Here is a 230,686-nt window from a genome sequence, read left to right as displayed (position 1 = left end):
CTTCGGTATCTACGTCGAAATCTTCCAGCGATTCCAGTACCTCGAACGCCGACAGCGTGCCGAGCGCACCATCGAACCGGCCGCCCGTCGGCTGGCTGTCGAGGTGACTTCCAATCAGCACCGGCGCATGCACCGCGTTGCGTCCTTCGCGCCGGATGAACAGATTGGCCATGCTGTCCTGGAAAACGCCGAAACCGCGTGCCAGCGCGAGTTCCGCCAGCAGCCGGCGAGCCTGGCGATCGCCATCGCTCAGCGCCTGGCGGTTGACACCACCGGCAGGCGTGGCTCCGATTGCGGCAAAGGCCTGCATTCGGGCCAGCAACCGTTCGCCGTTGATGGAAGCCGATGTCACGCCCTGATGCCCGTTATGAATGACTGGACGCGCGACAGTTCGACCGGGTTCCACCAGACGCCGTCATACTTCAGCGAACTTGCGACGATGACGCCGTCGACGATGCCGAGAATGTCGTTGACGTTGTCGGGCGTGACGCCGCTGCCCACCAATGTCGGCAGGCCGGCCGCCTCCTTGATCATCCTGATGTAGCCGAGGTCAGCCGCATGGCCCGTGCGCTGTCCGGTGGCGATAATCGCATCGGCGTCGAAGAACACGAGATCCTTGACTTGCTCCTCGACCGGGCGGTCGGCAACGATGGCGTGGGCGCCGTGCTTGACATGGGCATCGGCGAAAATACGGATGCCGTTGGCGCGCAATTTGGCGCGAAACCGCATGGCGCGCGCGGCCTCGCCCTCAATGAAGCCTTCATTGGCGACATAGGCGTTAGCCCATTGATTGACGCGTACGAAGCCGGCACCCGAGGCGCTGGCAATCGACAGCGCCGGGATCGAGGCATTGGCCAGCACATTGATGCCGATGGGTCGGCCGAGTTCGCGGCGGATGCGGTCGGAAACCACAGACATGTAGGCCGACGTTTCCGGGCCGATATCGTCCGGCTTGGCAAAGGGAATGTCGCCGTGGTTCTCGACGATCACACCGTCGCATCCGCCGTGCAGATAGGCTTTTGCGTCATCGAGGCCGCGCTGGTAGATCGCTTCCACCGTCTCGCCGTCGTAGCGGGGCGATCCCGGCAGCGGCATCAGATGGACGACACCGATAACGGCCTTGGGCTTTCCGAACAGGGAGACCAGCACGTTGTCGGCAACCTGGCCGATGCGGTTCGTAGGGGCTGTCATGTGTTTTCCGTTTCCATTTCCATATCGATAAGGTGTGCCATCTCCTGCTGGCTGGGGCAGGACTGCATTGTACCGGTGCGGCCGACGGACAGTGCCGCAGCAGCCGTGGCAATGCGGACGGCATGACCGAGTGGGATCTTTTGCGCAAGACATCCGGCGACACAGCCGCAAAAGACATCGCCGGCACCGCTGGTATCGACGACATCGGCGCGCAGTCCCTCGACCCACTGCGGCGCACCGCCCGCCCTGTTGACAACAAGGCAACCGCGCGCGCCGAGCGTAACGACGACGGAGCCTGCGCCCCGGGAGATGAGGTTGCGGGCGGCCTCCAGCGGATCGGCATGCCCCGAAATCCCGGTAGCCTCACCCTCGTTGACAATCACGATATCGGCCGCCGTAAGGTCCGGACTGCTGCCCGGTGCGAGTGGGCTTGGATTGAACACTGTCGTTGCCCCGCTCGCCTTGGCGGCCTTCAGACAGGCGATTGTGACATCGGCGCGCAGGTTTCCTTGCAACAGCACGATATCCTGATCCCCGATCGAGGTCGCGAGGCCGGTTTGAAGCAGGGGATCAAACGCCTCAGCGCATGTGACGCCGCTGACGATGATGTTTTCACCGCTGGCATCGACCATGATCGTCGAGCGGTCGGTCGGCAGCTCCAGGGCCGGCATCAGTGCTGTGTCGAATTCCTCCGACAGCATCTCGCGGATAGTTCTGGCCGCAGCATCCGTGCCGGTGGCAGCGAGAAAGTCGACCGGAGCACCTGTCCGGGCGGCCGCGACCGCCTGGTTGGCCCCCTTGCCGCCGATACCGTCGCTATGGCCGTCCGCATTCAGCGTTTCCCCCGGCCGCGCAAAACGGCCGAGGCGGAACGTGGTGTCGATGCAGACATTGCCGACGACGTGGACGCGCATGGATCAATCCTTGGTGGTTGCCCAGGCCAGCATCTGCTCGAACAGCGTCTTGTAGCCACTCCACGCAATGAAGCTCTGCGGTAGCCAGTGGGGGCCGACATCCGATGTCCAGGCGACGGTCCGACCCTTGCCGTAAGAGCCGGCAACCAGCAGCGGCAGCGAACCATAGTCCGTCGAAACGGTCGCCAAAACTTCGGCACCGGGCTTCACCGTAACTTCGTTGAAACCGAGCAGGATTGGCCAGTCCTTGCCGAGACCCTTGAGGATGGGGTGGTCCTCTGAACCGTTGACCGCCGGTGCAAAGCCTTCCGGTACCTCGACGCGGTCATCGACCGAGAGGCAATCGACCGGCAGCACATCCTCGATCGGCGTATTGTGATAGCGGGCGCCGCCATTGATACCCTGGAAGCTGTAGTAGCCGCCGAACATCAGCAGGCCACCGCCGTTGCCGACGTAGTCGCGCAGCAGGCGCAGGCGGTTTGGGGTCGGCTTGGAATGGATCCATGTATCGGGATGCAGCAGCAGCGTGTTGGCGCCGATATCCGACAGAACGATGGCATCGTAGGCCGAAAGCGCCTCGATGGTCTGCGGGAAATCCCGCTGGGCCTCATGGGCCGGCATGAAGGTGACGTCGAAATCGCTGTCCTTCAGGGCGGTCAGCAACTCGTCGGCGCCGGTGTGGTAGGTGACGGTCGGGAACTGGTCGAAGCCCTTGATGTGGGTGGCGGTCGACACCCAGGATTCGCCGGCGAGAAGAACCTTCTTCTTGGGCATGCTTTACTCCTTCGATAGATTGCGATTGCGGCTCAGGTGGCCGCGGAAAAAACCGATTTCGGATTATCGACCAGCATCCGGTCGATGGAGGCCTGATCGACGCCGTGGCGCTTCAGCCGCGGCACGAAATGCTTGAGGATGAAGCCATATCCGAACCCGCCATAGCGGGTCAGCATGATCTTCAGGAACACGTCTTGCGACAGCAGCAGCCGGTCGACGAAACCCATGTCGATCAGCGAGCGCAGAGCGCGGGCATTCTCCTCGTCGGACGGCGACTGTGCATCCTGGTCGGCGTAGTAATAGTCCATGCCGATCATGTCGTATTCCAGGAAGGCGCCGCGCTCGGCGAGGCTCTTCTGGTAAGGCAGGTCGCTGTGACTGGGGTTCATATGACAGAGCACGGTATGCCTGAGATCGGCCCCTTCCTCCTCGACGACGTCGAGCACCTTGTGAGCGAGCCGCTCCCAGCCGGGCAGGTGGATGGTCAGGGGCAGGCCGGTGATCCGCGATGCGCGCGCCGAGGCCCGCAGCGACTTCAGCTCCTCGGAGGTGAAGTCCTTGCTGACGCCGACCTCACCGATAATGCCGGCCATGATTTCCGGCTGCGTCTCGCCACCGCCGACATCGTTGACGATGAACTGGGTCACCGCCTCGACATCCATCGCCCTCAGCCATTCCGGATGCGTATGCTGCAGATAGAAGCCGGTGCCCATGATGATCTTCATGCCGGACATGCGCGATATACGGGCGAGCTTCGGGGGGTCGCGGCCGATGCCGATATTCGTCGCCTCGACGACGGTATGGCCACCGAGCGCCTGGAACTTCTTCAGTTCCGTGAGCGCCAGGTCGCTGTCGTCGAGCGAGACGTTGTCGCGGTTCATGTAGGGGTTCATCCTGAGCTCGCCGACGATCTCGATGTTGACCGGTTGCTCGGCGATCAGCTTTTCGTCGGGATGACACGGGCATTTCCAGGTGCTGGCGCCATCGAGCAGGATGTGCTCGTGCATCAGCGTGATTCCGAGGTCGTCCACCGCGACGGGCCCGAGAACCGTCATGGCCGTCCCGGAGCGGACGCCGATTTCGGCGCGCTCGGCGGGCTTTGTATCGAACAGGTGATCCATGGCTCAGCGGCTCCTCACCGCACCCTTGAAGATGCGGAAATTCAGCCAGATGGCGATCAGGATGATGGAGCCGGTGACGATCGGCGTCAGGAAGGGAGACATGTGCGCAAGGATCAAGCCGTTGGCGATGACCGCAACAGTGAGGGCGCCGAGCACGGTGCCGAGGATCGTGCCGCGACCGCCGAACAGGCTGGTACCCCCGAGCACCACAGCGGCGATGACGTCCAGTTCGAAGCCTTGGCCAGCATTCGACGAACCGGAACCCAGACGGGCAGCAAGGATGATGCCAGCAGCAGCAGCAGCGGTGCCGGAAATGACGTAGACCAGCAGCGTCGTCAGGCGGGTATTGACGCCGGCGCGGCGCACTGCCTCGGCATTGGCCCCGACGCCGGTCACATAGCGACCGAACGGCGTCTGGTTGAAGACGATAAAACTGACGACGAGAATGACGAGAGCGATCAGCGCCGGCACGGGGACACCGAGGAACCAGGCCCGGCCGAGAGCGGTGAACGGGTTTTCCGCATCGACCGGGATCGAATAGCCGCCGGTGATTAGCAGGGCGAGCCCGCGAATGACCGAGAGGCCGGCCAACGTGACGATGAAGGACGGGATGCGCTCATAGGCGATGAAGAAGCCCTGCAGCGCACCGACGAAGCCGCCGAGGGCCAGCATCAGCACCACGACCACAGCCCACGGAATACCCGCCTGCAGCGAGGCCGCCGAGAGCGTTGATGTCAGCGCCAGCACGGAACCGACGGAGAGATCGATGCCACCCGTGGTGATGACGAATGTCATGGCAGCGGCGACGATCAGCAGCGGTGCCGACTGGCGCACGACGTTGAGCAGATTGGGCGCCGTCAGGAAAGCCCCTGTTGCAACCGAGAAGACGATACAGACGACGAGGAAGAACAGCGCAATCGAGATGATGCTGCCATTCGCCATCGCCTTGTCGCGCAGCCGGGTCTTGTGAACACGCGGCGGTGCAGCGGCGTGCAGGGAAGGTTCAGTGGTGGAGACGGTCATGCCGGGATCCCCTGGTCTTTGTGGCCGGCGGAGCGGGCGTTGAACTTGCGGCCGACAATCAGGTTGACGACCTCTTCGATGCTGGTGTCCTCGATCCGCCGCTCTGCAACGTTGCGGCCCTCGTACATCACCTGAATGCGGTCGCAGACGAGGAACAGGTCCTGCAGGCGGTGGGTGATGAGAATGACGCTGACGCCACGGGCGCTGACGGTGCGGATCAGCTCCAGCACGGCCTCGACCTCGGCAACGGCAAGCGCTGCCGTCGGTTCGTCCATGATCAGCACCGAAGGATTAAAGGACGCCGCACGGCCGATGGCGATCGACTGGCGCTGCCCGCCGGAGAGATTTTCAACCTTCAGCCGCGTATCGGCAATGACGATGCCAAGCCGCTCGAGCATGTCGCGGGCCTCGTCGTGCATTTTCCTGTTGTCGAGGAACGGGACGCCGGCGATGTGTCGCCGCGGCTCGCGACCGAGGAATATGTTACCGGCAACGTCGACGCTGTCGCAGAGCGAGAGGTCCTGGTAGACCATCTCGACGCGTGCAGCACGGGAATCGGCCGGCGAGGCGAAGCTGACGGTCTTGCCGTCTATCTCGATGGTGCCAGCGTCGGGAATAACGGCGCCCGAGAGTACCTTGCTCAGGGTCGACTTGCCCGCCCCGTTGTCGCCGACGAGACCGAGGACTTCTCCCGGCTTCAGGTTCAGCGACACATTGTCGAGAGTCTGGATCGTGTTGTAGCGCTTGGAGATACCGGTCATCCTGACGCGGTAGGTATCGGCATTGGTCATATGATTTCACCTGACAGGGAGCGTTGCTCCACGGCTGTCAATTTGACCGCGGCTGTTGCCGGCCGCGGTCACACGGTTCGGGAGATCTTACTTGAACATGTCCTTGAACTTGTCGACATTGTCCTTGGTGACAATGGTGACCGGGACGTTGATGATCTTGTCGACCGAGCCGCCCTTGGAGATCTTGTCCAACGCTTCGACGGCAGCCTTGCCTTCGCCGGCCGGATCCTGCTGGATCACGCCCGCAACCCAACCGGCATCGATGCCTTCGATCGCCTGCTTGGTGAGGTCCCAACCGAAGACCTTGATGTCGCCGGTGCGACCCTGGCTGGTGACGGCCGAAACGGCGCCGAGCAGGGCCGGTTCGCCGGTGGCATAGAGCGTCGTCATGTCGGGATTGGCGGTCATCAGGTTTTCAGCGGCGCTCAAGGCCACGTCCTGGACATTCTGGCCATCGACGGTGTCGAGGAAGGTGACCTTCTCGCCGCTGTCGGTAACAGCCTTCTTGAAGCCGTCGAGGCGCTGGTTCTGGATGAACGAGTTGAGCGCGCCGACGACGCCGATCTTCGCCGACGCCTTCATATTGGTCTTGACATAGTCCGCGTAGAACTTGCCGATATCGCTGCCAGCCTTGGTGTTGTCGACGCCGACGAAGGCGATGTTGTCGCCGTCCGGGATCTGCGCATCGATGGCGATGACCGGGATGCCGGCTTTCTTGGCGGCAGTGACGGCCGGCTTGACGCCGTTGACGTCGATAGCGACGAGAATGATACCGTCGACCTTCTGGGTGATGTAATTTTCGATTGCGTCGTTCTGGGCGCTGGGCACGTTGTTGGCGTTGAAGATGACCAGGTCGGCACCGGCGGTCTTGGCAGCAGCCTTGGCACCGTCATTGATCTGGTTGAAGAACAGCGCCTGCTGGTTGATAGTGACGAGCGCGAACGTCTTGGCGGAGGCTGCGGCCGAACCGACGGCCATCGTCACCGCGATGGCTGCCGTGCAGGCCATCAGATATCTGGAAAATCGCATGTAGTTCCCCTTTTCGGATAGGCCCGTGACCGGGCTCATTGGCTTCAAGCCCAATCATAATTCAAGAGACTTGAATGATTGTCAAGATACTTGAATTAGCTTTAGCCGCCGAAATGAAGAACCTCCCGGAAGCTAGAAGGTCGCCGGTGTGTTGACCCAGAAAATACTGGCTCGCTCGCTACCGACGTTGCGGTACCAGTGCGGCATTTCCGATTTGAAGACGAAACTATCGCCTTGCGCAAGCCGAAAGGTCCGCTCGCCGACCATCAACTCGATTTCCCCGGCAAGGAGATATCCGACTTCCTCGCCCGCATGCTGGATGGGACCGGCACTCTCGCCGCCGGCCTCGATGTGATGGATGTTGCACTGAAGCAGGTGGCCTGCCGAATAGGGGATGACGCGCTCGAGGGAAATGCCTTCGCCACGGCGCAGCGGATCGAGCGCGATCAGCGGCCTGTCGCCGGCCCGGAAAATGATGCCCTCGTCGCCGTCGGCTTCCTCGAACATCCAGCCGATATTGGTGCCCAGCACGCCCACCAGCCGGTGCAGCATCGGCAACGATGGCGACGCCTTGCCGTTCTCGATCTTCGACAACAGGCTTTCCGAGCAGTCCGCAGCTGTCGACAGCGCCTTCAGCGTCATTCCCAATGTCTGCCGCGCCAGCCGCAGCCGCACGCCGAGTTGCGAAGGCGCGAAGGTCTGGCCGTCGTGGGCTGCCGGTTTGTCCATCTTGTTCATCTGCGGTGCCAGGCTGTTGTTTTGAAGTACCGATGAGACAGCTTACGGGACGAGCGCGCCGTCTGTCCAGAGATTGCGTTGCGGCGAGAAAAGGCTCGATTGCCCTTCCACCGGCGGCGATCAGGCGGGTAATGGGAGATCGTTTCGACAGCACAAAATTACCCTTGAAAGCATAATAGTTCTCTGGTCGCACGATGCATAATCGGCATAATCCCGGCCAGACAAGAGTGCCGAACGATCCGCCGAGGAGAGGCGGGAGGACGCGAGCCTGCAGCGATGCAAGGCCGTTGGAGACCACGGGCAAGGTTGCAGCAGATGCAGTCGCGCATCGTTCGCTTGACAGACAGGGTGAGGATCATGAGTTTCAAAATCGCTATTATCGGCGCAGGCAGTGTCGGCTTCACGAAGAAGCTTTTCACCGACATCCTTTGCATTCCAGAGTTCCACGACGTCGAATTCGCTCTCACGGACCTCAGCGAACACAATCTCGGGATGATCAAGGCGATCCTCGATCGCATCGTCGAAAGCAGCAAGCTGCCGACCCGGGTGACCGCCACGACCAATCGTCGCGAGGCGATCGAGGGTGCCCGCTACATCATCAGTTGCGTGCGCGTCGGTGGCCTCGAAGCCTATGCCGACGATATCCGCATCCCTTTGAAATACGGCATCGACCAGTGCGTTGGCGATACGATCTGCGCCGGCGGCATTCTTTACGGCCAGCGCAATATTCCTGTCATACTCGATTTCTGCAAGGATATCCGCGAGGTTGCCGAGCCCGGTGCGAAGTTCCTGAACTACGCCAACCCGATGGCGATGAACACCTGGGCGGCTATCGAATACGGCAAGGTCGACACCGTCGGTCTCTGCCACGGCGTCCAGCACGGCGCGGAACAGATCGCCGAAGTGCTTGGAGCCACGTCCAAGGACGAACTGGACTACATCTGCTCGGGGATCAACCACCAGACCTGGTTCGTCGACCTCAGGCTCAGGGGCCGCAAGATCGGCAAGGACGAATTGGTCGCCGCTTTCGAAGCGCATCCCGTCTTCTCGCAGCAGGAAAAGCTGCGCATCGACGTGCTGAAGCGCTTCGGGGTCTATTCGACCGAGAGCAACGGCCATCTGTCCGAATACCTGCCGTGGTACCGCAAGCGGCCTGAAGAGATCGGCAAGTGGATCGACATGTCGGACTGGATCCACGGCGAGACTGGCGGCTACCTGCGCCACTCGACGGAGACGCGCAACTGGTTCGAAACCGAATTCGATCAGATCCTCGAATCCGCCTCCGCACCGATAGATCCGGCCCGCCGCTCCAACGAGCATGCGAGCCATATCCTCGAAGCGCTGGAGACCAACCGGGTCTATCGCGGCCACTTCAACGTCAAGAACAATGGCATCATTACCAATCTGCCGTCAGATGCGATTATCGAGTCGCCCGGCTTCGTCGATCGCTTCGGCATCAACATGGTGGCCGGCATCACGCTGCCGGAAGCTTGCGCCGCCACCTGCATCGCCTCGATCAACGTCCAGCGGATGTCTGTCCATGCTGCCGTCACCGGCGACATCGACCTTTTGAAGCTGGCCGTCTTGCACGATCCGCTCGTCGGTGCTGTCTCGACGCCGGAAGAGGTCTGGCAGATGGTCGACGAAATGGTGGTCGCCCAGGCGCGCTGGTTGCCGCAATATGCCGATGCCATCGAGCCTGCGAAGGAAAGGCTTTCGCGATCGAAGGTCAAGACAGGCGACTGGAAGGGCGCGGCGACACGCAATGTCCGGTCGATCGAGGAACTGCGCGTAGAAAAGGCCAGCCTGAAACAGGCCAGTTGAGATTGCAGGGACGAACGGTGGCGGAGCGCTTGAGGAGAGGCGCCCGCTCATACCGTACGCCCTGATTTGGAGGAGCGGAGCTGTCTTTGAAGGAGGCAGTTCACGACAAGGGGAGAGACAATGAGCCATTTCCGATCCATCAGCCTGGCAGCGGGTCTGGCGCTTGCGGCGTCCGTCATCGCGATGAACGCCCATGCCGCCGAGCCGACAATTGCGCCGGTCGCGCCGACTTTTCCGGCCGAAGGCAAGATCAAGTATGTCGCGCGCGACTCCATCCTCGAATTCAAGGCGCTGCCCGAATATCACGAGCCGGACTGGGTGACGGAAAAGTTCGTCAAGACGGGCAAGCTGCCGCCCGTCAAGGACCGCCTGCCGAAGGAGCCGATGGTCTACAAGACCGGCAACATGACCAACGGCATCGGCGTCTACGGCGATACGCTGCGCCATGTCATCGGCGGTCGGCCGGAGGGCTGGAACTACGGTGCCGGACAGAGCCAGGGCTGGGGCGGCATCGATATCGGCCTGTCCGAGTGCCTGACCCGCACCGCGCCGCTGTTCCAGGTCGAGGCCAAGGATACCGAGCCGCTGCCGAACCTTGCCAAGAGCTGGGAGTGGTCGCCGGATGGCCATAAGCTGACCATGCACCTGATCGAGGGCGCCAAATGGTCCGATGGCGTCGCTTTCAACGCCGACGACGTGATGTTCTACTGGGACGACGAAGTGGTGGACCCCAACGTCTCGCCGCTGAACGGAGCCACGCCCGAGACCTTCGGAGTAGGCACGACGCTCAAGAAGGTCGATGACTATACCGTCGAGTGGACGTTCAAGGAAGCATTCCCGCGGCAATATCTGTTCGCCATGGCCTACGGCACCTTCTGCCCGGGTCCGTCGCATATCTTGAAGCCGCAGCATCCGAAATACTCGAAGAACACCTACGATCAATTCAAGAATGCCTTCCCGCCGGAATTCATGAACATGCCTGTGATGGGCGCCTGGGTGCCGGTCGAATACCGCCCTGACGACATCATCGTCATGCGCCGCAATCCCTATTACTGGAAGGTCGACGAGAAGGGTAACCAGCTGCCCTATCTCAACGAGGCCCACTACAAGCTCTCGACATGGGCGGATCGCGACGTGCAGGCCGTGGCCGGCTCCGGCGATATCTCCAACCTCGAGCAGCCTGAAAATTTCGTTGCCTCGCTGAAGCGTGCCGCGCAGCCTGACGCACCGGCGCGCCTCGCCTTCGGTCCGCGCCTGACGGGCTATAATCTCTCCATGAACTTCTCCGCCAACGGCTGGGGACAGCCGGATGCACGCGAGCAGGCCATCCGCGAACTGAACCGCAATCTCGACTTCCGCAAGGCGGTGACGATGGCGCTCGATCGCAAGGCCATCGGCGAGTCCCTGGTCAAGGGGCCGTTCACGGCGATCTATCCCGGCGGGCTCTCCTCCGGCACCAGCTTTTACGACCGCCAGTCCACGGTTTACTACCCTTATGATCTCGCCGCAGCCAAGGCCGAACTCGCCAAGGCCGGGCTGAAGGATACCGATGGCGACGGCATCGTCAACTTTCCGGCTGGCACTGCAGGCGGCAAGGATGTCGAGATCGTGCTGCTGGTCAACAACGACTACGGCACCGACAAGAGCCTTGCCGAGGGCGTGATAGCCCAGATGGAGAAGCTCGGGATCCGCGTGATCCTCAACTCCCAGACGGGCACCAAGCGCGACGACGCCAATTACGCCGGTCGTTTTGACTGGATGATCATGCGCAATCACACCGAACTGTCTTCGGTGGTCCAGAACACCGAGCAGCTTGCGCCAATCGGCCCACGGACGAGCTTCCATCACCGGTCGCCGGAAAGCGGCGAGCTCGACCTGATGCCCTTCGAGCAGCAGCTCGTCGACATCGTCCGCAAGTTCATCACCACCCAGGACAACGATGAGCGCACCAGCCTGATGAAGCAGTACCAGAAGATCTACACCGAGAACGTCAACACGGTCGGCCTGACCGAGTATCCGGGCGCGCTGATCATCAACAAGCGCTTCTCGAACATCCCTCAGGGAACGCCGATCTTCATGTTCAACTGGGCCGAGGACGCGATCATCCGCGAGCGCATCTTCGTGGCAGCCGACAAGCAGGGCAAATACGAGCTCTTCCCGCAACAACTACCGGGCGCGCCGGGCGGCAAGGGGCCGATAGACTAGCCTCCCAAGGCAGTGAGGTATCCGGCCGCAGAGCAAGGCGGCCGGATATCTCTGAAACATGCAGTCCGTTCCACAAACCCGAACTGTCAGACGGCAACAAGAGAAGCGAAAAATCCCATGTTGCGATTTCTAATGGTCCGCATCGCCTCGGCGATACCGATCCTGTTCATCCTCAGCCTGGTGACCTTCACGATCATCCAGGCGCCGCCGGGCGACTACGCCGACTACATCCGCTCGCAGGCTATGAACCAGGGCGGCGCATCCTTCGCGCAGGCCGATGCGCAGGCGCAGGCCTATCGCACGGAGCACGGCCTCGATAAATCGCTGCCGGTGCAATACCTGAACTGGATCGGCGGCATCGTCACGCGCGGCGATTTCGGCTACAGCATGTATTACAACAAGCCGGTGGCCGATGTGGTCGGCGAGCGTCTTCCGAGAACGCTGATACTGGCGCTTGTCTGTCATATCCTCGCGTCGATCCTCGGCATTTCTTTCGGCATCATCGCCGCCACCCGCCAGTATAGCTGGATCGACAGCGTGCTCTCGGCGGTCGCCTTCCTCGGCATGACGGTGCCGCGCTTCCTGATGGCGCTGATCATCGTCTATCTCCTGGTCTTCCAGCTCAATGTCGCGGAAATCGGCAGCTTCTATTCGCCGCAATATGGCGGCGCACCGTGGTCATTCGCCAAACTCGGAGACCTCATCCATCACGTCTGGCCGGTTGTCGCCATCGCCACTTTCGGCGGTCTTGCGTACAACATGCGCATCATGCGCGGTAATCTGCTGGATACGCTGAATGCCCAGTATGTCGAGACTGCACGCGCGAAGGGATTGAGCGGCGCTGCCGTCGTCATGCGCCACGCAGTGCCGAATGCACTGCATCCGCTGGTCATGTATCAGGGCGTCGTGCTGCCTTATATGCTCACCGGCGAAATCGAGACGGCGATTATCTTCGCGCTCCCGACCGTCGGCCCGGCCATTGTCGGGTCTATGGCCGTCGGCGACGTCTATGTCACGGCGACCTTCATGATGGTGCTGTCAGCCACCCTAATCGTCGGCAACATCATCGCCGACCTGCTGCTGGCCCTGCTCGATCCCCGCGTCCGCCAACAGGGAGGAGCTTTCTGATGGGTGCCTTCATCAAAACGGACTTGCCCCAGCCAGTCGTCGAGCCTCAGGTCGAGAAGGTCAAGTTGAGAGGCGGCAACGAGAGTTACCCGGCCCTCGTCTGGCGCCGGCTGAAGCGCTCGTGGACAGGCATGGGCGGGTTGATCCTGGTTGCACTGCTGCTGCTGATGTCGATCTTTGCCGAATTCGTGGCGCCGATGGATCCGAAGGCCACCGACAGCGGCTTCGCACCGCCGCAGATCATCAGCTTCCACGATAAGGATGGCGGCCTTGTGCTCCAGCCACGCGTTTACGCGCTGGCTGAAACCGATGCCCTCGATCCTGTCACGTTCCAGCCCGTCGTCGGTCCGGACTACAGCAATCCGCGACTGATCGGCCTGTTCGTCAAGGGCGACAGGTACGACCTGTTCGGCCTGATCCCCGGCAACCGCCATCTGTTCGGCTCGACGGACGGCCAGGCGGTACATTTCCTAGGCACCGACAAGTTCGGCCGCGACGTGCTGTCGCGCGCCATCTACGGATCGCGCGTGTCGCTGATGATCGCGCTGACCGTCGTGTTCATCGTCACCGTCGTCGGCACGACTGTTGGCATGGTGTCCGGCTATTTCGGCGGCACGTTCGATGCCTGGATGCAGCGCTTCGTCGACCTCGTACTGGCCTTTCCGCAATTGCCGCTCTACCTGGCGCTGACGTCGCTGATCCCCGTCACCGCGCCGACCAATGTCTTCCTCGCCTTCGTCATCTTCGTCATGTCGGCACTCGGCTGGGCGCAGATGTCGCGCGAGGTGCGCGGCAAGACGCTGGCGCTCGCCCGCATCGACTATGTCCGGGCGGCAATGGCCGTCGGCGCCACCGACCGGCGCATCATCATGCAGCACATTTTTCCCAACGTCATGAGCCATGTCATCGTCTCCGTGACGCTCGCCATCCCGAGCGTCGTGCTGCTCGAATCCTTCCTTGGCTTCCTCGGTTTCGCCGTCAAGCCGCCGCTGATCTCCTGGGGCCTGATGCTGCAGGATACCTCGACCTATTCGGTCATTGGCTCCTATCCCTGGATCCTCACCCCCGTCGCCTTCGTGCTCGTCACCGTCTTTGCGTTCAATGCGCTCGGCGACGGTCTGCGCGATGCTGTCGATCCCTACTGAAGGAAGACGCACCATGGCTCTTTCCGTCGTCGAAAATTTCGCTCCCGTGCTGCGGCTCGATCATCCAAGCCGAACGACAGCGCCGATCATCGATGCCCGCAATGTCGCGGTCAACTTCAAGGTCGAGGACGGTATAGTCGAGGCTGTGAAGGATATCTCCTTTCAACTCTACCGCGGCGAGACCATTGCGATCGTCGGCGAATCCGGGTCCGGCAAGTCCGTCACCGCCCGCACCGTCATGGGCCTGCTCACCAAGCGTGCCATCGTCGCACCGCAGTCGACCGTCGCCTATGACGGGCGCAACGTGCTGAAATTCTCCGAGCGCGAACGCCGCAAGCTGCGCGGCGACAGGATCTCGATGATCTTCCAGGAGCCGATGAGTTCACTGAACCCGATCTACACCATCGGCAGCCAGATCGTCGAAGCCATCCGCGTCCATCGCCGCGTCAGCCGGCAGGACGCCTACAAGCGGGCGCTTGAACTACTGGAAAAGGTACAGATTCCAGACCCGAAGGCCCGGCTCAACCAGTATCCGCATCAACTTTCGGGCGGCCAGCGGCAGCGGGTGATGATCGCGATGGCGCTTGCTAACGATCCGGACGTGCTGATCGCCGACGAGCCGACGACGGCGCTTGACGTCACGGTGCAGGCGCAGATCCTCAACCTGATCCGCGACCTGCAGAAGCAACTCGGCATGGCGGTGATCCTGATCACCCACGACCTGACAGTGGTCAAACAGTTTTCCGACTACGTCTACGTGATGCAGCTTGGCGAAATGCGCGAGCACAACACGACGGCGCAGCTGTTCGCCAATCCGCAGCACCCGTACACCCGCCATCTGCTCGGCTCCGAGCCAAAGGGGCACGCCAAGCCGCTGCCGGAAGGTTGCGAGCCGATCCTCGAAGCCAAGTCCGTGCGCGTTTCCTTCATGTTGAAGCACGGCACCTTCTTCAAGCCGGAAATGCGCGAGCTGGTCGCCGTCGGCGGCCTCGACCTCGAATTGCGCCGGCATGAAACGCTCGGCATCGTCGGCGAATCCGGCTCCGGCAAGACCACGTTCGGGCAAGCGCTGCTGCGGCTGATCAATGCCGATAGCGGCGAGATCTATTTCGACCGCCAGCCGATCCACGATCATTCGCGCAACGACATGCGGCCCCTGCGCTCACGCATGCAGATCGTCTTCCAGGATCCGTTTTCATCGCTCAATCCGCGCATGCCGGTCGGGCAGATCATCGAGGAAGGGCTGATCGTCAACAACATCGGCGCCAACAAGGCGGAACGGCTGGCACGGGTGAAGGAGGCACTGGTATCGGCCGGCATGCCGTCCAACATACTGTCGCGCTTCCCGCATGAATTTTCCGGTGGCCAGCGCCAGCGCATCGCAATCGCGCGGGCCATCGCTCTCGAGCCGGAATTCATCCTGCTCGACGAACCGACATCGGCGCTGGACCTTTCCGTCCAGGCCCAGATCATCGACCTGCTGCGCAAGCTGCAGGACGAGCGCGGCCTCAGCTATCTCTTTATTTCGCACGATCTGAAAGTCGTGCGCGCTCTTTGCCACCGCGTGATCGTCATGCAGAATGGCAATATCGTCGAGCAGGGCCCCGTCGAAGACGTCCTCTCCCACCCCAAGACCGCCTACACCGAACGGCTCGTCAAAGCCGCATTCGAGGTAGCTTGAACATTTTTTGTCCGGAGGCTTACATGGCAAACAACCCCAAAATCACTTTCATCGGCGCCGGTTCAACCGTCTTCATGAAGAATATCATCGGCGACGTGCTGCAGCGTCCCGCCCTGTCAGGCGCCAGGATCGCGCTGATGGATCTCAATCCACAGCGTCTCGAAGAGAGCGCCATCGTTGCCCGCAAGCTGGCGTCGACACTAGGCGCCTCGGCCACGGTCGAAACCTTTACCGATCAACGCCGGGCGCTGGACAAGGCGGCTTTCGTGGTCGTCGCCTTCCAGATCGGCGGCTACGAGCCCTGCACTGTCACCGACTTCGAGGTGCCGAAGAAATACGGCCTGCGCCAGACCATTGCCGACACGCTCGGCGTCGGCGGCATCATGCGCGGCCTGCGCACCGTCCCCCATCTGTGGAAGATCTGCGAGGACATGCTGGCCGTCTGCCCGGACGCGATCCTGCTGCAATACGTCAACCCGATGGCGATCAACACCTGGGCAATTTCCGAGAAATACCCGACCATCAAGCAGGTCGGCCTCTGCCATTCCGTACAGGGCACGGCAATGGAACTCGCCGAGGATCTCGAGATTCCCTACGAGGAAATCCGCTATCGCTCGGCCGGCATCAACCACATGGCCTTCTTCCTGAAGTTCGAGCATCGCCAGCCGGATGGCTCCTACCGCGATCTCTATCCGGACCTGCTGCGCGGCTACCGCGAAGGCCGGGCGCCGAAGCCGACATGGAACCCGCGCTGCCCTAACAAGGTGCGCTACGAGATGCTGACGCGGCTCGGCTACTTCGTCACCGAGAGTTCGGAGCATTTCGCGGAGTACACCCCCTACTTCATCAAGGAAGGCCGCGAAGACCTGATCGAGAAGTTCGGCATTCCGCTCGATGAATACCCGAAACGCTGCATCGAGCAGATCGCCAAGTGGCAAAGCCAGGCGGATACATACCGGAGCGCCGACAAGATCGAAGTCGCGCAGTCGAAGGAATACGCCTCGTCGATCATCAACTCGGTCTGGACCGGCGAACCCTCGGTGATCTACGGCAACGTCCGCAACAACGGCTGCATCACCTCGCTGCCGACCAATTGCGCCGCCGAGGTCCCTTGCCTGGTCGATGCGTCGGGGATCCAGCCCACCTACATCGGCGCCCTGCCGCCACAGCTGACGGCCCTGATGCGCACCAACATCAACGTGCAGGAACTCACGGTCCAGGCGCTGATGACGGAGAACCGCGAGCACATATACCATGCCGCCATGATGGACCCGCACACAGCCGCCGAACTCGATCTCGACCAGATCTGGTCGCTGGTCGATGACCTGCTGGCAGCCCACGGCGAATGGCTGCCGGAATGGGCCCGCACCAAAAAAGCCGCACAGGCGGCCTGATCTACCGCTCTCCTCCCCGAAGAATGGGCGTCGCAGCTATGCTGCGGCGCCCACCTGGTAATTTCACCACCGGAGCAAGCGGTTGCCGAGCAGTGCGCCGATGCCGGTGACGAGGGTGACGGCCATCATGTACCAGGATGCGACGAACAGAGGGCTGTCGTCGGGGCAGTGCCAGGCATAGATGGCAGCCGCGATACCGCCAGCCGCAAGGCCGGCGACAGCGCCCGCCAGCCGCGGACTTTCCGGCGCTCCATGGCGGAGGGCGAGCATGAAGCCCGCGAGCGGCACCAGCGACAATACCGGGATGAATATGAGGCAGAATGCGGCGTGTTGACCCATCATGCTGGATTTCCACACGACCTCGGGAACGACCATCAGTTCGCTGGCGACTGCCACGACCAACGCCGCAAGCGGCAGCAACAACCAGCGCGAGATCGTCAGCGATGCACCGGGGCGGCCGATCCGAAAGACGAGGACGCAGGCGATAATTGCCAATGTCAGTGTCAAGAGCAGCTTGAAAGCGACACGCACCGTATCGATCGCATCCGCCATATCGGCACGCATGCCGATGGTCGACAGTAGCAGGACGGCGGATCCAACGATGCCGATCGCCAACGCCAGCGCCAGTCTGCGGCCGAGCCGTACACGGACCGGGGCGTCTTCCGCCAGGAGGCTGATCAGGTCATTCGTCTTCACGCGTTTCACTCCGATAGAACAGGGCCAGGGACTTCAAGGCCCGATGCAGCGCAACGCGCACCGCACCTTCCGTCATTTTAAGCCTTGCGGCCGTTTCGCCGATGCTCGTTCCCTGCAGGGAGATAGAGCGGACTATGTCGCGCTGCGGATCCTTCAGATGCTGCAGAATCCGTTCCGCGTCGAGCCGGTCGAACCCATCGCTCGACGGCTCGGCTTCGAGCGTTTCGATGACGTCCTCGATCGGCACGTTGACCCTGCGGCCCCTTCGCCTAAGGCTGTCGATCAGCTTGTTGCGGACGATGACCGACAGCCATGGACCGATGGGGCGGGCAGGGTCCCAGGTTCCCCGCTTCAGGTGCACAGCAAGAAGCACTTCCTGAACGACATCTTCCGCTTCGCTCGGCGGCGCGCCAAGCTGCTCGCAGCGTCTTCTCGCCATGGCTCGCAGATAAGGTGTCACTGCCGTCAGAAATCGGGTGTAGGCCTGCGTGTCGCCTTCGATGGCGCTGCGCATCCACTCCGCCCATTGCTCTTCGCGCGCTGAATAATTCAACCCACATCATCCCCTACGGCGAGACGCACAATCTTGTTACCGATGCTGCTACAATCTTTTGCACTCTGCCAATATCCTTGCAGGCAAGCCTTGTCCCGCGCATTCGCCAGGACGGCAAGGGCCGTTTGCAAAAAGATTTCGAACGGCCTGTAACAACCCTCGGGTCGTCGCCGTAGTCCCTGTTGCGAGCCAATCACGGCTCATCGACGGGAGACAAAATTATGAAGAACAGCATCGCTACACTGGCACTGGCCGGCTCGCTGGCATCGGCACTCGCAACCATTACCGCCCCTGCAGCCTTCGCCGCCGACACCAAGGAAAAGTGCTACGGCGTCGCCATGAAAGGCCAGAACGACTGCGCTGCCGGCAAGCACGATTGCGCCGGCAAGTCGACGATGAGCTACGACAAGGCATCCTTCAAGCTCGTACCGACCGGCACCTGCGTTTCGATGAAGACGCCGCATGGCCATGGCATGCTGAAGCCGGTCTGAGCCGAAACGCCCGCACAGCGATCCATTCATCGGAGTTTGATATGACCAACCTTACGACAACCGTCGTCGTCGCCTCTCTGGCAACGGCCTTGAGCCTCATCGGCGCCGTCTCGGCCTCGGCCGCCGATGCCAAGAAGGAAAAATGCTACGGCGTCGCCCTCAAGGGCCAGAACGATTGCGCCGCCGGTGCCGGCACCACATGCGCCGGTACCTCCAAGGTCGACTACCAGCAGAACTCCTGGAAGCTCGTTCCCGCCGGCAGCTGCGTCACGATGACGACACCCAAGGGCCACGGCACGCTGACCCAGGGTCCGGCCCCGATCTGAGCCTACTGCGAGGCGACCTCAGCCAAGAGCGGCGGCACGATTGTCGTGCCGCCCCCGTTATCGAAGGGAGAGTGCCATGAAATCCCCCACACTGCCGGGCCGTGCCGGCGTCGGCTTCAAACCGGAGCATTTTTCCGCCATCGATGCCGAGCGACAGCCGATCGGCTTCTTCGAGGTGCATGCCGAAAACTACATGGGTGCCGGCGGACCGCCGCATGCCCGCCTTAGCCGCCTGCGCGAGGATTATGCCCTGTCGATCCATGGCGTCGGCCTCTCCATCGGCTCGATGCAGGCGCTCGACACCGCGCATCTCTACAGGCTCAAGATGCTCTGCGATCGCTACGAGCCGGAGAGCTTTTCCGAGCACCTGGCCTGGTCGAGCCACGACAGCGTTTTCCTCAACGACCTGCTACCGCTTCCCTATACGGAGGAGACGCTGGCCCGTGTCGCGGAACATATAGACGAGGTGCAGACGACGATGAAGCGCCAGATGCTGCTGGAAAATCCGGCCACCTACCTGCTGTTCGAGGAGAGTTGCATCGACGAAACCGAGTTCCTTGCGGAACTGGTCCGTCGCACCGGCTGCGGCCTGTTGCTGGACGTCAACAACGTGTTCGTCGCCTCCACCAACCATCACATGAACCCCCGCGAGTACCTTGCCCGCTTCCCGCTGCAGGCCGTGCGCGAAATTCATCTGAGCGGCCATTCCGAAACCACCGACGACGCCGGCGCGCCGCTGCTGATCGATAGCCACGACACGCCGGTCAAGGATCCCGTCTGGGCGCTCTACGAAGAGGTAATTGCCCGCACCGGCCCCGTAGCGAGCCTGGTGGAATGGGACAACGACGTTCCGTCCTGGGCTATCTTGCGTGCCGAAGCGGAAATGGCCGATGCAATCCTGCAACGGGCCGCTGCCCGCCAAGCAGCCTGAGGTCGCCATGTCCCTCGACACACAGGCCCAGTTTGCTAACGCCCTGGGCGACCCGCGCCGCGACATGCCGGACGGCCTGACCGCCTGGAACGGGCGGCACCCCGCACGGCGGTTCGACGTCTACCGCAACAACGTCGCCATGGCCCTGACAGGCGCGTTGTCGGCGCGGTTTCCGGTCACTGTCGAGATCGTCGGCGAGGCATTCTTTACAGCCATGGCGCTTGAATTCGTCCGCTGCCATCCACCACTTTCGCCTCTGCTTCTGGCCTACGGTGACGATTTTGCCGCCTTCGTGGTTGAGTTCGAACCGGCCCGGGAATTGACATATCTGCCCGATGTCATCCGCCTGGAGGCTGCCCGCAGCATGGCCTATAACGCCGGGGACAGCATGCCGCTCGACGGCGCAGAGCTTGCAACGGTTGCGCCGGAGCATCTCGCCGGGGTCATTATCCGACCGCATCCGTCAATGTCCGTCCTGCGCTTCACCACGCCGGCCGTTACCATCTGGGCGATGAATGCGGGGGAACTGGAGCTCGCGCCGATAGACGATTGGCGCGGTGAAGACGCGATGATCGTCAGGCCGCAAATGATCGTCAATATTCATCGCCTGCCACCGGGCGGAGCAACCTTCGTGACGGCGCTGGCCGAAGGCCAAACGCTCGGGACGGCGGCAGTGGCTGCCATCAATGAGGCCCCAGACTTCGACCTGTCCACCAATCTCGCGGGCATCCTGCAATCCGGCGCCTTCGCCGCAATCATCTGATCCATCTGGAGACACATCATGACCGACGATATAACCCTGGCCGCAAGGCCGGACCGCACGCTGCTGGGGAAAAGTCGCGCCATACTGCGTCTCCTCGATCGTATTCCGCACGACGCAATCGCATTGCTTTCGCGGCTGTCGATTGCCGCCGTCTTCTGGCAATCGGGCGAAACGAAGGTCGACGGCTGGCATGTCACCGACAATGCCGTCTATCTGTTCGAGACGGAGTACAAGCTGCCTTTCGTCGATCCATGGCTTGCAGCCCACCTGTCGGCATTCGCCGAACATTTTTTCCCCCTGCTGCTGGTGATCGGGTTTGCCAGCCGGCTCTCGGCACTGGCACTGCTGGGGATGACTTTGGTCATCGAGATCTTCGTCTATCCCGACGCTTGGCCAACCCACGGCACATGGGCTGTCTGCTTCCTCGTCATCATCGCCGGCGGACCCGGAAGACTGTCCGTCGATCATCTCATCGCCCGTCGTACAGGCGTCACCATCTGAAGGCAAAACTATCCGTATTCGGGCAAGCCGGTATTTGTTTCTACGAGGTTGCTCGCCATCGCAAGTCAAGGAAATCAGGGACTTGTTAACTAAACTTGGCCCCTGTAAGCTTCTTGTAATAAACACTCGCGATGAAGCTTGCACGGTAATCACCGTGCAAAAAGGAGGACTTGTCGATGAATGTCTTGAAAATGACTTTTGCCACTGTTGCGGCAGTAACTCTGGTCGCCTTTGCTTCGCCCTCATGGGCCGAGACGACGATCAAGGTGGTTGAAACCGGCGAGGGCGGGGGCGCTATGGGTCTCAAGCTCGATCCGATGACCGTCAAGGCCGGCCCGGCTGTCCTTTCTGTTCACAACGATGCAGCGACGGAAAATCACGAGATGATCGTGGTCAAGCTCAAGTCGGCCGACCAGAAGATCCCGTTGAACACCGCCAAGCACCGGGTCGACGAGAAGCAGCTGAAGAGCCTTGGTGAAGTCTCCGACCTGAAGCCAGGCGCCAACGGCGAGCTCAAGGTCAATCTGAAGCCCGGCAGCTACCTTGTGTTCTGCAACATCAAGGGACACTATGAAGCTGGCATGGCTGCAACCTTGACAGTCACGCCCTGAAACCAGCCGAGGTCGCCCCCGCTCGATGGCGCGGCCTCGACCCCTCGTCGTTGACAGCCAGCAGGTTCGCGAAACGCCCGACAGTGCCTTTCCGGCCACCACCTGGACAGAGTTCCTCATGATCGGAGACAAAGCTATGCGCGCCAAAATGATGATGACTACATTCGTCGTTGCAATGGGATTGACTGCCGCCTTCGCTGCTGACGAGGGAACCAAGCCTGCCCGCGAGGCCATGATGAAGAAGATCGGCGGTTCCGTCGGCATCATGGCGGCAATGGCAAAGGGCGACAAGCCATACGATGCAGCGGCAGTGAAAGCTGCTCTCATGACGATTTCGGAAACGGCCAAGGCCTTCCCGGACCAGTTCAAGCCGGATTCGGACAAGACCGACAAGGCTGCAAGCCCGAAGATCTGGGAAAACCCGGCCGACTTCAAGGCGCATGCCGACAAGCTCTCGGCCGATGCCGAGATGATCGCCATGAAACTGCCGGCAGACGCTGCAGCCCTCGGCCCGGCATTGAAGCAGCTCGGCGCGGATTGCAGCAGCTGTCATCAGGTCTACCGGCAGAAGGAGTAGCGCGCCTCCGGTTGCAGCGGCGCGTTGACTGACATCGCCAAATCCGCCGAAACTGAAATGGGAGGAAGACCTTGATCCTGAATTTTCGGCGGGTCCTGGCAATCATTGCTGGCGCCGCCCTTGCTGGCGTGGCGGGATTTTATGTCCTGACCAAGCCAACTCCACTTCCCGATAGCCATTGGGCCAACCTCGGAACTCCGGACGTCAAGAAGGGCGAGATGGTTTTCTGGACGGGCGGCTGTTCGAGCTGCCATGCGGCCAAAGGTGCGGAAGGCGATGCAAAGCTCGTCCTCTCCGGCGGCCTCGCGCTCAAGAGCCCGTTTGGCACGTTTCATGTGCCGAACATCTCCCCGGATGACACCGCAGGTCTTGGCAAGTGGACACTTGCGCAGTTCGGCAACGCCATGAAACGCGGCGTTGGACCCGACGGCGAACATCTTTATCCGGCTTTCCCTTACGGCTCCTACAGCCGCATGAGCGATGCCGATGTGAACGACCTGTTCGGCTACCTGAAGACATTGCCGAAGAGCAGCAACGTCGCACCACCCCACGAGCTGCCGTTTCCTTTCAACATCCGGCTGTTGCTCGGCGGCTGGAAACTCTTGTACTTCAGTGAAAAGCCACGCGTCGTGCTGGACAATCCGAGCGACAAGGTGAAGCGCGGACAATACATCGTCGAGGGACCCGGTCACTGCGGCGAATGCCATACCCCGCGCGATCCGCTGGGTGGCTTCAAGGCCGACAGCTGGCTTGCGGGCGCCCCCAATCCTGAGGGAGAGGGCAACATTCCCGATATCACGCCCGGCTCAAAGTCGATCGGATCCTGGAGCGAAGCCGATATCGCAAGCTATCTGGAAACCGGCATGACTCCGGATTTCGACAGCGTCGGCGGTTCCATGGTGGAGGTCCAGCAGAACCTCGCCCATCTGCCCGCCTCGGACCGCGAAGCGATCGCCGCCTATCTCAAGGCGATACCGTCGAGGTGACGCGGGCGAGACGTCATTTGTCCCAACCGCTTGCTTTGAAACCCGATCATTGCGCTGCCTGGCAACCGCTGGACAGGATATTGCCTGCAGCCCCGGAGACGGCAACGACCGAATAGTCGTCGATGACCCTCGTCCCGGCACGGCGGGCAACGTGCTCGACGGGGCCGGTGGATCGGAAGCATTTCAGATACTGTGCCAGCCGCCCTTCGCCGGTGCGCACCACCAGCAAGGCAGACTTTTCCGCAAGAGAGGCGTCGGGGCTTTCGAATGTGTAGCGCTGCCGATCGACGATCGATTGAACCTTGTCTGCTTGATGCGAATAGAAGGCGATTTCGCCTGTGAGCCCATAGTCGGTCGTGGCGATCCATGCGGCACCGGTTTGCTGCCTGCGGCCTTCCAGCTCCGTCGTCAGGTCTTGCCAGCCGATGACCGTGTCGGCCGGGCTCGTAAACGGAACGCGCTCGCCCATCGGCGTGGCGAGGTAGAGAGGGAGCAGGGACGACAGTCCTATGCCGACCGGCACGACCCAGAGCCGGAGACGCCTCAGATGGACGTTGCCCGAAGCCTCACCTGCCACCGCTGCGGCAATGGCAAGCGCCGGGTAGGCAGGGGCAGGCCAGTTCGGATGCACCCAGTCGTGCAGCGAGTGAATGATCAGATACGCGACCAGGGGGGCGGTCAGTGCGACCAGAAAGATGAAGGGGTCCGACCGGCGATTTTGGCAATGGCGGCAAAACCGCCAGACCGCAATACCCGCGAAGATGGCGATGACCGGGTTCATCAGTCCGAATTGCCCGCCGATGAATGTGGCAAGCGAGTTGAGCGCCGGATGATGATCGCCGAGCCGGCCGAACTGCTTGGCAAAGGACGCCCAGCCATGATCTGCATTCCAGACCAGCACCGGCATGAAGACCGCAAAGGCCGCCAAGCCTCCCAGCAGGATCCATGGGCTAAAGCGCCAGCGTACGGCCCTGGGATCAAGTAAGAGCCACAGCAGGATCCCGGGACCGATGAAGAAGTTGGTGTACTTGCCGACGCAGCCGGCTCCGGCAAGTACACCGACAACGATCCACCAAAGCGGATTTTCCGTGCGTCGCAGGCGCGCCAGGGCCCAGATTGTCAGGGACCAGAACATCACAGACGGCGCATCTGGGGTCGCGAAAATAGCCTCGAGCCCCACCAGGAACATTGCGTTCAGCCAGACCGCAGAACGAAAAGCCAATCGGGTGTCGTCATAGAGTTCGATGACGGTCGCATACACCGCCAGCGATGCCACGGAGACCGACAACACGGGTAAGGCGCGAACGCCGAGCGCGGTATCGCCGAAGACATGGGTGGACAGCCATATCCACCAGGCGATCATCGGCGGATGATCGTAATAACCGGCCGAGGGAACGCGGGACCAAAGCCAGTAATAAGCCTCGTCGGAATTGAGGTCGGTGTGTGCCATGGCAAAGAGCCGAAACGCCGCGAGCACCGCAGCCAGCAGCATGACCGGCCACCAGTTACCGACGCGTATCCCGCCGGCTTTATAGTGCACGCGGAATGACCTTAAGGATTGCGGACGCGCGTGTTCGGACGTCAACAACTGCCGCGGCGGACTTATGCAGACACGTCTTTTTCACCAACACGCAAGCGTTCCCTCGATAGGTCCGGTGGCAGGGTCCATACCAGACCGGATTCCGAAATGCGACGGCCATTGAAGGCCAAAACTTACGCCAGACTTACATAGACAGCTTATCAACCCTTTATTGCATCGTTACGAATTTACAATTTCTCGAATAGTGTTCAGGTCGATGTCAGCTGTTTGGTATCTTAGCTTTCACCAAGCAGATCACCCAACCTGAAAGATCCCGTCTTGGAAAATCACCATTCAAATTCGTTTTCGCTGCCGCAGCGTGTGCTTCACTGGCTGACGGTTCTCCTAGTGTTCTTCAACCTGTTGCTTCCCGATGGCATGAGCGAGTGGAACCGCGCCATCGAGGAGACCGGCTCGGCGAGCGCAGACCAGATCGCAAGCGCCAATATCCACGCCTATGTCGGCATAGCCATATTCTTCATCGTCATCGCACGCCTTTTCCTGCGCTTCACCAGCGGCGCCCCGGCATCGCCTTCGCAGGAACCGAAGATTTTCAGCATCGCTGCCAAGTTCGCGCATGCAACGCTCTACCTCCTGCTGCTTGCCATGCCGCTGACCGGTGGGGCGGCCTACTATTTCGGCATCGACGTCGCAGGCGGTATTCATGCGGATGTGCTGAAGGTTATCCTCTGGGTGCTGATCGGCGGCCATGTGCTCGGAGCGCTGGTCCACCAGTTCTACTGGAAGACAAATGTCCTGCGCCGGATGACCGTAGGCTGACGCTGGCAGCAGCCGTTCCCGCATAGAAAAGCACCACAAAACTTAAACTTCGCCATCTGGAGAACCGTTGGATGCGACTGCTTTTGGTCGAAGACAACAGCCGCCTCGGCAAACTGACCTGCGGTGCGCTGAAGGCGGCAGGCTTTGCAGCCGATCTGTTTTCGAATGCCGAGGAGGCAGAGGCGGCGATGGCTGTCGTCGCCTACGATGTGATTGTGCTCGATCTCGGCCTGCCGGATCGCGACGGCGCGTCGCTGTTGGAGCCCGCCCGGCGGCACGCGCCATCCGCGCCGATCCTCATCCTGACAGCCCGCGACGATAGCTCGTCTGTGATAGACCTGCTCAACCGTGGCGCCGACGACTACCTCTGCAAGCCGTTCGTCATGGATGTTCTGATTGCACGGGTTCGCGCGCTGCTGCGCCGGCCGGGAACCATGCGCACGTCGGTCCTCAGCGAGCGCAACGTGGAGCTCGATCCCGCGCAATATCGCGTCCGGGTCGGCGGGCATGATCTCGACATCAGCCGTCGCGAGCTTTCGGCGCTGGAACTTCTCATGCGACGGTCCTCGCGCGTTATATCGCGCGCCGATTTCGAGGAATCGATGTACGGCTTCGGTGAGGAAGTCAGCTCCAACGCGGTGGAGGTGCTCATCCACCGCCTTCGACGGAAGCTGGAAGGGGCAGGGGCGGAGATCGAGATCCACAATCTGCGCGGCCTCGGCTACATGCTGGCAGAAAAGCGGCCATGAGCTACCGAAAACTATCGCTGTTTTCGCGGCTGGTGCTCTCCATGTCGCTCGTGGCGACGCTTGCGGTCTTCGCCAGCATCGGTTTTCTCTACATCCGCTTCGCATCGGCCAACAATCGCTTTCGCGAGGAGACGCTGCTGACCTTTGCCCGGGGAATGGCCAAGGAACTGCCCTTGCAGCAGGGCGGCTTCAAGTTTGTGGTGAACCGGCTTGGCGAACTGCACGGCCAATACGCCGTGCTGAGCGGTGCGAACGAGTTGCTGAGCGCATCCGACGGTGTTTCCGGACCACTCGTGCCCGCCGACGATGTCGACCAGCGCTATTTCTCACTGCCTGCCCATGACGGCATCCCAAGACTTTTTGGCCTGTCGCTGCGCCTTGCCGACAAAGGCTTGGCTCGCTATGTCCAGGTTGCCTTTCCCAGCAGTCATCTCGTGTTCGACAGCGTCCTAGAAGAATTCGTCGGGGACATAGCCTGGATCTGGCTGCCCTTCGTCGTGGCGATCCTCGTGACAAACATCGTGGTTGCCAAACTCGCGCTCCGGCCACTCACCCGCGCGGCACGCGAGGCGGAAGGGATCAGCCCGGCCAGCATCAGCGTTCGCCTGACCGAAGGCGACATGCCGCCCGATGTGCTGGCCATCGTCAAGGCTGTGAACAACGCGCTCGGCAGGCTGCAGGGCGGCTATCTGGCCCTCGAGCGCTTCTCCGGCAACATCGCCCACGAGCTGCGCACGCCGATGACCATCATCAAGGCGCAGCTTTCGGCATCCGACGGAGCGTTTTCCCGCGATCTCGAACGAGACTTCGATGCGCTGGAGCGGATTGTCACGCAGCTGGTGGACAGGGTGCGGCTCGGCGGCCTTCATTTCGAAACGGACGACTGCGTCGACCTCTGCGAGATCGTCCGTCGCGTCGGCGCCTTCCTCGCCCCGATCATAATCCAGAAGGGGAGGTCGATCGAGATCATCACGCCAGACCACCCTGTTCTCATCAGCGGCGCCAACGACTTCATCTTCCGGGCGCTGCGAAACCTGATCGAGAATGCGGTCGAACACAGTCCTGTCGCCGGCACGGTGACGATCACCGTCAGCAACGAGCGCGAAATCTCAGTCACGGACGAGGGGACAGGGTTTCCGCCCATCAAGCTCGATCCGGTGGCAAGAAGAACCCAGCAGTCCGTCAGCGATCGTTCCGATGGACTGGGCCTCGGCCTCTCCATCGTCGACGAAACAATGATGGCGCATGGGGGATTGCTGATCCTGTCTAACCCGACCGGCGGCGGAGCGTCTGCGCGGATGGTCTTTCCGACACCCTCTTCTCCTCGAGCTCTGTAAGTCGCCCGTAAGCTGCAGCCGCCATAACCGGCGAAGCGATCGATTGGCTCTCATAGCCCGTCGCCAAACGCGGATGGATGAACCGTGCGCTCAATCTGGCTGCCCCCGACGCATGATGCGAAGGCCGGCCAAAGGAGATGCGCCCATGTCTGCAATTTCATCCATCGCCGCCCTTTCCACCACCGCACCCGTCCAGGCACGACCACCGGTTTTGCCAGCTGCATCTGCCAATCCGCCGGACATTTCAAAGCCGACCGTTGGCGCCTCATCGGCCGCCAATGTGCCATCGGCCATCGCAGCACTCTCTCTGCGTGGCGCGTCGGATGGCGATTCAGACGACCGCTAGCACGCATGAAAGTCGCGGCGGGATGGCCTGCTGCCGTGTCGCCGCTATTCCGTAAGTCAGCTGTAATTTCTGCCGCCAATAGCTGTGGCGGCAAATCGGCGAATGTGCCGACAAGAGATCGCAGCGGGTAATGACGACATGCACCGGGTCAATCGCGAGACACTTACCGTCCCTGTCTATCTGATCAATCTGGACAGGGCGCCCGACCGTCTGGAACTGATGACCTCGATGCTTTCGGATCTGTCGTTGCCGTTCGAGAGGGTCTCCGCCATCGATGGGAGGGCAATCCAGTTCCCGACCGCCGAATTTGCCGAGCGCGCCTATGTCCTGCGCCACGGCAGGCGGCGGAACCCGGCCGAGGTCGGATGCTATCTCAGCCACATCGAATGCGCTCGCCGGCTGCTGGCCTCATCGTCGGAGCATGCCCTCGTGCTCGAGGACGACGCGGTTCTTCCCGACGATATCAGCGACCTGATCCAAGGCGCTATCGAAGCCGGCGAGACCTGGGATATTCTGCGGCTATCGAGCGTCAACAGCGGCAAAAAGCATGTTTTCCGCAAGATCACGCCCCGCCGGAGCCTGGCGATCGCGCTGACGCGCGAAAAAGGTTCGGGTGCCTATGTCATCAACCGTCGGGCGGCGGAGTGGTTCGTCACCGGCCTGATGCCTATGCGCCTTCCCTTCGACATTGCCTTCGATCTTGAATATTTCGCAGGCCTGAAGGCAGCCTTCGTCGTTCCCGTACCAGTCATTCAGGATATCGGCCTGATATCACAGATACAGGGCCACCGTCGGGCGTTTCATCTTTCGCGCTGGCATTATCTATCTGTCCAGCCCTACAGGGCATGGCTGGAGATCACGCGTCTGCTCAGCCGGTCTGCGCGGTTGCTATCGGCCCTCGCAAGGGACGACGCCGAACCTGATCGGCACGCCTATGATCGAGCGCTTCTCGGCGAAGACCGATACCTGCCAGACATGGCTGTTTCAACGGACCAGCACAGCAGGCAGCGGCGACCAGGACGCCGACGTGCATGATACCAACGGGATCATCAACCTTTCACACGGGCGCGGTAGGCAGATGCCGGAACGCCGCTGGGTTGGCACAGCAGGGCGAGGGTGCGGGGGGCTGACAGCAGTGTGCAAGGGTGCAGCCAGATTTCCTCTGGCGCTTCAGGCTCCTGTCAGCGTCGAGCGATATCCAGCAGTATAGCTGCAGATGATCGTGGGCGTCGAACGCAGCAAGGCAGGTGGGATAAAACACCGTAAGCGAGAATATTGTGCCGATGTCTGATTTGACGAGCGTTGCTGCCCCGCAAGCCTATACGGCGAGAAGCCGCGTCATATTTATGGTCACGTTCGTTCTCTGGTGGGCAATCCTCGCTCTGTTCAACGCCTTTCCTTCCATCGATATCGCCGTCGCACAGCGGTTCTTCACCGGCACAAATTGCAGCATATTCGACGCCGTCGGCCGGACCTGCGGCAGTTTTGCCTACGATGCCAGCCCGTTTTTCACAGCCGCGCGCAACGTGCTCTTCGTGCTTCCCTACATCGCAGTCGCCGTCTTGATTGCCGACCTTGTCCGCTGCAAATTCACTTCCGCTGCGGACTGGAAGAGCCCGAGGGTGATGCTCAGCCTGACAGCGCTGATGTCTCTCGCGCTCGGTTGCGGCCTGACCGTCAACCTTTTCCTGAAGACGTTTTCAGGCCGCCCACGCCCGCGCGAGACGTCCTGGTTCGGAGGCCAGCTGGATTTTGTCCAGGCGGGTTCGTTCGCAGGGAAATGTCTCAAGAACTGCTCTTTCGTGTCGGGAGAGGCATCGTCGGCGGGATGGCTTTTCTGTCTCATCCTTCTTTTGCCGGCACGCTGGCGCCTGACGCTGGGATTGCCCATGGCCTTTATCTCCCTCGTCATCCCCGTGATGCGCGTGCTCACGGGCGCGCACTATCTCTCGGATGTCATCCTTGGCTGGTTATCGTCCGTGGTGATTTTTGCGGGAGTTCTGGCGGTGGCCGAGGGCATGACCAGCCGCCGCTATCTCTGAGCGTCCACGGTCAAGCCAGAAAATTTTCAATCAAAGTGACTGACGCTCTTCTTTGAAACGCCATTTACCGTGCGCAATCCGCATCCGGCGATCGTCTTCAGCGACGGCCACCAGGGTGAGATCCCCTGAGGCCTGGCAAAACGGCGAATACGGACAAGAGCATCGCCAAGGTCGAAGGGCTTCGTCAGGTAGTCAATCGCACCGTTTTCCAACCCCTCGATCCTGTCGGAAGCTTGGTCGTAAGCGGACAGGATAATGACAGGGATGTGCGGCGACGTCTGCTGCAAGGAACGGAGCAGACAGAGCCCGCTTCCGTCAGGCAGATGCAGATCCAGCAGCACCAGAGCGTACGACCCCTCGTCTGCGGCGACGCGGGCGGCCTCAAGGGTCAGCACCCAGTCCACGTCCCATCCATCCGCTACGATGTGGTCGTGCAGCGCATCGCCGATGAGGAAGTTGTCCTCGACCAAAAGAATACGCAAATCCGCTACCCCCGAAGCATTAGCGTCGGTAGATGCACGTTTATACTGACATTCACCTGAAATTGTTCTCGATCAATGCGCCCCGCCAAATACCGGTGACACTCGACTGGGGCGCGCTGTTTGCCTCCCCGGAACAGGCAGGTTCAGGCGTCTGTCAGCTTTGCGCAAGATAGTGAACGGCAACCGTCATCGGTCCGTCTTGCTGTGGTCGACTTCAAAGTGCCGCCAGCCCAACAGACTGGCCTCAGAGAAAGCCGTACTCCGAACATGACCAGTTTTGCCCGTTTCAACCTGTTGGTCCCCGGTCTGTCGTGCGCGACGTGACGACGCCTGCGATGGTGGCCGGAGGTACCGGCTCAGTTGCCAGGCAAGCGCTCGACATTTCCGTGGAGCAACGATCCGGGCTCGCAGCACGTCCTCTCCTCTGGGTGAGCTTGACGGCCTACGCTATCGACGTGCTGCTCTTCGAGATACTTTTCGGTCTCGGCATCAGCCTGCCGGTGGCATTGGCCGCGAGCTTTGCTGTGGTGTCGACCTTTTCCTACATTCTGCACTCCAGAGCGGCAGCCGGAGGAGGCGTCTGGCATCAGCTTGGCCGCTACGTGGCAATCTGCTTTCTGGGGTTCGGACTACGCGGCGGGGTATTTGCGGACGCGATGGCGTTGCTGACATGGTCGCCGTCAGCCGCAATCGTCCTCGGTGCCGGCGCTTCTGCGATTGCGTGCTATTTCGGCAATCACTTTTTCGTCTTCCGGATGACGTGGCCTTCCTCGGCGCTGGCGCGCTGGCAGTCGGCGGCAGCTGGCGTGTTGTCCTATATGCTGGCGCTGCGTCTCGCATATATCGGCGTCGTCGATCTTCTGCCGGAAGAGGCCTATTATTGGAACTTCTCCCGCCATATCGACATCGGCTACCTGGATCACCCACCGATGTCCGCGTGGATGATCTGGCTTGGGACCGCGCTTTTCGGCGATACCGAATTCGGCGTCCGCATCGGGGCCTACCTTGCGTGGATCGTTACGTGCTTGTTCGTCTACCGCCTGACAGCCCATCTTTTCGACAAGACGACCGCGATTGTCGGGCTTGTCCTCACCGCCGTGCTACCCGTCTTCTTTTACACCGGGTTCCTGATGACACCGGACGTGCCCCTGACTGCGGCCTGGGCAGGGGCGCTGTACTTCCTCGAACGGGCGCTGGTTGCAGACAAGCGCAATGCCTGGTGGGGCGTGGGGGTCTGTGCCGGTCTCGGCATGCTGTCGAAATACACGATTGCGCTGCTCGGCCCCGCAGCCCTGATCTTCATGCTCATCGACCCGCGAGCAAGGCGATGGCTGATGAGGCCGCAACCCTATCTTGCAGCTGCGACGGCGCTTTTCCTGTTCAGCCCTGTCATCTACTGGAATGCGACACATGGCTGGGCGTCTTTCGCCTTCCAGAGCACCCAGCGTCTCGCCGACACGCCGGCTTTTTCCCCCCCGGCGCTGGTCGCAAGCGCGGCATTGCTGCTAACGCCGCTTGGGCTCATCGTCACAATCGCAGCGCTGGCCTCATGTCTTCGCCGCCTCGTCACGGCGCAGAAAACCGATGTGCAGATGAGACGAAGGACGCTGTTCATGCTGGTGTTCACGTTGACGCCCCTGTCGGTTTTTGCAGCGTTCAGTCTCGGGCATGAGGTGAAGCTCAACTGGACGGGACCGGTGTGGCTCGCGATCCTGCCCGCCGTCGCCGCGACCATCATCGACGCCAATTCCGGTTCTTCCAGGATTGCCGCAGCGCTGCGCCGGTCCTGGGCGCCGACGCTGCTTGGTACGCTGGCCATATACGCCGTGTGTCTGCACTATCTGGTCCTCGGGCTGCCGTTCGCGGGCCATCTCGGAAACATCCGCACATTGCCGGTGGCCTGGGACGATCTCGGCCGCGAAGTCGGCCTGATCGAACGGTCTGTCGAGGAGCAGGCGGGCCAGAGCGTGCTTGTGGCAGGCATGGACAAATACTTCGTTGCCAGCGAACTCGCTTTCTACAACAGGCGCGACGGCAACGTTGCGGGCAACTCCGTCGGCGCCGGTCCGCTTGGCAACGATAGTCTCATGTACGGATATTGGTACAGGCCTGCGGAAATGCAGGGCCGCACCATCATGCTGGTCAGCCTGAAAAAGAGCGACGTCGATAAACCCGGCGCGGGACGCTACTTCGATCGCCTCACGGATATCCAGACGCATGGCGTCAGCCGGAATGGCGTTACCATCGGCAAGTTCTACTACCGCATTGGATATGGCTATCGGGACTGCGCCTCGCCGGCGGCACAATGCCCGTCGCAATGAGCACCCCGATCGAATTCGCATGCAGCGCTTCAGTTTGTCGTCAGGGTAAGGGTGCAAGAGTGACATGATCAGACAGTCCGCGTCGCCGACAGAGACTGAGCTTGGTGTTCGTATTCCGGCAGCCGATCCAAAGGCCTGATGCCACCGCCGGATTAACGCTCGAAGGTCGTAAGATTGATGAATGTAAGTGTCTCTGCCGCGCGCCTTGTCGAGGACGATCTCTCGGCCATCAGCGCTCAAATTAGCCTCGATCACATCGGTCCCGAGCTTTCCATCGTCATTCCAACGCTGAATGAGCGCGAAAGCGTCGCCATTCTCGTCGATCGGCTGCGCGCGACGCTGGCCGGTATCGACTGGGAGGTGATTTTCGTCGATGACGATTCCAGCGACGACACCATCGGCCAGGTTCGCGCCCTTTCCGTCAACGACCGGCGCATCCGCGGCTTGCGCCGCGTCGGCAGGCGGGGGCTCGCCGGCGCCTGCATAGAAGGTATCCTATCCAGCTCCGCACCCGTGGTTGCCGTCATGGATGCCGACCTCCAGCACGATGAAACCCGGCTGGCGGAAATGTTCAACGTTCTGCGCACCGGCAACGCTGACCTCGTCGTCGCCAGCCGCTACATTCAAGCGGACGGCGCATCGGACGGGCTTTCGAGAATTCGCCATGCCGGCAGCCGGCTTGCGGTGGGAATGGCGCAGTCCCTGCTGGGAGTGCGGCTCAGCGATCCGATGAGCGGGTTTTTCATGATCCGTCGCGAATTCGTCGAGGCAGTGGCGCCGCGCCTGTCGAACCAAGGCTTCAAGATATTGCTCGACATCGTCGCGTCGTCGCCGAAACAGATGCGAATCGAGGAAGTGTCCTACGCATTCAGCCCGCGCTTGCACGGTGTCAGCAAACTCGATGCATCGGTGGTGTTCGAATATCTCGGGCTTCTCATCTCCAAGGCTTCTGGCGACTTCATCTCTGCGCGCTTCCTGGCCTTCTGCCTGGTCGGCTCCACGGGCCTCGTGGTCAACCTCGCCTTTCTGCGCATACTGCTCGGGGCAGGGCTGGACTTTCCAACGGCGCAGACTGCCGCCATGCTCATCACCATGGTCGTGAACTACACCCTGAACAACGCTCTCACCTACAGGGACAGGCGCCGGCACGGGTGGCGGTTCGTGACCGGGCTCGGCATGTTTGCAGCCCTCTGCAGTTTCGGCGTCTTTGCCGGTGTCGGCGTGTCGACTGCATTCTATAATAGTGAACCACGCTGGTGGTTGGCCGGCCTCGCAGGTGCCGCCATCGGGGCTGCCTGGAACTACTTCACCAACTCAGCCATTACCTGGCGCAAGCGCTAAGCCGGGCCGGAAACCAGGCATTGGTCTGGTTTCCGGATTTTCTCATGACTGCTGGACTGCCAGCCTGCGGCCACGGGCGCGCGGATCAGGTGCGGGAACGGCGGCCAGAAGGGCCTGCGTATAGGCATCCTTCGGCGTCTCGAACACCTGGCGGCGCGTGCCGCTCTCGACGATTTTACCGTAGCGCATGACCACGACATGGTGCGACATCCGCTCGATGACCGCCATGTCGTGCGAAATGAAGAGATAGGCGAGACCCATCGTCTCTTGCAGTTCGAGCAGCAGGTCGAGAACCCGCGCCCGCACGGAAACGTCGAGCGCTGCCACGCTTTCGTCAGCAACGATCAGCTTCGGTTCCAGTGCCAGGGCGCGCGCGATACAGATGCGCTGGCGCTGGCCGCCGGAGAACTCGTGCGGATAGCGGGTTGCGGCATCGGGCGTCAGGCCGACGCGGCGCAGCAGCTCTGCCACCCGGTCGCGACGCTCCGATTTGCTGCCAATGCCGTGGATAATCATCGGCTCGGCAACCGCAGCCCCCACCGCCATGCGAGGATCGAGCGATGCATAGGGGTCCTGGAAGATCATTTGGGCGGAGCGGCGAACCGGCTGCATGTCGCGCTGGCTGAGTCCCCCTATATTGCGACCGTCGATCACAACGTCGCCCTGGTAGGGAATGAGGCCGAGCACGGCTTTGCCCGTCGTCGACTTTCCCGAGCCGCTTTCGCCGACGAGACCAAGCGTTTTGCCGGGCAGGATGTCGAAGGATACGCCATCGACCGCTGCCGCCGGCTTGGCTGTCTTGAGGAGCCAGCCTGACTGGCTGCCGTAGGTAACGGTCAGATTGCTGACGTTGAGCACCGGCGTCCGGTCGAGCGGCGTCGGTGCGACCAGGCCTCTGGCGGTGACGCGCGGTGGACCGTCCGTGCCGGCATGGGCGCCAAGACGCGGCACGGCCCCCAGCAACTCCTGCGTATAGGCGTGGGTCGGGCGCTCGAAGATATCGATCGCAGCTCCCTTTTCGACCATGCGGCCGTTTTGCATGATCACGACGCGATCCGCCATTTCCGCCACAACCCCCATGTCATGGGTGATGAGGATGATCGAGGTCCCGAACTCCGATTTCAGCTCTCGCATCAAACTCAGGATCTGTGCCTGGACAGTGACATCAAGCGCCGTGGTCGGTTCGTCGGCGATCAGCACCTTGGGGCGGCAGGAGAGCGCCATGGCGATCATCACCCGCTGTCGCATCCCCCCGGAAAGCTCATGGGGAAACTGCTTCAGCCGCCGCGCCGGATCGGTGATCTGGACGGCGTCGAGCATGCGCAGGGCGGAAGCCACAGCGCTTGCGGTGTCGCTGTCCTGATGCTCGCGGATCGCCTCTGTCAGCTGGTCGCCGACTGATATCACCGGGTTCAGCGAGGTCATCGGCTCCTGGAAGACCATGGCGATCTCGCCGCCGCGCACCTTGCGCATCGCCCGCTCCGGCAAGGACAGCAGGTCGCGGCCGGCGAGCATGATCTTGCCGGACGCCACCTGCAAGGATGCTTTCGGGAGCAAGCCCATGACGGCGAGCGAGGTTACCGACTTGCCGGAACCCGATTCGCCGGCAAGGCAGAGGGTCTCGCCGGTCATGAGATCGAAATCGATGTCGTCGAGTACCCGCCGCCGGCCTTCCGGCGTGCGGGCATCGACACACAGGTTTCTCACCGAAAGCGCGGCGGGCGACGAGGCTGTTTCCGTCACGCGAACACGATCCTCGGGAAGTAGAACGACACCACCCAGTTCGGCATGTCGACGATCTCGCTGATCCGGAGGTCGCCGCAGACAGAGCACAGCATGTAGGCATCGACCGGGCTCATGCCATGCTCTTCGCCGAGCAGGTCGATCATCCGCATCAGGGCTTCCCGCGCACCGGTCATCAGGTCCGGCCCGATGCCTGTCGTCACCTCATAGCCAGCGCCGTCGAGATGGCGGGTGACCGGCTCGGTTGTCGTAAAGCGCGGGCTCTTCAGGCGCGCATCCTTGACCAGCTCGATCGTCGCCTCGACATTCATCTGGCTTTCGATAGCCGTGCCACAGACCTCGCCGTCGCCCTGCGCGGCATGGGTATCGCCGATCGAGAACAGCGCACCCTCCACTTCGATCGGCAGGTACAGCGTTACGCCGGCGCTGAGATCCCGGATATCGAGATTGCCGCCGACATTGCGTGGCGGCACGACGGAGTGCAAACCTGGGGCGGCAGGGGCGACACCGATAGTTCCGGCAAAAGGCTTCAGCGGTACGCGACCGCCGGGGCCATAAAGGGCGGGCGTCATGGCGTTGGCATCATAGGACCACATGTGCAAAGCAGGGTCGGGAAACTGGTCGGCCAGAAGTCCAAACCCTGGAATATTGGCGGTCCAGCCGAGGCCCGACGGCACGAAGCGGCGGAGCGTGACCTTCAATGCGTCCCCCGGCATCGCGCCCTCCACATAGACAGGGCCGGAGACCGGATTGATCTTGCCGAAATCGAGTTCCTTCAGCGATGCCAGGGTCGCGTCGGCGCCCAGCTGTCCGCCGGACGAATCCATGCATTCGAAATGGATCGTTTCACCGGGTTTGGCGACGACAGCGGGTTCGAAATCCCGGTTCCAGCCGAAATTATGCTGGGCGCGGTGAATGGTGTGGGTGCAGACGATGCACATGCTTGCCTCCGAAGATTGAGCCTCCCCGGGGCAGTGCCCAGGGAGGTATTGAACCGATCGGCTTACTTCTTGACGAAGATCGCTTCGTAATCGATGACGCGGGTCGGATCGATGTAGATCTCATCCGGTCCGCCCATCCGCTTCGACTTGGCAACAACCCGGCGCTCGTTGAACACGGGGATCCACGGCGCATCCTTTTCCTGGATCTCGGTGAAGATCTTTTTCCAGGCTTCGTTGCGCTCCGCAGCCTTGGCAGGCAGCGGCATGGCGTCGGCCGCCTGGGCGCGCGGTTCGATTTCCTTGTTGCAGTACCACGACCAGTTCCAGCCACCGGCGACGGCACTGCCGCAGCCGAGGATCGGTCCGTAGAAGTCGGAAGGATCCGGGAAGTCGGCGATCCAGCCGAGACCGCCCGACCATGCCATCGGCGCCTGGCCCTGCGTACCGCCGGCAGCGATGACGTTCGGATTGGCAAGCGCCTTGATCTCGACCTTGACGCCGACGGCGGCGAGATCCTGCTGGATCGCCTGGGCGATGCGCGGCTGCGGATCGGTGTTGGAGGTGTAGAGCTGGGTCGTGAAGCCATCCTTCAGGCCGGCCTCGGCCAGCAGTGCCTTGGCTTTCTCGACGCTGTAGGCATAGCCCTTGTAATCCTTGTCGTAGCCCGGCATCAGCGGCGGCAGTACCTGGTTTGCCGGCACGGCGCGACCGTTGATGATGCGAACGATGCGCTCCTTGTTGACAGCCATGTTCAGCGCCTGGCGGACCTTGACGTTGTCGAGCGGCTTTACCTGCGTGTTGAGCGTCACATAGCTCGTTTCCAGCTGCTGACGATCCACGATCATGCCTTCGAAATCCTTCGAGTTCTTCATCTCGAGGTATTTGGCAGGCGGGATACCGTCGCCGGCAACATCGACTTCGCCCTTCTGCAGACGCAGCAGCGCCACGAGCGGCTCCTGGCCGATTTCGACCGTGTAGCCATCGATATGCGGGCGGTCCTTGACGAAGTAGTCAGGGTTCTTCTCGAACACGAGGCGCTGGCCGACCGTCCATTCCTTCAGGATGAAAGCGCCGGAGCCGACCGGCTTCTTGCCGAAGTCGCCGTTCGCCGCCTCGACTGCTTCCTTCGGAACGACGGAAGAGAAGTTGAGGGCGAGCACATTGAGGAACGTCGCGTCCGGCTGCACCAGCGTGAACTTGACGGTGTGGTCGTCAACGACAGTGATGCCATCGAGCGTCTGTGAGGTGCCGGCGGTCATCGCGTCGGAGCCGACAATCGAGTGGAAGAAGCCGGCGCCAGGGCCCTGCGTCTTCGGATTGACGGCGCGCTCGATCGAATATTTGACGTCCGCGGCGGTCACTTCGCGGCCGTTGGTGAATTTAACGCCAGCGCGCAGCTTGAAGGTGTATGTCTTGCCGTCCTCGGACACCGTGTAGCTTTCGGCCAGCGAAGGCTTCAACTCGGTCGTGCCGGGCGTGTAGTCGACAAGGCGCGAGAACATCGCGTTGATCATCGACCAGTTCTGCCAGTCATAGCCAATGGCCGGATCGAGCGTTGCGATGTCGTCCTTGTAGGTGACGACTATCTTTCCGCCGTCGACAGGCTTGTCGGCAGCCTGGACGGCGAGCGCCGGCACCAGGGAGGTGGTCGCGAGCATGGCAGCCAGAGCTGCACGTCGCAGGAAGGTTTTTGTCATTGGTGAACTCCTCTGTTGGTTTTTGCTTGGTTATTGCGCGCGGATACGCGGGTCGATGAACGGAGCGACGATATCGGCGATCAGGTTGCCGATGACGATGGCGAGGGCCGAGACGATGGTGACGCCCATGATGATCGGGATATCGACCTGCTGGATGGCCTGCCATGCGAGCTGGCCGATGCCTGGCCAGCCGTAGACGGCCTCGACCACGACGACACCGCTCATGAACTGGCCGATATCGATGCCGATCATGGCGATGATCGGCAGGATGGCGTTGGGCAGGGCATGACGAAAGATGATCCGCGACGACGACAGGCCCTTAGCGCGCGCCGTGCGCACATAATCCTGGTTGAGCACGTCGATCATCGCCGAGCGCACCATGCGCGCATACCAGCCGGCACCGAGGATGCCGAGCGTGACGGCCGGCAGCACCACATGATTGGGCGTGCCGTAGCCGCTCATTGGGAACCAGCCGAGCGTCGCCGCAAAGACGTAGAGGAGCAGCAGTGCAACGACGAATTGCGGGGCGGACACCCCGACGAAGGACGCCATCATCACCAGCCGGTCGACAAAGCCACCGCGGCGCACGGCGGCAATGGTCCCGAGCGTGATACCGAGGACAACTTCGACCAGGATGCCGGCCGCCATGAGGATCAGCGTCGCCGGTAGGCGGGCGAGGATCAGCGGCAGCACGGATGTCTTCTGCGTATAGGAGCGACCGAGATCGCCATGCAGGATGCCACTGAGATAATGCAGGAACTGCAGCACCAACGGCTGGTCCAGCCCCAGTTCATGGCGAATGGCGGCGACGGTTGCCGGTGTAGCGCTGCGGCCGGCGATCAGTACGGCAGGATCGGCCGGCAGTGCGTAGAGCAGCAGGAAGGTGATGGCGCCGACGCCGAGCAGGATGAGTGCCGCCTGAACAAGTCGGCGGAGAATGAGAAGGGCCATCAGCCGCGCCCTCTCTGGGTCGGATCGAGAATGTCGCGCAGCGCATCGCCGACGAGGTTGAACGACAAAGCGGTCAGCAGGATCACGGCGCCCGGAATGAACACCAACCAGGGGGCGGATTCGAAGTAGCTCTGGCTCTCGAAGATGATATTTCCCCAGGAGGGCTGCGGCGGCTGTACGCCGATGCCGAGGAAGGACAGCGTCGCCTCGAGCAGCACCGTCGTTGCGATACCGAGCGTGCCCCAGACGATCGCCGTCGGCATCAGATGCGGCAGGATGTGCAGAAGCAGGATACGGCCGTGGCCGGCGCCCAGCGAGCGCTCCGCCATCATGAAGTCGCGCTCCACCAATCCGCGCGTCTCGGTATAGACGATGCGCGCGACCTGCACCCAGTTGACGAGCGCGATGACCATCGCCACGATCCACAGGCTAGGGTGCAGCAGGGCCGCCAGCACAATGGCAAGCAGCAGGGCCGGAAATGCCATCATCAGGTCGGTGAAGCGCATCAGCAGATTGCCGAAGAAGCCCCCCACATAACCAGCGACAATACCAATGAAGAGGCCGATGGCGACCGCAATGCCATTAGCAACAAGGCCGATGACCAGCGAGGTGCGAGCGCCGAACAGCAGCCGGGAGAACAGGTCGCGGCCGAGCGTATCGGTGCCGAGCAGATAGGGGCCGCCGGGCGGCAACGGCGCGCCATCCAGCGACAGGCCATCGAACATCTGGTCATCGGGGCTGAAGGGCGCCAGCAGCGGCGCCGCGATCGCCATAACGACAACGGCGATGACGATGATCAACCCGAACAGCGCCGAGGGCTGGCGAAACATCGATTTCAGGACACGCATCAGACGGCCTCCGGCAAGGGTTCGGAGCCGCCGAGAATGAAGGCCGCCAGTTGTTCCATTGGCAATCTACGCTGCATGGCCGAGCCGCGCAGGATCGTATAGGCCTGCTCTTCCCCGACGCCCCGCGCCTCCATGATCTTTTGCACGGCGGCATGAACGAGCGGTCGCATGCGTACGCGCTCCTCCAGACGATCCATCTTCGAGCGCGTCGCCATTCGCTCCTGGTGGATGGAGACCGCCATGACCAGCGCCGGATAGACGGCCGAGCTTGCAACCGGCTTGGCAATGATCGCGCCGGCACCCTGTTCGAGCGCCCAGGCAATGCGGCCCGGTGCTTCCGAACCCAGCAGCGCAATCACAGGCACCGCCGGATGCGCGGGTGCCGAGGCGAGCAGCCCGTCCCAGCCCTGATCGGCATCGACGATCACGAGGTCCGGACGTTCCATGGCAGAGAGCGGCTCCCAGCGCAGCGATGTGCTGAGGCCGAGAAGTGTCAGCTGGCGGATCAAGCGCTCGGTGTTGCTGTCTTCCCTGTGCAGGATCGCGGCGTGCCAGCCAGTGAAATTCGGTGTTTCCCTCATGAAACCACCCGCAACTTCGGCTCCGCAATCGTGTGACGCGCAGTCAGATATGGGTCGGCAGGGATGGCCGAACGCGAGGCGATGACATCGAAACCATTGCCGGCATTGATCCGTCCGAGATGAAATGGGAGGGCCGCGTGGTTGGTCTGCCGGTCGATCGCGAGCGGACCGAACAGGCTCGGCCAAGACGCGCCATGAAGCGCCCGTCGCACTGCCTGCGGCTCGTCGCTACTGGCTGCGATTATGGCCTCGACGCAAAGTTTGACAGCAGTATAGGCGCTGGCAAAAACGCTGGACACGCCGCGCTCCGGCCCGAAAGCCGCCGCCACGCGGCTCTTGAACTCAGCATTTTCGGGCGACACGATGCTGGCGAAATAGGAGGCGGCGCAAAGCTGCCCGACGGCCGCACCTGCGGCGATATCGGCAAGTTCGCACTCCATCAGATCGCAGCTGACGACCGGGCAGTTCTCCGGCAGGAAGGCCGGGTCCCGGTCTGAAAGCCCGCGGATGGCCGCCAGAAATGCATAGCTGGAGGGGCCAATCAAATTGTTGAGGATGAAGCTCGGCCGGCGCTCGGCAATATCCGCGACGATGCGCTCAACCGCAGTCTCCTCGAGCGGCAGATAGCGCTCGCCCAGCACCTCGCCGCCAGCCGTGGAAATCAACTCGCGGGCCAGCCGGTTCATTTCCCAGCCCCACACATAGTTGGCGCCGACGAGGTAGGGGCGCTTGCCGTACCGGGGGATGAGATGCTGGAAGAGCGGCAGCAGGTGCTGGTTCGGGCAGCCGCCGATATAAATGACGTTCTCGTTGGCCTCGAAACCCTCGTAGGGGCACATGTACCAGAGTAGGCCGTCATGCTTTTCGACCAGCGGAATGATTTCCTTGCGCGCCGCCGAGGTGATCGTGCCGACGATATGGCGGCAACCTTCGTTGCGCAGCATATGGCGGGCGCCATCCAGATAGGCGGAAAGATCAGCGCGAGGATCGGCGAAGACGGGCTCTAAGCGCAGCCCGCCGGTGGCAGCAAATTCCTCGATGGCACATTCGGCACCGTCGCGCGCATCCCGACCCATCGACGCATAGGGCCCGGTCGTCGAAAAGAGGATGCCGATCTTTAGTGCGTCGATCATTGTTCAATACCCAAACGCGAAAAACCCCACGACGCGGATCCCATCTTGGATGGGGCATCATGGGGGCGAAACTGCCCGGCGACATCGAAGTCATGTGTTAAGATTTGCCTATTCGGCAGGCCTGAGTAAAATACAGGCATGCCGTCTTTGTCAAGCGTCCTGGCGCGCGTTTAAAAGCAAAGATGCGCGCAACCCCTAAACGTTGCGCTCTATGATGATCTTCAGGGCATTGCGGTTGCCGTCCCAATAGGGAAGGGCCGTTTCAGCGTCGTCGAAGGCTACCACCTTGCTGATCAACGCATCGGCGCTTTCGCCGATTTTTTCGAGATGCGTGGCGACGGCCAGGAAGTCCTGCATCATGGCATTGCGAGACCCCATGATGTCAAGTTCCTTGAGATTGAAGAACTGCGTCTGGTAAGTGACCGGCGCCTTGGAATAACCGACATAGACGACCCGACCACCAAAGCAGGCGATATCGACAGCCTGGGTGAAGGTAGCGGGCAGGCCGACCGCCTCGAACGCGACATCGACGCCATCCTCGTTTGTCCACGCCATGACGCGCGCCACCACGTCCTCGCTGCCGGCATCGATCGTCTCGACGGCGCCGAACTGCATGGCGAGAGCACGTTTCTCCGGGCTGAGGTCGACCGCGATAACTTCAGCACCACGGGCGACGGCGGCGATCAGTACGCCCATGCCGATCATGCCGCAGCCGAGCACTGCGACGCGGTCGCCACGGGCAACGCGGCCGCGCTCGACGGCGTGGAAGCCGACGGACAATGGCTCGACCAAGGCGAGATGGCGGGGCGGCAGCACGTCGTTGAGGATGAGCTTTTCAGCCGGCAGGACGATTTCCTCGGCGAGGCCGCCATCCTGCTGGACTCCCAGCGTCTTGTTGTAACGGCAGGCATTCACCCGGCCTTTTCGGCAAGAGGTACACTTGCCGCAACTGGTATAGGGCATGACAATAACGCGCCGGCCTGCCGCATAGTCGGCGGAGACGCCTTCGCCTACTTCCATGATCACACCGCCAATTTCATGGCCCGGGATGCGCGGAAGCTGGACCAGCGGGTTCAGACCCTTGAAGGTGTTGAGATCGCTGCCGCAAAGGCCGATATGGCGGACGCTGACGCGCACTTGGCCGGGCCCGAGAGGCGCGGCCTCGATCTCCTGAAAACGCGTTACGTTTTCCGCTTCGATACGCAGTGCCTTGATCATGATCCCTCCCTGTCCCGTCACGTCTCCCGAACGGGCATGTCCTCTGAAGCTGTCATAGCGACTTCCTCCCGGAATCGCTACAGCCCGGGAGCGGTCTTTTGACGGCTCCCGGGCTGTGCTTTCAGTCTCGTTTTAGTGGGTCGCTTCCGGCTTCACGTCCGGTGCTGCGACATCCTCTTCAGGCTTCTTGCCCTTGAAGATCCGCCGTGTCGTGACGAACAGCAACGGAATGAAGAATACGCCGAGGATGGTGGCCGCAAGCATGCCGCCCATGACGCCGATACCGATCGAATTCTGGCTGCCGGAACCTGCGCCACTGGCGATGGCAAGCGGCATCACACCGAGGATAAACGCGAGAGACGTCATCAGGATCGGCCGCAAGCGTTGCCGCGAGGCTTCGAGCGTTCCGTCGATCAGGCTCTTGCCATTTTTCTGCTGCTCCAGCGCGAACTCGACGATCAGAATGGCGTTTTTGGCGGCCAGGCCGATCGTCGTCAGCAGGCCGACCTTGAAGTACACGTCATTCGACTGACCGAAGAGGGTCGCCGCCAAAAGGGCCCCGAAGATGCCGACCGGCACCGACAGCATGACAGCGAGCGGGATCGACCAGCTCTCGTACAAGGCTGCAAGCGCCAGGAAGACCACAAGGATCGAGATGGCGTAAAGCTTGCTCGCCTGGCTGCCTGACAACTCTTCCTGCTCGGACAATCCTGTCCATTCCAGGCGGAAGCCAGGTGGCAACTGCGACACCAGCTTGTTGACTTCGTTCATCGCATCACCGGAGCTGACCCCCGGCGCTGCAGCACCTTGGATCTCGACTGCGGAAGAGCCGTTATATCGCTCGAGACGAGGAGAACCGAAGCTCCAGCTTCCCGTGGCAAAAGCTGAGAACGGCACCATGGAGCCTTCGGAATTTCGAACATACCAGCGATCGAAATCCTCAGGCTGCATCCGGAAATCCGCATCGGCCTGAACATAGACCTGTTTGACGCGGCCCCTGTCGATGAAGTCGTTGACGTAGCTGCCGCCCCAGGCGGTTGCCAGCGTGGTGTCGATGTCGGCTAGCGAGATATCCAGTGCGCTCGCCTTTTCCTGGTCGATCTCCACCTGATACTGCGGCTGATCCTCCTGGCCGTTCGGTCGGGTACCGACCAAGAGCGGGCTTTTGGACGCCATGCCGAGCAGCTGGTTGCGGGCTGCCATCAACTTCTCATGGCCTTGGCCGTTGACGTCTTGGAGGTAGAAGTCAAACCCGCTGGAAGAGCCGAAACCGGGAATAGCCGGTGGCGCCAACGCGAAGACGCTACCGTCCTTGATTTTCGAAAACGCCCCCATGGCGCGACCAGCAATTGCCTGGGCCTTGGATTGCGGAGTCGTGCGGGACGCGAAATCCTTCAGCTTGATGAAGGCGAGACCGATGTTCTGCCCCTGGCCACCGAAGCCAAAGCCGGCAACGGCAAAGACGCCGTCCACATAGTCTTTCTCGGTATTCAGATAATAATCGCGCACCTGTCCCAGCACTTCCTTAGCGCGGGCATCGGTGGCTCCCGGTGGCAAGGTGACGCTGGTGATCAGGATGCCCTGGTCTTCGTCCGGCAGGAACGAGCTCGGCAGACGCGTGAACAGAAAGCCGACACCGACGACGATCAGCACGAATACGACGAGGCCGACCCAGCTGCGCCGGATAATGCCGCCGACGCCGCGCTGATAGGCATGGCTGCCGCGATCGAAATTGCGGTTGAACCAGCCAAATACGCCCTTGGTCTTCGAACCGTGCTTCGGCTTGCGCAACAGAGTGGCGCAAAGTGCCGGCGTCAGGATAAGCGCGACGATGACCGAGAGGATCATGGCCGACACGATGGTCACGGAGAACTGGCGGTAGATGACGCCGACGGAGCCCGCGAAGAACGCCATCGGGATGAACACAGCCGATAGCACAGTCGCGATACCGACAAGCGCGCCGGTGATTTCGCCCATCGACTTGATCGTCGCATCGCGTGGGGAAAGGTCTTCCTCTTCCATCACGCGCTCGACGTTTTCAACCACGACGATGGCATCGTCGACGAGCAGGCCGATCGCCAGCACCATCCCGAACATGGTCAAGTTGTTGATCGAGTAGCCGAACAGCGACAGGATGCCGAAGGTTCCGAGCAGCACCACCGGTACAGCAAGCGTCGGGATCAAGGTTGCCCGCAGGTTCTGCAGGAAGACGAACATCACGATGAACACGAGGACGATGGCCTCGATCAGCGTCTTGACCACGTCTTCGATCGACAGCCGCACGAAAGGCGTCGTGTCGTAGGGATAGACGACCTCGACATTGGCCGGCAGCGTCTGCTTCAGGGCGTTGATGGTCGACTCGACCGCTTCAGCGGTGCTGATAGCATTCGCACCGGCTGCAAGCTGGATGGCAAGACCGGCAGACGGATGGCCGTTATATGTGCTCGAGCTTGCGTAGCTCTTTGCGCCGAGTTCGACGCGCGCCACGTCGTTGATGCGGACAAGCGAACCGTTCGGAAGGCTTTTCAGAATGATGTTTTCGAACTGCTGCGGTGTCTGCAGGCGGCTCTTGGCCGTTACAGTTGCGTTCAGTTCCTGGCCCTTGCGCTGCGGCAACGCACCCAGCTGGCCGGCTGCGACCTGGCTGTTCTGGGCTTCGATGGCGGTTGAGACGTCGCTGACCATCAGCTGGTACTTGGCCAGCTTGTCCGGATCGACCCAGATGCGCATGGCGTAGTTAGAACCGAACAGCGTCGTGTCGCCAACGCCCTCTACACGCTTGATCGTATCGTTCAGGGTGCTGTCGACATAGTCGGCCAGATCGTTGGCATTAAGCTTGTCGTCCATCGACACGAAGCCGATAACCATCAGGAAGTTGGAGGTGGATTTCGAGACGGTAATACCGGTGCTGGTAACGGAATTGGGCAGCTGCGACTGGACGAGCGACAGCTTGTTTTGCACCTGAACCTGTGCGGTATCAGGATCGGCGGCATTGGTGAACGTCAGCGAAATCGAGGTCTGACCGGTCGAGGTCGACGTCGAGGTCATGTAGTCCAGGTTATCGATACCTGTCATGCCCTGCTCGATGACCTTGGTCACCGAGTTTTCGACCGTCGACGCATCGGCACCGGTGTAGTTGGCCGTGATGCGCACTGTCGTCGGAGCGATCTGCGGATACTGCGAAATCGACAGTGTCGTGATCGCAAGTGCGCCCGCGAGCATGACGACGATGGCGATGACCCACGCGAAGATGGGGCGGTCGATGAAGAAACGTGACATCGTGCAGCTTACTCCGCGATGCCGCTGGCGGCACCCTTGTCGGTATTTACGAGGCTAGCCTGATCCGTCGACTTTTTCGGGTCAGCCGAAGCCTGCTTGATGTTGCCGGTCGCGTCGTCGATGGTCACCATCGAAACGTTGACGTCCTGCCCATCCTTGACGCGCTGGCCGCCTTCGATGATCACCCGATCGCCGTCCTTCAGGCCTTCGCTGACAAGCCAGCTGTTGCCATAGCTGCGCTGGACGACCAGCGTCCGGGCCTGGACCTTGCCTTCGGGCGTCACGAACATTGCTGTCGGTTCGCCTTTGGTGTTGCGAGCCACGGCGCGCTGCGGAACGAGGAAGCTGTTCGGAGCCACACCCTCTTCGATATTCGCCCGCACGTACATGCCGGGCAGAAGAGTGCGGTCCGGGTTGGGGAAGATAACCCGGACGCTGATCGTGCCGACGGTTTCAGCCACAGTTGCGTTGGCAAACTGGAACTTGCCCGTTTCCTTGTAGGTCGAGCCGTCTTCCAGCGTCAGGTGCACGGCAACATTGTCGCCGCTGGTCTTCAGGCGGCCTTCGTCGACAGCCCGGCGGAATTTCAACAGGTTGGTGCTTGACTGCGTCACATCGACATTCATCGGATCGAGCTTGTTGATCGTCGTCAGCGCTGTCGTCTGGTCGGCAGTCACGAGCGCGCCGACGGTAACGGTGGATGCATCGACGCGACCGTCGATCGGAGCGCGGATCTTCGTATAGTCGAGATTGATGCGGGCGGTTTCAAGTGAGGCCTGGGCCGACGCGACGTCTGCCTTCGCCTGCAACAGTGTCGAGTTGGCGTCGTCGAAATCCTGCTGGCTGACAGCATTCTGCTGGCTCAAACCCTTGTAGCGATCGACCTTCGCCTGCGCGCTGGGAAGTGCACCCTGCGCCTTCTGAAGCGCCGCCACGGCGCTGTCGTAGGATGCCTGATAAGGCCTGGGGTCGATCTCGTACAGGATATCGCCCTGCTTGACTTCGCTGCCTTCCTTGAAGTTTCGGCTGCGAATGATGCCGCCGACCTGCGGGCGCACGTCTGCCGTCAGGTAGGCGGAGGTTCTTCCCGGCAGTTCCGCCGTAATCGCGACGGATTGCGGGTGCAGCACTATCGCGGAAACCTCGGGCTTAACCGCCGGCGCGTTGTTCTGTCCGGATTTCTGCTCGTTGCAACCGGCAACCAACAGGGCCATACCAAGGCCAGCCGCAGCGAGCGCAACTACCCTGCCAATCGACGCGCTCCGGCCCCGGGCCGTCGGAGCAGACGAGCGTTGCGACACATGCGAAGAGGAGGCGGAGTTTTGCACGTTGCGGTTTCCAGTCCTGTTATTTACAGTACGACACGGTATGGCAAATATATCTGTAGCCGTTAATGTCAATTGCTCCCGGAGTTTGTCAATGAAAAATCAGACTCAAGGAACGGTTGCTGCAGAAGCTGTCCGTCGCCCGCGTGGCCGTCCGCAGACTGCAAGCGACGACACACGGCGCAGGATGATCATTGCCGAGGCTCGCAGCACCTTCCACCAGATGGGTTACGCCGGTACGACAATGGATCTGGTCGCAATGCGCTGCAAAGTCTCCAAGCAGACACTCTACAAGCTTTTTTCCAGCAAGACAGAGCTTTTCATGGCGATGATCGACCTTCATCGCGCATCGATGGTGGCACTTCCGCGCGACGAGACAGAGACACTGCCGCTGATGGAAACGCTTGAGCAAATCTTCATGATCGACATCGATGAGGAGGTCGACAGGGATCGCCAGGCGTTCATTCACTTTATCGTGGGAGAGGCGGAGAGGTTTCCGGAAATCGGCGGGCTGCTGCACAAACACGGCCTGCAGCAATCGCGAACCCTCCTTGCGGAATGGCTGCGGATACAAAACGAACGCGGGCGAATCAGCATCCGGAATACCGAAAGCGGTGCCCGTATGCTGCTCAGCATGGTGATGGGAGCGCTGGCTCCCATGCCGGGCAATCTAGACCACTGGCCAAGCCGCGAGGCGAGAAACGAACATCTACGCTGTTGTTTCGAAGTCTTCCTCAAGGGCGCGCTGCCGCGCCCTTGAGGAAGCTATGCGGACGGATCAGTGGCGCTGCGCCATGGCGCAGACCTCGTCGTCCATTTCGCCCATCAGAGACTTTGGATCACGGGCCGCATACATTTCCTGCAGCACGGCGCCAAGCGCCAGATCCAGGCACCAGACTGGAAACTCGGCATTCATTCCCTTGGCGCTCTCGCGGGCATAGGTGATGAGCCGCGCAATCGATGCCAGTTCCTTTAGGGTGTCGGAATCGATCTCTCTGTTTTCATTAGGAAGTATCGTTGTCATTGCTGCCCCACATGCGCTGCCGAAGTTGTTCGCATTCCGCGGTTTCTATAGCGCAGACACTGGACATTGGCGCGTGACAACAGCCGTGACACAGCGTTTGGGTGCGGCTCATTTTTAGTTACAACTTTAAAAGGAATTTATAGATGAGAGACTCGCCAATACGCCTGTAAAGGCATGTGGTGTTATCAAAAAAAACGCACGCCCTGATTTCATAGGGCGCGCGTTCTGGATCAGCTCAGCGGTCAAACGACCGTGCGTTCAATGGTGCAGTGTAATGGGAGCTTCTGTCGTCACAGCGACTGCTGCCGGTGCGGCTTCGGATGCGTCGGCAAGGGATGTCACGAGCGTCAGGATTGACTGGCGAATGCCGGCGTCACCGATTTTCATAAAAGCCTTGTTCAATCCCAGCCCCTCTTTCGAGGTCAGGAATTCGGAGAGGTCGTCGAGGCCGTTCAAGTGCCCGATGCCATCCGTCGTGATGGACTGGGAATTGTCCTGCTGGAAGAAAAAGCTGACCTGGATCGCCAAAACGCCGGCAATTGTCTGCAGCCTGCTGGCACCAATGCGGTTGGTGCCTTTTTCGTATTTCTGGACCTGCTGGAATGTAACGCCGATCTGGTCGGCAAGCCTCTCCTGGCTCATACCCAGCATCAGGCGTCGCATACGAACTCGTGAGCCGACGTAAATGTCGATTGGGTTTGGTACTTTTGCAGTCACTGCACAGTCTCCTGGATCAAAAGGATGACAACCCTAACATTCAGCCACTTGGAATGCTCAGGAAAACGCTGCGGTACGATATATGCCAAATTTGTTCGAAAAACGACACCTGTTGCGTAAAAAACGCGCTCTGTATGCAAATTTCACAAACCGCATATATTTTGATCAGCGAGCGCAGCGCCTATCGGGGCTGGATAGCCGAGGATGAGCGGCAGTTTCGAACCGGGCAGCTGGGATTGTCGCTGGTCGGAACATAGGCGCTGGCGGCATAGGATCCGAAGTCGCATTTGGCGCTGTCTGTTACGTAACGATCATAGACCTGTATGTTGCTGCGGCGCGAAGAATAGCGCAGCAGGACTGCCTTTTCCCTGGCAATAATCTGCTGCACGTCGCCGCATGTACGGTCCGTGGAGATGTAGCGCGATATCGCCAGCGCGGGGGAGGCGAGGCAAAGCAGGGCCAAGGCTGCAAGCGCAATTTTCATGTTTGTCCCTCTTCGGTCGTCAGCAATATATTCGGTCTAGCGCTTTCGCGCAGGCATCGCGAGTAAAGATTACGGGATGTGTCGCGTAAGTTTTCCACTGAAAGCGGAATGAAAGGTTGGAGCGCTAAGTTGCAGACGCATCGTGGAGGAGCCCATGCCCGACAAGGGCTGAGAACGGTGCCAACAACAGGAGGAGATATTCCATGCGTTCCAACGCATTTTTTCATTGCGTCGCCCTTTCCGCCATCATGGCCGCTGCATCGCTCGGCGCAACCACCGCTGCAAAGGCTGCTGACAAGATCACCATCATGGTCGGCGGTTTCGAAAAGCAGATCTACCTGCCGGCCAAGCTGACGGAAGCACTCGGCTACTTCAAGGACGAAGGCCTCGATGTGGAGCTGCTGAACGAAGCGGCCGGCGTCGACGCCGAGAACCAGCTGCTGGCCGGCGCCGTTCAGGGCGTGGTCGGTTTCTACGACCATTGCGTCGACCTGCAGGCGAAGGGCAAGTTCGTGGAATCCCTCGTGCAGTTCAGCCAGGCGCCCGGCGAAGTCGAGCTCGTGTCGACCAAGCATCCCGAAATCAAGTCGCCAGCCGATTTCAAGGGCAAGAACCTCGGCGTCACCGGCCTCGGCTCGTCGACCAATTTCCTGACGCTGTACATGGCATCCAAGGCAGGCCTGAAGCCGGGCGACGTTGTCACCATTCCTGTCGGCGCCGGCGGCACGTTTATCGCCGCGATGCAGCAGGACCAGATCCAGGCCGGCATGACCACCGAGCCGACAATTTCGCGCATGCTTAAGACAGACGAGGCGAAGATCCTTGTCGACATGCGTACCGTCGAATCGACTCGCGCCGCCCTAGGCGGCACCTATCCGGCAGCCTCGTTTTATATGGAGAATGCGTGGATCGACAGCCACAAGGAAGAGGCCCAGAAGCTGGCCAACGCCTTCGTCAAGACGCTGCGTTTCATCAACACCCATTCTGCAGCCGAGATCGCCGACAAGATGCCGAAGGATTTCTACGTCGGCGACAAGGACGGCTACATCAAGGCGCTCGAGGCCGGCAAGGGCATGTTCACGCCTGATGGCGTGATGCCGGAAGATGGTCCGAAGACAGTCCTGACCGTGCTCTCGGAGTTCTCGAAGAACGTCAAGGGCAAGCAGATCGACCTGTCGAAGACGTACACGACGGAATACGTCAAGAACGTCAAGTAAACGCTTTTGCCCGCTTCCGGCAGACATCGGAAGCGGTCCATCGATCGTCCGGGGCAAGGCGTGCACGCCCCTAGACAGGCACGCACCAGGTATGAAAATGCAACAGGATAACGCCCAGGGACCGGCGATCGAGCTGATCAATGTCAGCCGGCGCTTCGTCTCGCCGACCGGCAAGTCGCTGACGGCACTTCGCGATTTCAACATGACCGTGGAACGCGGCGAATTCGTCGCCGTCGTCGGCCCGACAGGCTGCGGAAAGTCAACGACCCTCAATCTCGTAACCGGCCTTAACAAGCCGAGCGCCGGCGAAGTCCGCCTGATGGGCGGTCCGGTCGACGGCATCGATCCGCGCGTCGGCTTCGTCTTCCAGACGGATGCGCTGTTTCCGTGGAAGAACGTCATAGACAACGTCATGGCCGGGCCGCTGTTTCGCGGCAAGTCGAAGGCGGAAGCCGAGCGCCTCGCCAAGGACTGGCTGGCACGCGTCGGTCTCACCCGCTTCCTGCACCATTATCCCCACCAGCTTTCAGGCGGCATGCGCAAGCGCGTCTCGCTGGCCCAGACCTTCATCAACGAGCCGGAAATCCTGTTGATGGACGAGCCCTTCTCGGCGCTCGACGTGCAGACACGCACCGTCATGCATGAAGAACTGCTGAAGCTTTGGGCCGAACGCAAGGCGTCCGTCGTCTTCGTCACCCACGATCTCGAGGAGGCCGTGGCGCTGGCCGACAAGGTCTACGTGCTGACAGCAGGACCGGCGACGGTCAAGTCGGTCTACAAGATCGATCTGCCGCGTCCCCGCGTCGTCTCGGAAATCCGCTACGAGCAGACCTTCATCGATTATTGCAAGACCATCTGGGAGGATCTCCGCCAGGAGGTCGAGACCAGCTATAGCCGCGCCAGCGAAGCAGCCTGAGGGAGGATCGGATCATGTCAATCACCACACTCGAAACCGGCATCGCGCCGATTTTCCGCGCCGGCACCTCGGATGCCGAGATCGAAGCAGCAGCGCTGAAGCTAATCGCCCGGCGCAAGCAGCTTGTCCTCTTCTGGCAGATCGCCATTCTCGTCATAACGATCGCGCTCTGGGAACTGACGTCACGTTTCAACATAATTGACCCGTTCTTCTATTCCAGTCCGAGCTCCATCGCCTCGCGCCTCTACGAATGGGCGACCGAGGGCACGACCGAAGGTTCGCTCTGGTACAATCTCTGGGTCACCATGGAAGAAGCCCTTATCGGCTTCTTCGCAGGCTCGATCACCGGCGTCCTCGTCGGCGTCGGCCTTGGCCGCAACCGGTTCTTGGCCGACATCTTCTCGGTCTATATCAAGGCGATCAACTCGATCCCACGCGTCGTGCTTGCCCCGATCTTCATCATGATCATGGGCCTCGGCCTTGCGTCGAAGGTAGCGCTCGCATTCATCATGGTGTTTTTCGTAGTTTTCGCCAACGCCTTCCAGGGCGTGCGTGAAGCCGACCGCAACATGATTGCCAATGCCCGCATCCTCGGCGCCTCCGACTGGCAGGTAACACGGGAAGTGATCGTGCCATCGGCGATGAGCTGGATCTTCGCCAGCCTGCATGTGTCCTTCGGCTTCGCGATCATCGGCGCCATCGTCGGCGAATTCGTCGGTGCGCGCTACGGCATCGGCCAGTTGATCTCGATTGCCAAGGGCACCTTCGATGCCGCCGGCATGTTTGCTGCAATCATCCTCGTTATGTTCGTCACACTGATTGCCGAGTTCATCATGACGATGGTCGAGAACCGACTGGCCAAGTGGCGGCCACAGCAACATATGGATGCCCAATAGGCATCAGATCTTCCTATCTATCCAGAAAGGGCCGGGCTCCAACCCGGCCTTTTCTATGGCAGGACGACTGCCAGCGGCAGGCGAATGGTGACCAGCAGACCACCCGCCGAAGCCTCGCTGAGTTCGACCGTGCCGCCAGCGCCGTCAACGACCTCGCGCACGATGGCCAGGCCGAGACCGCTTCCTTCCGATTCAGTGCCCATCACCCTGTAAAACCTTTCGAACACCGGTCCACGCTCCGATTCCGCGATGCCTGGACCGTCGTCCTCGACCGTCAGGATCGCCGTCGCACCATCGCGCTGCACGCAAACGGTGACGACGCCGCCCTCGCGACAGCCGTAACGCAACGCATTTTCGACCAGATTGACCAGCATCTCGCGCAGCATCGTGCCGTCGCCCTCGACATGCACTGGCCCTTCGGCCTCCAGGCCCAGATCGATGTGACGGCGCAGCGCTTCCTCCGCCTGGCTTTCCAGCACCTGACGAGCAGTGGCGGCGAGATCGATGACATCGCTGCGTGGGCGTCGACTGCCGGGCTCGGCGCGCGACAGCGTCAGCAGCTGGCTGGCAAGGCGCGTTACCTGTCGGGTGCTCAAACGCAACGCCTGCAGCGCCTCGTCGCGCTTCGTCTGGTCGCCTTCACGCGCGGCGACGCTTGCCTGCGTCGAAATCAGCGCCAACGGCGTGCGCAGCTGGTGCGCGGCATTGGAGACAAACCGGCGCTGGGCCGCCATCTGGTTCTGTACCCGCTCCATATGGTCGTTGAGCGCATGGACGAGGGGTTGCAGCTCGCTCTGCACCATATCGGGCGACAGCGGATCTAGCCGATTGCGACCGCGTTCCCTGACTGCATCGCGCAGCCTGAGCACCGGCGCCAGCCCCCGCTGCAGGCCGATGATCGTTACCAGGCTGGCGATCACCACCAGCGCCAGCTGCTTGGTGAAATCCGAAAGCCAAAGGCGGCGGCGCATGGCGTATTGGCTGTTATGGGTGACGGCCACCGTCACCGAAATGGTCCCGTCCTCGCCGAGACCGACGATCGGGTGGATCAAGGTCATGGCCCGCACCGGATCGCCGCGGAAGACGCCGTCCTCGGCCAGCTGCGGGGCCTTCGGCTGCGGCAGGTCCGGCAGGCCGGCCACAAGGCCGCCCCAGGCGGTGATGACCTGATAGAACACCCGGTCGCCGAAACCGGTATCGAACATCTCGAGTGCTGCCGGCGGGATGTTGGCCTCGACCGTGCCTGATGCATCGACCCGCATCGCCTCGGCGATCACCCGCGTCGCGGCAAGCAGCGTGTGATCGGTGACGAGATCGGCCGTGGCCTCCGCCGACTTGTAGCTTAGATAGAGATTGACGCAGATAACGCCGGCGAGCGTCAGCAACACCCATGTCAGCAGCTGGACGCGCAGACTGTCGCGCAATCTTGCGAATACTCGGGTTGGCCTTGCAAAGAAGCCGGTGTCGCCCTCACTCCGCATGGCGCAACATATAGCCGAGGCCGCGCAGGGTGGCGATCTGGACGCTGCTGCCCTCCAGCTTCTTGCGGACGCGATGCACATAGATCTCGATGGCGCTCGGATCGGCAGCGTCATCAAACCCGAAGACGCTTTCCGACAAGCGGTCCTTGCTGACTGTCACGCCGACCCGCATCACAAGATGCTCCAGAACGGAGTGTTCGCGCGGCGTCAGTGCAAGGAGATCGCCCGCCAGCTTGAACTGGCGCGTCCCGCCGTCGAAGAACAGATCTCCGACGACAATCTCGGGTGCTGCCCGGTCGTGACCGCGGCGCACCAGCGCGCGGATGCGGGCTTCGAGCTCCGGCATCTCAAAGGGCTTTGCGAGGTAGTCGTCAGCGCCGCTATCCAATCCGGCAACGCGACCGTCGAGGCTTGCGTTCGCCGTCAGGATAATGACGGGCACCTTGTTGCCGCCCTGCCGCAGGCGCTTGAGCAGCGTCAAACCATCGAGCTTCGGCAATGAAAGATCGAGAACGACGGCGGCATAAAAGGCAACTTTCAGCGAATGCTCGGCATCTTCGCCATCATGGACGATGTCGACGGCATAATGCGCCTGTCTCAGCGCCTTGCCGAGCCAGGATGCGAGTTCGCGATTGTCTTCGACCAGGAGAATCCTCATCCGGCGACTATAAGGCCAAGCTCGCCATATGACGAGAGCCGGCACCGCTGGCCTGCCTGCCGTCCGAGTTCTAGGACGACACGGCGGGCAGGCTGTCGGCACCGTTGTGAAGCCGGAGCGCCAGCCGCAGCATGAAGGGCATGGGCGTCCACCATCCCGTGGTGAGACCCGCGCGCCGCAGCATGGCCGCAGTCCATGTATTGCAGCCCGCAATCACATTGAAATACCCGTTGGCCTCGTAAAACGCGTCGTAGGGACCGTAGGCGAAGCCATTCAAAACGGAAGGGGCGCCGGCGCTTTCAGCAAAGCTCCGACGTACCGCCTTGCGCAGCTCTGCCATGCCGGCGTCATCGAGATTGACCGTCATGGCATAGGGGCTGCCCACCGGAATTTCTCCGCCGAGTTCCACATGCATGACGGAGCGATCAAGGGTCAGGCTTTTCAGCACTGGAATGGTCTTCAGCTCCGACCATGTCGGCGTCTCCGTGTAGAACGCCCGCCCGCCCCATCCGAAGATGACATAGCGGACACCATCGAGTTTAAAATCGAGACCGGCGGATGGCAGGAAGTCGAACTCGCTGCGAAGTTCGTCATCGACTGGAATGGCGATATCGGTGTGGATAGGGTTGCTGAGGATCAGTATGCGATGGTTTCTGGATGCGTCGGCGACATCTCGGGCAGGCGGGTGGGGTACGAGCACGCCGAGTATGCCGCAAGCAACGACCACACCGGCCAGGATTGCGACGACCCGCAAAAATTTCAAAAGCAAACGCATGACCGTCTCTATCCAGCCCACTCGTCCCGTCAGCGAAACGCTTGTTGCACAGGCGCTCGATAACCTCCAGCACCCTTGGCAGGAGCGCCTTCACCGCAATGAAAAGCCCCGCTCGTGAAAGCGGGGCTGAAGCGGTTGGTATATTTTTCGATCAGGTTTCCGGGCAACCGGGGCGATTGGCGAAGGTGATGCGGTCGAGACCCTCTTCCGTCATGCCTTCGACCACCACGCGGCGATCGGTGACGCGAACGATGCGCGGATGACGGTATCCTTCGTCGCGCGCAGCGGCCATGGCTTCGCGGGGGCTGCACTCGCCGCGTGGGCCGTGGTCGCGGTCCTGGTCACGGATGACCGGACGTATGCCGTTCGGGCCAACCTGGATGTCGAGGTTCTGGGCGCTTGCAATGGTCGCCGAGCCGACGAGAATGCTGCCGGCGAGAGCCAGGCCGAGGCCGGCGATAGAAAGCATCTTGGACATGTTTGAACTCCCTATGCGTATATCGAGCCGATTTCGGCTGAGTATCACAGGGTCTGTAACCCGCCGTTGGAACAAAGGTTCCGATGCAAGGTCACACTTGTTCACTAATTCGTGACTGCAAGGGAGCCTTATTAAATGTCGAAAAGTCGTTCGCGGCCGAGTGGCAGGTCTGCGTCAAGAAATCCGCCCAATCGCTTGCCCTAGCGACGCTGTCGTTGACAACAAGGCGCGCTGCTGCACTGTAGACAGAGGATGATTCAAGGAGACGCTCGTGACCTATAAAGCCAATTCCGTCGAGGCGCGCGATGCCGCCTACCACATGCATTCCTATACGAACGCGCGGAAGAACGAGGCCGAAGGGCCACTGGTCATCGAGCGCGGCGAAGGCATCTATGTCTACGACAACGAGGGCAAGAAATACATCGAAGGCATGTCCGGCCTCTGGTGCGTCGGCGTCGGCTTTGGCGAAAAGCGACTTGTCGAGGCTGCGGCCCGGCAGATGGAGAAGCTGCCCTACTATCACACCTTCACGCAGAAGAGCCACGCACCCTCCGTCGACCTGGCCGAAAAGCTGATCAGCATGGCGCCTGTGCCGATGTCGAAGGCGTACTTCACGAATTCAGGCTCTGAAGCCAACGATACCGTCGTCAAGATGATCCGCTATCGCGCCAATGCGCTGGGCCTTCCCGCCAAGAAGAAGATCATCTCCCGCGTCAAAGGCTATCACGGCGTAACGCTTGCGAGCGCCAGCCTGACGGGACTGCCGAACAACCATCGCTCGTTCGACCTGCCGATGCCGGGTATCCTGCATACGGGCTGCCCGCACTACCGCGTCTTTGCCAAGCCCGGCGAAAGCGAGCTGGCCTTTTCGGCGCGGCTGGCCGCAGAGCTCGAAGAAATCATCATGGCCGAAGGGCCGGAAACGATCGCAGCCTTCATCGGCGAACCGCTGATGGGCGCCGGTGGCGTCATCGTGCCGCCGGAAGGCTACTGGAGCGCCATTCAGGCAGTGCTTGCCAAGCATGACATCCTGCTGATCGCCGACGAGGTGATCTGCGGTTTCGGACGTACCGGCAACATGTTCGGATCGATCACATACGATATGCGCCCCGACATCATGACCCTGTCGAAGCAGCTTTCCTCATCTTACCTGCCGATCTCGGCATTGCTGATCAACGACCGGGTCTACCAGCCGATAGCCGACGAATCCAAAGTCATCGGCACCTTCGGTCATGGCGTGACGGCCGCCGGCCATCCCGTTGCTGCGGCGGTGGCGCTGGAGAACCTGGCGATCATCGAGGAGCGCGATCTGGTTGGCAACGTCCGCGATCTCAGCGGCAACTTCCTGTCGCGCCTCAAGGGCCTGGCCGAACACCCACTGGCAATCGAAGCCCGTGGCGCCGGCCTGATCGGTGCGCTGGAGCTTGCGCCCCGCGAAGGCTTTGCACCCGGCATGCTCGGACCGAAACTGTTTGCCATCCTGCAGAACAACGGACTGATTGCCAGGGCCATCGGCGATTCGCTGGCGCTGTGCCCGCCGATGATCACCACGCAGAGCCAGATCAACGATATCTTCGACATCTTCGAGCGCTCGATCGAAGAGTTCCAGACGGAACTGTCGACCCACTGATTTAGCCTCCGTACCCTCTCTTTCTGTCGACGATCGCCCTGATGGTCGACAGAAGGGCGAGCGCGTGCGCACGGACAGCAGCCAAGACCAGGATGGAATGATGAAACGCCTACTGATTGCCGAAGGCAGCGAAGAGCTGGCTGCCCTCTTCAAAGCGGCACTTCCCGCCCACGAGATCCTCATCGACATGCCGCAGCTGGGCGAAGCGCCGATCGACTATCTCGTCGTCGGCCGTCCGAAGGCCGGCCTGATGGTCGCATTGCCGGAGGTGAAGCTTATCCTCAGCCTTAACGCAGGCATCGAGCACCTGCTGCGTTCCGGCGAAATCGCCGAGAAGACGCCGATCGTGCGGATGGTGGACGATGGGCTGGCGGAAGGGATGACGGAATGGGTACTGGCAGAGGCGCTGTCCTGGCACCGCAACATCCGCCTCTACGAACGGTTCCAGCGCGAATTGCGCTGGCAGCCGCAAGCCGAAAAGCTGGCCCATGAGCGCATCGTGACCATCCTCGGCGCCGGTGCATTGGGAACACCCGTTGCGAGGCACTTCGTCGCCTTCGGGTTCAAGACGCGCGTCTGGAGCCGCAGCGGCCGCACTGTCGAGGGTGCGCAATCCTTTGCCGGCAGGGATAGCCTGGTGGCTGCAGTCACCGGCGCCGATGTTCTCGTCAATCTTTTACCCCTGACGTCAGAGACGGAAAACATCGTCGGTTCCGACCTGTTCAACGCCCAGGCCAGAGGTGGCTTTTTCATCAACGGCGCGCGAGGCGGCCATGTCGTCGATGCCGACCTGGTTGCTGCCGTCGACAGCGGCCAGCTCAGCGGCGCCGTCCTCGACGTCTTCCGCATCGAGCCGTTGCCCGAGAGCGATCCATTCTGGCGACATCCCGATATCCGGGTCAGCCCGCATGTGGCGGCGCCCACCCATCCGCGCATCGCCGTACTGGAAATAGCCCGCAACGTCATGCGTTTCGAGCGCGGCGAGGCCATTCCGCACCTGGTCGACAAGACGCGCGGCTACTGACGCGCCGGAGCAATGCGGGCCGGAAATAGCGCTGCAGCATACCCATCCCGTTTATGTGGATGAATGAGCAATATTTTCCAAGTCGCGGCCAGCGATGCCAATCCATACCTCGTATCGCGAGGTGGGTTGGCATAATTTTGCGGCATAGTTCAGAATTTCCCGGGGGTTTTCATGTATCGGTCCTTGATGTTCGGCGCAGCCTTGGCTGCTGCTCTTTCCGGCGCGGCTATGGCCGAAACGCCGGACAAGATCCTCAACGCATCCTACGATGTTTCCCGCGAGCTTTTCGTCGCGGTCAACAAGGCATTCGTCGCCAAATACAAGGCCGACACCGGCCGGGACATCACGGTCAAGCAGTCCCATGCCGGATCTTCCGCACAAGCGCGTGCCGTCATCGAGGGACTGGATGCCGACGTGGTGACGTTCAACCAGGTGACCGATATTGACCACCTCGCCGAAAAGGGCGCTGTATCCGCGGATTGGAAGCAGCAGTTTCCGAACGGCGCCTCGCCCTTCTACTCCTTTCCGTCCTTCCTGGTGCGGGCCGGCAACCCGAAGAACATCAAGAACTGGGACGATCTGGTGCGTGACGACGTCAAGGTCGTCTTTCCCAACCCGAAGACATCGGGCAATGCCCGCTACACCTATCTTGCCGCCGTCGCCTTCGCCAAGCAGGCCTATGGCAACGATGATGCGAAGGTGGCTGCCTTCGCCAAGAAGCTGTTCAGCAACGTACCGGTCTTCGACACCGGCGGTCGCGCTGCAACAACCACCTTCGTCGAACGCGACATCGGCGACGTGCTGGTGACATTCGAGGCGGAGACGCGCGGTATCGCCAAACAGTTCGGCGCCGACAAGGTCGCCGTGGTGACGCCCGCAGTCAGCCTGCTGGCGGAATTCCCGGTCGCCATCGTCAACAAGGTCGTCGACAAGCGTGGCTCCCGCGACGTAGCCAAATCCTACCTCGACTTTCTCTACACAGGCGATGGCCAGCGGATCCTGGCGCAAAACGGCAACCGCGTGAACGATCCCGCCGTCACCGCCGAGTTCAAGGCCGATTTCCCCGACGTCAAGCTGCTGAAGGTCGAAGACGTCTTTGGCTCATGGGACAAGGTTCAGAAAGAATATTTCGCGGACGGCGGCCTGCTCGACCAGTCGTTCGGCAAGCACTGATAGACCTCCAGAACGAACAAACCCGCCGGGCGACCGGCGGGTTTGTCATGACTGCCTGCAGTAGCCGATCAAGGAATGATCTGCATTACCTTGCGGCTTGAGGGCTCAACGATCACCCGCTGGTTGTTGACGATCGCATAGGCGTAATTCGCATTGTCCGGCACCGGCACCAGGATCACATGCGACGAGAGCGCCTGCCCAACGACCACGGGCTCCTCGACAAGTGCTGTCGACACCGGGTTAGGCTGCCCCTCGACAAACGAGACCACCGCACCCGGAGGCGCAGCCATCGTCTCGACACCAGCCGCACCCGCACCGGATGCACTCGCTGCGTAGCCGATAACGGTAAGAGTTGTAAGCGCAAGAGCGCCTGAGACTATCAAGGCCTTAACCATCGTATGCTCTCCAAAATGGAATTGTCATAACGAGAACGGTTGTGGAGCCCTGTACGTTCCACCCCGGACGCTCAGGAGCCATCACGCTTTGCGATGGCTGTTATGGGAGGTGAAGGAGGGGGTGGCGCGGGAGTCTCGGGTGAGCGCGATCGGCCAACAGCGGCCATTAGCCCGTCCCATCAGGGAAATGGACTCCCCGATCCATGTTCGAGAACCGAGATGTGGCTAACCATAGTGCCAATGCCCCAAGGCTAAACGTTGCTCCCAGCGCGCTGACACCTGACCAATCAAAACGGGCATAGATCGCTGTCGTTGCAATTGCCCCGACCGCACTGCCGACTGAGTAGAAGACCATGTAGCCTCCGATCAGACGACCGCTCTTTTGCAAATTCAAGGCTACGATGATGCTCAGGCTGGTGACATGCACCGCCTGAACTGCCAGATCGAGTAAAACCACTCCAATCAGCAGTATTGGAATTGAAACTGGAAGAAAGGCGATCCAGCCCCAGGATATCAGCAGGAGCAACAGGGAAATTCCCGTTGTCCAATGGGCATGTCCTCGGTCGGCCAGCTTGCCCGCATATGTCGAAGCAACCGCGCCTGCCAGCCCGACGAGGCCGAACAGACCGACTTGGGTATGGCTGTAGGAGAAAGGTTGATTTGTAAGGGGAAGAACGAGCGCTGTCCAAAACGTGCTGAACGCAGCAAAAATGAGCAGTGCGAGGATGCCTCGGATAAGCAGTACCGGTTCACGCAGGATCATGATCGGCACCGAGCTGACCGCAGAAATGTAGGTTTCTGACCTCTGTTCAGGATGATGTGAAGGCAAGGCCCGCAAGAGAAGGCAGACCATCAACAGGGTAAGCGTTGCAGACAGCATGTAGACCGCACGCCAACCGCCGAGGTCGGCCACCGAACCAGCAATGGATCGTGCGGCAAGAATGCCCATCACGATGCCACTTGTGACCGTACCGATAACCTTGCCTCGCTGGGCAACCGTTGCCAACGCGGCGGCGTATCCGACAAGAACCTGTGCGACCACAGCCAGAAGCCCCATGGCGGCCATGCCAGAAAACAGGATTGTCTCCGTCCGGGCTGTCGCCACGACCATCAGGACAATTGCTGAAAGGACGCCCTGGCCGACGATAAGGCATCGACGGTCAAAAAGATCGCCAATCGGTACGATGAAGATTAAGCCCAGTCCGTAGCCAATCTGCGTGAGCGTGACGATAGATCCAGTGGCCGCGGATGACATCCCAAAATCAAGTGCCATGATATCGAGCAGTGGCTGGGCATAATAGACATTCGCCACGCTTAGACCCGCGGATGCTGCGACGATCAATGTCTGCGTGGTTGACAAGCCCTTAACCTGTTGTCCGAGTGCCGCGTAGGTCGATCCGTCTTCCATCTTGCAATCCTCTGCATGAATTCAATCCTGTTGTTCATGAGACCCGCTGGATTGCGTTATTTCTAGTTCTAAGTTAGAACCAGAATGATTGCATGGAGTGAGAGCCGATGGTCAAGCGCGTCAGTCTTTGGGATTCAGGGTGCCCGGTAGCGCGTTCCTTGGATGTGATAGGGGATTGGTGGTCTTTGCTCATTATTCGCGACGCATTTGATGGCGCCCGCCGTTTTAGCGAATTCCAGACCGGATTGGGTATCGGCAAGGGCGTATTAGCGAGCAGGTTGCGCGACCTCGTGAAGCGTGGAATCTTTGAAACTGCGCCTGCCTCGGATGGCACAGCCTATCGGGAATACGTGCTGACAACCAAGGGAAGCAGATTGTTCCCCGTCATCGTGGCTCTTCGCCAGTGGGGTGAAGAAAATCTGTTCGCTCCCGAGGAAGAGCGATCTTCACTGGTGGACAAGAAGAACGGTGCTCTTGTTTCCCGCCTCGAAGTGACATCGGTGGATGGTCGAGAACTCATCTGGAGCGACACCCAGGTCCAGAACCCTGTTATTCCAAAGCCTAGCAAGGTTCACTTTTCGAACACGCGATGATCGCCTCTGGTGCAGCACGGCTGCCGAGGCGATGCTGTCTCCTGTGAACGACTGTCTATTCGGCAAGATTCTTGCCCATTGGCAATATCCGGCACCACCTCCCGCCACCAACCTCACCTCACCCGCATATGGTTCCTCTTGGCGAGCTGTGTCGTTACCGCCTCAATCTCGGCTGACACCCGCGTCTCATCCCAGGCGCGCATCACGGCTACGGTGGCTGCGATCCGTTGCAGGTCGTTCAGCGTCAGCGATCCGGTGATGGCGAGCGTCGTGCGGCGCATGACGATGTCGGAGAGGTGCTCTACACCCTCGTTCTGGAGGATGTAGTCGATTTCCGCGAGGCTGTGATCCGTCGAATCCGGCAAGCGGTCACGGTCCGTCCATTTGCCGCGGTGGCGGGCGATCTCCCGGGCCTTGGTGCCGTAGCGCGTCAGGAGCTGGTCGAGGCGAGGGATATCGAGGCCGGTCTCGGCGCTTTCCCGCTTCAACCATTCGGCACGGGCCGCAGCGGTGGTGGGAAAGTCTTTACCGCCGCCTATCGGCATGGCGCGCGTCGTGGTCTTGCGGCTGGCGCCCATGCGCTTGAGGATGGTGTCGGTCACCTCTTCGGCAAAACCACGAAAGGTCGTCCATTTGCCGCCGATCAGCGAGATGATCGGGAAGGGGCGGGCCTTATCGGGTTCGGCGACAGGTGCGGAATGGTCGCGGCTGATCAGACCGGGGATGGATGCGTTCGAGGCCGGCAGCGGGCGAATACCGCTATAGGCGTAGACGATCTGGCTGTGATCGAAGGTCATGCCCGGCAACAGTCCACGGAGGCTGTTGATCATATAGTCGATTTCCTGCGGCTCCGAGACGACACTGTCGGGGTTGTCTGCGGGGATATCGGTCGAACCGACCAGCGCAAGTCCGAGATAGTCGTAGACGAGGCAGATACGCCCGTCATCGGCCTCGAAGTAGATCATCCGGCCGTTCAGCGCCTTCAGCAGTTCGTCGTGCTTCAGGAGGATATGCGATCCCTTGGTGCCGCCGATCATTTTCGACGGCGCGCCGAGGGCGGCGTTAACATGGTCGATCCACGGCCCGGCGGCGTTGACGACGAACTTCGGCCGCATTGAAAAGGCTGGGCCGTTCTCCGGCTGGAAGGTCAGGACACCGTCTTTGGCGGATGTCAGCGTCGTGTAGTTCGCCATGGCGGAACGCGGATTGGCATCGAGGCCATCGGTCACCAGCTCCAGCACCAGCCGTTCCGGGTGGCTGATCTTGGCGTCGTAGTAAGTGCCGGTGGCGACGATTGACTTTGTCATGGCCGGAATGTCGCGCAGGGCCTGCTTGCGGCCGATAAGCTTGTGGCGTGGCATGACCCGGTCGCGCGAGCCGTAATAGTCGTAGATGGAAAGGCCGATCTTGATGAGGATCGCGCCTCGGCTGCGGGGTGCGCTGGTGGAGCCGAACAGGGTGCGCAGCGCCGCGAAGATGCCCTTGGTCCAGGAGAAGATCGGAATGATCGTGGGCAGCGCGGTGACGCAATGGGGAGCGTTCTTCAAAAGCAGATTGCGCTCGAGAGTCGATTGCGCCACCAGGCCGAATTCACCGGTTTCGAGATATTTGAGCCCGCCATGGATCAGCCTCGAAGGTGCGGCGCTGGTGCCTGCGCCGAAATCCGTCTTTTCGACGATCAGGCAGCTGATACCCTGGGCGCAGAGATCGCGGAAGAGACCGGCGCCGTTGATGCCGGCGCCAAGGATGACGACATCGACACTGCCATCGGCGGTCATCGTCGCAAGGCGGCTGGCGAAATCGACCGATGCTGTTTCCGGGGAAGTCATGATGCCATCCTTACGATTTTCAGCCGTACACCGGCCTGTTCAAGCTTTTGCGTTGTTGCGTCGGCGATGCCGTCGGTGACCAGCACGGCGTCGAATGCCGTCAGCTCGTCAAACACGTGCAGCGCCATCCTGTCGAATTTGCCATGGTCGACGAGAAGCAGGCGGCGGCGGGAGGCGGCCATCATCGCCTGCTTGACCCGCACGACCTGCTGGTCCTGGATGAACCCGGTCGTGCCGGTGATGGCCGAGGTGGAGCAGATCAGGATGTCGGCGCGCAGCCGCGAGATGGCATTCTCGGTGACGAGGCCGATAAAGGCGTTGTAGGTGCGGTGATACTGGCCGCCGAGGGAGATGAAATCCATGTCCTCGACATGGATCAGCATTTCGGCCGTCGACACGCTGTTGGTGATGACCGTCAGCGGCTTGATCTCGGCCAGCAGCGGCGCCACGGCGCTGGCCGTGGTGGAATCATCGAGCATCACCACTTGTCCGGCCTCGACATATTCCAGCGCGGCGCGGGCCAGTGCATCCTTCTCGGCCCGCCCGACTGTCATGCGGTAGCGGAACGTGCTTTCATAGATGCCGGAGGGCTGCACGGTGACGGCTCCATGCAGCTTTCGCAACACCCCCTGCTGGGCCAGCTGCTCGATATGTCGGTGAATGGTCATCCGCGACACGCCGAAATGCGTCACGAGATCATCGATGCGCACCTGACCGCACTTTATGACATAGTTGGCGATTTCCTCGCGCCGTTCGTCGGCCTTGATCACGCGACGGTCTCCGTCGGCATGCCCAGCCGCTCGATAGCCGGCCATTCCGATTTCAGGGCTTCGGCGAGGCGCGAGTAAAGGCTAAAGCGCTCGTTGAACACGGCGCTGCGGGCGGCATCCGGCTGATAGGTCCGGCTGGTGGCGCCGACGGTCAGATGCGGTTGCTGCGGAGAGGCGTAGACGCCGATGGCAGTGCCGGCACAAAGCGCGGCGCCGAAGGCCGCCGGCTCGTCCGTCGAGGTGACCGTCACCGGCAGGTTCAGGATATCCGCAAACATCTGGGCGAAGGCGGGGTTGCGCGAGGCCCCTCCGGTCAGCCGCACCTGGGTGAAGGAGAAGCCGTCACGGAGCGCATCCACATGGGTGCGGTGATTGAAGGCGATCCCTTCCAGCACCGCCTTCAGGATGTCGCCCCGGTCGTGCCAGCCGTGCAGGCCGAGGAAGCTGCCGCTGGCAAGATTGCCGTAGGGCGAACCGAACAGATAGGGGTGGAAGAGGATCGTCGAGCGCCGCTGCAGCGCCGCGTCGATCTCGGTTGCCAGCAGCGCATGAATGGAGCCACCCTCAGTGGCGGCGGCGTCCTGCTCCTTCCGGCAGAAGGTGTCGAGAAACCAGTCGTAATTGGCCGTCGAGGCCGGAGAAATCGACATGGCGTTCCACTGGCCCGGCGCAATGGCGTTGCGGCAGAACCAGCGGGGATCGGTGAGCGGTTCCGCCGAGACGACCTCGTTGATCGAATAGGTGCCAGCAACGATGCTGATCACACCTTCGACATGGCCGCCGATGCCGAGCGCAGAAGCAGTGACATCGTGCAGGCCACAGGCAACGGGGGTGCCCTCGACGAGCCCGGTAAGAGCTGCGGCCGCGGCCGTGACATGGCCGACGATATCACTGGAATCTGCGACGGGCGGCAGGGCACTTTCCACCTGCTCCAGCCCGTAGATGCGCAAGGCCTCGGCCGAATAGGCTTGCGTCCTGACATCGGTGAAGGACGTGCTTGCCTCGGTCCGGTCCGTGCCGATCGTGCCGGAGAGGCAGAAGCGCAGCCAGTCCTTGCAGGCGAGAACATGGCCGATGCGGCCGAACCGCTCCGGATCGTTTTCCTTCAACCAGGCAAGCAAGGCCGATGGCGCAGATGCATGCGGCACCTGGCCGGTCAGGGCCAGCGCTTCGTCAAACAGCGATCCTTCCGACCAGCGGTCGACAATACCGCCGGCGCGACTATCAAGCGAAAGGATGCCGGGGCCGAGCGGCTGGAGAGCGTGGTCCAGAAGATATATCCCGTCGCCGTGGGCAGTGGCGGCAACGGCCTTGATGTCGTCGGCCGGCCGGCCGGAAAGGGCTATCGCCTCCGATATCGCCTCTGCTGTCGCCTGCCAGAGGCCTGCCATGTCGCGCTCGACAAAGCGCGCCCGGGGTATCGACTGCGGCACCCGGCGTCGCGCCACCGAAAGCTGCGTCCCGTCGATATCGAAGATGACCGCCTTGGTGACAGTCAGGCCGTTGTCGATCCCTAGCAGGCTGGGCATGGTTTTCGCTCCCTTTTACGACCGGGTGCGGGAGCGTCAAGACGAGCGCTCGTACCACAGCTGCAACATCACTGGATCATATAAACATGGTAAGTTCACGTCAAGTGATGTTACATTTAGCAAAGGGTAAAAAGGTGCTTCAACCGCCTTGTTTCAGTGACGTGACAGAGAGCTATCGGGCCTGGGGATCGTATCGCTTCAGCGCGGATGCATGGCTTGAGCCGCGCGTCGGAGCCACAACAACATTGATGCCCTTGTCGCGCATGCGGGCGATATGGACCGGCGGCGTACCGTCGTCGACGATAACGATGTCGAAATCGGTAAGCGGCGAGAACACGTGCAGGGCACGTCGGTCGAATTTCGTATTGTCGGCGAGAAGGATGCGGGTGGAGGCGGAATCGAACATCGCCCGCTTGGTATCGACCATCTCGAGAAACTGGTGAAAGACGATATCGTCGGTGATCGCAGACATCGACATGAACAACGTGTCGGCCCGCAGCTGCGAGATCTCATGGGTGGTCATGCGGCCCATGAAGGCATTGCACCAGTTGTAGTACTGGCCCCCAAGGCCGAGCAACGTCAGGTCGCGGATACCCTTGAGATCGTTCATCAGCGTCAGCGAGTTGGTGATGACGGTAAGCGGCACGGCGGAGGGCAGGAATTGCGCCATCTGCAGCACAGTGGTGGAATCGTCGAAGAAGATCGCCTGTCCGGGCTCGACGAAGCGCATTGCCGCAAGCGCCAGCGCACGCTTTTCGACCGACTGGCGACTGGAGCGGTAGACATCGCTGGATTCGATCAGGCTTGTCGGCGCCGCCGAGGCAATGCCCCGCGTCTTGCGCAGGATACCACGGCTGACGAGTTCGTCGAGATCCCTGTGGGCAGTCATCAGGCTGATACCGAAGCGTTCGGCCAGATCCTCGATGCGTACCGAGCCTTCCGCCATGACGGTCTCGGTCATCTGCTGGCGGCGGGCCAGCTGGCGCGCCAGCCGCGTGTCGCTCGGAACCTGCTCCTGCATCAGTGGATTGTCCGCAGCTTCGCCGGTATCGTCGTGGTCAGCCATGATCACCGGCCCACGCCTGCCACGCCGTCGGATGCGACCACGAGCAACGTCGCAGAGGCATCATGTACATCACCCGTCGTCTTCAGCAGCTGCGAGGACAGTATCATCACGTTCGGGCCGGCATGCTCGAGTTCACTTGGGCGGTTGTCCCGCCCGGCGTCCATCATCTATGACGCGAACAGGGCGTCGTCACAAACGGTAATGCGTCGCGACTGACATGCCAACGGTCTAGAGTGTGGACAAGTCGGGCTATCCCGGGCTTTCGTCATGAAGAGAGGAGGCGGCCCGAAGGCCGCCCCCAAAGTCGGATTATTCGGACAGAGTAAACGGTGCCGTATACTTGGCAATGTTGTCCTTGTTGATGATCAGGCAATCGAAGAGCTGCTTCTCGGTGTCGACACCGGTCTTGCCCGTCTTCAGGAACGAATCTGCCTGGTCGACAGCCTTTGCCGAGAACACGGCGACAGGCTGCAGAACGGTGTACTGCAGTTCTCCGGCCTTGATGGCAGCCACAGCATCCGGCGAACCGTCGAAGCCGCCGACCTTGATGCCCTTGAGCTTGCCGGCTTCCTTCAGCGCAGCGATAGCGCCCAGTGCCATTTCATCGTTGCCGCTGATGACGCCGGTGATGTCCGGATGGGCCTGCAGCAGGTTCTGCATCTTGTCGTGACCCTGGGTACGATCCCAGTTGCCAACGTCGGAACCGACCTTTTCGAGGTCCGGATACTGGGTCAGCACGGTCTCGTAGCCGTTAGAACGGGTTGCGGCGTTGTTGTCGGAAGGCGCGCCGAGCAGTTCGACGTATTTGCCCTTGTCGCCGACAGACTTGATCCACTCCTGCGCACCGAGGGCAGCGCCCTGGGCGTTGTTCGACACGAGCTGTGCCTTGGCAAGACCGGCCTGGTTGATTTCAGCATTGACCAGAAACACCGGAATGTTAGCGGCAACGGCCTTCTTGACGGCACCGACGGAACCGCTGGCATTGGCCGGATCGAGAATGATCGCGACCGACTTGTTGGTGATCGCGGTGTCGATCAGGTTACTCTCGGTGTTGGTATCACCCTTGTGGGCGCCGACATTCGAGGTATAGCCGAGCTTCTTGGCTTCGGCAGCAGCAACGTTGCCTTCGGTCAGCCAGTAGGGGTTGGCCGGGTCGTTGACGATGATCGAGATCAGGCCGTCGGCAAATGCCGAGGTGGACGATGCGGCCATAAGCGGTCCGGCGAGAACGACAGCCGACAGCATGAGAAGTCTTGTCTTGTTGAACATGGAAACTTTCCTCCTTGGTTGATGGTAGTGCCCGGTTACCCGGTATTCTTCTCGGCTGCGGAACAAGCCTTCACGCTTTACCTCCCAGTTGCGGAGAAGTGGTCTGGCCGCCCGTCGAGACGGGTTTCTTGGCGCGGCGGCTATACTGGATGGCATTGAGCAACACCGCGAGCACGATGACCGCGCCGGTGAAAACCGTCTGCCAGTAGGACGAGATGCCGATGATCACCAGACCGTCGGACAGGAAGCCGATAACGAAGGCGCCGAGCAGCGTGCCGCGGATATTACCGCGTCCACCGGTGAGCGCCGCGCCGCCGATGACGACGGCAGCAATCGCAGTCAATTCGTAGGACGTACCGGCCGTCGGTCCTGCCGACGTCAGCTGCGAGGACAGGATCAGGCCGGCAATCGAGGCGCAGACGCCGGAGAGCACGTAGACCAGGATCTGCACGCGCTTGACCGGAACGCCCGAAAGTTCGGCAGCCCGCTCGTTACCGCCGGAAGCGTAGAGCCAGCGGCCGAAGGCAGAGCGGTTGAGCATGACGCTGACAAGGAACGCGATGACGACGAGCACGACGACGCCGAGCGGCACGCCGGCCAACCGGTTGAAGCCGAGCCAATCGAAGCCGGTATTGCCGAGTTCGGGCTTGCCGCCGAGGTTGTTGTAGGTGAGGCCGTTGGTCATCAGCAATGCGACGCCGCGCACCATGTACATGACGCCGAGCGTCGCCACGAAGGCTGGAACCTTGAAGCGAGCAATCAACACGCCGTTGACCAGCCCGACGAGCGCGCCAAGGCAGCAGGCCAGCACGGCGACAACCCAGACCGGCGGAAACAGGATGACGCCGAACACCTTCAGCGTGATGCCCTGCATCATGAAGCCGGCGATGCAGCCGGACAGGCCGAGCGTCGAGCCCACAGACAGATCGATGCCGCCGTTAAGGATCACCAGCAGCATGCCGACCGCGAGGATGCCGAAGATGGCGACGTGCGAGGCCATCGTCAGGAAGTTGGCGGTCGAGAAGTAGTAGGGCGATAGCATCGAGAAGACGACGATGATGAGGATCAGCGCGAAGAAGGCGCGCCCCTCGAGCAGCAGGCGGCCGAGATCGAAGCCGCCGCTGAAGAGGCTAGGCTTGGTGGTTGTGCGGGATGGACCAGCTTCGCTCATGGTCATGGCTCCGTTCTTCTTCGTCATTGTTCGATCACGGCTTCGCCCGAGGCGGCCATGATCTGCTCTTTTGTTGCGTCGGACCCGAACTGCGCCGAGATCCTGCCCTTGCTCATCACGATGATGCGGTGGGCGATGCTCAGGCATTCCGAGACTTCCGATGTCGAAAACACCACCGCAAGCCCCTGCGCTGCCCGTTCGGCGAGCAACTTGAAGACCTCGGCCTTGGCACCGATATCGATGCCACGGCTGGGCTCATCGAGGAGAATGACGCGGGGATGGGTGGCGAGAATCTTGCCGATGACGACCTTCTGCTGGTTGCCGCCAGACAACGACCCGATTGGCGCGCCGCCGCCCGCCGTCTTGATGTGGACATTGCGGATGGAGTCGTCGATCAGCGCCTTTTCGCGGCTGTGCGACAGCAGCATGCCCTTGACGAAAGTGCCGATGCTGGCGAGCGACAGGTTTGTACCGACCGACATCGTCTGGACGAGCCCGTCCCGCTGGCGATCTTCGGGAACAAGCGCCAGCCCGCGACCGATGCGATCTGCGATGCTGAGCTTCGACACGTCCTGGCCTTCGAGCATCACCTTGCCGCCGGTCGACGGGACACGACCTGCAACGCATTCGAGCAGCTCGGTACGACCGGCGCCCATCAATCCGTAGATGCAAACGATCTCGCCGGCGCGCACGTCCAACGACAGGTTATCGACGACGGAGTAGCCGGTGCCCGTGGCATCGGCGACACTGACGCCGCTGACCGACAACGCGACATCGCCAAACTCGTAGCCCGATGGCGGCGAGCCGAGATCGAAGTTTTCGCCGACCATGTTGCGGACGATCCACTCGAGATCGATGTCCTTGACGTCGGCCTTGGCCGTCATGGCTCCATCGCGCAGGACCACCGCATAGTCGGTGATCTGCAGCGCTTCTTCGAGATGGTGGGAGATATAGACGATGGATACGCCGCGGCTGGTGAGATCGCGGATGACCTTGAACAGCACCTCGACCTCGGTAGCGCTCAGCGCCGATGTCGGCTCGTCCATGATCAGGATGCGGGAATCGACCGAAAGGGCGCGGGCGATCTCGACGATCTGCTGCTGCCCGAGCCTGAGCTCCTCGACGCGGGTCATCGGATCGATGACCTCGTTGAGATCGGCCATCAGCGCCTTGACCTGGCGGGCTTCCTCGGCGAAATCGACGCCCATCGGGCCCCTGATCTCGCGACCCATGAAGATATTGTCACGGATGCTCAGGTTGGGCGCCAGGCTGAGTTCCTGGTGGATGATGGAGATGCCACGATCGCGGGCATCCGTCGATGAATTGAACACCACGCGTTCGCCATCGAGCACGATATCCCCGGAGGTCGGCGTCACCACACCAGACAAAATCTTCATCAGCGTCGACTTGCCGGCGCCGTTTTCACCAAACAGCGTCGTCACCTTGCCGCGCCTGATATCGAAATTGACGCCCTTCAGGGCATGAACGTTGCCGTAGGACTTGGCGACGTTATGAGCCGAAAGAACGATGTCGCCGTTCTGCGGTGCGGGCTTGAGGGCGGCGCTCATTGGACATCCAGCTTGGCCGGCGTGACAAGCCAGCTGTTCGGGTTGATGAGCTGGAAGACGCCTACGACCGACACGGTCTTGCCGGTGAGGTTGGCAGTGTCGATCTTGGAGAGCACCTGCGCCTTCATTTCCTTGTTCAGGGCCGAGCCGGCATTCTGGTATTCGATCTGGTTGGTGAATTGGTCGAAAGTCACGGTGCCGGTCGAATCACGCAGGTCGGTGCCGTTGATCGCCGGCCCAGTCTGGACACGGATCGTCACCGTGCTCGGAACGCCGGGAACTGCTACCGTGTAGATGCCGGACTTGGCCGCACCGACGACGCCGGTGAACTTGACCGAAATTTCGGGCCCTACACCACCGGGTACGCCGTACTGCTTAGCCGCCGCGTCCTTGTTCGCTGCAATCGCCGTTGCCAAGGTGTCCGCGCTGACTGCGCGCTTCTCGATAGCCGCCTGGATCTTCGGAAACTCGGTCGAACCGAATGTTTCGGGCGAGAACGCATTGGGCTGCGCGCCCGCCTCCGAACCGATCTTCACCACCTTGGTATCGAGCGCCATGGCAGCGACCAGCACGACGATGGCGACGGAACCGATGATCAGGCCGAGGCGGGGCTTGGGAGGATTGGGTATCGAGGTACCGACCAGATTGCTCATGGTGTGACCACCTTTGACTTGACGATGCGGGAAGGGGAGAGGCTGCCGCGCCAGAGCGCACTGCCAATGGCGACAGGGGCAGCGAAACGATGAAGACGAACGGGGTGAGGCGCTGAAACTTGCATGGTCGCCCCTCCTCCAAGCGGCGGATTGCGTCAGGCTCCAAATGGAAAACCCTCTGCATTATGAATGTCACTTGAAGCGGAGTTTCCTCAACCCGCCGATACCGGCTGTGGTATATTTATGTTATCAGCCACTTTCAATATGTGATATACCCAGGATGTTGTCAATTACCTCGGAACCCTTACAGAGCACAAAAAACAAAGTTCCGGGCCGAGCGTGCAACACGAGAGCGTGATGCGGAGGCTCAGGATACACTGGACTTATACCGCATTGCGCACGAGATGCGTCTATTCGGTATGCAAAATTCGTCAATCCATGGCAATTTTCCGCTTCAAATGCCCAGTATTTATGCATTTATTGGCAAATTCGGGTTAGTAAGACCTGATTGAGCATTCAGACTACCGCGTGATGGAAGGGAGACTTGCAAGAGCGGGACCGCTCGCAGCCCATCCGAAATTCCCCCAAATACGACATGTGATAATGTTGACTTATGTTATAAAAACGTGCAAAAAATTACGCTAAGCGACAATAATTTCAGTTGAACCCGGAGGCGTCGGAAAGCACATGGCGCGATTTGCCGACAAGCGCGACAATGAAGACAGCCTCGCCGTGCGCGCGGCCTGGCTTCATTACGCTGCCGGCCTGACGCAATCCGAAGTCGCCAACCGCCTCGGCATCACCAGCGTCAAGGCGCACCGCTTGATCGCCCGCGCAAACCAGAATGGCGCCGTGAAGGTGACGATCGAAGGCGACATCGCGGAGTGCGTGACACTCGAGCGCCGGTTGGAGAGCGACTACGGCCTCACCTACGCGGAAGTGGTTCCTGATCTCCATGAACAGGGGTTGCCTCTCAAGGCACTCGGCATGGCCGGGGCCGGCTTTCTGCAGCGCGAGATCGAGAACTTCCACGGCGGCGTGATAGGCATCGGCCATGGCCGGACGCTGGCGGCGGCCGTCAAGGAAATGGCCCGCCTCGATGCCGGCCGGGTACGGTTCGTATCGTTGCTCGGCGGGGTAACACGAAACTATGCGGCAAACCCGCATGATGTGATGCATCGCCTCACCGAGAAGACGGGGGCAGCCGCCTACGTCATGCCGATCCCGCTGTTTGCCAACACCGTGGAGGATCGCGAGGTTCTCCTGTCGCAACGCGGCGTGCGCGAGATTTTCGAACTTGCGGCAGGCGCCGATCCGATGATCGTCGGCATCGGCACCGTCGAGCCGGACGCGCAGCTGGTGGCGTCGCATATGATAGAGGCGGCGGAGATCGCCGAAGTCCGCGAACTTGGAGGCGTCGGCGAAGTGCTCGGGCATTTCTTCGACAAGACCGGCAAGGCAGTCGAGACATCGCTGTCGGCGCGAACATTGTCGCCGGGTCTCGATGCTATGAAAGGCCGGCGCATCGTTGCGATTGCCGGCGGCAAGAACAAGGTCGGGGCGATCGCTGCGGTGATGAAAAGCGGATTGCTGAGCGGACTGATCACTGACGAACGCACCGCGCAAGCGCTGCTGCGAGATGACCTGGCCTGAGGGACGGGCGAGGGGGGAGAGTTCTATGGACGACAGCATGATATCGAGCCGCACCGAAACGGGAACCAAGTTCCATGGCTGATGCCGGACAGGACATCCTCGTCGGCATCGATGCCGGCACCTCGGTGATCAAGGCCGTGGCATTCGATCTTGCCGGACGGCAGATCGCCTCGGCATCGGTGGCAAACCGCTATAATTCGGGACAGGACGGTTCGGCGACGCAACCGCTTGCCCGAACCTGGGATGAATGTGCCGCCGCACTCCGGGGACTTGGCGAAAAGGTGCCGGGGCTTGCCGCGCGGACTGCCGCTGTCGCCGTAACGGCACAGGGTGATGGCACTTGGCTGGTGGGCGCCGGCGATACCCCGGTCGGAGATGCCTGGATCTGGCTCGATGCGCGCGCAGCGCCAACGGTCAGAAAGCTGGTCGGCGCATCCGGCGAGCGCGCGCGCTTCGAGACCACTGGAACCGGCCTCAATACCTGCCAGCAGGGCGCACAGATTGCGCACATGTCTGCCACCGCGCCCGAACTGCTCGACCGCGCCGAAGTGGCGCTGCATTGCAAGGACTGGCTCTATCTCAATCTCACCGGGGTTCGTGCCACGGACCCATCCGAAGCGTGCTGGACCTTCGGCGATTTTCGCAGCCGCGCCTATGACGACGGTGTAATTGCGGCGCTGGGGCTTTCATCACGCCGGCACCTGCTTCCGGAAATCATCGACGGAACCGAGGTAACGCATCCGCTAACGGCAGCCGCCGCTGCCGCAACTGGCCTCAAGCAGGGCACGCCTGTCAGCCTCGGCTATGTCGACATGGTGATGACCGGCATGGGGGCAGGCGTCTGGACCGGTGACCTCAATGCCGCCTGCACCGTCATCGGCTCGACCGGCGTTCACATGCGTCCGGTCGCAACAGCCGATGCGCAACTGAATGCCGAGGGAACGGGCTATATCATGGCTCTGCCGGTGCCAGGCATGGTGACGCAGATGCAGACCAACATGGCAGCGACACTTAATCTCGACTGGATCCTGCACGTGGCCGCCGATCTGATCGGCGAGGGTGGCACTGCACCTTCCCACGCAGAGATGGTCGCCCGCATCGACAACTGGATGGCGGCGAGCCGGCCTGGCGCCGTTCTCTATCACCCCTACATCTCCGAAGCCGGAGAACGAGGCCCGTTCGTCAACGCCAGCGCGCGCGCCGGTTTCATCGGGCTGAATGCCGGCCATCGTTATCCCGATCTCCTGCGCAGCGTTATCGAGGGTCTCGGCATGGCAGCGCGGGATTGCTACGTGGCGATGGGTGCACTGCCGCGCGAACTGCGGCTGACGGGCGGTGCTGCCCGTTCCAAGGCACTGGGCGGCGTGCTTGCTGCGGCTACCGGCGCCAGTGTCCGCGTCTCGGCGCGCGAGGAGGCGGGGGCTGCCGGTGCGGCGATGATGGCGGCAGTGGCCGTCGGCGTCTACCCCGACATGAACGCCTGCATCGCCGAATGGGTCACGCCCTTGCTCGGCGCGGGTACAGCACCGGACCCGTCGCTGGTGCCGGTCTACGACCGGACGTTTCCAGCCTACAGGCAGGCGCGCGAGGCACTCGAGCCCATATGGGACCTGCTCGCGGCTCAGCAGGTGCCGGCTGCATGATCCTCACGAGAATGACCCCGATCGACAATCACATCCGGCAGAACCGGAACAAGACACTGGCACGTGCCGCAGGAGAATGCAGATGAGCGATATTCAAACGGTAGACATGTTCATCATCGGTGGCGGCATCAATGGCGCAGGCATCGCGCGCGATGCTGCAGGCCGTGGATTGTCGGTGATCCTCTGCGAAAAGGACGACCTGGCACAGGGCACGTCGTCGCGCTCCGGCAAGCTGGTGCATGGTGGGTTGCGCTACCTCGAATATTACGAATTCCGACTGGTCCGCGAAGCCCTGATCGAGCGCGAAGTGCTCCTGAATTCGGCGAGCCACATCATCTGGCCGATGCGTTTCGTGCTGCCGCACAGCCCCAATGACCGGCCAGCTTGGCTGGTACGCCTCGGCCTGTTTCTCTACGACCATCTCGGCGGCCGCAAGAAACTGCCGGCAACCCGTACGCTCGACCTCAGGCGCGATCCGGAAGGCGCGCCGATCAAGGACGAATATACCAGGGGCTTCGAGTATTCCGACTGCTGGGTCGACGATGCCCGACTGGTCGTGCTGAACGCCAAGGACGCCGCCGAACACGGCGCCGAAGTGCTGACGCGCACCGTCTGCAACTCCGCCCGGCGCGAGGGCGATCTGTGGCGGGTTCAGATGACCGACACGCGCACCGGCGCCAAGCGCGTCGTCATGGCACGGGCTCTGGTCAATGCCGGGGGCCCCTGGGTCAACGACATCATCGGCCGCGTCGCCGGCACCAATTCCAGCCGCAACGTTCGCCTGGTCAAGGGCAGCCACATCATCACACCGAAATTCTGGGACGGACCGCAAGCCTATCTGGTGCAGAACCACGACAAGCGCGTGATCTTCATAAACCCCTACGAGGGCGACAAGGCCCTGATCGGCACCACCGACATCCCCTACGAAGGTGCGCCTGAAGCCGTTTCGGCCGACGAGAGCGAGATCGAATACCTGCTCAACGCCGTCAATCGCTACTTCAAGCAGACGCTCCGCCGCGAGGATGTGCTGCAGACGTTCTCCGGCGTCCGGCCGCTCTACGACGACGGCAAGGGTAACCCTTCCGCCGTTACCCGCGACTACGTCTTCGACCTAGACACGACGGGCGGCGCGCCCTTGCTGAATGTCTTCGGCGGCAAGATCACCACGTTCCGCAAGCTCGCCGAGCACGCGATCCAGAAGTTGCAGGCGACCTTCCCAAAGATGGGACCTGACTGGACGGCCAAGGGTATCCTGCCGGGTGGCGACATCGAGGGCGCCGACGTGCCGCGCTTTCTCGAAAAGCTGCAGCGCGATTATGCCTGGCTGCCACGCGGGCTCGCCCGCCACTATGCCCGCCTTTATGGCGCCCGCACATCGAAGCTGATCGGCGGTGCCACATCGGTGGCAGCCCTCGGCCAATGTTTCGGGCCCAACTTCTATGAGGCAGAAGTGCGCTACGTGATCGAGCAGGAATGGGCCGAAACGGCGGAAGATATCCTGACGCGCCGCACCAAGCACGGCCTGCACATGAGTGCCGACGAAAAGGCCGCTTTCGGCGCCTGGTTCGATGGGCAGATGGCGCGCTCGGCCTGAGCGCTTCGATTTTTTACAGGCGTGGTCGACGAGATCGGCCACGCGCCGTTTACAGGAGCTACCGATGGGGCTGACGCTGTCGCTCAACACCAACCCGCTGGTCAACCGCTACGCCGAGCCGGCCGACCTGATCGGCACAATCGCACATGACCTGAAGATCCGCGATGTGCAGTTGACGCATGAGTTCATCAACCCATCCTGGCCAGCTGCCGTCATCAGGCGCCTGACGCGCGACATGCGCGCCGCCCTGACCCGTACCGGCGTATGCATCACCTCCGGCATGACAGGGCCCTATGGCCGCCTCAACCATTTCGGCCATCCGGATGCGGATGTCCGGCGCTACTATGTCGAATGGTTCAAGACCTTCGCCGACATCACCGCAGATCTCGGCGGCAGCTCCGTCGGCACGCAGTTTGCCATTTTCACCTATCGCGATTTCGACGATGCGGCGCGGCGCGAAGAGCTGATTCAGATCGCCATCGATTGCTGGGCCGAAGTGGCCGAGCATGCCAAGGCAGCGGGTCTGAGCTACGTGTTCTGGGAGCCGATGTCGATCGGCCGCGAGTTCGGCGAAACCATCGCCGCCAGCTTTGCCCTTCAGGATCGCCTGACCGCCGCCAACATGGCGGTGCCGATGTGGATGATGGCCGATATCGACCACGGCGATGTCACCAGCAGCAATCCGGACGATATCGACCCCTATGCCTGGGCACGCGCGGCGCCGCCGGTGTCGCCGATCATCCACATCAAGCAATCGCTGATGGACAAGGGCGGCCACCGTCCGTTCACGGCGGAATTCAACGCCAAGGGGCGTGTGCAGCCGGAGCCGCTGCTGGCCGCTTTCGCCGAGGGTGGCGCGAAAGACAATGAAATCTGCCTGGAGCTGTCGTTCAAGGAGCGCGAGCCCAACGACCGGCAGGTAATCGAGCAGATCGCCGAGTCGATCGCCTTCTGGGCACCGCACATCGACACCGGGATTGCCGACCTCAACCTCTAGCCGGTCACCGCCTTGACGGCGCCGGTTGTCACCTTAGCAGCATGAATTTGGGCGCAACCTTTAGCGCCGGGAGAGAAGACCATGACCGAGACGCCTTTCTGGATCGGCACGAGCTGGAAGATGAACAAGACGCTCGCAGAGGCGCGCAGCTTTGCCGAGGGGCTTGCCAGCGCCGAGATCGTCAACGATCCGCGCCTGCAATGTTTCGTCATCCCGCCGTTCACTTCTATCCGCGAAGTCAAGGCGATGCTGAAGGACAGTGCAGTGAAGGTCGGTGCCCAGAACATGCACTGGGCTGAATCCGGCGCCTGGACAGGCGAGATTTCGCCGCTGATGCTGGTCGACTGCGGCATGGATGTCGTCGAACTCGGCCACTCCGAGCGACGCGAATTCTTTGGCGAAACCGACGAGACGGTCGGCCTCAAGGTCGAGGCGACCGTGCGGCACGGGATGATCCCGCTGATCTGCATCGGCGAAACGTTGGCCGACCGCGAGAGCGGCCGCGCCGACGAGGTTCTGGCCGCCGAAGTGCGCGGCGCGCTGGGCAAGCTCAGCGCCGAACAGCGGACAGCACCGCTGCTGCTCGCCTACGAACCCGTCTGGGCCATCGGTGAAAATGGCATCCCCGCGAAAGCCGATTATGCAGACGCCCGCCAGGCCGAGATCATCAAGGTCGCGGAGGGCATCCTCGGGCGCCGCGTGCCGTGCCTCTACGGCGGCTCCGTCAATCCCGGCAACTGCGCCGAACTCGCGGCCTGCGACCATATCGACGGCCTCTTCATCGGCCGCTCGGCCTGGAATGTCACCGGCTATCTCGACATCCTGGTCCGTGTTTGCGCCGTTCTCTGATCAACCCCATATCCAGTTCACACACGAAGGAGAAAACCCATGAAACTCGCAATCGCTGGCGATAGCGCCGGAAACGGGCTCGCCCACGTCCTCGCCGAATACCTGAAGGACCGCCACGAGGTCTCCGAAGTCTCCAAGCCCACCGATGGCTCGGACGAATTCTACGCCAATCTGTCGGCTCGCGTCGCCGCCGATGTGCTGGCCGGCAAATACGACCGCGCCATCCTCGTCTGCGGCACCGGCATCGGCGTGTCGATCTCCGCCAACAAGGTCCCCGGCATCCGCGCCGCCCTTTGCCACGACACCTATTCGGCGGAACGCGCAGCCCTCTCCAACAACGCCCAGATTATCACCATGGGCTCGCGCGTCATCGGCAGCGAAGTCGCAAAATCCATCGCCGATGCCTACCTCGCCCAGACCTTCGACGAAAACGGCCGCAGCGCCTCCAACGTCGCCGCCATCAACGAACTCGACAGCAAGTTCCGCGACTAAAGCACAACCTCCACGGCCTCAGCCAACTGAGGCCGTGGATGCTTGTCCGGGCGTTAGTTGAACCAATTCCTTTCGAATGCGTTAACGAGCGCAATCGTAAGGATTTACAGATGGAACTCCAGGACAGAACGCTCGAGGAGAGCACGTCGGAAACACCGATGGACACAGCGCCGCTGCTGCATGCCGGTCATATCGTCCGCGAGTTTCTCGTCTACCTGAAAGCCAACCCGATTGCCGAGACAAGGCTTGTAGACCTGGAAGAACTGCCCTCACCGAAGGGCACCTTGGTGAACGCCTTCCGGCTGCTGATCGCCAATGAACGCCGGATGCAGCAGCGCTCCCAGTTGCAGAAAATCGGCCTCCTGATCGCCCAGTTCCAGCCGATCGACGACCCTTCCGACCAGGAACAACCACGCGACCCCCTCGCGTCATGGATAGACGATGCTGCGGAAGCAAAGGCTGCCAGCGAGCAAAACTGGCTGTCGGCCTACCGCGAGCATCAGGAACTGACGGAGCTCTTCGATCTCTCCGCGCGCATGGCTGAGCAGGGTACAGCTTCCACGGACGCAACGGCGTCTGCGGAGCAATCGACGGAACTGCGGGCGCACTGATCGCGCCAAGCGTCAGGCTTTATACTTTGATATTGCGCAAGAAGCCTTATCGCGTCGGCCCACAACCTTGACTTGATCACTACCATGCGATTTTCCCCGCATATCGTTCAACCATAAGGCTGGCACAAGCTGCAGCCCCTCCAATGACCTCGACAGCGCGACTCATGGCTTTGCTGTGGCGCGGCCATGCAGCGATAGCATGTGCCGATCGGTGATCTCGGGCAGGGGCGGTAGAATGGGCACGATTGCCAGAAGCAGCATCCTTGCTCATCGCGGCAGCTGGAATGACAACGTCGCGAAAAATTCGCGTACCGCCCTTTGCAGTGCCCTTCTCGCCGGGTTCGGCCTGGAAACCGACATTCGCGATCTCGATGGCGCACTCGTCATCTCCCACGATCCGCCAACCCGTTCCGACGACATCATCACCTTCGACTGGCTACTCGATTTCTACGCCGTCAATGGCTGCACGGGAACGCTGGCGCTGAACATCAAGGCCGACGGTCTTGCCGAAATGACCCACCGCGCATTGCGCGCCCACGGCGTCACTTCCTATTTCGTCTTCGATATGTCGATCCCGGACATGCTGGCGTACATCAGGGCTGGAATGCCGGTCTACACGCGCGTCAGCGAATACGAGCCGACGCCCGCGCTGGCGGCAGAATCGGCCGGTATCTGGCTCGACAATTTTACCGGCGATTTTCCCCAGGTCGACGTGGCAGAGCGACTGTCCACGAATGGCAAGCCGATCGCGCTGGTTTCGCCAGAGCTGCACAAGCGCCCGTACGAAACCTTCTGGTCTTCCCTTCGGGATCGACCAAACCTGGATCTTACCTCCATGCTGCTCTGCACGGATTTTCCCGATGCCGCAGCTGTTTATTTCGGGAGTGAAGCAGCATGATCAAAGCCGTTCTATTCGACATGGATGGTGTCCTGATCGACGCCAAGGACTGGCATTACGAGGCGCTGAACCGCGCGCTCGAGCTGTTCGGCTATACGATCAGCCGCGAATCCCATCTGTCCACCTTCGATGGACTGCCGACACGTCGCAAGCTTGAGATTTTAACGGCGGCTCATGGCCTGCCGCGCGGGCTGCACGATCTGCTGAACGGGCTGAAGCAGAATTACACCATCGAGCTCACCCATCTGCGGTGCAAGCCGGTCTTCCACCACCAGAAGGCGCTCTCACGCCTGCACAAGTCGGGGCGCAAGATTGCCGTCTGCTCAAATTCGATCTGCAATTCCATCGAAGTCATGATGCGCCTCGCAGCGCTGTCGCCGTTCATCGATGCCATCGTCTCCAACGAGGATGTCGCAAAGGCAAAGCCCGATCCGGAAATGTACCTCTCGGCAATGCAGCGCTTCGGCGTCGAGCCGCATGAGTGCCTGATCCTCGAGGACAACGAGCACGGCATCCGGGCGGCGCGCGCAAGCGGCGGTCATGTGCTCGTCGTCGGCACGCCCGCCGACGTGACCTATGAGCGGATCATGCAGCGCATCAATGAAATCGAGCTTGCAGACATGGGCCGCATGCTGGGGCAGGGCGCCGCCGATCTCAACCCAGCAAGGCCTGAAGCGGCAAATGCCGGCACATCCGCAATTTCCCATCGCAAGACAGCGTAACACCGAGCAGGATTCTCCATGCAGATTCTCATGCCGATCGCCAGCCGCTCGCAGTTCTTTCCAGAGCAGGAGTATTTCTTTCCCAAGCCGCTGATCGAGATCGCCGGCAAGCCGATGATCGACTGCGTCGTCTCGGCGCTGCGCACGACGATTGCCGACGCCCGCTTCTGCTTCATCATTTCAGCCGACGATGCACGACGCTTTTCGCTCGATGAGACCCTGATGATTGTCGGCGGGCAGGGGACCAAGGTCATCCAGCGGGTCGGCGAGACCAGGGGCGGCCTCTGCTCTGCGCTGCTGGCCGGCGACGAACTGGATCTGGAGGCGCCTCTCGTCATCTGCAACAGCGACCAGATCATCGATGCGCCGCTGATGGAAATCCTGGAGAAGTTTCGCCAAGACGACGTTGCCTCTGGCGTCGTCACCTTCCGCTCCGTCCATCCGCGCTGGTGTTATATCGTGCCCGAAGGCGACGGACGTGTTGCCCAGGCGGCAGAAAAGCGCGTCGTCTCCGATATCGCCGTTGCCGGCTTCTATTACTTTCGGAGGGCAGGTGACTTCTTCGCAGCGGCACGCCGCGCGATCCTCAACGGCGATGACGTCGAGGGCCAATATTACTTCTCCGCCGCCCTTAACCAGATCATCCTCAGCGACGAACAGGTCGCCTATGTGAAGATCGAGGCCTCCAGATATTACAGCTTCTATTCGCCGGAAAAGATTGCCGAATTCGCCGCCACCGAGCTCGCCGCAAGCCTGCGCGACCAGTCACGGGATGACCGGCCGATCAACGTGCTCATCCCGGCGGCCGGCGAGGGCAGCCGCTTTGCCCGGCAGAACTGGCGCAAGCCTAAACCGTTCATCGATGTCGATGGAAGGATGATGCTCGAACATGTCATCGGCAATGTATGCCCGCCGAACGCCACCCCCACCGTGCTTCTGCGTGCCGAGCACATGAAGGCATGCGATGGAGACGTCCAGCTCTTGCGGGCAATGGGCACCACGATCAGGCCCGTAGACCGCCTGACGGAGGGCACCGCCTGCACGGTGCTGCTTGCCCGCAGCAGCTTCGACAACGACCGGCCGCTGCTGATTGCCAACTCGGATCAGTGGGTCGATTTCGATTGCAGCGCCTTCATCAAGGATTGCCTGCAGCGCAAGCTCGACGGCTCGATCCTGGTTTTTCGCGATGCGCAGATGGACCCGAAATGGTCCTTCGCCAAGGTTGACGACCGGGGCCTGGTCACCGAGGTGGCAGAGAAAAAGCCGATCTCCGATCTCGCCACCGTCGGCATCTATCTCTTCCGTCGGGGCTCCGATTTCGTCCGCGCCGCCGTCGACATGATCGCTTGTAACGACCGGGTGAACAACGAGTTCTACACCTGCCCGGCCTACAACTACATGATCCGCAACGGCGCCAGGATCGGCGTCTACGAGGTCAGCCCGGATGCCATGAAGGGCCTCGGCACCCCGGAGGATCTCAACGCATACCTCGCCGCAAGCGGCTTGCCGTCTTCGGCCGATGCGCCCCTCGCCATGGCCTCGTAACGCCGATGAACATCTCCGGCCTCAATATCGTCGTGCCCCTGGCCGGTCCGGACTTCGTATCCGCCGACGGCAGTCTCAAGGCACTCATGGATATCGGGCAAGCCGACCCCTTCCTCCTCGCGACGTTGAAGCAGCGGCCGTGGGCGAGGGGCACCGCCCCCTCCAGCTACGCATTCGTGCTCCATGATCGGGCGGAAACACGGGCCTTTGCAAGCGACTACCTCCAAGCCTGGTTTCCCGGTTGCCGCGTCGTCTTCCTGTCGCACTTCACGACCGGCGCAGCCTTCAGCAGCCTTGCCGGTGCAGCCCTGCAACTCGGCGCCCACAACAATCCTGTCGTCATCGATCTCGCCGACATCCTCTACTCGACCGCCCTCGATCCAGCACTCCACTTTGCCCGGCACGCTGACGTTGGCGGCCTCGCGCTGACCTTCCAGAGCCAAAATCCGCTCTACAGCTATCTCCGCAAAAACGACGACGGCAACGTTGTCGAGGCGGCCGAGAAAAAGGTCATCTCCAGCGAAGCCTCGGCTGGAACCTACGCGTTCCGTTCCGGATCCGTCCTCCTGAAAGCGCTCGCCCACGCCCTCGAAAACGCCCCAACCCAAACCCACCGCGACCTCTTCTTCGTCTGCCCCCTATTCAACGGCATCCTCGCCCAATCCCTCGCCGTAACAACCACCAAGGTCGAAAACGTGAAGGATATGAAGTAGATGGGCATTTGAAGGTTTACGGGCGAGGCGGCGGCAAGTCGCACTTCATCCTTGAACCCACCCGGTGGAGAAGCTAACCCAAGTGCATCATGCCTGCTTTGCAGGATAGGGGATCACCTGTCTTCGTGCAAATGCGCCATAAACACCTCGGTCGGCGTCCGGTATCCGAGACATTTGCGCGGTTGATTGTTGATATGGCGTGCAAGGTAGAGAAGGTCGCGTTGTGAAACTTCTGCCAGATCTGTGGTACCAGGCAGATAGCGTCGAATGCGCTTATTGGTGTTCTCGACTGTGCCTTTTTGCCAAGGTGCACTTGGGTCGCAAAACCAACTGCACGCACCGATCCCATCTTCCAAAGCCCTGAATCCGGCAAACTCGGTACCACGATCAAATGTGAAGCTTTGACGCGCGAATGCCGGTAAAGGCGAAAACGCTCTGATGATCTTGTCCATGATCGGGCGCGAGTGTCGGCTCGGGTTCTTGATGAGAACGGTATAGCGGCTCCTGCGCTCCACGAGAGTAGTGACATTCGCATGGCCGAGTGGGCGTTCGAAGATGAGCAGGTCGCCCTCCCAATGCCCAAACTGTGATCTATCTCCAACGAAATCAGGTCGTTGGGATATGCGGTGCGTGGCCGGAAACGCACCGTCGCGTGGCTTTCTTGATCGCATAGGACGACGTTTGCGGCGTGCCTCTGGTAGATATTGATAGAGACCGAGCCCATAATCTTCTTTGCTGTAGATGAAGCGATAGATCGTCTCCTTACAAACGCGAATGAGACTGAGGCCGTCCGACAGCAGGCGTCCGGCAATTTGTTCCGGCGACCAGCGAGCCTCCAGCTGGCTGACAATCTCTGTGCGCAAAGTCGGGTGGCGCTGCAGCTTTCTCAACCGGCGGCGCCGCTCCTTGGCAATACCGTCGGCAACCGTACTGTAGTAGCCGTCGTAGTCCGGCAGTTCGCGATCGTGAAACGTATTGCGCCTGATCTCGCGGTATATGGTCGAGCGATGACGCCCGAGCTGACGGGCCATCTCGTTGATGGGAACGCTTGACGCCACCAGGTGATGCAGGCGTCGGCGATCGGCGAGGGTGATCTGCGTGTAGCATCGAGACATACCAAAATCTCCAAAGTGAAACCCTTGAAATCATTGGCATGTCGCACTTGAAAATAGAATGTACCCGGCTACACCACAAAAATGCGTAATCAATCTTATGGAACTTCTATATTGTAACGATGCCGGTTCTGGCTGAAACATATCAAAGCAGCCCCGACAGTCCTTTGACAAGCGACAATCTCAGCCACCTGTCAGAACTGGACGCTTGCCGACAATACCGCGCTGAAAGGCTCGCCGATCTGGTTTCCCAATGCTGTCGTGCCGATCGATGAAGTGTAATAGGTTTTGTTGAATATATTCTTGAGGTTGAGCTGGAGCGTCAACGGGCGGTCGTTCTTCCAGGTGTAGGCTGCAAATGCGTCAGCCACCATATAGCCCGGCAGGTAATAGGCGTTCGTGTTGATCCCGGCACGCCGTCCAACAGCACGAACACCGCCTCCAAGCTTCAGTGAATCACCACGGCTGTCGATCTCGCCAAAATCGTAGGTGAGGTAGAGCGAGCCTGTATGATGCGGTACATTGACCGGCTCGTTTCCGGCGTAGTCGGGGTCCTCGAGGATCCGCGCGTGCGTGTAGCCGTAGCTTGCAATGAAACTCATCTCATCGGTGATTTCGCCCGCCATATCGGCTTCGATGCCGCTTGCCCGCACGAGGCCTGCCGTCTTCACGACCGTATCGCCCGTCACCGGATCGAGGCTGGAATAAGCGACATTCTTCTTGTCGCTGGTGTAGAGCGCGACGTTCGCGGTAATGCCGTCAAGCACGTCGAATTTGGCACCGACCTCGTAGGCCACGCCTTCTTCAGGATCGAGATTGCCGTAGTAGCTGGCGATGGAAGACTGCGGACGGAACGTCTTGGCAGCGTTCGCATAGAGCGAGAAGTCCGGGGTCACTTTGTAGACAATACCACCGCGTGGGACGAAAGCAGTGCCAAAGCTGTCGGTATTCTCGTTGAAAGGGCGCCCTTTGCCGGCCATCAGGTCATAATATTGATAGCGAAAACCGCCGACCAGTATCCATTGATCGTTGAGATGCAAAGCGTCCTGAGCGTAGAAGGAAGCTGTCGAGATCTGCTCTGTCTGGTCACTGTCGGCAGCCGATACGGTGGTGCACTCCGGTAGCGTGCCGTAAGTCGGGTTATTGATATTGAACCCGGTGCGATTGGCGCAGCGGATCAGTTTGGTCCGGAGCGTATCCGCATAGTCGTAGGACGTCCCGAACAGCAGCTCATTTCGGAAACCGGCAATATCGACGTCACCGGACAGATCGGTGCGAACGGCGTGATTGTAGATCGTCGAGCCCTGCGTGGCATCCGCCCGTCGCGTCAGGATCCCCGTCGCTGCGTTATAGGAGATGAGGCGTGCCTGGTTATCCGAATAGGTATTGATGCTGTAGGTGTAATCGAATGTCAGCTTCCAGTCGTCGCCAAGGTCGCGCTTGACGTGGACAGACGCAAGGTTCGATTGCCCCTTGCTGATGTTATAGGGTTCGTCGAAGCGGATCTTCGGGTCGACATCGACGGCATGGCCGGTGGCGAGATCAAAGATCGTCCCGCGGTCGAAGGGGACACTATAGTCTTCATGCGTGTAGGAGACCGTCACTTCGGTATCTTCACCGGACCATGTCAGCGATGGCGAGAGTACCCAATCCTTGTTGACGCCGAAATTGCGCCAGTAGTCGACGTGTTTGTAGTCTCCGACGACACGATAGCTCAAATCTGTACCTTCGATCGGGCCTGTGAAATCAAACCCTGCAGATCCACCGCCGAAGCTTGAAACGCTGGTATAGGTCTTGCCGCTGAAAGTCTGCTCCGGCTTCTTCGTCACCACGTTGATCATGCCGCCGGGATCGAGGATGCCGTAAAGTGTCGACGCCGGGCCTTTCAGAACTTCGACACGATCGGTCGTCGCATTGAAGCTGCGAGACATCGCGGTTTTCATGCCATCGATGAGGATCGAACCGTCCCTGTTGTCCCCGAAACCGCGCCGGATGATGGATTCTTGCGTGCCGCCAAGCGTATTCGACTGCGCAACACCGCTGATATTCGCAAGTGCGTCGTCCAGCGACCGCGCATTCTGGTCTCTCAGGACGTCCTGGCTGACAACGTTCACGGCCTGCGGGATATCGAGCAGAGGTGTATCCGTACGCGTCGCGGTTACGGTGGAGATCGGTTGATAGCCCTGCGTCGCGGCATTGCTGCCTTTACCGACGACGATCGGCTTCAGCACGGTGTCGTCCTTTATCCGGCTTTCCTTGGGAAACACATCGGTCGCCGCCGTTGCAGCCGGTTGAGCGTCTTCGCCGAATGCCGGATAGGCGGCGCAGGCAGCCAGCGCCAAGGCAGTAGCCCTCAGGATATTGGGACCGTAGCGCCCTGCGGCTCGCCGTTCAATCATGTCGTACCCCCATATCCTTGCGGATATCTTCGTCAGAAATTACCCCTTGCCCGCCTGCGAGCCGATGGCAGGTATGATTTCATGAATGTAGTAGTCAACTTTAATTGGTGGAATATCCGCAATTTTATGCCCGGCGTGCTCGCCTGCGTTCCCGTTGCCGTCAAGCTCTCGACCCTGAGATACCCCTAATATATAAATAGAAGCAATGTGTTGAGCGTGCGCCTACGGGAGAGGTGAGCCGCGATATGGCTGTCACGCAGGCACAACCAACAACGGCAATCGCATCTTTTCGAATTTAAAATTGACTACTACACTCAAGAATTCTCTTTCTCGTGCGGTTTCCAGACGGTAGGAGAGGTCGGATTTTTAAAACAGGACTGCCGCGGGCATGACGGACAGATTGAACTCGAAAGCTCGAGGAGCCGAGCGAGGGCATCCCCTCTCCGCACGCGACGTCTCTGCCGGCTACGGACGGCAGACAGTCTTATCCGGAATATCGCTCGACATCGGTGCAGGCAAGTTGACCGCGCTGGTTGGCCCCAATGGCTGTGGCAAATCGACGATGCTGGCGACCATCGCCCGCCTGATGAAGCCCAGCGCTGGCAATGTGCTTCTGGAAGGACACGACATTCACGTTTTGCCGACGCGGTCGGTGGCGAGGAAGCTGGGCCTTCTGCCGCAAAGCCCCGTGGTTCCGGAAGGTTTGACGGTCTATGACCTCGTGTCGCGCGGCCGCCATCCGCACCAGGGTTTCCTGAAACAGTGGACCGACAAGGACGAGCAAGCGGTCAGGCAAGCACTCGAGGTTACAGACCTTTCCGATCTCCTCCACCGGCCGGTGGACAGTCTTTCCGGCGGTCAGCGGCAGCGGTGCTGGATCGCCATGGCTCTCGCGCAGCAAACCCCGGTTATCCTGCTGGATGAACCGACGACCTATCTGGACCTCCACTATCAGGTGGAGGTCATGGAACTGCTGAGGGATCTGGCCCGGGATCACGACCGGACGATCGTCGTCGTGCTGCACGACCTGAATTTCGCCGTCCAGTATGCCGATTGCGTCGTCTTCCTGAAAAACGGGTCCATTCGGCACATTGCGGAGGAGCCGGGCACCTGCACGGCCGAACTCATAGAGGACGTCTTCAGCGTGCAGGTCATTCGACTAACCCATCCGCAGACTGACAAACCGGTTTTCGTTCCTGCCCATGGCGCGGGGCCGATCACGTGAATTATGTCATGTCCTCGGATACCAGGCGCCAGCCCTCGAGCGGGATTCGCGTTGGCCTTGTAACGGGCGCGCTTCTCCTGGCGATCCTCACACTGGCCTGCATCCATATCAGCATCGGTGCCAGAGCGGTTTCACCGCTGACCCTTTTTCAAGCGGTCTTCCATTTCGATCCCGCTAATTTCGATCATCAACTGCTGGTCAAGTTGCGATTTGCGCGCCTGGCAGCCGCCCTCCTCGTCGGTGCGGCACTCGGCGTCTCCGGGCTTCTCCTGCAGGGGCTGCTGCACAATCCGCTGGGCGAGCCTCATATTCTCGGCCTCAATGCCGGTGCCGCATTGGCGGTCACGGCGACAAGCAGCGTGCCTTTCCTGTCTGGTGGTCTCAGTCGCCCACTGATCGCGTCCGTTGGCGCAGCCACCCTGTTTATTCTTGTGCTGGCAGTGTCTTCCGCTGGTCGGTCCGGCCCGACGATGCTCAAGGTTACCTTCTGCGGCATCGCGCTGTCTTCGCTGGCCTCGTCCATCACCTCGGCCATACTGCTTTTCGACGAGGAGACGCTGCAATCCTTGCGCTTCTGGCTCGCGGGCGATCTGGCCGGCGTCAGCTACGGCACTATTGCCGCAGCGCTCGGGCCGATAGCTGTTGGCCTCCTGCTTGCGTTTTTCATTGGCCCACGACTCAACGCGCTGGCACTCGGCGATACCGTGGCGACGGCGCTCGGCGTTCCGATCTGGACAACGCGGTTCGTTGGCCTCTGCGCAACGGCAATTCTCGCGGGAACTGCTGTCTCCATCGCAGGACCGATCGGGTTTGTCGGCCTGATCGTGCCTGCAATCGCACGATGGTCTGCCGGCGGAGATGCCCGCATCGCCCTGCCGCTTGCCGCACTCCTGGGTGCCGCCTTGCTCGTCGCCGCCGACATAGGCGCACGCACGCTGTTTACGCCGTACGAGTTGGCAACCGGCATCATGACCGCCATGCTGGGAGCGCCTCTCTTCGTCGCCATCGCCTCGCGGGCTCTCAAATGACCGGTTACGACACTCCGAAGCCGCACCTAGTCGTCAGCGGTCCGTTTTTCTCGAGACGCATTCATGTGGCCACCTCGATCACTATTCTGGGCCTGGCATTCGGCACACTTTGCCTGACCCTGTTTGCCATCCTCGCCGGAAGCCAACCGATAAACCTCAGGGATGCCTTCAATCTCGTCGTGGATCCGGGGCGCCTCAGCAATCAGACCATGCGCATCTTGTGGGATCTGCGCCTGCCACGTGTCTTCCTGGCACTTATGGTCGGCGCCATGCTCGGGCTTGCCGGCACGGCAATGCAGACGCTGACGCGCAACGGACTTGCTGATCCGAGCCTGCTTGGCGTCAAGGAAGGTGCCAGCGCCGCAGCGATCGTCTTTTCGCTTTACGCCCCTTTTGCCGGGCTTTACGGGCGGACTGCTGCCGGCATGGCGGGCGGGCTTGCCATTGCGCTCATTGTTGTTCTCATCGCCCGCGGCGTGACCCGCATGCGCTTCGTGATGGTCGGCATCGGCACGTCCTGGCTTGCAGCCGCAGTCGTCTCCGTCATCGTCACGACTGCCGATATCCGCGATGTCCAGGCGGCCCTGGTATGGCTTGCCGGAAGCCTGAACGGCGCTTCATGGGAAGCTGTGCCGATCGCCTTTGCCGCGATGTTCATGGGTGCGTGCCTGCTCTTCCTGACTGCAGGCGCAGCCGATGCCGCGATGCTCGGCCCTCAGGCAGCAGCGGGCCTCGGCGTGTCGCTGAAAACACTCGCAATAATAAGATTCACGGCACCTGTGCTGCTGACGTCTGCCTGCGTTGCGCTGGTTGGAAGTCTTGGCTTCGTGGGTTTGATCGCCCCCCACCTCGCCCGGCTTTCGGTTCGTGGCAGCCAGGGCGCGTTGCTGGGCGCAAGCGCGCTCTGTGGCGCGGCACTGGTTCTGGCCGCAGACACGATCGGGCGCGCCGCATTTGCTCCACACCAGTTGCCGGCCGGCATCGTCATGTCGATCGTCGGCGTCCCCGTTCTCTTGACGCTTCTCTGGAAACGCCGCGATCAGCTTTAGGATGACAGAATGAAAAGATCTACCGCATTTGCCGCCGCCATCATCGCTCTGTCGATGGCCTCGTTTACTGCAGCCCACGCGGCAGAGATGCGCTCCTTTACCGACGACGCCGGCAGGGTCGTCGAAGTGCCGAAGCGCCCGCTTCGGATCGTCTCGATGCACGACCTCGATATCACCATACCGCTGATTGAACTCGGCGCACCCCCTGTCGCCAGCCATGGCCGCGCCGGCGTCGACGGCAAGCCATATCTGCGCTCGAGCCCGATCCTGACAGGTGTGGATTTCGACAATTCCGGCATTCAGTACATTGGCGCTGTCACCGCCGACATGGAGGCTGTGGTCGCGGCAGGACCAGACCTTATCATCACCGAACCGGGGCGCACGACGCCCGTCGAACAACTCGCTAAAATAGCCCCGACAGTCGTCATCGACGATACCTCGGGCGGGGCGCCGCACATATACGAGAAACTTGCCGACCTGACGGGAACTCAAGGCCGCCTTGCGGTGCTCGACCGGCGCTACAAGGTCCAGATAGAGCAACTGAAAAAGCTGGTGGATACCTCCAAGGTCACCGTCTCCGTAATGCAGGCGCAGAATGGCAAGGTGAGCATCTACCACACCTATCGTTCGCTTGGTCGTGTCCTTCGAGATGCCGGTTTCAGGTTCCCCGAGATCATCGACAGCATTCCGGAGGGCGGCCGCGTGGAAGTCAGTGCCGAACGACTGCCGGAGCTCGATGCCGACTATATCTTCGATACATATCGGTCGGATATCGGCGGCACGCCTGCAGACGAGATCGCTGCCATGAACAAGATACTGCCGGACTATTGCCGCTTCCTCGCAGCCTGCCGCGAAGGCCGTTATATTGTCCTGCCCAGGGAGGAAGCGATCTCCAATTCATACGCGGCACTTTCGCTGATGGTCTCCGTCGTCCAGTCTCAAATTTCAGGCCGGCAGCCACCGATGCCGTCGAAATAGAACCGTGTGGGGCAAGACGACGCTTTGGCCTTAAAACTTTGGGAATAGACGATGCCAAAAGAACCAGATGGCGCGCCTGGCGGGACACGGCGGCCCCGACGCATCGATCGCTTTGGCGAGAGACTGAAGAGCCGCCGGGGGTCTCTTTCGCCAAGCCTGATCAGCGTTGTGGACTACATCGATCAGCACCGGCATGCGGTCCTTGGAAAATCTGCGCTCGAAATTGCCGCTGACACCGTGACCTCGGATGCAACCGTCATTCGCGCGATTCAGGCGCTCGGCTTCGAAGGCCTCATCGACCTCAAGGATACGCTCGAGGCTCATATCGGCGAAACGGACTCGCCTTCCGAAAAGATGGCCGCGACGACGGAGGCACTCGACAGCGGCGCGGATGCCGCGATCGATTTTGTCATCGACGATCATCGAAAGGCGATGGCGGCACTAGCGGAACCTTCCAGTCGCGACGCCCTGAAATTGGCGGTGCCCCTGCTTCTCGAGGCACGATCCATCGGGGTCTTCGGGATAGGCGCTTCCGGCATCATCGCAAGCTACGCTTCCCGTCTTTTCCAGAGAAACGGCTACCGGTCCTATACGCTGAACGCTACAGGGATCGCTCTTGCCGAGCAGTTGCTGTCGATGGAAAGCGGTGACGCGCTCATTATGATGGCATATGGCCGACCACATCGCGAGGCCATGGCCACGATCGGCGAAGCCAAGCGTCTCGGCATCCCCATCGTCATGCTGGTAGGACAGCCCGACACCGTGTTGCGCCGGTATGCGGACGCATCGATCGTCATTCCCCGGGCGAAGACGGAACACGTCGCTCTGCACGGCTCCACCATGGTTTGCATCGAAGCGCTGATGCTGGCGCTGGCCACAGTTGCGCGCGACAGGACACTGCAATCGCTTGATCGCCTCATCGAGTTGCGCAGCGCCGTCAGGCCGAGCAAGAAATAACGCCGCGATACGATCGGCTCCGGAAGCTTGCGGTTTGCGCTCAATGGACTAACCGCTTCACCACTCCTACCACTGGGCATGGAAATGGTGCACCGGACCCCGGCCCTTTCCGATCCGCAGATCCTGTGAAGCGGCCAGGGCTGCGTGCACGTATTCCTTTGCCATTCCAACAGCAGTCGGCAGATCGTGGCCGTGTGCGAGTTGGGCGGCAATGGCTGCTGACAGGGTGCAGCCGGTTCCGTGACCGTTGAGTGTTTCCAGACGAGGGGATCTGAAGGTATGGACCGCTCCGTCGATGGTCAAAAGGGTGTCGACGCATTCGCTACCCTTGCCATGACCCCCTTTGATCAGCACCGCACGTGCGCCCTCGTTGCGTAACTGCAGTGCCTGCCGTGCAACGTCTTCAGGCGTGTCCGCGACAGGCAGGCCTGTCAGGATTGCCGCCTCGAAGAGGTTCGGCGTTATGATATCGGCTCGCGGCATCAGTGCTCGTTTCAACGCAGCCACCGCATCGTCGCGGAGCAACCTGTCTCCGGATGTTGCCACCATGACGGGATCGAGCACGACAGGTCCGTCGAAGCCCCGCAAGCCCTCGGCAACGGTCCGGATCGTGTCCTCGCGCGACAGCATGCCTATCTTGATCGCGTTGACGACGAGATCAGCGAGCACCGCCTGCATCTGGGCTGCAACCATGGAAACAGAGATATCCTCTATGGCCGAAACGCCCAACGTGTTCTGCGCAGTGACGGCGGTCAGCACGCTTGCGCCGTAAACGCCGAGGGCGGAGAATGTCTTGAGGTCCGCCTGGATACCGGCGCCGCCGCCGCTGTCCGATCCGGCGATGGTAAGGGCTATCAGCGTCATTTCTCGATTTCCCCAAGTCTCCACGGTGCCGTTGCTGCAAGCCATTGCCGTGTCCGGCCTTCCGGGTCTTCATGAAGGGTGATGTCGGTAACGACAGCTGCGCACGCAGCCCCATGCTCCAACACCAGCGGTGCCCGCTCGGCAGTGATGCCGCCGATGGCAACGAGGGGAAGATCGCCGATACGACGCTTCCACTCGGCAACCCGTTCGATCCCCTGTGGTTGCCATTTCATCTTTTTGAGGATGGTCGGCCAGACCGGCCCAAGCGCGACGTAATCCGGTCGAGCGTCAAGCGCCGTGTCGAGTTCGGCGACATCATGGGTGGAAAGCCCGAGCTTCAATCCGGCCGCGCGAATGGCGGCAAGGTCTGCCCCGGCAAGGTCCTCCTGTCCGAGATGGACGAAGTCACATCCTTCGTCGATCGCCAGTTGCCAGTAGTCGTTGACGATAAGCTGGCATCCGTGAGCCAGGCACACGGCACTGGCGCGCCGGATTTCCCGCCGCAACTCGGTCTCAGACTTGTCCTTGACGCGCAACTGCACGAGTTTCACGCCGAGCGGCACCAGGCGCTCGATCCAGTCGGCACTGTCGACGATGAGGTAGAAGGGATCGAACTTCATTGAAACACCGCCTTGCCGATGACGGGCGTCGAGGGAACGGCCATGTCACGCGGCTCCAGCATACCGGACAGATAGGCAAGCCGCCCCGCATCGACTGCTTTCGCAAACGCCTCGGCCATGACAGGCGGATCGCCGGCCATGGCGACAGCGGTGTTGAGCAGAACGGCGTCGTAACCCAGTTCCATGACCGCGGCCGCATGCGACGGCCGCCCGAGGCCGGCATCGACGATCAGCGGGATCGCGGGGAAGGCCGCCCTGAAGGCAACGAGCGCCGACGCATTGCGCGGACCCGCCGCCGAACCGATCGGCGCGCACCAGGGCATCAGCACCTGACAACCAGCGGCCAGCAGTTTTTCCGCAACGACGAGATCGTCCGTCGTGTAGGGAAAGACGCAAAACCCTTCGCCTGCGAGGATCCGCGCTGCTTCGACAAGCTCGAACACATCCGGCTGCAGACTGTCGTGATTGCCGATGACTTCCAGCTTGATCCAGTCTGTCGCGAAGATCTCCCTTGCCATCCTGGCAGTCAGAATGGCCTCCGAGGCACTATGGCATCCGGCCGTGTTGGGCAGGACACGCACCCCGAGTTGGCGGATGAGTTCGAAAAATGCACCGCCTGCCCTGCCGCCGGAGGTTTCGCGGCGAAGCGACACGGTGACGATCTCGGCACCCGACCGCCTGACCGCCTCGCCAAGCACCGCCGGAGACGGGTAACGCGCCGTTCCGAGCAGCAGGCGCGACGACAGTTCGGTATCGTAAAGTTTCAGCATTGATCAGCCCCCCTGCATGGGCGACAGGATTTCGATCCGATCGCCGTCTTCGAGGCGCCTGTCCGCCCTATCCTCGCGGTGCACGAGATCGCCATTGACTGCTGTGGCCAGCCACTCGCCTTCGTATTCCAGCACGGCAAGTAGCTCCGCCAGCGTTGCCGCCTGCAGAGCCTGGGTTTCACCATTGACGATGAGTTGTTTCATCGGGAAAACTCCTTCCTGGTGGACGTTCCATTGGAGAGGTGTGTTGCGGCCTTCACGGCCATGGCGGGCGCCAGCAGAAAGCCGTGGCGGTGCATGCCGGCAATCGCCAGCCCCTCCCCGGTTTCAACCACGCGCGGGACATTATCCGAGAAGGCCGGACGGATGCCGACACCAGTTTCCACCAGCCGCGCCTCGCCGAAGGCCGGGTGAAGCGCATAGGCCGCATTGAGCAGCTCCATCAGCGAACGTGCCGAAATCGGCCCGTCATCCTCCGTCTCGATCATCGTCGCGCCAACCATAAAACGGTGGTTGGCGCGCGGCACGACATAGATGGGATGGCGCGGATGCAGCATCCGCACCGGACGCGACAAACTGATCTCATCGGTTTCCAGATGCAGCATCTCGCCCCGTACGCCACGCAGCCCGGTAATGTGGGGGATAGCCGCCGGTCCGGTGCAATCGATTGTGGAAGTGTAGTGCCGTTCCGGCGGTTGGCTGGCACCGAAGTGAAACCGGCTGCCACCCCGGACGAGAGCTTCGGCCAGGCAGGTCAGCGCCCGCCGCGGATCGAGATGGGCTTCAGACGAAGAGAACAGCGCCCTTTCGAAGCGACCGCCAAGCGATGGCTCGAGTTCGGCTATACCATCCCGGTCGAGCCAGACGTGGCCTGTCGTGCGGGAGGCGAACCGGACGAGATCCGGCAGGTCGCGCGGCTGCGCCACCACCAGCGTGCCGTTGCGCACGACCTCGCCCGGAACGGCGTCGCTCCACCAATCGGCCGCCCCGCGACCCAGTGTCAGAACGCTCTCGTCCGCCGCCTCGCTTTCGCAATAGGGCGCGAGCATTCCGCCGGCGAAGGACGATGCCCCGAGCCCTGCCGCATCCCGGCAATCGACAATATCGACCTCATGGCCGCGCTTGCGCAGCTCATAGGCGACAGCCAGTCCGGCGACACCGGCGCCCCTGACGAGCACCCCTGCCATCAGGCTTCACCTACCACGTGTTCGGCCGCGTTTTCCACGGGCATGTAGAGATCGCCGCCATCGCGATAACGGGCGGCCATCGCCTCCAGCCCCTCCTTCTGCGCTTCGGCTCGGATATCGTGCGAAATCCGCATCGAACAGAATTTGGGTCCGCACATGGAGCAGAAATGCGCCACCTTATGCGCCTCCTTAGGCAGCGTCTGGTCGTGGAAGCTGCGCGCCGTATCCGGGTCGAGCGAAAGATTGAACTGGTCCTCCCAGCGGAATTCGAACCGGGCGCGAGACAGGGCATCGTCGCGCAGGCGTGCGCCCGGATGTCCCTTGGCGAGATCGGCGGCGTGGGCGGCGATCTTGTAGGTGATGACGCCGGTCTTGACGTCGTCGCGGTCGGGCAGGCCCAGATGTTCCTTCGGTGTCACGTAGCAGAGCATAGCGGTGCCGAACCAGCCGATCATCGCGGCGCCGATTGCCGACGTGATGTGGTCGTAGCCGGGGGCGATATCGGTGGTCAGCGGTCCAAGCGTGTAGAACGGCGCCTCTCCACAGGTCTCCAGCTGCTTGTCCATGTTCTCCTTGATCTTGTGCATCGGAACATGGCCCGGTCCTTCGATCATCACCTGGCAATCCTTTGCCCAGGCGATTTTCGTCAGTTCGCCCAGCGTCTCCAGCTCCGCGAACTGGGCGGCATCGTTGGCGTCGGCAATCGAGCCCGGACGAAGTCCGTCGCCCAGCGAAAACGTCACGTCGTAGGCGCGGGCGATATCGCAGATCTCGTCGAAGTGCTCGTAGAGAAAGCTTTCGCGGTGGTGGTGCAGACACCACTTGGCCATGATGGACCCGCCGCGCGACACGATGCCGGTCACGCGGTTCACGGTGAGGTGGATATAGGCGAGACGGACGCCGGCATGGATGGTGAAATAATCGACGCCCTGTTCGGCCTGCTCGATGAGTGTGTCGCGATAGACCTCCCAGGAAAGATCCTCGGCAATGCCACCCACCTTTTCCAAAGCCTGATAGAGCGGCACGGTGCCGATCGGCACGGGCGAATTGCGGACGATCCAGTCGCGGATATTGTGGATGTTGCGGCCGGTCGACAGGTCCATCACCGTATCGGCGCCCCAGCGGATCGCCCAGACCATCTTCTCGACCTCCTCCTCCATGGACGAGGTGACAGCAGAGTTGCCGATGTTGGCGTTGATCTTCACCAGAAAATTACGGCCGATGATCATCGGCTCGCTTTCGGGATGGTTGATATTGGCCGGAATGACGGCGCGGCCCTCGGCCACCTCGCGGCGCACGAATTCCGGCGTTACGAAATCCGGGATGTGAGCGCCAAAACTTTCGCCATCCCGCAACGAGGCTTCACGGACAGCCTGGCGTCCGAGATTTTCGCGGATGGCAATGAATTCCATCTCGGGCGTGATGATGCCGGCGCGAGCATAGGCAAGCTGGGTGACGGCCCGGCCGGGAGCGGCCTTCAGAGGCGCATTGCGAACGGGAAATTCCGGCGTCAATCGCTCGCCGGTGGCAAAGCCGTTATCCTCCGGCATGACGTGGCGGCCTTCGTAACGCTCAACATCGCCGCGCGCCAGGATCCAGTTTTCCCGCAGGCGCGAAAGACCGCGATCGATCGCAACGATATGGCCTGGATCGGTATACGGGCCCGAGCTGTCATACACGATAACAGGCGGCTCCCCCGCAGTCGGATGCAGGGAGATTTCGCGCATCGGCACGCGAATGTGGGGATATCGCTGGCCTTCGACATGGATTTTGCGGGAGGCCGGGAATGCGCCCGAGGTGACCGTCGGGCTCTGGTTTTTAGCGGCAATATTCATCGTGAGGCTCCAAGTTTGCGTTTGGAGACCCAGTCCTAGAGCCGGAATGATGGAAGAACGCCGACACGGAATCCGGGATGCGGATCTGTAACTGCAGCAGCGCTTTGCACCGTCCCTACGCCAGTATGAACTGGATCAGGTTCAACGGGTCACTGCGCGCGATAGCAGAATCTCAGCCCCTTGACGGGACACCCCTGGTGAATACGACAAAGCCTATGGCAGCCCGACGAAGGCGTCAAGGGGATGAAAGATGATGTCATTGCCACAGTGCGAAACACAGCCGCGGGGCTTGATGAGAGCTGAACCGGTGGAAGTTGGAACTCCTGATGCGGGCAGAGATATGCGCTGGCCGGGCGCTGCGTTTTAGGTGCGCGCGCATCAAGGCCCATTGCGACCAAACGGCCACTACACCCGCACACGCATCCTGGCGTGGTTGCGAAGTGTCATACAAGTGAACCGGAAGGCACTATTTCTGCGACGAAGGGCGTACAATATTGCCCTGACATAGGATATAATCTGACGAAATGCCTCGGCTCGGCCGGGCGTTCTTCAGATAGAGGCTGTGCCATGCTTTCTACCATTCGACGGGACCTGAAAGACAATATCGGTGACCAGTTTCGGGGCTTCCGGCATCTCATCCACACGTTGAGCTCCGAGGCACCCGCCATCAGCGTCGCCAACCAGCCATTGCCACCCCTTCCGGCAGAGCTAAGCCGTCTTGTCGGCGGCACTTTGCAGACGGTGGATGGGGTGATGACAACGTTGCAATCGCTCGTCACGCCTTTGCGGGATCTGCGGGCGCCGGAGGCAGGGTTCCGGGAGTTCTCCTTCTACTTCGGTGCAGCGGGCGGAGCAATCTCTGGCGACGAGGACGAACTCACCGACGACCTTTACGCGGCGCTCAAGCTCATCACCAAGGGCGTCGGCCCGGCCCGGCTCATCCTGAAAGCGCGTGTCACGGCAGCGGCAAGGCAAGTCATGACGATGTCCAGAAGCGAGCGATGGACCGTGGACGACCTCGGCACCTGCTGCGCAACAGTTTTCATCGCGTTCGTAAAGCACGAGCCAATCGCGAGCGTCGGTAATGCCCATGACAGCGAAACCTGGAAACTCTACGCGGCCCTGTCGCTTGCGTTCGCACTTTCGATTTCAGATCGCCTCACGGGAAGCGAGTTTCAGTCGTTTACGCCGGATGCGATCACGGTTTGCAATCTCCGCAGCGAGGTCTTTCAGGAAGCCATCAGGTCCGGCTCGCGAACCGAAGCGCTGATTAAAACCTGCACGAGCCTTCTCAGACACCTTCCCTGAAGCTGTGCGCTGAACATTTGACAGTTTCTTATGCATATTGTACAAATTAAGCGCAACATTCGGGATAATTTGTCCTGCCGGAGTTACGCGCTTGGATCTGCTCACCCAGAATGAGATTGCAGCAGAGCCTGATTTCGGACATCGGCTCCGCCAACTCAGATGGTTTCGAAAGTCATTTCGCAGCAGTGCGCAGACGCTATCTGCGCGTTACGGACTGTCTGTCACCATCGACGAGGACAAGCTTGCAAAGGTATTCATCGACTGGGTCGAGGTGCTGGATGCGAAGAAGAGCCTGGCGACTGTGAACCGTGCGGATTTCATCGTTTTTGCCGGCGGTCTCGCATTGAAAGAACTGATCAAGGCGCGGCCTGCGAAAGTCGATCTGGTAGAGGCAAAAAGTGCCGTTCCGGTCCCCGGGATTGTGGCCTTCTGGCCCGAGGGTTTTCTTTATACCAACTATTGCATCAGTGCGGTCATAGCGGTGCATCAGCAGGAATTCCAGTCGACATTACCCCTGTCGGGCGGTGTGGATGATCTGCGGACCTGGTGGTCGTTCAAGGAGAACACCAGCGAGATGCCTGCCTATGCGGTCGCATTTCTCGATAAGTTTTTTGGCGGCGAGCCCAACTGGGCGACACCTGATCTGCCAGAGATGCGCGTCGGCATGCTCGCCCGGCAAAATGCGGAAAACAAGCTCGATCGGGCCCCGAGCACAGAACGGCTGGTAGCGCCGACAATTTGAGCGCCGCGGCGATCGGCCTTCATGATCGCTCAGGCATGGAAGTTAGACTTTTCCTCCAGGCTATCTTCGCAAAGAGACTTTGGGGCATCCGGGTGAATCTGATCCACCCGGACTTGCACTATATGATCATCGCCATCGGCGTTTCGATGTATGTCCTGAAAGCTCCGATCAACTCTGCCGCGAGCGCGCCATCCACTGCACGGTGATCGGTCGATAGCGTCACGGTCATCAGCGTCGCGGGTACCACGGCCTCCCCGGAGATCACGGCGCGTCTTTCTCCGGCGCCGACGGCAAGGATGGTGGCGTGCGGCGGATTGACGATGGCTGCGAATTCGCGAATGCCGAACATGCCAAGATTGGAGATCGCGGCGGTCCCCCCCTGGTACTCCTCGGGCTTCAGCTTGCCTTCCTTGGCGCGGGCACCGAGGTCCTTCATCTCGGTCGAAATGACAGACAAGGTCTTTGTCTCGGCATTTCGCACGATCGGCGTGATAAGCCCGCCGGGTACGGATACGGCAACGCCGATATCTACATGCCGATGGACGATCAGGCTGTCGTCAGTCCATGACACGTTGGCATCAGGAACTGCGGCGAGTGCCATTGCGTAGGCCTTGATGACCATGTCGTTGACGGAAAGCTTGTTGGCTGGCTTGCCGCCGATCGGAAGCGTCGAGGAATTCACCTCGGCCCGCAGTTTCAAAAGAGCGTCGATGTTGCAATCGATCGTCAGATAGAAATGCGGTACGGTGCTCTTTGCCTCGACGAGCCTGCGCGCAATCGTCCGGCGCATGTTGCTATGGGCGACCTGATCGTAGCTTCCCTCGGCAAAGAGCTTGCGGGTCTGCTCGCTCGACGGTCCGGCAACCACAGGCTTCGGAGCAGCGGTAGGCGCGGCAACGGGTTCTTCCTGCTGAACAGGCGGTGTGTAGCCTTCCACGTCGGCGCGTGTCACCCGGCCATTTGGTCCGGATCCGGTTATGCGGCTGATGTCTATCCCGGCATTGCGCGCCAATCGCCGGGCAAGCGGGGTGGCCCGGATGCCCTCGCCCGTTTCCACGGTGCTTGCAGGGGCTTCAACGGATGCCGGCTGCTCCGGAACGGCCTCAGTTTTTGTTGCCTGGGGCGCGGCGGGTGCAGCGCTGGAGCCCGGCGAATAAGCCTCGCCGTCTTCGTAGATCCACGCCACCGGCGCTCCGACGGCGATATCGACACCCTCGGCGCCTACCACGTCGCGCAGGATGCCGCTTGCCGGGGCATCGATTTCCATGGCTGCCTTGTCGGTCTCGATCTCGAAAAGCACATCGCCTTTCTTAACCGTGGCGCCGCTTTCAAAAAACCACTTGGATATCCGGCCGGTTGCCATGTCCATGTCAACCTTCGGAAGAATGACTTCGATTGCCATGGCTCAGCGCACTCCCTTCACCAGATCGCGTGCCGCCGCGAGAATGCCGGCGACTTGCGGCACGGCTGCCTTCTCCAGCTCGGGATTGTAAGGAATGGGTGTCTCGGCGCCCCCAAGCCGCACGATGGGTGCATCGAGGTAATCGAAGGCATCGCTTTCAGCGATCATCGCACTGACCTCGGCACCGACACCGAGGGTCTTGACGCCCTCGTAGACACACATCAGCCGGGAAGTCTTCTTGACGCTGGCGATGACGGTTTCCCGGTCCATCGGGCGAATGGTGCGAAGATCCACGACTTCGACATCGATACCCTCGGCCGCCAGCGTATCGGCAGCCTCCAGCGCCTTGTGCACCATGATCGACGTCGCAACGATCGTCAGGTCGCGGCCTTCGCGCGCGATGGCAGCCTTACCGATCGGCACGATATAGTGGCCTTCGGGAACGGGTCCCTTCATCTTGTAAAGCAGCTTGTGCTCGAAGATCATCACCGGGTCCGGGTCTTCGATGGCCGCCAGCAGCATGCCCTTCACATCGTGCGGCGTGGCCGGCTGGATGACCTTCAGGCCGGGAACGTGACCGAGCCATGCCTCGAGGCTCTGGCTGTGCTGTGCTGCCGCACCGGTTCCCGAGCCTGCCGGAAAGCGCATGACCAGCGGTACGGAAACCGCTCCACCCAGCATGTAGCGAATTTTCGCCGCCTGGTTGACGATCTGCTCCATGGCCAGGGCCGCGAAGTCGGAAAACTGGAATTCGAAAATCGGACGCATACCGGTCAGGGCAGCGCCCACCGCCACGCCCGCGCCGCCGAGTTCGGAGATCGGTGTGTCCATGACCCTGTCGGGGCCAAACCGCTCGATCAGATCGCCGGTCACCTGGAAGGCGCCACCGTACACGCCGATATCCTCGCCCATGAGAAACACGCGCTCATCGGCTTCCATGGCAATCGCCATCGCCTCCTGAATAGCCTGGGAATAGCTCAGCTCTCTCACTGCCGCATCCATTACGACTGCTCCGTATATACGTTCTGTCCGAGATCAGCCGTTTCGGGCGATGGGCTGGACTTGGCAAATTCGATGGCTGCTTCAATCTCCTCGCGAACGCTGTCGCGAATGCCTGCCAGCGTCGCCTCGTCCGCTATGCCGAATTCGGCCAGCTGCTTCTCGAACATGTCTATCGGGTCGCGATTGGTCATCCAGTCGTCTATCTCGTCCTTCGTCCGGTAGCGGTTGCGGTCGCTCTTGGAATGGCCACGATGCCGGTAAGTCTTGCACTCGATGAGCGATGGCCCCAGACCGGATCGCGCCCGCTCGACGGCAGCCTGCGAGGCTTCCGCGACATCCGACAGGATGTTGCCGTCTACGATGACACCCGGCATCGAATAGCCGGCCGCGCGATCGGCAATGTTCGGGACGGCGGTCGAGCGCTCGGTCGAAGTCGACATGCCGTATTTGTTGTTCTCGCAGACGAAGACGACCGGCAGCTTCCAGACCGCCGCCATGTTCAGCGCCTCATGGAATGCGCCTTCGTTGTTGGCGCCGTCGCCAAAGAAACAGACGACGACCTTGCCGGTTTTCATCCGCTTCGATGTCAGCGCAGCGCCGACCGCAATCGGAATGCCGCCGCCGACGATGCCGTTGGCACCGAGGTTTCCAGTCGTCACATCGGCGATGTGCATCGATCCACCGCGACCGGCACAATAGCCGGTCGTCTTGCCGAAGAACTCCGCGAACATGCGCTTCACATCCGCACCCTTGGCAATGCAATGGCCATGACCGCGATGCGTCGAGGTGATCTGGTCTTCGTTGGTCAGCGCCAGGCAGATGCCCATGGCGCTCGCTTCCTGACCGATGGAAAGATGCATGGTGCCATGAATCAGACCACGCGTATAACTCTCCTCGGCGCCTTCCTCGAACTTCCGGATCAGATGCATCTTCCGCAAGGCTTCCAAGAGCTGCTCGCGGCTGAAATTCCTGTAGAGAAAAGGCATGTTGCCTGTTTCAGCAACAATTGCCTCGGCTGTCGGACTGTTTGGCATCCTTAAGCTCCTGCCCCGTAAACAAGCTTGTCCTGACGCGCCCGCAGCGCTGCGATCTTCGAGCCCGGCGCCACTGCCGCGTTGGCATAGGTGATCAGCTCACCCTTTTTGATGGCGGCCGTCACAGTGCCGCCCTGCAGCAAGCCGCAGGGAATGGCCGACGCGCTGCGCGCCTCTGGCGCCGTCATAATCCAGGCGCGGTAGCAATATTCGCCGATTGCATCGAGTTTTTCGCCCGGCTTCATATCCTTCTTGGCGACAGCACAGACCTCTGCGACCGGCTTCGACAGGGGCACCATGTCGGCCTTGCCGTAAAGCACGACGCGCGCGCAGGTCAGCGGCACTTCGAGAGACGTCAGGTGGTAGGGCCGATGGAATGTGAAGTACGGGCCCTTGCCCATCTTCAGGTCTTCCATTCGCTCCGAAATCCGCGGATGCGACATGTCGGCAACGACGAAAACGCCGGGCGCCACACCCTTGCCGATGGAATAATCGACGACTCCGATGCGCGACAGCACGCCACCGTCCTTTTCAGGCACAAGCGTCTTTGCAAGCTGGTCGAGCGTTGCTGCCGGGCCGTGCATGCCGGGTTTGTCAGGAACCAGCCCGGTCGCATTGGCGATTGCCGCCATCTCGACCATCGTCTTCGATCCATCGACGAATTCGACGAGCATACGGACATTCATGTGTCGGCGCGCGGCCTCCTCTGCATAGTCGTCCGGTATGGCATCGATGTTCAGGGGATTGTTCTTTCCCTTGCCGGCCGCAACGATCGGATGCCCCATCGCCGAGACGAATTCGATCAGCTCCATGCAGGAAGACGGTTCATCGCCGGCGCCCAGCGAGTAGGTAACGCCAAGGCGCTCGGCCTCGCTCTTCAGGAAAGCCCCTATCGTCACGTCGGCTTCGACGTTCATCATGACGAGGTGCTTGCCATTTTCCATGGCGGAGAGGCCGATTTCAGCGCCAACGGCGGGCACGCCGGTCGCATCGATCACGACGTCGATCAGGCCATTCTGCAGGATGAGATTGGCATCGCTGGTGACGGCGATCTTGCCGCTTTCCATCGCCGCCGTCAGCGCGCTTGCGCTGTCGGCTTCGCGTGCATGTCCGGTTTCCTGGTAGGCAATGTCGACCGCGCGTGACGCGGCGGGAAGATTGAGATCGCAGATTGCACCGATCTCGATGCCCGTCATGTGGGCTACGCGAGTAACGATGTCGGTTCCCATTTCGCCTGAGCCGATCAAGCCGATACGAACCGGACGTCCTGTTTCAGCGCGTGCAATGAGGTCACGCGCCAAGCCCGTTGGCGCGACGTTGATAGCCATAGAAACTCCTCCCAAGTTAATTAATGACCGTGTCTTTCAGTACGACTGTATTCGTACATTTGTCTTTCTGTCAACGCGAATGTTCATTTCGAGACCTCAAAGATGCGCTGCTCCGATCAGGCAACAGCGTACGCATGCCACCGATGTGGGATCGGCCGGCTCTCGAATTTCACGGATAAATGGGTAGTTCAGGCGAGGTTTATGGCGCTTCTGCTGCCAGGAAATCATCTGCGCCCTGCAACAGGCGCCGTGCACTTTCCTCATCGGTGATGAGGACCGTTGGCTGGACAAGGCGCATGGCGCCGAGCATCGATTCGCGCTTGTCTATTCCGCCCGAAGCGAGGATCCGCAAGGGAGTTCGGCGGATACGATCGACCTCGACCGACATGATGAGATTGTTGATCGGATGATTCAGCACATCGCCATTTCGATCGTAAAAATGGAATAGCAGGTCGCCAACCGCGCCCAGCTTTTCCAGTTCGCTTCTCTGCTTCTCGGTAAGAAAGCCGCCGCGATAAAAGGTTGTTGCAGAATCGATGCCGCCGACACTGACAACCACCGCATCCATATTGTCGGCCATGTCCAAAATATCCTGGAGACCGCATCGCTTGATCAGCGCTTCCTTCGTTTCCAGGCTGTCGACCATCGCTGGCGCCGGAATGAGGTAGCCGTCGCCTTGGAACACCTGGGCAAAGCGCCAGGCAAATTCGGCAGGATTGAATCGGCGCGCCTGGCTGACACCGCCCAGAAGCGAAATCACCTTGAAATCCTGAAGATTACGGGCATTGATCGACGAAAGACAGGCAAACAACGTCCTGCCCCAGCCGACACCGACCGTCATTCCCGGCTTCATCGCGTTAGACAGAAACGCACCGGTTGCTGCACTGATCGTCGGGATGGGGTCCGCTTCCGGATCGGACAAAGGTGCCACGACCACCTGCTCTATTCCGAAGGCGATCTCGAGCGATCGCTCGAGCCCGACGATTTCCGCAAGCTCTCCCTCAATGGCGATTTTTACTTCGTTGCGAATTCGCGCCTCCGCCAGCATGCGAACGACGGTGACGCGCCCGACGCCCAGAATATCCGCGATGTCGTTCTGGGTCATTTGCTCGACGAAATACATCCAGGCAGCCCGAATGCGCATTCTGTCAGCCCGGTTGCCCGAAGTCTGGCCGGCCGATGGGGCCTGATCTTCTGCGCCTTCGGATTTTGAGATGTCTTTCTTCGAACGTGCCAAGTTGGCTCCCGCGTCTTAGGAAGTAAAAAACTACCCTTAACAACAGTAGGCGCAATTGGAAATCGTCATTACGGTTTCGATATCCGGCTCCGGCAGATCAACCGGCGCTTGCGGAGCCGAGTTCCGAAATGCATTTCTTCGCGCGCGGAATGGAGGCGGAGCTCATGCTGAGTTCGGTCAAACCGAATTTCAGGAACAACGGGATCAGGTCCGGGCGGGCAGCGGCCTCCCCGCACATGCCGACCATGATACCAGCCTCCTTGCCGGCCCTCGCTGCCATCTCGATTGCCGTCAGGACTGCCGCATTGCCGACGTCATTGAGTGCCGCCACCTGCGGGTTCATCCGGTCGGCCGCCATGATGTATTGCGTCAGATCGTTTGTGCCGATCGAGAAGAAATCGACCTCTCTTGCCAGCGACGGCGCAATCATCACCGCTGCGGGCGTCTCGATCATCACGCCGAGAGCGAAGCTCGCAAAAGGCTTTCCTTCCGCGGCAAGTTCGCGCGTGCATTCGCCGATCAGATCCCGCGTGCGCTTGACCTCTTCGATGGTGGATACCATCGGCAACATCACCTTGATATTGCCTTGCGTTGCGGCGCGCAGCAGTGCCCGCAGTTGCGGCTTGAAGATATCCGGCCTGTCGAGACACATGCGCACACCACGCCAACCCAGGAACGGGTTCTGCTCCTCGGGAAACACGATGCCCGACACTGGCTTGTCGCCACCGATGTCGAGCGTCCGGATGATGACCGGATCGGGTGCCATTCCCCGCGCTGCCTGAGAATAGATATCGAACTGCATGTCCTCGCTCGGCAATCCGCCGTGCTTCATGAACAGGAGTTCGGTACGGAACAGGCCGATGCCCATCGCACCGGCTTCCTTGGCGGCTTCGAGTTCCTCGATGGAGCCTATGTTTGCGGCAACCTCGATCGGCGTGCCGTCCGCGAGATGCGGCCGCACATCCTTGAATGCACGCAGACGAACTTCCTCATTCGCCGCCGCGTCAAGACGCCGGGCGAACGTCTCGCGTAACGCCGCATCCGGATCGGGATAGATAAGTCCCTTGCCGCCATCGATGGCAACGTCCGTGGCCGCGACGAGGGCGTCGATACCATTGCCGAGACCGAGGACAGCCGGAATGCCGTGCGCCCTTGCAATGATGGCGATATGCGACGTGGCGCCACCGTGGGCGCAGATAACGCCCTTGATCAGTTTAACCGGTGCGCGCGCCAGGTCCCAGGCGCCGATGTCTTCCGCCAGCACAATGGATGGCTCCGTGATTTCATCGAGACCGATATCTCGCTCGCCGGCAAGCGCCAGACAGATCTGTCGCGCAATGGCTTTTACGTCGTCGGCTCTTGCATTCAGATAGGCATCGGAAACGCGACCGAAGGAGGCTGCCGTTTCGTCCGTAACCTTCAAGACGGCATCGGTCGCATCGAGGCCCTCGCCGATCGCAACCACGACGCCGTCGATGATCTCAGGATCGCCGGCAATCTCGACAAGCGCGGAAATGATGCTGCTGTCCGTTTCAGACAATCCCTTGGCAGCGAGGGCTGCCTCCATCTGCTGTCTGACAGACGAGATCGCCTTCTCGAATCGCTCGATTTCGAAGAGGATTTCATCGTCCCGCAACCGGCGTTGCATAGGTTTGAATTTCTTCGGAAAATAGCGAAATATCTTCGCCAGGCCGACGCCCTCGCTGGCGGCGATCCCCTGAAGCACGCCGGCGCGCTCAGGCGCTGCATTGCCGGTAGCGTCACTTGCAGCTGGGGCCGCAGAGGCATTTGTGACGCCGTCGAGACCCGACTCCGGATTCTCCAGGAACTCCACCAGTGCATCCAGCGCTTCCAGTGCGTCGGCGCCAGTCGCTCGCAGCGCCACAGAGTCATTTTCCTTGACCGCTAGCAGCATCAATTTTACCGAGCTTTTCGCACTGACGACCTTCGCATCCTTGACGATCTCCACTTCGCTCGCAAAGCTCTTCGCCAGCTTGACGAAGCGAGTTGCCGGACGAGCATGAAGACCTTCCTTCACGCGCACAATTGTTGAGCGTTCCATAAAAACATCCATTCACTAGATAATCAGCAACAGTCGAGATCAATCACCGATGGTGATCGTCGTCCCGACGGAAAGCGCGCTTTTCAACACATCCGCGTCGATTGCCGCAGCGCAGATGGCACCCGGGCTGTCGACGGTCGTAGCGTCGTTGAAGTTGATGACGACGTGGCCGATTTCCAGCACCTTGTTCCAGGCAATCGGCCCGATCGCCGTGATCCGACTGCTGGCAGAACCCACCATGATCGGCGAGCCCACGGAAGGCTCCTGTTCGGTGGGCCCGACATCGGGCAGATGGAGGACGGACACTTCGGCCAGTTCGGGCGGAGCGCCGTCGGCAAACAGAATGAGGACCCCGCCATCGGCCAGATCGGCCACGTCGGGACCGACGGCGGTAATCTGCGTCTTGAGGTGCAGTGCCATGGACAAATCCTTCTCTATAGAAATAGCTCGGCCTGGTGTTGTAGCATTGGGCGTGCGGGCAGTCTGCTGGACGTCCGCACGCGTTGGCTTAGAACACGATCAGGCTGGTAACCCAGGCAATGAGCACAGAAACCGGGGCCATGATCTGGCGACTGATGAGGACTGCGGGAACGCCGATCTCGATCGTCTTGGGTTTTGCCTCACCCAGCGCCAGGCCCACAGGCACGAAGTCGCAACCGACCTGCGCATTGTAGGCAAAGAGTGCCGGGAGGGCCATTGCGGGCGCAATGGTGCCGTTTGCGATCTGCGGGCCGATGATCGCCACGCCAATGACCTGGGCGATAACCGCACCTGGGCCGAGAATAGGCGACAGGAACGGCAGGCCGCAGATGGCGGAGATGATCAGAAGGCCGACGATATTGTTGGCAAGCGGCCCCATCGGCTCGGCAAGCACATCGCCAACGCCGGTATACAGAATGAAGCCTATCAGCATGGTCACAAATGCCATGAACGGCAGCACGTTGCGGATGACCTGGTCGATCGTACGGCGTCCGGCATTGAAGAAGATGCCGACGACGCGGCCCATGACGCGACCGATGCCAGCAATCAGGTTGATGAAACCACCACCGCCGGTCTCGACAGGTATCGTCTTGGGGGCGGCGGTTGCCTTCGGAGCCCCTCCGGCCGCTGCCACGGTAACCGGCTGGGAACCGTCGGCCATGGTGATGTTCTGCTCCTTCACCCCGGAGACATAGATGTCTTCGGTAATGAATTGCGCCAGAGGTCCCGACTGTCCGACAGGCGTGATGTTGACGGTGGGGATGCGCTTGCGCGGATAGACCCCGCATCGCGCAGTACCGCCGCAATCGACGACGACAACGGCCATTTCGCCCTCGACCGGTGGCGCCCGGAAACCGTCGACGGCTTCGCCGCCGGTCAGTTCCGCGATCCGCCGCGCGACGGGGTGAATACCGCCGCCGGTGACCGAGACGATCTTGTTGCGCTGCATGGTCGGCTGGATAACCAGCGGGCCACCCCAGCCCTGGGGACCCCTCGAAATATTTACTGCCTTGTATTCAGTTGCCATAATAGCCCCTCCTCCCAAGTGGCAATCAGAGTTCCACGCCTTGACGGCGGGCCATGATCATTGTGATACGTTCCGTCAGCATGCCCTTCAGCAGGATCACCACGAGGCCAACAATGGCGTACCAGATGGCCATCTTGATGTGGTATCCGCCCGGGACGACGCCGCGCTTTTCCAGCTCCTGCAGCGCCACGAGAACGCCGCCCCAGACGAAGTATTCGCCGGGATTGATATGCGGAAACAAGCCGAGCGGCGGATGAACGTAGGACACAGCTGCATCGTAAAAGGCAGGCTTGTGCTTTTCTTCCAGGAACGCGCCGAAGGTATAGGCCATCGGGTTGGTCAGGAAGAACACCGACAGCAGCGGCAGCACGGTATAGCGCGTCAAGGCAATGCGCCCGGCGCCGCGAGCAATGCCGTGCACGCGCTCCTCGCCGACCATTTCGGTCAGGGCATAGAAGGCGGTCATCAGCACGACCAGCGTCGGGATAATTCCTGTCACGAAGCCTGCGAAGACCTCGCCGCCCTTCTGGAAAATGCCGATGAAATACTTGCCGATATTCGCCAGTCCGCCGAGCTGCTCTTCTTTGTTGACGCTGTTCAGCTTTTCCTTGAATTGCTCGACGGAAATGTCGGAATTTGCCTGGGCCAGAACGATAAGCTTATCGGCGGCTCCCTTGGCAACCATCTTTCCGTGCAAGGCAGCATCGGAAAACGTCGACCCTAAATCGTGTATAGTGAGATGGCCATGATCGGCCAGCACTGACGCGAATAACATTCTCTCCTCCTTGAATGCAGTTCGGTTGATCTGAAATAGCTTTGGTTTTTATGCCGAGGCCAGCCTGAGGCGCGGCGCTGCCGGCCCCTTGCCCTCTCGAACGTGCTCGACCTGCTCGATTGCCTTGGAAATGGCCGCGTGCGTGTTGTCCGCAGCAGCGACGGCTTGCGCAGCTTTCAATGCATTGAGCGACTGGCCTTCATATTGCTCGTTTCGCTTGAATTTGGCGAAAACGGAACGTCCGGTCATCGTCATGAGGCGTTGCACCTTCATGTCCTGGCCGACGACCAGCAATGCAATCGTGCCTCTTCTGAGGCGACCGCGCGCGTGTCCGGCACCCACGTATCCGTCATTATATTTGCTGGTTATTCCTTTGAAGACGTCTGTGTAGTGCCGCATCTGCAGCCAGACGCCAATCACTTGCAACATCCACACCGCGCCCAAAGCGAGCAGCGCCCATTGCCATATAGCCATCTTCACCCCTCCCGAAAGTGTCGCTGCCCAGTCATTCATCCTCACGTCATAAATGAACATTTGTATTGTGGTATGTCAATATGTATAAATTCGAAGCGGGGAGCGAGACGAACTTTTCTTTAGCAAAAGGCAGTTAGCAGCATCTCCAATGGAATTCCGCACAGTGTCCGGGGAGGGACAGGGATTGGCAAAAGACCGGCTTTTCATATTCGGTTGCGATGGCGTTCTTGTCGATAGCGAGCCGTTGGCTGCCTCGGCCTATGTTCGGGTGTATGCAAGGCACGGGCTGACAATCACCCCGGACGTGGTCGGCAAATGCTTTGGAATGAAGCAGGCCGATATCTTCGCCCGCATACATGATCTGACAGGACAAGATTACCCTAGGGACCATGTCGAGGACGTCTGGCTGGAAACCAAAGAGGTCTTCACCGAGCAACTCGAAGCCATGAAGGGCGTGGCGGCTTTTCTGTCCGCTCTCGATGCACGATGCTGCGTCGCCTCGTCTTCCTCGCTGGAAAGAATACAGCATAGCCTGTCGCTGACTGGACTGATTTCGTTTTTCGGCGACGACATTTTCAGTTCGTCCATGGTGAAACACGGCAAGCCCGCCCCGGACCTGTTTCTCTTCGCAGCCAGCAAGATGGGGTTCGCTCCGTCTGATTGTCTCGTCATCGAAGATTCGTTGTTTGGCGCGCAGGCGGGACGTGCGGCCGGCATGACGGTTTTCGGCTTTACCGGCGGAGGCCACTCCTATGCTGAGCACGAGACACATTTGCTTGAAGCGGGCGCCGACAAGGTATTCAGTTCATTCGAGGGGCTTTCAAGGGAAGCCATGATTTGGGCGAACTTGCCGAAAGGACGGTAAATATCCGAGCGCGAAAGCTGTGCGCCGATAGGCAATTGACACAAATTTCTTTTTGAATCATAAACTTTCGTATTGTTGGAGGAACAAATGTTCTGATGCGGCAGAGGAGCCGCCTGGAGCATGGGAGGGGAGAATTCGCATATGGACACTTTTCTGAGTGGCTTGAAGTCGGCCGTCGATACGCTTGGTCCGACTGTTCTTTTGCCTATCGTTATTTTCATCATTGCCGTCATTCTCGGAGCGAAGGTCGGCAAGGCATTTCGCGCGGCGGTGACAATCGGCGTCGCCTTTATCGGGATCAACCTTGTTCTCGGGCTGATGTTCAACTCGATTGGCGCAGTTGCCCAGGCGATCGTCACCAACACCGGCATAAAGCGGGACATCGTCGACGTTGGCTGGCCATCTGCTGCCGCCATCGCGTTTGGTTCGTCGGTCGGCTTGTGGGTCATTCCAGTCGGCATTCTCGTCAACGTCGTCCTGCTGCTGCTGCGCTGGACCCGCACACTGAACGTCGATGTCTGGAATTTCTGGCACTTCGCCTTCATCGGTTCGCTGGTCGTGGCGGCAACCGACAGCCTTGCCTATGGCATCGCCATAGCAGCCCTGGCGGCTGCCCTGTCCTTGCTGTTTGCCGACTGGTCCGCCCGCGCAGTCCAGCAGTTCTATGGCGTCCCCGGCATCTCGGTGCCGCATATTGCCTCGGCACAAATTCTGCCGATCGCAATCGTCCTCAACTGGATCATGGATCGCATCCCGGGCATCAACAAGATCAACATCAGCACCGAAACCATCGAGCGTCGATTTGGCGTTTTCGGCGAGCCGGTCGTGCTGGGCCTCATCATCGGCCTCATACTCGGAACCATCGCCTTCTACAACGCTGGCGATCTCGGGACCGTTCTTTCAAAAATCCTCAGCACGGGCATGACGCTCGCCGCAGTCATGCTGCTCCTGCCACGCATGGTGAAAGTGCTGATGGAAGGCCTGCTTCCGGTTTCAGACGCTGCACAGGCGTTCGTGCGAAAGAGAACCGGAGACCGCGAACTTCTCGTCGGCCTGGACTCCGCCATCCTGATTGGTCATCCGGCGGCGATCTCGTCGTCGCTCATCCTGGTTCCGATTGCGATCATCCTCTCGGTTATCCTGCCGGGTAATCGCGTCATTCTGTTTGCCGATCTCGCGGTCATCCCTTTCATCGTCGCCCTGACGGCACCGCTGCTCAAGGGCAACGTGTTCCGCATGGTCGTGGTTGGAACCGTGACGCTTGCCATCGGCTTCTATGTGGCGAATGCGCTTGCACCGTTGTTTACCAGCGCTGCCGTCTCATCCGGCTTCAAGCTGCCGGCGAACGCTTTGCAAGTCACCTCCGTTGTCGACGGCTTCCTCTGGATCCCCTATGTCATCATCAACGCGATCCAGGGGCTCGGCGTCTTCGGCATCGTCCTGCTCGCGGCCATCATCGCGGCACTCTTCGCCCTTTATCGGCGCAATAGTCTTGCCTGGGAACGGGCCGCCGGGGCGGAAGACGAGCCGGTGGAAGCTTCTGCGGCCTGAGAGAAGGCGTTGGTAAACCAGACCGGCAAAGACGACACTCGCACTCTAAAGTCCTTGTGCGGGTGTGACAGAAACTGGAGAGACGACATGCCTACCCTGTTGGACATACTGGAACCGGAAGCCATCCTGCTCGATGTTCGGGCTACCACGGCGGAAGAGGTAATCCGGCTACTCGCAGCCCGGCTGCAGACGCTCGGATATGTCAAGGCTACCTACGCGGACGCCGTTGTCAGCCGCGAAAAGAATCTGCCGACAGGACTGCCGCTGGAGCGGGACGAAAATGTCGCCGTGCCGCACACCGACCCGGAGCACGTAATCAAGGCAGGCGTTGCCATGGCGACCCTGTCGACGCCGGTTGTGTTCGCCAATATGGAGGAACCGGAAGAACTGCTCCCTGTCGGTACCGTTTTCCTGCTTGCCATCAACGACAAGGACAAGCAGATCGAAACCCTTCAACAAATTATCGAAGCCATTCAAAGCCCGACGACGCTCGATGGATTGAAGCGCGCCAAAACGCTTTATGACGTCAGGGTGCTTCTCGGCTCACCAAAGGAATCCTGAACATGGCCAAGCAGAAAACGATCCTTTTCGCATGCGGTACCGGAATTGCCACGTCGACGGCCGTGAACGCTGCAGTGACCGAAGAAATGAAGAAGCGTGGCCTGTTTTTCAACGCCATGCAGGCGAAGGCGACCGAGGTCCCGTCGCTTGCCGACGGCGTCGACTTTATCGTCTCCACCACGCCCATTTCCGCATCCGTCACGAAACCGGTGATCAAGGGCCTGGCCTTTCTGACCGGGATCGGCAAGGACAAGGTTCTCGACGAGATAGAAATGGCTCTCAGAAAATAATCCCTATGGCATCTGCCCAGACGTAAAATACCGCCAGCTCCATCACGTCGAATGCGGCAGGCGATCGGCACTATCGACGTCCTGACGCGGCAACAAGCCTAGCCCAGCGTATTGGTCGCCCAATCTGCGGCGATGTGCGGATGGGTGGGGGTGGGTTCGAGATCGTTGATCAGGCGCAGGACGCGCGGCGGCGTTAGCGGCAGGCTGGAGACCGGCTTGCCGATTGCGCGCGCAACCGCACAGGCGATGGCCGAGCCGACGGCAAGGATCGGGACTTCACCTGCTCCCTTTGTCCCGAGCGGGCCCATCGACGGCGCGCCCTCATAGAGATCCGCGACGACAGGCACGACATCCCCGGCCAGGGGCACGCGGTAGGTCTCGAAGCCGTCTTCCGCGATCCGGCCGTCAGCGGTGATCGTCACTTCCTCGTGCAGCGCATAGCCGAGGCCCTGGACGACGCCGCCCTGGATCTGGCCCATGATGGCCCGACGGTTGAGCGCGCGTCCAACATCCTGCACCACCCGATAGGCCAGAACCTCGACATGCCCGGTATCCGGATCGACGGCCACTTCAGCCTCGTGGACCACGAAGACGGGAATATCGAGCGCGTCGATAAAGTGGCCCATCGCGCAGCCTGCCATTGCCGGCGTGTTCTTCGCGGTGAAGCTGCCTGTACCGCTGATCGGCCCCGTGGTCGATTGCGCATGGGCGACCACCGTCGGGATGGAGACCCCGGTCCCGGGTCGCCCGGCAATTTCCACCCGCCCTTCGCGCAACACCAGGTCGCTCGCGGCGGTCTGCAACATCTCACTGGCCGTCCGCAGAAGCTTTTCACGGACTTCGGCCGCCGCACCCACACTCGCCGCACCGATGGAGACGGTCGTCCGCCCGCCACCGACCCCGACATCCAGCCCGGCGGAATCCGTATCCGCCTCGCGCACCACGACCTGCTCCGGTCGCAGCCCAAGCTGGCCGGCAACGATCTGCGGCAGCGCCTGCACCATTGTTCCCGAGCCGATCTCGACGCCGGACGTCACCAGCGTGGCGCTGCCGTCGGCATTCAGATTGATGGTCGCAGCAGACGGCCCGACGAAGATGAACCAGGTTCCCACGGTGGTGGCGCGGCCGTAAAGGCGACCGTCGGCCCGGGCTTCCGCCGTTCCCGTATTTTCCCGTAGCACCTCCATCCGCTCCAGCATCGGACGCAGGACATCACCCTCGAACACCTGCCCGGTCGGCCCGAGATCGCCGTCGCCAAGCACATTACGCTTGCGGAACTCCATGGGATCCATGCCGATTGCGGCGCATATCTCGTCGGTATGGCGCTCCAGCGCAAAGCCGTTATAGACGCCGTTGCAGGCCCGGAAGGCGCCGTTCGGTGGCGTGTTGGTGTAGACGGCGCGGCTGACGAGGCGGGCAGCACCCAGCCGGTAGCTACCTCCGAGGGTATGGGAGGTCATGGTGGTGAGAAAGACCTGCTCGCCACCATAGGCCCCGCAATCCATCAGCACGACGGCCTCGCGCCCGACGATCTCGCCCTCTGCCGAAACGGCCGAGCGAATTTTGATCTCTGCATTCTCCCGGCAGAGGCAGGTTGCCATCTCTTCCTGTCGGGTGTTCTCCAGCATGACGCTTCGGCCCGTCATACGAGCCAGCAGAGCTGTGATGGGCTCGATCGACGCATCGAATTTCAAGCCGAATGCACCGCCGACCGGTGGAACGGTGACGCGAACGCGGCCCGGCGGCAATTGCATGACGCGACCGGTCACATTGCGCACGGTCCATGGCACCTGCGTCGATGTCTGGATATGCGCCCGGCCGTCCTCCCAGCTGCCGATTGCGACACGCGGCTCGAAGGGAACATGGCTCTGCCTGCCGACGACGACATTGCTTTCGACGATCGTCACATCGGGGCGGGCAAAGGCGGCATCGACATCGCCTCGTACCGATTTCGCTTCCCAGGCAATGTTGCCGGATCGTGCACCGCCCTCGGTCAGCACTTCATATGTCCGCCAGTCCTCGTGCAGCAATCGCGCTCCGGGCGCCAGCGCCTCCGCCATCGTCAGCACTGGCGCAAGCGGTTCGATCTCCAGAATGATTGCCGCCAGGGCCGCCCGCGCCTCGGCCTCGCTTTCGGCGGCAATCGCGGCGAGCGGCTCGCCATTGTAGCGGATCACATCGACGGCAAAGAGCGGGTGGTCGGCGATACCGATGCCGTAATTGCCGGGCGCATCCGCTGCGGTCGCAATTCCCAGCACACCGGGGCACTCGAGAGCAGCGGACACATCGAGCCGGGTAATGCGGCCGGCGGGCACGGTGGACCGCAACAGGACAGCGTGCAGCATATCCGGACGGGCCCTGTCATTGGTGTATTTCGTTCGTCCACGCAGCTTGTCGCGGGTGTCTCGGCGGGGAAGATCCATCACGGTCGTCGAAACATCAGTCATGGACGTGCTCCTCGGCCTGCTGTCCGAGGACATCCATCACCGCATCGATGATCCGTTCATAGCCCGTGCAGCGACAGATGTTGCCCACCATCGCCGATTTCACATCGTCCCGGCTGGCCGCGGGGTTGTCGCGAAGGAAAGGCGCAAGGCTCATGACCATGCCGGGAAAACACATTCCGCACTGGACCACATCCGCTGCCTCGAAGGCGGCCTGGAGAGGATGCAGCGGTCCATCGCCGGTCGCCATCGCCTCGATCGACACCACGGTGGCGCCATCGAGCAATCCCACCGGGCTGAGACACGACATGATCGCCTCTCCGTCGACGCTCACCGTGCAGGCGCCGCAAAATCCCTCGCGGCAAACGGCCTTGGTACCTGTCAGGAAACGTTCCCGCCGCAGTATATCGACCAGCGGAGTCATCGGATCGCCGTTGAAACGGTAGCGGGAGCCATTGATGTGAAGGGTGACGGTCATCGGGTGGCCTCCGTCTTCAGAAGTGCTGCCATGCATCGGCGGACAAGCGCCGGCAACACCTGCCGCCGGTACCAGCCATCCGCCTCCATTCCGTCGCGGCCCCGGAAGTCGTTGCAACCGGTAGCAAGGGTATAGGCCGTTTCGGCTTCAGCGGGCGATCCGCCCGGCTCGGCTGCAAACGCCTGTTCAAGCGAAAGCCAGCGCCGCGCCACATGCTCGACCGAGCCGACGGCAACGAGAATTCGGCCATCGAGGCGGCGCGCCATCGAAACGATGGCAACCGGATAGTCGCCTGCCCGGCGCAACGGCAGCCTCACATGCGCGCTGGCGGCGCTGTCGCGGTTGATGATCACCCTGACGAGGATGGCATCGGCGAGCAGCCGTTTCCGATCCGTGAGAAACGACACCATCGGGACACGCATTGTCCCTTGGTCGCCGTACAGCTCAACTTCCGCCTCGATGGCCAACAGCGGGGGCAGAAGATCGGCGGCGGCGAAGTCTTGCGTGCAGAGATTGCCGCCGACAGTCGCCACCCGGCGGATTGCCGGGTTGGCAGCACCGGAGGCAGCTTCAGCCACCGCCTCAAGGCCACCTATGCCCGCAAGTGACCGGGCAAGCGCATCATGGGTTACGGCAGCGCCGATCGTCACGCGCCCGGTCTCGATGTCGACGCTGGTCAGCCCGGCAATCCTGTGGAGCGACACTAATGCATCGGGCAACGCGTGGCCCCGACGGGGATCGCGCATCAGCCACGTTCCGCCGGCGAGGATCGCCGCACCCTGCCGGCGCGCGGCAAGCGCCTCATCGATGCTGCCGGCAACGGTCAGGGACCGCCGCAGATTTTCGGACATTGACGTTTACCCCTTCAATCGCCGTCTTTGCGGCTTTCCAGCATCATTTCAGAGGCAAGCCTTCCCGTGAAATAGTAGTTTCCTGAATCTAGTATCGTAAAAAGAGATACAGCTTCCCGAGCTCAACCGAGGCAATGCCGCTGGCGCTCACTTCCAGTGTGCTACGCTGCGCCTCTCGAAGCTCTCGCGGAATTGCCGGGTCGTGTTCTCGAGAACGTTGCCGCTCTCCCAATCGAGAATGACGGCGAAGCGACGAACCGCATCCATGGAGTCGATCTCGCCCGACTTGTAGCGAGCCGATACCATCGCCGGATCCGACCGCGCCCATTCCTTGCGGTTTTGGCGAATCTCGGTGCGGGCAGTTTCTGTTGCGGGGAGATCGATTTCGTACTCGCAGAGATCGCGATCTATGACCTTCAACACGACGCCGTAGTCGACCTTGGCGCGCTCGATGGAGACATAATCGTCGATCACGTCCTCCAGCACATGAAGCGGATCGCGCTCCAGCGGATCGCCGAAGCCGCCGCCACCAGCTGTCGGCCGGGCGAATTGATCGCCCGTGAACACCGGATAGTCGGAAAAGACCGAACCGAGCCAGGTGTCGACCTCCTCGCCCGCGCGGCGGATCGTCAGCCCGTGCGGCATAGAGGGGAGCCCGCCCTCGACACCCCAGACCACGGCGCGCTCGCGATCGCAGATATAGGACATCACGGCATCTTCGGCCGCCAGCAACACCGAGGTCTTCTGCACGCCGACACCACCGCGCCATTTGCCGGGACCGGCGGAATCCTGCTTGATCTGAAACTCCGTCGTCCGCGTCGGGTTGACGCGCTCGTTGCCTTCGTTCGGCTGCGACATCAGGCCGGTTCCAAAGCAGGCAGTCGTCACGTCGGCGCCGTCCTTGCCGTTGCGCCCGCCCCATCCGCCCGGAAGCCACTCGTAGAACATGAAGATCGGCTTTTCCGGTTTGCGCGCGTCGCGACCGCCCGCCAGCAGATATTCGAGATTGAAAGCGCATGCGATGGCGCGTTCCGGCATGATCTGCGACCACATCTCGAAGATCGAATTCATGATTTTCTCGAACGGCATCAGGAATCCGGTCACTGCCACCGGCCACTCGGCACTGACCACGCTGTTCTTCGGCGCGGTCACCTCGATCATGCGATAAAAGCCGCTGTTGAGGGGCAGATCCGGGAAGAAGGTCTTCATTCCCGCGACCACTGCTGAAAAGGTAGCCCCCGGTGCGGAATTGTACATGGAGCCGATCGTCTTGTGGCTGCCGGTGAAATCGTAATGGATCGTGTCGCCCTTGATTGTCATTTTGATGTGGATGGGGATCATCCCTTCCCCGCCGCCGAGATCGCGGTCGATATAGTCGACACTTTCCCAGGTGCCGTCGGGCAATTCGGCAAGGCGCTTGCGGACGGCCCGCTCGACATAGTCCTGAACCTCCTCCATACCGCGCACGACGGTGTCGCGGCCGTATTTCTTGACGAGACGCAGCAGTTCCCGCTCCGCTACCTGGGTCGCCTGGGCCTGCGAATGGATATCACCAATGATCGATGCCGGATCGCGGGTATTGGCGGCGATCAGATTGGCGACATCGGAGCAGAAGCGGCCGGCACGGAATAGTCTCACCGGCGTGATACGCATGCCCTCCCGGAACATGTCACGGGCGGTGACGTCGAAGGAGCCGGGGACCGACCCTCCGAGGTCCGACCAGTGCCCGTTCGACTGCGAAAACCCGATCAACGTGTCTTCGTCGAAGATCGGACGCACAAGCCGCACATCGCTGAAGTGGGTTCCGCCGGCGTAGGGATCGTTGATTGCGTAGACGTCGCCCGGCGCCATGTCGCCTTCGAATACGCGGATTACTTCCTTGCAGGTATTGTGCAGCGTGCCGACATGGACTGCGATGTCGTAGTTGCCCTGTGCAACCGAGTTGCCGTCAGCATCATGCAACGCATTGGAGAAGTCGCGGTTGTAGATGACGAACGAATAACAGGTGCGCAGCATCTGTTCGGCCATCTGGTCGACCGTGGTGATGAAGGAATTCTTGAGCACCTCGAAGGTGACCGGATCGAGGCTCTTTTCGGTTTCCACGAAGTTGGTCATTTCTCAGCCTTTCGTTCCGATAAGAATATTCAGGAATGCGTCCACCCGGGCGCTCATGCCTGGCGGGACAACCGTGGTCGAATCAAACTGTTCGACGATTGCGGGGCCGGAGATGGTGGCGCCTGCTTCAAGCACCTCACGCTGATAGATCGCCGCATCGTAGGATTTGCCGTCGAACCAGACCGCGCGTCGGCCGAGGGGCGCAGGCGCATGGTCGCGCACCGGGTATTTCGGCAGCTCGGCCTTGGGCACGAGACCGATCGCCTTGATTGCGACGCGAAAGATGGCGACCGGGGCTTCGTCGCGGCGGTAGTTGAACTCGCGCTCGTGCTCCGCGTGGAAAGCATCGATCAGGGACGCAATACTCACGATCGGGGCGGGTGCGCTGACAGCGAGCGAGCGCCACTGGCCCTGATACATCATCTCGACGGTCCGCTGGAGCGCCATATCCTGCGGCGCTATCCCTTCGTGCAGCAAGCGCTCGGACGCTTGCGCCTCCATGCGCTGGAACGCAGCCTCCAGCTCCGCCGGCGCAACGATGGAGGCGTCGGTCATGAAGCTCTCGGAGAAGTCGTGCTGCACATCGACAAGCAGGCAACCGAGGGCCGAGGTGACGCCGGGATTGGGAGGCACGATCACGGTCGGAATGGAAAGCTCCCTTGCGACAGCCGCCCCGTGCAAGGCGCCGGCACCCCCGAAGGCAACGAGCGCGAAGTCGCGCGGATCGTACCCACGGCTGATCGACATCAGGCGCACGGCATTGGCCATGTTTGCATTGGCGACGGCGACGATTGCCTCGGCAGCCGCGTGAAGCTCCATGCCGAATGGTGTCGCCACCGTTTCCTGGACGGCCTCCTCGGCGAGCGCCGGATCGAGGGTGATCTTGCCGCCTGCGAGGCTGCTGCCGAGACGGCCGAGGACGACATTTGCATCTGTGTTCGTGGCAATCCGATTGCCGTTTCGATAGCAGGCCGGGCCGGGATTGGCGCCGGCCGACTGGGGGCCGTTGCGTAGCGATCCGCCCTCGTCCTGCCAGGCCAGCGACCCGCCGCCGGCACCGATCGTCAGCACCTCGATAGAGGGAAAGCGGATGGGATAGCCGAACTCGATATACCAGTCCTTGGTGATACGAGACTGACCGTTCCAGGCGAGCGAAACATCCGTGCTCGTTCCGCCCATGTCGAAGCCGATCGAGTTCTGAAACCCGCAAAGATTGCCGATAAAGCGGCTGGCGATGGCGCCTGCCGCGATCCCCGATCCGGCAAGCCTGGCGGAGAAGTCTATGACACTCGCTGGCGTCATCACGCCGCCGCCGGAATGCAGCAACAGCAGGTCTCGCCGGTAACCGCCGGCAGCCAGCTTTTCGCCGAGCCGGGAGACGTAATCGACAACTACCGGCGCGCAGACGGCGTTTGCCATCGTCGTCGAGAAGCGCTCGTGCTCGAAGATCTCCGGCATGACTTCGGAGGAAATGGACACCGGCACCTCCGGCATCGAGGCCTTGAGGATATCGCGCATGCGCCGTTCATTTGCGCCATTGACGTAGGAATTCATGAAACAGACAGCGATCGATTTGATGCCGCGCCTTTTCAGGATCGCGGCAACACGGTGGGCATCGTCCTCGTTGAGGGCTTCGAGTACCGTGCCCTCGGCGTCGACACGCTCGCCAACCGTCAGCCGGTCGCGGCGTGGAATGTAGGGCTTGGCGACGTCCTTGTAGGTGTCCCAGAGGTCCTCCTTGTTGGCGCGCCGGATTTCGACGACATCGCGAAAGCCCTCGGTGCAGACCATTGCCGTTCGTGGCAAACGCCGTGTGATCAGCGCATTCGTGGCGACCGTGGTCCCGTGCGAGAACATGGTGACCTCGGAAAGCTCGATGCCGCCCTGCTCGATGCCGTTCATGATCGCCTGCATCGGATCATCCGGGGTCGACGCCGTCTTCTCGATACGAATCGCCCCGGTCTCCTCATCCATGATGCAGATGTCGGTGAAGGTCCCTCCCACATCCACCGCAACTCTCGTCTTCGCCATGATCTGTCCTCTGGATGGTTCGACCGGACAGCAGTCTTCTTTCGCCAACCCGTCACGGAATGGCGCTTCGATTGTCCGGTAGTTGCGAAAGTCCGGATCGGTCGCCGGACGGCGTCAAATTTCCCTTGCCGCTAGGCCGAAGTGGCTAGTGCGGCTTTTTCCCTGGGTGGGTCCTGCCTGCCCGAAGCAAGGCCTCGCGGCGCGTCTCGCTCGGCGAACAGCCAAATTTCGATCTGTAGTGACGGCAGAACTGCGACTGGTCGGTAAAGCCCCATCGATAAGCGATTTCGGCAATCGTCGTGGTGACGGTCAGCGACATCAGTTCCTCGGCACAGCGCTCGAGACGGCTGTCGCGGATGAAACCGTTGATCGACTTGTTGCTGTCCTGGAACAGGCCCTGCAGGTAGCGCAACGAAATGCCGCCAGCTTCCGCTACCGATTGCGGACCGAGATCTGCATTCTTGATATTGTCGCGAATGTACTGCTCGGCGCGATGCAGGTGCCCTGCCCGTATCGAGGAGATATTGCTATCGAGCACGCGGTCGTCGCTGACGATCGACAGGCAAAGCATTTCGAGAATGTGTCGGCCGGTCAGTTCACGCGCGACGTCGTCGATGTCGTCGACATGGTTGATCGTGGTCCGAACCGTATCGAGAAAGAGAGCGGCGACGCCGCGGGTCCCGTCAAAACTGAGCGCGCTGAACCGATCCGTCGAGCCGATCCGCGATCGGACGCTCGCAGCCGGGACCTTCAGCACCCAGAGGGCATTCGGGCGGCCGTGCCAGAATTCATAGGGGGCATCGCCACGCTCCAGAATGAAGCCGCCCGGCTTGCAATTGACGCTGCGCGAGCCCTGCGAGAAGTCGACTTCGCTGACTTCCGGAATGGTAATGAGAAGACTGGCATCGCGTTCGTTGAGAAAGTGGCGGCGATGGCGACGATAACTGACGCCGTCGCACTCCATCCTCGACACACCGACGAGGCCTAGAGACCATGTCTCCAGCACGCCCCTGAATTCCCGCCTGTTGCGGTATTCGGTATCGAGTGGAAAGTAGGTTTCGGTCACGGCAGCCTGCCAGGCATCGCCCCCGGCTTGACCGCTGATATCATCGACGACGTATCTCATGCATCGACTTCCCCTTGTAGGCCGGCTTTTCCCGGTTCCTGCTATTGAGGGCAGAGTACATCAATTCGGTGGGTCGTATTGCTAAAAAACGCATAAACTTATGAGCATGGCCGCGCTGCGAGACGGACAGGGACTGCGACCCAAACAGGCAGCCAGCCCGGAAACCTCAGCGGGGGACGGCCACCCTTGCACGCTCGTTGTGAAACCCGAGCTTGTCGGAGATCTCGTTCGCGGCCGTCAACAGGCTCTCCAGATAGGAGTCGCGGTTGCGCAATCCATCTTCCCGAGGCGCGACGAGGCAGAGGGTGGCAATGCAGTTGCCACCGGCCTGGTAAATCGGCACGGCGAAACAATGGGTGAAGTTTTCCACCTCGCTGTTGAAGGTGAAATATCCGTCACGAGCTGCAGTGCGCACCTCGGCCAAAAAGGTTGCAGGATCCAGCTGCCTGCCGTCCGGCAGCGTGAAATCTTCCGGCGGGATCAAATCGATAATCTGCTCGTCGGTCAGGTGTGAGACGAGCAGCCGTCCCGACGCCGTCCAGGGGATCGAAACTGTTTCGCCTACGTTGGAGGAAATACGGAAGGGTCGAATGCCCTCGCGCATCATCGCGACAGTGTACTTGTTTCCTTCGAGCAGACACATCTGGGCAGTTTCGCGCGTTTCCACCGCAAGCCGGGTCAGCATGCGCTCGCATTCCCGCATCAGATCGAAATGCTCGGCATAGGCTGTTCCAAGGAAATACAGACGACGGCCGAGGAACACCCGCCCGTCGTCTCCCTGATAGTCGAGCATGCCGTGGCCGAGAAGCAGGTTGACCAATTCGTATACCGAGGATCGCGGCGCGCCTATTTCTGCCGCGATCTCGTTGGGCCTCATGGGCTGGCGCTTGGCGCGCAGAAACTCCAGGATCTCGAAAGCGCGATCCAGTCCTCTGGTGCGTCGCGATGCGATCTCGACAGCAGCCTCAGCCATGCATTTCTCCAATACTTAGGCGCGATCCGAGCGATAGGCGACGCAATCCACCTCGACCTTGCAATCGACCATCATGCGCGACTGGACACAAGCGCGCGCGGGAGGATTCTCGCTGAAATATTCGGCGTAGACGCCATTGAAACTCCAGAAATCCCGCGGATCGTCGAGCCAGACACCGACGCGCACCACATCCTGAAGCGTGTAGCCGGCCTCATCGAGGATGGCTATCATGTTGTCGATGGCCTTCCGGCTCTGGGTGACGATGCCGCCGGGCACGATCTCGCCATTCTCCATGGGCACCTGGCCGGAAACATAAAGCCAGCCGCCGGCTTCCGTGGCTCTTGCGAACGGAAGGGGTTGACCGCCAGCGCCTTTTTCTCCGGCGCCATAACGTTTGATCGTCATAATATTTCACTTTCCTGCTTAGTTGAAACTCGAGGTCTTTAAAAACTCGGCGAGCCGCTCGGTCTTCGGCTGTACGAACATCTCCCTGGGATCGCCCTCTTCGCAGATGACACCCTGGTTCATGAAGATAACCCGGGACGACACCTCATAGGCAAAACGCATCTCGTGCGTGACCAGCAGCATGGTCATGCCATCTGCCGCCAGCCCCTTGATAACCTGCAGTACTTCGCCCACCAACTCCGGGTCCAGCGCAGAGGTCACCTCATCGAACAGCATCAGGCGCGGGGACATCGCAATCGCTCGGGCAATCGCAACGCGCTGCTGCTGGCCACCCGATAGCTGGCCGGGATAGTGATTGCTGCGCGCCGAGAGGCCGACGCGATCGAGCCAGCGCTCGGCAAGCGTCCGGGCTTCGGCTTTCGGCATCTTCTTCACCTTGATGAGACCGAGCATGACATTTTCGGCCGCTGTCATATGGGGAAAGAGATTGAATTGCTGGAAGGCCATGCCCGTCAGCGCGCGCTGGCGTGCGATTTCCCGTTCGCTTTTGCGGCGGCGCGAGCTGCCTTCGATGTGGTAGCCAATCTCCTCGCCATCGAGGTTGATGGTTCCGCCCTGGAACTCCTCGAGCATGTTGATACAGCGAAGCATCGTCGTCTTGCCGGAACCCGACGAGCCGATGATCGAGATCACCTCGCCTTCCGCGACGGAACAATCGACGCCCTGCAGCACCTCATGGTGGCCGTAGGTTTTCCGCAGGCCTTTGATTTCAAGCATGGTCCTGGCCATTGGCAAGCCTCCTCAGGATGGCAGCATGGTCTTGCGCTCGACGAATTTGCCAAAGCGCTCGATCCCGAAATTGACGACGAAATAGAGAGCGCCTGCGAGGAAATAGAACTGCAGGCTCATGAAGTTGCGCGAGATGATTTCCTGGCTGCGCAGCAACAGCTCGGCAACGCCGATGACCGAAAGCAGCGTCGACGCCTTGACGATTTCCGCAGCCGTGTTGACCCAGGCCGGAAGGCACTGGCGCAAGGCCTGCGGCCAGAGCACGGAGGTGAATGTCTGCGTGAATGTCAGGCCGATCGCCTTGGCAGCTTCCGTCTGGCCCCGGGGGATCGCCTGCAGCGCGCCGCGCACGATCTCGCCGACATGTGACGAGCAGAAGATGGCCAGTGCCAGCACGCCGGCAGAAAAAGGACCGAGGTCAAGACCGACGGCACTCGAGACATAGTAGCTGGCCAGAACAAGCACGAGAACCGGCGTGCCGCGGATGATGTCGGTATAGGCCCGCACGACAAACCGCAGCGCCATGTTGCCATAGGCCAGCGCGAGCCCGACGAACACACCGACGACCGACCCGGCAAGGATGGCCAGCAGCGAGATCGATATCGTCATCATCAGCCCACTGACGATCACATAGCGGGCAATCCAGAGCTGTTCGAGGAAACTGTGGGACATCGGCTTACCTCGGCAGCGCCAGCCGGCGCTCGAAGAAGCGCATGACGGCAGCAATGAGAAGACAGGTGGCGACATAGAGAGCGGAGGTGACCATCCATGTCTCGATGACACGGAAGCTTTCGACATTGATCTTGCGGGCGGCGAAGGTCAGTTCCGGCACGGCAATGGTCGCTGCAAGCGATGTGTCCTTGAACAGGGATATGATCGTCGAGGACAGCGACGGCAGCACGTTCCGGAACATCAGCGGCGCGATAATCGAGGTGCGGATCTGGCTTGAGGTCAGGCCGATGGCGAGGCCGGCTTCGGTCAGGCCCTTCGGAATAGACAGCAGCCCGGCGCGAAATACTTCTGCCAGATAGGCGCCCGAATAGAGGGAAAGCACCAGGATGAAGCTTTTCACCTTGTCCAGCCTGAACCCCATCTGCGGCAGCGCGAAATAGGCAAACAGGACCAGCACGAGGATAGGCAGGTTGCGTATCAGCGTCACATAGCAGCGCGCCGGGATCGCCACGAACCGCTGTTTCGACAGCAAGGCAAATGCAACCACCAGGCCAATTACGGCGCCAATCACGATCGAGATGACCGCCAGGCCGAGGCTCAACGCCAAACCGCTCCAGAGAAAATCAAAATTGCGCCAGACCGCAGAGAAATTCAGCGTGTAACCCATGGTCGTCCTCGCAGAAACAGGGAGCGAGAGATGCCTCGCTCCCCTGAGCCAATTACTTGAATTCGACCGGGAAGCCGATCTGCGGCGGCGTCAGGTCCTTGCCGAACCAGGTCTTGTAGGACTTCGCATAGGTATCGAACTCGACGCCGGTCATCGCTTCATGCAGCGCCGTGTTAACGAAGTTCAGCCAGTCCTGGTCACCGCGCTTGACGCCGCAAGCATAGGTCTGCGGGTTCCAGCCATAGCCGGCGTCCTTATACCTGCCGGCGTTCTGGGTCATGTACCAGGCGAGCGATGACTGGTCGGTGGCGACAGCATCGGCCCGGCCGGATTCCAGGGCCTGGTAGATGAGATCGACGGAGTCGTACTGGTCGACCTTGGCGTCCGGAAGCGCCGCGTGGACCATGGCTTCGGCATAGACATTCTGCAGCACAGATACGGTGACCGACGAGCCTGCCGCTTTCAGCGCGGCATAATCAGCATACTGGCCGTCAGCCTTCAGCATGAGGCCGACGCCTTCGCGGTAATAGGGAATGGTGAAGGCAATCTGCTGGGCGCGCTCGCCGGTGACAGTCATGAACTGGCAGGTGATGTCGACCTTGTTCGTGGTAATGTTCGGAATACGGGCGTCGGACGACTGGTTGACGTATTCGATCTTGTCCGGGTCGCCGAACAAAGCCTTGGCGATGATGTGGCCCATGTCGACATCGAAGCCCTGCAGCTTGTCGTCCGCACTTTTGAAGTGCCACGGCGCATTGGTGCTGCCGGTACCCATTACCAGGTGGCCGCGTGCCAGCACTTCATCGAGCTTGCTGCCGTCGGCAAGAACAGGGCTGGAAAGAGCTGCTGCTGCGGCCAGGGCGATCAGGCCGGCACGAATAGAAAAGGTCATGACGTTCCCCTTAAGAAGATGATTTATTGACTGTCCAATATACCGGACATGCGTCTGTTTTACTGGATTTTGATAAAGAGCTTTATCAGCCATGAATTGTCAAGCGGACGACGCTAAAAAATTCGCACCGTTTTTCAGTGGCTAAATTTGTGGCAGTGCAGCAATTTGGGGGAACCGGAGGCCAGTCGGGAAGTGTCGGCAAAGGGCGTGACGTTGCCCTGAAATCTGCGGCTGAGGGTGGCAAGCGCAACACCGGGCATTTTCAAAATATGCCGAACAGCGCTAACCGACCAATTAGCCTGTATTCTAGAAATACTTGCGTTTCAGCGGCCGGAAGCATGTCGCGTGCCGTCGGGCATGCCAGCGCTCAACAGTCTCTCTCCAAGCTCTGGCTTGGGACGGCTGCGTCAGCCCTAGGGCTTGCAACCGATGCACGCCCGGTCCTTGCAAGGTAGACTTCAATACCGGCACGGGTCAGGAAGGATGCGAGACCGACGAGGATGGCGACCACGCGGATAAGCATCTCGTCCCGATCCACCTTTGTCTGTCGGGCGGCAAGAAGTGATTTTTCGGTTTCGGTCACATCCCCAATGACCCGCCGGATGCTGTCCATCGTGGCTTTCTGCATCATTTCGAGTTCCATCGTCCTCGCCGCCTCGAAACCCTTGACGTCGTGCGTGGTTATCGATTGCTGCAAGTCCGCGAGCTTCTCGTCGATAAGACCGTTCAGCCTGCGCACCCGTTCCACCTGAACTGTGTTGTCGGAGATCGATACCGCCAAGGTCGCGCGCAGTTGCGTCAGTCTCGTCAAGGCCTTTTCGTACGGATCCAGATAGCGGCTATCTCCGCTCAACAGGTATCCCCGCTGTCCCGTCTCGGCATCGTCGAGGCCGATCAGTACGTCTTTGGTGGTGTCTATGACCTGATAGGCGTGGACGACGAGTTGTTGATGGTTGCTCAGCAAACTATGCGTCCAGCTGGTGGCAACGACGCCGCATGCGATGACCATACCGACCGGAATAGACCGCAGCAGCACAGGCGTCGTCAGATATGAGCGCCTCAGCCCTTGCCACGACCAGTCCATCATTCACCTCCCGTCACGATCCTGAAACACGCAATACCTCAGGCTCGAATCCGCCCTTACTTAATGGTCATCGTGCAGATAGCGTGCCTGGCGGGGGAGTCTTAGGGCGACGAGGAAGGCGATTATCATCATGATGGTGACATACCAGTAGAACAGCTGCTCGTTTCCGGCGTTCTTCATCGATAGCGCCACGAATTCTGCGGAGCCGCCGAATATAGCGTTGCCCACGGCATAAGCGAGACCCACGCCGAGGGCGCGCACTTCGGCCGGAAACATCTCGGCTTTCACGATGCCGCTGATCGAAGTGTAGAAGCTGACGATGGCGAGTGCGACCACGATCAGGACGCCTGCTATGACGGGGTCGGTGACGTGCTGCAGCGTGACGAGGATCGGCAACGTGCAAAGAGTGCCGAGCCCGCCGAACAGCAGCATGTTGTTGCGGCGGCCGATCCGGTCGGACAAGGCACCGAATATCGGCTGCATGCACATGTAGAGGAACAGCGCCACGGTCATCACGTAGCTCGCCGTTTTCACCGGCATGTGGACCGTATTGACGAGATATTTCTGCATGTACGTGGTGAAGGTGTAAAAGATCAGCGACCCGCCGGCGGTGTAGCCGAGGACCGTCAGGAAAGCGGGGGTATGATTGCGGAAAAGTGCCGAGAGCGAGCCTGCTTCCTTGCTGTTGCGGGTTTCAGCATTCTGGGTCTCCGTCAGGGTGCGACGCAGGAAGATCGATACGACGGCAGCGACGGCACCGATTGCAAAGGGAATGCGCCAGCCCCACTCGGTGATCTGTTCGCTGGTCATCAGCGCCTCGATGATGACGATCACCAGCACCGCCAGCAGTTGCCCGCCGATCAGCGTGACATACTGGAAAGACGAGAAGAAGCCGCGCCGGCCGCGCAATGCGACTTCGGACATGTAGGTTGCGGTCGTGCCGTATTCGCCGCCCACCGACAGACCCTGGATCAACCGTGCGACCAGCAGCAGGAAGGGCGCGAGGACCCCGACCTGCGCATAGGTCGGCAGGACCGCGATCATCAGCGAGCCGCCGCACATCATCGATACCGAGATCAGCATCGAGGTCTTGCGCCCGAGACGATCGGCGACGCGGCCGAAGAGCCAACCGCCGATCGGCCGCATCAGGAAGCCCGCAGCGAAAACCCCGGCCGTCTGAAGCAGCTGGACCGTCGGATCCTGGTTGGGGAAAAACGAGCTTTTGAAATAGAGCGCGGTGAAGGCGTAGACGTAGAAATCGAACCATTCCACAAGGTTGCCCGAAGATGCAGCCATGATCGCAACGATGCGGTGGCGGGTTTCCTCGGCCGTGTAAGGCACCGTGGTCGTGGTGGCTGGGTCTGACAAGATTTCCTCCTCCCGGATCATGCGGATCAACATGCAAAGCGCGTTGCGGAAGAGATCTAGAACCGCCAGCGGGAGATGCAACCTAAAAACGTAATGTTTGCGGGATGAGCCTGCCTTTTACCCAAGGTTATGAGAGCCCACGCCGGAGCACCCCGCACTGCGCACAATTGCTCTGCGGCGTCTTCCGGCGATGCGAGAATGCTCAGGAGTTTGACTGCGGCAGGCACCCCTGCATGAGGTCCACAAACGGCGACCTGCATCGCCGTTCGGAGAAACCAGGAGACCTGCAGCTATCCGCCGATCATCAGCTTGACGATCTCGTCATGAGTGGTTTCGGCAATCTTTCTTTCGCCGGCAACGATGCCGCGACGCAGGACGACGATCCGGTCGGAGACGGCAAAAATATCCTGCAGGTTATGGGAAATGAAAACCACGCCTCGCCCTTGCGCTTTCAGGGATTTGATGAGCGCCACGACCTTGCGCTGCTCGGGCACGCCGAGGGCTGCCGTCGGCTCGTCCATGATCAGGATGCGGGCATTCCAGTAGACGGCACGGCCGATTGCCACCGCCTGCCGCTGGCCGCCGGAAAAGTTGCTAACCGGCGCATCGAGACGTTTTACATGGAAATCCAGTGTCGCCATCGTCTTGCGGGCAGCCTCGGCCATAGCCTGGCGATCGATGACCGGCAGGAAGCCGAAGGCCTTTTTCATCGGCTCGCGGCCGAGGAAGATGTTGGCACCGATGGTCAGGTTATCGGCAAGCGCCAGGTCCTGATAGATCGTCTCGATGCCTTTTTCCCGCGCGTCCTGCGGCGAGGAAAACGACACAGGCTTGCCCTCGATGAGGATGTCTCCGGAGGTCGGCGGATAGACGCCGGAAATCGTCTTGATCATTGTCGTCTTGCCGGCGCCATTGTCTCCAGCCAGCGCTACCACTTCGCCGGGATGGACGACCAGCGAGCAGTTTTCCAGCGCTTTGACCGCGCCGAAGCTGCGGGACAGGTTGCGGACTTCGAGCAGAGGGGTCTGGCTATTCATCTTGCTTTGCTCCGGTGAACCGGCGCTGGGCCTGGTCAATGAGAACCGAAATGATGATGACGACGCCCACGGCGATGAACTGCCAGAAGGGTTCGACATTGAGGAAGACGAGACCGTACTGGATGACGGCGATGACCAGCGCGCCGGCAACGGTTCCGAGGATCGATCCGGATCCGCCAAAGAGGCTGGCACCACCGATGACCACGGCCGCAACGCAATCGAGTAACAGCGGTTCGCCCGCCTGGGCAGCACCTGCCGTGAAGCGCGCGGCATAGAGCGCACCGCCAAGGCCAGCGCAGGCCGCCGACAGCATGTAAAGCCGCATCAGATGGCGCTTGATATCGATCCCGGCGCGACGGGCAGCCTGTGCGTTGGCGCCGATCGCGTAGTTATGCTGGCCGAAGCGGGTCTGGCTGAGCAGGTAATGCATGAGCAGCACAAACACCGCCGTGACGATGACCAGGTAGGGAATGCCGAAGATGCGGCCGTTGCCCAGGATGGCGAAATAGTCGTTGTTGACAGGCACCGTCGTTCCACCGGCGAGCAGGAAAGCCGCGCCGCGTGCGACGCCGAACATACCGAGCGTGCCGATGAAGGGCGGAACTTTCAGCCGCGATATCAGCAGCCCGTTGACGACGCCCGGAATGGTGGCGACCAGGATGGCGACGAGAATGCCGAAGATCATGGCAGCCGGCAGCGGCATGTAGAGGCCGGCTATGTTGGTCATGTGCGCAGCCACCACGGCGGCAAGCCCCATGATAAAGCCCATCGACAAATCGATGCCGCCCGAAATGATGACGAAGGTCTGGCCGATGGCAAGAAGCAGCGGCGCAACGGCAAAGATCGCGATCGACTGCCAATTGAAAGGCGAGAACACGAATGTTCCGCCGAACGAAAGGCGTGACCAGATCTCGAACACGAGGATCAGCGCGGCGAGAAACAACCAGGCACGCAATTGGGCGATCCGCGTGATCAGGCTTTTGGTCTGGTCGGCATGGTCCGCCTGAGGCGCGACATGCAGGTCCGCCTTCGGCGGGGTTTCGACAGTGCTTGTCATTTTTTCATCCAGGAGCAGGGCCTGCGGCCTAAGGCTGCATGCGTTACAAATTGACGCTGGAAACCGCCCGCGGAGGATAGAGACCGACCGCGGGCGCCCTTTGGATTAGTCAGAGTAGATGTACTTCGCGACCTTTGGGTCGGACACATTGGCCTTGTTGATGATGGTAAAGCCCGTGCCGATTGCGGTCGGGATGGAATTGCCGGTCAGGTGCGCATAGGCGGCCATGACACCGAAATAGCCGATCTCGGCCGGATGCTGGGCGATGGCAACATCGACCAGGCCGGACTTGAGATTGTCGACCATGCTGGTCGGTGCATCGAAGGCGACGACCTTGACCGCGCCCGTCTTGCCCGCCTGCTTGACGCCTGTGGCCGATCCGAGAGCCGAAAACAGGTTGGCGCCGAACACACCGACGAGATCCGGGTTGCGGGCAAAGACTGCCTGAACCTGGGACGCTGCCTTGTTGGCATCGTTGTCGTTGAACTGCGTGTCGAGCACTTGGATATTCGGATGGTTGGCGGCCATTTCCTTCTTGAAGCCCTGCTCGCGCTGGTCGGTCGTCGAGACGCCCGGCTTGACGTTGGAGACATAGACCTTGCCCTTGTCGCCAACGGCAGTTGCCAGCGCGCGGGCAGCGATTTCACCGCCGAGCACATTGTCGGATGCGATGTAGGAGAGCGGGAAATCGGCATTGCCGGCGCCGGTTTGATACACGCCCGTGCCGATGAACGTATCGACGGTGATAACCGGAATACCGGCGTCGCTCGCCTTTTTCAGCGGCTGGACCAGCTGGTCCTTGTCGGTCGGGGCGATCAGGATGGCATCAGGCTTCTTGGCAATGACCGCGTCAAGCACCGGCACCTGCGTGACCGGATTGAAATCGGGTGCACCCTGGAACACCAGTTGAGCGCCAACAGCCTTGGCAGCAGCCTCGGCACCCTTGCGCATGGTGATGTAGAAAGCGTCTGTGGTCAGGCCGGGTACGAGTGCGATTGTATATTTCTTGTCCGCAGCGCCGGCGTGACCTGCGGTCAGGGCTGTGGATGTTACAATTGCCGCAGCAGCGGCAACCTTGAAGAATGAACGACGCTTCATAGTCTCCTCCATTATGAGCTAGTGTTCTATGCTAGACGGCGTCCCCTCCTGGAAACCGGCCAACACGATCCTCATGCCGAGATGCACCTCTCGTCAAGTGAAATTTCTTCCTGAAACGAATTTCCTTATTTTTGAATGAATGCGAATGGACTTTCCGAGATGCTCAGCGTGTCGCTTCCGCGCGCAGAATGTCGAGGATGGCCTGCGCGGTGGCGGTGTCCGTAACGAGCGCATTGATCATGCCCGCGCGCACTGCGCCGATGACGCCGGCCGCCTTCTCGACGGTGGCAACGACGCCGATCGCCAATCCGGTACGACGCAATTGCTCGGGCGAAGCTGCAATCATCCGCTCCTCGCCTACCCAGGTCAGCATCCGGCCATCGATGTCGACATAGTGGCGGATGACATCGCCGACGGCACTCAGCGCCTGCTCGTTCAGCGTGGCGGCACTCGCTTCGGGTGGATTTATGGCGTGGGGAAGTCCTATTCCGACGATGCAGCAATCCATGCGGTCCCAAAGACCAGTGGTCTCGCGCACGAAGGGGTCGCTGAGAAATGCCTCGCGCAGATCCGTCGAAGAGAGATACGGCGCGTGCAGGAAACGGGGCGTGCCGCCGACATGTTCGGCAGCCAGGCGGACAAACTCATTGATCTGGAAGTGCTGCGCCGCCTGCTGCATGCCGCCGTTCAACGGCACCACCAGCATACCGGGAATACGGGGCAGGCCAACCATCAGCACTTCGCGAATAGCCCTCCCCCAGCCTATGCCGAGCACCGAGCCGGTTCCGAGGCCCTCATCTTTCAGCAGGTTTCCCAAGGGGGCAGCGAGAGACCCCAGAACCCCCGAGGCCGGCGTATCGATCACCGCAGCGCGCTTCAGCTTGAGCGCCTCGATCAGTTCGAGCCTGATCTCGTCCGGTGAGGCGAGGTCTAGAACTTCGATCCTGACAATCCCGACTGCACGGGCCTTCTGCAGCAGGCGGGACACCGTCGCCGTCGAGACACCCACCTTCTTGGCAATGTCAACCTGCGACATGTCTGCCTCATAGTGCAGCTTTGCAACCATGTGCAGCATGGCGCGCGATGCCGGAGTTTCTTGCGAAGGCTGCGGAGGCACTCTTGCAATTCCTTTCTGAAACGTGTTACATGAACGAGACTTGGAGGAGTTATCGCTGAAAAGCGGCTAAACCGCAATCCTGCCGAAATGCCTAAAAATCAAGGCTATCCCATCGCCAACCGCACCCGGTGGCGCATCGCAGAATTGTGACCGTTTTCAGAGGCTCCGTCGAGCAATTGATCAGCAACCGCCCATAATTCAGCGGACAGGGAGTAGATGTGATGACAGCCATGACGACAGCGGAACAGCGCGCGTATCAGCAAATCTGCGGAGCCAACGGCGCAATGATGGTGATCGCGTGCGACCAGCGTGGCGGAATGCGGTCGCTTCTCGCCTCGACGCCCGAGGAGCAGGCGAAGATCGGCAACGACATGCTCGGCGATACCAAGGCCGATATTACCCGCCACCTCGCCGCCCACGCCGGCTGCGTGCTGGTCGATCCGATCTGCGCCGTACCGCATCTCGTTGATCGCGGCATTCTTCCGCGCGACACCGGGCTTCTGATCGGCCTCGACGCATCCGGTTGGGACACATCGCCGGAAGGCTACCGCATTTCCAAGATGGTGGAAGGCATCGATGCCCGGCGCGTTCGCCAACTCGGCGGCACCGGCGGCAAGATCATGGTCTATCTGCGCATGGATGTTCCGGAGGCCAACACGCAGAACCTTGCAACATTGAAGCACTTCATCGAGGATTTCGGTCGCGAGGATCTGCTGCTCGTCGTCGAGTTCCTGACCTACCGGCTCGAAGGTGAAAGCCCTGCGGAATACGAAGCGAAAGTGCCGGCCCTGATCTTCGAAGGCTCGCGCGCATGCCTGGAATTGGGTTCCAAGGTGCTGAAGATCCCTTACCCTGGCTCGGAAGAAGCCTGCGCCAACATCACCAAGCTTGCCGGCAACGTTCCATGGGCCGTGCTGTCGGCCGGTGTCGATCACGAGACCTTTCTCGTCCAGGTCGAAGCAGCCATGAAGAACGGCGCTTCGGGCGTCATTGCAGGCCGTTCGCTTTGGAAGGACTGCATTTCGATAGACCGGGAAATCTCGGAAAAGAAGCTTTCGACGATCGCGGTTTCGAGATTGAAGGATATCCAGGCGATCATTGCGCGCTATTACAATACGCGCACCAGCAAGGCAGCATAAGGTCCGGTCGCAGACATGAAAACGCAGCAATGTGCAATCGGCGTCGATATCGGCGGTACGAATATTCGCGCTGCACTGATCTCCGCGACCGGAGAGATCCTGAGCAAGAAGATCGTTCCCGGGAGCCGCGACCGGGAAACGGCCATCGACATCATCTCAGGCCTCATCCGCGAGATCGATGGTCCACAGGTCGTGGCCATCGGCATCGGCGTTCCCGGGCGCGTCGATGCCCATGCGGGGGCCGTGCTGTCCGGCGGTTATCTCGATCTGTCGAGCTGCGATTTCAGGACGCTGATCGAAAGCGCGTTCGGCAAGCCGGTGGCCATTGCAAATGACTGCAGCATGGCGCTGCTCGGCGAGACCGGCGTCGGCGCATCACGCGGCGCCCGCAGCGCCGTGATGCTGACGATCGGCACTGGAATCGGCGGTGCGGCGATGGAAAACGGGCGTATCGTCAACGGCAAGCAAAGTGCCGGGCAGCTTGGCCATATCGTCGTCAACCACGGCGGCCGGCAATGCATCTGCGGACAGGTCGGATGCGTCGAAACCGAATCTTCGGGAACCGCGCTTGGGCGCCACCTTGACGAAGCCGGATATCCGGCCGGAACGCGGTTCGAGGATATCCTCAGCCAGGCACGGGACGGAGACGACCGCGCCCTCGGCGTCATCAGGAACTGGGCGGGACCGCTTCGCGCGGCGCTCGGAACACTATCGGCAGCCTTCGATCCAGCCATGCTGCTGCTCGGTGGAGGCATGGGACAGGCGGCAGTCGAGGCGCTGGCGTTTCTTCCGGCCGTGTCAGGCTGGAACTGCACGCCGGTCAGAGCCGCAGCACTCGGTGACGATGCGGGCATAGTAGGCGCAGGGCTCGCAGCCCACGAACTCGCCAGGCAGCGGCAAGGCTGGCCTTCGCGCCAGGCCAGCGGCAAACGCGTGCTCATGGTCAACGGCATACCCGCATCGGGCAAGAGCCGCCTCTCGCATGCGGTGTCCGAGGCAACGGGATGGCCGATCCTTGCCCTCGACACGGTCAAGAACCCATTTCTCGAATACATCGAAGACGTCGACCGGTTGTTCAACCGGACGCTCGGCAAGGCGAGCTATAAGGCGATATGGTCGGTTATCCGCGATGCGCCCGACGGTTCGACCTTCATAGTCGATGCGTGGTTCGGCTTTCAGCCGCTCGAACTCCTTAAGGAGCATATAGAAATGTCCGGCGCCACGGACATTGCCGAGATCTGGTGTCACGCGCCGGGAGAGATCCTGGCAGAGCGATATGCTGCCCGGCTGGAGAAACGCCTTCCCGGCCATCCCGGGGCTTCCTATATCCCAGAACTGATCGAACTGGCCAAACGGGCCGGCCCTTCCGCAATCGGCCCGGTCTACGATGTCGATACCACGCAATTTCCGGATGACGACGCTGCCGTCAGATGGGCAAAATTGGTGCTCTCCGGGATGACGCCAGCGTCATAAACCGGAACCGAGCTATCCGCTCTACTTCGCAAGCCGCAACGGATTGACGACAAGGGTGACCACAACGCCGCCCTCGAACCATTCGTACTTGATGGAACCTTGAAGCTGGCCGGTAACGCTTCGCTCGACGAGCTTGCTGCCGTAGCCTCCGACGCCGGTGGGTGCGCGGACCTTGGGTCCCCCGCGCTCTGTCCAAACGATCGTCACGGCTTCGTCATGCGCCGAGCATGAAACATCGAGTATCCCGGTATCCACCGACAGCGCACCGTACTTCAGGGAATTGGTTGCCAGTTCATGGACGATCAGCGCCAGGATTGTCGTTGCCGATTCCCCGACGCTCATGCGCGGTACGGAAACGCGGATACGCCCGCTGAATGCGCCGAGATCGTCATAGGGCGCAAGCAGAACGGTAAGCAGGTCGCCAAGAAGCGCCGACGCTTCCTTCGTCTGGCCGGGTACGGGCCGCACCAGATCGTGGGCACGACCGAGAGCCGTCAACCGCAGTGTCAGCTCTCGCGCCATATCGTTGGTGGTCTCAGTCGAGCGGGAAGTGATAGCCGTTAACCCTGCAGCGATCGCCAGAAGATTCTTGACGCGATGGCTCATCTCGCCAGCCAGCAGTTCACGGCCTTCTTCCGCCTGCTTGCGTCCGGTGACATCGATAAAAATACCGAACATGATCCGCTTGACCATTCCAGCATCGTCACCTTGGCCGCGCGCCGAAATCCATTTGAGCTCTTCGCCGATTATAACGCGGAAATCGATCTCGTAGGCGCCGATGAGAGCCCTTGTCGCCGTGAAGGCAGCCCGCACGCGATCACGGTCAGCCGGGTGGATGTGGGCAGAAAGGTCTTCGAAATTGATATCCTGGCCGCGCGGAATTCCCCACAAGTCATAGGCATGATCGTCCATAGCCAAGGCATCCGTGTCCACATTCCACGACCATAATGTGACGCCGGCCGCCTGAATCGCGCGTACCAGGTTTTTGGGTTCCCAAAGAAGAGGTTTCAAGGCTTCTGCTGTCGTGGTCATGGAAACTCCGGAATCTGGCTGCTGGCAATGCAATGCGGTATAGCTCTATGCGCAGTTAAAAGTCCAAATTGTCAAAAACACTCTTCATTGGCAACCTCGCCATGATTGCATCCACGAGTAGCGATACTCATCCGCAATCCAGAAGAGAGTCACCCGAGCCCGGAGAAAGTAACCGCAGGGTCCCGCGTGCGAAATCGCATCTACTCGGGAAACAGGCTGGTGAAACGCAACGCCCTGCCGCCGGTGGCGACCACTTCGTTCATCTCTTTTTCCAGCAGATCGCGATCGTCGGCGCCGCGCAGCAAACGCCCCGACAGCGCATCGAAGCGGCCGCTGGCGATATCGACGATGAGGCCGGCGGCACGCGACGGAGGCACGTCTACGCCATCGGCAAACAGCTGCTGGATTGCGGGAAGGTGCTTTTTCCCTTCCTCCGACAGGAGCTGCATTTCCGTCATAGTCGTCCGCACCAGTCCCGGATCCACCGCGAAAGCGAGAACACCGCCTTCCCTGGTGGTATCGTTGAGACATTCGGTAAAGCGCATAATCGCTGCCTTGCTCGACGCGTAGCCGGAGCCGTTCGGAAAGCTGTTGCCGGTGCCGCCGCCGACAAGGTTGACGATGCGGCCCTTGCCGCGCTCAAGCATCGCGGGTGCAAGCGATCGCGACGTATGAAAGCTGCCACGCAGATTGATTTCGACATCTTGCCACCAGACATCGGGATCGCATTCCCAGATCGGTCCGAACGCACGGAAGGAGCCGTGATTGTTGACCAGCAGGTCGACCGGGCCGAGCTTTTCGGCGATGAGCGCAGTCGCGCGCTCTACCGCATGCCGATCGACGAGGTCGACTGGCAGTGCGAACGCCGTCCCGCCGTCCTCGCGGATCAGCGATTCCGTTTCGGCAATCTCGCTGCCAGTCCGTGCCACGACTGCGACTGCGGCACCGGCTTTGGCGAGATGACGAGCGATTTCGCGGCCTATGCCCCGGCCGGCACCTGTCACCAGGCACACGGTTCCATCCAGCTTGTTCAAGAGAGCCTCCTCGTTCCGACCGGCATCAGGGCAACACCCATCCAGTCCATCCCGGACTGGACATATGGCGTGTCCGCCGAAATTCAACGCGGCAGCCCCTACATTGCCGAGCGGAGCGCGCAGCTTTCAAAAGATCCGGTAACGCCTCGACAGCGTAAGGGATTGCACCAAAAGATGTCCCTCACCTGAAAGCCCTGCGATGAAGCCCGTCCGTCACCTCATCTTCGTTCTCGGCGATCAGCTGTCCGCCTCCCTTTCGAGCCTCGAAGGCGCCGATCCGGAGCAGGATGTGATCCTGATGTGCGAGGTCATCGAAGAAGCGAGCTATGTGCCGCATCACAAGTTGAAGATTGCGCTGATTTTCTCGGCCATGCGGCATTTCGCCGAGGAACTTCGCGCCAGGGGGTTCGAGCTGCGATATACGCGACTGGACGACCCCGAGAATGCCGGCTCGTTTACCGGCGAACTCGCCCGCGCCGTCGCCGCCGTGTCGCCTCAGGGCGTCGTCGTCACCGAGGGTTCCGAATGGCGGGTCTTGCAGTCGCAGGAAGGCTGGAAATCGACCCTCGAAGTTCCCGTCGAGATCAGGACCGACACCCGCTTCCTGTGCTCCGTAGCGATGTTCCGGGAATGGGCGGCGGGAAGACGCTCACTGACGATGGAATATTTCTATCGCGACATGCGCCGGAAAACCGGCCTGCTGATGCGAGGCGCGGAACCCGAGGGCGGCAAATGGAACTTCGATGCCGAAAATCGAAAGCCGGCAAAACCGGATATGTTTCGCCCGAAGCACCCGGTTTTCCAACCTGACGCGATCACCACCGAGGTCCTCGATCTCGTCGAGCGGACATTTGCCGGGAACATGGGCTCGACGAAGAACTTCGGATTTGCCGTCACCCGCGCCGATGCAGAGACCGCATCCGAGGCTTTCATACGTGATTTTCTACCGAACTTCGGCGAAACCCAGGATGCGATGCTGAGAGACGAGCCGTTTCTCAACCACGCACTGCTATCGTTCTATATCAACATCGGCCTGCTCGACCCGCTGGCTGTCTGCCGCGCAGCAGAGCGGGCCTATCTCGAAGGATCGGCGCCGCTGAATGCGGTGGAAGGCTTCATCCGCCAGATCATCGGCTGGCGGGAATATATAAGAGGCATCTACTGGCTGAAGATGCCAGGATATGAAAACAGCAATGTCTTCGAAGCCAGCCGGCCGCTTCCGGCGTTTTTCTGGACCGGCGACACCGAGATGACCTGCCTTTCGACTGTCATCACGCAAACGATGACCCATGCCTATGCGCACCATATCCACCGCCTGATGGTGGTCGGGAATTTCTCTATGCTGGCTGCCCTCGATCCCCACGCCGTCCACGAATGGTATCTGTCTGTCTATGCGGACGCCTTCGAATGGGTGGAGCTTCCAAACGTGATCGGCATGAGCCAGTTTGCCGATGGTGGCTTCATGGCGTCCAAACCCTATGCCGCCAGCGGCGCCTATATCGACCGGATGTCCGATTACTGCAAAGATTGCCGATACGACGTATCGAAGAAGGTCGGCGACGATGCCTGTCCGCTGAACGCGCTCTACTGGGACTTCCTCGATCGCAACAAATCCGTCCTGTCGAAAAATCAGCGTCTGGCGCAGGTCTACGCATCCTGGAACCGCATGGAGGATGGCAAGCGACAAGCATACAGGGCCAGCGCTGCAGCGTTTCTCCAGAAACTCGATACCGGCGAGAAAGTCTAATGAAGCCCCGCCTCTCCATGACGAGACCCGCACCATGCCGAAAATGAAAAAGAAGGCGGACCTGCCGACGAAAATCTGCGCATCATGCGGCCTGCCCTTCACCTGGCGCAAGAAATGGGCTGCCAGCTGGAGCGATGTCAAGTTCTGCTCGGAGCGCTGCCGCCGCACCAGGTCCGACACCAAGCCGACCCCCGTCAGTTGAACGTGCCGTTTGATGCACGATTGAATAAATCAAAATTCTCGATATAGAAGATCATCCATTTCCTGAAGGCTGATCGGACTTTCATGAGCCGCAATTTCCTTGTCGTCGACCCCGTGGAAGACATGTCCGTGCTGAAGGGCCTCGCCTCGCCTGCGCGGGTTTCCATCCTCAAATTGCTGCACGAAAAGGGGCCTCTCAATGTCAACGAGATCGCCGATATCCTGTCGCTGCCGCAATCCAGCGTATCGACGAATGTCCAGATGCTCGAAGAGGCCGGCCTCATCCGCACCGAGACGCACAAGGCTCGAAAAGGCAACCAGAAGGTCTGTTACAGCGTCTACGACGAAGTTCTCGTTGTCTTCAAGAACGACATCAAGGAAACCGAAGCGGACGCCGTGGAAGTTTCCATGCCGCTTGGTCTCTACACCAGCTTCGAGGTGACAGCTCCCTGCGGCCTCTGTTCGGTCGATGGTATCATCGGCTTGCTCGATGTTCCCAGCACCTTTCTCGACCCCGACCGGATGAAAACAGCGCTCATCTGGTTCACTCGCGGCCATGTCGAATACCAGTTCCCGAACAACGCGCGGCTGACCAATACCAGCGTCCGCGAAATAGAATTCGTCATGGAACTGAGCTCGGAAGTGCCCGGCACCAGCGCCGACTGGCCTTCGGATATCACTCTCTCTGTCAACGGCGTCGATGTCGGCACTTGGACGTCTCCCGGCGATTTCGGCGACAAACGTGGCGTTTTCACCCCCGATTGGTGGAAACTGAAGGGATCGCAATACGGAAAGCTCAAGAATTTCCGCATCACCGACGACGGCGCCTTTGTCGACGGATTGCGCATCTCCGACATTTCGCTGGCAGACCTGAAACTCGAGGAGCACCACTCCATCCGCCTGCGTATAGGGGTGCGGGACGATGCCAAGCACCCGGGCGGGATCAACATCTTCGGACGAGGGTTCGGAAATTACGACCAGGATATCCTGCTGAGACTGAAGACCCGCCGCGAGCCAAAAGCCTCATAAAATTCCACTTGACCCCGCCAGGGGCATCCGCTTTACTACCCTAAATCGTGATACAAATCACGAAATAAGATATAGTGGAGGATGCCATGAAAGTTGCGGTCACCGCGCACAGCCGATTCACGATTTCCGAAATCGATCCGCGCCTCTACGGCTCGTTTATCGAGCACCTCGGCCGCGCCGTCTATACCGGCATCTACGAACCGGACCATCCGACCGCAGATGCGAACGGCATGCGCCAGGACGTCATCGATCTCGTCAAGGAGCTGAACGTTCCGGTCGTGCGCTATCCCGGCGGCAACTTCGTCTCGGCCTATAACTGGGAAGACGGCATCGGGCCGCGCGCGAGCCGTCCGACGCGGCTCGACCTTGCATGGCACACATCCGAGAGCAACCAGGTCGGCATTCACGAATTCGCCGAATGGTGCAAATCCGCCAACACCGAGATGATGCTCGCCGTCAATCTCGGCTCGCGCGGCCTCGACGAAGCCCGCAATTTCCTCGAATACGTCAACCATCCCGGCGGCAGCGAATGGAGCGACAAGCGACGCGACAATGGCCGCGCCGAACCTTTCGACGTCAAGCTCTGGTGCCTCGGCAACGAGATGGATGGCCCCTGGCAGATCGGACACAAGTCGGCGGACGAATATGGACGGTTGGCGCACGAGACCGCCAAGGCAATGAGGGCCTTCGACAGTTCGCTGGAACTGGTCGTATGCGGCTCGTCCAACGCCCACATGCCGACCTACCCCCAGTGGGAAGCCACGGTCCTCGATCATACCTATGACGAGGTCGATTATATCTCGCTGCATATGTATTTCGAGAACCGCGCTAAAAACACTGCGAATTTCCTCGCAAAAAGCGTCGAACTCGACAATTACATCGGTACAGTCGCTGGCGTCATCGAGTACATCAAGGCGAAGAAGCGCTCGACAAAGAACGTCTATATTTCCTTCGACGAGTGGAACGTCTGGTACCATTCCAAGGAACGCGACAAGGCGATCCTCGAAGGCGCCAGCGGTTGGCCCCATGCGCCGGCGCTTCTGGAAGACGACTACAATTTCGAGGATGTCCTGCAGGTCGTCTGCATCCTCAACACCTTCATCAACCGCGCCGATGTCGTGAAGATTGCCTGCCTTGCGCAGCTGGTGAACGTCATTGCCCCGATCATGACCGTACCGGGCGGCCCGGCCTGGCGACAGACCATCTACTACCCCTACTATTTCGCATCGGTCTATGGCCGCGGCACCGCGCTGAAGCTGATCGTCGACAGCCCGACCTATGCAGCCGATGGCCTTGGCGACATCCCCTATCTCGACATCTCCGCTGTCCATGACGACACGTCCCGGACGATCACTTTCTTCATCGTAAACCGGCACCAGCAGGAAGCGCTGGATCTGGGCATCGCCCTTCTGGAATTCGGCACCCTGACGGTGATCGACGACCAGGAGATTGCGCACCCCGATCTCGCAATCACCAACACCGCCGGCAAGCCGGACAATGTCGTCCCGCGCAAAGCGGCCGGTGCGAGCGTGTCTGACGGAGCTCTCAGCGCGTCGATTGCGCCGCTTTCCTACCGCATGATCCGGCTTCAGGCCTGATTTTTATATATCACGATAGGCGATACATATCGCCTATCTGTTGACATTGTCATCATTTGTCTTAACGTCTTTGCAGCGATGCCTGACGTCTCTGGGAGGAGAAGATGGAAGCAATAGCTTCTATTTTGGCGCAGTCGTGGACCGAGAAGAACTTCGCCGCAACGGCTGGCAGGTTCATCTGTAACGGTTGCTGCTCGCATATCGATATCAGAATTTCCGTTTCAGCGTCCGGCGCACAGGTGCCGACATGACGGCTGATATCGAAATTCTGAATGTCAGCAAACGTTTCGGCGCCCTGACGGTGCTCGACAGCTTGTCGCTGACCATCAAGGCCAACGAGTTCATGGTCTTCCTCGGGCCTTCCGGCTGCGGCAAGTCTACTCTTCTGCGGATGATTGCCGGGCTCGAAACCGTCGACGAGGGGACGATCTCGATCAATGGGCAGCGGATCGATACGCTTCCGCCGGGCCAGCGCGACATTGCCATGGTGTTCCAGAGCTACGCGCTCTATCCGCACATGACCGTCGCAGACAACATGGCTTTCGGCCTGCGCAACATAAAGGTTGCAGCTGATGTGATCGAGGCCCGCGTGACGGAAGCAGCCCGCATGCTGGAAATCGGCCATCTGCTCGATCGCAAACCTGGTCAGCTTTCCGGCGGCCAGCGCCAGCGCGTCGCCATCGGCCGCGCCATCGTCAAGGAACCGAAAGCCTTTCTCTTCGACGAACCGCTGTCGAATCTCGATGCGGCGCTGCGGGTGCGCACCCGGCTTGAACTGGCGCAGTTGCGAAACCGCGTGCAATCGACGATGGTCTTCGTCACCCACGACCAGATCGAAGCCATGACCCTGGCCGATCGCATCGTGGTGATGAACAACCGCCGGATCGAGCAGATCGGCTCGCCGATGGATATCTATACAAGACCGGCCAGCCGTTTCGTCGCAGCCTTCGTCGGTTCGCCGACGATGAACTTCCTTTCTGTGAAGCTGTCGGAGCGCGACGGTTTTCTTCAGGCGACCCTTGCCGATGGCAGCACGGTGGAGACCGCCATCCGGCCCGGTGGCATCGCTGCCGGAGGCGACTACACGCTCGGTATCCGCGCCGAGGCGGTGAAGCTCGCCGGATCGGCGCCAGCTGCCGTGACGGGCAAGGTCGATGTGCTGGAACGGCTCGGCGACCGGACGCTGCTGTACGTGCGGCTGGCTGACGAAAGCATCATCGTCGCCGAAGACATCGGCAACAGCCGAGTGGCTGTCGGCAATACCGTCTCCCTCGCCATCGACGGAACCAGAGTGCATCTCTTCGATGCGGATGGACGCGCGTGGCATTGCGAGGAGAGCCTTCATGGCTGAGGCCGCGCTGTCCCTCGCACGTCCTGCGGTATCAGCGGTTGCACGCCGCCGTCACCTGGGCGTCAACGCTCCGCAGTGGCGCAATGCGCTCTTCATCGTGCCCTTCCTGTTTTTCTTCGTGACCCTGCTGGTGGTGCCGCTGTTCTGGGGCATGTGGCTGAGCGTCCACAAGGCGGACACCTTCGGCGTCGGAAAATTCGTCGGCCTGGGCAATTATCTGAGGCTCTACAACGACAAGATATTCTTGCAGTCGATTGGCAACACCTTCTATTTCGTTGCCCTCACCGTGCCGCTTCTCGCGGTCATGGGCCTGCTGCTGGCGTTGGGGCTGAACCGCAAGACGCGCACCGCCACCATCCTCCGCGCAGTTTATTTCTCCTCCTCGGTGCTGTCGGTAACAATCGTGACGCTGATCTGGCGGATCGTCTTCGTGCCGAATTTCGGATTGCTGACGACCATCTACGGCTGGTTCGGGGCAACCGCGCCCGCCTTCCTGTCCAATCAGGACCTGGCGATGATCGCCATTGCCATCGCCACCATCTGGTGGTGCATCGGACTGCCGATGATGCTCTTCCTCTCGGCATTGCAGCAGATACCCGGCGATATCTACGAGGCTGCGGCGCTCGACAATGCCAGCCGCTGGCGCGTGCTGTGGTACATCACCCTGCCCTCGATACGGCGCACCTTCGTGCTCGTGGTCATCATCCAGATCGTGTTGCAGTTCCAGCTGTTCGGCCAGTCCAAGTTGCTGACCCAGGGTGGCCCCAACAACGCTTCGAAGCCGATCGTCTATTACATCTATGAGACCGCCTTCACCAAGTGGGATCTCGGCCTCGGGGCCGCCGCCTCGGAGGTGCTGTTCGTGCTGATCCTGATTGCGGCCATGGCGCAATACCTGTTCTCTCGCCGGCAAGGGGAAGAAGGATGAGCATCAACCCGACATCCACCACGATCGGAAGCTCCGTCGGCGACCGCATCATCCTGGGGCTGGTGATTGCCGTTGCCATCGTGATGATGGCGCCGGTGGTCTGGGTCGTCGCCCTGTCGCTGAAGGAAAACAAGGAACTGATGACGGATATGAATGCCGTCTTTCGGGCTCCCTACACGATCAAGAACTATATCGACATCCTCGGCACGTCGTCGGTCTTCCGCTGGATCCTCAACAGCCTGATCGTGTCGGGCACGATGACCATCATGACCCTGATCCTCGCATCGCTCGCCGGCTATGGCTTCGCGCGGCTGAACTTCCCCTACCGCGACGTACTGTTCATCATCGTGCTGCTTGGACTTGCGGTTCCCGAGCAGGCCGTGCTGATTGCCCGCCACCAGATCTTCAGCTGGCTGAAATTTCACAACACCTATCAGGGGCTGATCCTGCCTGGCCTTTCGGCGCCATTCGGCGTGTTCCTGATGACCCAGTATTTCCGTGCTATTCCGAAGGAGCTCGACGAGGCGGCTTTGCTCGACAATGCCAGCCGGTTCAAGATCTTCTGGAAGGTCCTGCTGCCGCTCACCATCCCGGCACAGGCGACCCTCGGTATCTTTACCTTCCTAAATTCCTGGAACGAATACCTCTGGCCGCTGATCTCGGGCACGCGCAAGGACATGTTCACGCTGACCGTCGGCATGGCCTCGACGCAAAGCAATTTTGCCCAGTCGGAGGGACTGGGCTTCCTGATGGCGCAGGCCGTCTTTGCCGGCGCGCCGGTGCTCGTTCTCTACCTGTTTTTCCAGAAGTACATCGTCACGGCGGTCTCGGGTAACGCCGTCCGCTGAACTACCACGCGCCTGACACGTCAAGACAATGCCCTGGGAGGGGCCAACAGGGGTTAACGACCCCACGAGGAGGAGATGATATGACGCATATTTTCAGGAGATATCTGCTAGCGGCGGCTTCGGTCGTTGCTCTCGCCGGGGCAAGTCCTGCCTTTGCCGCAACCGAACTCTCTGTGCAGCGCTTCTTCGGCGCCTGCGATGCGGATTTCGGCACCAACACCGATGTATCCAAGGCGGTGGGCGAATGCGGTATCATGACGTCGCTGATCAACAAGTTCAACGCAGACAATCCCGATGTGCACGTCAGCGTCACCACTGTGGAATGGCCGGGCTACGACCAGCTGACGGCGCAGTTCGCCGCTGGCGACCCGCCGGATATCGTCACGATCCACCAGTCGGTGCTCGGCGACTATGCCTCGAGAGGCCTGCTGATGCCGCTCGACGATGTCCTGAAATCTGTCGGCGTCGCCTCTACCGATTTCACCGAGGCAAGCCTCAGCGGCGTTACCAAGGAAGGCAAGATCTACGGCCTGCCGATCGACAACTGGACCATGCTCTTCCACATCAACATGGGTCTCTTCAAGAAGGCCGGTCTCGTCAATGCCGACGGCACACCGATACTGCCGAAAAACGTCGACGAGCTTCTGGCGCAGGCAAAGCAATTCCGGGAAAAAACCGGCAAGCCCTATTTCGTCCAGAACCTTGCCAACGAGGTCGCTCTCTATACCCGCAATCTCTACACCTACCTGTTTCAGCAGGATTCCGATTTCTTCGCCGATCCCAAGCATGTGAAACTGGATACGCCGGAAGCCAGAAAAGTCGTCGAGATGTACAAGGCTATCTTCGACAATGGCGACACGACCAAGGATCTCGACTACTCCGCCAGCATCAATGCATTCCTGGCCGGCGAAGGCGGCGTTCATCTGAACGGCACGTGGATGATCGGCGACTACACTGCGTCGTCGGAAAAGGCCGGAACCTCGCTCAATGCCGGCGGCTATGCCGTCTATCCCTATCCGCAGCTTTTCCCCGGCAAGAAGGCACAGTATGCCGACGGACATAGCTGGGCGGTATCGCAGAAGGATCGCTCGCCGGAACAGATGGCCGCCATCGGCAAGTTCCTGAAATTCTTCCACGACAACGACTTCGACTGGTCGCGCACCGGCCATCTGCCGGCGATCAAGGCCGTGCTGACATCCAAGGAATTCTTGGCACTGCCGCATCGTGACACCATTTCTTCGATCACGACACTCGGCACGCCGCTTCCCTCCGCAGTGCAGCGCCAGTTCGCCATTCAGGACATCATCGGCCAGGAAATGAGCTCGGCCGTCACCGGCCAGAAGGATGTGGGCGCTGCCCTCAAGGATATGGAGTCGCGCGTCAACGACCTCCTCGGCAACCTCTAGCCAACAACGGTACCCGAACGACCTATGCCCGCCAGCGTATTCCTGGCGGGCATAGGCATGTCGATCAAAGGGAACGGCTCGCCAAGGCGCCTTTCCCCGACCGTCGCTTACGGCCGCACGAGCGCAGTTTTGCGCATTCGCCGCTGGCGAAAATCTGCTCCTCCGCTCTGCGCTCCTCTTTCCCATGGTTGAACGGATGACTGCCTGATGCACCCGTGTCACCAAAAATTCACCCCAGTTTCAACGACGTGACATCCAGCGAGCGGATACCCCTCCCCTGCGACGAGGCGAAATGCCGCTCACAGGAGATTACCATGATTTCACTCAATCGGCGTGCAGCCCTCGGTTTGATCGGCGGGACCGCCGGCAGTCTCATGCTCCCGAAACTGTCGATGGGCCAGGGCAAGCGCCCGTCCATCACGGTCGCAGTCCAGAAGATCACCATCAACAACACGCTGGATATCTGGTACGAGCAGTCGAACGTCGGAGAGCGCATATTCTTCCCCAATCTGTGGGAAGGCCTGATCGTCCGCAACTGGATGGGTAACCAGGAGCCGATCCCGGGTCTTGCCACCGAGTGGAAACGCATCGACGAAAAAACACTCGAACTGACGCTCCGCCAGGGCGTCAAATTCCACAATGGCGACGAGCTGACTGCCGATGACGTCGTGTTCAGCTTCTCGCCGCAGCGCGTCTTCGGCAACAGCCAGCCTGCAGGCGGCAAGACCATTTTCGAGGCCGACAACAAGCCGACGACGGCAAAGGAACTGCCGGCCACCTTCCCGGGCGTCGGACGACGTCTCTGGCCGGCACTGGCCGGTGTCGAGGCTGTCGACAAGTACACGGTACGGTTCCACAATGTCACGCCGGATGTCACGCTCGAAGGCCGGCTTTACGCCTTCGGCAGCCAGATCGCCAATCGCCGCGCCTGGGATGAAGCCCCCTCCTATCTCGACTGGGCACGCAAGCCGATCACGACAGGCGCCTACATGGTCGGCGAGTACAAGCCAGACGTATCCCTGACGCTGCTGGCCTTCGACCAGTACTGGGGCGGCCGCCCTCCGCTCGAGCAAATCCGCTTCGTCGAAGTGCCTGAAGTCTCGTCGCGCGTGAACGGCCTTCTCTCCGGCCAGTTCGATTTCGCCTGCGACCTGCCGCCGGACCAGATAGGTGCCGTCCAGGCAACTTCGGGCTTCGAGGTTCAGGGCTCGACCATTTTAAACCACCGCATCTCGGTTTTCAGCACTCAGAACCCGGTGCTCGCCAATCCGCTGGTGCGCCGTGCCATGACCCATGCGATCGATCGCCAGGCCATCGTCGATGCCCTATGGGCAGGCAAGACGAACATCCCGGCCGGCCTGCAATTTGACTCATATGGCGAGATGTTCATCAAGGGATGGACGGTTCCGGAATACAATCCGGAGATGGCCAAGGATCTCCTGAAGCAGGCCAACTACAAGGGCGATGCCATCCCTTTCCGCCTGCTCAACAACTACTACACAAACCAGACGGCCAACGGCCAGATCATGGTCGAGATGTGGAAACAGGTCGGCATCAATGTCGAGATCCAGATGAAGGAAAACTGGGCCCAGATCCAGGATGCAAGCAGCATGAAGGGCGTACGCGACTGGTCGGCATCCCCCGCCTTTAACGATCCAGTCTCCTGCATGGTCAGCCAGTTCGGACCGAACAGCGATACCCAGCAGCAGAAGGACTGGTTCAACGCCGAGGCAAACCAGATGGCTGGAATCCTCGAGACATCGACAGACCGCGCGGCCCGCAAGAAGGCATTTGCTCGCATGCTCGAGATCTGCGAGCGCGAAGATCCGGCCTACCAGGTCCTCCACCAGAACGCGGTATTTACTGGCATGAAATCATCCCTGAAATGGAAGGCAGCGCCCGCCTTCGCCATGGACTTCCGCGCCAACAACTGGGCCAGCTGAGACCCCAATCTATTTGCCTCGGCTGCATGATGCTGCCGGGGCATTTTTTTGTACCAGACACGGCCTGTCCAAGCGCCTCCCGCCCGGACTTCGATACGAGCGCCGTCATTTAGAGGGAGACCGTTCCGTTGCAAACCAATCTCGTAGAGCTCCGCAATCTGAAGGTCGCCTTCGACGGCGTTCCTGTGCTTCACGGCATCGATCTCGACATAAGACGAGGGGAATCGGTCGGGCTCGTCGGTGAATCCGGCTGCGGCAAGTCCGTGACCTGGCTCGCGGCACTAGGCCTGCTGCCGCGCCGGGCCCAGATCAGCGGCTCCGTGACGCTCGAAGGCCGGGAGCTTTGCGGCGCCCCCCGCTCAGTGCTCGAACAGGTCAGAGGCGGTCGCATCGCGATCATTTTCCAGGATCCGTCGAGTTCGCTCAACCCCGTGCAGCGCATCGGTCGGCAGATTGCCGAGGCTCTTGCGCTCCACCGCGGACTGCACGGAGCAGCGGCAGCGGCCGAAACACTGCGGCTGCTGGACATCGTCGGCATCCCCGACGCCCGCCGTCGCGTCGATCTCTATCCGCATGAATTTTCCGGCGGCCAATGTCAGCGACTGATGATCGCCATGGCGCTGGCCGGCGAACCCGATCTGCTGGTTGCCGACGAGCCGACAACGGCGCTCGATGCGACGATCCAGGCGCAGATTCTCGATCTGCTGATCCAGATTCGGGCGGAGACCGGTATGGCGACCGTGTTCATCAGCCACGATCTCGGCGCGGTCTCACAGGTCTGCGAACGGATCTGCGTCATGTATGCCGGCCGGATCATCGAAGAGGGCAGCATTGCCCAGCTCTTCTCTGAACCGCGCCATCCCTATACACGCGGCCTTTTCGACGCCATTCCGACCATCGACGGACCACGCAAGCGCCTGGTCCCCATTCCCGGCACCGTCCCGAACCCGAAGCAGATGCCATCCGGCTGTGCATTCTCTCCACGTTGCGCGCGCGCCGTGGAAAACTGTCGCCACGAGATGCCGGCTTTCGAAATGCTGGAGGATGGCAGGAAGCTCGCTTGTCTGCGCCCCGTGCCCGCGCGTGAACTGGTGAGCTCTCCGTCCCGAGTTGCGGAAGAGGTTACCTCGTGACGCCGCTTCTCGAGGCCAGAAACCTCGTTCGCACCTATCAAATCCCGACCGGTGCTTTCGGCAGGCCCACCCCTGTGCGGGCCGTCGACGGCATATCGCTATCCGTCAACGTCGGCGAGACGCTCGGTATCGTCGGGGAATCTGGGTCGGGCAAGTCGACGCTTGGCCGGATGCTGCTCGGCATCGATCCCGTCCAGTCGGGCGAGGTCCTGTTCGAAGGCAAGCCCATGCCGGCCGTGGCGACCCGCCTTTGGCGGGCATGGCGGGCAAAGATGCAATTCGTCCACCAGGATCCGCTGGCAGCGCTCGACAAGCGCCTGACGATTTCCGCCCAGATCCGCGAGCCCCTCGAGATCCACCGGCTCGTGCCCAAGGAACAGCGCAATCTGCGTGTCACCGAGTTGATGTCCGCAGTCGGGCTGCGCCAGGACCAGGCCGATCGCTATCCCCATGAACTTTCCGGCGGCCAACGGCAGCGCGCCGTCATCGCCAGGGCGCTGGCCTCACGCCCGAAGCTGATCGTCTGCGACGAGCCCGTATCGGCGCTCGATGTGTCGATCCAGGCCCAGGTGGTGAACATGCTGAGCGACCTGCAGGCGGAAAACCGGCTCGCCATGGTGTTCATCAGCCATGACCTGAAGGTCGTTCGCAACATCGCCGACCGCGTCGCCGTAATGTATCTCGGGCGGATCGTCGAGGAAGCCTCCTCGGACGTGATCTTCAGTTCGCCGCAGCATCCCTACACCAAGGCTCTCGTCTCCAGCGTGCCTGTTCCGGGCAGACAGCTTGAGGGTCGGGTGATCCTGCAGGGCGAGCCGCCGAACCCTGCCAACCGGCCTTCCGGCTGTGCCTTCCATCCGCGCTGCCCGATTGCAGCCGAGATATGCCGCACGACAGTGCCTGCCTTGCAGACCATCGGCGATGGCCGTACTGCCGCCTGTCACCTGGTGAAGACCGGCGACGCCTCGATTGCCGCATAGCGGGAGATAAACATGCTGCGTTTCGTTCTCGTCCGGATCCTTCGGGCACTGATTACCATTGTGGCAGTCGTGACCTTCGCCTTCGTCGTGCTGCGCATGTCCGGCGATCCGGCGCAGGTGATGCTCGGTCCCGACGTCCCCAAGGAAGCCGTGGATGCGTTTCGCAAGGCATGGGGTCTCGATCAGCCCCTGTGGGTCCAGTATTTCGCCTATATGAAGTCCATCCTCACCGGTGATTTCGGCGTTTCCATGCGCGACAGGGCCTCTGCCCTGCATCTCGTCATCGACCGCATACCGGCGACACTGGAACTGACTATCCCGGCTCTTTGCCTGCAGCTCCTGATCGGCATTCCGGCGGGTGTCTATGCCGCCCTGCATCGCCAGAGCTTTGCCGACCGCAGTGTCATCATGGCCGCGACCCTCGGTTTCACCGTTCCCTCCTTCGTGATGGGATTGCTGCTGGTGCTGATCTTCTCGGTGATCCTCGGTCTGCTGCCATCGGGTGGCCAAGGCACGTGGCAGCAGATGATCCTGCCGATCGTGACCATGAGCATCGGCTATATCGGTATCCTGGCACGCTTTTCGCGCAGTGCGATGATCGAGGTGATGGGCCAGCATTATGTCCGCACAGCTTCGGCAAAGGGCCTGAAATGGCGCGACGTTGTGTGGAAACATGCATTGCCGAACGCCGCCGTGCCGATCGTGACGATCGTCGGCTTCTTGGTCGGCACGCTGATTGCCGGCGCCGTCGTCGTGGAGTCGATCTTTTCATGGCCGGGCATCGGCCGTCTTCTGGTGGTCTCGGTCAGCAACCGCGATCTTGCGGTCGTCCAGTGCATCCTGCTGCTGATCGCCGCGACGATGGTTATCTCCAATCTGATCGTCGACATGCTCTATGGCTGGCTCGATCCACGCCTGCGCGCCCAGTCGACACATTGAGGACTTCAGACATGACGACGGTAGATGCGACATCCATTCCCGTGACGACGAGCAGGAGACGGGGGCCGCTCGGCTGGTTATGGCGAAATGTCCCCCTCAGCATCGGGCTCGGGATCGTCTGGCTTCTGGCGATGATATTCGTCGCGATCTTTGCCGATCAGCTGCGCCCCTACGGCATCACGGCGATGGACCTCAGCAACCGGCTTGTCGCGCCGGGCCATTTCAAGCACTGGGCCGGTACGGACGAGCTTGGTCGCGACGTATTTTCGCGGTTGCTGCAGTCGATCAAGGTGTCGCTGATCATTGCCTTCGGGGCTACGATGATATCGGCCTTCTTCGGCACGGCGCTCGGCTTTGCTGCCGCGAAATTCCGGGGCATCGTCGAACATCTCGTGCTGGTGCTAGCCGATTTCCAGGCCGCCTTGCCATTCCTGATCATGTCTCTGGCGGTGCTGGCGTTCTTCGGCTCGTCGATGACATTGGTCGTCTGCCTCATGGGCTTCTACGGTTGGGAACGCTACGCCCGTATTGCCCGCGGGCTGGCCATTTCCGCCAGCGCCCAGGGTTATGCGGCAGCGGTCGTGCAGCTCGGCGCATCCCCGTTCCGCGTCTACCTCCGTCACATCCTGCCGAACGTCGCCTCGACACTGATCGTTTCGATGACGCTGACATTTCCGGAAATCATCCTGATGGAAAGCAGCCTCTCCTTTCTCGGCCTCGGTGTCCAACCGCCCGAATCCAGCCTCGGCAACATGGTCGGCTTCGGGCGAGAATACCTGACCCGCGCACCGTGGATCATGCTGGCGCCCTCGGCCGTCATCATGCTTACCACCCTGTCGATCTCGCTTGTCGGCGACTGGCTGCGCGACAAGCTCGACCCGACAACACGCTAACATCCACTCACCAGGAAATATCCTCAATGACACTCATCACGGCCACCGCGGCGCCCGCAATCTCTGGGCCGAAAACTCGCTGACGGGCTTTCGCAACGTTCTCGATCTCGGCGTCGACGCGGTGGAATTCGACGTCCACCTGACCACGGCCGGTGAACTCGTCGTCATCCACGACGCAACGCTGGACCGAACGACGGATCATACCGGCCCGGTTCGCGCCCTCTCACCTGAAGCCCGCCAGAAGGTGATGCTGAAGGATACGCAAGAGGCGATGCCGACGCTTTCCGAGGTGCTCGAAGTGGTGGCACCGGCCAACCGGCTCTCCTTTCACATCGAGATCAAGTCCGACGAGACCGGTACGCCCTATCAGGGCATCGTCGAGGGGGTCGCTGGCGAGATCGAACGCTTCGGCATCGGCAGCCGCAGTTGCCTGACATCCTTCGATACGTCGGTCCTGGAGGATTGCCGCCGCCATGCGCCGGCCATCGCCCGCCTCGTCTCGATCAGCGCCATATCGGCAGAAAAGCACGGCGGAATCTCGCAATTCCTCGAGAAGATCGACGGCCTCGCCAAACTGGTCGCCGTACACCACGAATTGCTGGAGGCGGAATGGGACATCATCACCGGCGCTGTTCCGATCGAAGACCTGTGCGTCTGGACGGTGAACGACGAGGAGACCATCCGCAGATGGCTTGCGCGCGGCATCGGTCACCTGACCTCGGATGCCCCGGATCTGGCGCTGAAACTGCGCGGGGAAATGACCGCGCTTTAGGCGAGGTCCGAGATTAGCGCAGCATGGTTCCCGTCGTCTGCTTGCGGATGTGCCACGATAGCGCCTCTTCGAGCAGGTGCGGGGTATGGCCGCCGCGCGCGGTGGCGCGTGCCAGGTAATCCTCGAGTTGCTCGCGATAGGACGGATGGGAACACCGGGCTATGATCATCGCCGCCCGCTCGCGCGGCGCGAGTTCGCGCAGGTCTGCGAGGCCGTGTTCGGTGACGATGATATCGACATCGTGCTCGGTGTGGTCGACGTGGCTGACCATCGGGACCACCGAGGAAATGCTTCCGCCCTTGGCAAGCGACTTCGTGACGAAGATGGACAGATAGGCATTGCGCGCGAAATCCCCGGAGCCGCCGATGCCGTTCATCATGTGCGTGCCATTGAAGTGGCTGGAATTGACATTACCGTAGATGTCGACCTCCAGCGCGGTGTTGATCCCGATTACCCCGAGACGCCGGATTACCTCCGGATGGTTGGAGATTTCCTGCGGGCGCAGCACAAGCTTGGCCTTGTATCTGTCGAAGTCACCGAACACCCGCTCGGCACATCCGGCCGAGAGCGTGATCGAGGAGCCCGAGGCAAATGCGAGCTTTCCGGCATCGAAAAGATCGAAGGTGCTGTCCTGGAGGACTTCGCTATACATCCTGAGGTGATGAAAAGGCCCCTTCCCCAATCCTGAAAGCACCGAGTTGGCGATCGTACCGATCCCCGCCTGCAATGGCTGCAGCGAAAGGTCGAGCCGGCCGCATGCCACCTCCTGCTCCATGAAGCGGATCAGGTGCCCGGCAATTGCTTCCGTTTCCGTGTCCGGTGCCTCGACGGACGAGAAGCTGTCCTTCTGCCCGGTGATGACGATGGCGGCAATCTTGTCCGGATCGATCGGCACATAGGGAAGACCGACGCGGCTATCGCAGGAAACGACCGGGATAGGCTCTCGCGACGGGCGCTTGGTGGGGATATAGATGTCGTGCAGGCCTTCGAGCGCCAGCGGCTGGCTGAGATTGATCTCGACGATAATCTGCTTGGCAAGGATCGCGAAACTCGCCGAGTTGCCGATCGAAGTGGACGGCACGATGCCGCCCTCTTCGGTAATCGCCGTCGCCTCGATGACGGCGTAGTCGATCGGACCGAGCTGGTTGGAGCGGAGATGTTCGACCGTCTCGGACAGATGCTGGTCGATGAACATCACCTCCCCGCGATTGATCGCGGCACGCAAAGTCGTGTCGACCTGGAACGGCATCCGGCGCGCCAGAATTTTAGCCTCGGTCAGCATCCGATCGATGTCATGGCCGAGCGATGCGCCGGTGATCAGGGTGATCTTGAATGGATCGGTCCTGGCACGTTCGACCATGGCGAGCGGCACCGCCTTGGCGTCGCCTGCCCTCGTGAAGCCGCTCATGCCGATGATCATGCCGTCCTTGATCAGGGCGGCCGCAGCCTCCGGCGTGGTGATCTTGTCCAGCAGCGATTTGCGACGGATGCGTGTCTCGAACATTCTGGCCCCGGGGTTGGATAGGTCTGAAGAGGAGGGGTAAGGCCTCCCTGTCGTGGCACCGAAGCATCGGCTACGACAGGGAGAAATTTCTGCTCAGAAGGGTGCGTCTATGTCGACGATGTTGATCAGCTTGTGGTTGACGAACTCCTTGATCCCGAGGTCGAGTAGCTCCCGCCCGTAACCGGAGCGACGGACGCCGCCGAAGGGCAGATCGGCCTTCACCATCGTCGGATGGTTGACGAACACCATGCCGGTAGAGATCTTCGCCGCAACTTCCGCACCGTGCTTGGTGTCGGAGGTGAACACCGAGCCACCGAGGCCGAAAGGCGAATCGTTGGCGATGCGGATCGCATCGTCTTCGTCACTGGCGCGAAACAGCATGGAGACGGGACCGAAGAATTCCCAATAGCGGGCGGGATTCTCATCCGAGACGTTGGTGAGGATCGTCGGCTGCACGAATGCGCCCCGGTTGGGAACGCTGGGCCCGACTTCGGTGGCCGTGGCGCCGAGCGCAACGGCTTGCGCGATCTTCTCGCGGATTTCATCGGCAGCAACCTGCGACGACATTGGCGCGAGCGTGGTTTCCGGTGCGAAGGGATCGCCGGCACGCAAGGCTGCGACGCCTTTGATATAGCTCGCGAGGAACGCATCGTAGACGCCATCGAGGATGATCATGCGTTTGGAGGAGACACACACCTGGCCGCCGTTCCAGTGCCGTCCGAAGACTGCCCATTTGACGGTCTTTTCCATGTCGGCATCGGCAAGCACCACGAAAGCGTCGGCACCGCCGAGTTCCATGGTGGATTTTTTTAGGGCCTTGCCCGCTTGGGAGGCGACAATGGCGCCAGCGCCTTCGGAACCCGTCAGGGCGACGCCATGCACGCGGGGATCGTTGAGAATTATCTCGATCTGCGAGCGGGTGGCATAGAGGTTCTGGAAACCACCGATGGGCAGGCCAGCTTCCTTCATCAGCCCCTCAAACGCCGCTGCACTTTGCGGCACGTTCGAGGCGTGCTTGAGCAGCATGGTGTTGCCCGCCGACAGCTGCGGGGCGATGATCCGCGCGATCTGGTAATAAGGGAAATTCCAGGGCTCGATGGCGAGCAGGACGCCGAGGGGTTCGTGCACCAGAGTGGCGTCGCCTTCCGCAGGGTCGGCCACCGGCAGCTTTTGTGGGGCAAGCAGCCTTTCAGCGTTGTTCGCGTAGTATTCAAAGATAGCTGCCGACAGTTCCACTTCTGCCCGGGCTTCCGATATCACCTTGCCCATCTCGAGGGTCAGCAGATTGGCGTAGCTGTCGACATCCCGACGCAACAGGTCGGCCGCATTCTGCATGACCTCGGCGCGGTCCGCAAACGGTGCCGTTTTCCACGACAGGAAGGCGGCGTGCGCTTTGTCGATTGCCGTGCCTACCTCGGCGTCCGTGGCGTCGGCAAAGGTTTTCAACGTTTCGCCCGTGTAGGGATTGATGGTTGCATATGCCATGTTACTTACCTTTCGCAGTGTGTGGCGCGTCCGATTTCCCATGGCGCCACCGGTTAGAAGCGGATGCCGGATCAGCCTCCGAGCTCCTTGATGGCCTGGACCATCTGGGTAATCACGGCCTGGGCGTCGCCATAGACCATGTTGCAGTTGTCGCCGTAAAACAGCAGGTTCTCGACGCCGGCATAGCCTTTGCCCTGCCCTCGCTTGACGACGTAGACCTGGTGCGCCTGATCGACATTGAGGATTGGCATGCCGTAGATGGGAGAGGACTTGTCGGTGCGCGCCGCCGGATTGACGACATCGTTGGCGCCGATGACAAGGGCGACATCGGTCGTCGCGAACGCATCGTTGATGTCCTTCATGTCGAAGATGATGTCGTAGGGAACGCCAGCCTCGGCAAGCAGCACGTTCATGTGCCCCGGCATGCGACCCGCCACCGGATGGATGGCAAACTTCACATCGACGTCGGCCGCCTGCAGCATCTTCACCAGTTCGTAGAGCTTCTGCTGCGCCTGAGCGACGGCGAGGCCGTAGCCCGGAACGATGATGACGCTGGAAGCATAGCGCATGGCGATGGCCGCATCGCCGGCGTCTGCCGGCTTCATGCTACCGGCGATGTCTGATGTCGAGGCGGCGCTAACGTCCCCGAAGTTGCTGAAAAGCACATTTGCAAGCGACCGGTTCATGGCCTTCGCCATCAGCACGGTCAGCATCGTGCCGGCCGAGCCGACCACCATGCCGGCAATCATCAGCGCAGGATTTTGCAGGGCATAGCCTTCGAGCGCGACAGCAAGGCCGGTAAAAGCGTTGTAGAGCGAGATCACCACCGGCATGTCGGCGCCGCCGATCGGCAGCGTCATCAGGATGCCGAACGCCAGCGCGCAGCCGAAGAACAGGAGCGCGATGACAACGGTGGGCAGGCCATCGTACTGCAGGACAAGCAGGGTCCCGAGCGCAATGGCGAGCAGGAACACCAGCCCGTTGACCAGGCGCTGGCCCGTGAAGCGCCATGGCTTGTCGATGCGGCCGTCGAGCTTTGCCCAGGCGATGACCGAGCCGGTCAGCGAGATAGAGCCGATCAGCGCACCGGCGATGGTGACGGAGGCATTCAGCGGCTCGGCCGTGGCAACCTTTAGCAGTTCGACTGCAGCAACGGCCGCCGCCGCACCGCCGCCCATGCCGTTATAGAGCGCAACCATCTGGGGCATCGCTGTGACGGCGACCTTGCGGCCATTCCACCATGCCCAGCCACCGCCGAGACCGAGCGCAAGAACGGCAAGTACGATATTTGCCGGCATGCGCGGCTGTGCTGCCTCTGGCAGATCGGCCAGCACGAGAAAGCTCGCGGCGACGGCTATGACCATGCCGATCCCGGCAACGACGATCCCCGAAAGTGCCGTGACGGGGGACGACATGCGTTTTAGCCCGAATATGAAGAGAGCTGCGGCCACAAGGCCGCTCAGCCCCTCGATATGTTGAAGGAACATGATCAAACCTTCTTTTCGGTGCTGGGACGGAACATGGCGAGCATCCGGTCAGTGACGATGTAGCCACCGGCGGCATTGGCCGCACCGAGCATCACAGCGACAAAGGCGAGAATCTGTGCGATGGTGCTTGTCGCCGTGAACAGCGCATGCAGCGCACCGACGACGACAATGCCGTGGATGAAGTTGGAGCCGGACATCAGCGGCGTGTGGAGGATGGAGGGAACCTTGCTGATGACCTCGTAGCCGGTGATGGCGGCGAGCATGAAGATGTAGAGGGCAATGAGCCAGGTAAGGGATGTGTCGGCGATCATACGGCTGCTCCTTCGGGGGTCTTCACCGGGACCACGCTCGGCATTGGCTGGTTTCTCATCTGGCCTTCATGAGTGAGGACTGTCTTGGCGATGACCTCATCGTCAAAATCGAGCACCACCTTGCCATCGCGCACGATCAGCTGGAGGAGATTGAGGAGGTTCTTGGCGTAGAGTTCGCTCGCATGCTGGGCGAGATGAGACGGCACATTGAGCGGCGCCAAGATGGTGACCGGCCCGATTTCGACGGTTTCGCCCGGCTTCGTTCCCTCGCAATTGCCACCGCCTTCCGCGCCGAGATCGACGATCACGGAGCCAGGCTTCATGCCGGCAAGCTGCTGTGCATTGATCAGCTTTGGAGACGGGCGGCCGGGCACGGCGGCCGTGGTGATGATGAGATCGGCCTCCTGGATGTGCTGCGTCAGGGCCGCATTGACCTTCAGCTTCTCCTCGGCAGTCAATTCCCGGGCATAGCCGCCCTCGCCGCGAGCATCGACGCCGGTCTCGACGAACTTGGCACCGACGGACAGCGCCTGCTCCTTGGTTTCGGGGCGAACATCGTAGCCTTCGGTGATCGCGCCAAGGCGATGGGCCGTTGCGAGTGCCTGTAGCCCGGCAACGCCGAGCCCCATGACCAGCACCTTGGCAGCCCTGAGCGAGCCGACCGCGGTCGTCATCATCGGCAGGATTCGCGGCATGTTGGCCGCACCCAGCAGCGGCGCATAGTAGCCGGACAGTGCCGACTGGGTCGAAAGCACATCGATGGACTGGGCGCGGCTGATGCGGGGCACCGTCTCCATGGCGAATGTCGTGATCTTGCCCTCGCACAGCGCCTTGACCAGTTCCTGCTCGCGGTTGGCATAGACGAGGCAGATCAGGATCGCACCGGGCTTCATCATCTTGACAGTGGCAACGGCTGGAGCCTGAATGGAAAGGACGATATCGGCATCGCCGAGCAGCGCCTTCAGGTCTGGCTCGAACGCGACGTCCTGAAAGCTTGTATCGGGGAGCTTTGCCGCATCGCCGGCACCAGACTGCATATGAAGTTTGGCGCCGAGCTTGACGAGCTTGCCCGTCACCGCCGGTGCCAGCGCGACGCGCTTCTCGCCCGCCCTTGTTTCCTTGAGCACTGCAATCTTCATGGGGATCGAACTTTCACGGTTGTCCGGGCTACAGCATTCCCTCCCCCGGGAGAATGCTGTAGCTACGGTCTGGATAAGGGACTGGTGATAAAAATGCCTAGTCGATCTGCAGAACGATGCGGCCGTCGATGCCGCCTTCTTCCATTCGGGCAAAGATGGCGTTGATGTTCTCAAGCTTGTCCCAGGAGAAGTGGGCTGCCACTGCGCCGTCACCGGCAAATTCCAGTGCTTCCTCGAGATCCTGCCGCGTGCCGACGATGGAACCGCGCACGGTGATGCGCTTCAGGACCGTGTCGAAAATCGGCATCGCAAACTTGCCCGGCGGCAGGCCAACGAGCGCCATCGTGCCATGCGAGCGCAGCGCACCGAAGGCCTGCTCGAAGGCTGCCGGCGACACCGCCGTGACGAGAACGCCATGCACGCCGCCAAGACGTTTTTGCAGCTCTGCAGCCGGGTCGACCTCACGGGCATTGATGACGATCTCCGCCCCGAGCTTTGTCGCCAGAGCGAGCTTGTCGGGATGAACGTCGATGGCTGCGACATGCATGCCCATCGCCTTGGCGTACTGGACCGCCATGTGGCCGAGACCGCCGACGCCTGAAACTGCCACCCACTCACCGGGCTTGACCTCGGTTTCCTTGAGCGCCTTGTAGACCGTCACGCCGGCGCAAAGGATAGGTGCTGCCGGACCCCACTCCAGATTGTCCGGCAGGCGGCCGACATAGTTCGGATCGGCGAGCGCATATTCGGCAAAACTGCCATTGACGGAATAGCCGGTGTTCTGCTGGTCGGCGCAGAGCGTCTCCCAGCCGGTGCGGCAATGGGGGCAATAGCCGCATGCCGTATGAAGCCACGGAACGCCGACGCGGTCGCCTTCTTTGATGCGCTTGACGTCGCGTCCGATGGCGACGACAGTTCCGACACCCTCATGGCCCGGAATGAACGGCACGGTCGGCTTGACCGGCCAGTCACCCTTGATTGCATGGAGATCGGTATGGCAGACGCCCGTCGCGGCAATCTTGACCAGGATCTGGTCGGCACGCGGCTCTGGCACTGGCACATCCTCGATCACCAGAGGCTTGCCGAATTCGTGGAGAACAGCGGCTTTCATCATTTTCGTCATCGGATGCTCCTTGGGTTATCGCCAAGTAGCATGCACCTCGACTGGCCAGCTTGATCTCAATCAACCGACGCTGGGCATGGCCCCGACCAGTGACGACCGGAGCCTCCAGCGTCTCATCATTGCAACACATAGGCAGCCTACCGTTGCGATCCCTCGTCCGGTCAGCGAAGCAACCGTCTCGTTTTGCCCTATCGGGCCATGTCCGATACTGCGGTATCTGACATCTCGACCATCAGGTTGTAGTCCGAGACAATATTCTCGAGACTTTCACCGGCTCCCTTGCGCGCATCGCCTTTGGCTTTTTCCAGCAGTGCATAGAAGTCGCGCATCTCCGAAAGCATGGTATCGGGCCGCGATTCAAATCCAATGAAAGCGCCTGGGTTCGCGGAGGAAAAATCGTCGAACTCGGTCGTCGCGGCCGTATAACCGTCCAGTGCTGTCTTGAAGGCCTGCATGTCGACCACGGGGTTTTCTGCATTCGGCAGGAGATTGATCATCGTTTCGGCATGCATCATGGTGTTGCGAACCTGCCAGGCCGCCTTCTTGCCTTCAGCCTTCTCGATAGCCGCGAGAGCAGCCAGATCGGTCTTTTGCTTTTCTACGCGCAAGGCGGTCTCTGCGTCCTTCCGACGCGCTTCGTAAGCGGCGCCTAGCGGTGCGATATCCTTGTGGAGGGCTTTGCCGCCTTCCATTTTATCCACCTTGTAGTCACCGCGCTCGTAATAGGTGTTGGCTTTTTCGATCACCGGCGCCAGCTTCTGATAGGCATCGAGATACGCCATCATGGCGGCATCGAGGTCGGGCATGGCAGGCTCGGAGACAGCAGCTTTTTTCACGGCGTCGATCTGCTGGCCAACATCATACAGAGAGTAGAGACCGTAAATGTTCCTCTCCTTGCCGGTCGGTCCCTTGCTCATGTTGACCCACAAGCGATAGCGCTGAAGCGAGTCCGTCGCGCGAAGCGTGTCGTTCATGAATTTGACGTAGGCGTTCATCTTGGTCACCGCCAACTGAGTGGCGCTGACCGACGCGCTGGCGTCCTGCGCGTAGGCTGGCTGCCACACCAGAGCTGGCTGCGCACCGAGTGCGAAGACTGCGGCCCCCGCCGCCAAACCCAAGGATTTCAGATATCCCATCAAAGCTAATCCCCACGAAAATCTATTTTGAATAAACGATACAGATCAACTCGATGTGGTGCTGGAGTCAACAAGGTCAACCGCAAGTACAGGGCATCCTTGCTATTTGGCAAAACGACGGATCGGCTGTGACGCCTCGCCTAGACGGCGAGGAAGCCGCCGTCGACATTCAACACGACGCCCGTCACCATTTCGGTGTCTGCAGACAGCAGCGTCGCGATGGTCCGTGCGACGTCTTCGACTTCCGCGAAGCGGCCGATGGGATGGCGCACCATCATCGGCTCCGACTTCACGGGGTCGCTCCAGGCTCTGAGGGCAAGCTCCGTGAGCGTGATCGTCGGGGCGACTGCGTTGACGCGAATGCCGTGCGGACCGAACTCCTTGGCCATGACCCGCGTAGCGCCTTCCAGCCCCGCCTTGGACGCAGCGTAGCAAAGGTGCTCGGCAAAACCGCGATGTCCCGCAATCGATGTGATGTTGACGATCGCGCCGCCGCCACCGGCTGCGACACGCGCCCGGCCAAACTCCTGACAGGTGATGAGGGCGGCACGAAGGTTGATGCCCATGACCGCCTCGTAGCCCTCCTCGGTCATGTCGAAGCTCGATTCGAGCACGTTGATACCGGCGCTATTGATCAGGAAATCGGCGGTGCCCGCTTCCCGCATCGCCGTCCGTGTCGTAGCCGGGTCGGCAAGATCGACCACGATCGAGCGTCCGCCGACTTCCGCTCTCAGGCTCTCCAGATCGGACGCCGTCCGGCTGAGGGCAATGACCTCGGCGCCACGCTCCGCCATGATTTTCGCGCAGGCGCGACCGATGCCCTTGCCTGCGCCGGTGATGATGACGGATTTCCCGGCAAACTGCATATCTCTCTCCTCCTCAGACATAAAACTTATTTTGAAAGCGGCTCGGCATCAGTGCGGATTTTCCGGCTGACCGCCTGCAGATCGAGAAAGGCGCGGTATCGTCTATCGTGCAGAGCGCGGATCGGACCGGTCGCCGGCTGGCATTGCAAGGCGATGACGGACATGGCCGGCATCGCTGCCTGCAGGTCGGGGTAGACACCGGCAGCGACCGCACCCAGCATTGCCGACCCCAGCAGCACTGGCTCCGGACTAGCGGTAACCTCGATCGGCATTCCGGTTGCATCGGCCAGCATCTGGCGAATGAGAGGATGCAGCCCTGCGCCGCCCGACACCGAGATAGTCCGGATCGCCACGCCCTTGGCGGCCTGCGTGTCGACGATCTGACGCAAGCCGTAGCCGAGTCCGCAAATGCCGGCGATGTAGAGCGCAACGAGACTGTCGGAACCCGTCTCCATGCCGAGCCCCATGATTACCGCACGGGCCTGCGGATCGGCAAATGGCGCGCGATTGCCGAGGAACTCTGGCACCACGTGCAGATGATCGGCAAGACGGACAGCTTCCGATGGCTCGGTTGACAAGGCGAGCGCCCGGTCCGCCAGCCATTGCGGCAGGCTCTTGCCTTCGCGCGCCGCCGTGGCGGTTGCCTCCGGACTGGCCGGATGCATCCTGACGAGCTGGTCTATCGCGGCACCGGCTGCGGATTGTCCGCCTTCGTTGAGCCACATGCCGGGAACCATGGCCGAATAATAGGGGCCCCAGACGCCGGGCACGAAGGTAGGCTCTGCGGTGGTTGTCATCGTGCAGGACGACGTTCCGAACACATATCCGAGGCATGTCGTCGGGTCTTCCGCCCCTCCCCTCGCCGCCACTGTGCCGATACCGCCGGCATGGGCGTCGATCAAGCCTGCCGCAACGGCAATGCCGGGCCGCAGGTTCATAAGAGCAGCAGCCTCGGCGCTCAGTCCCTGTCCAAGGGCGGTGCCGGGGTGGACGACGCTCCGGCCGATCCGCGCAAAGCCATCCTCGACAAGATCTTCCAGCCCGATCTGGCGGAAGAAGCTCTCGTCCCAGCGGTTGTCTTTCGCCAGGTAGGTCCATTTGCAGGTGACGGTGCAGGACGACCGGTCGAGGGCGCCGGTCGCCTTCCACGTTAGGAAGTCCGTGAGGTCGAAGAAGTTCACCGCTGAGCGGTAGATCTCAGGCAGGTTCTCGCGCAGCCAGAGCAGCTTCGGCGTCTCCATCTCCGGCGAAATCGTGCCCCCGACATAGGACAGAACCTCGTGTCCGGTGGCATTGATCCTGCTGGCCTGATCGAGGGCGCGATGGTCCATCCAGACAATGATGTCCCGCTCGGGATGGGCACTGTCCCCCACCCCGCCGCTGGCACCATCGACGACAAGCGAGCAGGTCGCATCGAAGCCGATACCCGCCACATCGGCTGGATTGACGCCCGCCAGATCGACGGCCTCGGAAACCGCCTCGCAGACGGCCTGCCAAACCTGTGCACTCGATTGCTCGACATGGCCGGAATCGTCTCGGAAGATCACCAGATCCCGTTTGGCATGAGCGAGCAGCAAGCCCTCGCGGTCGAACACGCCTGCCCGTGCCGAACCGGTGCCGACATCGACGCCGATCAAGAACCTCGTCATATCATTCCTCCACGCTCTGCGAACTCGCCTTCAGCCGTCTTACACCCGGTCGAAATTCGTCGGAAGGACGATCATGTCGCGGATCGTCACCGTGCGCTTGCGGGTAAGAATGTATTCGACAGCATCGGCAACTTCGCTCGGGTCCATCAGGCTTCCGGATTCCTTAGCCTTGCGGAGGTTCTCCTCCGGCCAGTCGGCCAGCAACGCCGAGACGACGGGACCGGGCGATACCTGGGCAACGCGAATGCCATGCGGAATCATCTGGCGACGCATGGTCTGGACGAAGCAGGTGATCGCCCACTTCGAGGAGGCATAGACCGGCTCCCAATAGGTCGGATAGTGGCCGGCAATCGAGCAGGTGACGACGATGTCGCCGGTGCCGCGCTCGATCATGTGCGGGGCAACGTCATGGACGTTCTTTATCACGGCGTTGACGTTGAGGTTCAGCATCTTGTCGATCGCCTCGCCAGTCGTCTCCGTCAGCTCGCCGCCGATATAGGTGCCTGCGTTGCAATAGAGGATGTCGATGTGATCGACCTTCTGCAGGATTTCAGGCACCATCGCAGCGCAGCTCTCGGCATCGAGCAGGTTCGTTACCTGCGCTATCGCCTTTTCGCCCAGACGATCCGTCAGCTCTTTGAGGCTGGTCTCGTTCCAGTCCACCATGACCACGGTGGCGCCGGCGGCGAGCAACTTTTCCGTAGTGGCAAGACCAATACCCGAAGCGGCTCCAGTGATGACGGCAATCTTTCCTTCAAGTGACTGAGACATTCGTGCTCTCCTTTATGTCCGGAATTATCAATATGGTTACGGGTCAGCGCCACTCGCGGGCGATGTAGATGGCAAGCAGGATGATAAAGCCCCGGATGATATCCTGCAGATAGGGGTTGATACCCATCAGGTTGAGGCCGTTGCTGAGGATGCCCAGCAGCACAGCGCCGATCAGGGTCCCGATGATGAGCCCGCGACCGCCTGCAATGGCGGTACCGCCGAGAACGACCGCTGCAATGGCATCCAGCTCGAAGCCGACGCCGGCATTTGGCTGGCCGGACATCAGGCGTCCGGTGAGGATCACCGCAGCCAGGCCGGCGGTCAGGCCGGAAATGGCATAGACAGCGAGCTTGACCCTGGCGGTCTTCACGCCGGATAGCTTGGCTGCCAGTTCATTGCCGCCGATGGCGTAGACATGGCGGCCGAAAGGCGTGCGCTCGAGCAGCACCCAGGCGAGTGCATAGATGACGACCGTGATGATGACGGGCACCGGGACGATGCCGACGCGGCCGACGCCGAACCAGGAAATCCAGGACGGCAAGCCCGAGATCGGATAGCCGCCGGAGTAGATGAGCCCGATACCGCGGGCGATCCCCATCGTAGCAAGGGTGACGATGATAGCCGGCATCCGTCCCCAGGCGACCAGCAGGCCGTTGAAAATCCCAAGCCCTATGCCGAGAACCATCCCGGCCAGCAGACCCACCCAGCCCGGCAGGCCGAAATGGACCATAAGGCCCGCAGCCATCGTTCCCGCCAGCGCCATGACCGCGCCGACGGAAAGGTCGATGCCGCCGGTGAGGATGACAAAGGTCATGCCGACCGCGAGGATCGCCACGACGGAGACCTGGCGGAATACATTGAGGATATTCGACACCGAGAAAAAGCTGTCGGACGCAAAGCCCATCAGGATGGACACGACGACCAGCCCGGCGAGCGGCAGTGCCAAAGGCGAGTGAATGAGCGATCTGAATGCGGAAATTGCTGCGCCTTTGGCGCGAGTATCGCTTTCAGCGATCCCATCATGCGACATCTTTTATCCTCCCGGTGGTAGCGTGGATCATGATCTCTTCGGCATTGATGGCTGAGCCTTCGACTGTCGCGACGATGCCGCCTGACCGAAAAACACACACCCTGTCGGACATGCCGATGACTTCCGGCAGTTCGGAGGAGATCATGATGATGGAATATCCGCGCGCGGTGAACTCGCGCATCAGCTGGTAGATTTCTGTCTTGGCGCCCACATCGATGCCGCGTGTCGGCTCGTCGAAGATGAGCACCTTCATGTTGTGATTAAGCCAGCGGGCGATGACCACCTTCTGCTGATTGCCGCCGGAAAGCGTATCGACACGCGCCATCGGCCCCTGCGCCTTGACCTGCACCTGCGCCATCGCGGAGACGGTATCCTCGAGCTCGCGACGGCGATCGATGAAGAAATGCCCGAATAGATATTTGCCGTAGTTATTCAGCGAAACGTTATGGAGGATGGAGAAGCTGGTGATCAGCCCCTGTTCCTTTCTGCTTTCGGGCAGCAGCCCTATGCCGCTTGCAAGCGCCTCCGCTGGATCGGTAAACCGTCTCTCGACGCCATCGAGCGACAGCTCGCAGCGGGTGGCGCGGTGGGCACCGATCATCGCCAGCGCCGTTTCAGTCCGACCGGAGCCGACCAGCCCGGCAAAACCGAGAATTTCGCCTGAACGCAGCTGGAAACTGGATATCGGCCCTCCCCGCGCCAATTGTACCGCCTTGACGTCGAGGACGACCGGAGGGTTTGTAGTCATTACAGGTTTCGGCGGAAAGCTGTTTTCAATTCGCCGGCCGACCATCAATTCGACGAGACGATGCTGGTCGACCTCGCTGACATCGCAGGAGGTGACATATTCCCCGTCGCGGAGCACCGTGATGCGGTCGCAGATCTCGAAAATCTCTTCGAGGTGGTGCGAGATGAAAACGATGGCGACGCCCTGCTGCCGAAGACCCCTCATTACCCTGAAGAGATGCTCGACCTCGGATGGCGTCAGCGTTGCTGTCGGCTCGTCCAGCACCAGTATCCGGGCATTCAGCGCCAGAGCTTTGGCGATCTCGACGAACTGCTGCTCGGCAACGGAAAGAGTACGGACCGGCACATTGAGGGGTATATCGATGCCGAGTTGAGCGAGGATTTCGGCCGCGCGCTTGCGCATGACGCCGCGCTTCAACAGGCCGACGGCGCTACGCAGCTCGCGGGCAAGAAACATGTTATCGACAGCATCGAGATAGGGGATCAGCGAGAACTCCTGGAACACCACGCCGATACCGTTGTCGATCGCCTCGTTGTAATCGGCAAAGCGGTGACGCTCGCCATCGATGAAGATTTCCCCCTCGCTCGGTTGCAGGATGCCGCACAGCACCTTTGTCAGTGTCGACTTACCCGCACCGTTCTCGCCGAGGAGAGCATGGATTTCACCTGCGCGAACGGTCAGGTCGACCCCGTGCAGGACCGCAATCCTGCCGAAGCTCTTCTTGATACCCTTCAATTCCAGCATCGCTCGCTCCCGCGTTTGAATGGATGGCGCGCTCCTGCGAGGTGGCAGGGGCGCGCCGACGACTATTACCAGCTGAAGCCGGCAGCATTTTCCTTGGTCACAGGCTTCACGTCGATCGGAACTTCCTTCGGCACGACGCGGGCTCCCCACTTCTGGGCGAGCGCCATGGCAAGACCGACACGCACCTGGTCACGCGGGAATTGCGCCGTCGTCTCGATGAAGGCCGTGCCGTCGGCAATCGCCTTGACCGCTTCCGGAGCGCCGTCGACGGAGGTCAGCTTGATGTCCTTGTTGGATCCCTGGATGGCCGAGAGCGCGCCCATCGCACCACCGTCGTTGACCGAAAAGATGCCCTTTAGGTTAGGATGCGACTGGATCATGTTCTCGACGACGCCGAGCGCAACCGAGCGATCCTGGCGACCGTTCTGCGTGTCGACCAGCTTGATGCCGCTGAATTCGGCGAGCGCCTGCTTGCAGCCTTCGACGCGCTGCAGGATCGGCACGACGGCAATGCCGTCGAGAATGGCAACTTCTCCGGTGCCATTCAGGGACTTGGCCAAGAACTGGCAAGACTGGTAGCCGGCGTCCTTGTTCTTCGAGCCGACGAAGGTGTCGACCGGGCCGTTGGCATTGGCATCGACGGCGACGACGATGACGTTCGCATCCTTGGCCATCTTAACCGCGGATTCGACGCCGGCGGAATCGGTGGGGTTGATCAGCAGGATGTCGATCTTCTGCTCCAGCATGTCCTCGATATCGGAAATCTGCTTGGCGACGTCATGGTTGGCATCGGTGACGACAACATCGGCGCCAATGCTTTTCGCGGCTTCCTTGAGAGCCTCCTGCATCGACACGAAGTAGGGGTTGTTCAACTCCTGAAACGTCATGCCGATCTTGAGCTTGGCTTCCTGCGCCATGGCTGGCGCGGTGGCCATTGCCAAGGTCGCAATCGATAGCGCGATCAAAGTCTTCTTCATCTCGGTCTTCCTCCCTTAGATGACGACAGGCAAAGCCTGTCCCTTTCCGGAAAGCACCATGCCTTCCGAATGCAAACCCCTTCCGGGGTATCGGGTTTTCGCTGTTACTCCGCCGCCATCAGCTCTCCGTTGGCAGCAAACGTCGTGCGGAATTGCGATGGCGACATTCCCTTCTGCTTCAGGAAATGCCGGTTGAAATTGGATATGTTCGAGAAGCCGATCTCGAAGCAGACCTCGGCGACCTTCACCTCCGGCTGCGTCAGCAGCATCAGGCAGGCGAGATCCACGCGCAGCTGGTTTTTGTAGCGCACCAGCGTCGTGCCGGTGTGGCGTTTGAAAGCGCGCGAAAAAGAACTGGGGCTCTGTCCGACGAGATCGGCCAGTTCGCGCTCGTCGATGTCGTCCGTCAAGTGGTCCCGCAGATGGGCGATGGCGCGGTTTATGCCACAGTCGTTGATGCTTGGGAGGTCGAGTTCATAGCTCAGGCTGGCAAGCACTTCCGGTTCGGGGGCACGGGCGAGGATGTCGAGGATCTCCCAGAATAGCGCCAGCCGCTTCATACCCTGCGCTTCGATCAGTTGCTCCATCAACGGCTGCACTTCCACGCCAGCAGCCGGATCGAACAGCAGTCCGCGACTACTGCGTTTCAGGAGCGGTCCGAGCGCCTCCATCTCGGGCAAGCTGGCGATGCAATCCTGAATTAGTTTTTCGGGAAACTGGATGACCAGATTGCGCGTCGGAACGATCTCGCCCGGTGCGATCTCGGAAATCCAGTTCTGGGGAAGATTGGGGCCGGTCATGATCAACTGGCCGGGCTCGAACCGACCGATGTGGTCGCCGATATAAAATTGCCCGGACGTCGCAACGACCAGATGGATCTCATATTCGGGGTGATAATGCCAGCGCACCGTGCGAAACGGGTATCCGTGCTTCCACGCGGCAAAGGACTCGCCCTTGCGGATATGAACCAGTTCGAGATCCGGCTGCATGTTTACTCCTCCCACTCACGCCTTCCAGTTTCCTGGCAAAATCTGCAAACCTCCAAATTCGCAGATCCAACGCTTGCCATAACGATATCCCTCATTTGCCGGGGCCTCTACCTCAGCGCAGATCTATTAAAGATACTTTTTTGACGCCTTGATGTGGTTGAGTGCCCAATCTCCATTGATCATCTACCAATCACGACACCAGAGCTTCACCATCTGCGATGACCATATCTCCTGGCCGGCACTCTTCATCACGGAACGGTGAGGACCCTCTTGCGTTGTGGATGTGCAAGCAAACAACGGAGGATATCCCATGAGCATTTTCGACCGCATCAAGAACGCCATTTTCGGCCAGGCGCAGGCTGCAGGCACAACACAGGCATCGACTGCCAGCACGACCGCGGCGGCAACCCCGGTTTCAAATCCCGCCCCCGGCGCCGCCACACCGGCACCATCCGCGCCATCGGCATCCATCCCCGCACAGTCCGTTGACGTCGCCCCGATCCTCGATGCCGCTGTTCAGAAGTCCGGCCAGAGGCTCGACTGGAAACACTCCATCGTCGACCTCATGAAGGCACTCGGCATGGACGCCAGCCTTGAAGAACGCAAGGAGCTCGCAGCTGAACTCCATTACCAGGGAGACGTTCACGACAGCGCCAAGATGAATACTTTCTTGCACAAGGCTTTGCTGCAGAAACTGTCTGAGAATGGCGGCAAGGTCCCACCCGAACTGCTCGACTAATCCAGAAGCGTGCAACAAAAACAGACGCCCTTCGGATTCGGGGGGCGTTTTTTTGTGCTGGTAGCTTGTAAGGAGAATGCGCGGCGGGCCGTGGCGTTAGCTCGGAGGCTCTAAATGCCGACGGATGACCGGAGACTGACGGTTGCGAGGACCCGGCCGGTGCCGTCCGCCACTTCCAGAATTCTGTCGCCAATGCATTTGCCGGCCAGAATGCGCTCGACGACAAGGGCACGCGCTGAAAGTGCAGCCTCCAGTTCTGCTGCATGCAGATCCGGTAGCTCGGAGCCATCCGGATCCTCGATCACTATGTCGCCTTCCCGGATATGAAAGTAAAATCTCGCCATACAGGACAAAACTGTATCGGACGAATTGGTTCCGGATAGCTATCTCATGCTTCCGATAAGCCGCTCGAATTCCGCTTCGGCAACTCCATACGCATCGCCCGCGAAAGCCTGCAGCCCATCCCGGTCTCTGATTGTGACCAAGCCGCGCGTGTTCGAAATGAAATGCTCGCCTTCAAGCACGTGCAGCGAGTCCGTTACGCTCTGGCGTCTGACGTTCATCATGGAAGACAGGAAGTCGTGCGTCAGGGGCAAGGCAGCTCCCTCTGACCTGTCATGGACCATCAGCAGCCAGCGCGAAAGCCGCTTCTCGACAGAGTGAGTGGCATTGGAAAGCGACGTATAGGCTGTCTGGACGAACAACGTCTGGGCATAGCGGCTGAGAGTTCGTCGGAGAGAGCGGCTCTCTGCCAACAGGTCAAACAGGATTTCGTTTTTGATGCTGTGCCCGTGGCCTTCCACTTGCATGAACACCTTGAACGGCGCTTGGGTGTCTTCGAACAGGCTGTTCGGCGGTGACATGCCCTCGCGACCGAAAATGGCAACTTCGACTTCGCTGCCAGCCGGCGAAATACCTATGATCGACCCGATGCCCGTTTCCGGAAAATAGCTGTAATCGGCCGGGACATGCGGCTCGGCCATCACCAGAAGTCGCGGCAGCGTGACCGGTATCAGGTGCGGAACCAGCAATTCCCTATCTCGACTGTCCAGATGATTTATCAGGCGGTTGAGCATGTTTGCCGTGCTTGGTGATGTCATAAACGCAAGCTAACGGCGCTCTCTCCGCAACGCAAGGCAATATGCGCTTGTCCCGTAGGTACGCACTGCTGCAGCGCTGTTGTTGTTGTGCAAGACCTCAGCTCTGTTCTCACCACGTGGAAGCAAGGTGGGGAGACGCAAGGAAGCTGCCCGGAAGGGCGGCATTGGGCGGCGGTCTGCAGACGCTTTCCTGGAGATACCACAGAGCGTTCATAAAGCCGTGACGGGAGAATGGCTTCGGGATGACACCATGGGCTCCCGCGAAATCGTCCGGTATCTTGTTGGGATTCGCCGTCACAAAAATGATGATCGTGTGGGACCAGCGCTTCTGGATATGCGCGCACACATCCAGCCCTGTCGTGTTGCGGGCGAGTTGCATGTCGACGAAGGCAATGTCTGGGGCCTTAGGGGGCTCCAGTTCCTCCACCTCGTAGAGCGATGCCGCCTCGCCTATGACGGTATGCCCAGCATCCTCGACCATCATTCCCACATCCATGGCAAGGAGGGCCTCGTCTTCGACGATCAGGACACTCAAGGGCGGCTTGGGGCGTTCCATCGATTAATTCCCGTTCTGCAGAGACAGCGTCACGCGCGTGCCGGCCGATAGCGTCGACCAGTCGACCGTCGCGTCCGTCTGTCTGGCAAGTCTGTTAATAAGGGTACGACCCAAACCTGTCGGCGGTTCGCTCGGCATGCCGATGCCGTCGTCTTCGACAGTAATCGTCGCCCTGCTTCCCTCGGAGCGGCCGGTAACCGCAATCGTCCCTGCCCGGCCATCGCGAAGGCCGTGCTTGATGGCGTTGGTGAGAATCTCGTTCAGAACCAGGCCGAGGGAGGATGCCTTGCCGGCCGGCACGAGAATGGGGTCCACATCGCATTTCAGCACAATGTCCCCTCTCCCGCTCGACCCGATGACATCCTCCGCCAGTTTCGTGGCGAATTCGCCGATGTCGAACTTTGTCACGTCGCCGGACTGGTACAGGGTACGGTGCACCGTCGCCAGGGCATCGATCCGCTCCATCATCGCTTCCAGCTTCGACGTAATGACCGGGTCGCCGATCGTCCGCGCCTGAAGCCTCAGCAATGAGCCAATCATCGTCAGGTTGTTCTTGACGCGGTGATCTACTTCGTGAAGCAACACCGTCTTTGCCTCGAGAGCCGCTTCGAGTTCAGCAGTCCGTCGCTCGACTTCCTTTTCTACCAAAGCCGCCTGTTCGAGGACCGTCCTGCTGAAAGCCACGTGCTTCGTCACATCGAGCTGCGAGGCAAAGAAAAACTGGATTTCGCCGAGATCGTTGCGCACGGGGCTGAGATACAGAGCGTTCCAGAATGTCGATCCATCTTTTCGATAATTAAGCAATTCGACGGAGACGCTTTCTCCGCCGGCGATTGCAGCACGAATCTTTGAAACCGCAGAACGGTCTGTCTCAGGACCCTGGAGGAAACGGCAGTTCCGACCTAGCACTTCGTGCTGCGCGTAGCCGGTCAGTGCCTGGAACGCCTCGTTGCAAAAGACGATCGGGTTGTCGGGCTGAGACGGGTCGGTGATGACCATCGGCATTCTAGTCGCGCGCACTGCTGCGGCGAAGGGGTCTCCCCTGCCATGCGCGTAGTTGAGTCTGTCGGTCAGGTGCCAGTCGTCGCGCTGCTCCACAGTAACTCCACACATCAATTTAATTTCACGAGCCGATAAACGTCTCCAAGCTTCAGTTGGTTCCTGGCAAATAAGGCGCGTGAAGGTAGTGGATGGAAAGAAGGGAATCGACCAACTCGACAGCTGGTGCCATCGACCTCAAAGCGAGGCTTAGGTTTTAGCGGTCTCGCACAACGCTATATCGTTGTAAGCGTGATATTTTATTCTGTATACGAACCTAGCAAGTAAATTACTTCCGTAACACTTGGTTAACCATAAATGGGGAAGGGACCCTGTGGTTGTACGCTGAACTTTTCCGAGCTCACAATACCTTTGAGCTCGAACTCCGCCCTACCGTCGATATGTTTCATTCCGGGACTAAGCAACAGGCGTCCCATATCGACGGTGCAAATTGCCATCTTGCAACCGCATTTCGACGCCCTACCTCTACAAATGGTCTATTGCAAGCACGCTGATGCAACGTCATGGCGCTTCAATATTGGTCACAACGCCGCTTCTAAACGGCACATGGAAAACAAGACTAGAAGGAACTACGAAATGGCTTCCGGCACTGTGAAATGGTTTAACAGCACCAAGGGTTTTGGCTTCATCGAGCCTGACAACGGCGGCGCAGACGTCTTCGTGCACATTAGCGCTGTCGAGCGCTCGGGCCTCGGAACATTGAAGGATGGCCAGAAGGTCAGCTTCGAAATCGTCCAGGACAAGCGGTCCGGGAAATCTTCTGCCGAACAGCTTCAAGCCCTCTAAGAATTGCGGACCTGACGTCCACGCAAAAAAGAAGGCCGGAAACCCGGCCTTCAGCTTATTCGGAAATATTTGAAAATCAGCGCAGCTTTTACGTGGTTTTCTTGAACTTTGGCTTACCGCCAGCTGGCCTCGCGCCATCGCGTGCAAAATCAGGCTTCTTGCTCCAAGGCTTCTTTTCACCCGGTGCTGCCGGTGCGCCTTCGGACCTGCGCTCGAACTTCGCTGCAGGCTTGGCGTCCGTCCGCGGACGGTTGTTCTTTTCCGCAAAACTGCGCTTCGGACCATCGTGGCTTTGGCGTCCGGTTTCAGGCGCACTGTCGAGAGCCTTGACGCGGATACCCTTCTCCAGTGTCTTGTTCGGTCCGATCGCAGCAAGGAAACGCTCTGCCGCCTCGCCCGAAAACTCCACGAACGTTTCGTCAGGCTGCATCCTGATCGCGCCGATATCGCGCTTCGTCAGGTCGCCGTAACGGCAGATCATCGGAATCAACCAGCGTGGTTCTGCACTCTGCTTGCGCCCAACCGATAGCGAAACCCATTTGCCATCGGTGAAGTCGGCGCGCGTCTCGGCAGGATGGTCGTCACGGGGCGCAGAAAACTCATCGCGGCGTGGCTTCTTGCGGTCGTCAGGGACCGCAACATCGAGTAGATCTTCAGGCGCGGAGTGTGCAGAGCGATATTGGCGCAGGAACGCAGCAGCCACCTGCTCGGCGCTGTGCTGCTCCAGCAGCTTCTTGACGAAATCAATCTCGTCTTCGCGAACGGCTTCGGTGAACAAGGGATCGGCGAGCAAACGTTCATCGTCACGGCGCGTAACATCGTCGGCCGACGGTGGCTTTGCCCATGTCGCATTAATACGCGCAGCCTCGAGCAGACGCTCCGCCTTGCGACGACCGCTGGTGGGCACGATCATGGCGCTAACGCCCTGGCGACCGGCACGGCCTGTGCGACCGCTGCGGTGCAGCAGCGTTTCCGGATTGGTCGGCAGATCCGCATGGATGACGAGGTCGAGACCGGGCAAATCGATACCACGAGCGGCGACGTCGGTGGCGATACAAACGCGGGCGCGCCCGTCACGCATAGCCTGCAGCGCGTGAGTGCGCTCGCTCTGGCTGAGTTCGCCGGAAAGGGCAACGACCGAGAAACCACGGTTGTTGAAACGGGCTGTCAAATGGTTGACGGCTGCGCGCGTCGAGCAAAATACGATGGCATTCGGCGCCTCGTAGAAGCGCAGGACATTGATGATCGCATTTTCGCGGTCGCTTCCGGCGACGGTCAGGGCGCGATACTCGATATCGACATGCTGCTTCGTCTCAGCGGCGGTGCTGATACGCACTGCATCACGCTGGTAGCTTTTGGCAAGCGCCGCGATCGAGCGCGGCACGGTGGCCGAAAACATCAGCGTGCGCCGCTCGGCTGGCGAGTTCTCGAGGATAAACTCCAGATCTTCACGAAAGCCGAGATCGAGCATTTCATCGGCCTCGTCGAGGACAACGGCCTGCAGCTCGGAAATGTCCAGCGAGTTACGGCGAATATGGTCGCAAAGGCGGCCAGGTGTACCAATGACGATATGAACGCCACGATCGAGCGTACGTCGTTCTGTTCGCATATCCATACCGCCGACGCAGGAAGCAATCGTGGCACCGGTCAGCTCGAACAGCCATTCGAGTTCGCGCTGCACCTGCAGAGCCAATTCGCGGGTCGGAGCGATCGCCAGCGCCAGTGGACGACCAGCCTGGCCGAAGCGTTCACCCTTGCCAAGCAACGTCGTGGCAAGAGCGAGGCCAAATGCCACGGTCTTGCCCGAGCCGGTCTGCGCGGAAACGAGAACGTCCGAATTGCCGAGCTTGGGATCAAGCATCGCCTTTTGCACGGGGGTGAGCGCTTCGTAACCGCGTTTGGTCAACGCCTGCGCAATCGGAGGAACGATGCCTTCGAATTCAGTCATATCTGGTCTTTCGGAATTCGGTGTTCGCGCCGGCAGAAAAAAACCCGGAAGGCGCAGATCGCCGCGGCCAGCACGTCGCAGGCCTCTTCATGAGCCCGGCATATACGTGGTCTCCGTTCAAAAGTACAGAGCAGTCCGCCATATACCGGCATGCTATCCACGTGAAGCTTAACGGTGCAAGCGGGGCGAAGGCAATCATGCTGACCTCCTGTCTTCTAAGCCATGGCTACGAGCCAGCGCCAAGAGCATTGGCCCAATGGCAAATTCCCCTCGTTCCGCCCTTCTGGTCAAGTCGCGCAGATAGCCGCCGGCCGAGTTGATTTGACCGGATCTTTCCAGCAGGCAGGCCATGACAGTTGCCGCATTCTCCGGTCCCATGACCTGGCAGGCCTCCTCGTAGGCGCTGGCACTGACGCCGAGCATCGATCGGACCACAACGCCGGCCGTCAGCATGTCGCGCCAACTCGAGATCACTCCTCCCGGGCCATACATCGCAATCTCGGGGCAAGCCCGAAGCACGAGGCCGAGTGGAAAGGACTTCAAACCGCCCAGATCCGCAAATTGCCTGCCGCCGCCCTCCACCGGTTGGCGGCTATTATCCTGCTGGTCTTGTGTAACAGGCACAAGGCTTAGCTTTTGCTCTGCCCCCTCAGCGTCGCCCTGCTTTATTTTTAAAGCTGATTCAAGTTCAGTGATAGATTCGGATTTTGAATTCTGTATGTGCTGCTCATTTCGGGACTCATTGCCGCTTTGTTTTTGTGTTTTTAGACATGTTTCCAGTAGGTTGACGACTTCATCACGCAACATGCTCATATCTTCCAGAATAGGTTGGATGTCTGCCGCTGTCGGTAGGCGAGGAATTCGCATCACAAGGCGCCGAAAGTGCTCGTATATGCTTGACCAATCGCCGGGTGCCCCCTCCTCCATGGCCGTCTCGATAAGTTTGCCGACATCGCGTCGGCACAATGTGAGCTTTTCTCGCGTGACACGGAGAAATTGACGTTCGGCGACCACTTCAGCCGCCAGCACATTGATTTCTTCAGCCCGGGAGATCAGCGGAGCAATACTGAAACCAAAAGCCTGCGCAACTTCACCATCGCCGCCCCTGCGGACGTAGCGCTTGCCGTTCGGGCTATCCCGGCGGATAAGCAGGCCTGTCTCTACGAGAGCGGCAAGGTGTCTGCGCAATGTCGCAGGCGCTATACCGTGGGCACGCAAGGCCAATTGCTCATTGGAAGGGAAGACCACCAGTCCGTTGGCTGCCGAAAGCAAGTTACCGGGGTAGAAACTCAATAATGCGTTCAAAACAGCCAGCGCGCGATCGCTGACCCCGAGCATCTGCCGCGCTTCGCACAGCGCTCGAAATAACTTCCATTTGTCGACCGAGGCGTCAGCGTCGATCTCACTCGCGTCGTACTGGCTTGCCAGCATGCCAAGCGTCATCGAACGCCCACCAAAGGGCGTCGATATATGTCCGGTCTGCATCGTCCTTCACCTTTTTCAAGGCAAAAGAAATCCGCTCACCCAATTTGGTGCCAAAGACTCTTGACTAAGATTCGTGGAAATGTGATTCTCTAAGCGCCAACTACGAGAAGGGCTTCCACGACGGCAACGTTTGGGGGCCTTTTTCTTTTGCGTTTAGTCTCCTGCTTCCAACTTGGTCTCTTCCTGAAAGGCCTGGTAAAGCCGATCAAGATTTTTGGTGATATAAGCGCCAAAGGCCGGACCGTTCTCCGCCTTCAAGGCAATCGTATACTTCTTGCCACCAGCCTTGATTTCCGCTTTTGCAGCACCGCTTTGCTCGCGCCACTCCGAAACAGGTTTCACGACGGTCGCAGACCTCGCCTCTCCCCGTCCTGCAAGAAATGCGCTCAACAAATCAAAGCGGTCGTCTGCTACGGCACCAAGAAATTCCGGACGCGTGATAAATTCACCCGCTCGCATGACATTCTCGGGCGTGTCGAAACGCGTCGCCAGGTCATGCCAACGGTCGCGGCCAACAGCCAAGGCCGGTCCAATTGCATCAACAACCGCGGTGGGGATGCGGTTGATGACCGACAACATCTTCGAAACCGTAGTCTTGTCGGCGCTGAGCGCGGCCATGATCGTTTCGCGGTCAAAGGCTCGCTTCTCCAGCCGACCTGCAAACATGGCGCGTTCGATAAAGGACAAATCTGCCCGGGCGCTGTTTTCTTGGCCCTGCGCGATGACATGATCGCGATCGTCCAGCTTCTTGACGACAGCCCGGACAGGGCGGCCCAGTGTCTTTGCGGCGCGAGCACGGCGATGGCCAAAGGCTATCTGGTATTTGCCGTCTCGGGATGGGTGAGGACGCACGAGAATCGGTGAATCCTGGCCGCGTAGACGTATTGCTTCGACCAGTTCGTCGAATTTGGCATCCAACTGCACGAGGCGGTCGGACACGAAGGAGTCCTCGATCATATCCGGATCAAGCTCGATGACCACCTCGCCGGCCGTGAGCTTTGCCTCGATCGCCTTGGCCGCATCGGCTTTGGCTGCAAGCGCGTCGATACTGCGTGTCACTGCGCCAAGTGCCCCAACGCCCTTGTAGCCGCTCGTCTGGCGCTCAGGCACGGAGGTCTGTTGACTGGAGTTTACCGCAGTAAACTTTGCCTCGGGTTCGGAAATCAATCCGGAAAGGACGTTCTTCCTGGCCATAATCAGCGACCCCATGCTTTGTGGACCAGCGCGGCGATCTCAGCATTCACAGCCTCCATCGATTCCAACGCACGGTCGTATGTGGTGCGCGTGAACTGGCTGCGATCTACTTCGTAGAGGGTCTGGTTGGTAAGCGCAGCATCGGAGATCGCAACGCTTCGCAGCATGGGGTTGGTGAGGACGTGCTGCTTGAACATCGATCTCATGAACGCCACCATCTGCGTTTGCGGTCCATCGGTCGGATCGTAGCGCGTCACGAGATAGCGCATCCAGTCGAGGTTCATATCGGCGCCCGCACCCTTCAAGGTGTTCAGGATTTCCCCGAGCATCTGCAGGAATTGGCACATGGACATCACATCGAGCATCTGCGGATGTACCGTGATGAGCACCGCCGTGGCGGCGCAAATCGCGCTCATTGTCAGAAATCCAAGCTGGGGAGGGCAGTCGATAACGATGACGTCGTAATCGTCGGATACAGATGACAAGGCCTCGTCCAGCCGTGCGAAAAAGATGCGCCCGTAGTCGTTGCCCTGCCCCTGCGCCAGGATACGCGGTGTATCGTGCTCGAACTCCATAAGTTCGAGGTTGCCCGGCACGATGTCGAGACCCGGAAAATTGGTTTTCCGCACGACTTCCCTAAGCGGTCTCCGACGCTCGTCATAACGGATCGCAGCATAAAGCGTCTCGTTCTCATCGAGATCAAATTCGGGCTGGAAGCCGTGGATCGCCGAAAGGCTGGCCTGCGGATCGAGATCGACGGCCAGAACGCGATGCCCGGTCAAAGCCAGATGCTGGGCGAGGTGGGCCGCCGTGGTTGTCTTGCCCGACCCGCCTTTGAAATTCACGACCGCAATGACCTGCAGATGGTCCTTGGCGCGGCGATGCGGTACGTAGTGCTGGCCGGCGCGACCATTCTGCTCCAGATACTGACGCATCTCCAGCAATTGCTCCGCCGTGTAGGAGCGACGGCCTGATGGTGTAACCTGCGGCAGCGGCCCCTTTGATTCGAGCGACAGGTTACGCAGATGGCCACTGGTGACGCCAAGAAAATGCGCGGCTTCGCTGAGATGAAACTGCCTGAGCGTCTTCTGCGCGGTCGGCGGAAACATCTCGAGCCGGTGCTGCTTCAGCTTGTCGGACAGCTCTCGGGCTTGGCCGATGATAAGCTGGTCGACCTCCGAAATAGGCTTTCCGAGCGTTGCTGCCATATTCATCTAATTTTCTCGCAAATGCGTTTTGTAAGCTACTTGGCTTCTCAAAGCGCATTTGAGACCGATTCTCACTGGCGGGCAAGGGCTTTATCGTTAACGACGGCTATGGACACATAAGACCGGTGGAGAAGTTTACCGCAGTAAACATGTCGTCCCGCTTATCAAGCGATGGTTCCTGAACGCGCCAAGTGCGAATTCTTAGGATTTCCTGCTCTCTTTTAATGATCGCCGTCTCAACGATCTTTATTATGTGAGCCCAGCTAACCGATACAGCGAGCAGACCTGCACCTGCGTTTGAAATACCGGCCCCTAAAGAAAACAACAATCCAGACGCGAGTGTCCGCCAACGGACGATCCTGAAAAGCGATGAAACCTTCCGCGGACCTTCGCATTAAACAAAAGTCGCCTTATCAATGGCGAGTGCATCCGCGCGCTTGACCGCAATGGGGCTGGCACGTTGCGACCGACCCACGGAGGATTCAATGGAAGAGCAGAAAAAACGCAGACTTCAGCTTTCAAAAGAGCAGAAAAGAGTGCTTGCGGACGCTGCAACTGAGGCAGCATTCGCAGACAATGAACAGCGTCGGAAAGCGCGCGAAGAAAAAACAGCCCGGCTGCGCGCCCTGCGCTTGGCGAGCGAGGCTAAAGTCAGCGAAAGAGCCTGACCCATAGTAGGCTGTCTCGACAGCACTGTGAAAGATTCAAGCTAGCCTGTGGACTGCAGCGATCAGATATCGCGAAAAGCCTCAACGTGGCACAGAGTACAGGCTAGCGCTTTCACCCCAACAAAGTCCAAGCCACTTGGCCCGAACCTCCAGCTTTAAATCGACATCAATCAACCCTGACGAAATAATTTAGATTTCCCATGCGGAGCAGCGCGCAGGTACGAGGGCGGAACCTCGATGGTCGCACCGAGCTCCGCCGCAGCATGCCATCCCCAGCGTGGATCGTAGAGCATCGCGCGTGCGAGTGCCACGAAGTCAGCCTTACCGCTCGAGACGATCTCCTCCGCCTGTTTGGCCTCGGTGATCAGACCAACCGCGATAGTCGTAACGCCTGTTGCTTGCTTGATCTCGTCGGCGAAGGGCACCTGGTAGCCCGGTCCTGCGGTGATCTGCTGCAACGGCGACACGCCGGCCGAGGACACATCGATCCAATCGACCCCGCGCTTTTGCAGTTCCTTGACGAACGCAATGCTCTGAGCGACATCCCATCCACCCTCGACCCAATCCGTTGCGGAAATTCGCACGCCAACGGCCTTGTCGGACGGGAACGCCGCGCGGACAGCGTCGAACACTTCGAGCGGAAAGCGCATGCGGTTTTCGAGAGACCCGCCGTACTCGTCCGTCCGCTGGTTGGAGAGGGGCGACAGAAATTGATGCAGGAGATAGCCGTGGGCGGCATGTAGCTCGACACCATCCAGCCCAAGTCTTGCTGCCCGTGCAGCAGTCGCTGCGAAAGCATCGCGCACGCGCGCCAATCCGGCAGCATCGAGAGCGGTTGGCTCGCGCTCGCCATCCTTGTGAGGAAGAGGGGAGGGGGCAAAGTTCTCCCAGCCACCTTCAGCAAGCGGTATGAGTTCGCCACCTTCCCAAGGCAAATGGCTGGACGCCTTGCGGCCGGAATGACCCAATTGCATGACGATAGCCGTCTTTGAGACGAGACGAATAGCATCGATCGCCGGTTTCAGGGCAGCTTCCGTTTCGTCGTTCCACAGGCCGAGGTCGCCGGGCGTGATACGGCCGGCTGCCTCCACGGCTGTCGCTTCCAGAAACAGCATGCTTGCGCCCGAAAGCGCCAACCCGCCGAGGTGGACTTCATGCCAGGCGGTGGCCTTGCCGTTGTCGGCGACATACTGGCACATCGGCGAAACGACAATCCGGTTGGGCAGGGTCAGATTGCGAAGTTCAAACGGTGAGAAAAGGGTGCTCATGGACGGTTTCCAATAACGTGACGGGAGGAGGGGGTAGGGGAGGCGTAGAGAACAGCGAGCAACATGGCGCACAATGACAGGCCGGCAATGATAGCCGATCCCACATCGACGGCGAAGTTCAAGCCGTAGAGTGTGGCAATCTTCCCGAGCAGGAGTGCTGCCAGCCCCTGGGCGAGATAGGCAACCAGGAACAGCGCCGACAAGGTACCGCCGCGATGGCGTGGCGGCGCATTGGCGTTCAAGAGCCCAAGCCCGCCGGAAAACAGCAGGCTGTAGGATATGCCGCCGAACACGAGCGCCGTTGCAAACAGGCTGAGCGAATGCTGGCTGGCGGAAAAGGCAAGCAGGCCAACTGCAGTCAGCGAGGAAAGACCTCCGATCAAGATCGTGGCGGACGACTTCAGGCCTCTGGCGGGGATAGCAACCGCGCCACCGACGAAGGCGAAGAGTGCGATGGTGGCGCCGTTGACCATGGCATTCGGCGAGCCGATCACGTCATGGGCGATCTGTGCCCCGAGTGACAGGATGATGGTGCCCATCGCATAGGACGCAGTGACGGCGATGGTTGAAGTCGCGAAAATCTTGCGCAGGCCGCGCGGGATGACGATGGCCTTGAACCGCCAGGGGCCGGAGGCCTCCGTGCTGAGATGGCGGGGAAGAAACCAGGTCGCCGCAAATATGCCGGCAAGAACCACGAGAAGCACGATGAAATTCAGGCGCGTCGGAAACGGTGCATATTGTATCAGTGCGCCGCCAACCAGCGCTGCGCATATCAGGCCGGTGACCTGGGCGAGCGTAGTAATGGCGCTGGCTTTTTGACCTTGACCCGGCGCGCTGAATTCCACGAGTGCGGCAGCCGACGGCCCGGCAGAAAGTCCGACCCCGATGCCCATGAAAGCGCGTCCGACCAGTACCCACCAGACATCCGGCGCCACCGCGAACAGCAACACACCGATCAGCGAAGCGGCCAACCCGAACAACATCGTCTTGCGACGACCGACATAATCGGAAATATCGCCGAAACCCACAAGGACCAGGACCACCACGATGGGATAGATCGCAAAGATTGCCGTCGTGGCAAACGGCGTCAGGCCCCACTGCCTGGCATAGAGCGGGTAGGTCATGGCCGGTGCAGCACTGGTCCATAGCGTGTGGGCAACGACTGCAGCGGCCGTCCAGAAGCTCGCCCGGCGACTGAAAGTGAAGCGATTGAGCATGTCTAATCCCTGTCGATACTGCGAAACCCAAGACAGGGCATCAGAAGAGCATGGTGGAGCCGCCATATGACGGCTTATCGATTGTCGAATCGAATACGTAAGGTGCGGCGATAGGCCGGATATAAGGCTGTGTCGCGCTCAAAAGTATCTCGCGGAAAATATGGTAGGCTAGCTTTCGTTTGCAAGTGCATTGGCTGCAGGTGCTGGCGCAGCATCGATAATCCTTTCAGCCGCTGCAACGCCTGTCTCGAAGGCGCCATGGGCCGTGGAATAACGCGCCACGGAACAAGCTTCGCCGGCAAACAACAAGCGTCCGTCGACGGGCTCGGCGAGCACGCCGCGCGCAGAAACAGCGCCCGGCCTGGCATAGGCATAAGCGCCACCGATATGCGGTGATGTTGCCCAGCCGGACATCGTCACAAATTCCAGATCGCCGCGAATTGCGCTTCCGAAGACGCCTCCCAGTTCATCGCGCGCAAACGCCAGCGCCGCAGCATCGCCCGCCCTTTCCAGATCATGGGCAAGCGGACCGGCGAAGTAGGCCTCGATGATCGGCTGACCAAAGGCGCGGATATGATAGCTGCCAGTGGCACTCGTCGTGGCTGAGCCGTAGGCCTGCGTATCCACCGGCAAATCGAGATCGGAAGGCAAGCGCAGAAAAAGCTTGTTGGCGAGGCCAAGGGGCAGGGAGGCCGCCGCCTCGATCTTGTGCGGCAAGGCTGGCGTAAAACGTATGGTCTCTCGCGCCACCATATCGGTGGACAGCGTGACGATCACCCAGCGTGCCATCAACGCCCCCCGATTGGTCTCGACGACGACAGACGTGCGAGAGCGGTGGTCTATGCCGGTCACGACTGTATGAAGCGAAATGGGCAATGTACCGGCGTAAGTGCTGATCAGCGCCCCGTAGCCCTCACGCACCCGCCGGTCGGGACCCTCGCCAGGCGCGTAGTTGGCATAGTCCAGAAGGGAGGACTGATCCAGCGCTGCGCCGTTCAGATAGGTCCCGATCGCCTCGATCCGAGGGTTCCAGGGGTTATCCGGCTCGAGCAAGTCCGAAAGGGGTTTGTCGGACTCTCCCCGATAATTCTCGGCGCGCTCGAAGAAGTCACCGATTGCCGCATATGCCGCTTCGTCGTTCTGCAGCCGGCGGCCGCCGTCGCTCCATGGCGCCGGTGTCTGGTCAACGACCAGCCCCAGGTCACCTGCAACAGAAGTCCATGCATTGGTTTGGGCGCCATGGAGCCAGCCGCAACCGAGATCGACAGGTTGTCCTGCCAGGAGTTTCGGTCGAACCGTGAGCGCCCGACCACCGATATGCGCGCCGGCCTCAAGAATTTGCAGCGATAAGTCCGGACGGACGGTTTGCAAGTGGCGTCCGGCGGCAATGCCGGCGGCGCCGGCGCCGATGATGATCACGTCCACCTCGCGGCGGACGACTGCCTGCGACAGCATTTGTGTCTCCGATTAAAAGGACATCATTAAACACGGGATGCCCCAGATCGACAGGGGGATTTACGCGGCGCGCATTCACCATTTCGGCACCAGATCGGTCTCACTGCCAGAACTTTTGCCGGGGCCCAGTGTCAGCCGCCTTGCCGACAATCGAGGAAGACTTTTTTACCGATAAAAAACGTCGGCCCGTCGCAATTTTCGTGCTTAAAAGGCGGCATCCGTTTAAAGGAAACAACTACGGGCGATAGCCATTGTCTATCGTAAGACAATATTTGAAAATGCAGCGTCGAAATCAGAGTGAATGCTATGCCGATGAGAGAGTTGCACGAGCGGATGGGCGTTAATCTTGTGCTCCTGGCCCGCCTTTACCGTAGGGCCCTGGATGGTGCTCTGAAGCCTTACGAGCTATCGGAGGCCACCGTTCTGCCAATGCGCTACATTGCCCGCCTCGGCGACAACATCCGTCAGGGCACTCTTGCCGATGTCCTCAATCTGGAGGGACCGACGTTGGTACGGGTTCTCGACCAGCTTACGGAGTTGGGCTATATCGATCGTATCGAAGACCCGCAGGATCGACGCGCCAAAACGTTGCGTCTGACAGCCGCCGGACAGGCGCTGAACACCGAGTTAAGCAACGTATTGGCAAAGCTCCGTGCCGAGCTTTTCGAGGGCGCAAGCGAAGACGATGTGAATGCAACCCTCCGCGTGATGTCGCAACTCGATGCCAATCTTCAGCGCCGGCGCCGGCTCGAGCCGACAGCGGATTAAGCATGGCGACGGACAGTCGACGGATCCGGCAGAAAGGTCAGCGTCGAATTAAACACGAAACGGCCTCATTGGTTGTATACACCTGCCTGAGATGGCCGCATGGGATATACGGGGATCGTCCGGCGAGATAACATCGGTCTCGTTTCATAGGCAGATAGTTCCACACTGTCAGCTAGCTCTTCCTTCCATTGCGCAGAAAGTCCAATGCCGGTGCATAACGCCACGACTAAGCCCGCTCTTGCGGACGTTTCATCCGCTCCTGCTGATATTACCAACGAAAAAGCCTGGCTCAAGATCCTGTCGAAATATCGCCAGCCACGCGGTACTCGTAGCGCGTTCGAACTGGCAGTGACCGTCATCCCCTTTATCGTTTTCTGGGTACTGTCCTGGATCGCCGTTCACTACAGCTTCTGGCCCGGCCTAATCCTGATTGTTCCGGCAGCGGCGTTTCTGCTGCGCCTGTTTATGATCCAGCACGATTGCGGCCATGGCTCGTTTTTCGCCCGCCGTCGCGTCGACGACTGGACGGGCCGTATCATTGGCGTGCTGACGCTGACACCTTACGACTATTGGCGTCGCGCCCATGCCGAACACCACGCCTCTGCCGGCAATCTGGACGAACGCGGCGTCGGTGACATCGCCACGCTGACGATTGCGGAATACAAGGCTCTGTCGCTTCGCGGCCGCATGACGTACCGCCTCTATCGCAACCCGGTGGTCATGTTCGGCATCGGGCCGATCTGGCTGTTTCTCTTCAAGCAGCGGCTGCCATTCGGCATGATGCGCTCCGGGCTGCAGCCATGGGTATCGACGATGGCGACCAACGCCGCCGTCGCGGTGGTCGCCGGCCTGCTCATGTGGGCCGTCGGCGTCGTGCCGTTCCTGCTGGTGCACTTGCCGATCGTCGTGCTCGCCGGCGCCGCAGGCATCTGGCTGTTCTACGTCCAGCACCAGTTCGAAGAAACCCATTGGTCCGAGCCGCCGGAGTGGCAGTTTCCCCACGCCGCCCTGCACGGTGCATCGAATTACGACTTGCCGGCCCCGCTGATGTGGATCACCGCCAATATCGGTATCCATCATGTCCATCACCTTGCCAGTCGAGTCCCTTACTACCGGTTACCGGAAGTGCTGCGCGACCATCCGCAATTGCGCAATGTCGGGCGTATCACGATCATGGAAAGCATCCGCTGCGTAAAGCTCGTCCTCTGGGACGAGAAGACCCGCCGCCTCGTGTCGTTCCGCGACGCAGCCGCCCTGCCAGCATAAGCCAAAAATCGGCCGGCGGACCTTCCGCCGGCACCTCACAGCCAACTGAATACCTTGTCGCAGTCAGCGAGGCCGCAGCAGCACCATTGCGGCTGCACAGGCGACGAGAAACGCCACGCACCAGAACAGTCCGCGTTTCAATTGACGCAGCCGACGCGTCCGGCCGCCATACCAATCATACACCAACGCCTTACTCCACCCGTACCCCTATGCGGGAGGACGATAGCCCTTTCTGCGCGCTCGGCAAGCGGCGGCTTTCGCACGCGACGCACAGCAAAGCCGTCTGGATCGCTGGTAGAACTCACCCAATCGTCGGAAAGACTGCAGCACAACGCAAATAGCCGGCCTTTCAAGGGCCGGCTAGTATTTGAATTTGCTGTGGAAAACCTAGCGCTGGCGGGCCTTGCGGGCTGCATAGCGGCGGTCGCGTTCGGCCTTGCGGGCGGCCTCGTCGGCGGCCATCTGCTCGACGCTCTTTACAGCTTCGGCTTCCTGGGCTTCGGCATGAGCCTTCGCTTCGGCACTGGCGGCAGCGGTCTTGGCTGCGGCTTCGGCCAGCTGGCGCGCATATTCCTCGCGCTTTTCCTGCTCGCGTTCGGCACGGCGCGCTTCACGCGCTTCCGCTGCTGCCGCACGCTCCGCGCGCTTGGCGACCACATCCGGGTCGGTCGGCTTCGGAGCGGTGGCGAATTTCGTCAAAAGCTGCTTCTTGGCTTCGGTGGCAGCCTTGCGGCGCTCGGCAAAGCCATTATCGTTTACGTGTCTCAAGCGGTCGTCGTCCTTATTGGTGGTTTTGCCTCATGGCTTCTCAGCGCTTTGTGGCTTTCTTCGGCTTGCCTACCTGTGGCACAGCATTGGCTTCTTTTTCAAGTCGCAATTCCCGAAGACGGGCTGTCTTGGCGTCGCGATCGGCGGCGACTTCGTCGATTTCGGATATTGTCCTGGTCCGAGCCAGGTATTCCGTTTGCGTCTTGCTGAAAGCGATTTCAGCCTGTTCGCGGGATTTCGAATTCTCCGTCACGTTTCAATCCTCCTCAAAGCGTGTCGTCGGTATTGAAGCGAAAAAGGCCAGACTATAGGTCTGACCTTCCCTTGGACTAAAGCCCCTGCATCATGCCAGTACATCCGTGGTCATGGCGAGGCTAAAGACCGTTAAGCAGCCTGGAGCTGGCCGGCAGACATTTTGCCAGACTTGTTGTCACGCTCAAGCTCGAAAGAAAGCTTCTGGCCTTCGACAATTTCGCGCATCCCTGCACGCTCGACAGCCGAGATGTGTACGAACACGTCCGCGCCGCCGTTGTCAGGCTGAATGAAGCCGAAGCCCTTGGTGGAGTTGAACCATTTTACTGTGCCGGTGGTCATGACGAACCCTTTCCATTGCAACATCGTTTTTCGCAGAGCGATACTCGGCGAATAAATTTTCGATTTTTGAAAGGGGAATTTCGTAAAGAAAGCGTCAAGCGCCAGCAAACACAAATATCGCAAACAACTACCGATGACTTTTTAGTAGCCGAACCGCTCCTCTTTGTCAACTCTTGGCGCACCCTTCGGGCTGCCACACCGCGTTTACAAGCTCCAGCTAAATTTTTACGGCATTATATATTGTCCTCTAATATGAACGGGAATGACGTACGAATCGGATCATCGCTTCCATGACCGGCGAAAAAATATAGCATGGCCGCTTTTCCAGAATCGATGCAGCCTCCGGCGCATGCAGGCTGTGAAGGGCATTTGAACGATGACTGTCTTTTCCGTCAAACATATCACGGTCTACCGCTATAAGAAGCCAGTCGCTTTCGGGGAGCACCGGCTGATGTTCCGCCCGCGCGACAGCTTCGACCAGCGGCTCCTCGAATCGACACTGCTCGTCGAGCCGAAACCCAGCAGCGTCCGATGGATTCTCGACGTCTTCGGAAACTGTGTCGCGCTGGTGAACATTTCCGAGCCGGCCAGCGAGTTGCGCTTCGAAACAAGGATCCGTCTCGACCACACGCCCCAGGTGGCCCTGAACCTTCAGATCGACGACACCGCTCTGCAATATCCGTTCGCCTATGACCCCGACGAAGTCGCAGACCTCCGGCCGACCATAGAGCGTCACTATCCTGATCCGCATGACATAGTCGGCAAATGGGCGCGCCAGTTCGTCCGCATCGGGCAGCCGACTGCGACCGGCCAGTTGCTGATGACGATGTGCTTTGCCATCCATGAAAGCTTCGCCTACGCACGCCGCTCTGCGCGCGGCACGCAGTTGCCGATCGAGACGCTGAAGCTGCGCAAGGGAACCTGTCGCGATTTCGCACTGCTGATGATCGAGGCGGCCCGCTCACTCGGCCTCGCCGCTCGCTTCGTCACCGGTTACGTCTTCGTTCCCAGCCGCAACGATTCAGCGATACGGGGCGGCGGCTCCACCCATGCCTGGTGCCAGGTCTATCTGCCCGGCGCCGGGTGGGTCGAATTCGATCCGACCAACGGAATTGTTGGAAATCGCGATCTGATCCGTGTCGGCGTTGCTCGCGATCCGCGCCAGGCAATCCCACTCACCGGCAGTTATGACGGAGAAGCTGAGGATTATGACGACATGACGGTACAGGTAAACGTGACAACCGAGCGGAGTGCAGGTACGCTTCCGGAAAGGGCCGAAAGAGCCATGGAACAGTCTCTCTCCTGCAACGTTCAACGGTAGCTCATGCCAATTTGCATGGGTTTCCCATAAACAAAGGCTAAGTGATGAAAATAAGTGCCGGCTTCAGCATTGCGTACGACTGCCCGCAGCCAACTCCTATGTTGCTGTGCCTGAACATTCACCCGTCGCGGCGCATTGACCTGTTGTCCGACCAGGTCCTTACCTTTGACAGGGACATCGAAGCTTCAGGCTACACCGACAGTTTTGGCAACGCATGCACACGCATCGTGGCGCCCGCCGGCGTAACGACAATTTCCACTGCCTTCGAAATCTACGATACCGGCCTGCCGGACAATATTCCGGTGGATGCCGTGCAGCACGAGATCAAGGATCTGCCGAACGACGTGCTCGTCTACCTGCTGGGCAGCCGCTATTGCGACACAGATCGGCTGGCGAACTTCGCCTGGTCGCAATTCGGCAATACACCTTTCGGCTGGCAGCGCGTCAAGGCGATCCTCGATTTTGCCCATAACCAGATCAGGTTCGACTACCAGCAGGCCGATTCCACCCGCAGCGCCTATGGCGGCTTCATAGATCGGGTCGGCGTCTGCCGCGACTACGCGCATCTCGCCATCACGCTTTGCCGCTGCATGAACATTCCGGCGCGCTATTGCACCGGCTATCTCGGCGATATCGGCGTGCCCATCGATGTTAACCCGATGGATTTCAGCGCATGGTTCGAAGTCTATCTCGGTGGCAACTGGCATACGGTCGATGCTCGTCACAACAAGCCGCGCATTGGCCGTATCCTGATGGCAACCGGTCGCGATGCCACAGACGTCGCCCTGACCACGAATTTCGGCCCGGCGAACCTGGTGCGGTTTGAAGTGGTTACTGACGAGATTGCTGCCGAGTAACGGCTCTCCCCCCAACACCCACAGAAGTCCCTCCGGCGAATGCAACACCCGTTGCATTCGCCGCTTGCGTTTGCGAGCATGCATCTTTGCACGGCCCCGACAAGAGATTGGATTTCCATGACAACGCTGACCCGCTTTTCCATCAAGCCGCTCTCCACCATGACGCGCACTCTTGCCGACGTCGCCTCGGCGCGTCGCGAGCCCGATCTGGTTATCAGCGATGCGCGCGTGCTCTCGACCTATTCGGAACGCATTCTGCCCGGCAAGGAAATCTGGATCTCCGGCGGCCGCATTGCTGCGGTCAAACCGAACGGCATCTATAAGGGGACACAGGCCAAACGCTACGATGCGAAAGGCGGTATCATCGCCCCCGGATTGGTCGATCCGCATATCCACATCGAATCGAGCATGGTCACGGCCTGCGCCTATGCGGAGGCCGCTCTTCTGAACGGCACGACGACGATTTTCTGCGACAGCCACGAGATCGGCAACGTCATGGATGTCGCCGGTGTCGAAGCCATGCTGGAAGACGCGCGACAGGCGCCGCTGTCGATCTTCCTGACGGTGCCGAGCACCGTGCCGGCAACCTCGCCAGTGTTCGAGACGGCCGGGGGCGATCTGACGCCTGCGAAAATCGCAGCTCTGTTCGACAAATGGCCCGAGGCGGTCGCTCTTGGCGAGAAAATGGACTTCGTCCAGGTCGCCATGGGTGACGAGCGCAGCCACGCCATTCTTGCTGCGGCGCTGGAAAGGGGCAGACCGGTGTCCGGGCACGTCTACGGCCGCGAATTTGTGTCGGCCTATGCTGCGTCCGGTGTCACGGACACCCATGAAGCCATCGACCGGGACATTGCCGACGATATGCTGGAGGCAGGCATCTGGCTCTTCCTGCGCGGCGGCCCGCCGACGACGCCATGGCACAGCCTGCCGCTGGCGATCAAGACCATCACCGAGCTCGGCGCTTCGCACAAGCGCATCGCCGTATGCACCGACGACCGCGATGCCGACGACCTGCTGCTGTTCGGCCAGGACTGGGTGACGCGGGAGGCGGTGAAGGCCGGCATGACAATCGAGCAGGCTTGGTCGATGGGCTCGCTGCACGGCGCCACGCGCTTCGGCATGGAAAACGAAATCGGCGGCCTCGGCGGTGGACGGCGCGCCGATCTCGTGCTGCTGACCGACGAACTGAAGCCGGTCAGCACGTGGTACGGTGGCGAACTGGTCGTGGACAACCGCAAGATCACCGCTGTCCTCGACGAGGCGCTTTCAAAACCATACCGGTATCCCGAGGCCGCCTACCATACGGTGAAGCTGCCGGCCAATCTGAAACTGACGCCGGACCTCCCGACCACGCCGGTGCTAGCACACACCATCAAGACCGAGCTTCCCGGCATCACCCTCGGCCATGTCACCGTCAGTCTTGAGCCGGCGAACGACTGGCAAACGCATTTCGAGCGCCACGGCCTGTGCTTCGTGACAGTCATCGAGCGTCACGGAAAATCCGCCGGCAATGTCGCCCACGGACTGCTCAACGGCTTCGGGCTGAAGAAGGGTGCGGTCGCGTCGTCCGTCGGCCATGATAGCCATAACATCATCGTCGCCGGCACCAACGAGGCAGACATGCAGGTGGCGCTTGCGGCCATCGAGGAGAAGCAGGGCGGCGTCTGCGTCGTCATGGATGGCAAGGTGACAGCCATGGTGCCGCTGCCGATTGCGGGGCTTTTGTCCGACAAGCGGGTCCACGAGGTAGCCGAAGAAACCAAGCTGCTGAAGATCGAGTGGGAAAAGGCCGAGTGCACCATCGCCTATATGGGCTTCAACCTCATACCGCTTTCGGTCATTCCGGAAATCCGGATCACCGACAAAGGCCTCGTGCTGGTGCCGGAGATGGAGATCGTCCCGCTGTTCGAGCCGACCTGACAATGCGTCGCGAAGGGCAGGGGCCTTCGGATTAAGCGACCGGCACCTGTTGTCGCTGCCAGTACGCGGCGACACTGAAACGATCGCGGTCATAGGCGATTTCCGTTTTCAGGAAAATCCGGATCGCCCGGGCCTCTGCCTGTTCGCAGGCAACCCAGACGAACGGCTTCTCTCCTCCGGCGGCAACCTGCTCGCGCACAATTGCCTCCAGCCGCCCGGACAAGCCATCATTGCGATGAAGCCAGACGACTTGGGCCCTTGCCGCCGTTGGCAAAGGCTGTTCGTCCGCCTTGCCGGACACCTCCACGAATATGCGCAATCGGGCATCTGAAGGTGCGGCTGCGGCAATGCGGGCGATGGCGGGGAGGGCGGTTTCATCGCCAACCAGAATGATGTCGCCGACATCCGGCACATCGCCGCCGCCTGGCCCCAAGAGAGCGGCGCGGTCGCCGGGCTTCGCGGACAGCGCCCAGGCTGCACCCGGCCCATGATCACCCTCGTGGATGACAAAATCGATATCGAGTTCGCCGCGATCCGGATGCAGATTGCGGATCGTGTAAGGACGAACGATCAGCGCATCATCGCCCTTCGGCCACTGGATACGTCCATCCGGCATCGTCTGAGGCCAGACGGGTTGACGGTCACGGGGCGATATCAGCAGCCGGACATGCAGTCCCCCGCGGCTGAAATGGGCGATGTCATCGGTGGCGACAGTGACACGGCGCATGTGGGGCGTGATATCGTGGGCGCCGACGACGGTGATTTCGCGCAAATCCGGCACTGCTGCTACCTGCGGGCCATCCGCCCAGCGAAGATCGAGTTCGTCGTTTTCAGCGGACTTGAACAGGTGCTCCGCTACCATGCAGCGAATGGTGAACAGCATCGAGGCCGTCGGGCATTGCAGATTGATGATCAGCCGGTTGTCGGCAAGCGCTATGTCGCCGCCACCTATCGTCGTCTCGATAGTTGCGCCGTCAGACGTGCGGACGACGTAGTCCGGCAACTGGGCACAAAGCTGGTCCAGCAACTTCGCTGCATCGGCGGGAATGGCAACGCCGGAGGCGGTAAACACAGCGGCGTTCATCATTGAGTATCTCCTCGTTCTGCGCTGTCGGATGAAAGGGGGGCGCCAGCCACCCGCTTCCGGTCAGCCGCCTACCACTTCTTGCTGAGTTTCAGGGTAAAGGTCCGAGCATCGGCGTAACCGCAGGTATTCACCCCGGCGCAACCCGAGACGTATTCCTTGTCGAAGACGTTGGCGACGTTGAGCGCTGCGCCCCAGCCGTTCTTTTCGTAACGCACGGCGGCATCGAAGACGGTGGCCGAGGGCACGCGCAGCGTGTTGGCGGCATCGGCCCAGGACTTGCCCTGGTAGCGCATGCCGGCACCGAGGCTGACGCCCTCGAGTGCACCGTCGGTAACGGCGTAGTCGAGCCAGAGCGAGGCGGTCGAGTTCGGCACCAGATAGGGCGAATTGCCGACGATGCTGGTGTCGAGGTTCTTCGTGACCTCCTGGTCCGTGTACGAGTATGAGCCGAGCAGCTTCCAGTTCTGGTCAAGATTGACCTTGCCTTCCAGTTCGACCCCGCGCGAGCGCACCTCGCCGAGCTGGTACTGCAGGAAGGTGGCAGGATCGGTCAGCGCCATGTTCTTTCGGTTGATGTTGAAGATCGAGGCGGTAAACAGGGCGTCCATAAAGGTCGGCTGGTATTTGATGCCGGCTTCATATTGTTCGCCCTCTTCGGGGACCAGTCCCGCACCGGTAGCGGTCGTGCCGATCAGCGGGTTGAAGAATGTTCCGACGCTGACGTAAGGCGTGATGCCGTTGCCGAAGTCGTAGGCAAGACCAGCACGGCCGCTGGGCGACTTGCTGTTCGAACCGGAATCCGTGGAGATCCGGGAGTCGACATTCTCGTCGACGAAATCGTAGCGGCCGTTGAGGGTCACCAGCCAGCCGTCGCCGAATTTCATCTGGTCCTGAGCATAGACGCCGAGCTGCTGCTGCGTCATTACCTGGTCGAGATAGACGAAGTTGGCGCCCTGGGTGCTGTTGTAGACCGGGTCGGTGGCGCTGATAGGGTTCGAGCCGCAGCAGGCTTGCACGTTATCGAGGCGATAGAGCGCATAATCAGTGCCAACCAGAAAGTTGTGGCTGATGCCGCCCAGGTCGAACTCACGCTGGGCATTGTTGTCGACCGAGAAGGAATCGGCCTTGCTATGCTCCGTGAAGCCGATACGCGCCAGTTCGTAGCTCGGGTCACTGTAGCCGGCAGCATTCGGGTCGCCGCCCACATAGCCATTGAGATACGGGCCTTCCTCGTCCTTCTTCAGATGACCGTAACGCAGGTTCTGCGAAAGCTTCCAGCCACCATCGAATTCATGCTCGATGGAGTAGCCGACCATTTCCTGGCTATAGGTTTCCTTGTCGATGCTCGGTTCGCCGTAGAAAGCCTTGCGGTCGATCTTGCCGAACGGGGCATCGACGACGGTGCCGACATAGGGGAAAAAGCCATTGCCGCTGTGCACTTCGTCGAGGCCGCTGACATAGGCATAGACCGAAAACTTGGTGGATTCGTCTGGCGAGATGGTGATCTGCGGCATAACGAAGCCACGCAGGTCGTGTGTGAAATCGCTGTACTGGTCGCCACCGGCGACTTTGCCGGTCAGGCGGTAGCTCCACACTCCGTCGGCGCTGAGCTTGTCGGAGAAGTCAAAGCCGGCATAGGCATTGCCGTTGTTGTTGATCCCGATCTCCGTGTAGTAAAGCGGCTGATCGGTCGGTTCCTTGCGGACCATATTGACGATACCGCCTGGATTGGTGCCGCCGTAGGTTACTGACGAGGCGCCCTTCAGCACTTCGATGCGTTCGAGCGAGAATGGATCGATCTGGAAGCCGCCGAAGCCGTAGCTGAACAGCGTCAGGCCATCGAGAAAAACGCCTGTCTGGGTCGCATCGAAGCCGCGGATATAAAACCAGTCGGTGTCGCCGTCATTGCCGAACGGTTGTGTGTTGACACCCGGCGTATAGCGCAGGGCTTCATCCACCTTGTTTGTAATACCGCGATCCTGCATTTCCTGCTGACCGACCACCGATACCGACTGCGGCAGGTCCTTGATCGGAATATCCGCTTTCGATCCCGCCGTCGTGGTCTTGGCAACATAACCCTTGACCGGATCGCGGCCGGTCGTATCGCTTCCGGTGTCGGTCGCGCCGGCCTTGCCGCCCTGACCGCCCTGCACCACGAGTGGCTTGAGTTCGGTCGGCTGCGTCTCCTCTGCCGTCGCCGATGTGACAAGCGCAAGGCTCGCCATCGCCACGCCCGCTGCCAGCCGCGCCTTGAATGAAATTCCCTTGGTCAAATACGTCATGTCCTGCGCCCCATTGCGCGCCGCCCTTCACCCTCAAGGCGGCGCCGTCTCAATATAAGATGAGTTGTTAACTCATATTAAATCGAAGGGCTTGTCGCAATTTCGCAAAATAGAACGTTTTTGGGCAATTGTGGCAGATGTCGGCATTTGCCCGGGCCCTGTGTCAAAAGCCTCACACAAGCTGGCTCTTCCTCCAGTTTGCCGGCGTCGTGCCGATGTGCTTGCGAAAAACACGGGTGAAATGCGCCTGGTCCGAAAACCCTGTCTCGACGGCCACATCCGTCAAGGGCGTATCCGAAATCATCAGTTGCTTGGCCCGATCGAGCCGAGCCTTCGTCTGCCATTGGTGCGGGGGAATGCCGGTCGAGGCCTTGAAGGCGTGGCTGAAGTGCGATTGCGACATGCTGGTCAACGACGCCAGTTCCTCCAGCCGAATATTTCTGAGACAATTTTCCTCGATGTAATCGACCACCCGGCGCAATTGCCAAGCAGCAAGTCTGCTGCGCTTGCGCGGTGCTGTGCGGGAGAGTTGCAGCACATCGATCAACAGCGAGACCGCCAGTCCGTCGCCGTAGAGATCGTGCAGCGGCGCGGGATTTTCGCATTCCGCCGCGATAAGACCTGCCAGCGCCAGCACGCGCGGATCGGAAAACAGCAGGCGGGGATTGCCCAGCCTGGCGGGATCAAGGTCCTCCATCAGGCGGCGGCTGAGCCCTTCCGCGCTGAAGTGGATATCGAGATGACGGACGAAATCGATATCCACCATATCGGCCCACATCTCCAGCCCGGCCGGTATGTAGGAGGCACGCGGCGCATTTCCCTGCTGCACGCCGGCCGCTTTTGGCGACAGCTTGAGGCTGCATTGACCGGAGCCGCGCGCGTCCAGGAGGACGAACAGCCGGGGATCGTCGGAAACGTAGTAGCCGCCGGCATAGGGGGCGCAATCGACGTCCCAGACATCGGCGACGATTCCATTCCAGACGCGACGGTGAACCCCGCCGATGACGGAGAAGCCTTCAATCTTGTTGTCCATGCGTGGGTGAAATGTCATCGCTCATTCCAGCGGCCGCACCAGACGACGGCGGCCAATACCTAACTCAATAAGTCAGGTATTGGCCACCGTCAATTCCGGGGCATGTTTTGGCCTGCGAACTCAGCGCTCCGGGACGGATGCCTTTGTTTCTGCAGACCAGCGCAGGAACAGCGTAGACAGCGGCGGCAGCATCACCGACAGCGACGCATCCTGGCCGTGCGCCGGAATGTCCTCGGTCCACACGCCACCGGCGTTGCCGATGTTGGCGCCGCCGTAGACGGCTGCGTCGGAGTTCAGCACCTCCGCCCAATGGCCAGCCTCCGGCACGCCGACCCGGTAGCCGTGGCGCGGCACCGGCGTGAAGTTGCAGAGAACCAGCATCATCTGCTTGCCATCGGCCGAGCGGCGCAACATGCCGATGACGGAGTTGACCGCGTCGTCGGGCACCGCCCACGAAAAGCCCTCGCCATGGACATCGCTGAACTGCAGCGCGGCTTCATCGCGATAGAGGTGGTTCAGGTCACGCACGAGACGCTGCATGCCGGCGTGTTGAGGCTGGTCGAGCAGGTCCCAGACAACCGAGGCGTCATGGTTCCACTCGGTTGTCTGGGCAATCTCACCGCCCATGAAGATGAGCTTTTTGCCCGGATGACCCCAGAGGAAGCCGAAATAGGCACGAAGATTGGCAAAACGCTGCCAGTCGTCGCCCGGCATCTTGCCGATCAGCGAGCCCTTTCCATGAACAACCTCGTCATGCGACAGCGGCATCATGAATTTTTCGGTGTACTGGTAGACCAGTCCGAACGTCATCATTCCGTGGACGTATGAGCGATAGACCGGATCCTTCTCGATGTAATCGAGCGAATCGTGCATCCACCCCATATTCCACTTGAAGTCGAAGCCCAGGCCACCGTCTTCCGGCGACTTGGTGACGCCTGGCCAAGCGGTCGATTCCTCGGCGATCATCAGGGCATCGGGGCATCGCTCGTGGACGATGGCATTCAGGTGCTTCAGAAAATCGACGGATTCGAGATTTTCACGGCCACCATATTTGTTGGGGATCCATTCGTCGGCATTGCGGCTGTAATTGCGGTACAGCATCGATGCAACGGCATCGACCCGCAGTCCGTCGATGTGGTAGCGCTCGATCCATTCCAGAGCGCTGGAAATAAGGAAGCTTTTCACCTCGTTGCGTCCGAGGTTGTAGATCAGCGTATTCCAGTCCCGATGAAAACCTTCGCGCGGATCTTCGTGCTCGTACAGTGCGCTGCCGTCGAAACGGGCAAGACCCCAGGGATCTGTCGGAAAATGCGCCGGCACCCAATCGAGGATGATGCCGATGCCTGCCGCATGGGCGCGGTCGACGAAATAGGCGAAATCCTCGGGGGTGCCGTATCGCCCCGTCGGTGCAAACAGGCCAAGCGGCTGATAGCCCCAGGAGCCGCCGAAGGGGTATTCCATGATCGGCAGGAACTCGAGATGAGTAAAGCCCATGTCGCGTGCATAAGGAATGAGCCTCTGGCTGAGTTCCATCCAGTTCAGATGCCGGTTGCCTTCTTCGGGGATCCGGACCCAGGAACTGAGATGCACCTCGTAGACCGACATCGGTGCGTCATCGTCCTGTCGCGCCTTGCGGGAGGCCAGCCATTCGGCGTCGTTCCACTGGAAGGGCGTGCTGCGCGCAACGATAGACGCGGTTGCCGGCGCAGCTTCGCTGGCCCGGGCCACGGGGTCGGCCTTCTGCGCAAGGACAGTACCGCCGGAGTCGATGATCTCGTACTTGTAGTGATCGCCGGGACCGAGGCGCGGCACGAAGATTTCCCACACGCCAGCATTCGGGCGCAACCGCATCGGGTGGCGCCGACCGTCCCAGGAGTTGAAATCCCCGACCACGGAAACACGCCGAGCATTCGGAGCCCAGACCGCAAACCGGACGCCGGCAATACCCTCGACGGACATCGCCTGCGCGCCAAGAACCTTCCCGAGTTTGTAGTGATTGCCCTCGGCCAGAAGGTGCAGGTCAAGGTCGCCTAGTAGCGGGGGGAAGGAATAGGGATCTTCCGTCTCCTGGATAGCGTCCGGCCAGTGGATGCGCAGACGATATTCCGGGCGTCCTTCGACTGCACCCGCAAACAGACCATTCTGGAAGACCGGCTGCAGCTGCGCAAGGATCTCGCCACTGCCGGCTGCAATGACGTCGACGGAGATGGCACCTGGGATATAGGCGCGGATCACGTATCCGCTGCCGAAACCATGCAGCCCGAGGACGGAAAACGGATCGCCGTGGCGGCCCTCAACGAGAGCATACAGGGCGTCATGATCTATTCCCGCCAGAAGATCGGCGTTGGCAAGCGTCATAGGTCGTTCTCCAGCAGGCGATCGACAATCATCGACAGGCCACGCAACGGGATAGGAAGCCATTTCGGCCTGTTGCCGGCCTCATAGGCGATTTCATAGGCAGCCTTCCCGATCAGGAAGAGATCGAGGATGCGGCTACGCTGCTCCGACGGCATCGCCAGCTGAGGCGAACTTGCCGAGGCTGCGAAATATTCCTCGAGGAAGCGGACTTCCGCTTCTGCCGTAAACTGGTCGATCATCGCGCGGCGCGTTTCGCCGGCACTGTCGACGAGCACCTGCTTGTCGCTGTCGGCAGACGCGGCCACATAGTTGAGCGAACGCAGGAAACCGGCGACATCGCGTAGCGGGCTGGTCTTGGCACGGCGTTCCTCGAGATCGCGCGTCGGCTCTCCCTCGAAATCGATGATGTAGGCATCGTCCTCCGATACCAGGATCTGTCCGAGATGGAAGTCGCCGTGGATGCGGGTCATCAGGGTGCCGACAGCGGCATCGGCGAGCTTGCCGATAGCCGGAATGATGCGCTCGCGGCGCGACAATACCCGGTCGGCCAAAGCCATCCCGGCAGGATCGAGGCTGTCCTGCGACTGCTCGATGATATCGAGAGCGTTCGAGAGCTGTGACAAGACGCTGTCACGCCATTCGTTCGCGGTCGCCTGATCGACCTTCAGAGGCGCGAAGGCCGGGTTATCGCTCGGGGCGGCAAGGGCTGCGTGCAGTTCGCCAAGGCGGCGGCCAACTACGGCAGTGAAGTCGCCAAGTGGGCGGAACGGATTTTCGCTCTCTGCGTGACGTTCTTCTTCCGAGACCAGCAACTGATCCGTCGTCAGGCGCAGGCCGTCGAGCATCCAGTTCCAGGCATCGCCCTGATTGCGGATGGCGCCCTGGACGATGATCAGCGTGTAACGGTGACCGTCCGCATCGGTACGGGTCACTTCGCCCAGCAGCGGTGCGCTGTGGGTATAACCGACCTCCGTCAGATGGCGGGTCATCTCGACTTCGGGATGCACACCTTCGAATACGTGGCGGATCAGCTTGACCATAGCGAGGTCGCCAATCACCAGCGAGCTGTTCGACTGTTCGGCCGAGAGCCAGACGATGGGCAGGTCGCCGTGCAAAGCGATTTCATCGAGCTTTTCGCTGCCGATGAAGTCGAGAGTGCCGGCCTTGCCCGAAATCGTCGAGCGTTCTGCCAGAGCCTGCAAGGTCGCACGCGCCATACTTTCCATGGCGAAGCCGTCGGTCAGCAGGCCGACGCGACGTCCCTGACGAACGCGAGCGAGCGCCAGCTGCTGGGCGAGAATAGGCGGGTGCATATCATCCCAGGCAAAGCTGAGCGGCAGGAAGTAGCGTTCCGAGCGATCGTCGAACTCGACCTCCAGCTCGGACATGATCACACCGTCTGCAAACGGCATGGGGGTCGCCGCGACCAACATCGCGTTCTTCACCCTCTCTCCCTTGGCGCCAAACCAGCGACGACGAGCGAGATAGGAAGGCAGGATATCGCGCGACAGCACAGCCGCGTTGCGACCGTCTTCCATCAGTTCCAGCAGGTTGTGCTTCAGAACAATGGTGACGAATTCGTCCATCTGCTCCGGTGGCGGAGTGCGCCATACCGGGCCGTCGGTCTCGCCCGCGAGCTTGAACCAGAAGAAGCCATATGGCTGCAGCGTCAGGAGATAGGTCAATTGGCCAATGGGCGGGAAGGCTGACATGCCGGTCATCTCGACCGGTATCCGGCCCTCGAATTCGGAAAGGTCGAGCTCCACCGCCTGCGGCAGGCGAGACAGGTTGACCACACAGAGGATCGTCTCGTCGCCGTACTCGCGCAGATAGGCAAGAATTTTGCGGTTTGCAGGTTTCAGGAACCGGATCGTGCCGCGACCGAAGGCCGTGTGACGACCGCGCAGCGCAAGCATGCGCCGCGTCCAGTTCAGCAGCGAATGGGCGTCGGTGTTCTGCGCTTCGACGTTGAGTGCACCGTAGCCATAGATCGGGTCCATGATCGGCGGCAAGACGAGCCGTGCCGGGTCCCCGTGTGAGAAGCCACCATTGCGATCGGGTGACCATTGCATCGGCGTACGCACGCCGTCGCGGTCACCGAGATAGATGTTGTCGCCCATGCCGATCTCGTCGCCGTAGTAGAGGACCGGCGTGCCGGGCATCGACAACAGCAGCGCATTCATCAGCTCGACGCGACGGCGGTCACGCTCCATCAATGGCGCCAGCCGGCGGCGAATGCCAAGATTGATGCGGGCCCGACGGTCCGAAGCGTAGGTGTTCCAGAGGTAATCGCGCTCCTCGTCGGTCACCATCTCGAGCGTCAGTTCGTCATGGTTGCGCAGGAAGATCGCCCACTGGCAATTGTCCGGAATATCCGGTGTCTGGCGCAGGATGTCGGTGATCGGGAAGCGGTCTTCCTTGGCAATTGCCATGTACATGCGCGGCATCAGCGGAAAGTGGAATGCCATGTGGCACTCGTCGCCATCGCCAAAATAGTCCCGCGTGTCTTCCGGCCACTGGTTCGCCTCGGCGAGCAGCATCTTGCCGGGATGGCTCTCGTCCATGGCGGCACGGATCTGCTTCAGGATCGCATGCGTCTCCTCGAGATTCTCGTTATTGGTCCCCTCGCGCTCGACGAGATAGGGGATTGCGTCGAGGCGGAAGGCGTCGATGCCCGTATCCAGCCAGAAGCGCATCGCCTTCATCAACTCGTCCATGACAGCCGGATTGTCGAAGTTTAGGTCAGGCTGGTGCGAATAGAAGCGATGCCAATAATACTGGCCAGCCGCCGCATCCCAGGTCCAGTTCGACTTTTCCGTATCGATAAAGATGATCCGGGTTTCCGGGAACTTCTGGTCCGTGTCCGACCAGACGTAGAAATCCCGTTCCGGCGAACCCGGTGCTGCCAGCCGCGCACGCTGGAACCAGGGGTGCTGGTCGGAGGTGTGGTTGATGACCAACTCGATGATGACGCGCATCCCGCGCTCGTGCGCACCGGCAACGAACTCGCGGAAGTCGTCCATCGTCCCGTAGTCGGGGCTGACATTGGTGTAATCGGCAATGTCGTAGCCATCGTCGCGGCGAGGCGAAGGGAAGAACGGCAGCACCCAGATGGCGGTGACGCCGAGAGCTGCGATATAGTCAAGCTTCTGGGTAAGGCCCTGGAAGTCGCCGATACCATCGCCATTGCTGTCGAAAAACGACTTGATGTGCAGCTGGTAGATGATGGCGTCCTTGTACCAGAGCGGATCCTGGCCAAGCTTTTCGTTGATGATGATATTGTCCATTTAAATCTCCCGAACACTGCTACGCCAGATGGAAAAGGGCACGCCCGGCTCAAACCGGAGATGTTGCCGCTTGCCTGTCCAGGTCATTCGATTGCCATGCATGAGGTCTTCGACGAAAAGGCTGCCGTTATCTGGAAGGCCCGAGGCCCACAGCGGAATTTCGACGTCGGCTTCCTGCACGTTATGAGGGTCGAGGCTGACCGCCACGAGCACGACGTTGTCTCGACTCGGCGTCGCCTTTTCGAAGAAGAGAATGTTATCGTTCCAAGCCGGCAGCAGGGTCAGGCCCAGATGCGAATGCAGCGCCGGATTGTGCTTGCGGATGCCGTTCAGCCGGGTGATCTCGGCGATGATGTTGCCCGGTCGATCCCAGTCCCAGGCCCGAATCTCGTACTTCTCGCTGTCGGCATATTCCTTGCGCTTGGCATCCGGACGGCCCTCGCAGAGCTCGAAACCGTTATAGACGCCCCAGAGACCCGAAAGCGTGGCAGCGAGTGCAGCACGGATCAGGTAGGCGGAGCGCGGCGCGTTCTGCAGAAAATCAGGGTTGATATCGTGGGTGTTGACGAAGAAATGCGGGCGGAAGAAATCCTTCGGCGCCGTTTCCGTCAGCTCGCGCATATAGGCCTCCAGCTCCCACTTGGCATTGCGCCAGGTGAAGTACGTATAGGACTGGGAGAACCCGACCTTGGCGAGGCGGTACATCACCTTCGGCTTGGTGAAGGCTTCCGACAGGAACACCACGTCTGGATGTCGGCTGCGGATATCGGCGATCATCCACTCCCAGAAGGGGAAAGGCTTGGTGTGCGGATTATCGACGCGAAACAGCTTCACACCGTGATCGACCCAGAGCTGGACGACATCGCGCAACGCGGTCCAAAGCCCCGGCACAGCGTCCTTGGCATAGAAATCGACGTTGACGATGTCCTCGTATTTCTTCGGTGGATTTTCCGCATAGCGCACGGTCCCGTCCGGCCGCCAGTCGAACCAGCCCGGATGCTGCTTCAGCCATGGGTGGTCTGGCGAGGCCTGGATGGCAAGGTCGAGTGCGATTTCCAGGCCGTGCTCGTGAGCCGCCTCGACCAGCCGATCGAAATCGGCGAAGGTACCGAGTTCAGAATGGATGGCATCGTGGCCCCCATCGGCAGCGCCGATGGCGTAGGGGCTGCCCGGATCCTGCTCCGACGCATTGAGGGTGTTGTTGCGACCCTTGCGGTTCGTCTTGCCGATTGGATGGATCGGCGGGAAATAAAGAACGTCGAAACCCATCTCGCGGATGGCGGGCAGACGGCCGATCACGTCGTCGAATGTGCCGTGACGGTTCGGATCGCCGCTCTGCGAGCGTGGAAAGATCTGGTACCAGCTGGCAAAACCTGCTGCCTGCCGTTCGGCGTCCACCGGGTACGCTGCGCTGCGCACTTTGAACGGGCGGTGATCCGCCTGTTTCATCAGCGACGATGTTTCGCCAGCCAGCAAAAGCTGCACGCGAGCCTTGTCGTCCGCCTTGGTGAGACTGTCCGCTAACGTTTCAAGCCGCGTGGCGATATTGCCGCTATTCTTGGCGATCGCAGACTTGACGAGACCGAGGCCTTCCTGAAGTTCAAGCTTCAGGTCGAGCTTGGCGTCGTTCTTCTTCACGAGTTCGTAGCGGAAGATGGCAAACGGGTCGCGCCAGGCTTCGATGACGAATTCATGCCGGCCCATGCGCTGAAGTTCGAATTCCGCCCACCAGCGATCATTGCCGATCAACTGCATGCGGACTTCCGACCAGGTGTCCTCATCGACGGCGCGCCACAGGAGGGATGCCGAGAGCGGATCGTGGCCATCGCCGAAAATGTCAGCCTCGACACGAACTGTCTGTCCGACAGTGGTTTTCACCGCGAAGCGACCGTCATCTACCGACGGCGTCACCTCTTCTATCGCCAGTCGTGGCGTCGCGGCAGCGTCCGTCGCCGGCAGGTGAGCTTGCGACAAAATCGCCTTGCTGGCCTTGCCCTCGAATACCCTGACCTCGCCGGGAAGCAGACTGATGATTTTCTCAGCGTCCAGCGTCGCGCCATCGGCCAAGCTCAAAAGTGGGAGGAAGCCAGCCGAATTTTCGGAAAGCATTCCCACTGGCAACAGCGCAGATTTGCGCAGGTCGCTATTGACTGCAATCAGCCTCTGCGTGCTGGCAAAGCGCGCATCGGCGGCGTCTGAGCGGATGAGGATGGAGACCGGCGTCGACGAGCCGACGACCACGCGGACCGACTGTCTTTCGAACGCCGCGTTCTGCTTCTGAAGGTTTGCATTGACCCGCCGGACCTCGCCCGAAAGGTCAAGAAGACCATCGTGACGCAAGGAGGAGATGCCGCGTCCGTTGCCGGCCGTCATGTCGAGGGCGAGAGACGCGCCGAATTCGAACCCCATCGGTATCAGCAGACCGTCGCCGAATTCAGCTGCTATCAGCAGTGCACGACGCGCTTTGCGCTCGATCGTCTCCAGGTCTTCCGCACCATGGGCGATCCGGCGACCGAACGGTGCTTCTGGAAACGCAATGTCGAGACCGATTGCGCGGTGAAGATCATGCTCCTCGACGATCCAATCGCCACGCTGGTCCCACCAGCAGATAGACGAGAAGGCACCGTCAAATCCCGCGCTTTGCAGAGCGCGGCGGACAGAGAAGGCCGTGCCCGGGGTCCAGGCATAGAAATGGGTGTCTGGCGCAATCTCGCGGGCAGCGCTGATCAACCGTGTCCAGGCAGATGAAGGTACCCTGTCGATGCCGAGGCAGCGGAAGCCCGAAATGCCAACCGATACCAGTGCATCGAGACGGACCTGCCATTGGCGCAGGTTTTCCTCCTCCGCCTCGCTGCCGGTTGAAAAGTGCTTGGCATGCCTCTCCTCGGGCGAAATGCGCGGATCGGAAACTACGCCGCCGTTCGTCGATTCTACAGTTGAAATGCGATCTATGACGATGTCGATCATGAAGTTGAGGCCGCGTTGGCGGGCCGCGGCGGCGAGGGCCTGAAGCCCCTCGACGGTATTCCCGAGGCTTTGCAGCGATGGCGTCAGCCGATCCGGGTCGCTGGGAACGAACACGCTTTCGCCCGGCAGTGTCAGGAACGGCGGGGCTGAAAGGACGGTGTCGAAACCCAGGGCTGAGGCGTGATCGAAGACAGCCGACCAGGCGCTCATGCCGTCGAGCATCAGGGGATGGACGTAATAAATGCGTGGTGGTCGACGCCGTGTTTGCTGATCGTTCCGTAAGGTAGACGCTTGCATCGTTCTCGGCCCCGCTGGCCGAGCCGGAGGGCTGCGACCGGATTTTGGTTTGCCAAGTGGAACGGTAGGCAGCCTCCATTGTTCCGCCGACGAGCAGGTTTATCCTCCGGCAGAAACTTTTCGGGCGGGCAGGAAAATTGATTTTCAGGGCATATTGGCCTGGAGCGTCAGCCATCTGCGGAATTCTGTCCGCATAGCTCCGAAGTCGTTGCGCTCACTTCAAGAAATAGCGCAAAAGCCTTCAGTGAATAACGATGGGGTGGCCGGGGCAGATCGCCTCGCCGATCATCTGGTCCATATGCTCATCAGCCACTTCGACCAGCGAAATTGCGATATCCTCGGGTTTCCAGCCTTCATCAAGGGCCTCACGCACCACCCTTTCCACCGCACGGCGAAGAGACTCCCGGCAGCGCCAGTTGCTGTCGTCGGCAAGCAGCAGAGGGTTCTTCGGCGTTTTTGGCATAGCGTCCCCTAGCGCGAGGCCTTGGTTTGACGGGTCGTTGCTGTCTTGATCGATACGCGGCGCCGCCATGGCTGCCAATCGTCTCATATACTATCTGTGGTAACCGCCACTCTTGGCAAGACACGAAGACGCAATCCCGGCCAAAATCGCCGACGGCGGGGAAGTGCAACGAGGAGGCTAGCGCTGGCGCGTGCGCTGATGCCATAGCGCGCTGTAGTCATCGAGCGGGGGCAGGGGGAAACCGGCCTGGGCCCGCACGGTCAGACCCGCCGGCGCAATGCCCGTCAGCAGTGCAGCACCGAGGCTGGTGCCCGTGGAGCCCGGCAGCGCGACGACATCGAGGCCGGTCAGTGCGGAGAGCGCCGCTATATAGATGCGGTTGAGCGCGAACGGTCCTTCGACGACAATGCTGCCGCCGGCGCCGATCAGATCGAGGCAGGCCTGCGTCATGAGGGCGAGATACAGTCCGGCGGCAGCACACCGCTCTGCAAGTGTCGCCTCCGCGTCGTTCAACCATTGCATTTGTGCGCCGGGAAAGGGACCTGAACCGGGGACCACGTTTGGTAACAGCATCAGACGTCGCTCGATGACGGCACTCACCGCCTTCTCGGCATCCTCGGGGGCGACATCGCCGAACGCTCTCGCCAGCACTTCGAACTCCCGACCGCCCATGAACCGCGACGAGGGAACGGCGCGACCATAGGCGTCCACATTGGCGAGCGTATCGCGGCCAGGATCGAGCCCGTCCATATCGCCGCCAACCGCAAAGCTGACCACCCATGTCCCGGTCGAGACTACAGTGAAGGGTGAGGGGCGGCCGATCAGGTGTGGCAGCAGCGAAGCGTTGCTGTCATGGATGCCGCAGAAGACAGGAATTTCACCGCCAACTCCGATCTCGGCGGCAATCGAAGCAGAGATCGGCCCAAGGACATCGAACGCCGAACGGATCGGCGCCATTTTGGCACGGATGCCAAGCAGGTCAACGAGCGGCGAGTAGTCTGAGGATGCCGGCAGCCACAGATCCGTATGACAGCCGAGCGATGTCATTTCGTTGGCAGCTACGCCGGTCAGCCGCCAGGCCCAGTATTGCGGATAGGTAAGAATGGTCGCAACCCTGGCAAAGGCCTCGGGAAAGACCGTCTTCTGGTAATGCAACTGCGCACCGAGATTAAGGCCGACGGCAAGCGAGGGCGAGAACGTTTCGGCGAAATCCGGGCGCAGAGCGAGGTACTCCGCGCGAATGGCCGGGTCGTAGGGATGCTCATAATCCAGCACGGGCAGCGCGAGCGCGCCCTCGGCATCGAGCAATGCGGCACAAGCCCCATGGGTGGTGATCGACACAGCATCGAAACCCGGCGCAACCGCGAAATCGGCCAGCGCTTTCATCGTGAAGCGCCACAAGGCTTCGATATCGTAGTGGGGATAGGGGCCGTCTTGCAGTACGCCGTTGCCGGTCTTAACGACGGCGACCTCCCTACCGGTCCGGGCATCGAGCACGACCACCTTGGCATTCGTCTTGCCGATGTCGAGGACGGCGATGCGCCGGAAGGCCGCGCTCATGGCAGATGAAAGAGCGTCACGAGATCGCTCTGCTCAGGCGAATTATCCGGATTGGTGGCCATGATATCGGCCATGTGCGCCCACCAGCGCTGCATCACCGGGTGGGCCGGAAGGCTCGCCATCGTGTGACCCTTCGGCCGCGTCAGCACGCCGAACAGCGTGTTGGTTTCGCGGTCGAGATGGATGGAATAGTCGCTGGCCCCGGAAATGTGTAGCAAGTCGACCAGTTCCGGCCAGATCTCGTCGTGACGCCGGCGGTATTCGGCTTCCATGCCGGGATTGAGCCGCATCTTGAAAGCGTACTTTTCGAGTTCGCCGGTCATTTGCCGCCCATGGCCTTTATGCGCCGCACGATGATGGGCAGCGCGATGGTGATAATCAGCAGCAGGCCGATGAAAATCGACATGACGATGCCGGGAACATTGAGCAAGCCGAGGCCGAAGGTGACGAGACCCATGACAAAGGCAGCAATGACGACGCCGCCGATAGTGCCGGAGCCGCCGAGGATGGACACGCCGCCGAGCACGACCATGGTCACCACTTCCAACTCCCACCCTTGCGCTATCGACGGCCGCGTCGAACCGAGCCGCGAGGTGAGGCAGACCGAAGCCAGGCCGCTCATGACGCCGGTCAAAAGGAAGAGGATGAACTTTATCCGCTCGACCGGAATGCCGGAGAACCTCGCTGCAAACTCGTTGTTTCCGATCACATAGACCTGCCGTCCGAAATTGGTGGCATGCAGCAGGATGGCAAACAGGATCGCAAGCACGAGGAACAGCACGAACTCGAATGAGAAAACCCAGACGACGTAACCCTGTCCGAAGAAGGCGAAGTCCTCGGGATAGCTCCCGAACGCCTGGTCCCCGAGGACGATGTAGGAAATGCCGCGAAACAGGCTCATCGTGCCGATGGTAACCACAATAGACGGCAACTTTAGCACGGAGACCAGAATGCCGTTGAACAGCCCACACAGCAGCCCGACACCGAGGCCGATGGCAACCAGCCCGACGGTATCGACGCCGGCCTGCGCCGCATAGCCCATCGCCGTCGAGGCAAGCGCAATGATCGCTGCCACCGACAGGTCGATTTCGCCGGCAATGATCAGCAGCGCCATGGCAAAGGCGATCATCGCCTTTTCGGTGAAATTGTATGTCGCGTCCGAAAGATTGTAGGCGTCTAGGAAGTAAGGCGAGGCCAGCGAGTTGAAGATGAAGATCAGGATGGCGACGCCAAACAGCAGCACCTCCCAGCTGGCCATGATACGCCGGAAGGGCGTTCCCAGCCGGTCGGGAATGGCGCGTCGCTCGGTCTGTGTCTCGGGAACGGCACTCATGCTGCCACCTCGTTGGTGATGGTGTCGCGGGCCGCCTTGTCGCGCAGGATGATACGGCCGCGATTGCGTTCACGGCGCGCATTGAAGACGACGGCGAGGATGATGACGGTGCCGGAGATCGCCATCTGCGTGAACGGCGAGATACCGATCACAGGCAGCGCGTTCTTGATGACGCCGAGAAACAGTGCGCCGAGCACGGTGCCGGCCACAGAGCCGACGCCGCCCGCAATCGAGATGCCGCCGATGACGCAGGCGGCGACGCTGTCGAGCTCGAAGCCGTTGGCAATATCGACATAGGCGACCGCATAGCGCGACACCCAGAGATAGCCGCTCAGGCCCGCCAGCGCTCCCGACAGCACGAAGGCAAAGAAGCGCGTCCTGCCGACATCGACACCGGCATAGACGGCAGCAACGGCATTGCCGCCTGCGGCATAGGCGGCGCGGCCGAAGGGCGTGAATTTCAAAACAAAGTATATGAGCGCGACGACAACGATACCGATCCAGCCGAGCACCGGCAGGCCGAATATCATCGTTCGCGGGACGTTGAGAAAGACCGGCGTCATCTGGTGCGCGTTGACCCACGCCCCGCCCGACAGCACGAAAGCCATGCCGCGATAGATAGTCAGCGTGCCAAGGGTAACGACGATCGGCGGCATTTCCAGCGCCCAGACGAGGTAGCCGTTGATAGCGCCGAGTGCTGCACCGATGACGATGGCGACCAAGATGAGGGCCGCCAGCGGAATGCCGGGGAAGCTGGAATTCAGCATGGCAATTGCCATGCCGGTCAGCGCAAGGTTGGCGGCAACAGACAGGTCGATGGACTTGGTGAGGATTACCGTCATCTGGGCCAGTGCCAGGATGATGAGGATCGAGGTGTCGTTGAAGATGTTGGAAAGGTTGCCGGGCGCGGCGAAACCCGCGGCGCGGGTGGAAAAGCCTGATATCATCACCAGAATGATGATGAACAGCAGCGTTTCGCGCTTTTTCAGGAGACGGGACATGGGTTTATCCTAAACATTGCCGGTGGCAGCGCACACCAGGGTTTCCGGCGTCAGCGCATCGCGGTCGAACAGGCCTGCCGACAGGCCTTCCTTCATGACGAGCACCCGGTCCGCCATGCCGATGATTTCAGGCAGCTCCGACGAGATCATGATGATGCTCAGGCCCTCGGCGGCCAGTTCGCTGATGAACTGGTGGACGGCAGCCTTGGAGCCGATATCGATGCCCTTGGTCGGCTCATCGAGAATGATGACCTTCGGCAGCGTCGCCAACCATTTGCCGATCACCACCTTCTGCTGGTTGCCGCCCGACAGCGTGCCGACAGGCACGGACAGGGCAGCCGCGCGCAGGTCCAGCCGCTCGGCGTATTTGCGGGCCAGTGCCAGCTCGCTCGCAGCGTTCAGGAAACCCTTGCGCGATGTGCGCACCAGAGACGGCAGCGACATGTTCTGGAAAATCGGCATCGGCAGAGCCAGCCCATGGCGGCCGCGCTCTTCCGGCACGTAGACGATGCCGGCCCGGATCGCATCCAGCGGCGAGCGAATGGCAATCTCCTTGCCGTCAAGCGTCAGCTTGCCGGAAAGAGGTTTGGTAATGCCGAACAGCGACTGGCAGAGTTCCGAGCGGCCGGCGCCGATGAGCCCGTAGATGCCGAGGATTTCGCCACGACGGAGCTCGAAGGAGATGTCGCGGAATTCCGTCGCATGGCAATAGCGCTCGACGGCAAGGACCGTGGCGCCGATGTCGACGGCCATCTTCGGAAAGGCATCCTTGACGTCGCGGCCGACCATCATGCGGACGATCTCGTCCTGCGGCGTGTCCTTCAGACGGCCATGGCCGACGGCCCGGCCATCGCGGAAGACGGCAAAATTGTCGGCGATCTCATAGACCTCATCGAACTTGTGGCTGATGAACAGGATCGCCTTGCCCTTCGCCTTCAGGCCCTCGACGATGCGAAAGAGATCGTCGATCTCCTTGCGCGAGAGGGCGGCCGTCGGCTCGTCCATGATGACGATGCGCGCCTCGATGGACAGCGCGCGGGCGATGGCGACGAGATGGCGCTGGGCAATCGACAGGTCCTTCAGGCGGATCGTAGGATCGATGGCGCTTTCGAGCGAAACGAGCAGCGCCTTGGCGCGGCTGTTCATCGTCTTCCAGTCGATCGTCCGCCATGCCGTGCGCGGCGCGTGGCCGAGAAAGATATTTTCCGCCACCGTCAGTTCGTCGAACAGCACGGTTTCCTGGTGAATTGCCGTAACGCCGGCGTCGATCGAGGCCTGGGCGCTGGAGAACGTTGTTGGCTTGCCGTCTACAAGGATCTCGCCTTCGTTCGGACGGTAGATGCCTGTCAGGATCTTCACCAGCGTCGACTTGCCGGCACCGTTCTCGCCGATCAGCGCCGTCACCTTGCCGGGATAGAGCGCGATACTGACGTTATCGAGCGCCTTGACGCCCGGAAAGATCTGCGAAATTCCGCGCATTTCCAGGATCGCCGTCTCCGGCGCTGGCGGGCTATCCACGACGGGGTATTGAAGGGCAGCAGTCATCAGCGGTCTACCGGTTAAGATTTCCAGTCCCGGCGGCACGGTGCCGCCGGGTGGTGAGCTTTGGCTGAGAGCCGATCAGAAGACTTTCGAGAACTGGTCGATGTTGGACGCGTTGTAGACGAAGGGATCGGACATGGCGGCTTCGCCCTTGTCGTCGACCTTGATCTTGCCCATGCGGCCGGCCGGGATTTCGCTGCCTGGCGCACCCTTGGTCTCACCCTTCACGAGGCGGTAGGCGATCTGTGTGGCCGAATAGCCAAGGTCGATCGGATTCCAGATGGCGAATTCCTTGGTTGCGCCGGACTTGATGGCGCCGGCCATTTCGGAGGGCAGTCCGAGACCGGTGACATAGACCTGGCCGATCTTGCCGGCATCCTTGACAGCCTGCGAGGCGGCGAGAACACCCACGGTGGTCGGCGCAACGATGACCTTGACTTCAGGATGCGAGGTCAGGATGCCCTGCGCTTCGCGGTAGCTCTTGTCCGACAGATCGTCGCCGTAGACGGTCGTGACGAGGGTCATGCCCGGAAAGTCCTTCATCTGCTTCTTCATCTCGGCAATCCAGATGTTCTGGTTGGTCGAGGTGGTCGTGGCAGACAGGATGGCGAAGTCACCCTTGCCGCCGTCGAGATGATCCTTGACCAGCGTCAGGCACATCTTGCCGATCAACTCGTTGGACGACGGGTTGAGCTGCAGGATACGGCCGGCCTTTGCGACGCCGGAATCGAACGAGATCACCTTGATGCCGCGCTGGGCCGCCTTCTTCAGGGCCGGTACGACAGCATCGGGATCGTTGGCCGAGATGGCGATGGCATCGACGCCCTGGGCGATCAGCGAATTGATGACTTCGATCTGGCCTTCGGCCGTCGTCGTGGTCGGGCCAGTATAGATGACCTCGACGCCGCCCAGTTCCTTGGCTGCTTCCTGAGCGCCCTTGTTGGCCGCTTCAAAGAAGCCGTTGCCGAGCGATTTGACCACGAGGCCGATCTTGATGTCTTTGGCGTTTGCCGTGCCGGACATCAAGGCTGCGACCAGCGCAACGCCGATCGCCAGTTTCTTCACAATATGCATGTCTCTTCCTCCCGAGTTGATTGGTCTGCGTCACGCCACGCCGGTTCGATTATGCGACCGACGAGGAATCCTCCCTGCCCGACTGCGATGCCGCGACGCTCGCAATCACGAGCCCCACGCCTGCGTCTTCGATCATTCTGACGGACTCCTCCGAGATTCCGTCGTCGGTGATAACGGTCGTCACCCGGTCGAGCGGGCACAAGATCAGGCTCGACCGGCGATGGAACTTGCTGGAATCGACCATGACAATCAGTTCGTCCGCCTGATGCATAAGCTTTTGTTCGCTCTGGATGATCAGCGCATCGGCCTCCATGATCCCCAGCGGGCCAACGCCCTGGGCACCGATGAACATCCGGCGGGCATAGAAATTGCGCGTCGTGTCGTTGTCGAAGGGCGAAAGGATCAGGCTCTGCTCGCGGTAGATCGCGCCGCCCGGGACCGTCACCGAATTTTTCGAATGCTTGACCAGATGCTCGGCGATGGCAAAGGAATTGGTCATCACCTGCAGTCGATGGGCGGCCATGAAATGCACCATCTGGAACGTCGTCGTACCGCCGTTGATGATGATCGCATCGCCGGGGTCGCAGAGCTCGACAGCCTGGCGGGCAATTGCGCGCTTCTTGTCGATATTGACGGATTCGGACACACGGAATGGACGGCCAGCGAGATTGCCCAGCTGCGGCGGATGCACGGCCTCTGCACCGCCACGGACGCGGCGAATCTTGCCCTGTACGTGCAGGGCAGCAATATCACGGCGGATCGTCGCCTCGGAAGCCTCGGTCAATTCGGCAATATCCTGAATTGTGACGACCGACTTTTCCTGGACTGCGCTGATGATGATGCGATGGCGTTCGCGTTCGTGCATCGTCCCCTCCTGGCGCCGTTTATTTCTTAACGGTGACAATGTGTCAATCAGAAACGATCATAAAATTTCATATTGCGCCGCAGCATAACCGAATATGATCGTTTTCGATTGACAAAGAGAGTTTCAGTGAGCGATACCCTCGCAACAATGGGCGGCAAATTACGATCAGAACGCCCGGATACGACATGGGAGGAAGACATGGCTGATATCAGGCTTCTCGATAATCGTTGGGACGATAATTACGCTGCCGGGCTGGATGAGCCGGGCAAGCTGCTCTACCGCTCCAACCTGCTCGGTGCCGACAAGCGCATCACCAATTACGGTGGCGGCAACACGTCAGCCAAGGTGATGGAAACCGATCCGCTCACCGGTGAGAAGGTCAAGGTGCTCTGGGTCAAGGGTTCCGGAGGCGATGTCGGCACGATCAAGCTCGATGGTTTCGCCACTCTCTACCAGGACAAGCTCGACGCCCTGAAGGGCCTCTACAAGGGTCTCCATGACGAGGACCGCATGGTTGGCTTCCTGCCCCATTGCACTTTCAATCTCAACAGCCGCGCCGCCTCGATCGACACGCCGCTGCATGGCTTCGTGCCTTTTACCCATGTCGACCACATGCACCCAGACGCCATTATCGCCATTGCGGCCTCCAAAAGCTCGAAGGAACTGACGCAACAGATCTTTGGTGACGACATCGGCTGGCTGCCTTGGCGCCGGCCGGGCTTCCAACTCGGCCTCGACCTCAGTGCCTTCGTCAAGGACCATCCGAATTCCAAAGGTGTCGTGCTCGAAAGCCACGGCCTCTTCACCTGGGCTGATGACGCCAAGGCCTGCTATGAGCTGACGCTCGACATCATCAACAAGGCAATCGTCTGGTTTGCAGCAGAGACCGAAGGAAAGACGATTTTCGGCGGCGCGGTGACGACGAGCCTGCCGGCAAGCGACCGCCGCGCCATCGCTGCCAAACTGATGCCGGAAATTCGCGGCCGCATCGGCAAGGCAGAGCGCAAGCTCGGCCATTTCGATGACCAGGATGCCGTGCTCGAATTCGTCAACTCCAGGCATCTGGCACCCTTGGGTGCGCTGGGCACGTCGTGCCCCGACCATTTCCTGCGCACCAAGATCAAGCCGCTCATCGTCGACTTCGATCCTTCCATGCCTGACGTCGATGCGGTCATTGCCGGTCTCGACAAGGCACTGGAAGACTACCGCGCCGATTACGCCAGCTACTACGAGAGCTGCAAGCATCCGAATTCCCCAGCCATGCGCGACGCCAATCCGGTGATTTTCCTCATCCCCGGCGTCGGCATGCTGTCTTTTGCCCGCGACAAGGCGACCGCCCGCATTGCCAGCGAATTTTACGTCAACGCGATCAACGTCATGCGCGGCGCATCGACGGTCTCCGAGTATCAGGGCCTGCCGGCGCAGGAAGCATTCGACATCGAATACTGGTTGCTAGAGGAGGCCAAGCTGCAGCGCATGCCGAAGCCGAAGAGCCTTGCCGGCCGTGTCGCCTTCGTCACCGGCGGTGCTGGCGGCATCGGACGCGCCACAGCCTCGCGGCTGATAGCAGAGGGCGCATGCGTCGTGCTCGCCGACATCGACGAAGCGGCGCTTGAAGCAACAAAGGCTGATTTCGCAAAACAGTTCGGCGCCGATACGGTGCGCGGCGTCAGGCTCGATGTCACCAAGGAAGAGGGGGTCATTTCCACCTTCGCCGACGCCTGTGTCGAATTTGGCGGCATCGATATTCTCGTCTCGAACGCCGGCATTGCCTCGTCGGCACCGATCGAGACCACCGAGTTGTCGATGTGGAATCGCAACATCGATATTCTGGCGACCGGCTATTTCCTGGTGTCGCGCGAGGCCTTTCGGCTGTTCCGCAGGCAAAATCTCGGCGGCAATGTCGTATTCGTCGCCTCGAAAAATGGGCTTGCCTCGTCACCGGGTGCGGCAGCCTATTGCACGGCCAAGGCGGCAGAAATCCACCTTGCCCGCTGCCTGGCGCTAGAGGGTGCAGACGCCGGTATCCGCGTCAACACCGTCAACCCGGACGCTGTGCTGCGCGGTTCCAAGATCTGGAATGGAGAATGGCGCGAGCAGCGTGCGGCTTCCTCGAAGATAGAGATAGACGATCTCGAGGAGCACTACCGCAAGCGCTCGCTGCTAAAGCTCAACGTTTTTCCGGAAGACATCGCCGAGGCAATCTACTTCCTGACGTCGGACGCGTCGGCCAAGTCGACCGGCAACATCATCAACGTCGACGCAGGCAACGCGCAGGCTTTCACCCGCTGAGGGCTATTTCCGGAGGATCACCCAGAGGGCGTGGATAATGCCCGGAAAGTAGCCGCAGAGGGTCAGCAGGATGTTGAGCCAGAATTGCAGGCCGAGACCGACCTGCAGGAAGACGCCAACCGGTGGCAGGAAGATTGCGAGCAGTATGCGTATGATATCCAAGGTCGCCTCGTTCATGAATTGGGAGTTCGGGCGGTAGAACGCAGGGGGAGCCCTTTTGTTCGCCGCACCAAGGGAGGATTTTATGGTTGAGCTGAAGATCGCGCAGGATGTCGTTGCGCAGGAGAACGAAAAACGTGCCAGCGCGCTGGACGCCGACTATCAGGCGCTCGGCGCCAGCCTCGATCGCCGTGGCATCGACATCGAGGCCGTCACGCAGAAAGTCTCCGAATTTTTCGTCGCCGTGCCGTCCTGGGGCGTCGGCACCGGCGGCACGCGCTTTGCCCGCTTCCCCGGCACCGGAGAGCCGCGCGGCATCTTCGACAAGCTCGACGACTGCGCGGTCATCAACCAGTTGACCCGCGCAACGCCGGCTGTGTCGCTGCATATCCCGTGGGACAAAACCGACGTCCGCGATCTGAAGGCCAAGGGCGAAAGCCTGGGACTTTCCTTCGACGCGATGAATTCCAACACCTTCTCGGACGCGCCCGGCCAGGACCACTCCTACAAATACGGTTCGCTCAGCCATGTCGACGCAGCAACGCGGACGCAGGCAATCGAGCACAACATCGAATGTATCGAGATCGGCAACGCGCTCGGCTCCAAGGCGCTGACCGTGTGGATCGGCGACGGTTCGAACTTTCCTGGCCAGAGCAATTTCACCAAGGCATTCGAGCGCTATCTCTCGTCCATGGCAGAAGTCTACAAGGCGCTGCCGGACGACTGGCGTATCTTTTCCGAGCACAAGATGTACGAGCCGGCCTTCTATTCGACCATCGTCCAGGACTGGGGCACCAACTACCTGATCGCCCAGACGCTCGGTCCAAAGGCTTTCTGCCTCGTCGATCTCGGCCACCATGCGCCGAATACCAATATCGAGATGATCGTCGCGCGGCTGATCCAGTTCGAGAAGCTCGGGGGCTTTCATTTCAACGATTCGAAATACGGCGACGATGACCTCGACGCCGGCTCGATCGATCCCTACCGGCTGTTCCTGGTATTCAACGAACTGGTCGACGCCGAGCACCGTGGCGTCAAGGGCTTCCACCCGGCGCACATGATCGACCAGTCGCACAACGTCACCGACCCGATCGAAAGCCTGATCTCCAGCGCCAACGAAATCCGCCGCGCCTATGCCCAGGCATTGCTCGTCGATCGCACTGCGCTATCAGGCTATCAGGACGCCAACGACGCGCTGATGGCATCCGACACGCTGAAACGCGCCTATCGCGCCGATGTCGAGCCGATCCTGGCCGAGGCCCGCCGCCGGGCTGGCGGCGCCATCGATCCGGTTGCGACCTATCGGGCCAGCGGATATCGCGCGATGGTCAGCGCCATCCGGCCGGCGTCTACCGGCGGCAGTGGCGGGATCATCTGAGAGCCGTGGAGATACACTTCGCCCGCTGCGATATCCCGGGATAGGCTACCTCCGGATGTGCCGAAAAAATCGCTAAAATGCTCATCTTTTGCGCCTCTGCCGCCAATTTAATCAAGGAGTTAGTTGGCAAAATATTCACGTTTCGCGCATACTTTCTACCGTCAGTCGGTGCAGTGCGGCAACGGGCAGATGTCCATGCGCCTGCCAGCGATTGCGGTGGAGCGGGGCATTGGGGAAAACGAAGCAATCGAAAAGTCACGAGCTCGGACCGCACGCGGCATCGTCCGATGACGACTTCCGTTCGCTGTTTGCCACCCATCCGAGCCCGATGTGGGTCTATGATCCGATCAGCCTGCGGTTCCTGATCGTCAACGAAGCGGCTGTCGAACTTTACGGATACAGCCCCGCAGAATACCTGCAGATGACGGTACTCGACATTCGCCCGGCCAGCGAGCGCCAGCGGATGATCGAAGCCGTCGCGGGCGGCACTGATATGGAGCGCGTCAAGCGCTGGCAGCACCTGAAAGCCAATGGCGAGGTCTTCGAGGTCGTAACCTACGGTCGCAGCGTCCGCTTCGAGGGTTCGGCAGCTATTCTTGCCGTCGTCCAGGACAGGACCGAGGTCAACGCCGCCCACCAGCAGGCGAGCGACACGCAGTCCCTGCTGAACAGCATCGTCGAAAACCTGCCCGTGGGGGTCTTCGTCAAGGACCTGATGGATGAAGGTCGTTACGTGCTCCACAACCAGGCGAGCAGCGATATCGTCGGTCTGTCCTCGGGCGAGATCGTCGGCAAGACAGACAAGGAACTGTTTTCGCCGCGCCAGTCCATGCGTTTCAGCGAGCAGGACCAGGTGATCCTCGACGCCGACAAGACATTGACCGTCGAGGAAGAAGTGGAAGGCTTCGACGGGGAGAAGAGACTGGTGCGGACGTTCAAACGCGCCCTTCCGACCCCGGACGGCGTACGTCCCCGCTATCTTCTCGGCATCACGGAGGACGTGACCGTCGCGAGGGCGGTCGAGGCGAAGATGGCGCATATCGCCATGCACGACGCTTTGACCGGGCTGCCGAACCGGTCGTTCTTTTCAGACCGCATCCGCGACCTCGCCGATCAGGCGACGGAAGAAAACCCGATTGCCCTGCTCTATTTCGATATAGATCACTTCAAGCATATCAACGACAGCCTCGGCCATCCCGCCGGAGATGCGCTTTTGCGCGAGGTTGCGACCCGCCTTCGACGGATCACACGCAGCGACGACCTGATAGCCCGTCTCGGTGGCGATGAATTCGCCGTTGCCCTGCAGGTTCATGCTGGCGTCGACCGCGCCCGTGAGTTCGCCGACCGGCTGCTCGCATCGCTAGCACAGCCGATCGATCTGGAAGGAATCCAAGAATACATCAGTTGCAGCATCGGCATTGCCGTCGCGCCCCAGGACGGTGGTGACGCCGAGGTGCTGTTGCGCAACGCCGACCTCGCCCTCTATGCCGCCAAGGCGGCAGGACGCTCGACCTACAGGTTCTATGAAATTTCGATGCGGCTGGCCGCAAAGCGTCGCCACGATCTCATGGGCGAATTGCGCCAGGCGATCGACCAGCAGCAATTCGAATTGCACTATCAGCCGATCGTCTCGCTGCAGGACGACACCCTGGTCGGCTTCGAAGCGCTGCTGCGTTGGCGCCATCCGCAACGCGGCCTCGTTGCGCCGCAAGAATTCATTCCGGTAGCCGAGGAGACCGGGCTGATCACGACCATCGGCGCCTGGGTCCTTCGGCAAGCCTGCGCTACCGCTGCCAATTGGCCGGATCAGTTGCGAATTGCGGTCAATCTGTCAGTATGCCAGTTCCGCCATCAGGGCCTTCTGGCAACCATCACGTCCGCGCTCGACGAGACCAATCTCAGGCCGGATCGCCTTGAGATCGAAATTACAGAATCGGTGTTCATCTCCGACAGCGCCCAGAGCGTTCCCCTGCTACACGAGATGAAGGCTCTCGGTATCCGCATAGCAATCGACGACTTTGGCACCGGTTATTCATCGCTCGGTTATCTCCGCGCTTTTCACTTCGACAAGATCAAGCTCGACCGCAGTTTCGTCTCCGGCATAGAAACGGACCCCGGCAGCCTGTCGATCATCCGCGCCGTGGTGGGGATCGGTATCGGCTTCTGCGCGACGACGACAGCTGAGGGCATCGAAACCGAAGAGCAGATTCGAGCGCTGAAGGCCGAGGGGTTTGGGGAAGGGCAGGGCTATCTGATCGGGCACCCCATGGCGCGCGCGGATGCAGAGGCTTTTATCGAGAACCGTCGTGCTCGGCAGGATATCGCAAGGCGCAAAGCCGAGCCCGAAAAGCCGAAACGCAAGGTCGCGTGACACAGACGATCGCTTTCGTCGGAGACTTCTGGCCCGACCTGTTCTCCGGAATCAAAAAGGGCCGCTTGACGCGGCCCTCCATGAGCTTTGGTCTGTGAAAGACCTGGATTGCAGTGGCAATCCTCAGGAAGGTAGGATCAGAGCGAGGGCTGCCCCGCTTCGTTCCCAACAATTCCCATGTCCATCACGAGTACCGAAATCTCATTAGACATTGGATCACCTTCCTTTCGTTGCGTTAATGATGAGATGAAGATAATCGAAAATTTGGGTTATGCAAGACCGGCGCACCGCTTTGTCCGCCAACCGTCGTTCTCGCTATTCGCCGGCACCTCTTGCAACCGATAATAAACGCCACGAGAACCTTGCCAATCGACGGCACTTTTATATTTCTCAAAGCTGTCCGTCGCCGCCCTTGGAAAGGCGGCACGTCATGCGAACAGAGAGTATATCGATGCAGGGGATGCCCGTAGACGCCGGAAAAGGCGACCAGCCATGACCGAGGGCGCGGAACCAACCAAACCGGCTCCTGCATTCCTGGCTTCAGGGGGCGAGGCTGCCTCCGTTATAGCCAGTTTCGACTGGTCCAAAACACCCCTTGGACCAATCGAAGGATGGCCGCATGGACTTAAAGCGACCTGTAGCCTCATACTCGGCTCGCCCGTACCGATCGCGACCCTTTGGGGCGAAGACGGCATAATGATCTACAACGATGCCTATTCGGTGGTGGCCGGAAAACGCCATCCTGCGCTGTTGGGATCGAAGGTGCGGGAAGGCTGGCCAGAAGCCGCAGATTTCAACGACCATGTCATGAGGACCTGTCTCTCCGGAGAGCGCCTGGCCTACCGCGACCAGGAATTCGTCCTGCACCGGAACGGACAGCCGGAGCAGGTCTGGCTCAACCTCGACTACTCGCCATTGCTGGGCGACGACGGCAAGCCTGTCGGTGTTATCGCCATCGTTGTCGAGACCACTGGCAAGGTACGGGCAGAGCGGAGGCTGAGAGGCGAAAGCGATCGTCTGCGCAAGATGTTCGAGCAGGCGCCCGGCTTCGTTGCAACAGTCTCCGGGCCGGACCACATTTTTGAGATCGCCAACAAGGCCTACCTCGACCTCATCGGCAACCGCGACATTTTTGGCAAACCAGTTCGCGAGGCCCTGCCGGAAGTTGTCGAGCAGGGGTTTGTGGATCTACTCGACAACGTCTTCAGGTCGGGCAAGCCGTTCATCGGTCAATCTGCACTGATCGCGCTGAAGCAGCGTAATGGGGAGCAGGCGGAGCGTTATATCGATTTCATCTACCAACCTACGTTCGACGAGTGGGGCTCAGTCACCGGGATTTTTGTGCAGGGCAATGACGTTACCGACCGCCGCGTCTCCGAAGAGGCGCTTCGGGAAAGCGAATCCCGGTTCAGACTTATCGCTGAAAACGCTCCGGTGATGCTCTGGATGGCGAATGCGAACGGACAGAGTGTCTATTTCAACGCCCGAAAGCGCGCATTCTGGAATATTTCCGAGGCGGCAGTCCCGACATTTGACTGGGGCGCGACCGTGCATCCCGACGACCGGGAAGCGTTCCTTGCCAAGCTCGACCGTTCGATGCGCCATCAAAGCCGGGTCACCCTAGAGGCACGGTATCGCGATGCTATCGGCAACTATCGGCTGATCCAGACCGAGGCCCAGCCACGCTACGACGTGGCGGGGGCCTTCCTGGGGCTGATCGGCGTCGACAATGACATCACCGACACGCGCCTGCAGGAAGTCTATCGCTCGGCGCTGATTTCGCTCAACGACAGCCTTCGCGACGTCGGCGACCCCGCAGATATTGCATTCAACGCCGCCAGGATCCTCGGGCAGACAATGAATGTCAGTCGTGTCGGCTATGGGACAATCGACCCGCTACGCGAAACCATCACCATCGAGCGTGACTGGAATGCCCCCGGCATAGAGACGCTGGCCGGTGTGCTGCATTTTCGCGACTACGGCAGTTACATCGAGGACCTCAAGCGAGGAGAAACTGTTGTTTTTTCCGACGCGACGAAAGATCCCCGCACCTGCGAAAATGCGGCCGAACTCATTGCTATCAGCGCCCAGTCGGTCGTCAACATGCCGATCTCCGAGCACGGTGGACTTGTCGCGCTGCTCTATCTCAACCATGCGACTGCGCGAGACTGGAAGCCCGAGGAGCTTGTCTTCATCCGGGAAGTCGCCGAGCGCACCCGCACCGCCGTCGAGCGTCGCCGCGCGGAACAGGATCTCCAGCAACTCGCCAGTTCGCTGGAGCGACAGGTGGCTGCCCGTACCGCCGATCTCGACCGCGTCTGGCGAAACTCCCGGGATCTGCTGGTGATCATCGGAAGCGACGGGCTGCTACACGCCGTAAATCCCGCCTGGCCGGCAGTGCTTGGGCATGCCAAGCTTGAGGTGATCGGCCGATCGTTCTTCGATTTCGTCTGGCCGGACGATCTGCGGCTTACAAAGCGGGCACTGCAAGGCGCCGCATCGGTCGCAGATCTCGAAAGCTTCGAGGCTCGCAATCGCCACAAGGACGGCTCGCCCCGCTGGATTTCCTGGCGGATCTCCTCCCAGGACGGTATGATATTCGCCTATGGACGCGATATAACAGCGGAAAGAGAGCAAGCTGCGGCGCTCGATCGGGTCGAGGAACAACTCCGCCAAGCCCAGAAAATGGAGGCCATAGGCCAGCTTACCGGCGGCGTGGCACACGATTTCAACAACCTGCTGCAAGTGGTATCGGGCAACCTGCATCTGCTCAGCAAGGAAGTGGCTGACAACGCTCGGGCACGGGCGCGCATCGACAATGCGCTGGCCGGCGTCAACCGTGGTGCAAAGCTCGCCGCCCAGCTGCTGGCTTTCGGCAGGCGCCAGGCTCTGGAGCCGAAAGTGATGAATATCGGCCGGTTCGTCGCCGGCATGGGAGACATGCTGCGCAGGACAATCGGCGAGGCGATCGAGATCGAGACCATCCAGGCGGGCGGCCTGTGGAACACATTCGTCGATCCCGCGCAGATCGAGAACGCCATACTAAACCTTGCCATCAACGCCCGCGATGCCATGGACGGCCGCGGCAAGCTGACGATCGAAGTCGGCAACGCCTTTATCGACGAGGCCTATGCACACAAGCACGTCGACGTCGATCCGGGCCAGTATGTGATGCTGGCGGTGACCGATACCGGTACCGGCATTCCTGCCGACATCATCGAAAAGGTCTTCGAGCCGTTCTTCTCGACAAAGCCGCTCGGCAAGGGAACCGGCCTGGGCCTGTCGATGGTCTACGGCTTCGTCAAGCAGTCCGGCGGACATATCAAGATCTATAGCGAGAACGGCCAGGGAACGACGATCCGTATCTATCTGCCACGCTCGATGCAGGCCGAGGACCGGCTGACCGAGACGGAATTCGGCCCCGCCAGTGGCGGAACGGAAACCATCTTGGTGGCGGAGGATGACGAGGATGTACGGGCGACAGTGGTCGAGATGCTCGGAGACCTCGGCTACCGGGTGTTGAAGGCCGTCGATGCCGCAAGCGCCCTGACCATCATCGAGAGCGGGCTGCCGATCGATCTGCTGTTTACCGACGTCGTCATGCCCGGCCCGCTGAAGAGCGCGGAACTGGCTCGCAAGGCCAAGCAGCGACAGCCCGACATGGCCGTTCTTTTCACCTCGGGCTACACCGAGAACTCCATCGTCCACGGTGGGCGGCTAGATGCCGGGGTCGAATTGCTGTCGAAGCCCTACAGCCGCGACGCCCTGGCCCGGCGCATCCGCCAATTGCTAGATCAACGGCAGATCGACATGGCCGCCGCAGCCGAAGCTGCGATCACGCCGCCCCCTGTCTCCGCTCCAGCGCCCAGACCACTAAAGATACTCGTCGTCGAGGATGACGCACTGATCAGGCTCGATACCGTCGAACAGCTCCAGGAGGCTGGCCACGACGTGGTGGATGCCGGTAGCGCCGAGGAGGCGCTGGTCCTGGTAAAGTCCGAACGCTTTGACATCCTGCTGACCGATCTCGGCCTCCCGGGCCTCTCCGGCGGCGAACTGGCCGAGAAGATCCGGACAATCTACCCACAGATGGGCATCATCTTCGCAACGGGCAATGCGGACATGCCTGCCGTTTCCATCGGTCCGAAACCTGTTTTGCTGCAAAAGCCCTATAACAACCGCAGCCTTCTGCGCGCAATCAGCGCCGTCTGACCAACAACAACCGACCGACCGTCGACAAAAAGGACGAGCCCATGAAGAAGACCATCGATATCACGACCGCCGATGGCGTCGCCAAGGCAGCGATTTTCCGCAGCGACGCACAGTCGGCGGAAGCCCCCGCGCCCGGCATTCTGCTCTACATGGATGCACTCGGGCCACGGCCGGCGATGGATGGAATGGCGCAGCGCCTGGCAGACGCTGGCTATATCGTGCTGCTTGCCGACCTCTTCTATCGCTATGGTGCATATGGACCGTTCCAGTCGTCGGCATTTGCCGATCCTGTGATGCGGGACCAGATCATGGGCATGCTGCACGGCACGACCCAGGCGATGACGAAAAGCGATACAGCCGCCTTTCTCAAGACCCTCGACGACGAAGGTGCCACGGGGCCGGTCGGGGCCGTCGGTTATTGCATGGGCGGCGGCCGTGCACTGACGGCAGCCGGCGCCTATCCGGAGCGGATCGCAGCTGCCGCCAGCTTCCACGGCGGTGGTCTTGCTACCGATGCGGACGACAGCCCGCACAAGGCGGCGGCAAAGGGCAAGGCCCGGATTTACGTCGGTACGGCGGGCGTCGACGGAAGCTTTCCGCCGGAGCAATCGGCTCGTTTGGCAGAAACTCTGCGGACTGCCGAAGTCGATCATGTCATCGAGAACTATGTCGGCGCCGCTCATGGTTGGACGATCCCCGACCATGCCGGCGTTTATAATGAGAAGGCAGCGGAACGTCACTGGAAACGGCTACTCGACTTCTTCGGTGAGACGCTGCGCTGAGAGAGCAGGAATAACTCAAGCGTTGTCGCCAACTTAACGCATCAAGAGGCCGCTCAACGGTGGATGTGGCCCGCATGATCCTGGAACAGGCCGAAGGGCCTGTCCATCGGCAGCGAGGAGCGTGAAACCTCCGGTGTCGGCACGTCAAGGTAGCTCATGATGCTGTCGACATGATCGACCTGCGATCGGAGGCTGTCGAGGGAGGCACCGGTCAGGTTTGTCCCGGCCGGCAGCTTGGCCGTCAGCGGGTTTTCGTAGCGGCCATTGACGCGGAGTTCGTAGTAGAGATGCGGGCCGGTGGAATAGCCGGTCGACCCGACATAGGCGATCACCTGGCCCTGCTTGACGCGCTGCCCGACTTTCAAGCCGGAGGGCGTGGCCGAGATGTGCGCGTAGGTGGTCTCATAGCCGCCATCGTGGCGGATGCGGATATATTTGCCGTATCCGACCTCGGTGGAGATCAGTTCGACCGTGCCGTCGCCTGCCGCCATGATCGGGCTGCCCATCGGTGCGCGGAAATCGACCCCGTTGTGGAATTTCCGCACTCCGAGGATCGGGTGGATGCGCCAAGCAAAGCCGTCTCCCAGCTGTCCGTTGGGGACAGGCTTGGGATTCAGCACCTTGGCGACCGAATGGCCTTTTTCGTCATAATATTCAGACGAGTCTGTTCCGTCCTTGTGCAGATAAAAGCGGTGCGCCTCGTCACCGGAGTGAAACTCGATGAACATCAGCTCGCTGTCGCTGTCATCGGCTTTGCGGAACAGCAGATCGACGCTGTCAGGCGTACCGGTGGTGCCGGCCAGCGGAATGCCCTTGGCAGCGGCAAGCTTTACGAGGCGCTCGATTGCCGTGTCCGACAAGCCGGCTTTCGTCAGGCGCTCCCGCACGTCCTTCTGGTCGCCACTGCCGAGATCCTTCAGGTCGACGGCAGCGACTTCTGAGGAAGACGGCGCATCCGGCTGGCCTTCGCTGTAAAGCGTTGAAAACAGCCGGTCATCTGCCAGCGGCTTGAACCCGTTGGAATCGTCGCTGGCCACCACCCGCTCGCTGCCGTTCTCGCTCCGCAACTTGGCGAGCACCAGCTTTGGCGAACCCTCCGCGCGGCCCTTTTCCATCAGCAGTTCGAGACTATCGCCCGGCACGACCGTATCCGTTGCCAGCGCCTGGACCAGTTGCTCACGACGGTCCTCCGCGATACCGGCGGTCTTCAGGATATCGGTAAGATCCTGGCGGCTTTTCGGCATGGACACCAGCCGCTGGAATTCCCGGTGCGGCTGCGTGGTACCCGCCGTCGCCACACTGACATTCAGCGGAACGCCGCGTATCGGGAAACGCGACCGGCGCTGCGAGGCAAAATTTGCCGATCTCGGATAGATGCTGTCGGCAAAAGTTGCCACTGCTGGCGTCGCAATCGGTGTGTCGGCCTCGTTTTCCTCGGTGAAGGAAGAGGCGACCGGCGCATCCCGCTGCTCGCTATCGCCATTGAAGACCAGCGTCAGCCGGTGATAGGTGAAAATACGCGTTTCCCCCGTCGACAGCTTTTCGGCCACCTGGGCAAAGCGCGAGCCGTCGAAGTGACGCTTCGCCTCGAGACGGTTGCCCTTCAGTGCGAGAGGCATCGGCTGGACGATCTGGGCGGGAGGAACGAACACCGGCAACGCCACGGCGCTGCGGGTGATCAGCGGATAAAGCACACCTGCCAGCAGCGCCATCGATCCGGCGCTGGCAAGTCCGAGCGCGATGAGATGACGTGCATGGGCGGAGCGCGGAAAAAACGGCAGGTGGAATGTTTCATGATGCGGCTGCGCCGGTATCGCCGCTTCCGCGGGGAACTGGACGTAAAGCGGACCTTCAGTCATGAAAACGGATTGCCCTCGGATTTAGCTCGCCCCAAATTATGGGAGAACGTGGCCAAAACTAGGCGAGCCGACACCCGTCGTCAATATACACAGCCTGACACAATCCCTGCGCAAGTTTCGAGACGCTTACACATCCCAGGCGCAAGTTTCAGCGGAGTTGCGCGGCGAGCTGCCTTATTCTGCCACGGCCTCCGGCTTCGAGATACTGTCCCTGACGACGCCATACTGGCTACCCCAGGCGTCCGTCATCGAACAGCGGACATCCCAGAGATCGGGGAAAAAGCGGTGCCGGGCGCCGGCTTGCAGAAGATCTACCGGCCGACCCTTCAGCGATTTTGATCCAAGCCCGATCGAGCGGTGGATGAGGTAGACATGGTTGGCGCGGAACTTCTGGAAAAGTTCGTCGAACTCTATCAGCGCCTCGGCCACCACATAGCTGTCACCATGGTCGTACTTGCCGTCATAGACATCGTCGACGGTGAGGCCCTTTCCATCCAGATAGGTCGCCTTGAAGGCTCGCCAGAGATCGGCAGGCATACGCAGCAGCAGTTTGAAGCCCGGTGACTCCTGTCCGCTGCCATTGCCGAGTTGAAGGCGGATTTCCTGGTATTCCTTCGGCGACATCGTTTCCAGCATATCGAGTTGCGTGGTCATCATCCGCATCAGCCGGTGCACCCGGCCCATCAACGTGACGATACGGTGGGGATTGTCTTCCTCGATGTAGCCGATCACCTCGACCAGCGTGTAGGCGATGAGCTTCATCCACAGCTCCTCTACCTGGTGGACGATCTGAAACTGCAGTTCGTCTGCATTGGCCATTTCAGACAGAGGCTTCTGGCAGGTAAGCAGCTTGTCGCACTGCAGATAGACGCCGTAATCCTTCATATCGGGTGTCTCGATACGCTCCCAGTATTCCTGCTTATCCATTTTGGTCCCCTTATTGAGCAGCTCTTTTTCGGAAGAATACGAAATATTCTCTCGAACATTGTTCCTTTCTGTCATGCAGTATGCGTAGCTGATAGAACGATCGCTCTGTTTTAGCGCGAAGAGAGAGAACGATGATCTTAAGCCCGGTGGATCTCAAAATCGTTTCGGCGCTGGAAGGCGATGCCCGCATGTCGTTCGCAGCGCTGGCCGAGCAGGTCGGGCTGAGCAAGACGCCCTGCTGGAAGCGCGTCAAGGCTCTGGAGGCTGCCGGTCTCATCCGGGGATACACCACGACGCTCGATCCGGCCCAGCTCGGCTTCGGCCTCGAGGCGTTTGTCCAGGTATCTATCGATTTCGAACTGTCGGACGCGTTCGAGGAAGCAGTCCGGAAAAACCCGCTGATCTGGCGCTGTCATGCGACGACCGGCGACGCCGACTACCTGCTACATATCCTGGCCGTCGACATGGTGGCACTCGATCGCCAGCTGCGTCAGGAGCTCAGCCGCCTGCCGGGCGTGCGCCGAACGGTCACGTCGATGTCGACGCGGGAGATCAAGACTGAGATCTCCTTCGTGGCCGCTGTCCGGCACGCGAGTGAAATGCAAGGGCGGTGAGGCAGGCACGTCGGCAAGTCGATGATTTTCCGGCATGACGCGGGTACTTACGACGCATTCTGACGAGGAAACGTCGATATTTTTCAGCGCCATGCCCTTTTGTCCCTTGCAGAGGCCTGCCCGCGCGCTCATGTTGAATAACGGGCATGGAGAGGTACATGGCAAAAGACAAGATTTTGGTCCGGAATTCGCAGCCATCTCCGATGGACTCGGGAGTTTTCACCTGGGATATCGAAACCGACCAATTCTTCGCCGATAGCGCTTTCGCCTCCCTTTTCGGCCTAGATCCGTCAGAAACGATGGTCGGCCTGCCGATGGAGCGATACCTCGATCGCGTCCATCCGGAAGATAAGGCGCGTGTGGCAAAAGCCGTGCATGAAGCCGTGGTTTCGGGGTATCCCTGCCAGCAAAATTACCGCGTCCGGTCTGCAAGAGGTTTTTATACCGAGATCATGGCCTTCGGCCGCTGCTTTCGAAACGCAGACGGCACACCCTCGCAATATGCAGGCATCGTTTTCCCCGTCGTGCCCGTCGTCGAGGAGAGCGCGACGTTGCAGGATCTCTGCTCGCAAGCCCACCGTGCCGCGCTGAAAAGCGGTCGGCTGGATATCGCAAGGACACTGCGTGACGTTCTCGACGACCTTGCCGAGGAGCCGGCGCCAGCGCGGCTTCAACACCACCCGCACTGAGGGCCAGGACGGCTTTTGGGGCTGGGACTAGGTGAGATTGATACCGCCGTCCAGCAACAGTATCTCTCCCGTCGCATAGTCCGAAGAGACAAGCATCCAGACAGCGTGCGCGATGTCTTCCGGTGTCGCCGCCCGGCGCATCGGCGAATGGTTTCGCCACAAATCCTGTGCGGCAGTCCAGTCCGCCGTCAGCGGCGTATCGACCAGACCGGGCGCGACGGCATTGACGCGGATATCGGGTGCCAGCGACAGGGCCATCAGCTGCGTCGCATGGTTGAGTGCCGCCTTTGCAGCAGCGTAGGGGATGGAGGCACCCTTGGGGCGGATACCGGCATGGGAGGAAATATTGACGACAGAGCCCGGTCGTCCCGTGCCAGCGGCTGCTCGCAGCGCCGGTTCTGCCTCGGCCACCAGCCGGAACGGCGCGACGACGTTGACCTCGTAGAGCTCATGCCAGATCGCCGGCGTGGCCGCAGCCATATCGGAATGGGGAATGACGCGGCTGATGCCGGCATTGTTCACAAGCACGTCGAGCCGGCCCCATTGGGCAACCGCCCCGGCGACCAGCCTTGCCCTGTCGGCATCGACAGCGAGATCGGCCTGGATATAGGTCGCCATCGGCAGCATGCTTGCAAGCGCCAGCCCGGCGTCAACAGACGACCGGGAATGGAGGACGATTGCATAGCCTTCTGCGGCAAGCCGCCGGGCGATTGCCGCACCGATGCCCGATGTCGAGCCGGTGACGAGTGCGACGGGAGGTGTCATAGCGATATCTGCCT

206 protein-coding genes, 1 pseudogene and 1 riboswitch (1 of these 208 cut by a window edge) are annotated in these 230,686 nt (G+C 60.6%); of the genes and pseudogenes, 83 read left to right on the top strand and 124 right to left on the bottom strand.

Annotation, left to right across the window (positions count from 1 at the left end; all coding sequences use genetic code 11):
• The 9 genes from EQW76_RS14605 to EQW76_RS14565 form a co-directional block, all read right to left on the bottom strand.
• On the bottom strand, nucleotides 1-352 hold the start of the coding sequence (locus EQW76_RS14605; protein ID WP_142829382.1) for a Zn-dependent hydrolase. Its footprint begins 905 nt before the window's first position; 352 of the gene's 1,257 nt are visible here — the first part of the coding sequence; it begins with the start codon at nucleotides 350-352; its stop codon lies beyond the left edge, outside the window.
• A complete protein-coding gene (locus tag EQW76_RS14600) occupies nucleotides 349-1,191 on the bottom strand; it encodes a BtpA/SgcQ family protein (RefSeq protein WP_142829384.1) in 843 nt (280 codons plus the stop codon). The genes EQW76_RS14605 and EQW76_RS14600 overlap by 4 nt, the downstream gene beginning before the upstream one ends.
• The gene (locus tag EQW76_RS14595; protein ID WP_142829386.1) at nucleotides 1,188-2,105 is read right to left on the bottom strand and encodes a ribokinase; all 918 of its coding nucleotides are present in this window, start codon (nucleotides 2,103-2,105) and stop codon (nucleotides 1,188-1,190) included. Before EQW76_RS14595 ends, EQW76_RS14600 begins: the two co-directional genes overlap by 4 nt.
• A 3-nt stretch (nucleotides 2,106-2,108) precedes the next feature.
• Nucleotides 2,109-2,879 (bottom strand): glutamine amidotransferase, encoded by a 771-nt coding sequence (locus EQW76_RS14590; protein WP_142829388.1) that lies wholly within the window; start codon nucleotides 2,877-2,879, stop codon nucleotides 2,109-2,111.
• Between the two features lie 32 nt (nucleotides 2,880-2,911).
• Complete coding sequence (locus tag EQW76_RS14585; protein WP_142829390.1) at nucleotides 2,912-4,000, bottom strand: phosphotriesterase; 1,089 nt, start codon at nucleotides 3,998-4,000, stop codon at nucleotides 2,912-2,914.
• Between the two features lie 3 nt (nucleotides 4,001-4,003).
• Nucleotides 4,004-5,023, bottom strand: a complete 1,020-nt coding sequence (locus EQW76_RS14580) for an ABC transporter permease (RefSeq protein WP_142829392.1) — start codon at nucleotides 5,021-5,023, stop codon at nucleotides 4,004-4,006.
• A complete protein-coding gene (locus tag EQW76_RS14575; protein WP_142829394.1) occupies nucleotides 5,020-5,814 on the bottom strand; it encodes an ATP-binding cassette domain-containing protein in 795 nt (264 codons plus the stop codon). The genes EQW76_RS14580 and EQW76_RS14575 overlap by 4 nt, the downstream gene beginning before the upstream one ends.
• An 87-nt stretch (nucleotides 5,815-5,901) precedes the next feature.
• The gene (locus EQW76_RS14570; protein ID WP_142829396.1) at nucleotides 5,902-6,843 is read right to left on the bottom strand and encodes a substrate-binding domain-containing protein; all 942 of its coding nucleotides are present in this window, start codon (nucleotides 6,841-6,843) and stop codon (nucleotides 5,902-5,904) included.
• 132 nt (nucleotides 6,844-6,975) lie between these two features.
• Nucleotides 6,976-7,581, bottom strand: a complete 606-nt coding sequence (locus tag EQW76_RS14565) for a cupin domain-containing protein (RefSeq protein ID WP_142829398.1) — start codon at nucleotides 7,579-7,581, stop codon at nucleotides 6,976-6,978.
• A gap of 357 nt (nucleotides 7,582-7,938) precedes the next feature.
• On the opposite strand from EQW76_RS14565, the gene EQW76_RS14560 reads away from it, so the two are divergent.
• The 6 genes and pseudogenes from EQW76_RS14560 to EQW76_RS14535 all read left to right on the top strand — a co-directional run bounded on the left by EQW76_RS14560 (nucleotide 7,939) and on the right by EQW76_RS14535 (nucleotide 16,958).
• Nucleotides 7,939-9,405 (top strand): alpha-glucosidase/alpha-galactosidase, encoded by a 1,467-nt coding sequence (locus tag EQW76_RS14560; RefSeq protein WP_142829400.1) that lies wholly within the window; start codon nucleotides 7,939-7,941, stop codon nucleotides 9,403-9,405.
• 120 nt (nucleotides 9,406-9,525) lie between these two features.
• Complete coding sequence (locus tag EQW76_RS14555; protein WP_142829402.1) at nucleotides 9,526-11,610, top strand: ABC transporter substrate-binding protein; 2,085 nt, start codon at nucleotides 9,526-9,528, stop codon at nucleotides 11,608-11,610.
• Between the two features lie 117 nt (nucleotides 11,611-11,727).
• On the top strand, nucleotides 11,728-12,738 hold the full coding sequence (locus EQW76_RS14550) for an ABC transporter permease (protein ID WP_142829403.1): 1,011 nt from the start codon (nucleotides 11,728-11,730) through the stop codon (nucleotides 12,736-12,738).
• Between the two features lie 74 nt (nucleotides 12,739-12,812).
• A pseudogene (locus EQW76_RS14545) lies at nucleotides 12,813-13,883 on the top strand (ABC transporter permease); the annotation flags it as partial.
• Nucleotides 13,884-13,896: 13 nt separating this feature from the next.
• Entirely contained in the window at nucleotides 13,897-15,564 is a 1,668-nt protein-coding gene (locus EQW76_RS14540; RefSeq protein ID WP_142829405.1) for an ABC transporter ATP-binding protein, read from the top strand.
• A 23-nt stretch (nucleotides 15,565-15,587) separates the two neighbouring features.
• Nucleotides 15,588-16,958, top strand: coding sequence for an alpha-glucosidase/alpha-galactosidase (locus EQW76_RS14535; protein ID WP_142829406.1), 1,371 nt, complete (start codon nucleotides 15,588-15,590; stop codon nucleotides 16,956-16,958).
• Between the two features lie 63 nt (nucleotides 16,959-17,021).
• Here the strand turns inward: EQW76_RS14535 and EQW76_RS14530 are convergent, their stop codons facing one another.
• Nucleotides 17,022-17,654 carry a DUF1109 domain-containing protein gene (locus EQW76_RS14530; protein WP_142829408.1) on the bottom strand — a complete coding sequence of 211 codons (633 nt, stop codon included), beginning with the start codon at nucleotides 17,652-17,654 and terminating at the stop codon, nucleotides 17,022-17,024.
• A complete protein-coding gene (locus EQW76_RS14525; RefSeq protein ID WP_142825084.1) occupies nucleotides 17,641-18,207 on the bottom strand; it encodes a sigma-70 family RNA polymerase sigma factor in 567 nt (188 codons plus the stop codon). The genes EQW76_RS14530 and EQW76_RS14525 overlap by 14 nt, the downstream gene beginning before the upstream one ends.
• A 221-nt stretch (nucleotides 18,208-18,428) precedes the next feature.
• On the opposite strand from EQW76_RS14525, the gene EQW76_RS14520 reads away from it, so the two are divergent.
• From EQW76_RS14520 to EQW76_RS14485, 8 genes are all read left to right on the top strand, one after another.
• Nucleotides 18,429-18,698 carry a DUF2282 domain-containing protein gene (locus EQW76_RS14520; protein WP_142825083.1) on the top strand — a complete coding sequence of 90 codons (270 nt, stop codon included), beginning with the start codon at nucleotides 18,429-18,431 and terminating at the stop codon, nucleotides 18,696-18,698.
• Nucleotides 18,699-18,739: 41 nt separating this feature from the next.
• Nucleotides 18,740-19,024 (top strand): DUF2282 domain-containing protein, encoded by a 285-nt coding sequence (locus tag EQW76_RS14515; protein WP_142825082.1) that lies wholly within the window; start codon nucleotides 18,740-18,742, stop codon nucleotides 19,022-19,024.
• A 76-nt stretch (nucleotides 19,025-19,100) separates the two neighbouring features.
• Entirely contained in the window at nucleotides 19,101-19,955 is an 855-nt protein-coding gene (locus tag EQW76_RS14510) for a DUF692 domain-containing protein (protein WP_142825081.1), read from the top strand.
• Entirely contained in the window at nucleotides 19,915-20,718 is an 804-nt protein-coding gene (locus EQW76_RS14505; RefSeq protein ID WP_224127998.1) for a DNA-binding domain-containing protein, read from the top strand. The genes EQW76_RS14510 and EQW76_RS14505 overlap by 41 nt, the downstream gene beginning before the upstream one ends.
• Nucleotides 20,719-20,736: 18 nt before the next feature.
• Nucleotides 20,737-21,219, top strand: coding sequence for a DoxX family protein (locus EQW76_RS14500; protein WP_142825080.1), 483 nt, complete (start codon nucleotides 20,737-20,739; stop codon nucleotides 21,217-21,219).
• 191 nt (nucleotides 21,220-21,410) lie between these two features.
• The gene (locus tag EQW76_RS14495) at nucleotides 21,411-21,830 is read left to right on the top strand and encodes a plastocyanin/azurin family copper-binding protein (RefSeq protein ID WP_142829468.1); all 420 of its coding nucleotides are present in this window, start codon (nucleotides 21,411-21,413) and stop codon (nucleotides 21,828-21,830) included.
• A 136-nt stretch (nucleotides 21,831-21,966) separates the two neighbouring features.
• A complete protein-coding gene (locus EQW76_RS14490; protein ID WP_142825079.1) occupies nucleotides 21,967-22,407 on the top strand; it encodes a cytochrome c in 441 nt (146 codons plus the stop codon).
• 71 nt (nucleotides 22,408-22,478) lie between these two features.
• Nucleotides 22,479-23,393, top strand: coding sequence for a cytochrome c (locus EQW76_RS14485; protein WP_142825078.1), 915 nt, complete (start codon nucleotides 22,479-22,481; stop codon nucleotides 23,391-23,393).
• Between the two features lie 46 nt (nucleotides 23,394-23,439).
• On the opposite strand, the gene EQW76_RS14480 is transcribed toward EQW76_RS14485, so the two are convergent.
• On the bottom strand, nucleotides 23,440-24,933 hold the full coding sequence (locus EQW76_RS14480; protein WP_142825077.1) for a glycosyltransferase family 39 protein: 1,494 nt from the start codon (nucleotides 24,931-24,933) through the stop codon (nucleotides 23,440-23,442).
• Nucleotides 24,934-25,251: 318 nt separating this feature from the next.
• On the opposite strand from EQW76_RS14480, the gene EQW76_RS14475 reads away from it, so the two are divergent.
• The 6 genes from EQW76_RS14475 to EQW76_RS14450 all read left to right on the top strand — a co-directional run bounded on the left by EQW76_RS14475 (nucleotide 25,252) and on the right by EQW76_RS14450 (nucleotide 30,226).
• The gene (locus tag EQW76_RS14475; RefSeq protein ID WP_142825076.1) at nucleotides 25,252-25,752 is read left to right on the top strand and encodes a cytochrome b/b6 domain-containing protein; all 501 of its coding nucleotides are present in this window, start codon (nucleotides 25,252-25,254) and stop codon (nucleotides 25,750-25,752) included.
• Nucleotides 25,753-25,823: 71 nt separating this feature from the next.
• Nucleotides 25,824-26,501: a response regulator transcription factor gene (locus EQW76_RS14470; protein ID WP_111221038.1), complete on the top strand. Its 678-nt coding sequence runs from the start codon at nucleotides 25,824-25,826 to the stop codon at nucleotides 26,499-26,501.
• Nucleotides 26,498-27,838, top strand: a complete 1,341-nt coding sequence (locus EQW76_RS14465; RefSeq protein ID WP_142825075.1) for an ATP-binding protein — start codon at nucleotides 26,498-26,500, stop codon at nucleotides 27,836-27,838. The genes EQW76_RS14470 and EQW76_RS14465 overlap by 4 nt, the downstream gene beginning before the upstream one ends.
• Nucleotides 27,839-27,983: 145 nt before the next feature.
• On the top strand, nucleotides 27,984-28,184 hold the full coding sequence (locus tag EQW76_RS14460; protein WP_142825074.1) for a hypothetical protein: 201 nt from the start codon (nucleotides 27,984-27,986) through the stop codon (nucleotides 28,182-28,184).
• 138 nt (nucleotides 28,185-28,322) lie between these two features.
• The gene (locus EQW76_RS14455) at nucleotides 28,323-29,219 is read left to right on the top strand and encodes a glycosyltransferase family 25 protein (RefSeq protein ID WP_142825073.1); all 897 of its coding nucleotides are present in this window, start codon (nucleotides 28,323-28,325) and stop codon (nucleotides 29,217-29,219) included.
• Between the two features lie 248 nt (nucleotides 29,220-29,467).
• Nucleotides 29,468-30,226: a phosphatase PAP2 family protein gene (locus EQW76_RS14450; RefSeq protein ID WP_142825072.1), complete on the top strand. Its 759-nt coding sequence runs from the start codon at nucleotides 29,468-29,470 to the stop codon at nucleotides 30,224-30,226.
• A gap of 26 nt (nucleotides 30,227-30,252) precedes the next feature.
• Here EQW76_RS14450 and EQW76_RS14445 read toward each other — a convergent pair whose 3' ends face one another.
• Nucleotides 30,253-30,696, bottom strand: coding sequence for a response regulator (locus tag EQW76_RS14445; RefSeq protein ID WP_224127996.1), 444 nt, complete (start codon nucleotides 30,694-30,696; stop codon nucleotides 30,253-30,255).
• Between the two features lie 332 nt (nucleotides 30,697-31,028).
• On the opposite strand from EQW76_RS14445, the gene EQW76_RS14440 reads away from it, so the two are divergent.
• Together EQW76_RS14440 and EQW76_RS14435 are read left to right on the top strand one after the other, a co-directional pair.
• Nucleotides 31,029-33,029 carry a glycosyltransferase family 39 protein gene (locus tag EQW76_RS14440; RefSeq protein ID WP_142825070.1) on the top strand — a complete coding sequence of 667 codons (2,001 nt, stop codon included), beginning with the start codon at nucleotides 31,029-31,031 and terminating at the stop codon, nucleotides 33,027-33,029.
• Nucleotides 33,030-33,206: 177 nt separating this feature from the next.
• Nucleotides 33,207-34,370 carry a glycosyltransferase gene (locus EQW76_RS14435; RefSeq protein ID WP_142825069.1) on the top strand — a complete coding sequence of 388 codons (1,164 nt, stop codon included), beginning with the start codon at nucleotides 33,207-33,209 and terminating at the stop codon, nucleotides 34,368-34,370.
• Between the two features lie 42 nt (nucleotides 34,371-34,412).
• Here the strand turns inward: EQW76_RS14435 and EQW76_RS14430 are convergent, their stop codons facing one another.
• The 10 genes from EQW76_RS14430 to EQW76_RS14385 form a co-directional block, all read right to left on the bottom strand.
• Nucleotides 34,413-36,113, bottom strand: coding sequence for an ABC transporter ATP-binding protein (locus EQW76_RS14430; RefSeq protein ID WP_142825068.1), 1,701 nt, complete (start codon nucleotides 36,111-36,113; stop codon nucleotides 34,413-34,415).
• Nucleotides 36,110-37,054 (bottom strand): acetamidase/formamidase family protein, encoded by a 945-nt coding sequence (locus EQW76_RS14425; protein ID WP_142825067.1) that lies wholly within the window; start codon nucleotides 37,052-37,054, stop codon nucleotides 36,110-36,112. The genes EQW76_RS14430 and EQW76_RS14425 overlap by 4 nt, the downstream gene beginning before the upstream one ends.
• A 62-nt stretch (nucleotides 37,055-37,116) precedes the next feature.
• Nucleotides 37,117-38,751 carry an ABC transporter substrate-binding protein gene (locus tag EQW76_RS14420; protein ID WP_142825066.1) on the bottom strand — a complete coding sequence of 545 codons (1,635 nt, stop codon included), beginning with the start codon at nucleotides 38,749-38,751 and terminating at the stop codon, nucleotides 37,117-37,119.
• A gap of 30 nt (nucleotides 38,752-38,781) precedes the next feature.
• Nucleotides 38,782-39,702 carry an ABC transporter permease gene (locus tag EQW76_RS14415; RefSeq protein WP_142825065.1) on the bottom strand — a complete coding sequence of 307 codons (921 nt, stop codon included), beginning with the start codon at nucleotides 39,700-39,702 and terminating at the stop codon, nucleotides 38,782-38,784.
• Complete coding sequence (locus EQW76_RS14410) at nucleotides 39,702-40,550, bottom strand: ABC transporter permease (protein ID WP_142825064.1); 849 nt, start codon at nucleotides 40,548-40,550, stop codon at nucleotides 39,702-39,704. The genes EQW76_RS14415 and EQW76_RS14410 overlap by 1 nt, the downstream gene beginning before the upstream one ends.
• Nucleotides 40,550-41,131: an ANTAR domain-containing protein gene (locus tag EQW76_RS14405; RefSeq protein WP_142825063.1), complete on the bottom strand. Its 582-nt coding sequence runs from the start codon at nucleotides 41,129-41,131 to the stop codon at nucleotides 40,550-40,552. The genes EQW76_RS14410 and EQW76_RS14405 overlap by 1 nt, the downstream gene beginning before the upstream one ends.
• The gene (locus EQW76_RS14400; RefSeq protein ID WP_142825062.1) at nucleotides 41,128-42,264 is read right to left on the bottom strand and encodes a transporter substrate-binding protein; all 1,137 of its coding nucleotides are present in this window, start codon (nucleotides 42,262-42,264) and stop codon (nucleotides 41,128-41,130) included. Before EQW76_RS14400 ends, EQW76_RS14405 begins: the two co-directional genes overlap by 4 nt.
• A 195-nt stretch (nucleotides 42,265-42,459) precedes the next feature.
• Nucleotides 42,460-43,482: a zinc-binding alcohol dehydrogenase family protein gene (locus tag EQW76_RS14395; RefSeq protein WP_142825061.1), complete on the bottom strand. Its 1,023-nt coding sequence runs from the start codon at nucleotides 43,480-43,482 to the stop codon at nucleotides 42,460-42,462.
• A 132-nt stretch (nucleotides 43,483-43,614) separates the two neighbouring features.
• Nucleotides 43,615-46,761, bottom strand: a complete 3,147-nt coding sequence (locus tag EQW76_RS14390; RefSeq protein ID WP_142825060.1) for an efflux RND transporter permease subunit — start codon at nucleotides 46,759-46,761, stop codon at nucleotides 43,615-43,617.
• A gap of 8 nt (nucleotides 46,762-46,769) precedes the next feature.
• Nucleotides 46,770-47,975 (bottom strand): efflux RND transporter periplasmic adaptor subunit, encoded by a 1,206-nt coding sequence (locus tag EQW76_RS14385; RefSeq protein WP_142825059.1) that lies wholly within the window; start codon nucleotides 47,973-47,975, stop codon nucleotides 46,770-46,772.
• Between the two features lie 205 nt (nucleotides 47,976-48,180).
• On the opposite strand from EQW76_RS14385, the gene EQW76_RS14380 reads away from it, so the two are divergent.
• A complete protein-coding gene (locus EQW76_RS14380) occupies nucleotides 48,181-48,846 on the top strand; it encodes a TetR family transcriptional regulator (RefSeq protein ID WP_142825058.1) in 666 nt (221 codons plus the stop codon).
• Nucleotides 48,847-48,864: 18 nt separating this feature from the next.
• Here the strand turns inward: EQW76_RS14380 and EQW76_RS29245 are convergent, their stop codons facing one another.
• The 3 genes from EQW76_RS29245 to EQW76_RS14365 form a co-directional block, all read right to left on the bottom strand.
• The gene (locus EQW76_RS29245; RefSeq protein WP_142825057.1) at nucleotides 48,865-49,110 is read right to left on the bottom strand and encodes a hypothetical protein; all 246 of its coding nucleotides are present in this window, start codon (nucleotides 49,108-49,110) and stop codon (nucleotides 48,865-48,867) included.
• A 258-nt stretch (nucleotides 49,111-49,368) separates the two neighbouring features.
• Nucleotides 49,369-49,827 (bottom strand): helix-turn-helix transcriptional regulator, encoded by a 459-nt coding sequence (locus EQW76_RS14370; protein WP_111221020.1) that lies wholly within the window; start codon nucleotides 49,825-49,827, stop codon nucleotides 49,369-49,371.
• 181 nt (nucleotides 49,828-50,008) lie between these two features.
• Nucleotides 50,009-50,311, bottom strand: coding sequence for a hypothetical protein (locus EQW76_RS14365; protein ID WP_142825056.1), 303 nt, complete (start codon nucleotides 50,309-50,311; stop codon nucleotides 50,009-50,011).
• Nucleotides 50,312-50,514: 203 nt separating this feature from the next.
• On the opposite strand from EQW76_RS14365, the gene EQW76_RS14360 reads away from it, so the two are divergent.
• From EQW76_RS14360 to EQW76_RS14350, 3 genes are all read left to right on the top strand, one after another.
• Nucleotides 50,515-51,528 carry an ABC transporter substrate-binding protein gene (locus EQW76_RS14360; protein WP_142825055.1) on the top strand — a complete coding sequence of 338 codons (1,014 nt, stop codon included), beginning with the start codon at nucleotides 50,515-50,517 and terminating at the stop codon, nucleotides 51,526-51,528.
• A gap of 97 nt (nucleotides 51,529-51,625) precedes the next feature.
• Nucleotides 51,626-52,444, top strand: coding sequence for an ABC transporter ATP-binding protein (locus EQW76_RS14355; protein WP_142825054.1), 819 nt, complete (start codon nucleotides 51,626-51,628; stop codon nucleotides 52,442-52,444).
• 14 nt (nucleotides 52,445-52,458) lie between these two features.
• On the top strand, nucleotides 52,459-53,340 hold the full coding sequence (locus EQW76_RS14350) for an ABC transporter permease (RefSeq protein WP_142825053.1): 882 nt from the start codon (nucleotides 52,459-52,461) through the stop codon (nucleotides 53,338-53,340).
• A 53-nt stretch (nucleotides 53,341-53,393) separates the two neighbouring features.
• Here EQW76_RS14350 and EQW76_RS14345 read toward each other — a convergent pair whose 3' ends face one another.
• From EQW76_RS14345 to EQW76_RS14330, 4 genes are all read right to left on the bottom strand, one after another.
• Nucleotides 53,394-54,821, bottom strand: coding sequence for a sensor histidine kinase (locus EQW76_RS14345; protein WP_142825052.1), 1,428 nt, complete (start codon nucleotides 54,819-54,821; stop codon nucleotides 53,394-53,396).
• Complete coding sequence (locus EQW76_RS14340; RefSeq protein WP_111221015.1) at nucleotides 54,811-55,479, bottom strand: response regulator; 669 nt, start codon at nucleotides 55,477-55,479, stop codon at nucleotides 54,811-54,813. Before EQW76_RS14340 ends, EQW76_RS14345 begins: the two co-directional genes overlap by 11 nt.
• Before the next feature lie 70 nt (nucleotides 55,480-55,549).
• Complete coding sequence (locus tag EQW76_RS14335; RefSeq protein ID WP_142825051.1) at nucleotides 55,550-56,254, bottom strand: TIGR02117 family protein; 705 nt, start codon at nucleotides 56,252-56,254, stop codon at nucleotides 55,550-55,552.
• 151 nt (nucleotides 56,255-56,405) lie between these two features.
• A complete protein-coding gene (locus EQW76_RS14330; RefSeq protein WP_142825050.1) occupies nucleotides 56,406-56,732 on the bottom strand; it encodes a hypothetical protein in 327 nt (108 codons plus the stop codon).
• A gap of 271 nt (nucleotides 56,733-57,003) precedes the next feature.
• Between EQW76_RS14330 and EQW76_RS14325 the strand changes: the two genes are divergently transcribed.
• The 3 genes from EQW76_RS14325 to EQW76_RS14315 all read left to right on the top strand — a co-directional run bounded on the left by EQW76_RS14325 (nucleotide 57,004) and on the right by EQW76_RS14315 (nucleotide 60,559).
• A complete protein-coding gene (locus EQW76_RS14325) occupies nucleotides 57,004-58,362 on the top strand; it encodes an aspartate aminotransferase family protein (protein WP_142825049.1) in 1,359 nt (452 codons plus the stop codon).
• Nucleotides 58,363-58,462: 100 nt separating this feature from the next.
• Nucleotides 58,463-59,386: a glyoxylate/hydroxypyruvate reductase A gene (locus tag EQW76_RS14320; RefSeq protein WP_161990950.1), complete on the top strand. Its 924-nt coding sequence runs from the start codon at nucleotides 58,463-58,465 to the stop codon at nucleotides 59,384-59,386.
• A 171-nt stretch (nucleotides 59,387-59,557) separates the two neighbouring features.
• On the top strand, nucleotides 59,558-60,559 hold the full coding sequence (locus tag EQW76_RS14315) for a sulfate ABC transporter substrate-binding protein (protein WP_142825047.1): 1,002 nt from the start codon (nucleotides 59,558-59,560) through the stop codon (nucleotides 60,557-60,559).
• Nucleotides 60,560-60,627: 68 nt separating this feature from the next.
• Here EQW76_RS14315 and EQW76_RS14310 read toward each other — a convergent pair whose 3' ends face one another.
• A complete protein-coding gene (locus tag EQW76_RS14310; protein ID WP_142825046.1) occupies nucleotides 60,628-60,954 on the bottom strand; it encodes a DUF1236 domain-containing protein in 327 nt (108 codons plus the stop codon).
• A gap of 166 nt (nucleotides 60,955-61,120) precedes the next feature.
• Nucleotides 61,121-62,362 (bottom strand): MFS transporter, encoded by a 1,242-nt coding sequence (locus EQW76_RS14305; protein WP_142825045.1) that lies wholly within the window; start codon nucleotides 62,360-62,362, stop codon nucleotides 61,121-61,123.
• Between the two features lie 107 nt (nucleotides 62,363-62,469).
• On the opposite strand from EQW76_RS14305, the gene EQW76_RS14300 reads away from it, so the two are divergent.
• The gene (locus tag EQW76_RS14300; protein ID WP_142825044.1) at nucleotides 62,470-62,955 is read left to right on the top strand and encodes a helix-turn-helix domain-containing protein; all 486 of its coding nucleotides are present in this window, start codon (nucleotides 62,470-62,472) and stop codon (nucleotides 62,953-62,955) included.
• Nucleotides 62,956-63,068: 113 nt separating this feature from the next.
• Here EQW76_RS14300 and EQW76_RS14295 read toward each other — a convergent pair whose 3' ends face one another.
• The 8 genes from EQW76_RS14295 to EQW76_RS14260 form a co-directional block, all read right to left on the bottom strand.
• The gene (locus tag EQW76_RS14295; protein WP_224128037.1) at nucleotides 63,069-64,733 is read right to left on the bottom strand and encodes a glycerol-3-phosphate dehydrogenase/oxidase; all 1,665 of its coding nucleotides are present in this window, start codon (nucleotides 64,731-64,733) and stop codon (nucleotides 63,069-63,071) included.
• A gap of 47 nt (nucleotides 64,734-64,780) precedes the next feature.
• Nucleotides 64,781-65,554 carry a DeoR/GlpR family DNA-binding transcription regulator gene (locus EQW76_RS14290; protein ID WP_142825042.1) on the bottom strand — a complete coding sequence of 258 codons (774 nt, stop codon included), beginning with the start codon at nucleotides 65,552-65,554 and terminating at the stop codon, nucleotides 64,781-64,783.
• Nucleotides 65,551-67,083 carry an FGGY-family carbohydrate kinase gene (locus EQW76_RS14285; protein ID WP_142825041.1) on the bottom strand — a complete coding sequence of 511 codons (1,533 nt, stop codon included), beginning with the start codon at nucleotides 67,081-67,083 and terminating at the stop codon, nucleotides 65,551-65,553. The genes EQW76_RS14290 and EQW76_RS14285 overlap by 4 nt, the downstream gene beginning before the upstream one ends.
• Nucleotides 67,084-67,255: 172 nt before the next feature.
• Complete coding sequence (locus tag EQW76_RS14280; RefSeq protein ID WP_142825040.1) at nucleotides 67,256-68,149, bottom strand: DeoR/GlpR family DNA-binding transcription regulator; 894 nt, start codon at nucleotides 68,147-68,149, stop codon at nucleotides 67,256-67,258.
• Nucleotides 68,150-68,458: 309 nt separating this feature from the next.
• A complete protein-coding gene (locus EQW76_RS14275; protein ID WP_142825039.1) occupies nucleotides 68,459-69,418 on the bottom strand; it encodes a D-ribose ABC transporter substrate-binding protein in 960 nt (319 codons plus the stop codon).
• Nucleotides 69,419-69,488: 70 nt separating this feature from the next.
• Complete coding sequence (locus EQW76_RS14270) at nucleotides 69,489-70,589, bottom strand: ABC transporter permease (RefSeq protein WP_143122946.1); 1,101 nt, start codon at nucleotides 70,587-70,589, stop codon at nucleotides 69,489-69,491.
• 23 nt (nucleotides 70,590-70,612) lie between these two features.
• Nucleotides 70,613-72,157 (bottom strand): sugar ABC transporter ATP-binding protein, encoded by a 1,545-nt coding sequence (locus EQW76_RS14265; protein WP_142825038.1) that lies wholly within the window; start codon nucleotides 72,155-72,157, stop codon nucleotides 70,613-70,615.
• Nucleotides 72,154-72,810, bottom strand: coding sequence for a DUF2291 domain-containing protein (locus EQW76_RS14260; RefSeq protein WP_142825037.1), 657 nt, complete (start codon nucleotides 72,808-72,810; stop codon nucleotides 72,154-72,156). The genes EQW76_RS14265 and EQW76_RS14260 overlap by 4 nt, the downstream gene beginning before the upstream one ends.
• A gap of 687 nt (nucleotides 72,811-73,497) precedes the next feature.
• Between EQW76_RS14260 and EQW76_RS14255 the strand changes: the two genes are divergently transcribed.
• The 11 genes from EQW76_RS14255 to EQW76_RS14205 all read left to right on the top strand — a co-directional run bounded on the left by EQW76_RS14255 (nucleotide 73,498) and on the right by EQW76_RS14205 (nucleotide 84,527).
• Complete coding sequence (locus tag EQW76_RS14255) at nucleotides 73,498-74,463, top strand: sugar-binding transcriptional regulator (protein WP_142825036.1); 966 nt, start codon at nucleotides 73,498-73,500, stop codon at nucleotides 74,461-74,463.
• Between the two features lie 74 nt (nucleotides 74,464-74,537).
• Nucleotides 74,538-76,106, top strand: a complete 1,569-nt coding sequence (locus EQW76_RS14250) for an FGGY-family carbohydrate kinase (protein ID WP_142825035.1) — start codon at nucleotides 74,538-74,540, stop codon at nucleotides 76,104-76,106.
• A gap of 82 nt (nucleotides 76,107-76,188) precedes the next feature.
• Nucleotides 76,189-77,700, top strand: coding sequence for a glycerol-3-phosphate dehydrogenase (locus EQW76_RS14245; RefSeq protein ID WP_142825034.1), 1,512 nt, complete (start codon nucleotides 76,189-76,191; stop codon nucleotides 77,698-77,700).
• Nucleotides 77,701-77,764: 64 nt separating this feature from the next.
• Nucleotides 77,765-78,697, top strand: a complete 933-nt coding sequence (locus tag EQW76_RS14240) for a TIM barrel protein (protein ID WP_142825033.1) — start codon at nucleotides 77,765-77,767, stop codon at nucleotides 78,695-78,697.
• An 81-nt stretch (nucleotides 78,698-78,778) separates the two neighbouring features.
• On the top strand, nucleotides 78,779-79,546 hold the full coding sequence (locus tag EQW76_RS14235) for a triose-phosphate isomerase (RefSeq protein ID WP_142825032.1): 768 nt from the start codon (nucleotides 78,779-78,781) through the stop codon (nucleotides 79,544-79,546).
• Between the two features lie 39 nt (nucleotides 79,547-79,585).
• Nucleotides 79,586-80,038, top strand: a complete 453-nt coding sequence (locus EQW76_RS14230) for an RpiB/LacA/LacB family sugar-phosphate isomerase (RefSeq protein ID WP_142825031.1) — start codon at nucleotides 79,586-79,588, stop codon at nucleotides 80,036-80,038.
• Between the two features lie 110 nt (nucleotides 80,039-80,148).
• Complete coding sequence (locus EQW76_RS14225; protein WP_142825030.1) at nucleotides 80,149-80,649, top strand: hypothetical protein; 501 nt, start codon at nucleotides 80,149-80,151, stop codon at nucleotides 80,647-80,649.
• 235 nt (nucleotides 80,650-80,884) lie between these two features.
• On the top strand, nucleotides 80,885-81,547 hold the full coding sequence (locus EQW76_RS14220; protein ID WP_142825029.1) for a hypothetical protein: 663 nt from the start codon (nucleotides 80,885-80,887) through the stop codon (nucleotides 81,545-81,547).
• The gene (locus tag EQW76_RS14215) at nucleotides 81,544-82,269 is read left to right on the top strand and encodes an HAD family phosphatase (RefSeq protein ID WP_142825028.1); all 726 of its coding nucleotides are present in this window, start codon (nucleotides 81,544-81,546) and stop codon (nucleotides 82,267-82,269) included. Before EQW76_RS14220 ends, EQW76_RS14215 begins: the two co-directional genes overlap by 4 nt.
• 18 nt (nucleotides 82,270-82,287) lie before the next feature.
• On the top strand, nucleotides 82,288-83,814 hold the full coding sequence (locus EQW76_RS14210) for a glycosyltransferase family 2 protein (protein ID WP_142825027.1): 1,527 nt from the start codon (nucleotides 82,288-82,290) through the stop codon (nucleotides 83,812-83,814).
• Nucleotides 83,815-83,819: 5 nt separating this feature from the next.
• Complete coding sequence (locus EQW76_RS14205; protein ID WP_142825026.1) at nucleotides 83,820-84,527, top strand: hypothetical protein; 708 nt, start codon at nucleotides 83,820-83,822, stop codon at nucleotides 84,525-84,527.
• Nucleotides 84,528-84,640: 113 nt separating this feature from the next.
• Here EQW76_RS14205 and EQW76_RS14200 read toward each other — a convergent pair whose 3' ends face one another.
• Complete coding sequence (locus EQW76_RS14200) at nucleotides 84,641-85,642, bottom strand: IS30 family transposase (RefSeq protein ID WP_142825025.1); 1,002 nt, start codon at nucleotides 85,640-85,642, stop codon at nucleotides 84,641-84,643.
• 191 nt (nucleotides 85,643-85,833) lie between these two features.
• Nucleotides 85,834-88,038, bottom strand: coding sequence for a TonB-dependent siderophore receptor (locus EQW76_RS14195; RefSeq protein WP_142825024.1), 2,205 nt, complete (start codon nucleotides 88,036-88,038; stop codon nucleotides 85,834-85,836).
• Between the two features lie 388 nt (nucleotides 88,039-88,426).
• Here EQW76_RS14195 and EQW76_RS14190 point away from each other — a divergent pair, with 388 nt between their 5' ends.
• Genes EQW76_RS14190 through EQW76_RS14170 form a run of 5 tightly spaced genes read left to right on the top strand, consistent with a single transcriptional unit; the run spans nucleotide 88,427 to nucleotide 93,275 of the window.
• Nucleotides 88,427-89,263, top strand: a complete 837-nt coding sequence (locus EQW76_RS14190; RefSeq protein WP_142825023.1) for an ABC transporter ATP-binding protein — start codon at nucleotides 88,427-88,429, stop codon at nucleotides 89,261-89,263.
• Between the two features lie 8 nt (nucleotides 89,264-89,271).
• Entirely contained in the window at nucleotides 89,272-90,291 is a 1,020-nt protein-coding gene (locus EQW76_RS14185) for an iron ABC transporter permease (RefSeq protein WP_142825022.1), read from the top strand.
• Entirely contained in the window at nucleotides 90,288-91,340 is a 1,053-nt protein-coding gene (locus EQW76_RS14180; RefSeq protein ID WP_142825021.1) for an iron ABC transporter permease, read from the top strand. Before EQW76_RS14185 ends, EQW76_RS14180 begins: the two co-directional genes overlap by 4 nt.
• Nucleotides 91,341-91,394: 54 nt before the next feature.
• On the top strand, nucleotides 91,395-92,318 hold the full coding sequence (locus EQW76_RS14175; RefSeq protein WP_142829472.1) for an ABC transporter substrate-binding protein: 924 nt from the start codon (nucleotides 91,395-91,397) through the stop codon (nucleotides 92,316-92,318).
• Between the two features lie 51 nt (nucleotides 92,319-92,369).
• Nucleotides 92,370-93,275: a MurR/RpiR family transcriptional regulator gene (locus tag EQW76_RS14170; RefSeq protein WP_142825020.1), complete on the top strand. Its 906-nt coding sequence runs from the start codon at nucleotides 92,370-92,372 to the stop codon at nucleotides 93,273-93,275.
• A 66-nt stretch (nucleotides 93,276-93,341) separates the two neighbouring features.
• Here EQW76_RS14170 and thiD read toward each other — a convergent pair whose 3' ends face one another.
• Genes thiD through thiC form a run of 6 tightly spaced genes read right to left on the bottom strand, consistent with a single transcriptional unit; the run spans nucleotide 93,342 to nucleotide 98,551 of the window.
• Nucleotides 93,342-94,139, bottom strand: a complete 798-nt coding sequence (gene thiD / locus EQW76_RS14165; RefSeq protein WP_142825019.1) for a bifunctional hydroxymethylpyrimidine kinase/phosphomethylpyrimidine kinase — start codon at nucleotides 94,137-94,139, stop codon at nucleotides 93,342-93,344.
• Nucleotides 94,136-94,759, bottom strand: a complete 624-nt coding sequence (locus EQW76_RS14160; RefSeq protein ID WP_142825018.1) for a thiamine phosphate synthase — start codon at nucleotides 94,757-94,759, stop codon at nucleotides 94,136-94,138. The genes thiD and EQW76_RS14160 overlap by 4 nt, the downstream gene beginning before the upstream one ends.
• Complete coding sequence (locus EQW76_RS14155) at nucleotides 94,756-95,529, bottom strand: thiazole synthase (protein ID WP_142825017.1); 774 nt, start codon at nucleotides 95,527-95,529, stop codon at nucleotides 94,756-94,758. The genes EQW76_RS14160 and EQW76_RS14155 overlap by 4 nt, the downstream gene beginning before the upstream one ends.
• A gap of 3 nt (nucleotides 95,530-95,532) precedes the next feature.
• Complete coding sequence (gene thiS / locus EQW76_RS14150) at nucleotides 95,533-95,733, bottom strand: sulfur carrier protein ThiS (protein WP_142825016.1); 201 nt, start codon at nucleotides 95,731-95,733, stop codon at nucleotides 95,533-95,535.
• The gene (gene thiO / locus EQW76_RS14145) at nucleotides 95,730-96,716 is read right to left on the bottom strand and encodes a glycine oxidase ThiO (protein WP_142825015.1); all 987 of its coding nucleotides are present in this window, start codon (nucleotides 96,714-96,716) and stop codon (nucleotides 95,730-95,732) included. The genes thiS and thiO overlap by 4 nt, the downstream gene beginning before the upstream one ends.
• Nucleotides 96,716-98,551 (bottom strand): phosphomethylpyrimidine synthase ThiC, encoded by a 1,836-nt coding sequence (thiC, locus tag EQW76_RS14140; protein WP_142825014.1) that lies wholly within the window; start codon nucleotides 98,549-98,551, stop codon nucleotides 96,716-96,718. Before thiC ends, thiO begins: the two co-directional genes overlap by 1 nt.
• A gap of 94 nt (nucleotides 98,552-98,645) precedes the next feature.
• Nucleotides 98,646-98,757, bottom strand: a riboswitch (TPP riboswitch).
• 361 nt (nucleotides 98,758-99,118) lie between these two features.
• Between thiC and EQW76_RS14135 the strand changes: the two genes are divergently transcribed.
• Nucleotides 99,119-99,859: a hypothetical protein gene (locus EQW76_RS14135; protein WP_142825013.1), complete on the top strand. Its 741-nt coding sequence runs from the start codon at nucleotides 99,119-99,121 to the stop codon at nucleotides 99,857-99,859.
• Between the two features lie 91 nt (nucleotides 99,860-99,950).
• Nucleotides 99,951-100,601: a hypothetical protein gene (locus EQW76_RS14130; protein ID WP_202617147.1), complete on the top strand. Its 651-nt coding sequence runs from the start codon at nucleotides 99,951-99,953 to the stop codon at nucleotides 100,599-100,601.
• A 118-nt stretch (nucleotides 100,602-100,719) separates the two neighbouring features.
• Here EQW76_RS14130 and EQW76_RS14125 read toward each other — a convergent pair whose 3' ends face one another.
• From EQW76_RS14125 to EQW76_RS14080, 10 genes are all read right to left on the bottom strand, one after another.
• The gene (locus tag EQW76_RS14125) at nucleotides 100,720-102,003 is read right to left on the bottom strand and encodes a dihydrolipoamide acetyltransferase family protein (RefSeq protein ID WP_142825012.1); all 1,284 of its coding nucleotides are present in this window, start codon (nucleotides 102,001-102,003) and stop codon (nucleotides 100,720-100,722) included.
• A 3-nt stretch (nucleotides 102,004-102,006) separates the two neighbouring features.
• Nucleotides 102,007-103,005 carry an alpha-ketoacid dehydrogenase subunit beta gene (locus tag EQW76_RS14120; protein ID WP_142825011.1) on the bottom strand — a complete coding sequence of 333 codons (999 nt, stop codon included), beginning with the start codon at nucleotides 103,003-103,005 and terminating at the stop codon, nucleotides 102,007-102,009.
• On the bottom strand, nucleotides 103,005-104,039 hold the full coding sequence (locus tag EQW76_RS14115; RefSeq protein WP_142825010.1) for a thiamine pyrophosphate-dependent dehydrogenase E1 component subunit alpha: 1,035 nt from the start codon (nucleotides 104,037-104,039) through the stop codon (nucleotides 103,005-103,007). The genes EQW76_RS14120 and EQW76_RS14115 overlap by 1 nt, the downstream gene beginning before the upstream one ends.
• A 2-nt stretch (nucleotides 104,040-104,041) precedes the next feature.
• Nucleotides 104,042-105,367 carry an NAD(P)H-dependent oxidoreductase gene (locus EQW76_RS14110; RefSeq protein ID WP_142825009.1) on the bottom strand — a complete coding sequence of 442 codons (1,326 nt, stop codon included), beginning with the start codon at nucleotides 105,365-105,367 and terminating at the stop codon, nucleotides 104,042-104,044.
• 199 nt (nucleotides 105,368-105,566) lie between these two features.
• On the bottom strand, nucleotides 105,567-106,583 hold the full coding sequence (locus tag EQW76_RS14105; RefSeq protein WP_224128035.1) for a sugar-binding transcriptional regulator: 1,017 nt from the start codon (nucleotides 106,581-106,583) through the stop codon (nucleotides 105,567-105,569).
• A 118-nt stretch (nucleotides 106,584-106,701) separates the two neighbouring features.
• Nucleotides 106,702-108,666 (bottom strand): phosphoenolpyruvate--protein phosphotransferase, encoded by a 1,965-nt coding sequence (gene ptsP / locus EQW76_RS14100; RefSeq protein WP_142825008.1) that lies wholly within the window; start codon nucleotides 108,664-108,666, stop codon nucleotides 106,702-106,704.
• A 39-nt stretch (nucleotides 108,667-108,705) separates the two neighbouring features.
• Entirely contained in the window at nucleotides 108,706-109,086 is a 381-nt protein-coding gene (locus EQW76_RS14095) for a PTS glucitol/sorbitol transporter subunit IIA (RefSeq protein ID WP_142825007.1), read from the bottom strand.
• A gap of 88 nt (nucleotides 109,087-109,174) precedes the next feature.
• Complete coding sequence (locus EQW76_RS14090) at nucleotides 109,175-110,173, bottom strand: PTS glucitol/sorbitol transporter subunit IIB (protein ID WP_142825006.1); 999 nt, start codon at nucleotides 110,171-110,173, stop codon at nucleotides 109,175-109,177.
• Nucleotides 110,174-110,198: 25 nt separating this feature from the next.
• The gene (locus EQW76_RS14085; protein ID WP_142825005.1) at nucleotides 110,199-110,948 is read right to left on the bottom strand and encodes a PTS glucitol/sorbitol transporter subunit IIC; all 750 of its coding nucleotides are present in this window, start codon (nucleotides 110,946-110,948) and stop codon (nucleotides 110,199-110,201) included.
• A 48-nt stretch (nucleotides 110,949-110,996) separates the two neighbouring features.
• Entirely contained in the window at nucleotides 110,997-111,422 is a 426-nt protein-coding gene (locus tag EQW76_RS14080; protein WP_142825004.1) for a transcriptional regulator GutM, read from the bottom strand.
• Between the two features lie 184 nt (nucleotides 111,423-111,606).
• Here EQW76_RS14080 and EQW76_RS14075 point away from each other — a divergent pair, with 184 nt between their 5' ends.
• From EQW76_RS14075 to EQW76_RS14060, 4 genes are all read left to right on the top strand, one after another.
• Nucleotides 111,607-112,287 carry an HAD family hydrolase gene (locus EQW76_RS14075; RefSeq protein ID WP_143122945.1) on the top strand — a complete coding sequence of 227 codons (681 nt, stop codon included), beginning with the start codon at nucleotides 111,607-111,609 and terminating at the stop codon, nucleotides 112,285-112,287.
• Between the two features lie 141 nt (nucleotides 112,288-112,428).
• Nucleotides 112,429-113,838, top strand: a complete 1,410-nt coding sequence (locus EQW76_RS14070) for a PTS transporter subunit IIC (RefSeq protein WP_142825003.1) — start codon at nucleotides 112,429-112,431, stop codon at nucleotides 113,836-113,838.
• A gap of 87 nt (nucleotides 113,839-113,925) precedes the next feature.
• On the top strand, nucleotides 113,926-114,399 hold the full coding sequence (locus EQW76_RS14065) for a PTS sugar transporter subunit IIA (RefSeq protein ID WP_142825002.1): 474 nt from the start codon (nucleotides 113,926-113,928) through the stop codon (nucleotides 114,397-114,399).
• A gap of 2 nt (nucleotides 114,400-114,401) precedes the next feature.
• Nucleotides 114,402-114,689 carry a PTS sugar transporter subunit IIB gene (locus tag EQW76_RS14060; protein ID WP_142825001.1) on the top strand — a complete coding sequence of 96 codons (288 nt, stop codon included), beginning with the start codon at nucleotides 114,402-114,404 and terminating at the stop codon, nucleotides 114,687-114,689.
• Nucleotides 114,690-114,787: 98 nt separating this feature from the next.
• Here the strand turns inward: EQW76_RS14060 and EQW76_RS14055 are convergent, their stop codons facing one another.
• The 18 genes from EQW76_RS14055 to EQW76_RS13970 form a co-directional block, all read right to left on the bottom strand.
• Nucleotides 114,788-117,136 carry a xanthine dehydrogenase family protein molybdopterin-binding subunit gene (locus EQW76_RS14055; protein WP_142825000.1) on the bottom strand — a complete coding sequence of 783 codons (2,349 nt, stop codon included), beginning with the start codon at nucleotides 117,134-117,136 and terminating at the stop codon, nucleotides 114,788-114,790.
• A complete protein-coding gene (locus EQW76_RS14050; RefSeq protein WP_142824999.1) occupies nucleotides 117,129-117,611 on the bottom strand; it encodes a (2Fe-2S)-binding protein in 483 nt (160 codons plus the stop codon). Before EQW76_RS14050 ends, EQW76_RS14055 begins: the two co-directional genes overlap by 8 nt.
• Nucleotides 117,608-118,462 (bottom strand): FAD binding domain-containing protein, encoded by an 855-nt coding sequence (locus tag EQW76_RS14045; protein ID WP_142824998.1) that lies wholly within the window; start codon nucleotides 118,460-118,462, stop codon nucleotides 117,608-117,610. Before EQW76_RS14045 ends, EQW76_RS14050 begins: the two co-directional genes overlap by 4 nt.
• Before the next feature lie 147 nt (nucleotides 118,463-118,609).
• A complete protein-coding gene (locus EQW76_RS14040; protein ID WP_142824997.1) occupies nucleotides 118,610-120,577 on the bottom strand; it encodes a hydantoinase B/oxoprolinase family protein in 1,968 nt (655 codons plus the stop codon).
• Nucleotides 120,578-120,580: 3 nt separating this feature from the next.
• Nucleotides 120,581-122,608 carry a hydantoinase/oxoprolinase family protein gene (locus tag EQW76_RS14035; RefSeq protein WP_142824996.1) on the bottom strand — a complete coding sequence of 676 codons (2,028 nt, stop codon included), beginning with the start codon at nucleotides 122,606-122,608 and terminating at the stop codon, nucleotides 120,581-120,583.
• A gap of 145 nt (nucleotides 122,609-122,753) precedes the next feature.
• A complete protein-coding gene (locus EQW76_RS14030; protein WP_142824995.1) occupies nucleotides 122,754-123,734 on the bottom strand; it encodes a helix-turn-helix domain-containing protein in 981 nt (326 codons plus the stop codon).
• A 166-nt stretch (nucleotides 123,735-123,900) separates the two neighbouring features.
• Complete coding sequence (locus tag EQW76_RS14025; protein ID WP_142824994.1) at nucleotides 123,901-124,707, bottom strand: IclR family transcriptional regulator; 807 nt, start codon at nucleotides 124,705-124,707, stop codon at nucleotides 123,901-123,903.
• Nucleotides 124,708-124,722: 15 nt separating this feature from the next.
• Nucleotides 124,723-125,112, bottom strand: a complete 390-nt coding sequence (locus tag EQW76_RS14020; protein ID WP_142824993.1) for a RidA family protein — start codon at nucleotides 125,110-125,112, stop codon at nucleotides 124,723-124,725.
• An 18-nt stretch (nucleotides 125,113-125,130) separates the two neighbouring features.
• Nucleotides 125,131-125,901, bottom strand: a complete 771-nt coding sequence (locus tag EQW76_RS14015; RefSeq protein WP_142824992.1) for an amino acid ABC transporter ATP-binding protein — start codon at nucleotides 125,899-125,901, stop codon at nucleotides 125,131-125,133.
• A 12-nt stretch (nucleotides 125,902-125,913) separates the two neighbouring features.
• The gene (locus EQW76_RS14010) at nucleotides 125,914-126,573 is read right to left on the bottom strand and encodes an amino acid ABC transporter permease (RefSeq protein WP_142824991.1); all 660 of its coding nucleotides are present in this window, start codon (nucleotides 126,571-126,573) and stop codon (nucleotides 125,914-125,916) included.
• A 4-nt stretch (nucleotides 126,574-126,577) separates the two neighbouring features.
• Nucleotides 126,578-127,240, bottom strand: coding sequence for an amino acid ABC transporter permease (locus EQW76_RS14005; RefSeq protein WP_142824990.1), 663 nt, complete (start codon nucleotides 127,238-127,240; stop codon nucleotides 126,578-126,580).
• 52 nt (nucleotides 127,241-127,292) lie between these two features.
• Nucleotides 127,293-128,132: a transporter substrate-binding domain-containing protein gene (locus EQW76_RS14000; RefSeq protein WP_142824989.1), complete on the bottom strand. Its 840-nt coding sequence runs from the start codon at nucleotides 128,130-128,132 to the stop codon at nucleotides 127,293-127,295.
• 367 nt (nucleotides 128,133-128,499) lie between these two features.
• Entirely contained in the window at nucleotides 128,500-129,219 is a 720-nt protein-coding gene (locus tag EQW76_RS13995) for a CHASE3 domain-containing protein (RefSeq protein ID WP_142824988.1), read from the bottom strand.
• Nucleotides 129,220-129,276: 57 nt separating this feature from the next.
• A complete protein-coding gene (locus EQW76_RS13990; RefSeq protein WP_224127992.1) occupies nucleotides 129,277-130,584 on the bottom strand; it encodes an MFS family transporter in 1,308 nt (435 codons plus the stop codon).
• Between the two features lie 290 nt (nucleotides 130,585-130,874).
• Complete coding sequence (locus EQW76_RS13985; RefSeq protein ID WP_142824987.1) at nucleotides 130,875-131,621, bottom strand: ATP-binding cassette domain-containing protein; 747 nt, start codon at nucleotides 131,619-131,621, stop codon at nucleotides 130,875-130,877.
• Nucleotides 131,614-132,678: a ribose ABC transporter gene (locus tag EQW76_RS13980; RefSeq protein ID WP_142824986.1), complete on the bottom strand. Its 1,065-nt coding sequence runs from the start codon at nucleotides 132,676-132,678 to the stop codon at nucleotides 131,614-131,616. The genes EQW76_RS13985 and EQW76_RS13980 overlap by 8 nt, the downstream gene beginning before the upstream one ends.
• Nucleotides 132,679-132,783: 105 nt before the next feature.
• Nucleotides 132,784-133,776, bottom strand: a complete 993-nt coding sequence (locus EQW76_RS13975; protein ID WP_142824985.1) for an ABC transporter substrate-binding protein — start codon at nucleotides 133,774-133,776, stop codon at nucleotides 132,784-132,786.
• A 163-nt stretch (nucleotides 133,777-133,939) separates the two neighbouring features.
• Complete coding sequence (locus EQW76_RS13970) at nucleotides 133,940-134,851, bottom strand: sugar-binding domain-containing protein (RefSeq protein ID WP_142829478.1); 912 nt, start codon at nucleotides 134,849-134,851, stop codon at nucleotides 133,940-133,942.
• A 263-nt stretch (nucleotides 134,852-135,114) separates the two neighbouring features.
• Between EQW76_RS13970 and EQW76_RS13965 the strand changes: the two genes are divergently transcribed.
• Nucleotides 135,115-136,032, top strand: a complete 918-nt coding sequence (locus EQW76_RS13965) for a tagatose-bisphosphate aldolase (RefSeq protein ID WP_142824984.1) — start codon at nucleotides 135,115-135,117, stop codon at nucleotides 136,030-136,032.
• Nucleotides 136,033-136,047: 15 nt separating this feature from the next.
• Nucleotides 136,048-137,505, top strand: coding sequence for an ROK family protein (locus EQW76_RS13960; protein ID WP_142824983.1), 1,458 nt, complete (start codon nucleotides 136,048-136,050; stop codon nucleotides 137,503-137,505).
• A 21-nt stretch (nucleotides 137,506-137,526) separates the two neighbouring features.
• On the opposite strand, the gene EQW76_RS13955 is transcribed toward EQW76_RS13960, so the two are convergent.
• Nucleotides 137,527-138,537 (bottom strand): sensor histidine kinase, encoded by a 1,011-nt coding sequence (locus EQW76_RS13955; protein ID WP_142824982.1) that lies wholly within the window; start codon nucleotides 138,535-138,537, stop codon nucleotides 137,527-137,529.
• 200 nt (nucleotides 138,538-138,737) lie between these two features.
• The gene (locus EQW76_RS13950) at nucleotides 138,738-139,571 is read right to left on the bottom strand and encodes an SDR family NAD(P)-dependent oxidoreductase (RefSeq protein ID WP_142824981.1); all 834 of its coding nucleotides are present in this window, start codon (nucleotides 139,569-139,571) and stop codon (nucleotides 138,738-138,740) included.
• 199 nt (nucleotides 139,572-139,770) lie between these two features.
• Between EQW76_RS13950 and EQW76_RS13945 the strand changes: the two genes are divergently transcribed.
• The 14 genes from EQW76_RS13945 (at nucleotide 139,771) to EQW76_RS13880 (ending at nucleotide 155,339) form a co-directional block, all read left to right on the top strand.
• The gene (locus EQW76_RS13945) at nucleotides 139,771-141,318 is read left to right on the top strand and encodes a cryptochrome/photolyase family protein (protein ID WP_142824980.1); all 1,548 of its coding nucleotides are present in this window, start codon (nucleotides 139,771-139,773) and stop codon (nucleotides 141,316-141,318) included.
• 34 nt (nucleotides 141,319-141,352) lie between these two features.
• On the top strand, nucleotides 141,353-141,520 hold the full coding sequence (locus tag EQW76_RS13940; RefSeq protein ID WP_142824979.1) for a DUF2256 domain-containing protein: 168 nt from the start codon (nucleotides 141,353-141,355) through the stop codon (nucleotides 141,518-141,520).
• Between the two features lie 83 nt (nucleotides 141,521-141,603).
• A complete protein-coding gene (locus tag EQW76_RS13935; protein ID WP_142824978.1) occupies nucleotides 141,604-142,548 on the top strand; it encodes a helix-turn-helix domain-containing protein in 945 nt (314 codons plus the stop codon).
• Between the two features lie 86 nt (nucleotides 142,549-142,634).
• On the top strand, nucleotides 142,635-144,146 hold the full coding sequence (locus EQW76_RS13930) for an alpha-N-arabinofuranosidase (RefSeq protein WP_142824977.1): 1,512 nt from the start codon (nucleotides 142,635-142,637) through the stop codon (nucleotides 144,144-144,146).
• Between the two features lie 247 nt (nucleotides 144,147-144,393).
• Entirely contained in the window at nucleotides 144,394-145,497 is a 1,104-nt protein-coding gene (gene ugpC / locus EQW76_RS13925; protein WP_142824976.1) for a sn-glycerol-3-phosphate ABC transporter ATP-binding protein UgpC, read from the top strand.
• Complete coding sequence (locus EQW76_RS13920) at nucleotides 145,490-146,425, top strand: sugar ABC transporter permease (RefSeq protein ID WP_142824975.1); 936 nt, start codon at nucleotides 145,490-145,492, stop codon at nucleotides 146,423-146,425. Before ugpC ends, EQW76_RS13920 begins: the two co-directional genes overlap by 8 nt.
• Complete coding sequence (locus tag EQW76_RS13915; RefSeq protein ID WP_111221195.1) at nucleotides 146,422-147,273, top strand: carbohydrate ABC transporter permease; 852 nt, start codon at nucleotides 146,422-146,424, stop codon at nucleotides 147,271-147,273. The genes EQW76_RS13920 and EQW76_RS13915 overlap by 4 nt, the downstream gene beginning before the upstream one ends.
• An 80-nt stretch (nucleotides 147,274-147,353) precedes the next feature.
• Nucleotides 147,354-148,679: an extracellular solute-binding protein gene (locus EQW76_RS13910; protein ID WP_142824974.1), complete on the top strand. Its 1,326-nt coding sequence runs from the start codon at nucleotides 147,354-147,356 to the stop codon at nucleotides 148,677-148,679.
• 314 nt (nucleotides 148,680-148,993) lie between these two features.
• Nucleotides 148,994-150,622 carry an ABC transporter substrate-binding protein gene (locus EQW76_RS13905; protein WP_142824973.1) on the top strand — a complete coding sequence of 543 codons (1,629 nt, stop codon included), beginning with the start codon at nucleotides 148,994-148,996 and terminating at the stop codon, nucleotides 150,620-150,622.
• A gap of 128 nt (nucleotides 150,623-150,750) precedes the next feature.
• Nucleotides 150,751-151,755, top strand: coding sequence for an ABC transporter ATP-binding protein (locus EQW76_RS13900; RefSeq protein WP_142824972.1), 1,005 nt, complete (start codon nucleotides 150,751-150,753; stop codon nucleotides 151,753-151,755).
• On the top strand, nucleotides 151,752-152,735 hold the full coding sequence (locus EQW76_RS13895) for an ABC transporter ATP-binding protein (RefSeq protein WP_142824971.1): 984 nt from the start codon (nucleotides 151,752-151,754) through the stop codon (nucleotides 152,733-152,735). Before EQW76_RS13900 ends, EQW76_RS13895 begins: the two co-directional genes overlap by 4 nt.
• Before the next feature lie 12 nt (nucleotides 152,736-152,747).
• Complete coding sequence (locus EQW76_RS13890; protein WP_142824970.1) at nucleotides 152,748-153,674, top strand: ABC transporter permease; 927 nt, start codon at nucleotides 152,748-152,750, stop codon at nucleotides 153,672-153,674.
• 11 nt (nucleotides 153,675-153,685) lie between these two features.
• Nucleotides 153,686-154,567 (top strand): ABC transporter permease, encoded by an 882-nt coding sequence (locus EQW76_RS13885; protein ID WP_142824969.1) that lies wholly within the window; start codon nucleotides 153,686-153,688, stop codon nucleotides 154,565-154,567.
• Nucleotides 154,568-154,586: 19 nt separating this feature from the next.
• Nucleotides 154,587-155,339, top strand: coding sequence for a glycerophosphodiester phosphodiesterase family protein (locus EQW76_RS13880; protein WP_143122944.1), 753 nt, complete (start codon nucleotides 154,587-154,589; stop codon nucleotides 155,337-155,339).
• 13 nt (nucleotides 155,340-155,352) lie between these two features.
• Here EQW76_RS13880 and EQW76_RS13875 read toward each other — a convergent pair whose 3' ends face one another.
• The 14 genes from EQW76_RS13875 to EQW76_RS13810 form a co-directional block, all read right to left on the bottom strand.
• Nucleotides 155,353-156,843 (bottom strand): acetyl-CoA hydrolase/transferase family protein, encoded by a 1,491-nt coding sequence (locus EQW76_RS13875; RefSeq protein ID WP_142824968.1) that lies wholly within the window; start codon nucleotides 156,841-156,843, stop codon nucleotides 155,353-155,355.
• 93 nt (nucleotides 156,844-156,936) lie between these two features.
• Entirely contained in the window at nucleotides 156,937-158,328 is a 1,392-nt protein-coding gene (locus EQW76_RS13870; RefSeq protein ID WP_142824967.1) for an NAD-dependent succinate-semialdehyde dehydrogenase, read from the bottom strand.
• 71 nt (nucleotides 158,329-158,399) lie between these two features.
• Nucleotides 158,400-159,815, bottom strand: a complete 1,416-nt coding sequence (locus EQW76_RS13865; RefSeq protein ID WP_142824966.1) for an NAD(P)(+) transhydrogenase (Re/Si-specific) subunit beta — start codon at nucleotides 159,813-159,815, stop codon at nucleotides 158,400-158,402.
• Nucleotides 159,816-159,817: 2 nt separating this feature from the next.
• Nucleotides 159,818-160,126, bottom strand: a complete 309-nt coding sequence (locus EQW76_RS13860; RefSeq protein ID WP_142824965.1) for an NAD(P) transhydrogenase subunit alpha — start codon at nucleotides 160,124-160,126, stop codon at nucleotides 159,818-159,820.
• Complete coding sequence (locus EQW76_RS13855; RefSeq protein ID WP_224127990.1) at nucleotides 160,123-161,265, bottom strand: NAD(P) transhydrogenase subunit alpha; 1,143 nt, start codon at nucleotides 161,263-161,265, stop codon at nucleotides 160,123-160,125. Before EQW76_RS13855 ends, EQW76_RS13860 begins: the two co-directional genes overlap by 4 nt.
• A gap of 97 nt (nucleotides 161,266-161,362) precedes the next feature.
• A complete protein-coding gene (gene adhP / locus EQW76_RS13850; protein ID WP_142824964.1) occupies nucleotides 161,363-162,388 on the bottom strand; it encodes an alcohol dehydrogenase AdhP in 1,026 nt (341 codons plus the stop codon).
• Between the two features lie 188 nt (nucleotides 162,389-162,576).
• Nucleotides 162,577-163,524, bottom strand: coding sequence for a YiiG family protein (locus EQW76_RS13845; protein WP_142824963.1), 948 nt, complete (start codon nucleotides 163,522-163,524; stop codon nucleotides 162,577-162,579).
• A gap of 140 nt (nucleotides 163,525-163,664) precedes the next feature.
• Nucleotides 163,665-164,390, bottom strand: coding sequence for an SDR family oxidoreductase (locus EQW76_RS13840; protein ID WP_142824962.1), 726 nt, complete (start codon nucleotides 164,388-164,390; stop codon nucleotides 163,665-163,667).
• Nucleotides 164,391-164,416: 26 nt separating this feature from the next.
• Nucleotides 164,417-166,039, bottom strand: a complete 1,623-nt coding sequence (locus tag EQW76_RS13835; RefSeq protein ID WP_142824961.1) for an FGGY-family carbohydrate kinase — start codon at nucleotides 166,037-166,039, stop codon at nucleotides 164,417-164,419.
• Between the two features lie 39 nt (nucleotides 166,040-166,078).
• Nucleotides 166,079-166,810: an SDR family oxidoreductase gene (locus EQW76_RS13830; protein WP_142824960.1), complete on the bottom strand. Its 732-nt coding sequence runs from the start codon at nucleotides 166,808-166,810 to the stop codon at nucleotides 166,079-166,081.
• Nucleotides 166,811-166,853: 43 nt separating this feature from the next.
• The gene (locus tag EQW76_RS13825) at nucleotides 166,854-167,840 is read right to left on the bottom strand and encodes a ribose ABC transporter permease (RefSeq protein WP_142824959.1); all 987 of its coding nucleotides are present in this window, start codon (nucleotides 167,838-167,840) and stop codon (nucleotides 166,854-166,856) included.
• Complete coding sequence (locus tag EQW76_RS13820; protein WP_142824958.1) at nucleotides 167,830-169,332, bottom strand: sugar ABC transporter ATP-binding protein; 1,503 nt, start codon at nucleotides 169,330-169,332, stop codon at nucleotides 167,830-167,832. The genes EQW76_RS13825 and EQW76_RS13820 overlap by 11 nt, the downstream gene beginning before the upstream one ends.
• Nucleotides 169,333-169,397: 65 nt before the next feature.
• Entirely contained in the window at nucleotides 169,398-170,309 is a 912-nt protein-coding gene (locus EQW76_RS13815; RefSeq protein WP_142824957.1) for an ABC transporter substrate-binding protein, read from the bottom strand.
• A gap of 104 nt (nucleotides 170,310-170,413) precedes the next feature.
• Nucleotides 170,414-171,298, bottom strand: a complete 885-nt coding sequence (locus EQW76_RS13810; protein ID WP_142824956.1) for an AraC family transcriptional regulator — start codon at nucleotides 171,296-171,298, stop codon at nucleotides 170,414-170,416.
• 310 nt (nucleotides 171,299-171,608) lie between these two features.
• On the opposite strand from EQW76_RS13810, the gene EQW76_RS13805 reads away from it, so the two are divergent.
• A complete protein-coding gene (locus EQW76_RS13805) occupies nucleotides 171,609-172,037 on the top strand; it encodes a DUF3597 domain-containing protein (RefSeq protein ID WP_142824955.1) in 429 nt (142 codons plus the stop codon).
• 110 nt (nucleotides 172,038-172,147) lie between these two features.
• Here the strand turns inward: EQW76_RS13805 and EQW76_RS13800 are convergent, their stop codons facing one another.
• The 4 genes from EQW76_RS13800 to EQW76_RS30150 all read right to left on the bottom strand — a co-directional run bounded on the left by EQW76_RS13800 (nucleotide 172,148) and on the right by EQW76_RS30150 (nucleotide 174,791).
• A complete protein-coding gene (locus EQW76_RS13800; protein WP_142824954.1) occupies nucleotides 172,148-172,342 on the bottom strand; it encodes a hypothetical protein in 195 nt (64 codons plus the stop codon).
• Between the two features lie 78 nt (nucleotides 172,343-172,420).
• The gene (locus tag EQW76_RS13795; RefSeq protein WP_224127988.1) at nucleotides 172,421-173,137 is read right to left on the bottom strand and encodes a Crp/Fnr family transcriptional regulator; all 717 of its coding nucleotides are present in this window, start codon (nucleotides 173,135-173,137) and stop codon (nucleotides 172,421-172,423) included.
• A 109-nt stretch (nucleotides 173,138-173,246) separates the two neighbouring features.
• A complete protein-coding gene (locus EQW76_RS13790) occupies nucleotides 173,247-173,693 on the bottom strand; it encodes a response regulator (protein ID WP_142824953.1) in 447 nt (148 codons plus the stop codon).
• A 3-nt stretch (nucleotides 173,694-173,696) separates the two neighbouring features.
• Nucleotides 173,697-174,791 (bottom strand): histidine kinase dimerization/phosphoacceptor domain -containing protein, encoded by a 1,095-nt coding sequence (locus EQW76_RS30150; protein ID WP_257625764.1) that lies wholly within the window; start codon nucleotides 174,789-174,791, stop codon nucleotides 173,697-173,699.
• Nucleotides 174,792-175,328: 537 nt separating this feature from the next.
• Between EQW76_RS30150 and EQW76_RS13780 the strand changes: the two genes are divergently transcribed.
• A complete protein-coding gene (locus EQW76_RS13780; RefSeq protein WP_111221169.1) occupies nucleotides 175,329-175,538 on the top strand; it encodes a cold-shock protein in 210 nt (69 codons plus the stop codon).
• A gap of 88 nt (nucleotides 175,539-175,626) precedes the next feature.
• On the opposite strand, the gene EQW76_RS13775 is transcribed toward EQW76_RS13780, so the two are convergent.
• From EQW76_RS13775 to repA, 4 genes are all read right to left on the bottom strand, one after another.
• Nucleotides 175,627-177,486 carry a DEAD/DEAH box helicase gene (locus EQW76_RS13775; protein WP_142824951.1) on the bottom strand — a complete coding sequence of 620 codons (1,860 nt, stop codon included), beginning with the start codon at nucleotides 177,484-177,486 and terminating at the stop codon, nucleotides 175,627-175,629.
• 195 nt (nucleotides 177,487-177,681) lie between these two features.
• Nucleotides 177,682-178,971 (bottom strand): plasmid replication protein RepC, encoded by a 1,290-nt coding sequence (gene repC, locus EQW76_RS13770; protein WP_142824950.1) that lies wholly within the window; start codon nucleotides 178,969-178,971, stop codon nucleotides 177,682-177,684.
• Between the two features lie 153 nt (nucleotides 178,972-179,124).
• Nucleotides 179,125-180,165, bottom strand: coding sequence for a plasmid partitioning protein RepB (gene repB, locus EQW76_RS13765; protein WP_142824949.1), 1,041 nt, complete (start codon nucleotides 180,163-180,165; stop codon nucleotides 179,125-179,127).
• 2 nt (nucleotides 180,166-180,167) lie between these two features.
• Nucleotides 180,168-181,379 carry a plasmid partitioning protein RepA gene (gene repA / locus EQW76_RS13760; RefSeq protein WP_142824948.1) on the bottom strand — a complete coding sequence of 404 codons (1,212 nt, stop codon included), beginning with the start codon at nucleotides 181,377-181,379 and terminating at the stop codon, nucleotides 180,168-180,170.
• Between the two features lie 479 nt (nucleotides 181,380-181,858).
• Between repA and EQW76_RS13755 the strand changes: the two genes are divergently transcribed.
• Nucleotides 181,859-182,041 carry a hypothetical protein gene (locus tag EQW76_RS13755; protein ID WP_142824947.1) on the top strand — a complete coding sequence of 61 codons (183 nt, stop codon included), beginning with the start codon at nucleotides 181,859-181,861 and terminating at the stop codon, nucleotides 182,039-182,041.
• A 170-nt stretch (nucleotides 182,042-182,211) separates the two neighbouring features.
• Here EQW76_RS13755 and EQW76_RS13750 read toward each other — a convergent pair whose 3' ends face one another.
• The 3 genes from EQW76_RS13750 to EQW76_RS13740 form a co-directional block, all read right to left on the bottom strand.
• On the bottom strand, nucleotides 182,212-183,309 hold the full coding sequence (locus tag EQW76_RS13750; protein WP_142824946.1) for an NADH:flavin oxidoreductase/NADH oxidase: 1,098 nt from the start codon (nucleotides 183,307-183,309) through the stop codon (nucleotides 182,212-182,214).
• Nucleotides 183,306-184,526, bottom strand: coding sequence for an MFS transporter (locus EQW76_RS13745; RefSeq protein ID WP_161990947.1), 1,221 nt, complete (start codon nucleotides 184,524-184,526; stop codon nucleotides 183,306-183,308). Before EQW76_RS13745 ends, EQW76_RS13750 begins: the two co-directional genes overlap by 4 nt.
• A gap of 168 nt (nucleotides 184,527-184,694) precedes the next feature.
• Nucleotides 184,695-185,981: an NAD(P)/FAD-dependent oxidoreductase gene (locus tag EQW76_RS13740; RefSeq protein WP_142824944.1), complete on the bottom strand. Its 1,287-nt coding sequence runs from the start codon at nucleotides 185,979-185,981 to the stop codon at nucleotides 184,695-184,697.
• Between the two features lie 312 nt (nucleotides 185,982-186,293).
• On the opposite strand from EQW76_RS13740, the gene EQW76_RS13735 reads away from it, so the two are divergent.
• On the top strand, nucleotides 186,294-186,749 hold the full coding sequence (locus EQW76_RS13735) for a MarR family transcriptional regulator (RefSeq protein WP_161990948.1): 456 nt from the start codon (nucleotides 186,294-186,296) through the stop codon (nucleotides 186,747-186,749).
• Between the two features lie 204 nt (nucleotides 186,750-186,953).
• Nucleotides 186,954-188,015 (top strand): fatty acid desaturase, encoded by a 1,062-nt coding sequence (locus EQW76_RS13730; protein WP_142824942.1) that lies wholly within the window; start codon nucleotides 186,954-186,956, stop codon nucleotides 188,013-188,015.
• A 387-nt stretch (nucleotides 188,016-188,402) separates the two neighbouring features.
• On the opposite strand, the gene EQW76_RS13725 is transcribed toward EQW76_RS13730, so the two are convergent.
• The 3 genes from EQW76_RS13725 to EQW76_RS13715 form a co-directional block, all read right to left on the bottom strand.
• Nucleotides 188,403-188,783, bottom strand: coding sequence for a DUF6481 family protein (locus tag EQW76_RS13725; protein ID WP_111221160.1), 381 nt, complete (start codon nucleotides 188,781-188,783; stop codon nucleotides 188,403-188,405).
• Between the two features lie 40 nt (nucleotides 188,784-188,823).
• The gene (locus EQW76_RS13720; protein WP_111221159.1) at nucleotides 188,824-189,036 is read right to left on the bottom strand and encodes a hypothetical protein; all 213 of its coding nucleotides are present in this window, start codon (nucleotides 189,034-189,036) and stop codon (nucleotides 188,824-188,826) included.
• Between the two features lie 131 nt (nucleotides 189,037-189,167).
• On the bottom strand, nucleotides 189,168-189,401 hold the full coding sequence (locus tag EQW76_RS13715; RefSeq protein WP_279309160.1) for a cold-shock protein: 234 nt from the start codon (nucleotides 189,399-189,401) through the stop codon (nucleotides 189,168-189,170).
• Between the two features lie 352 nt (nucleotides 189,402-189,753).
• On the opposite strand from EQW76_RS13715, the gene EQW76_RS13710 reads away from it, so the two are divergent.
• From EQW76_RS13710 to EQW76_RS13700, 3 genes are all read left to right on the top strand, one after another.
• The gene (locus tag EQW76_RS13710) at nucleotides 189,754-190,698 is read left to right on the top strand and encodes a transglutaminase family protein (RefSeq protein ID WP_142824941.1); all 945 of its coding nucleotides are present in this window, start codon (nucleotides 189,754-189,756) and stop codon (nucleotides 190,696-190,698) included.
• Nucleotides 190,699-190,742: 44 nt separating this feature from the next.
• Entirely contained in the window at nucleotides 190,743-191,555 is an 813-nt protein-coding gene (locus tag EQW76_RS13705) for a transglutaminase family protein (protein ID WP_142824940.1), read from the top strand.
• Nucleotides 191,556-191,672: 117 nt separating this feature from the next.
• Nucleotides 191,673-193,475, top strand: a complete 1,803-nt coding sequence (locus EQW76_RS13700; RefSeq protein WP_142824939.1) for an adenine deaminase C-terminal domain-containing protein — start codon at nucleotides 191,673-191,675, stop codon at nucleotides 193,473-193,475.
• A 31-nt stretch (nucleotides 193,476-193,506) separates the two neighbouring features.
• On the opposite strand, the gene EQW76_RS13695 is transcribed toward EQW76_RS13700, so the two are convergent.
• The 14 genes from EQW76_RS13695 to EQW76_RS13630 form a co-directional block, all read right to left on the bottom strand.
• On the bottom strand, nucleotides 193,507-194,562 hold the full coding sequence (locus EQW76_RS13695; protein ID WP_142824938.1) for a siderophore-interacting protein: 1,056 nt from the start codon (nucleotides 194,560-194,562) through the stop codon (nucleotides 193,507-193,509).
• Nucleotides 194,563-194,630: 68 nt separating this feature from the next.
• A complete protein-coding gene (locus tag EQW76_RS13690; RefSeq protein WP_142824937.1) occupies nucleotides 194,631-196,844 on the bottom strand; it encodes a TonB-dependent siderophore receptor in 2,214 nt (737 codons plus the stop codon).
• A 172-nt stretch (nucleotides 196,845-197,016) separates the two neighbouring features.
• Nucleotides 197,017-197,895, bottom strand: coding sequence for a helix-turn-helix domain-containing protein (locus EQW76_RS13685; RefSeq protein WP_142824936.1), 879 nt, complete (start codon nucleotides 197,893-197,895; stop codon nucleotides 197,017-197,019).
• A gap of 102 nt (nucleotides 197,896-197,997) precedes the next feature.
• Nucleotides 197,998-200,235 (bottom strand): 1,4-alpha-glucan branching protein GlgB, encoded by a 2,238-nt coding sequence (glgB, locus tag EQW76_RS13680; RefSeq protein WP_142824935.1) that lies wholly within the window; start codon nucleotides 200,233-200,235, stop codon nucleotides 197,998-198,000.
• Nucleotides 200,232-203,522: a maltose alpha-D-glucosyltransferase gene (gene treS, locus EQW76_RS13675; protein WP_142824934.1), complete on the bottom strand. Its 3,291-nt coding sequence runs from the start codon at nucleotides 203,520-203,522 to the stop codon at nucleotides 200,232-200,234. Before treS ends, glgB begins: the two co-directional genes overlap by 4 nt.
• On the bottom strand, nucleotides 203,523-206,786 hold the full coding sequence (locus EQW76_RS13670) for a maltotransferase domain-containing protein (protein WP_142824933.1): 3,264 nt from the start codon (nucleotides 206,784-206,786) through the stop codon (nucleotides 203,523-203,525).
• 241 nt (nucleotides 206,787-207,027) lie between these two features.
• Nucleotides 207,028-207,336, bottom strand: a complete 309-nt coding sequence (locus EQW76_RS13665; RefSeq protein WP_142824932.1) for a hypothetical protein — start codon at nucleotides 207,334-207,336, stop codon at nucleotides 207,028-207,030.
• A 90-nt stretch (nucleotides 207,337-207,426) separates the two neighbouring features.
• Nucleotides 207,427-208,809 carry an FGGY-family carbohydrate kinase gene (locus EQW76_RS13660; protein ID WP_142824931.1) on the bottom strand — a complete coding sequence of 461 codons (1,383 nt, stop codon included), beginning with the start codon at nucleotides 208,807-208,809 and terminating at the stop codon, nucleotides 207,427-207,429.
• Nucleotides 208,806-209,132 (bottom strand): L-rhamnose mutarotase, encoded by a 327-nt coding sequence (gene rhaM, locus EQW76_RS13655; protein ID WP_142824930.1) that lies wholly within the window; start codon nucleotides 209,130-209,132, stop codon nucleotides 208,806-208,808. The genes EQW76_RS13660 and rhaM overlap by 4 nt, the downstream gene beginning before the upstream one ends.
• The gene (locus EQW76_RS13650) at nucleotides 209,129-210,142 is read right to left on the bottom strand and encodes an ABC transporter permease (RefSeq protein WP_142824929.1); all 1,014 of its coding nucleotides are present in this window, start codon (nucleotides 210,140-210,142) and stop codon (nucleotides 209,129-209,131) included. Before EQW76_RS13650 ends, rhaM begins: the two co-directional genes overlap by 4 nt.
• A complete protein-coding gene (locus tag EQW76_RS13645) occupies nucleotides 210,139-211,143 on the bottom strand; it encodes an ABC transporter permease (RefSeq protein WP_142824928.1) in 1,005 nt (334 codons plus the stop codon). Before EQW76_RS13645 ends, EQW76_RS13650 begins: the two co-directional genes overlap by 4 nt.
• A 9-nt stretch (nucleotides 211,144-211,152) precedes the next feature.
• Nucleotides 211,153-212,688 (bottom strand): sugar ABC transporter ATP-binding protein, encoded by a 1,536-nt coding sequence (locus EQW76_RS13640; protein WP_142824927.1) that lies wholly within the window; start codon nucleotides 212,686-212,688, stop codon nucleotides 211,153-211,155.
• Between the two features lie 75 nt (nucleotides 212,689-212,763).
• Entirely contained in the window at nucleotides 212,764-213,759 is a 996-nt protein-coding gene (gene rhaS / locus EQW76_RS13635; protein WP_111221143.1) for a rhamnose ABC transporter substrate-binding protein, read from the bottom strand.
• 49 nt (nucleotides 213,760-213,808) lie between these two features.
• Nucleotides 213,809-214,624, bottom strand: coding sequence for a DeoR/GlpR family DNA-binding transcription regulator (locus EQW76_RS13630; protein WP_142824926.1), 816 nt, complete (start codon nucleotides 214,622-214,624; stop codon nucleotides 213,809-213,811).
• 198 nt (nucleotides 214,625-214,822) lie between these two features.
• Between EQW76_RS13630 and EQW76_RS13625 the strand changes: the two genes are divergently transcribed.
• Nucleotides 214,823-216,916 carry a bifunctional rhamnulose-1-phosphate aldolase/short-chain dehydrogenase gene (locus tag EQW76_RS13625; RefSeq protein ID WP_142824925.1) on the top strand — a complete coding sequence of 698 codons (2,094 nt, stop codon included), beginning with the start codon at nucleotides 214,823-214,825 and terminating at the stop codon, nucleotides 216,914-216,916.
• 3 nt (nucleotides 216,917-216,919) lie between these two features.
• Here the strand turns inward: EQW76_RS13625 and EQW76_RS13620 are convergent, their stop codons facing one another.
• A complete protein-coding gene (locus EQW76_RS13620; RefSeq protein WP_142824924.1) occupies nucleotides 216,920-217,078 on the bottom strand; it encodes a YqaE/Pmp3 family membrane protein in 159 nt (52 codons plus the stop codon).
• Nucleotides 217,079-217,160: 82 nt separating this feature from the next.
• On the opposite strand from EQW76_RS13620, the gene rhaI reads away from it, so the two are divergent.
• The 4 genes from rhaI to EQW76_RS13600 all read left to right on the top strand — a co-directional run bounded on the left by rhaI (nucleotide 217,161) and on the right by EQW76_RS13600 (nucleotide 225,818).
• Nucleotides 217,161-218,453 carry an L-rhamnose catabolism isomerase gene (gene rhaI, locus EQW76_RS13615; RefSeq protein WP_142824923.1) on the top strand — a complete coding sequence of 431 codons (1,293 nt, stop codon included), beginning with the start codon at nucleotides 217,161-217,163 and terminating at the stop codon, nucleotides 218,451-218,453.
• A 229-nt stretch (nucleotides 218,454-218,682) separates the two neighbouring features.
• Complete coding sequence (locus EQW76_RS13610; RefSeq protein WP_280176909.1) at nucleotides 218,683-220,824, top strand: bifunctional diguanylate cyclase/phosphodiesterase; 2,142 nt, start codon at nucleotides 218,683-218,685, stop codon at nucleotides 220,822-220,824.
• 492 nt (nucleotides 220,825-221,316) lie between these two features.
• On the top strand, nucleotides 221,317-225,036 hold the full coding sequence (locus tag EQW76_RS29370) for a PAS domain S-box protein (protein ID WP_142824922.1): 3,720 nt from the start codon (nucleotides 221,317-221,319) through the stop codon (nucleotides 225,034-225,036).
• A 41-nt stretch (nucleotides 225,037-225,077) separates the two neighbouring features.
• Entirely contained in the window at nucleotides 225,078-225,818 is a 741-nt protein-coding gene (locus EQW76_RS13600; protein WP_142824921.1) for a dienelactone hydrolase family protein, read from the top strand.
• A 53-nt stretch (nucleotides 225,819-225,871) separates the two neighbouring features.
• Here EQW76_RS13600 and EQW76_RS13595 read toward each other — a convergent pair whose 3' ends face one another.
• The gene (locus EQW76_RS13595; protein ID WP_142824920.1) at nucleotides 225,872-227,677 is read right to left on the bottom strand and encodes a M23 family metallopeptidase; all 1,806 of its coding nucleotides are present in this window, start codon (nucleotides 227,675-227,677) and stop codon (nucleotides 225,872-225,874) included.
• A gap of 174 nt (nucleotides 227,678-227,851) precedes the next feature.
• On the bottom strand, nucleotides 227,852-228,604 hold the full coding sequence (locus EQW76_RS13590; RefSeq protein WP_142824919.1) for a tryptophan 2,3-dioxygenase family protein: 753 nt from the start codon (nucleotides 228,602-228,604) through the stop codon (nucleotides 227,852-227,854).
• 131 nt (nucleotides 228,605-228,735) lie between these two features.
• Here EQW76_RS13590 and EQW76_RS13585 point away from each other — a divergent pair, with 131 nt between their 5' ends.
• The gene (locus EQW76_RS13585) at nucleotides 228,736-229,218 is read left to right on the top strand and encodes an Lrp/AsnC family transcriptional regulator (RefSeq protein ID WP_142824918.1); all 483 of its coding nucleotides are present in this window, start codon (nucleotides 228,736-228,738) and stop codon (nucleotides 229,216-229,218) included.
• A 158-nt stretch (nucleotides 229,219-229,376) separates the two neighbouring features.
• On the top strand, nucleotides 229,377-229,907 hold the full coding sequence (locus EQW76_RS13580) for a PAS domain-containing protein (protein ID WP_142824917.1): 531 nt from the start codon (nucleotides 229,377-229,379) through the stop codon (nucleotides 229,905-229,907).
• 27 nt (nucleotides 229,908-229,934) lie between these two features.
• Here EQW76_RS13580 and EQW76_RS13575 read toward each other — a convergent pair whose 3' ends face one another.
• On the bottom strand, nucleotides 229,935-230,672 hold the full coding sequence (locus EQW76_RS13575) for an SDR family oxidoreductase (RefSeq protein ID WP_142824916.1): 738 nt from the start codon (nucleotides 230,670-230,672) through the stop codon (nucleotides 229,935-229,937).
• Between the last annotated feature and the right edge of the window lie 14 nt (nucleotides 230,673-230,686).

Source organism: Rhizobium sp. rho-13.1, assembly GCF_007000305.1.
GTDB lineage: Bacteria > Pseudomonadota > Alphaproteobacteria > Rhizobiales > Rhizobiaceae > Rhizobium > Rhizobium rhododendri.
The sequence above is the reverse complement of the archived record's forward strand: the minus strand, read 5'-3'. Positions and strand labels throughout refer to the sequence as shown.

Coding starts and splice junctions, on each gene's coding strand:
- EQW76_RS14600 (WP_142829384.1), bottom strand. CDS start 1,191: ATGACAGCCCCTACGAACCGCATCGGCCAGGTTGCCGACAACGTGCTG.
- EQW76_RS14595 (WP_142829386.1), bottom strand. CDS start 2,105: ATGCGCGTCCACGTCGTCGGCAATGTCTGCATCGACACCACGTTCCGC.
- EQW76_RS14590 (WP_142829388.1), bottom strand. CDS start 2,879: ATGCCCAAGAAGAAGGTTCTTCTCGCCGGCGAATCCTGGGTGTCGACC.
- EQW76_RS14585 (WP_142829390.1), bottom strand. CDS start 4,000: ATGGATCACCTGTTCGATACAAAGCCCGCCGAGCGCGCCGAAATCGGC.
- EQW76_RS14580 (WP_142829392.1), bottom strand. CDS start 5,023: ATGACCGTCTCCACCACTGAACCTTCCCTGCACGCCGCTGCACCGCCG.
- EQW76_RS14575 (WP_142829394.1), bottom strand. CDS start 5,814: ATGACCAATGCCGATACCTACCGCGTCAGGATGACCGGTATCTCCAAG.
- EQW76_RS14570 (WP_142829396.1), bottom strand. CDS start 6,843: ATGCGATTTTCCAGATATCTGATGGCCTGCACGGCAGCCATCGCGGTG.
- EQW76_RS14565 (WP_142829398.1), bottom strand. CDS start 7,581: ATGAACAAGATGGACAAACCGGCAGCCCACGACGGCCAGACCTTCGCG.
- EQW76_RS14560 (WP_142829400.1), top strand. CDS start 7,939: ATGAGTTTCAAAATCGCTATTATCGGCGCAGGCAGTGTCGGCTTCACG.
- EQW76_RS14555 (WP_142829402.1), top strand. CDS start 9,526: ATGAGCCATTTCCGATCCATCAGCCTGGCAGCGGGTCTGGCGCTTGCG.
- EQW76_RS14550 (WP_142829403.1), top strand. CDS start 11,728: ATGTTGCGATTTCTAATGGTCCGCATCGCCTCGGCGATACCGATCCTG.
- EQW76_RS14540 (WP_142829405.1), top strand. CDS start 13,897: ATGGCTCTTTCCGTCGTCGAAAATTTCGCTCCCGTGCTGCGGCTCGAT.
- EQW76_RS14535 (WP_142829406.1), top strand. CDS start 15,588: ATGGCAAACAACCCCAAAATCACTTTCATCGGCGCCGGTTCAACCGTC.
- EQW76_RS14520 (WP_142825083.1), top strand. CDS start 18,429: ATGAAGAACAGCATCGCTACACTGGCACTGGCCGGCTCGCTGGCATCG.
- EQW76_RS14515 (WP_142825082.1), top strand. CDS start 18,740: ATGACCAACCTTACGACAACCGTCGTCGTCGCCTCTCTGGCAACGGCC.
- EQW76_RS14510 (WP_142825081.1), top strand. CDS start 19,101: ATGAAATCCCCCACACTGCCGGGCCGTGCCGGCGTCGGCTTCAAACCG.
- EQW76_RS14505 (WP_224127998.1), top strand. CDS start 19,915: ATGCAATCCTGCAACGGGCCGCTGCCCGCCAAGCAGCCTGAGGTCGCC.
- EQW76_RS14500 (WP_142825080.1), top strand. CDS start 20,737: ATGACCGACGATATAACCCTGGCCGCAAGGCCGGACCGCACGCTGCTG.
- EQW76_RS14495 (WP_142829468.1), top strand. CDS start 21,411: ATGACTTTTGCCACTGTTGCGGCAGTAACTCTGGTCGCCTTTGCTTCG.
- EQW76_RS14490 (WP_142825079.1), top strand. CDS start 21,967: ATGCGCGCCAAAATGATGATGACTACATTCGTCGTTGCAATGGGATTG.
- EQW76_RS14470 (WP_111221038.1), top strand. CDS start 25,824: ATGCGACTGCTTTTGGTCGAAGACAACAGCCGCCTCGGCAAACTGACC.
- EQW76_RS14465 (WP_142825075.1), top strand. CDS start 26,498: ATGAGCTACCGAAAACTATCGCTGTTTTCGCGGCTGGTGCTCTCCATG.
- EQW76_RS14460 (WP_142825074.1), top strand. CDS start 27,984: ATGTCTGCAATTTCATCCATCGCCGCCCTTTCCACCACCGCACCCGTC.
- EQW76_RS14455 (WP_142825073.1), top strand. CDS start 28,323: ATGCACCGGGTCAATCGCGAGACACTTACCGTCCCTGTCTATCTGATC.
- EQW76_RS14450 (WP_142825072.1), top strand. CDS start 29,468: ATGTCTGATTTGACGAGCGTTGCTGCCCCGCAAGCCTATACGGCGAGA.
- EQW76_RS14435 (WP_142825069.1), top strand. CDS start 33,207: ATGAATGTAAGTGTCTCTGCCGCGCGCCTTGTCGAGGACGATCTCTCG.
- EQW76_RS14425 (WP_142825067.1), bottom strand. CDS start 37,054: ATGTGCATCGTCTGCACCCACACCATTCACCGCGCCCAGCATAATTTC.
- EQW76_RS14420 (WP_142825066.1), bottom strand. CDS start 38,751: ATGACAAAAACCTTCCTGCGACGTGCAGCTCTGGCTGCCATGCTCGCG.
- EQW76_RS14415 (WP_142825065.1), bottom strand. CDS start 39,702: ATGGCCCTTCTCATTCTCCGCCGACTTGTTCAGGCGGCACTCATCCTG.
- EQW76_RS14410 (WP_142825064.1), bottom strand. CDS start 40,550: ATGCGTGTCCTGAAATCGATGTTTCGCCAGCCCTCGGCGCTGTTCGGG.
- EQW76_RS14405 (WP_142825063.1), bottom strand. CDS start 41,131: ATGAGGGAAACACCGAATTTCACTGGCTGGCACGCCGCGATCCTGCAC.
- EQW76_RS14400 (WP_142825062.1), bottom strand. CDS start 42,264: ATGATCGACGCACTAAAGATCGGCATCCTCTTTTCGACGACCGGGCCC.
- EQW76_RS14395 (WP_142825061.1), bottom strand. CDS start 43,482: ATGATCAAGGCACTGCGTATCGAAGCGGAAAACGTAACGCGTTTTCAG.
- EQW76_RS14390 (WP_142825060.1), bottom strand. CDS start 46,761: ATGTCACGTTTCTTCATCGACCGCCCCATCTTCGCGTGGGTCATCGCC.
- EQW76_RS14385 (WP_142825059.1), bottom strand. CDS start 47,975: ATGGCCCTGTTGGTTGCCGGTTGCAACGAGCAGAAATCCGGACAGAAC.
- EQW76_RS14380 (WP_142825058.1), top strand. CDS start 48,181: ATGAAAAATCAGACTCAAGGAACGGTTGCTGCAGAAGCTGTCCGTCGC.
- EQW76_RS29245 (WP_142825057.1), bottom strand. CDS start 49,110: ATGACAACGATACTTCCTAATGAAAACAGAGAGATCGATTCCGACACC.
- EQW76_RS14365 (WP_142825056.1), bottom strand. CDS start 50,311: ATGAAAATTGCGCTTGCAGCCTTGGCCCTGCTTTGCCTCGCCTCCCCC.
- EQW76_RS14360 (WP_142825055.1), top strand. CDS start 50,515: ATGCGTTCCAACGCATTTTTTCATTGCGTCGCCCTTTCCGCCATCATG.
- EQW76_RS14355 (WP_142825054.1), top strand. CDS start 51,626: ATGCAACAGGATAACGCCCAGGGACCGGCGATCGAGCTGATCAATGTC.
- EQW76_RS14350 (WP_142825053.1), top strand. CDS start 52,459: ATGTCAATCACCACACTCGAAACCGGCATCGCGCCGATTTTCCGCGCC.
- EQW76_RS14345 (WP_142825052.1), bottom strand. CDS start 54,821: ATGCGGAGTGAGGGCGACACCGGCTTCTTTGCAAGGCCAACCCGAGTA.
- EQW76_RS14340 (WP_111221015.1), bottom strand. CDS start 55,479: ATGAGGATTCTCCTGGTCGAAGACAATCGCGAACTCGCATCCTGGCTC.
- EQW76_RS14335 (WP_142825051.1), bottom strand. CDS start 56,254: ATGCGTTTGCTTTTGAAATTTTTGCGGGTCGTCGCAATCCTGGCCGGT.
- EQW76_RS14330 (WP_142825050.1), bottom strand. CDS start 56,732: ATGTCCAAGATGCTTTCTATCGCCGGCCTCGGCCTGGCTCTCGCCGGC.
- EQW76_RS14320 (WP_161990950.1), top strand. CDS start 58,463: ATGAAACGCCTACTGATTGCCGAAGGCAGCGAAGAGCTGGCTGCCCTC.
- EQW76_RS14315 (WP_142825047.1), top strand. CDS start 59,558: ATGTATCGGTCCTTGATGTTCGGCGCAGCCTTGGCTGCTGCTCTTTCC.
- EQW76_RS14310 (WP_142825046.1), bottom strand. CDS start 60,954: ATGGTTAAGGCCTTGATAGTCTCAGGCGCTCTTGCGCTTACAACTCTT.
- EQW76_RS14305 (WP_142825045.1), bottom strand. CDS start 62,362: ATGGAAGACGGATCGACCTACGCGGCACTCGGACAACAGGTTAAGGGC.
- EQW76_RS14300 (WP_142825044.1), top strand. CDS start 62,470: ATGGTCAAGCGCGTCAGTCTTTGGGATTCAGGGTGCCCGGTAGCGCGT.
- EQW76_RS14295 (WP_224128037.1), bottom strand. CDS start 64,733: ATGACCGCCGATGGCAGTGTCGATGTCGTCATCCTTGGCGCCGGCATC.
- EQW76_RS14285 (WP_142825041.1), bottom strand. CDS start 67,083: ATGCCCAGCCTGCTAGGGATCGACAACGGCCTGACTGTCACCAAGGCG.
- EQW76_RS14280 (WP_142825040.1), bottom strand. CDS start 68,149: ATGGCTGACCACGACGATACCGGCGAAGCTGCGGACAATCCACTGATG.
- EQW76_RS14275 (WP_142825039.1), bottom strand. CDS start 69,418: ATGTTCAACAAGACAAGACTTCTCATGCTGTCGGCTGTCGTTCTCGCC.
- EQW76_RS14270 (WP_143122946.1), bottom strand. CDS start 70,589: ATGAGCGAAGCTGGTCCATCCCGCACAACCACCAAGCCTAGCCTCTTC.
- EQW76_RS14265 (WP_142825038.1), bottom strand. CDS start 72,157: ATGAGCGCCGCCCTCAAGCCCGCACCGCAGAACGGCGACATCGTTCTT.
- EQW76_RS14260 (WP_142825037.1), bottom strand. CDS start 72,810: ATGAGCAATCTGGTCGGTACCTCGATACCCAATCCTCCCAAGCCCCGC.
- EQW76_RS14255 (WP_142825036.1), top strand. CDS start 73,498: ATGGCGCGATTTGCCGACAAGCGCGACAATGAAGACAGCCTCGCCGTG.
- EQW76_RS14250 (WP_142825035.1), top strand. CDS start 74,538: ATGGCTGATGCCGGACAGGACATCCTCGTCGGCATCGATGCCGGCACC.
- EQW76_RS14245 (WP_142825034.1), top strand. CDS start 76,189: ATGAGCGATATTCAAACGGTAGACATGTTCATCATCGGTGGCGGCATC.
- EQW76_RS14240 (WP_142825033.1), top strand. CDS start 77,765: ATGGGGCTGACGCTGTCGCTCAACACCAACCCGCTGGTCAACCGCTAC.
- EQW76_RS14235 (WP_142825032.1), top strand. CDS start 78,779: ATGACCGAGACGCCTTTCTGGATCGGCACGAGCTGGAAGATGAACAAG.
- EQW76_RS14230 (WP_142825031.1), top strand. CDS start 79,586: ATGAAACTCGCAATCGCTGGCGATAGCGCCGGAAACGGGCTCGCCCAC.
- EQW76_RS14225 (WP_142825030.1), top strand. CDS start 80,149: ATGGAACTCCAGGACAGAACGCTCGAGGAGAGCACGTCGGAAACACCG.
- EQW76_RS14220 (WP_142825029.1), top strand. CDS start 80,885: ATGGGCACGATTGCCAGAAGCAGCATCCTTGCTCATCGCGGCAGCTGG.
- EQW76_RS14215 (WP_142825028.1), top strand. CDS start 81,544: ATGATCAAAGCCGTTCTATTCGACATGGATGGTGTCCTGATCGACGCC.
- EQW76_RS14210 (WP_142825027.1), top strand. CDS start 82,288: ATGCAGATTCTCATGCCGATCGCCAGCCGCTCGCAGTTCTTTCCAGAG.
- EQW76_RS14205 (WP_142825026.1), top strand. CDS start 83,820: ATGAACATCTCCGGCCTCAATATCGTCGTGCCCCTGGCCGGTCCGGAC.
- EQW76_RS14200 (WP_142825025.1), bottom strand. CDS start 85,642: ATGTCTCGATGCTACACGCAGATCACCCTCGCCGATCGCCGACGCCTG.
- EQW76_RS14195 (WP_142825024.1), bottom strand. CDS start 88,038: ATGATTGAACGGCGAGCCGCAGGGCGCTACGGTCCCAATATCCTGAGG.
- EQW76_RS14190 (WP_142825023.1), top strand. CDS start 88,427: ATGACGGACAGATTGAACTCGAAAGCTCGAGGAGCCGAGCGAGGGCAT.
- EQW76_RS14185 (WP_142825022.1), top strand. CDS start 89,272: ATGTCCTCGGATACCAGGCGCCAGCCCTCGAGCGGGATTCGCGTTGGC.
- EQW76_RS14180 (WP_142825021.1), top strand. CDS start 90,288: ATGACCGGTTACGACACTCCGAAGCCGCACCTAGTCGTCAGCGGTCCG.
- EQW76_RS14175 (WP_142829472.1), top strand. CDS start 91,395: ATGGCCTCGTTTACTGCAGCCCACGCGGCAGAGATGCGCTCCTTTACC.
- EQW76_RS14170 (WP_142825020.1), top strand. CDS start 92,370: ATGCCAAAAGAACCAGATGGCGCGCCTGGCGGGACACGGCGGCCCCGA.
- thiD (WP_142825019.1), bottom strand. CDS start 94,139: ATGACGCTGATAGCCCTTACCATCGCCGGATCGGACAGCGGCGGCGGC.
- EQW76_RS14160 (WP_142825018.1), bottom strand. CDS start 94,759: ATGAAGTTCGATCCCTTCTACCTCATCGTCGACAGTGCCGACTGGATC.
- EQW76_RS14155 (WP_142825017.1), bottom strand. CDS start 95,529: ATGCTGAAACTTTACGATACCGAACTGTCGTCGCGCCTGCTGCTCGGA.
- thiS (WP_142825016.1), bottom strand. CDS start 95,733: ATGAAACAACTCATCGTCAATGGTGAAACCCAGGCTCTGCAGGCGGCA.
- thiO (WP_142825015.1), bottom strand. CDS start 96,716: ATGGCAGGGGTGCTCGTCAGGGGCGCCGGTGTCGCCGGACTGGCTGTC.
- thiC (WP_142825014.1), bottom strand. CDS start 98,551: ATGAATATTGCCGCTAAAAACCAGAGCCCGACGGTCACCTCGGGCGCA.
- EQW76_RS14135 (WP_142825013.1), top strand. CDS start 99,119: ATGCTTTCTACCATTCGACGGGACCTGAAAGACAATATCGGTGACCAG.
- EQW76_RS14125 (WP_142825012.1), bottom strand. CDS start 102,003: ATGGCAATCGAAGTCATTCTTCCGAAGGTTGACATGGACATGGCAACC.
- EQW76_RS14120 (WP_142825011.1), bottom strand. CDS start 103,005: ATGGATGCGGCAGTGAGAGAGCTGAGCTATTCCCAGGCTATTCAGGAG.
- EQW76_RS14115 (WP_142825010.1), bottom strand. CDS start 104,039: ATGCCAAACAGTCCGACAGCCGAGGCAATTGTTGCTGAAACAGGCAAC.
- EQW76_RS14110 (WP_142825009.1), bottom strand. CDS start 105,367: ATGGCTATCAACGTCGCGCCAACGGGCTTGGCGCGTGACCTCATTGCA.
- ptsP (WP_142825008.1), bottom strand. CDS start 108,666: ATGGAACGCTCAACAATTGTGCGCGTGAAGGAAGGTCTTCATGCTCGT.
- EQW76_RS14095 (WP_142825007.1), bottom strand. CDS start 109,086: ATGGCACTGCACCTCAAGACGCAGATTACCGCCGTCGGTCCCGACGTG.
- EQW76_RS14090 (WP_142825006.1), bottom strand. CDS start 110,173: ATGGCAACTGAATACAAGGCAGTAAATATTTCGAGGGGTCCCCAGGGC.
- EQW76_RS14085 (WP_142825005.1), bottom strand. CDS start 110,948: ATGTTATTCGCGTCAGTGCTGGCCGATCATGGCCATCTCACTATACAC.
- EQW76_RS14080 (WP_142825004.1), bottom strand. CDS start 111,422: ATGGCTATATGGCAATGGGCGCTGCTCGCTTTGGGCGCGGTGTGGATG.
- EQW76_RS14070 (WP_142825003.1), top strand. CDS start 112,429: ATGGACACTTTTCTGAGTGGCTTGAAGTCGGCCGTCGATACGCTTGGT.
- EQW76_RS14065 (WP_142825002.1), top strand. CDS start 113,926: ATGCCTACCCTGTTGGACATACTGGAACCGGAAGCCATCCTGCTCGAT.
- EQW76_RS14060 (WP_142825001.1), top strand. CDS start 114,402: ATGGCCAAGCAGAAAACGATCCTTTTCGCATGCGGTACCGGAATTGCC.
- EQW76_RS14055 (WP_142825000.1), bottom strand. CDS start 117,136: ATGACTGATGTTTCGACGACCGTGATGGATCTTCCCCGCCGAGACACC.
- EQW76_RS14050 (WP_142824999.1), bottom strand. CDS start 117,611: ATGACCGTCACCCTTCACATCAATGGCTCCCGCTACCGTTTCAACGGC.
- EQW76_RS14045 (WP_142824998.1), bottom strand. CDS start 118,462: ATGTCCGAAAATCTGCGGCGGTCCCTGACCGTTGCCGGCAGCATCGAT.
- EQW76_RS14040 (WP_142824997.1), bottom strand. CDS start 120,577: ATGACCAACTTCGTGGAAACCGAAAAGAGCCTCGATCCGGTCACCTTC.
- EQW76_RS14035 (WP_142824996.1), bottom strand. CDS start 122,608: ATGGCGAAGACGAGAGTTGCGGTGGATGTGGGAGGGACCTTCACCGAC.
- EQW76_RS14030 (WP_142824995.1), bottom strand. CDS start 123,734: ATGAGATACGTCGTCGATGATATCAGCGGTCAAGCCGGGGGCGATGCC.
- EQW76_RS14025 (WP_142824994.1), bottom strand. CDS start 124,707: ATGGCTGAGGCTGCTGTCGAGATCGCATCGCGACGCACCAGAGGACTG.
- EQW76_RS14020 (WP_142824993.1), bottom strand. CDS start 125,112: ATGACGATCAAACGTTATGGCGCCGGAGAAAAAGGCGCTGGCGGTCAA.
- EQW76_RS14015 (WP_142824992.1), bottom strand. CDS start 125,901: ATGGCCAGGACCATGCTTGAAATCAAAGGCCTGCGGAAAACCTACGGC.
- EQW76_RS14010 (WP_142824991.1), bottom strand. CDS start 126,573: ATGTCCCACAGTTTCCTCGAACAGCTCTGGATTGCCCGCTATGTGATC.
- EQW76_RS14005 (WP_142824990.1), bottom strand. CDS start 127,240: ATGGGTTACACGCTGAATTTCTCTGCGGTCTGGCGCAATTTTGATTTT.
- EQW76_RS14000 (WP_142824989.1), bottom strand. CDS start 128,132: ATGACCTTTTCTATTCGTGCCGGCCTGATCGCCCTGGCCGCAGCAGCA.
- EQW76_RS13995 (WP_142824988.1), bottom strand. CDS start 129,219: ATGATGGACTGGTCGTGGCAAGGGCTGAGGCGCTCATATCTGACGACG.
- EQW76_RS13985 (WP_142824987.1), bottom strand. CDS start 131,621: ATGAATAGCCAGACCCCTCTGCTCGAAGTCCGCAACCTGTCCCGCAGC.
- EQW76_RS13980 (WP_142824986.1), bottom strand. CDS start 132,678: ATGACAAGCACTGTCGAAACCCCGCCGAAGGCGGACCTGCATGTCGCG.
- EQW76_RS13975 (WP_142824985.1), bottom strand. CDS start 133,776: ATGAAGCGTCGTTCATTCTTCAAGGTTGCCGCTGCTGCGGCAATTGTA.
- EQW76_RS13970 (WP_142829478.1), bottom strand. CDS start 134,851: ATGCTGCACATGGTTGCAAAGCTGCACTATGAGGCAGACATGTCGCAG.
- EQW76_RS13965 (WP_142824984.1), top strand. CDS start 135,115: ATGACAGCCATGACGACAGCGGAACAGCGCGCGTATCAGCAAATCTGC.
- EQW76_RS13960 (WP_142824983.1), top strand. CDS start 136,048: ATGAAAACGCAGCAATGTGCAATCGGCGTCGATATCGGCGGTACGAAT.
- EQW76_RS13955 (WP_142824982.1), bottom strand. CDS start 138,537: ATGACCACGACAGCAGAAGCCTTGAAACCTCTTCTTTGGGAACCCAAA.
- EQW76_RS13945 (WP_142824980.1), top strand. CDS start 139,771: ATGAAGCCCGTCCGTCACCTCATCTTCGTTCTCGGCGATCAGCTGTCC.
- EQW76_RS13940 (WP_142824979.1), top strand. CDS start 141,353: ATGCCGAAAATGAAAAAGAAGGCGGACCTGCCGACGAAAATCTGCGCA.
- EQW76_RS13935 (WP_142824978.1), top strand. CDS start 141,604: ATGAGCCGCAATTTCCTTGTCGTCGACCCCGTGGAAGACATGTCCGTG.
- EQW76_RS13930 (WP_142824977.1), top strand. CDS start 142,635: ATGAAAGTTGCGGTCACCGCGCACAGCCGATTCACGATTTCCGAAATC.
- ugpC (WP_142824976.1), top strand. CDS start 144,394: ATGACGGCTGATATCGAAATTCTGAATGTCAGCAAACGTTTCGGCGCC.
- EQW76_RS13920 (WP_142824975.1), top strand. CDS start 145,490: ATGGCTGAGGCCGCGCTGTCCCTCGCACGTCCTGCGGTATCAGCGGTT.
- EQW76_RS13915 (WP_111221195.1), top strand. CDS start 146,422: ATGAGCATCAACCCGACATCCACCACGATCGGAAGCTCCGTCGGCGAC.
- EQW76_RS13910 (WP_142824974.1), top strand. CDS start 147,354: ATGACGCATATTTTCAGGAGATATCTGCTAGCGGCGGCTTCGGTCGTT.
- EQW76_RS13905 (WP_142824973.1), top strand. CDS start 148,994: ATGATTTCACTCAATCGGCGTGCAGCCCTCGGTTTGATCGGCGGGACC.
- EQW76_RS13890 (WP_142824970.1), top strand. CDS start 152,748: ATGCTGCGTTTCGTTCTCGTCCGGATCCTTCGGGCACTGATTACCATT.
- EQW76_RS13885 (WP_142824969.1), top strand. CDS start 153,686: ATGACGACGGTAGATGCGACATCCATTCCCGTGACGACGAGCAGGAGA.
- EQW76_RS13875 (WP_142824968.1), bottom strand. CDS start 156,843: ATGTTCGAGACACGCATCCGTCGCAAATCGCTGCTGGACAAGATCACC.
- EQW76_RS13870 (WP_142824967.1), bottom strand. CDS start 158,328: ATGGCATATGCAACCATCAATCCCTACACGGGCGAAACGTTGAAAACC.
- EQW76_RS13865 (WP_142824966.1), bottom strand. CDS start 159,815: ATGTTCCTTCAACATATCGAGGGGCTGAGCGGCCTTGTGGCCGCAGCT.
- EQW76_RS13860 (WP_142824965.1), bottom strand. CDS start 160,126: ATGATCGCCGACACATCCCTTACCTGGCTCATTGCCCTCTACATCTTC.
- EQW76_RS13855 (WP_224127990.1), bottom strand. CDS start 161,265: ATGAAGATTGCAGTGCTCAAGGAAACAAGGGCGGGCGAGAAGCGCGTC.
- adhP (WP_142824964.1), bottom strand. CDS start 162,388: ATGACGAAAATGATGAAAGCCGCTGTTCTCCACGAATTCGGCAAGCCT.
- EQW76_RS13845 (WP_142824963.1), bottom strand. CDS start 163,524: ATGGGATATCTGAAATCCTTGGGTTTGGCGGCGGGGGCCGCAGTCTTC.
- EQW76_RS13840 (WP_142824962.1), bottom strand. CDS start 164,390: ATGCAGTTTGCCGGGAAATCCGTCATCATCACCGGCGCAGGCAAGGGC.
- EQW76_RS13835 (WP_142824961.1), bottom strand. CDS start 166,039: ATGACGAGGTTCTTGATCGGCGTCGATGTCGGCACCGGTTCGGCACGG.
- EQW76_RS13830 (WP_142824960.1), bottom strand. CDS start 166,810: ATGTCTCAGTCACTTGAAGGAAAGATTGCCGTCATCACTGGAGCCGCT.
- EQW76_RS13825 (WP_142824959.1), bottom strand. CDS start 167,840: ATGTCGCATGATGGGATCGCTGAAAGCGATACTCGCGCCAAAGGCGCA.
- EQW76_RS13820 (WP_142824958.1), bottom strand. CDS start 169,332: ATGCTGGAATTGAAGGGTATCAAGAAGAGCTTCGGCAGGATTGCGGTC.
- EQW76_RS13815 (WP_142824957.1), bottom strand. CDS start 170,309: ATGAAGAAGACTTTGATCGCGCTATCGATTGCGACCTTGGCAATGGCC.
- EQW76_RS13810 (WP_142824956.1), bottom strand. CDS start 171,298: ATGCAGCCGGATCTCGAACTGGTTCATATCCGCAAGGGCGAGTCCTTT.
- EQW76_RS13805 (WP_142824955.1), top strand. CDS start 171,609: ATGAGCATTTTCGACCGCATCAAGAACGCCATTTTCGGCCAGGCGCAG.
- EQW76_RS13795 (WP_224127988.1), bottom strand. CDS start 173,137: ATGACATCACCAAGCACGGCAAACATGCTCAACCGCCTGATAAATCAT.
- EQW76_RS13790 (WP_142824953.1), bottom strand. CDS start 173,693: ATGGAACGCCCCAAGCCGCCCTTGAGTGTCCTGATCGTCGAAGACGAG.
- EQW76_RS13780 (WP_111221169.1), top strand. CDS start 175,329: ATGGCTTCCGGCACTGTGAAATGGTTTAACAGCACCAAGGGTTTTGGC.
- EQW76_RS13775 (WP_142824951.1), bottom strand. CDS start 177,486: ATGACTGAATTCGAAGGCATCGTTCCTCCGATTGCGCAGGCGTTGACC.
- repC (WP_142824950.1), bottom strand. CDS start 178,971: ATGCAGACCGGACATATATCGACGCCCTTTGGTGGGCGTTCGATGACG.
- repB (WP_142824949.1), bottom strand. CDS start 180,165: ATGGCCAGGAAGAACGTCCTTTCCGGATTGATTTCCGAACCCGAGGCA.
- repA (WP_142824948.1), bottom strand. CDS start 181,379: ATGAATATGGCAGCAACGCTCGGAAAGCCTATTTCGGAGGTCGACCAG.
- EQW76_RS13755 (WP_142824947.1), top strand. CDS start 181,859: ATGGAAGAGCAGAAAAAACGCAGACTTCAGCTTTCAAAAGAGCAGAAA.
- EQW76_RS13750 (WP_142824946.1), bottom strand. CDS start 183,309: ATGAGCACCCTTTTCTCACCGTTTGAACTTCGCAATCTGACCCTGCCC.
- EQW76_RS13745 (WP_161990947.1), bottom strand. CDS start 184,526: ATGCTCAATCGCTTCACTTTCAGTCGCCGGGCGAGCTTCTGGACGGCC.
- EQW76_RS13740 (WP_142824944.1), bottom strand. CDS start 185,981: ATGCTGTCGCAGGCAGTCGTCCGCCGCGAGGTGGACGTGATCATCATC.
- EQW76_RS13735 (WP_161990948.1), top strand. CDS start 186,294: ATGAGAGAGTTGCACGAGCGGATGGGCGTTAATCTTGTGCTCCTGGCC.
- EQW76_RS13730 (WP_142824942.1), top strand. CDS start 186,954: ATGCCGGTGCATAACGCCACGACTAAGCCCGCTCTTGCGGACGTTTCA.
- EQW76_RS13715 (WP_279309160.1), bottom strand. CDS start 189,401: ATGTTGCAATGGAAAGGGTTCGTCATGACCACCGGCACAGTAAAATGG.
- EQW76_RS13710 (WP_142824941.1), top strand. CDS start 189,754: ATGACTGTCTTTTCCGTCAAACATATCACGGTCTACCGCTATAAGAAG.
- EQW76_RS13705 (WP_142824940.1), top strand. CDS start 190,743: ATGAAAATAAGTGCCGGCTTCAGCATTGCGTACGACTGCCCGCAGCCA.
- EQW76_RS13700 (WP_142824939.1), top strand. CDS start 191,673: ATGACAACGCTGACCCGCTTTTCCATCAAGCCGCTCTCCACCATGACG.
- EQW76_RS13695 (WP_142824938.1), bottom strand. CDS start 194,562: ATGATGAACGCCGCTGTGTTTACCGCCTCCGGCGTTGCCATTCCCGCC.
- EQW76_RS13690 (WP_142824937.1), bottom strand. CDS start 196,844: ATGACGTATTTGACCAAGGGAATTTCATTCAAGGCGCGGCTGGCAGCG.
- EQW76_RS13685 (WP_142824936.1), bottom strand. CDS start 197,895: ATGACATTTCACCCACGCATGGACAACAAGATTGAAGGCTTCTCCGTC.
- glgB (WP_142824935.1), bottom strand. CDS start 200,235: ATGACGCTTGCCAACGCCGATCTTCTGGCGGGAATAGATCATGACGCC.
- treS (WP_142824934.1), bottom strand. CDS start 203,522: ATGGACAATATCATCATCAACGAAAAGCTTGGCCAGGATCCGCTCTGG.
- EQW76_RS13670 (WP_142824933.1), bottom strand. CDS start 206,786: ATGCAAGCGTCTACCTTACGGAACGATCAGCAAACACGGCGTCGACCA.
- EQW76_RS13665 (WP_142824932.1), bottom strand. CDS start 207,336: ATGAGACGATTGGCAGCCATGGCGGCGCCGCGTATCGATCAAGACAGC.
- EQW76_RS13660 (WP_142824931.1), bottom strand. CDS start 208,809: ATGAGCGCGGCCTTCCGGCGCATCGCCGTCCTCGACATCGGCAAGACG.
- rhaM (WP_142824930.1), bottom strand. CDS start 209,132: ATGACCGGCGAACTCGAAAAGTACGCTTTCAAGATGCGGCTCAATCCC.
- EQW76_RS13650 (WP_142824929.1), bottom strand. CDS start 210,142: ATGAGTGCCGTTCCCGAGACACAGACCGAGCGACGCGCCATTCCCGAC.
- EQW76_RS13645 (WP_142824928.1), bottom strand. CDS start 211,143: ATGTCCCGTCTCCTGAAAAAGCGCGAAACGCTGCTGTTCATCATCATT.
- EQW76_RS13640 (WP_142824927.1), bottom strand. CDS start 212,688: ATGACTGCTGCCCTTCAATACCCCGTCGTGGATAGCCCGCCAGCGCCG.
- rhaS (WP_111221143.1), bottom strand. CDS start 213,759: ATGCATATTGTGAAGAAACTGGCGATCGGCGTTGCGCTGGTCGCAGCC.
- EQW76_RS13630 (WP_142824926.1), bottom strand. CDS start 214,624: ATGCACGAACGCGAACGCCATCGCATCATCATCAGCGCAGTCCAGGAA.
- EQW76_RS13625 (WP_142824925.1), top strand. CDS start 214,823: ATGGCTGATATCAGGCTTCTCGATAATCGTTGGGACGATAATTACGCT.
- rhaI (WP_142824923.1), top strand. CDS start 217,161: ATGGTTGAGCTGAAGATCGCGCAGGATGTCGTTGCGCAGGAGAACGAA.
- EQW76_RS29370 (WP_142824922.1), top strand. CDS start 221,317: ATGACCGAGGGCGCGGAACCAACCAAACCGGCTCCTGCATTCCTGGCT.
- EQW76_RS13600 (WP_142824921.1), top strand. CDS start 225,078: ATGAAGAAGACCATCGATATCACGACCGCCGATGGCGTCGCCAAGGCA.
- EQW76_RS13595 (WP_142824920.1), bottom strand. CDS start 227,677: ATGACTGAAGGTCCGCTTTACGTCCAGTTCCCCGCGGAAGCGGCGATA.
- EQW76_RS13590 (WP_142824919.1), bottom strand. CDS start 228,604: ATGGATAAGCAGGAATACTGGGAGCGTATCGAGACACCCGATATGAAG.
- EQW76_RS13585 (WP_142824918.1), top strand. CDS start 228,736: ATGATCTTAAGCCCGGTGGATCTCAAAATCGTTTCGGCGCTGGAAGGC.
- EQW76_RS13580 (WP_142824917.1), top strand. CDS start 229,377: ATGGCAAAAGACAAGATTTTGGTCCGGAATTCGCAGCCATCTCCGATG.
- EQW76_RS13575 (WP_142824916.1), bottom strand. CDS start 230,672: ATGACACCTCCCGTCGCACTCGTCACCGGCTCGACATCGGGCATCGGT.